Origin of the sequence: Streptomyces sp. NPDC090499 (assembly GCF_044769305.1) — a bacterium.
Lineage (GTDB): Bacteria > Actinomycetota > Actinomycetes > Streptomycetales > Streptomycetaceae > Streptomyces.
The window spans coordinates 502,912-730,351 of record NZ_JBIVXP010000005.1; the positions used below are offsets into that span (position 1 = coordinate 502,912).

Genomic DNA, 227,440 nt, shown 5'->3' on the forward strand with positions numbered 1-227,440 from the left:
TCCGCGTTCACCACGGCCGGCCTCGCCGTCTGGGGCGCCGCCGCGGGCACCCTCGTGTCGGCGATGTCCTCGGCGAACTCGGCGGTGACGCTGTTCCTGATCCTGCGCGCGGCCGCACCACTGTGACGGCCGCCCGTACGACGGCGAAAGGGGCCCCCGGACATGCCGGGGGCCCCTGCTCGTCAGCCGCCGCTCACTTCTGCGGGAAGTCCCCGGCCAGCGCCGAGGCGATCCGCAGATGCGGCTCCGCCTCCTCGTGCCGGGCCTGCCGCTGGAGCGTACGGCCCAGCATCAGCCGGGCGTAGTGCTCCACCGGGTCACGCTCGACGATCTCGCGCAACTCGGCCTCCGCGCGGCGCAGTTGGGCCGAGTGGTAGTAGGCGCGCGCCAGCAGCAGCCGGGGTCCGGTCTGCTCCGGCGCCTCCTCGACCAGCCCGGCGAGCACCCGCGCGGCGCCCGCGTAGTCCCTGGCGTCGAAGAACAGCTGAGCCCGCGCCCAGCGCTCGGCGGCGGTTCCCTGGTCGTAGTAGGTGGTGTCGTACGTCGTGTCCACTCGTGACCTCCTTCGACGCCCATAACCAGCAGGGTTTGTTGAAAATTCCACCAACTCCGCGGAGGGATCGTCGCGTCGCCCGGCGGACAAGTTGAGTTTTCTTGACAAAATTAGTTGTCGGTTGGAGGGTGGGTCTGGCCGCGGAGCGCCGCGGCCAGACCCCAAACCGCGAGGAAACCGCGATGCGTACCCTGATCAGCACTGCCTTCATCTCCCTCGACGGTGTCGTCGAGGCTCCGGGCGGCGAGCCCGGCTACCGGAACTCCGGATGGACCTTCAAGGGCGTCGAGTTCGTCCCCGAGGCGTTCGAGATCAAGGGGCGGGAGCAGGAGGAGTCGACCGCGGTCCTGATGGGCCGGGCCAGTTACGAGGCCTTCAGCCCGGTGTGGCCGGAGATGGCGGAGTTCGCGCACTACAGGACGCTGCCGAAGTACGTCGTCTCCACCACCCTCACGGCGGACGACCTGGTGTCGAACTGGGGGGAGACCACGATCCTGCGCTCGATCGACGAGGTCGCCGCCCTCAAGGAGACCGAGGGCGGCCCGGTCATCGTGCACGGCAGCGCCGCACTCAACCACGCCCTGTCCGACGCGGGCCTGATCGACCGCTACCACCTGCTCGTCCACCCCCTGCTGCTCGGCGCGGGCAAGCGGCTGTTCAGCGCCTCGGACAAGGACACCCAGCAGCTGCGGCTGGTCGAGCACGAGGTCTACAGGAACGGCGTGCAGAAGAACGTCCTCGACGTCGTCCGCTGAGCACGTGCCGCTGTCAGCAGGGCTTGCGCCAGACCCCCAGCTCCAGTTTCTTCTGCATCGACGACAGGCCCAGCCGCCGGGACTCGGCGCAGAAGGCACTGGTCGGTTCCCGGTACTCCACGTGGAACACCGCCTTGCCCGCCCTGACGAACGGGGTGAGGCGCGCGCACTCGTCGTACTGGGCGCACTCCTCGTTGACCGCGAAGTCGAAGTCGGCGAGCAGCTGCGGGATCTGCGGGAGGTCGTTCTTGAGACCCACCGACAGGCCGCGGTCATGGGCGAGGCCGGCGATCATGCGGTTGTAGCGGAGCTGGTCGGCGGCGGTGAGCCGGAAACCGGTGTCGTTGCCGTAGCCCTCCACCAGGTCGGGCTCGACCGCGTCGAAGCCCTTGTCCCGGCACATGTCGAAGCGCCGTTCCATGATCGGCCGAAGGACGGACAACCGGCGGATGTCCAGCCAGCGTTCGCCCGCCCAGCCGTTGCTCCTCCCGAGCACCGAGCGGGGGAAGTCGGCCCGGTCGGGCCGGAAGTCCTCCCACGCGCCGACGTTGACGTAACAGATGACCTTGCGCCCGGCGCGGTGCAGCCCGGCCACGTCCGCCTTCGAGTTCTCGAAGCCGTCGATGTCGTAGACGGGCACGTCCACCGTCGGTTTGACCTCCCCGTCCAGCTGCCACTGCCAGGCCAGGCCCGGCCTGGGCTGCCAGACGGCCGCGGCGGGGCTCGCCGCGGGGGAGTCCGACCGGGCGGGGGAGCCCGGGTGCGCGGTGGAGCAGCCCGCGAGGAGCGCCGCGGTCAGGGCGGCGGGCAGCAGGAGCCGGGGCCGAAGGCGGACGGGCGCCCTCATCGTCCGGCCTCCGCCCCGGTCAGGGCCGGTGTCAACGCGGCCCAGGGATTGGGTGGTTCGCCCGTCACCGGGCCGCACACCGCCGCGCCCCGCTCGTGTGCGGTGCGCACGGCGAGCGGGACCAGGGCCTCGGGCACGCCGTAGACCAGGTGGCACAGCCGCTCGGGCGGCTGCCGGCCGGCCCACGCCGGGCGGGTGAACGCCGACACGTACGTCGACCAGTGGCCCTCGAAGGTGACCGTCAGGTCGGCGAGCCGGAGGTAGCCCGGTGCCGGATGGACGCCCGGGTTGAGCACCACCGTGCCGGCTCCCGACCTCCGTACGGCGCGCACCAGTCTGCGGCAGGCGGGCAGCCCCTGCGGGGTCGCGGTCACCCGGTCGAGGAAGCAGCCGTCGGTCGCGTACCACTCCTCGTGCCGGCGCACGTCCTCGACGACCTGGGCCGGTCCGCGCATGCCGTAGTCGGTGTCGACGTAGCCGAGGAGGAGCGCCCCGGCCGTGCGCAGCGCGTCGGCGGCCGCGGCGAACGCCGGGTCGGGGCGGTCGCCGGGGCCGTTCGCCGGGTTGAGGACCACGCCGTGGGTGTGGTGCGCGGCGGTGATCAGGCGGTGCCAGGCGCCCGGGTCCTCCGCCGGGTGCACGTACAGCGGAATCAGCAGGCTCACCGCGTACCGTCACTCTCCCAGAGGGCGGCCACCGCGTCGTCCAGCGGGTGGGCGGGGCGCCAGCCCAGGGCCAGCCCGGCGGCGGTGATGTCGGAGCACTGCCACGACACCCGCGCCGAGCGGACCGAGCCGGTCCGGCTCTCCTCGACACGGCCGCGGAAGCCGGCCCGGCCGGCCAGGGCGTGCACCAGCCCGCGCGCCGGGACGGCCCGGCCGCCGCCGACGTTGAGGACGGGCGGCAGCGGTCCGGGTGCGGTGGCCGCCAGGACCACCGCACGGGCCACGTCCCGTACGTCCACGAAGTCGCGGTACGCCGACAGGTCGCCGAGCCGCAGGACCGCCTCCGGGTCCGGCCCCGCCTCGCGGAGCAGGGCGGTGATCCGGCCGGGCAGCGAGGCGGCCGGCGCCCCGGGCCCCACCGGGTTGCCCACCCGCAGCACCACCGCGTCCAGGCCGGCCGCGGTCACCGCGGCCGTGCCCGCGAGCTTGGTCGCCCCGTACGGGCCCACCGGGCTGGTGGGCGCCGACTCGGTCACCGGGGCGTCCGGGACGCCGGGGCCGTACTCGGCGGCCGAGCCCAGGTGCACCAGACGGGCCGCCGGGGCCGCGTCCCGCAGCGCGGCGCACAGCACCGCCGGGCCGCGGGCGTTGATCTCGGCGAGGGCGACCGCGTCGCCGCCGGTCGCGCCCGCGCAGTTGACCACGGTGTCGGGTGCGACCGCCGCCAGTGTCTTGGCCAGCTGTTCGGGACGTACGGTGGCGAGGTCGACACGGTGGTCGTTGGCGGCAGCGCGGCCGCCGCCGAGGACCTGCGCGCCGGGCACGGCCCGCAGCGCGGCGGCGACATGGGTGCCCAGGTAGCCGGTGTGGCCCAGGACGAGAATGCGCATGACTCGGTCAGGCTCCCTTGAGCAGCAGCGACTTGCGGGTGGTGAACTCGGCGTTGGCCCGGTCGTAGTCGTCCGGGCGGCCGATGTCCAGCCAGTACCCGTCGAACTCGTAGGCGTGCGGGGGCGTCTGGGCCCTGAGCAGATCCAGGACCAACTCGTCGAAACCGAGCGGGAGTCCGGGCGTGTAGTCGTCGAGCGTGGCTCGGGACAGGCCGTAGACGCCCATGGAGACCCGGTAGTCCAGGCTCGGTTTCTCGGTGAACGCGACCACCTTGCTGTCGTCGGTGGTCAGCACCCCGAAGTCGATGTGCACCTTGCGGGCGTAGGCGGCGATGGTCAGCGGGGCACCGGAGGCTCTGTGCCGGCCGAGGACGTCGGCGTAGTCGAGGTCGGTGAGGATGTCGCCGTTCATCACGAGGAACGACTCGGGCAGCCGGTGGCGCAGGTTGAGCAGCGGGCCCATCGTGCCCAGCGGACTCTCCTCGGTGGCGTAGTCCACGGCCACGCCCCACTGGGAGCCGTCGCCCACGTAGGCGCGGATGATCTCGCCGAGATGCCCGATGGCGAGGGTGACGCTGGTGAAGCCGGCCGAGGACAGCTGGCGCAGCACGATCTCCAGGATCGCGTGCTGGTCACCGATGGGCACGAGCGGCTTGGGCAGCGCGGTCGTGTAGGGCCGCAGCCGGACACCCTTGCCTCCCGCCAGGATCACTGCGTGCATGGGGTTCCTCCTTCGGGTACGTGCGCAGACGTGCCGGACGGGGTCAGATGTTGTAGATGCCGGTCTTGTAGCGGGCGAGGTTGGCCGGGTCGCGGAAGAACGCGGCGGTCTGCACGAGGCCCTCCTCCAGGGAGTGGGCGGGCCGCCAGCCGGTGGCCGCGGTGAGCCGGCTCGCGTCGGCGACGAGCCGCATCACCTCGGAGTTGGCCGGGCGGATCCGGGCCTCGTCCGCGCGGACGTCCACGGCGGTGTCCATGACCTTGCCGATCAGTGCGACCAGGTCGCCGACCGAGATCTCGCCGCCGGTACCGGCGTTGAAGGTGCGGCCCACCACCTGCCCGGCGGGTGCCGAGCCGACCGCCAGGAACGCCTGGGCGGTGTCCTTGACGAACGTGAAGTCCCGGGTGGGACGCAGGTCGCCCAGGGTGATGGTCCGTTCCCCGGCGGCGAGCTGCCCGATGACCGTGGGGATCACCGCGCGCATCGACTGCCGCGGCCCGAAGGTGTTGAACGGCCGCAGCGTCACCACCGGGGTGCCGAAGCTGGCGTGGTAGCTGTCGGCGAGCCGGTCCCCGCCGGCCTTCGAAGCGGCGTACGGGGACTGGGTGTTGATCGGGTGGTCCTCGGTGATCGGCACGGTCTGCGCGGTGCCGTACGTCTCGCTGGTCGAGGTCTGCACCAGCCGGGGCGTGCCGAGCGCGCGGACCGCCTCCAGGACGTTCAGGGTGCCGGTGACGTTGGTGTCCACGTAGCTGTGCGGGGCCCGGTAGGAGTACGGGATCGCGATCAGCGCGGCCAGGTGGTAGGCGGTGTCGGCGCCTTCGAGCAGGCCGCGGACCGAGCCCGGGTCCCGGACGTCGCCGAGGACGATCTCCACCTGGTCCAGGACGTCCGGGGCGAGGGTCTCCAGCCAGCCGTACGAGGAGAAGGAGTTGTACTGGGCCATGGCCCGCACCCGGTGCCCGGCGGCGACCAGCGCCTCGGTGAGGTGCGAGCCGATGAAGCCCTCGGCCCCGGTGACGGCGGCGAGCGGTTGGGAGGTCAACTGCGTGTCCTTCCGGTCGGTTGAGCATGGGGGGTGTGACTATCCGTGCGGGGCGGGGCGGCCGAGCAGCGGAAGGGCGCAGGCCGCGAGAGCCACCGCGGCGGCGCCGCAGCACAGCGGCAGGGCGAGGCCGGCCCCGGGGAGACGCAGCAGGGTGGCCGCACCGGCGACGGCGGCGGCCGTGAGACAGAGCGCGGCCGACGGCCAGGCAGCGCCGAACGCCTGGAGCAGCAGCGCCGTCCACAGGGTGGCCGCGAGCAGCAGCAGGGCGGCCGGGTCGGCGCCCGTGAACAGCGCGGCGGGCAGCAGCGGCAGGAGGTACAGGAGCAGGCAGAGGGCGAGGATCGCCGCGGAACGCAGCAGGAACGCGGCGGGGGTGGCGGTGGCGCGCAGCGCGGCCACCGACAGCCCGCGGTAGCGGTACAGCAGCCACTCCGCCGGTCCCATGCTCACCGTCAGCACGATCACCGCGTACGGTGCGTGCGGTTCCCGGACCCCTTCGAGCAGCACCAGCACTCCGGCGGCCAGTCCGAACAGGCCGTACGGCAGCGACCACCGCATCTTGGGACGGCTCGCCGCGGCGGTGGCCGGGACGGCGAGGGTGCGCCACAGCACCCAGGCGGTGACGCCGAGTGTGGCGGCCAGGGCCAGCGCCGGCAGCCCGGCGCGCAGCAGGCTGCCCGGCTCCCGCCAGGGCAGCACGGCCGCCCCGGCGATCAGCGGGCCGAGCGCGGCCAGCAGCAGCCGCTCCCGGGCCAGGACCAGGAGCACGCCCGCCGCGGCCAGGTAGGCGGACTGGGCCGCCGCGGCCAGGACGACCGGCCCGCCCCCGGCGGACACGGCGGCCGTCCCCGTGGCCAGCGCCGCCCCGGCCGGGGCACCGAGCAGCAGGGTACGGCCGGCCTCGTGCCGGCCGGCCGCCATCCGCAGGTGGGCGCGGTGGCCGAGGGCCTGACCCCACGCCCAGGACACCAGCCCCGCCACGATCAGGGCCGGGGCGTGCCCGGCCGTGTCCCACAGCGGCGCGGTCAGCAGATAGGCCAGTCCGGGCAGCGCGAACAGCACGCCCCGCAGCAGGCAGCGCACGGTGTCCGGGCGCCACGGGTCGGCCGCGGGCGCGGGTTCCGGGAACGTCCTCGGCACCCGTTCGTAGAGCGCGGAGGCGAGCGAGAACAGGTTCGGGTGGCCGTACCGCTCGTTGATCACGGCGGCCGACAGGCCCTCCGACTCCAGCAGGGCGGCCACCTCGTAGGGGTGGACGGCGGGGCCGATGCGGTCGGCGAGTTCGGCGGCGAGCTCGCTGATCGCGTCCTCGTCCGGGCCGCGCCGGGGCAGCCGGATGGTCAGCGTGGTGTCGTCCAGGGCCCAGCGCGGCCGGCGACGGCGCGGTGGCCGAGGCTCGGCCAGGCGCAGGGCGAGCGTCTCCTGTTCGGAGCCGCGGGGTTCGAGGGACATCGGTCCGCTCACAGCGCCACGCTCCCGGTGACCGGCTCCGGGGGCAGCGCGGCCGGGGCCTGTTCGACCGCCGACTCCCGTGTCCGGCCGGGCAGTTCGAGGTAGATGGCGCGGAAGGTGTCGATGGTCTGCCGGAGCGTGAACTGCTCGATCACCCGCAGCCGGGCCGCCTCGCCCATCGCCCGGCGGCGCGCCGGATCGGCCAGCAGGCCGAGGGCGGCCGCGGCCATCGCCGCCGGGTCCCGGGGCGCGACGACCAGACCGGTGTCGCCGACCGCCTCCCGGACCCCGCCGACGTCGGTGGAGACGGTCGCCCGCCCGCAGGACATGGCCTCGATCAGGGTGAACGGGAAGCCCTCGCTGATGCTGGAGAGCATCACGACGTTGCCGGCCGCGTAGGCGTCCTTGATGTCGTCGACGCGGCCCTCGAAGGTGACGGCGTCGCCGTGCCCGAGTTCGGCGGCCAGCGCCTCGCAGCGCTCCCGGTAGGCCTCGCCGCCCCGGGGGGTGCCGCCGAACAACCGCAGCCGTGCCTCCGGGAGTTGGGCACGGACCAGTGCGAACGCCCGGATCAGGGTCTCCAGGTCCTTGATGGGGTCCACCCGGCCCGCCCAGCTCAGCGTGGGCACCTCCGGCTCCGGTCCGGCCGCCGGGAACGCGGCCGGGTCGACGCCGTTGTACACGGTGCGGATCGACTCCGGGTCCGCGCCGCCCTCCTCCTCCCAGAGCCGGTTGTAGCGGTTGCCCGGGGTGATCAGGGCCGCCCTGCGGTAGGACTCGTGGGCCAGCAGCCGGAAGAAGCCGAGCACCACCGCCTTGACCGGCCAGCGATAGGGCGCGGTGCGGTAGCCGAGGTAGCGTTCGCGCAGGTAGACGCCGTGCTCGGTGAGCAGCAGCGGGACCCCGTGCCGTTCCAGCGCGGCCAGGCCGGGCAGCGCGGCGACGCCTCCGCTCACCGCGTGGGCGACGCCGGTGGTCGGCAGCGGAGCGGTCAGCGGACGCAGCGCGTGCTCCAGGAGCGCGGTCGTGGTGAGCGCGTCGTGCAGGGTGGGCCGGGCCTCGCGCACGGCGACGCCGGGCCGGTTCCACAGCGAGGTCAGGACGCTGATCGCCGGGTCGGTGCGCAGAAACGGGCTGAGCGTGCCGTCCGCCGCGGCGCGCGCCATGGCGTAGAGGGCGGCCGGGAAGCCGTGTTCCTCCCGCGGGTCGAGCAGTGCGGCCAGGAACCGGCCGTAGGCGTCGGCGAGTTCCCGGCGGGCCCGGCCCCGGGGCGCGCGGCCCGCGGGCGGGTCGCCCCACATCGGTACCGACCACACGTGCGAGACGTGCGCGGGCAGGTCCCAGACGACGGGCTCGCGTCCGGTGCCGGTGACGGCGACCACGTCGAAGTCGATGTCGGGCATGCCCTGTACCAGCTGGTCGCACCAGACGCTGACACCGCCGTGACTGTGCGGGTAGGTGCCTTCGGTGAGCAGGGTGACGCGCGTAGTGCGCAGGGGCGGCGCGCCATGGGGAACGGGCATCGGTGTGCTCCACGGCCGAGGTGTGGGGTGGTCGTGCCGGTCCCGGCCGCCGGGTGGGCGGCCGGGACCGAGGTGCGGATCTCGCTTCGGTCGCTTGGTGCTGCGGAGCGCCGTTCAGTTGCCGACGGTGGCGGGTACCGGCTCGGTCACGCCCGCGGGGACCCGGGTGCGGGGCGCGGGAGCCGTGGCCGGGGCGGCGGAGCTGTCCGCGGTGACCGCCGGGGTGGCGGTGGTGGCGGTGGAGGTGGGCAGGGTCAGGCCGATCGCGGTGCCGTCCGACGGGGTCCAGCCGGAGACCGCGCCCGCGTACGCCGAGCCGAACGCGGCGGCGCCCACCGTGGTCCCGGTCGGCAGGGTCGCGGTGACCTCCAGGCCGGCCGGTGCCTCGACGGTCACGGCGTCGCCGACGCGGTAGGCGGTGACCTGGCCGGCCTGGAGCGCGGCCTGCCAGTCCGCCCGGCGCTTCAGCTCGGTGCCGATGTCCTTCATCCGCAGGTTCACCACGGGGGTGTTGTCCGCGAACAGGGCCTGGTAGCCGTCGAGCACGCCGTTGAGCACCGGGTAGGCGATGCGGTCCTCGGTCAGGTTCGACTGGTGGATGTAGTGCGGCCTCGGGTCGTTGGAGAGCACGTGCCCGAGGTTGATCCTGGTCTCCAGCGGCACGATCCGGTCGGTGTAGCCGGTGCTGGTGTCCAGCGGCGCCGACAGGCAGGTCGTGGTGGCCGGGTTGTCCTCGCAGACCCCGCTGCCGCCCTGGGCGCGGCTGGTGTACAGCCAGTTGTACTCGTCGACCTCCTCGGAGGCCTTGGCGGTGTTGTAGAAGACGTTCATCGGGTAGCGGGGCACGGTCTCGGCCGCGCCGACCTGACGCTGCTGCGGGTCGCGGGAGTTGTCCGACCCGAGCCAGTCGACACCGTTGGCGGCGAGGGCGGGCGCGAGGTTCGGGTTGTCGTCGGGCTGCTGCGGCAGGATCCGCATCCCGGAGTGCTCGCCGGTGACCAACTCGTCGTTCTCCAGGGGGAGTCCGTTGGTCTCGGCCCAGACACGGTTGTTCGCGATCTCGTCGGAGATGTCGTTCTCGGTGACCCACTGGGTGCTGCCGTCGGCGTTGGTCTCGCAGACCCAGGGCACCACGGCGGTGTTCTGCACGCAGCCGAGGAAGGCGTGCGTGTAGGTGTGGTTGATCCAGCGGAAGTCGTTCTTGTCCGTGATCAGTCTGTCGGCGAGCTGGTCGACGCCGTTGTTGTCCTCGCGCTGGTCGACGCTGCCGGAACCGTTGAAGGCGAGGTCGAGGGTGAAGTTCCTGCTCTGCTCCCAGGCCACCGCGTAGTCGACGTCGGCCGACGTCATCCGGATCGGGTCGGCCGCGGCGCCGGGGTCGGTGCAGTCGACGTCGCCGGGCGTGCAGTTGAGCTCGCTGTTCCAGCGGTCGTCCGCGGCGAACACGTCGTCCACGTGCACGGCGAAGTAGTTGCGGGAGGCCCCGAGGTGCACCCCGCCGGTCATCCACTCGACGATGCCGCGGGCCAGCAGCCGGAACTGCTCCTGGTACTCGTTGTAGACGAAGGTCACCACGAGCTCACGGCGGTTGTCGTGCCGGTACTCGCCGACCAGGGAGCCCTTGGTGGAGGTTCCCGGGATCGTCGCCTCGACGTAGGGGGTGAAGTCCGCTCCGGCCGCCGGCTGCGCGAGGTAGGCGTAACTCTCGCCGACGGAGGGGTCGTTGTCCTCGAAGGGGACCGTGCCGTCGAGGTAGCCGAAGGGGCCCGACTTCCCGGCGGCGGTCACGTCGGCCTGCGTGCCGTCGATGCTGCCGGAGTAGCCGGTGCTGCCGACCGGATACTGCAGACCGGCTTCCGGGCGCGCGTAGGTATAGGCATCGACCTGGGGTATCTGGTAAACCTGTTCGTACGCTGTGAGGGCCGCCATCTCGCTCGAACCGGTCGCGAACGGGTTGTCGTCGGGCAGCACCACGGCCTGGAATTTTGCGCGCGCCCGTCCGTCGACGGTGTCCGCGAGAAAGCCCGCGTCGATGACCTGGCGTCCGGACTGCGTCAGGTCGATCTCGGTGAACGGCGTTCCCTCGTCGGTCAGTTCGGCGGCGATGGCGGCGGTCGACGGGCCGCCGTCGCTGACCAGCAGGACCCGTAAGTCGATTCTGGGTGTGTCGTCCGCGTGGGCCGCGCCGGCCGGCAGGCCGAGCGCGGCGATGAGCGCACCGACCGTGAGCACGGTCGTGCGTATGGTCCGCTTCATGCGGTGAAGTCCCCTCCCCGGACGAGGGTGAGTACGGCTCCGCAGAGCGCGGACGCACCCCTTGCGCCCACGCCGGCTTCCCCCTGAGAGGCCGGTCGTCGACGCATCCGTCGCGTCACATAGTGGTGTCCGTGTGTAGCGTTCGTGGTCGCGTTGCGAAACATGACGGAAAAGAGCAGGCGACCAACAGCCTTTGGAAGCAACCGAGTTGGCCGTTTCTCCGTCCGCGGTGCAGGCCGGGTCCCCGACGGGGGAGTGAGGGCCCGGCCCTGGGTCGTCGGCTGATCGCTGACCTTTTCAGGTCATCCCCGACACTCCGTCAGGCGCACAGGACGCGCGTCTCGGGCGTGTAGACCGGGCCGCCGCTCGTGTTCGTGGAGTCGCTGAACTCGGCGTAGTAGTACGAGTAGAAACCGATGTTGCCGTTGCAGCCGGAGTCGGCGGCCACGCTGAGCGTCAGGGTGACGGTGCGGCTCTGGCCGGGCGGGACGGTGGCGCCGTAGTCGGTGCCGAGGTTGGTGGGCCCGGTGCCGGAGCAGGCGGTGGCGGTGCCGTCGGAGGCGGCCAGGCTGCAGCCGGTGAAGCTGTACTTCAGGTCGGGGCGCTGGGTGGTCAGGTAGGTCGGGTCGATCGTCTGGTACACGAACCAGATGTCGTAGGTCTTGTTGTTGGTGATCGTCATCGACAGGTTCACCGTGCCGCCGGGCGTGGTGGTCGCGGCGCTGGTGGCGAAGGTGAGGTCGGCCGGCGCCGGGTCCGCGCTCGCGCTCGGGGCCAGGCCGAACAGGGCGAGCGCGAGGGCGAGGACGGCGCCGAGGCCGAAGCGTCTCATCAGTGGTGATCGCATGGCGGGGAGGCTAGGCAGCCCCGCGCGCGGCCGTCTGCCCCGGACGGCCGGGCCGACACGCGCCGTGACCGAAAGCGCGCTCTCTGTGAAGATCGTGTGACCGGCGCGTGAAGGCGTAATCCGCCGGCAAAACACCGAAGTGCCCGGCGCTCCGTCCGGACCGCCGCACGGACCCCGCGACGGGGGCCGTCGCGGCGTCCCGCGCCGCGGTTATTGGCGCGTATCGGATGCACCGGACCGCCCTCCCGTCACTCCGCCCCCCGAGACTCTCGGCCAACCACCGATTTCCGGCCCGGCCGGCGGCGCGGTCGCCTCCCGGGGGTGTCCGGCGGCCGGTCCGCCGCATGATCCGGGCCGCTCGGGGGCATCCGGAGACTATGGAAGGCGCGCCTGTGATCGTGCAGCCGCCCGGCCCCGACGGCGGCCGGCGGGTCACCATCCGCGGGGAGTACGTCGGCATCGCGTACCACCTGCTCGACATCGTCGAGTTCCTGCGTCGCGCGGGCCTGCCCGAGGCCAGTACGACGGTCGACGATCCCGAGCTGATCGAGTGGCGCGGCATCGGCCCGCAGGCCTGGACCGCCACCGGCTGACCCGGACCGGGTCGGCGGCCTTGTTCGACTCTACGAACTTTCTGCGTGACGGGTGCACATCAGCGGCCTCGACTGATAGGAAACCTTCCTATCGGTGAAACTCCTCAACCCCCCACTGGAGCCGCTGTGCGGAACCCGAACGACACCACCACGACCAACCCCGTCCTGACCTCCCGCCGCACCCTGCTCGCCCTGCTCGGCGCGTCCGCCGTCGGCGCGGGAGCCGTGCTGCTGCGCCCGGCGCACGCCTCCGCCGCCGCCCCGGCGGCCGCGGGCTGCGTGGGCCTCGACGACCCGGCGAAGAAGGAGATCGCCATGAAGCTGGTGTCGAGCGCGGAGAACTCCTCGCTCGACTGGAAGGCCCAGTACAAGTACATCGAGGACATCGGCGACGGCCGCGGCTACACCGCCGGGATCATCGGCTTCTGCTCCGGCACCGGCGACATGCTCGACCTCGTCCAGCTCTACACCGACCGCAAGCCCGGCAACGTGCTCGCCAAGTACCTCCCCGCCCTGCGCCGGGTCAACGGCACCGACTCGCACAGCGGCCTGGACCCGAACTTCCCGGCGGACTGGCGCAAGGCCGCCCAGGACACCGCCTTCCAGCAGGCCCAGAACGACGAACGCGACCGCGTGTACTTCAACCCGGCCGTGCAGCAGGGCAAGACGGACGGCCTCGGCACGCTGGGGCAGTTCACCTACTACGACGCCATCGTCATGCACGGCGACGGCGACGACCCCACCAGCTTCCGCAACATACGCAAGCGCGCCCTCGGCCACGCCAAGCCGCCGGCGCAGGGCGGCAACGAGACGACGTACCTGAACGCCTTCCTCGACGCCCGGGTGTGGGCCATGAAGCAGGAGGAGGCGCACAGCGACACCACCAGGGTCGACACCGAGCAGCGGGTCTTCCTGAACAAGGGCAACCTGTGCCTGAACACCCCGCTGGACTGGAAGGTGTACGGCGACAGCTACCACATCGGCTGACACCCCCGGGCTGTCGTACCGCACCCCCATGCGGTACGACAGCCCGGAGGCGGTTCCCCCCTCGCAGTGGTCCCTACGGCTTGATGCCCACCCCGGTCCACAGGCTGACCTCCACGTCGGTGGCGTTCGGTTCGCTGTCCGGGCGCCAGCGGTGGGCCATCGAGACGCCGGGGTCGAGCAGTTCGAGCCCGTCGAAGAAGCGCGTCACCTCGGCACACGAACGGAACCGCACGGGGGTCCCGGCGTTGTTGTAGATGTCGGCGACCTTGCCCCAGGAGTCCGGGTCGAGGTCGGGCGTGACGTGGGTCAGGGCGAGGGCGCTGCCCGAGGGGAGCACGGCCAGCAGCCGGGCCACGATCCCGTACGGGTCCTGGTCGTCCGTCACGAAGTGCATCAGGGCGTTGAGGGACAGCGCCACCGGCCGGTCCAGGTCCAGTATCTCGGCCAGTTCGGGGGCGTCGATGAGCGCCTGCGGGTCGTTGACGTCCGCCTCGATGTACGTGGTGCGGCCCTCCGCGCTGCTGCGCATCAGGCGCTCGGCGTACTTGAGGACCAGCGGGTCGTTGTCTGCGTACACGACCCGCGCGTCGGGGACCACGGACTGGGCCACCTGGTGCAGGTTCGGCTCGGTGGGGATGCCGGTGCCGATGTCCAGCCACTGGCGGATGCCGTGCTCCCGCGCCAGGACCCGGGTGGCCCGGTGCATGAACGCGCGGTTCTCCCGGGCGGCGACGAAGACACTCGGGTAGGCGGACGCCACACTCTCGGCCGCCTGCTTGTCCACCTCGAAGTGGTCCTTCCCACCCAGGTAGTAGTCGTACATGCGGGCGGAGTGGGGCCTGCTGGTGTCGATGTCCCGCGCCGCGTGCGTGTTGGTCATCCTGAACCTTTCAAGAGGGGGAGCGTGGGGGAGAGGTCAGCCGGTGGTGAGGTGGTCGGCGAGGCCCCGTTTGACCCCCGCGACGAACGCGGTGATCTCCTCCGGGGTGTAGATCAGCGCGGGGCCGGCCGGATCCGTCGACTGCCGCAGTGCGATCCTGCCGTCGGCGAGCTGCTTCGTCTGCACGCACTGACCGCCGTTGGGACCGCTCCAGGGCGACTCCCAGCCCTGTTCCCCCAGGTCCGTTGCGGGCATGCCGTTGTACACGTCGTGGACACTGCCGTCGAAGGAGGTGCCGTCGAAGGAGGCGCCGAAGGTGGTCATGAGTACTCCTTGCGCATGCGGTTCAGGAGCGCCCTGCTCTGCGCGTCCGAAGTGAGCAGGGACATGCGGTTGTGCGCCTCCAGGTGGGCGACGACGTCGGAGCGCTGGTCCAGGTACATCGCACCGGAGAGGACCTCGGTGTAGACCACGTCCGGCAGTTCGGGCTCCGCGAAGCGGAAGTAGGTGAACGGGGCGCACACGCCCACATGGGCGCCGGCGGTGAACGGGACGACGTCGACGCTGACGTGCGCGAGTTCCGAGGCCTCCAGCAGCCGGTCGATCTGCTCCCGCATCACCTCGGGCCCGCCGACCACCCGGTGCAGCACGGCCTCCTCCATCACCACCCACAGCGTCGGCGCGTCGGAGCGCTCCAGCAGGACCTGACGGCGCAGCCGCAGGTTCACCCGCCGCTCCAGGTCCTCGTCGCTGTCGTTGGGGAAACCGCCGCTGAGCACATGGCGGGCGTACTCCCGGGTCTGCAGCAGCCCCGTGGCGTAGTGCGGCTCGTACGTGCGCAGGGTCGTCGCGCCGGTCTCCAGGCTCACGTAGGCGCTGAACCAGGTGGGCAGCACGTCCCGGTAGGTGTGCCACCAGCCGGGCTCGTTGGCCCGCTCGGCGAAGGCGACGAACTCGTCACGCTCCTGCCGGTCGGCGCCGTAGGTCTCCAGCAGTTTCTCCACGTAGAGGGGCTTGAGGGTGACCTCCGCCTTCTCCAGCCGGCGGATGGTCAGGGGGGTGACCCGAAGCGCCCGTGCCGCATCCTCCAGTGACACGCCCGCTCCCTGCCGCCGCTCCTGGAGCCTGCGGCCCAGGATCATGCGCAGCACGGTGGGCGCACTGGTGCTCCCCGCGCTCGAACGGCCTTCGTTCACGCCCTACCTCCTGAGGGACTGTCACCCGGTCGAGTGTGACAGGCACTTGCTGAAGCGGCCAGACCGATACCGGCATGCTGAAATTATCAGGGAGTCGGTTGCAGCCTGAACTTGCATGCGCGCATGATTACTTGAGTAAATCGCGGCCACGATCACGGACGGCACCACGCACCACGCACCCCGTGCGGCCGTTGCCGAGTCCTGCCCCGCTCTGCCGCTCTGCTCCGCTCGTACTGCCTGCTCTGCCTGCTCTGCCAGCTCAGCCCGCTCTCCGCCGCGCCCGTCTTACGGAAGGCAGCCATCGTGTCCCCCCACGCGACCACCCCCCGCGACCTGTTAGACGTAGACGCTCCCGACCGTGCGCACTGGCTCGAACTGCCCTCGCACCGCTCCAGCGTCAGAGTCGCCCGCCGCTCCGTGAGAGCCCGGCTCACCGGGTGGGGACTCTCGCGCGAGCTGTGCGAGGACGCGGTGCTGCTGGTGTCCGAACTGGCCACCAACGCCGTCATCCACACGCTGAGCGTGCGGATCCTGTGCGGCATGGGGCTCGTCGGTGACGGATGCGTGCGGCTGGAGGTCCACGACCACGACTACTCCGGCCGCGGCCTGCCCCGGCGCGACCCCGGGCCCGACGACGAGGGCGGCAGGGGGCTGCTGCTCGTCGAACAGCTCGCCGACTCCTGGGGTGTCGACCGGTCGAGGCTCACCAGCGGTCACGCGGTGTGGGCGACGCTGACGGTGTGACGGTATGACGGGGGAGGTCAACAGGGCTGTCAAGGCACGGAGTTGCCGATTTCGTGCGGGTGTACGGGCCCGCATATGATCTTGGTCGTGACTGTGCAGAACTCTGACAAAACGCTCTCCCGTAAGCAGCGACTGCAGGAGAAGCAGCGCCGCCAGCTGGCGGTGGTGGACACCGTGGACAAGGCCGAGGTGAAGGTCCGCAAGGCGGAAGCCGAACTGGCCGTGGCCGTCGCCGAGGCCGTCCAGGTCTTCGGTGACGAGCGCGCCGCCTCCGAGGGGCTCGACATGCCCGTGGAGGCCGTACGCCGCTTCGTCGGCATCGCGGCACACGAGACCGCCCTCGCGGCGGCGGACGGTGCCGACGGCTGACCCGGCCCGGGGCCCGTGCCCACGCGCCGCCGGTGAGGACTCCGGCCGGCGCGGCACGGATCCGGTCACGACCACCGCAGGAGGTGGCCCTCTTCCCCGGCCGATGCCGGTGCCCGCGCTGGGCGCTGCCGGCCGGGGGGCCGCCGTTCGGGTGATTCGCGCGCTCCTCTTCCGGGCGCGAAACCAAGGAATGCGGGCCTGACGGCTCCTGCCGGGCACTCGCCCACGCCCATGGGACAAGTGGCAGACAACGCCTCTATCCGGACAAACTGAATCCGCCGGTTCGTGATCAGGAACATCCCGTTCTCCAGGAGATCGCATGGTGGAACAGTCCTCCGAGGTCGTTTCGGAGCCGGATGAACCTGCCGTCGTCCTGACCGGTACCGGCCCCGGAGGGGCGGAGACCGAGCGGAGACTCGCGCAGGCGCTGGCCGACCTCCTCGACACCGAGACCGTCCCGGTCGACGGCCACTTCTTCACCGACCTCGGTGCCAACTCCCTGGTCATGGCCCAGTTCTGCGCACGAATACGCAAGGCCGCCGACCTGCCCTCGCCGTCCATGCGGGACATCTACCGGTACCCCACGGTCCGGAGCCTGGCGGCGGCACTCGGCGAGACCGCCCCCGCCCCCGCCGATCCGGTGCCCGCCCCGCAACCGCCCGAGCCGTCGCAGGCACCGGGCCCGCGCCCCGCCCGGTGGAACCATCTGGTCTGCGGAACCCTCCAGTTGCTGGTCTTCCTGGGCTACTCCCTGGTCTCCGGATACGTCACCGCCACGGGATACGAGTGGATCGCCGCCGGCAAGGGACTTGCCGATGTCTATGCGCGGTCGCTGCTCTTCGGAGGCGGCGCGTTCGTGGCGCTGTGCGCATTCCCCGTCATCGCGAAATGGCTGCTCGTCGGCCGCTGGCGCCCCCGCGAGTTCCCCGTCTGGGGACCGACGTACCTGCGGTTCTGGCTCGTCAAGGTGCTGCTGCACGCGAACCCGATGGTCTTCCTCACCGGGACCCCGCTGTACGTGCTCTACCTGCGGGCCCTGGGCGCCCGCATCGGCAAGGGCGTCACGATCCTCTCCCACTCCGTGCCCGTCTGCACCGACCTGCTGACCGTCGGCGCGGGCACGGTGATCCGCAAGGACTCCTCCTTCCTCGGCTACCGGGCGCACGCCGGACACATCCAGACCGGCCGCATCACCCTCGGCACGAACGCCTTCGTCGGCGAGAAGACCGTCCTGGACATCGACACCTCCGTCGGCCACGGCGCCCAGCTCGGCCACTCCTCCGCCCTGCACCGCGGCCAGAGGGTCCCGGACGGCGAGCGCTGGCACGGTTCCCCCGCGGAACCCACCAGGACCGACTACATCCGGGTCGCCCCGGCGAACTGCGGCACCCTGCGCCGCGCCTGGTTCGGCCTCGGCACGCTGCTTCAGCTGCTCCTCGTGTACGTGCCGCTGGCCGTCGGCGGCGCCTACATGCTGTTCACCGAAGTACCGGTGCTCGGCAAGCGGCTCGACTCGACCACGGCGGCACTCGGCTGGACGGAACTGCTCCCCGACGCACTGCTGCTCTCCGCCGTGCTGTTCTTCGGGTTCCTCGTCCTGGGACTCGTGGCCCTGTGCACCCTGCCGCGCCTGGTGGGCCTCCTGGTCAGACCCGACAAGGTCTACCCGCTCTACGGGTTCCACTACGCGCTGCAGCGGACCACGGCCCGCATGACCAACGTCAAGTTCTTCGCCTGGCTCTTCGGCGACAGCTCCTACATCGTGGGCTACCTCCGCGGCATCGGATACGACCTGTCGCGGGTCGAGCAGACCGGGTCGAACTTCGGCACCGAGGTGCAGCACGAGACACCGCTGCTGGTCACCGTCGGCAGCGGGACGATGGTGGCCGACGGCCTCTCCATCCTGAACGCCGACTTCTCCAGCACGTCCTTCCGGCTGTCCCGGGCGTCGATCGGGGCGCACAACTTCCTGGGCAACAACATCGCCTATCCGGCGGGCGCGAGAACCGGCGAGAACTGCCTGCTCGCGACCAAGGTGATGGTGCCGCTCGACGGCGAGATCCGGGAAGGCGTCGGGCTCCTCGGCTCACCCTGCTTCGAGATCCCCCGCTCGGTCGACCGCGACGCCGGCTTCGACCACCTGCGGACCGGCGAGACGTTCCGCCGCCGGCTGGCCGCGAAGAACCGCTACAACCTCTGCTCCATGGCGCTCATGCTGTTCGTGCGCTGGCTGCACACCTTCGCGCTCACCCTGTTCGGCCTCGCCAGCGTGGACCTGTACGGCGTGGTCGGACACCTGGTCATAGGCGGTTACTTCGCACTCACGCTCGCCTTCTCCGCCGCCTACTTCGTCCTGGTGGAGCGCTGCCTCGCCTCGTTCCGCGCGCTGCGCCCCCGGCTGTGCTCCATCTACGACCCGTACTTCTGGTGGCACGAACGGCTGTGGAAGGTCCCCGACCACTTCCTCAACCTCTTCAACGGAACCCCGTTCAAGAGCCTGGTCTGGCGGCTGCTGGGGGTGCGCATCGGCCGCAGGGTGTTCGACGACGGCTGCTACCTGACCGAGCGGACCCTCGGCACCATCGGCGACGACTGCACCCTCAACTCCGGCAGCAAGATCCAGTGCCACTCGCAGGAGGACGGCACCTTCAAGTCCGACGTCACCACGCTCGGCGCCGGCTGCACGCTGGGCGTCGGCGCCCATGTGCACTACGGCGTGACCATGGGCGACGGCGCGGTGCTCGAGGCCGACTCCTTCCTCATGAAGGGCGAGGAAGTCCCCCCGCACGCCCGGTGGGGCGGCAATCCCGCGGTGGCCATGCCGGACGGCGGCAGCCGGTCCGGTGGCGTCGCCCGGGTCATGACAGCAGCCGACGCCGCCACGGCGACCGTGAGCTGAGGAAGGTCATTCGATGGGAACGCGCGTGGAGACGGACCGGGAGTTCTGGACCCGGACACTGACCGCCGGCGGCGCCACCGCCGTGCCCCGATGGGCCCGGGAACCGGCGCCGGGAACGGCCGGACACCGGACACCGGTGCCGGACGACGTGACGCGGGCGGCGCGTCAGCTGGCCGGTCAGCGCGGCCTGCCGGTCGGCGCGCTGCTGCTGGCCGCCCACCTCAAGGTGCTGGCCGCGCTCTCCGGCGAGCCGGACGTGGTCACGGGCCTCGTCACCGGCGCCGGCGAGCCGCTGCCCTGCCGGGTGTCCGTCCCCCCGGGAAGCTGGTCGGCCCTGCTCACGGCGGCCGCGCACGCCGAGGCGGAGGTGTCGGCACACCGGGACCACCCGGTGGCGGAGCTGCGAGGCGAACTCGGCCTCACCGAGCCCCCGTACGAATCCGCCTGGGGTCCTTTCGGAGTCCAGGCGACCCACGCCGACGGGAGCGTCCTGGACGTGCGCTGGTCCGACCGGGACGGCCGGCTGACGCTGCACGTGCGGTACCGCACCGACGTCCTGGACGCCGAGGCCGCCGCCCGCATCGGCGGCTACCACCTCACCGCGCTGCGGCTGCTGACCGCGGACCCCGACGCCGACCACACCCGGCAGAGCCTGCTCTCCGCCGAGGAACGGCAGGAGCAGCTGGAAGGCCTGGCCGGGCCGCACCGCCCGCTGCCGGACGCCCGCGCCCACGAACTGTTCGAGCAGCGGGTGCGGGCGCATCCGCAGGCCGTGGCGGCCGTGCACGGCACCCGGGAGTGGACGTACGACGAACTCAACCGGCGCGCCAACCGGCTGGCCCGCGCCCTGCTGGCCCGCGGCCTGGGCCGGGAGGACGTGGTCGCCGTCGTCTCCGAGCGCACCCTCGACTGGCTCGCGGCGGTGCTGGCCGTGTTCAAGGCGGGCGGCGTGTACCTGCCGGTCGAACCGCACTTCCCGGCCGGCCGCATCGAGGCGACCCTGTCCCGGGCCGGATGCCGGCTCGCCCTGGCCGAGCCCGGCAGCACCGGCACCCTGGACGCGGCGCTGGCCGCCCTGCCGGCCGTCGAGAAGCTGCCGTTCGACACGGCGTACGCCGAACCGCACGCCGACGACGACCCCGGCATCCGCGTCGAACCCGGCCAACTCGCCTACATCTACTTCACCTCAGGCTCCACCGGCGAGCCCAAGGGCGCGATGTGCGAGCACGCGGGCATGCTCAACCACCTCCACGCCAAGATCGACGACCTGGAGATCGGCGCGGATACCGTGGTCGCGCAGACCGCACCGCAGTGCTTCGACATCTCCCTGTGGCAGCTCGTCGCCCCGCTGCTGGCAGGCGGCCGGACCCTGCTCGTCGAGCAGGACGTCATCACGGACGTGGCCCGGTTCACCGACACCCTGGCGCACGGCCGGGTCGGTGTGGCCCAACTCGTGCCGTCGTACCTGGAGGTCGTGGTCTCCTACCTGGAGAAGCACCCGCGCACCCTGCCCGACCTGCGGTACGTGTCGGTGACCGGTGAGGCGCTGAAGCGCGAACTGGTCCAGCGCTGGCTGGCGGTCCAGCCGGGCATCGGCCTGCTCAACGCCTACGGGCTGACCGAGACGTCCGACGACACCAACCACGAACTGCTCCGGGAGGTACCCGACCGGGTCCTGCTCGGCCGGGCCGTCAACAACGTCCGCGTCCACGTCGTCGACGAGCACCTGGCACTGGTACCGCTGGGCGCCCCGGGACTCATCGCCTTCTCCGGCGTCTGCGTGGGCCGCGGCTACGTCAACGACCCCGAGCGCACCCGGGAGGCGTACCGCACCGACCCCTACCGGCCGGGCGGACGCCTCTACCTGGGCGGCGACTGGGGGCGCTGGCACCCCGGCGGCAAGCTGGAGTTCCTCGGCCGCCGGGACAGCCAGGTCAAGATCCGCGGGTTCCGGATCGAGATCGGCGAGATCGAGAACTGCCTGCTGCGGGTGGCCGGCGTCCGGGACGGCGCGGTGGTCGTCGCCGAGCGGACCGGCGGCGGCAAGCAGCTCATCGCCTTCTACTCGGGTGACCGGCAGGACCCGCAGGCCCTGCGCGAGGCGCTCGGCGCGACACTGCCCGCCTACATGGTGCCCTCGGCCTTCCACCGGCAGGACGGCCTCCCGCTGACCGCCAACGGCAAGATCGACAAGAAGGCCCTGACCAGGCTGGCCGAAGCCGCCCCCGCCGGCGAGGCACACCGGGCGGCCGCGGGGCAGCTCGGCGGGGCCGAGCGGAGAGTGGCCGCCGCCTGGGCCGAACTGCTCGGCGTGCCCGTGGCACAGATCGGCCGCACCGACCACTTCTTCGACTCCGGCGGCACCTCCCTGACCGCGGTGAAACTCAGCCTCGCCCTCGACCGCGCCGTGTCCCTGAAGGACATCACCCGGTACCCGGTCCTCGCCGACCTGGCCGCCCTCCTCGACGGCCCGGCCCGGCAGCGCCCGGAGCTGCTGCTGACCCTGGCGGACACGAGCGGCACCCCCGAGGGCGCCCTGGTCTGCTTCCCGTACGCGGGCGGCAACGCGGTCAACTACCAGCCGATGGCGAGCGCGCTCGCGGGCAGCGGCCTCACGGTCCTCGCCGTGGACCTGCCCGGCCACAACCTGGCCGAACCCCCCGAGCCGTTCGCGCCCGTCGAGGAGGTGGCCGAGCAGGTAGCCGCCGAGATCACGGCACGCGGACTGACCCGGGTCCTGCTCTGGGGCCACTCCTCCGGAACCGCACCGGCCGTCGAGACGGCCAGGAGGCTCCAGCAGCGGGGCGTGCCCGTGGAGCGGCTGTTCCTCGGCGCGCACCTGCTCGGCACCGCCGCCGGACGGCACACCGCCGTCACCCAACTGGCGCACCTGAGCGACGCCGAGCTCGCGGCGCGTCTCGCCGCGGACGGCGGCCACCCCGAACTCGCCGAGCTGAACCCGCGGCACGCCGCCCACATCGCCGCCGCCTACCGGCACGACTGCGTCGCGGCCCACCGCTACTTCGGCACGGCCCTGGAAGCCCCGCCGCCCGCCAAGCTGTCCGTCCCGGTCTCGGTGGTCGTCGCCGCCGACGACCCGCACACCGCCGGCCACGCCCGGCTCCACCGGGACTGGCTGCTCCTGGCCGACCGCGTCGAGCTGCACGAACTCGCCGACGGCGGCCACCACTTCCTGCGCACCCGCCCCGCCGAGGCCGCGCAGGCCGTCCTGACCACCGCCCTCCCCCTCGCCTCCTCCTGATCCGTCACACCCCAGGCGGTCGACCGAAAGGAACCCGAGATGCCGTTCTCCTCCCTGGCATCACCGCTCGCCGTGGAGCTGCGGCCGGACAAGCCGGCCCTGCTGTGCGTCGATCCCCCCGACGACCCACCGAAATGGGCGGCCGAGCACCGCGAGGCACTGCGCGCCCAGGTCACCGAGCACGGGGCACTGGTCGTCCGCGGCCTCGGCCTGCGCGACCCCGCCCAGGCCGGTGCCGTCTTCGGACAGCTGGCCGGGGAGCTCATGACGGAGCGGGAGGCCTTCGCCCCCCGTGAAGCCCACCTGCCCGGTGTGTACGCGTCCACGCCCTGGCCGGCCAACCAGCCCATGTGCATGCACCACGAGCTGAGTTACCAGCTCCGGGTGCCCGGCCTGATGCTGTTCGCCTGCCTCACCGCGCCCGAGCAGGGCGGGGCGACGGCGGTGGCCGACGCCGAGGAGGTGCTGCGGGCGCTGCCCGCCGGGCTCGTCGAACGGTTCGAGCGGGAGGGCTGGATCCTGACCCGCACCTACAACGACGAGATCGGCGCCAGCCTCACGGAGTCGTTCGGCACCGCCGACCGCGCCGGGATCGAGCGCTACTGCCGGGCCAACGCCATCGACTTCACCTGGCAGCCCGACGGCACCCTGCGCACCGAACAGCGCCGCAACGCCGTCGTCCGGCACCCCCGCACCGGCCGCCGCTGCTGGTTCAACCAGATCGCCTTCCTCAACGAGTGGACCCTCGCCCCCGAGGTCCGCGAGTACCTGGTGGACGTCTACGGCGCGGACGGAATGCCGTTCAACACCCGCCACGGCGACGGCAGCCCGGTCGGCGAGGACGTCGTCCGGCTGATCAACAGCACCTACGAGGCGCACACCCGGCGCGAGCCCTGGCACCAGGGTGACCTGCTGCTCGTGGACAACATCCGCACCGCGCACAGCCGGGAGCCGTTCACCGGCGAACGGCAGGTCGTCGTCGGCATGGGTGAACCCGTCCGGCCGGCCGAGGACTGCCCGGCGACGGAGGCGAGCGAGCGATGACCGACACACTGTCGACCACCCGGTCCGCCACCCCCGGGCGGCCCGCCGTACCGACCTTCGCGGTCATCACCGGCGAGCAGGTGCACCAGGCGCTGAGCGGGCGCGAGAAACAGCTCACGGAGCTGGTCGAGACCGTCTACCGACTGCACGACGCAGGCGACTCGGTCAACCCGCCGTCGTACTTCCTGCGCTTCGAGGACCGGCCGACCTCGCGGATCATCGCGCTGCCGGCCTCCCTCGGCGGCTCCGTCCGGGTGGACGGGCTGAAGTGGGTCTCCAGCTTCCCGGAGAACGTGAGCAGCGGGCTGCCGCGGGCGTCCGCGGTGCTCATCCTCAACGACCGGGAGACGGGCTACCCGTTCGCCTGCCTGGAGAGCTCGATCATCAGCGCCACCAGGACCGCGGCCTCCGCCGCCCTGGCCGCCGACTGGCTCAGCCGCAACCGCACCCGCCCCCGCCGGGTCGGCTTCTTCGGCACCGGCCTGATCGCCCGCTACATCCACACCTTCCTGGCCGGCACCGGCTGGGACTTCGACGAGATCGGCGTCCACGACCTGTCCGCCGACAGCGCCGGCGGCTTCCGCGGCTACCTGGAGCAGACCGGCGGCGGCGCGCGGATCACCGTCCACGAGACCGCCGAGGACCTGGTCCGCGGCAGCGACCTCGTGGTCTTCGCCACCATCGCAGGACAGCCCCATGTCACGGACCCGGCCTGGTTCACCCACAACCCGCTGGTCCTGCACGTGTCCCTGCGCGACCTCGCACCCGAGGTACTGCTGGGCGCGGCCAACTTCGTCGACGACGTCGACCACTGCCTCAAGGCCGACACGTCACCCCATCTGGCCGAACAGCTCACCGGCAGCCGTGACTTCCTCAACGGAACCCTCGGCGACGTCATGGCCGGCCGGGCCGCCCCGCCGCCCGACCGCCCGGTGGTCTTCTCACCCTTCGGACTCGGCGTCCTCGACCTCGCCGTCGGCAAGTACGTCTACGACGAGGTGTCCCGGGCCGGGGACCTCGGTCTCATCGATGACTTCTTCCACGAACTGCGCCGCTACGGCTGAGGCCGTCGTCCTCGGCCCGGCACCAGGAGGCCCGCCGTGCCTGTCATCTCCGCTCCCTACGCCTTCAACGAGGGCGACCTCTACGTCGACCTGGAGTCGATCTGCGGACACCCGCTCTACCTGAAGTGCGAGGCCTTCAATTTCGCCGGATCCATCAAACTGAAGGCCGCCAACGAGATGGTGGAGAAGGCCGAGCGGGACGGAATCCTGAAAGCGGACTCCGTTCTCGTCGAGTCCTCCTCCGGCAACCTCGGCGTAGCGCTCAGCATGATCGCCGCGAGCAAGGGCTACCGGTTCCTGTGTGTGACGGACTCCCGTTGCAACCTGTCGACCAGGCTCCTGATGGAGGCCCTCGGCAGCGAGGTGCACATCGTGGCCGACCAGGACACCAATGGCGGGTTCCTGGGCACGCGGATCGAGTACGTCCGCTCGCTGTGCGCGTCGGACGACCGGTACGTGTGGCTCAGCCAGTACACCAACGCGGGCAACTGGATGGCGCACTACCGCACCACCGCTCCGGAGATAGCCCGCCGGTTCCCCGAGCTCGACGTGCTGTTCGTCGGCGCGGGCACCACCGGAACCCTGATGGGCTGCGCCCGCTACTTCCGCGAGTGGCACCGTCCGGTGCGGATCGTCGCGGTGGACGCGGCCGGCTCGGTGGCGTTCGGCGGCGAGCCGGGCCGCCGAATGATCCCGGGCCTCGGCATGAGCATGCGCCCGCCGCTGCTCGACGAGTCCTTCGTCGACGAGGTGATCCAGGTGGAGGAGCCGGACACCATCCGGATGTGCCACCGCATGGCCCGGCACGGCTTCCTCTTCGGAGGCTCCACCGGGACCGTGGTCAGCGGCGCGACCGACTGGCTGACCCGGCACGACGCCCGCGACCTCACCGCGGTCGCCATCGCACCGGACCTCGGCGAGCGCTACCTCGACACCATCTACCAGACCAACTGGCTGCACGACCTCTACGGCGACCAGGTGCTGGCCACAGAGGACGTCGACCTGGTGCCCCGCACCGAGGACGTCGACCTGGTGCCCCGCACCGTGGACGACGGCCAGGTGCTCGACACCAGGGACACCACGCCGGCCAAGTCCCTGCCCCGGGAGCCCAAGTCGGCCTCCCGCGCGCCGGCCCGCCGGCGCAGCAGCACCTGACGGCGGTGCACGCCGCTGCGGCCCCCCGGAGACGCCCACACGGCGGCCCCCGGGGGGCCGCCGCTTCTCCGCAGGCCTGCTCAGTAGCGCACGGGCAGGGCGCGCAACCCGCGGGTGCGCATCGACGGACGCCAGGCCAACTGGGCCACCGGGACGTCGAGTTCGAGGCGGGGGAAGCGTTCGAGGAGCGCACCGAGGGCGATCTCGGTCTCCAGCCGGGCCAGCGGCGCGCCCAGGCAGTAGTGGATGCCGTGGCCGAGGGCCAGGTGCCCGGTGGCGTCGCGGTCGAGGTCGAGCCGGTCGGGCTCGGGGAAGCGGCACGGGTCGCGGTGGGCTGCCGCCAGCGACAGCAGCACCGTCTCGCCCGCCGGGACGGTGACCCCGCCGATGACGACGTCCTCGGTCGGGAAACGGCGGATGGCGAGCGGCGCGGGCCCGTCGTAGCGGGCCAGTTCCTCCACGGCCGGCCCGACCCGGGCCGGATCCGCACGCAGCGCGGCCAGCTGCCCGGGGTTCTCCAGCAGCGCCAGCGTGGCGTTGCCGATCAGATGGACGGTGTTCTCGTACCCGGCGAACAGGATGAGGAAGGCCAGCGACATCAGCTCGTCCTCGCTGAGCCGGTCCTCCTCGTCGCGTACGGCGATCATGGCGGAGAGCAGGTCGTCGGCGGGCTCGGCACGCTTGCGGGCGAGCAGTGCGGTGAAGAAGGCCAGCAGCGCCCCGACGGCCTCCTTCGCCCGCTCGGGCCGGGCCGGATCCGGGACGACGAGCGCGTCGGTCCAGGACCGGAGGTCCGGCCGGTCCCGTTCGGGCACGCCCAGCAGCTCGCAGATCACGGCGATGGGCAGCGGCGCCGCGTAGGCGGCGATCAGATCGGTACGGCCGAGGGGGGCCATCGCGTCGAGCAGCGCCTCGGCGGTCCGCCGGACGGGTTCGCGCAGCAGGGCGACACGGCCGGGCGTGAACGCCCGGGACACCAGGTGCCGGACGCGGGTGTGGTCCGGCGGGTCCATGTTCAGCAGGTTCGCGTCGAGCGCGGGCGGCAGCGCGAGCCCGCGGTAACCACCGGGTTCGGCGTGGGCCTTGTCGAGGGAGAGCCGCGGGTCGGCCAGGGCCGGCCGGACGTCCTCGTACCGCGTCACCAGCCAGGCCGGCAGCCCGTCGGTGCCGGCGACCCGGTGCACGGGCCCGGCCTCCCGCAGCCGGGCGTACCCGGCGTACGGGTCGGCGAGCAGCTCGGCCGGGTCAACGGCAGTGGCAGCGGAGGGTGTTGTACTGGCGTCCATGCCCCAACCCTAGACAGTACGGGCGGCGACAGCGGCCGGTCACCCGGAGACCGGGGTGCCGTCGGCGGCGTCGGCGGCGTCGGTGGAGCGCAGCAGCCGCAGGAACGCCTTGACACCCGCGATGAGTTCCTGGTTGTCGGTGAGCCGGTTCACCGTGGACTCGAACTGCCTGCCGAGCGCCACCGTCCTGCGGTCCGCCGCCTCCGCCCGCTCGTCCGTGCTCAGGGCCAACGCCTCGACGGTACGGCGCAGTTCGGCCAGGGCCCGGTACTGTTCCTCCGCCTTCTCCGCCAGGACCCGCGTCCCGGCCTCGGCGCGGTTCAGCCGGGCGTGCAGCTCGATGACGTCGTCCTGCGGATACGTGACGTCCTTGAGGAGGCTGCCCAGGCGCCTGCGGAGCTGGCCGAAGTAGGCGCCGGCCGGCCGGAAGAAGGTGCTCAGCAGGAAGAACACGGCGAACCAGTACCCCGTGAACCCGCCCGTCGCCCAGGTGACCGCGACGACGACCGCGGCTGTCACGAGGTGCCCCGCCACCGCCGCCCGCAGCATCGCGCGGGCGATCCGCGCGGCCTCGGCGTCCCGGGCCGCCGGGACCGTGATGCCCTTCTCCCTGCTGACCGCGATCTCGGCGAGCACCGCATGCGCCCGGAAGTACAGGTTCCAGGGCAGGGTCAGCAGGAGCAGCAGCCACAGCAGGCTGAGCACCCCCGCCCCCACGGCGAACACCACCGCGGGCGGCGCCCCCGCCACGTACGCGACGATCAGCGCCGCGGCCGCCGCGACGACGGCCGCCACCGCTCCGAGAAACCTGCCCATGGCCCGTGTCCCCCTGTCTCCCGCCCACCGGTACGGCCCATCGTCCCCGCCCCGGCGCGCGGCGGCATGAGTAGCCGTACTCAGGGGAGTGCAGGTGAGGGCCGCGGGACAGGGTGCGCCGAAGGAACGGATCCTGGTGGTGGGTGTCACCGGCGCGGGCAAGTCCACGCCGGCCCGGCCCCTGAGCGGCCGTCTGGGCCTGCCCTACCACGAGATGGACGCCCTGTACTTCAACGGCCCCGGCTGGGCCGTCAACGACGGACTGGCCGCGGACGTCGCACGGCTCACCGCCGGGCCGCGCTGGATCGTCGACTCGCTCGGCAGTCCCGAAGTCCGTGACCTGCTCTGGGACCGGGCCGACATCGTGGTCTGGCTGGACTGCCCCAGGCGCGTCGTCATGCCCCGCGTGCTGCGCCGGTCCGTCCGGCGCACCGTCACACGCGAGGCCCTCTTCGGCGGCAACAGGGAGACCTGGTCGGGGTGGCTGAGCCGGGAGCACCCGGCCTGGTGGGCCTGGTCCCAGCACGGCGCCCGAGGCCGCGAGATCGGGCGCCGGGCCGGCGATCCGCGCTTCGCCCCGCTCCACACCCACCGCTTCGGCCACCCCGACGACACCGCGGCCCGGCCGGCCTCCCTCTGAGCCCGCGGCCGAGGCGTCAGCGCCCGAACTTCGCGAGGGCCGCCGGGGTGACGGGGGTGAAGAAGTTCACGAGGTTGCCGTCGGGGTCGCGGAACAGCAGCGACCGGTTGCCCCAGGGCATCGTGGTGGGCTCGGTGACGAAGTCGTCGACGAAGCCCTTCAGATCCCGGTGGACGCGGTCCACGTCGTCGACGAGGAACTCGGTGATCACGCTGTGGTTCTCCGCCGGGCGTGCGGAGCCCGGGGCGAACAGCGGGACGGTACGGGTGCCGGCGATCGCGAGGGTCGCGCCGGCCGTCCTGAGCTCGGCGAAGTCCTCGGTGGCCCACGTCGCCCGAGCCCCGGTGGCGCGCTCGTAGAACTCGACGAGGCGTGCCACGTCGCCGGTGATGATGCGGATCGAGACGAAGTCCATGGGATCTCCTTGGCTGTGCTGAAGGCGTGCACCGTGCAGGCTAGGAGAAATAGCGGACAGAATCGGTCCGGTATTCGCGCTAGGTTGGGTCCATGTCCCGACCCACCGGCCGCGTGCTGACCCTCCTGGAACTGCTCCAGTCGGGCGGCACCCGGACCGTGGCCGAACTCGCCGACCGGCTCGGCGTAGAAGGGCGCACCGTACGGCGGTACGTGGACCAGCTGATCGATCTGGACGTGCCCGTGGAATCGGTGCGCGGCCGCTACGGCGGCTACCGGCTCGCTCCCGGTTACCGCCTGCCCCCGCTCATGCTCGGCGACGACGAGGCGCTCGCCGTGCTGCTCGGCCTGGTCGCCGGCCGCCGGGCCGGGCTGACGACGGCGGAGCTCACGGCGAGCGAGACGGCGGCGGCGAAGATCCGGCGGGTGCTGCCCAGGCATGTCGCGCGCCGGCTCGACACCCTGCTGGAAGCTCTCGCCTTCACGGACCGGCCCGGCGAGTTCGAGACCCCGGATGCCGGGATCCTGCTCACCGTCGCCGATGCGGTACGCCACCGCCGGCCGGTCTCGATCCGCTACACCGACCGCGACGGACGGCGCAGCGAACGCACTCTGCACGCCTACGGGATCGTCGCCCACGCGGGCCGTTGGTACGTCACCGGCCGGGACGCCTCGGCCGGTGCGGACCGGACCTTCCGGCTCGACCGCATCGCGGACGCGCGGACCCTGCCCGGCTCCTTCGAGGCACCCGAGGGGCCCGCACCGGCGGAGCGCCTGCTGTCCGGGTTCGCCACGGCCGGGTACCGGCACGAGGTGACCCTGCGGATCCACGGGACGGCCGAGCAGATCCGGGCCCGCCTTCCCGCCGCCGTCGCGACCCTGGAGGAACACGAACCCGCGGCGGACCGGGACCCGGCGGCCGAGCGCTGGCTGCGCGTCGAACTGCGGGCGGAGCGGCTCGACTGGCTGCCTCCGGTACTCGCCGCACTGGACCGGCCGTTCGTCGTCGAACGCCCCGACGAACTGCGCGACCTCGTCGCCGCCCTCGCCGACCGCCTCGCGTCCTACGCCCGCCGGGCCTGACGGCGGGCGAACCGGCCGGCGCGGGGGTCAGAATCCGCGCCGGAGTCCGCCGTCCACCTGGAGCATGATCCCGGTGAGGTACGAGGCCGCCGGGGACAGCAGGAACGCGCCTGCGCGTCCGAACTCCTCCGGTGTGCCGTACCGGCGCAGCGGAATCCGGGACTCGTTGGCGGCCCGCGCGCCGTCGGGATCGGCGGACAGCCCGTCCAGCTCCCGCATGCGGTCCGTGCCGATCCGGCCGGGCAGCATCCCGAAGACGCGGATGCCGCGCGGGCCCAGCTCGTCCGCGAGCGACTTGGCGAGCCCGGCGAGGCCGGGCCGCAGCCCGTTGGAGATGACCATCCCGGGGGCGGGCTCGTACGCCGTGATCGACAGGACGAACCCGATCGCACCCCCGGCCGTCAGCTCCGCGGCGGCGGACCGGGCGAGCCGCACCGCGCCCAGGAACACCGACTCGAACGCCGCCTGCCACTGCGCGTCGGTGTGGTCCGCGATGCGGCCCGCGGGCGGCCCGCCGACGCTGACGAGGACGCCGTCGAAGCCGCCGAACCGCTCCCGCGCGGTGGCGATCAGCTGCTGCGGGGCCTGCGGGTCGGCGTTGTCGACGCCGACTCCGGCCGCGTTCGGGCCGAGCTCCGCCGCGGCCTCGGCCGCGCGTCGCCCGTCGCGGCCTGCGACGACCACCCGGGCGCCGTCGGCGACCAGTTCACGGGCGACGGCGAAGCCCAGCCCGCGGGTGGCTCCGGTGAGGACGTACACCTTGCCGGTGAGTCCGAGGTCCATGGGCGCGTCCCTTCAGCGTCCGAGGACGGCGGCGAGGTCGTCGTCCACCGCGGTGCCGAGCTTGGCGTCGTCCTGGTGCGTCCAGGCGCGGGCGACGTGCCCGTCGGGCCGGACCAGGGCGGCGCGTACGTCGTCCCAGCCCTCCGGGACCGGGTCGAGCGTCCCGCCGTGCACGGTGATCCGCTGCTGCGCGCGGTCGGCGAGCACCCCGCTGCCGGTCAGGTCGAGCAGGAGGTACGAGTCCGCCCGCAGCAGGCCGAAGAGGGTGATGTCCGTACCGGTGAAGGCGAGTTGGGGGGCCCGGGTGCCGGTCAGCGGGTGGGCCGCCGGGTCGTCGCCGGGGTAGCCGATGCCGATCGCGCTGATCTTTCCGGCCAGTACGCGGCCGAACTCCGGCACGGTGGCGATCAGTTGCGCGACCAGGGAACGCATGGCGAGCGCCTGCGGCGTGAAGGTGGTCAGCAGCAGGGTCTGCGCGCGGCTGTGCTCCTCCAACTGGGCGCCGACCAGGTGCCGTTCGGTGTGGTATGTGTCGAGCAGCCCGTCCGGGGCCCACCCGTTGAGGGTGGCCGCCAGCTTCCAGCCGAGGTTGTGGGCGTCCTGCATGCCGTAGTTCATGCCGACGCCGCCGGTGGGGAAGTGCTGGTGCGCGGCGTCGCCCGCGAGCAGCACCCGGCCGCGCCGGTACTCGGTGGCCAGCCGGGTGGTGTTGCTGTACCGGGAGAGCCAGGACGGGTCGCGCATGCCGAAGTCGTCGCCGGTGATGGCGACGGTCTTCTGCCGCAGTTCCTCCAGCGTGAGGTCGCCGGGCCATTCCGTGCCGTGCCCGTCGGGGCTGGTGCCGGCGAGCCGCCACCGGTTGCCGGGCAGCGGCGCGACCAGGACGCCGCCGTGCTCGTTGAACCGGTTGAAGGCGAGCGGGGGCGGGTTGTCGAGCGTCACGTCGCCGAGCCAGCCGAGGAAGTCGAACGGCGTGCCCGGGAAGTCGATGCCGGCGGCCTCGCGCACGGTGCTGCGGGTGCCGTCACACCCGACGAGGTACTCGGCGCCGATCTCGTACGGTCCCTCCGGCCCTGTCGCCCGTACGGTCACCGAGTCCGCCTGCTCGGCGAAGCCGGTGACGCGGTGCCCGCGCCGCACGGTGGCGCCCAGCCCGCGGGCGTACTCCTCGAAGAGTTCCTCGGTGCGGGCCTGCGGCAGGAAGAGGGTGTACGGGAACGGGGTGTCCAGCAGCGAGAAGTCGAGCCGGCTGGAGAGATTGGCGAAGTGGCCGGTGGGGATCTGCGGCGTCCCGTCGTGGAACCGCTGGTGGATCCCGCGGGAGGCCAGCAGCTCGATGCTCCGCGGATGCATGGTGAGCGCCTTGGAGCGCTGGTCGATCTCGGTGCGCTCCTCCAGGACCGTGACGGAGACGCCGTTCAGTCGCAGCTCGGCGGCGAGCCAGAGTCCTACGGGCCCGCCGCCGGCGATGACGACCTGCTGCTTTTCCATGCGATCACCTTTCCCTCGGGTCTGTGGCCGGGCCCTGGGCCGGCCCACTCTCTTGGTCGCTGACCAAGAGTCCGTGCGGTCAGTAAACTAGGTCAATGACCAACAGGCAACAAGGCGACCGACTGGATCCCGCCACCGTGATCCGTGCGGCACTGGAACTGCTGGACGAGAAGGGCCTGGAGGCGCTGTCCACCCGAGCGGTCGCCGACCGGCTCGGCGTCCGCATGAACACCGTGCTGTGGCATGTGAAGACCAAGGGCCGGATGCTGGAGCTGATGGCGGACGCCGTACTCGGCGAGATCCGGCTGACCGGCCTGCCGCCCGCCCCGGAGGACCGGGTGCGCGAACTGGTCCGCCGCTACCGGCGCGCCCTGCTGGCCCACCGTGACGGCGCCGCCCTCGTCGTCGGCACCTTCGGCGTCGACCCGCACACCCTGCGCGTCGCCGACAGTGTGGTGGGCGCGCTGCTCGAGTGCGGTCTCGACGACTGCGAGGCCGCCTGGACCGCGTGGGCGATCACCTACTTCACCCTGGGGCTCGCCCAGGAGGAGCAGGCCGCGGGAGGCCGCCCCTTCGACAGGGCGCTGGCGGACGCGATCTCCGAGACGGACCACCCTTCGCTGCACCGGGTGGTCGACTTCCTTGCGCCGGGTTCCTTCGACGAGCGGTTCGAGTTCGGCGTGGCCGCGATCCTCGCCGGACGGTCGTCCCCCCGCCGCTGAGGCGTGTCGGCACGCGGCCGAGTCGCCGGTCCGCGGCGCCGGGCGGACCCGTCCGGCGACTCCCGACACCCCCGGACCGCTCTCCGGGTTTCTGCCTGTGAGGCAACTTAATGTGCCAGAGAGGTTGACTGGAAGGTGCCTGCTGCTGACCCTGTGAGGGAGGGCCGCCGGGTCCTCGCAGACGCGGGGCCTCCGGGCCCGGACCCTCCTTGGAGCGGCAGATGGCAACCTTCGTGCTCGTGCATGGTTCTTGGGGTGGCGGCTGGGTGTGGGACCGGCTGCGCCCCCTGCTGGAGGCCGGCGGCCACCGTGTCCTGACCCCGACCCTGACCGGCCTCGCCGAGCGGCGGCAGTCGTCCGCGCCGGACGTCGGCCTGAGTGTGCACGTGGCGGACGTCGCCGGGCTCCTGGAGTCCGAGCGGGTGACCGACGCCGTGCTGGTCGGGCACAGCTACGGCGGGATGGTGGTCACCGGAGTGGCCGCGCTCGCGGGCGACCGCATCGGGCAGGTGGTGTACGTCGACGCCTTCGCTCCCGTGACCGGCGATTCGGCGTTCACCCTGCTGCCGTGGCTGGCGGGGGCGTTCGCCGAGGCGCCGGGCCCCGCGGAATGGGAGGTCGCCCCGCTCGCCCCGGAGTCGCTCGGTGCCGACGGCGAGGGCGCCGCATGGCTCTCGAGCAGGCTGACGCCGATGCCGCGGCGCACCCACGAGGAGTCGCTCGGGCCGGGCAGCGAGGAGGTGCTGGCCGACAAGGCGGTCACCTACGTCTACTGCGCCGACCAGGCCATCTTCACGGACATGGCCGCCTCGGCGGAGAAACGGGGGTTCCGGGTCGTCGCGCTGTCCGGTACCACCCATGCGGACCTGCTGACGCGACCGCAGGCGCTCGCGAGAGAACTCCTGGACATCGTGTAGAGACGTCCCGGGGCCCGTCGCCCCCGCGGACGCAGGCATGCCTGTCAGGTGATGTGTCTTGCCTGACAGGCATGTTATGTTGCGCAGATGTCGATCGAAGACACCGATCTCTGGGTGGCCCAACGCCTGAAGGACATGCGCAGCGAGCGCGGCATCACCCTGACAACCCTGGCCGAGCAGACCGGTATCTCCTCGGCGCATCTGTCGCGTCTGGAGAAGGGCGTCCGCAAGCCCTCCATCGGGAGCCTGCTGCAGATCGCCCGCGTCTACGGCGTCTCCATCAGCGAGCTGGTGCAGGAACCGGACGAGAACGACTTCCATCTGGTGCGCGCCGACGCGGCGATGACGCGGGACGGCCAGGACGGCCGTTACACCGTACTGAGCGGCCCGCGCGAGACCATGTCCGTCATCCGGGTCGACCTGGCGCCCGGCAAGCACTCCAAGGCCGCCCGGCATGTCGGCGAGGAATGGCTGCATGTGCTGGCCGGGACCGTCACGCTGCACGTCTCCGGGACGTCACTGCGGCTCGGCGCAGGTGATTCGGTGCACTTCGACTCCTCGAAGGAACACCGGCTCGTCAACGAGGAGGACGCCGCCGCCACCGTACTGATCGCCTCGACCGCGGCGACCGTTCCCATGCGCCACCCCATCCCCGCGTCCCGGCGCGGCTCCGCGGCCCCTGACCGCAATCCCTAGGGCAGAACCGCGAACCCGTCGACTTCCACCAGCCATTCCGGCATGCCCAGTGTCTGGACGCCGAGGAAGGTGCTCGCGGAAACGGGCCACGTGCCGCCGAAGCCGCGCTGTCCCGCGGCGAAGACGGGCCCGACCAGCTCGGGCCGGTGCCCGACGACATGGATCGTGTTCTTGATCAGGTCGTCCGGGGTGGCTCCGGCGGCCTCCAGGGCGATCCGGAAGTTGCGGAAGGCCTGTTCGGCCTGTGCCTCGTGGTCACCCGGGCCGACGAGGTTGCCGTCCCCGTCCAGGGCGATCTGACCGGCGATGGCGATGAAGCGGGTGCCTGTACCCGTCACCGCGTGGCTGTAGAGGTCGTGGACCGGGGGTGCGAGAGCGCCCGGGTTGACGCGTTGAACCGACATCTCTTCTCCGGAATCGTCTGCGAGGAGGGAGTGGGGAGGGAGAGGGGGAGGGGGAGGAGTAAAGGGCGGGCTGGGCGCGGGCACTTGGCGGTCCTGGTTCCTAGTCCAGGACGTCGGGCTCCTCGTCGCGTACCAGTCCGGCCAGGAGGTTGAAGTTGTGCCGGGCCATGTTGGCGTTGCTGAACTGCCGGTGCGCCAGCGTCACTTCCTCGTCGCTCATGATCCGGGGCCGTCCCGCCGCGTCGGCCAGGAGCTGCATCTGGCAGGCCCGGTCCATGGTGATGAACCACCAGGCCGCCTCCTCCACCGACCGGCCCACCGTGAGCAGTCCGTGATGGCGCAGGATCGCGGCCCTGCTGTCCCCGAGCCGCTCGGCGATGCGCTCGCCCTCCGCCTTCTCCAGGACGAGCCCCTTGTACTCGTCGAAGAGCACGTGGTCGCCGGCGAAGGCGCAGGACTCCTGGACGATCGGGTCGAGCAGCTTGTCGAGCGAGGCGAACGCCCGGCCGTGGATCGTGTGGGCGTGCGCGACGGCGACCACGCCCGGGCGTGCCTGGTGGATCGAGGAGTGGATCCAGAACGCCGCCTTGTTGGTGCGGCGGTCGCCCTCGATCACGCGCCCTTGTTCGTCGATGAGCAGGAGATCGCTCACCCGGATCTTCGAGAAGTGGACGGCGTAGGGATTGACCCAGAAGCGGTCCGGGAACTCCGGGTCGCGCGCCGTGATGTGCCCCGCGATGCCCTCGTCGAACCCGTGGCGGGCGAAGATCCGGAAGGCGGTCGCGAGGTGCTCCTTGCGGCGCCGGCGTTCGGCCTCCACGGAGCCCATGGCTTCCGGCAGTTGGGGTATGTCGAGCTCGCCGATGCTCGCCGGCTCCGCTGCGCCGGCACTGTCAGTCGACACGGACATGCGTTGGTTCCTCCCTCGGTCGGTGTGGACGGACCTCCTTCAGCGTGGGGTCGACGTGCGGGTTAAGTCAACCTGAGAGGCAAATCAATGTGCCTGTCGGGTAAATTCCGGTGAGTGGGGGCGTCACCCGTCCCGCCGCCACGCCCCCAGCACCATCAGCGTCTTCGTCCCGATCACCGGCCCCGACCGCCGCAGCCGGTCGATGACATCCCGCAGATGCTGGACGCCGGACACCCGGACCCGGACCAGCGCGTCAGGGTCCCCGGCCACCGTGAAGACCTCCAGGACCTCAGGAACGCTGGTGGCCGCCATGGTGATCATCTCGACCTTCACGTCCCCGGCGAACCTGAGCTCCACGAAGGCCTCGAAGCTCGACCCGAGCTTGTTGTGGTCGAGGATGACGGTGTAGCCCGCGATGACCCCGACCCGCTCCAGGCGGTCGATGCGCCGCTTCACGGCGGAGGGGGACAGGCTGACCTGGTCCGCGATCTCCGTGACCGTTCGACGGCCGTCCTGCACCAGCAGGTCGATGATCATGCTGTCCACGCTGTCGACATGCTCGGTACCCGACATCTCCACACCTCACTCGGAAGCAGGTTCCTTGCGCGGAACCCGGGTCGTGCTTGGGAATTTTTGCGCGCACTGCAAGAACTCAGCAGGTTAATTGCACCATGGGTGGCGCACTGCCGACTGTGGTCCTCCACCGGGAGCCGACCGCAGAAGGGGGCACCCCGCCCCTGCCGACGAGGAACACGCACCGTGCGGTCGCGTGCTGCCCGGCCTGGCCGCCTGGACTGATCGATCCCTCCGCACGGCACCGCGCCGACCCGCGCCTGCCCTCCCCCACAGCCACCGGTGCCCGCACGGGTGCCTCCGAGAACGAGAGCCGCGATGCCACGAAAGCCGTCCTCACCGACCACGGACGCCCGACACCCCGACGAACCGATCCGGTTCCTCACGCCCGAGGGGGAGTTGCGGTCCGACGGCCGGCTCGGCCCGCCCTCCGCCCTCGACCTGCCCGCGCTCTACCGGGACATGGCCCTGGTACGCCGCCTGGACTCCGAGGCGATCGCCCTCCAGCGCCAGGGAGAGCTGGGCCTGTGGCCCTCCCTGCGCGGTCAGGAGGCCGCCCAGGTCGGGGCCGCCCACGCGCTGCGCGCCCAGGACATGGTCTTCCCCACCTACCGCGAACACGGCGTGGCCTGGTGCCGGGGCCTGGACCCGGTGTCGCTCCTCGGCCTGTTCCGCGGTACGACGCTGGGCGGCTGGAACCCGTACGAGCGCCGCTTCCACCTCTACACCCTGGTCATCGGCGCGCAGACGCTGCACGCCGTCGGCTACGCCATGGGCCTGGTCCGCGACGACGTGATCGGCTCGGGGGACGACAGTCGCGACACCGCGGTGCTGGTCTTCCTGGGCGACGGCGCGCTGAGCGAGGGCGAGACCAACGAGGCGTTCGTCTGGGCCGCCGCCCAGAACCTGCCCGTGGTCTTCTTCTGCCAGAACAACCAGTGGGCCATCTCCGCCCCGTACAGCGTGCAGAGCCGCGTCCCCGTCGCACGGCGCGCCTCCGGTTTCGGCTTCCCCGGCGTCCGCGTGGACGGCAACGACGTGCTGGCCTGTCACACGGCGACCGGAGACGCCCTCGCCCGGGCCCGGTCCGGCGGCGGGCCCACCCTGATCGAGGCGGTGACCTACCGCGTCAACGCCCACACCACCGCCGACGACGCCGGCCGCTACCGCCCCGCCTCCCTGACCGACGAGTGGATCGCGAAGGACCCCCTGGAACGCCTGCGTCGCCACCTCACCGCGAGCGGCACCGTCGACGAGGGGTACTTCGCCGACATCGACCGGCGGGAACAGGAACTGGCCGACCGCCTGAGGACCGGCTGCCGATCGCTCCCCACGCCGGACCCCGCCGCCTCCTTCGCGCACACCTACGCCACGATGCCCGCCGAACTCGGGCGCCAACTGGCCGAGCACCTGGAGTCCGTCGTCGCCGGCCAGGCGAGCGGAGCCGTCCGATGAGCGGCGTCTCCATGGTCGGGGCCCTCAACAACGGGCTGCGCAGAGCCCTCCAGGACGATCCCAAGGTCCTGTTGATGGGCGAGGACATCGGACGCCTGGGCGGGGTCTTCCGCGTCACCGACGGCCTGCAGAAGGAGTTCGGCAGCCTGCGGGTCGTCGACACCCCGCTCGGCGAGGCCGGCATCGTCGGCGCCGCCATCGGTCTCGCCCTGCGCGGCTACCGGCCGGTGTGCGAGATCCAGTTCGACGGCTTCGTCTACCCCGCCGCCAACCAGATCATCAGCCAGCTCGCGAAGCTCCGGCACCGCTCGGCCGGCGCGATCACCCTGCCGGTGGTGATCCGCATCCCCTACGGCGGCGGCATCGGCTCCATCGAGCACCACTCGGAATCACCCGAGGTCCACTTCGCCCACACGGCGGGGCTGAAGGTGGTCACCTGCTCGAACCCCCAGGACGCCTACGACATGATCCGCCAGGCCGTCGCCGACGACGATCCCGTGATCTTCCTCGAACCGAAGCGGCACTACTGGACCAAGGGGGAGGTCACGGAAGAGCCGCCGGCACCGTTCGAGCGGGCGTGTGTCGTGCGCCCCGGCACCGACGCCTGCCTGATCGCCTACGGTCCGACGGTTCCCGTCGCCCTGGAAGCGGCCGGTATCGCCGCCGAGGAGGGCCGCAGTGTCGAGGTCGTCGACCTGCGCAGCCTGTCGCCGCTGGACATGGACACGGTACGGGAGTCCGTCCGTCGCACCGGCCGTGCTCTCGTGGTCCATGAGGCCTCCCTGTCCCACGGGTTCGGGGCCGAACTCGCCGCGCGGATCCAGCAGGAGGAGTTCCACTTCCTCGAAGCGCCGGTGCTGCGCATCACCGGACACGACACCCCCTACCCGCCGAGCCGCGTCGAGTCGGACTGGCTTCCCGGCGCCGACCGGATCCTCGACGCCCTTGACCGCAGCCTGAGTTACTAGAGGGGGAACCGTGTCACGAGAGCAAGTCTTCCTGCTGCCGGACGTCGGCGAAGGGCTCACCGAGGCCGAGATCCTCCAGTGGGCGGTACAGGCCGGCGACTCCGTGGAGATCAACCAGATCCTCGTCGAGGTCGAGACGGCCAAGGCCGCCGTCGAACTCCCCTCGCCCTACGCGGGTGTTGTCGCGACCCTGCACGCCAGGGAAGGGGAGACCCTGCCGGTCGGCCGCCCGCTCATCACCATCCTCGGCGATGGCGATGGCGATGGCGATGGCGATGGCGATGGCGGTGCGTGTGCGGGGCGCGAGCCGACCGCCGAGCGTGTGGAGGCCTCCGGCAGAGAGGCCCTGCTGGTCGGTTACGGGCCGCAGGAGTCCACCGGCCGCCGCCGACGCCGTCGTTCACCCACCGGATCCGCCGCCCGGCCAGCCGCCCGGCCGGCCGCGGAACCGACGGTGACAGCCGCACCGCCGGCCCCGGCCCTGGCCACCGAGCGGACGGCAGCGAAACCGCCCGTCCGGAAACTCGCCAGGGAACTGGGCGTCGACATCACCACCGTCACGCCGACGGGACCCGGAGCCACCGTCACCCGCGACGACGTCCACCGGGCCGCCGCCGACACAACTCCCCGCCCGCCGACGGAGGTTGCCCCGGTGGCGGTTGCGGAGCCCGCGGCCGAGACCCGGATCCCGATCCGCGGCGTACGCAAGCACACCGCCGCCGCGATGGTCGCCTCGGCGTTCACCGCCCCGCACGTCACCGAGTTCATGACGGTCGACATCACGGCGACCATGCGGCTGCGGGACACGGTGGCCGCCCGGCGCGACTTCCGCGACCTGCGCGTCACGCCGCTGCTCTTCGTGGCCCGGGCACTCCTGCTGGCCCTGCGCAGGACCCCCGAGGCGAACGCCGGCTGGGACGAGGCCGCCCAGGAGATCGTGCTCAAGCACTACGTCCATCTCGGCATCGCCGCCGCGACAGAACGCGGGCTCGTCGTGCCCAACATCAAGCACGCCGACCGGATGTCCCTGCGCGAACTCGCCGAGGCGCTCGCCGAACTCACCGGCACCGCCCGCGCCGGCCGGACGACGCCCCGGGCGATGACCGGCGGGACCGTCACCATCACGAACGTCGGTGTGTTCGGGGTCGACACGGGCACACCGATCCTGAACCCCGGGGAGGCGGCCATCCTCGCCGTGGGTGCCGTCCGGCGCATGCCCTGGGTCGTGACGGACGCGTCCGGGGCGGAGGCGGTCGAGCCACGCTGGGTCACCCGGCTGGCCCTGTCGTTCGACCACCGGCTCCTCGACGGTCAACAGGGTTCGGAGCTGCTGGCCGACATCGCCGCGGTCCTGCACGATCCGGGTCTTGCGATGCTCTGACCCGCCCGGTCAGCGGGACGCCGGGAACCGTTCGATGTTGTCCTCCACCCAGCTGCGCAGGTGGGCCAGCGGACGGCAGGCGTCCTCGCCGAGCGGGGTCAGGCTGTATTCGACGCGCGGAGGGACCTCGGGGTAGATCTCGCGGTGCACCAGGCCGTGGTCCTCCAGGCGGCGCAGCGTCTGGGTGAGGACCTTGGGGCTCACCCCCTGCAGCCGCGCACGCAACGCCCCGAACCGCCGGGGCCCGTCCTCCAGCGCGCCCAGGGCGAGGGCGCTCCACTTGTTGGCGAGCAGATCCAGCATGTCGCGGCAGGGGCAGGCGGCGAGGTAGACGCTCTTCGGGTCGTCGCACAGGTGTGCCGTGGTCGTCATACTGCAATAGTACCCATTGGGAACCATGGGTCCTTGCGGGTAACCACCATCCGTTTCGTACTGTCGCCGACGTGGCCGAACGACACGGACCACCCGCTCGCGGGTGCTGTCGGTGCGGCCACCTTCTGCCGATGCACCTGAGACGGAGCGGCGTCGTCCGCGGCTCCCGGATCACGCACCCATGGAAAGGCCGGACCACCATGACCGACACCTACGACATCCCCGCGACGATGCCCGCGGTCGCCTACCGCAAGTCGCTGCCCGTCGACGACGCCGAGAGCCTGGTCGACGTCACGCTGCCCACCCCGGAGCCGGGCCCCCGTGACGTGCTGGTGCGCGTCGAGGCGATCGCCGTCAACCCGGTGGACTACAAGATCCGGCAGAACGCCGACCCGGGCGGGGAGCCGAAGGTGCTCGGCTGGGACGCCGCCGGGACCGTCGTCGCCGTCGGCGGCGACGTGGAGCTCTTCTCGGTGGGCGACGAGGTGTACTACGCCGGCGCGGTGGACCGGCCGGGCGCCAACTCCCGCTACCACGCGGTCGACGAGCGCATCGTCGCCCGCAAGCCGGCCACCCTCTCCTTCACGGAGGCCGCCGCGCTGCCGCTGACCTCGCTCACCGCGTGGGAGGGGCTGTTCGAACGGCTCGGCCTGCGCACGGGTGCCCTGGAGCAGACCGGTGCCCTGCTGGTCACCGCGGCCGCCGGCGGGGTGGGCTCGATCACCGTGCAACTGGCCCGTGCCCTGACCAGCCTCACCGTCATCGGCACGGCGTCGCGCCCCGAGAGCGTCGACTTCGCGCGCCGCATGGGTGCCCATCACGTCGTCGACCACCACCGGCCGCTGGCCGCACAGCTGGCCGAAGTGGCCCCGGGCGGCATCGACTTCGTCTTCAGCACCACCGGGACCGAGCGCAACCTGACCGCGTACGCCGAGACGCTCACCCCCTTCGGCGGGATCGTCGCCATCGACGACTTCGACTCGCTGCCCCTCGGAGTGCTCAAGCCGAAGAGCATCTCCTTCCACTGGGAGTTCATGTACACGCGGTCGATGTTCCGCACGGCCGACCAGAGCATGCAGCACCACATCCTCACCCAGGTCGCCCGGCTGGTCGACGCCGGCATTCTCACCACCACGGCCACCCGCGACCTCGGCCCGGTCAACGCCGCCAACCTCCGCGCGGCCCATCGCGTCCAGGAGAGCGGCTCCACGATCGGCAAGACGACTCTCACCGGCTTCTGACCGGACGACGTACGACGCCGTGCCGCGCCGCCGGTGAACCACTTCGGCACGCTGTGTCGTGAACCTCCATGTGTACGGCTGCCGTTCAACGTCGCGGCAGCACATCGCCCCATGGCGGGAGCGCTCGGCGAGCGCTCCCGGGGCCCGATGAGCGGATGGACTTGAACAAGCAGACCAGGACAACCCCCAGCCGGCGGGACCTGCTGCGTGGCACCGTGGTGGCGTGCTGCGCGCTGGCCCTCTCCACCACCGGGGTGATGGCGGCGAGCGCCGCGACACCCGCCGCGCGCACCGTGGACCACGTCGCGCTCGGCGACTCGTACGCCTCCGGCCCCGGTATCCCCACCCAGGTCGACGCTGCCTGCGCGCGGTCCGGCCGGAACTATCCGTCCCTGCTCGCGGCGGCGACGCGGCGACGGCTGACCGACGTCAGTTGCGCGGGCGCCACGGCGGCGGCGCTGGCCGGGCCGCAGGGCTCGCAGCAGCCCCAGTTGGACGCGCTGGGCGCGGGCATGGACGTGGTCACCCTGACCATCGGCGGCAACGACATCGGTTTCTCCGGCGACCTGGCCACCTGCGCCGGGCTCATGGCCGAGGACCTGGCGGGCAACCCGTGCCAGACGTTCTTCACCAGCGACGGCACCGACCGGCTGGCTCAGCGCGTCGACGACACCGCCCCCAGGGTCGCCGCGGCGCTGGACGCCGTCCGGCAGCGGGCACCTCGTGCCGAGGTCGTGGTGGTCGGCTGTCCCGACCTGTTCCCGGACGACGGCGTCGGCTGTACCGGCTCCGTGGTGCCGCTGGCCGCCGGTGACTTCGCCTGTCTGCGGGACACCGAGAAGAAGCTGAACGCGATGCTCGCCCGGCAGGCCGCCGCGCACGGCGCGCGCTACGCCGACACCTACACCCCGACCGTGGGACACGACATGTGCCGACCGGCCGGGGAACGCTGGATCGAACCCCTGGCCGCGACGGCTCCGGCCGCGCCCGCCCACCCCGACGCCGAGGGCGAGCAGGCCATGGCCGTGGCGGTGGAGCACGTCCTCCGCTGCGGCGCACACCGCCGCTGACTCCGGGCGGTGAGCAGCACGGTCAGGAAAGGAGACGGACAGCGCCCATGCCGAACTCGAAGTTCACGGCGGACCGGAAAATCCGCCATCTGGTCACCTGGGCCACGGAATGGCAGGGGGAACGGCAGGGGCGGAGCATGTGGGCCTACTCGCTGAGCCTGGGCGGATCCCATGCCCTCATGAACGACCGGCTGAAGAACGAGAAGCTGTTCCGGCTGCTGACACAGGAGGAGAGGAACCTCGTCCGAGCCGCACGTGAGCGGGCGGCACGCGCCTGAGCGCTCAGTCGATGCAGAACTCGTTGCCCTCGATGTCCAGCATCGGGATGCACGCGTCGTTGCCGTCGTACAGCGTCCGCACGTGCACCGCGCCGAGCGGGACCAGCCGCGCGCACTCGGCCTCCAGCGCGGCGAGGCGCTCCTCGCCCACGAGGCCGGTGCCGACCCGCACATCGAGATGCACCCGGTTCTTGACGGCCTTCCCCTCGGGCACGCGCTGGAAGTACAGGCGCGGGCCGACTCCGGAGGGATCCACGCAGGCGAACCACGCATCCCGCTGCTCGGGCGGCTGCGCGTCCTTGAACTCGTCCCAGGTGGCGTACCCCGCCGGTGGCGGCGGTACGACGTACCCGAGCACCTCGCACCAGAAGCGCGCGAGACGCTCGGGTTCCGCGCAGTCGAAGGTGACCTGGAACTGCTTGATCGCTGGCATCGGCGCACCATAGCAGGCGGAGTCCGCGCGCCGGTCAGCCCGTTCGACGGCCCGTCAGCTGGTCGTGGGCCAGGGCGTGGGTGACCGCGGTGGTGCTCTCGTACAGGTCCCGGTACTGGGCGAACCGGCGGTCGTAGACCTCCGCGGTGGCGGGATCGGGCCGGACCACCGATTCCGGCGGGTTCCAGGCCGTGATGTCCGGCCGGCCGATCAGCCCGGCGGCGAGGAAGGCGGCACCGTAGCAGGCGCCGATGGTGGTCCGGGCGACGATCTGTTCCAGACCGGTGACGTCGCTCACGATCCGGGGCCACAGCCCGCCCCGGGTACCGCCGCCGACCGCGACGATCCGCCGGATGCCGGCGCCGGCCGCCAGCATCGTCCCGACGTTGTGCCGGACCCCGTAGGCGGTGGCCTCCAGCGCCGCCCGCATCAGGTCGCCCCGGGTGTGACCCAGCGTCAGCCCCGCGATCACGCCCCGGGCCTCGGGGTCCATGAGGGGGGTGCGCTCCCCGGCGAAGTACGGCAGCATCACCAGGCCGTTCGCTCCCGGGGGCGAGGCGGCCGCCTCGCCGAACAGCACCGAGGGGCCGACGTCGCCGAAGAGGTGCCCCAGCCAGTCGGTGACGGCTCCCGAGGTGGCCATGCCGCCGGCCAGGCAGCGGGTGCCGGGCAGGGCACCGACCGTGGACCACATCGACGGGCTGGTCACCAGCCGGTCGACCGTGTTCACCAGGAACATCGTGGTGCCGTACATCAGCATCAGGTCGCCGACGCCGTGCCCGCCCACGCTGACGGCCTCGCTCCAGGCGTCGATCGTCCCCACGATCACCGGCGTCCCCGCCGGGATGCCCGCGACGGGCGTGGCCACCCGGCCGGCCTCCTCGCCCGGCCAGCGCAGCGGCGGGAGTTCGAGGCCGGGGGCGATGTGCTCGGCCCACTCGGGGATCCAGCGCTGCCCGTGGATGTCGAACAGCGGGGTGCACTGGCTGGCGGAGTGCAGGTCCAGCACGTAGGCGCCGGTCAGCCGGTGCGCCAGCCACGACGCGGGCATGAGCAGGCGGCGGGCGCGTGCCCACACCTCGGGCTCCCGCTCGCGGATCCAGGCGAGTTTCGGCCCGACGGCCTGGGAGGACAGCGCCGAACCGCACCTGCGGAAGACCGTGTCCGCTCCCAACTCCCCGTTCAGCCGGCTGATCTGCTCCTCCGCGCGGGTGTCCACGCCGTACAGCACCGCCGGACGCACCGGCTCTCCCGCGTCGTCGACCAGAAGGGTGCACGGGCCCATGCCGCTGACCCCGACGGCCCGGACGGCGACGTCGTCGCGGTCCAGCAGTTCGGCCGCGAGCGAGACGAACTCGTCCCACCACACCTGTGCGTCCATCTCGACGTGCCCCGGCCGGGGACGGTCGACCACGTGACCGCGTACGGCCTCGCCCAGGATGCGGCCGGCGGTGTCCACCACCACGCCCTTCGTGCTGGAAGTGCCCACGTCCACTCCGAGGACGACGTCGATCATGCGCTGCCTCCCTTGGCGCCGGATGCGCCACCGTAGTCTGCCGCCCGGTCCGGCGGACGGTCGCGGTTCAGGCGGACCGCCGCCTGAGATGTCGTCAGATGCGTACCGCGGACCGGCCTGTGGCAGTCGTTGACATGCCCCTGCCTTGTGGCTAGCTTCACGAGGAGTTCCCGCTCTGCTCCTGGGGCGCCCGCAGCCCAGGGGTCCATCGAAGCGTTCGTGTCCCAGGCACCTCGTCTCTCCTGGATGGACAACGTTGTCATCCGTGGAGACAACGTTGTCGGACCCTCAACTCCCGAGTGGAGGAGCAAACCCCGTGATCACACGACTGTCGAGACCTCCCGGAACCATGGCGATCGGTCTCCTCGCGGCCGCGGCGCTCGCCGCGGCCGGGCTGTGCACGCCGGCGTGGGCCGCCGGGAAGGCCGCGCTCGTCACCTCACCGGCCACTCTCGTCAATCCGTTCATCGGCACCTCGAACCAGGCCGACGACTTCCCGGGCGCCGACGTCCCGTTCGGCATGGTGCAGTGGAGCCCGGACACCCCGTCGCGTCCCGACGGCGGCGGCTACGAGTACAACGACTCGTCGATCACCGGCTTCAGCCTGACCCACATCGCCGGTCCCGGCTGCGGCGCGGCCGGTGACATACCGGTGCTGCCCACGGTGGGAGCCGTGAACACCGGTGCCACGGACGCGTTCTCGCACGCCAACGAGTCGGCGTCCGCGGGGTCGTACAAGGTCGCGCTCAACAACCAGGTGACCACCGAGCTGACCACCACGACCCGCAGCGGCATGGCCCGCTTCACCTTCCCCTCGACCAGTCAGGCCAACCTGGTCTTCAAGTTGACGGGCAGTCAGAACGGGGCCAGTTCCACCCAGTTCACCAAGGTGTCGAACACGGAGGTCAGCGGACAGGTCACCAGCGGGCACTTCTGCGGCGCGGGGAACACGTACACCGTGTACTTCGACATGGTCTTCGACCAGCCGTTCGCCTCGCAGGGCAGCTCGCTCGCCAAGGCGTCGGCCACCACTCCTGCGGCCACCGCCAGGGCGTCGAAGAACGCCGCGGAGAAGCCCAACCGGCCGGTCCTGCACGGCAGGAACCCCGGCACCGCGGTCCCGAAGTCCGCGAAGACCACACCGGGCAGTGCCGCCCCTGCCGCCGCGGCCTCGAACGGCTACGTCACCTTCAACACCACGAGCAACCCGGTCGTCCAGGCCAAGGTCGGCATCTCCTACGTGTCGGTCGCGAACGCCGTCGCCAACCGGGCCGCGGAGAACACCGGCTGGGACTTCGACGCGACCCGTACCGCCGCGCAGAACGCGTGGAACAGCACGCTCGGCAAGGTGCAGATCGCCGGCGGCACGGCCGCGCAGCAGCAGACCTTCTACACCGCGCTCTACCACTCACTGCTGCACCCGAACGTGATCAGCGACAGCAACGGCCAGTACTACGGCTTCGACGGGAAGACGCACACCGTGGACGCCGGTCACGGCGCGGTGTACGCGAACTACTCCGGGTGGGACATCTACCGCTCGCAGGCCCAGCTCGAAGCCCTGGTGGCTCCCCAGGTCGCCTCGGACACCGCGCAGTCCATGGTCGACGACTACGCGCAGACCGGGATCTTCCCCAAGTGGTCGGAGAACAACGGCGAGTCCTACGTCATGGTCGGTGACCCGGCGGACGCCATCCTCGCCGACTACTACGCCTTCGGCGCCCGGAACTTCGACACCACGACCGCTCTGGCGGACATGGTGAAGCAGGCGAGCACGACCAACAACGACCGGCCCGGACTCGGTTACCTGAACTCGCCGGGATACATGCCGCACGACGGCAGCTACGGCTGCTGCAACTTCTACGGCCCGGTGGCCACCACCCTGGAGTACGACACGGCCGACTTCGCGATCTCCGCGCTGGCCGGAGCGCTCGGCGACACCGCGAACCAGAAGACGTACGCCAACCGCGCGCAGGACTGGCGCAACGTGCTCAACCCCGCCTCCGGCTTCGTGGAACCCCGCAACGCGAGCGGCGCGTGGACCGGCGGCTTCGACCCCACCAGCGGCACCGACATGGTCGAGGCCGACTCGTGGATCTACACCGGGATGGTGCCCTTCAACATCGGCGGCCTGGCCCGCGCCAAGGGCGGCAACACCGCGATGAACCACTACCTGGACACCGTGCTGCGCAGCTACACCGGCGCCAACGGCTACGCCTGGGTCGGCAACGAGCCGAGCATCGAACTCCCCTGGGAGTACGACTACACCGGGCAGCCCTACACGACGCAGGGCACGGTGCGGGCCGTCCAGGACCAGATCTGGTCGAACACCCCGGGCGGCCTCGCCGACGGCAACGACGACCTCGGCGCGATGAGCGCCTGGTACGTGTGGTCGGCGCTCGGCATGTTCCCTGAGACCCCCGGCACCTCCGACCTCGCCCTCGGCTCACCGCTGTTCACCCAGGCCGTGGTCACCCTGCCCTCGGGCAGGTCGCTGACGATCAACGGCAACGGCGCCGCCGACAACGCCCCCTACGTCCAGTCCGCGGCGTGGAACGGCACGGCGTGGAACAACGCCTACGCCCCCACCACGGCGATCACGGCCGGCGGCACGCTGGACTTCACGCTGGGCACCAGCGCCAACACCTCCTGGGCGACGGCGGCCTCCGCGGCGCCGCCCTCGTACGCGGGGGACACCACCGCGCCCGCCTCGCCGCGGATCGGTCCGCTCACCTCGTCGGTGGCCTCCAACCTGTGCGCGGACGTCGCGTCCTCCGGCACGTCCGACGGCACCCACGTCCAGATCTGGGGCTGCGACAGCACGTACGCCCAGGACTGGATCGTCGCGGGCGACGGAACGGTCCGGGCCCTCGGCAAGTGCCTGGACGCCGACCACAGCGGGACCACCAACGGCACGCTGATCCAGCTGTGGACCTGCAACGGCACCGGCGCCCAGCAGTGGACCGCCGGCAGCAACGGGTCGCTGGTCAACCCCGAGTCGAAGCTGTGCCTGGACGACCCCAACTCCGCGACGACGAACGGCGCCCAGCTCCAGCTGTACACCTGCAACGGCACCGCCGCCCAGAACTGGAAACTGCCGGGCTGAGCAGCACGGAGCCGGCCGGGCAGTCGAACGCCCGGCCGGCTCCATGCACCGCGGAGGTGATCAGCAGTACAGGTTGGCGCCGGGGGCGACACCGAGGATCGAGGTGAAGCGCTGGTAGGCGTCGACCCGGCTCTGGACCTGGGCCGGGTTGCGGCCGTCGCATTCCAGGGAGCCGTTGATGGAGCGGATGGTCTGCCCGAAGCCGGCACCGTTGACCATGGCGTTGTGCGGGGTCATCGTGCCGGGGCCGCTCTGGGTGTTCCAGTACCACAGGCCGGTCTTCCAGGCCACGGCCGAGTCGTTCTGCACCAGCCAGGGGTTGTCGAGCAGGTCGATGCCGAGCGCGTCCCCGGCCGCCTTGTAGTTGAAGTTCCAGCTGAGCTGGATGGGGCCACGGCCGTAGTAGGCGGCCTGTCCTGCCGGGCAGCCGTAGGGCTGGCTCCAGTCGCAGTACGTCGGGTAGTTGGCGGTGTTCTGCTCGACGACGTACACCAGTCCGCCGGTCTCGTGGCTGACGTTGGCGAGGAAGGCGGCCGCCTCCTGCTTCTTGGTGGTGTCACTGCCGGTGGTGGCGAAGCCGGGGTAGGCACTGAGCGCGGCGGTCAGGCCCTGGTAGGTGTAGAAGCCGTTCCGGTTCGGGAACATCTGGTTGAACTGCGCCTCGCTGACCACGAACCCGGACGGGTTGCCGCCTCCGCCGTCGGCGGCCGGGGCGTTCCACTTCTGGTTCGCGCCGCCGGTGCAGGTCCAGATCTGGAGCCGGGTGCCGTTGGCGCTGTTGTTGCCCGTCACGTCGAGGCACTTGTTCGCCGTCGGGTTGACGATGTCGTGGGCGGCGGTGACGACCCACTGCTGGTTCGCTCCGCCGGAACAGTCCCAGAGCTGGACGGCGGCCCCGTCGGCGGTGCCGCGGTCGACCACGTCCAGGCACTTGCCGAGGGCGCGCAGGGTGCCGTCGCCGCCGTTCGACCAGCTCTGGGCGCCGGTGCCGTTGCAGTCGTAGAGCTGTACCGGGGTGCCGTTGGCGCTGCTCGCGCCGGCCACGTCGACGCACTTGCCGGCCAGTCCGGTGATCTGGCCGGTCGCCGCCTGGGCCGGGGCGACGGTGAAGAGGGCGGACAGGACGGCGGCGAGGACGACGGCAAGCGTCAGCCGGCCGAGGGCGTTGCGCCCGCGGAGGCGGGAGATGACGGGAGTTGGGCGCATGGAGAGCTGCTCCTGACGTGGAATGAGGGGGGTGGGAGCGGGTGACCGGTCTGCCGGGGCAGACGTCTCAGCCGAGGACCTGCTGGGTCACGACGATGTGTCCGGCGTCCGGGTCGAGGACACCGCCGAGCCGGCTGAACGCGCCGTCGGTCAGGTCGAGGCACTTGGGTTCCTGCGGGGTCTGGGCGAACGTGCCGCGGTCGTTGATCCGGACCGTCAGGGAGCGTCCGTTGGCGACGTTGGTGACCTGGACGCGGGTGCCGAAGGGCAGTTGGGGCTGGCGGGTGAGGGAGGTGGCGGCCGTGTCGGCGTTGTTGTCGAACACCTCGCCGCTCGCGGTCAGGGCGCCGGGCGGCTGGGGGCCGTAGTGCGTGGCCCAGCACTGTTCGCCGGTCTGCTGCTGCGCGGGGGCGGTCCACTTCTGGTTGTCGGCCCCGGTGCAGGTCCAGATCTGGATCCGGGCACCGTTCGCGGAGGAGCGGTCGGTGACGTCGAGGCACTTGTTCGCCGCCGGGTTGACGATGTCGTGGGCGGCGGTGACGGTCCATTGCTGGTTGGCGCCGCCGGTGCAGGACCACAGCTGGACATTGGCGCCGTCGGCGGTGGAGTTGCCGGTGACGTCGAGGCATTTGCCGAGGGCGCGCAGGGTGTTGTCGGCGCCGGTGGTCCACTGCTGGGCGCCGGTGCCGTTGCAGTCGTAGAGCTGTACCGGGGTGCCGTCGGCCGTGCCGGCGCCGGCGACGTCGAGGCACTTGCCGGCCAGGCCGGTGATCTGGCCGGTCGCCGCGGCAGCCGGCGTTGCGGTCAACGGGCCGAGCGACAGGGCCAGCAGGGCTATGACGGGAGTGCCGCGTAACGCGGCGGTGCGGAGGGAAGTGCGAGCAGCCATGGCGGGAAAGTAAAAGGTCTATACCAAGACCGTCAAGATGTGAACATGACAGATGTGTTGGTGTGCTGCGACCCGAAGGCCGAAAACAGGCCACTTTGAACCGTTGGTTCACCTGATGGCGACTCAGGGTTCATCACCGACCTACAAGTTCATGGGCATGACCTCAAGACCTCGCTTGCGCAAGCGCACCCGGATCGGCATAGCGATCCTTGTCACCGTCGCCGTGGCGGGCACGGGCACCGTCGTGGCCCAGGCCCAGGGCTGGCTGTCGGCCCCGACGCACGACTTCGACGCCGCCGCCGACTCGTTCTCCGGCCACGGCAAGGTGACGGGCGACGTTCTGCGCAACGACTACGGTGCGACCGCGGTCGTGCGGCACACCGCCCCGTCCCACGGCACGGCTACGGTCGACGCGGACGGCACGTTCACGTACACGCCGGACTCCGGCTTCAAGGGCACGGACACCTTCACGTACACGGCGACCGATGCCGTGCAGCTGTTCAAGGACACGCAGCGCAACGGCGACCCGCTGCCCTCGCTCGCGACCGTCGCAGGACCCGGCGGAACCACCACCCGGATCTCCGGCGAGGGCTACGGCTCCGCGCTCGCCCCGGTGCCGGGCAAGTCGGGCCGCTTCTACGGCCTCACCGACCGCGGCCCCAACGCCGACGCCCCGGACGGCAACAAGTCCGAGATGCTCACCGACTTCACCCCGCAGATCGGTGAGTTCAAGCTCGACAAGGGCAGGGCCGAGCTGGTCGAGAAGATCACCCTCAAGGGTCCGAAGAGCCTCGGAGGCATGCCGTACAGCGGCCGTCCGCCGCACGACACGAGCGAGGTCATCGACGACGTCGCCGCGACGAACGCCAACGGCGGCACGCCCACGCCCGTCCAACGGGACCCCTACGGCTACGACTCCGAGGGCCTGGTGGCGCTGCCCGACGGCACGTTCTGGGTCTCGGACGAGTACGGTCCGTACCTCACGCACTTCGACGCGAACGGCTACGAACTGGGCCGGCTGACCCCGTACAAGGACAGCCAGGACAACCAGTACCACAAGATCCTCGGCTACCTGCCGGCCGAGCTGGCCAACCGCCTGAAGAACAAGGGCATGGAGGGCCTGACGGTCACGCCGGACGGCTCGACCCTGGTGGGCGTCATGCAGGCCGCGCTGCAGCAGCCGGATCTCGGCAGCACCAAGGCGTCCAACCTCGCGCCCACCCGCATCGTCACCGTGGACCTGCGCACGTTCAAGACCAAGCAGTACCTGTACCTGCTGGACGACCCGGCCACCACGGGTGACGCCAACAGCGAGATCACGGCGCTGTCCGACACGAAGTTCGTCATCGACGAACGCGACGGCAACTTCGAGCCGTTCGCGCAGAAGTCCCTCTACGAGGTCGACATCAACGGCGCCACCGACGTCAGCGGGCTGACCATCGGCGGCAAGTCGCCCGAGGCGTTCGTCGGCAAGGTCGGCACCAACGCCGCGCTCACCGCGCTCACCGGTGCCGGCGTCCAGGTCGCGCAGAAGCAGCCGTACGTCAACGTCGGGACGCTGGTGAGCCAGCTCGACCCCACCGGGAAGTTCTTCGGGCACGACAAGGTCGAGGGCGTCGCCACCATGGACGCCGGCAAGACGCTGTACCTGTCCAACGACGACGACTTCGGCATCGACACCATCGCCGTCGACCCCGACGGGAAGTGGACCGTCCACCAGAAGGTGCTGCCGGCCACGGGCCAGACCGACAACGGCGAGATCCTGAAGGTCGACACCACCAAGTTGCCGGCCGTGCTCAAGACCGTCACGGTCACCGTCCGCGTGAACTGACTCGCCCGGCGCGCCGACCCGGGCCCGTCCATCCGGCGGACGGGCCCGCTCGTCCGCCGACGGCACCCGCACCGGGCTGCCGCCCGCTAGTTCTTCTGCAGGGCGCGGCTGACCCCGGCGATGACGGCGGTCGTCAGTATCCAGCCGAAGGCGATGAGCAGGTAGGCCAGCCACTGGAGGCCTTCGTCCGGCCAGTACCAGGCGGCGCGCTGGCCCAGGCCGCCGATGGGGATCAGCAGGTCGAGGGTGTAGACCAGCGGCTGGAACGGGGCGCCCTGGCCTTGCTGGACCGGCTTGGGGGAGTGGCCGCCGAAGGACAGGGTGCCCAGCAGGGTCAGCGCGAGCAGCCAGACACCGGCCAGCCAGGGGCGGTAGCCGTAGCCGACGGTCACGTCGAGCAGGTGCCCCCACGCCCGTGCGGCCAACGGCAGGGTCCGACGCCGGTGGCGCTGCCGGGCGAGGAGCACCCGGCGGGCCTCGTCGTCGTGCCCGGCCTTCCGGTACCAGCTCGCCAACTGCTCGTAGGGCTGCGGGTTGTAGCCGGGGCTGCGCCGTATCCACGCCACCCGGCGGGCCACTGAGTTCCGCTGCCCCACCGCTCCCGGACGCCCGCCCGCCTCGTCGCCCCTGATGGCGCCGTACCCGAAGCCGTCCAGCTCCACCACGTCCGGCCAGCTGCGCTCGCTGTCGCGCAGGTACGACACCTGCGCACCCCGCAGGTCCACGGCGCCCGACGGCGGCTGGGCGAGGACGAAGTCGAAGTCGACGGCCTGCATCAACGAGGCCGACAGGGACGGCCCGTTGCCGTCGGGCGGCCCGTTCAGCACGGCCCCCGCGAAGCTCAGACCGGCCGAGATCCGGGCACCCCGCAGCTCCACGGTGCCGTTCGCGACGAACCCGCCGGACAGGACGACCGTCGAGGTCACGCAGTTCTCCAGATTGAGCGCCAGGCCACGCGGGCTCGGCTCCTCCAGCCGCGCGCCGTTCATGTAAAGCCCGCCGGGCAACTGCGCACCCGGCAGCCGTACTTCACCCCGTGCGACGAACCCCGGCCGGCAGAAGAGGCCCCCTTCCATCACCAGGCCGCCGCCGGCCAGGGCCCACCCGCCGGGCGCGTTCAGCTCCGCCTTGTTGAGGATCACCCCACCGGACACCCGGGCGTTGGTGAGGGACAGGGCGGTGACGCGGTGGTGGAAGTGCGCGGGGGCGCCGCTCTCGACGATCGAGCGCCCCAGGTCGAGGTTCCCCTCGATACGGGCCGCCCCGGCCTCGATGCCGGGCACCCGGCAGCCCTTGAACGCGAGCGTCTGGGTCGCCGCCCCGAGCAGGTTCACCGCCTCCTCGAACCAGCACTCCTCCAGCCAGAGGGCGTACGCGAGCTGCGCACCGGCCAGATCGAGCGGTCCGGTGACGCGGGCTCCGGCCAGCCGCAGACACGGCACGGCACCGGGCTGCCCGCTGCGCGCGCCCAGCATCAGCGCCGCGATCACGGAGGCCCGGATCGTCCGCTCCGGCCCCCACCGGCCACCCTCGACGACGCGATCGTCCCCGGCCGCATCCGCGCGCAGACTCACGGCCCGCCCCTCGGGAAACGCGTTCCACAACTCGCGTTCCGGCGAGGTCAATTCGTCGTATGAGAACACTCGTGCAGAGTAGTGATCCTCCCGCGTTCCCGCCCCGCCCTCCGGGCGGGGGCGTTCTCACGGTACGCGGGCGACGCCGACGTAGAAGCCGCTCAGCTCCTGGGCGGGAGCCGGTGCAACCTGGTACCAGTGGGTCGCTGTGACCAGACCGGGAGCCACCAGTTCCAGGCCTTCGAAGAACGGCTCGATCTCCTCCCGGGTGCGCATGCGCAGGGGGATCTCGCCCTTGCGGTAGGTCGTGGTCACCGACTTGGCGAGGTGCGGGTGCTCGTCGGTGGTGCCGTGGGAGAACATGAAGTAGCTGCCCGAGGGCAGCGCGTCGAGCAGCGTCCGCGTAAGCCCGTAGGGGTTCTCGTCGTCGGTGATGAAGTGCATCAGCGCGATCATCGAGAGCGCGACGGGCCGGGTGAAGTCCAGGAACGTACGGGCGTGGTCGAGGATGACGTCCGGCTCGCGTACGTCGGCCTCGATGTAGTCGGTGCTCCCCTCGGGACTGCTGGTGAGCAGAGCCTCCGCGTGCCGCAGCACGATGGGGTCGTTGTCGGCGTAGGCGACCCGTGCCGACGGCACGGTGCCCTGCACGATCTGGTGCAGGTTCGGCTCGGTCGGGATCCCCGTACCGATGTCGAGGAACTGATCGATGCCGTTGCCGGCCAGCCAGGCCGCCGCGCGGTGCATGAACGCCCTGTTGCGCATGGCGTTGAGACGCGCTTCCGGCGGCAGCTTCGACGCCACCTCCTCATCGACCGGATAGTTGTCCTTGCCGCCCAGCAGCCAGTCGTAGACGCGTGCCGGGTGGGGCCTGCTCGTGTCGATACGGCCTTCGCGGGAAGGTAACGCGGTCATGCATGACTCCAGCGCGCACTAGATCACTGACCGGCTCACCGAGGTCGCTGCGTGCCGCGGGTGAGGCGGTAGGGCGTTGTGATTGTGCCATTGGCCCAGCCTTCGCGCAGAGTTGCGGTTCGGCGCACCGGTCACAGCGCCGAGCCGCCGGACGCGTCGATGCACTGCCCCGTCACCCAGCGGGAGTCCGTGGAGGCGAGGAAGGCCACGATGTCCGCGATGTCGGCGGGTTCCCCCATCCTGCCGAACGCGGAGAGCGCGGCATGCTGGGCCTCGGCCTCGGGCGTTGCCCAGCGCCTTCGGTTCATGTCCGTCCTGACGAAGCCCGGTGCCACACAGTTCACCGTGATCTGCCTGTCCCCCAGCTCCTTGGCGAGCGTGTGGGTGAGGGCCTCCAGGGCCGCCTTGGCCATGGAGTAGGCGAGGGCGGACGGGAGGGCGACACGGGTGGCCGCCGAACTGATGTTGACGATACGGCCGCCCTCGCGCAGCAGCGGAAGTCCCTCCTGTACGAGAAAGAGCGGGGCCCTGGCGTGCACGGCCATGAGCCGGTCGAAGTCCTGCGGGGTCACCTCACGGACACCGCCCCCGATGTTGAAGCCCGCATTGTTGACCAGGACGTCCAGCGCGGTCGGCTCGCCCAGTGCGCGCAGCCCGGCGTCGAACCGCTCGTACACGGCTCGGACACCGTCCGGCGCGTCGAGCGGACCGCGCACGGGGAACGCGCGCCCGCCGGCATCGTTGATCAGCGCGACGGTCTCACGGGCCGAGGACTCGTCGCTGCCGTAGTGCACGGCGACGAGCGCGCCGTCCGCCGCGAGACGGCGGGCGATGGCCCGCCCGATCCCGCGCCCGGCACCGGTGACCAGAGCCGTTCGGCCGTTCAGCGTACCCATCGGGCCCCCACGTCATGAGCGCATCACCTGTGCCGGGTGATGATCATAACTTGTCGCAGAAGTTGCAAAACCGGCATGCATGTCGCAATCCAGCGGGTCCGACGATCGAGAACTCGGCGATCCGGGCGGCGCAGCCCGGCCCCATGATTCCTGAACGCATGTGAGTCCTTGGCCCTGTTCCCCGGCAGTCCTGTTCCCCGGCTGTCCTGTTCCCGACGGTCCTCTGTCCCGACGGGGCGGCTCAGTCCTGGCCGCCGAAGACGATCTGGTCCCAGTCGATGACGGATCCGGTCACCACCCCGCTGCGGTCGGAGAGCAGGAAGACGACGAAGTCGGCGATCTCGTCGACCTGCCCGAGCCTGCCCATCGGCTGGGTGGCGGCGGCCTTCTCCCGCCAGTCGTCGCCCGCGCCGTGGAAGGCACGCTGGACCGCGTCCTCGCCCTCGGTGTCGGTCCAGCCGATGTTGAGGCCGTTGATCCGGATGCGGTCCCAGCGGTGGGCGTGGGCCGCGTTGCGGGTGAGCCCGGCGAGGCCGGCCTTGGCCGCGGAGTAGGGCGCGAGGAAGGGCGGGCCGCCGTGGGCGCAGTTGGAGATGATGTTGACGACGGTGCCGGGCGCCTCACGGGCGACCATGTCGGCGACGGCCGCCTGCATGGCGAAGAACGGCGCCTTCAGGTTGACGGCGATGTGCTGGTCGAACAGTTCCGGCGTGGTGTCCAGGAGCGAGCCGCGCGAGGTCAGCCCGGCGGCGTTGACCAGACAGTCGATCCGGCCGTGCGCGTCCAGGGTGCGTACGACGCTGCCGCGTGCCTGCGCCGGGTCCGCGAGGTCCGCGCGTACGAAGCGGGCGCCGGTCTCGGCGGCGAGCTTCTCGCCCGCCTCGGCCCGGCGACCGGTGAGGACGACGCTCGCGCCCTCCCGTACCGCCGCCCGCACGATGCCCGCGCCGACGCCCTGGCTACCGCCGTTGACGAGGACGACCTTGTCCTCGAGGAGTCCCATGAATCCGGTGTTCCCTTCAGCTCCGGCGGCGCTTGGCGGCCGCCTGCAGTTCCTTGTGCAGCAGTTCGGGTGACCAGCCTTCCGTCACGGCCTCCCAGAGTGTGTCCGCCTGCGAGGGCGGGGCGAGACCGTCGACCGGCGGGTCGAGGTCGAGGTCGGTGGGGAAGGGGTAGCCCTCGGCGGTGGCGGCGACCACGCGGCGCAGCCAGTCCTCCGAGACGCCCTCGGCCCTGCGGCGCAGCAGCACCGGGAAGAGGGCGCGTGCCATCGCTGCTCGGTCCACCGTCTCCATGGCACGCCCGAAGGCGGAGGAGATCTGCAGCAGGTTCGCCATGCGGCGGATGCCGGTCGAGCGGTTGTGCCCGGCGGCGTGGAAGAGCGCGGGGTTGAAGAAGGCGGCGTCGCCCTTCTCCAGGGGGAGTTGGACATGGTGGGCGTCGAAGTACTCGACGAACCGGGGGAGTCGCCAGGCGAGGTAGCCGGGCTCGTACTTCTGGGAGTGCGGGAGGTAGAGCGTGGGGCCGGACTCGACGGGCATGTCGCAGTGGGCGACGGCGCCCTGGAGGGTGAGGACGGGGGACAGGCGGTGCACGTGTGCCGGGTAGGCGGCGGCCCGCTCCTGGGAGAGGAAGCCGAGGTGGTAGTCGCGGTGCACGTTCTGTGCGGCGCCCCCCGGGTTGACGACGTTGACCTGTGAGGTGACCTGGTAGGCGGGGCCCAGCCAGGCCTCGGCGATCAGCGCGATCATGTCGTTGGCGTAGTAGTCGGCGAACACCTCGGGTGCCCGTACGGCCACCTTGTCCAGGGCGTTCCAGACGCGGTCGTTCGCGCCCGGCTTCGCGAAGTGGTCGCCGCGGGCGGCACCGCTCGCGCGCTCCTCCCCGATCAGCGCGGTGAAGGCCCCGGTGGCCCGGTCGACGACGTCCGCATCGGCGAACGCCCCCTTGAGGACCACGATGCCGGGGCCGTCGAGCAGCGCCCGGACCAGTTCGCCCTGCACCTCGCGCCGGCCTTCCGGGGTGGCCGTGAGGTCGCGGAGCCGGTCGCTGTCGTAGAGCGGGACGTTCTGCTCCACGCGCTCGGCCGAGGGGGTGTCGGCGGGGTCCGTGCGCTGGTCCACGAGGGAGCGGAACGCGTCGAGGTCGCAGTCGGCCTCGGTCAGCCATGTCCGCGTTCCCGCGGTTGAGGTGGACATCCGTGGTCCTTTCGCAGTCCGTGCGTTTCTGCCAGTCTTGAGAACCCGAAGCCATCATTCAATGCTTGCCAATACATCAAAAGTGCATCAGAAGGTCTTGGAATCCGTCATGAGGCACCCCTACTCGATCAGGGAAATCGCCCGCCAGGCAGGCCTGAGCACGGCCACGGTGGACCGCGTGCTCAACGAGCGCGGCAACGTGCGGGAGAGCACCGTCAGGGAGGTGCGGGAAGCCATCAAGGACCTGGACCGCCAGCAGGCGCAGGTCCGCATCGGCGGCCGCACCTTCATGATCGACATCGTGATGCAGGCGCCGGAGCGGTTCTCCACCGCGGTGCGCGAGGCACTGGAGGCAGAGCTGCCCTCGCTGCATCCCGCCGTCGTGCGGTCGCGCTTCCACTTCCGTGAGACCGGCCCGGCCGCCGAGCTGATCGCAACCCTGGACAAGATCGCCAAGCGGGGTTCGCAGGGCGTGATCCTCAAGGCACCCGACGTACCGGAAGTCGCCGCCGCCGTCGGACGGCTGGTCGCGGCAGGCATCCCCGTCGTCACCCTGGTGACGGACCTCCCGCACAGCGCCCGCCTCGCCTACGTCGGCATCGACAACCGCGCGGCCGGCACCACGGCCGCCTATCTTCTCGAACAGTGGCTGGGAGATCGTCCCGGCCATGTGCTCACGACCATCAGCCGGGGTTCCTTCCGGGGCGAGGAGGAGCGCGAGATGGGCTTCCGCAGCGCGATGCGCCGCACCGATCCGCAGCGCACCCTGGTGGAGGTCACGGACAGCGACGGCCTGGACACCACCCAGTACGACCTCGTCCTCGACGCGCTCGGACGCGACGAGGACATCGTGGCCGTGTACTCCGTGGGCGGCGGGAACCGTGCCACCCTGGACGCCTTCGAGGCCCTCGGACGCGCCTGCGCGGTGTTCATCGCCCACGACCTGGACCGCGACAACACCCGGCTGCTGCGCGAGCGCCGCCTGTCCGCGGTGCTCCACCACGACCTGCGCCAGGACATGCGCCGCGCCTGCCAGACGATCATGCGCGCCCACAAGGCACTCCCGTACGACGGCCCCGCCCTGCCGTCGGCGATCCAGGTGGTCACACCGTTCAACATGCCACCCGGAGCCCCGTCCACGGCGACCGCGGACTGAACACCGGGGGACCGCCGCCGACTTGCTGCCGTCCGCCTTCCGGGCGGGCCGGCCGCCGTGCCGCAGGAGTGTCACACCCAGCCGTTACGTTGTTGTTCGCCGCGGCAGCAGCCGATGGCGTGCCGGTCTGTCAGGAGTCTGGGATGACTCGTACCACCCCGCCACGTCCCGTCGACGTGGAAATGTTGTTCCCCGAGGTCGCCGCCTACCGCAAGGACACGGTCCGGCTGCATCCGCGAGCGGGGGATCCCGGGCCCCGGGAAAGCTCGCTGGGCGGTCCTCTCCTGTGGCCGCGGTCCCTGGACTGGCCGCACTGCGACGAGGACCACGGTGGGTCCGGTCCCGGAGCGGGGGCGATGCCCCTGGTGCCCGTGCTCCAGCTGTTCGCCACCGACGTTCCCGAACTGCCCTTCCCGGCCGGCACGGACGTCCTGCAGGTTCTGTGGTGCCCCTTCGAGCACGGCTACATACCCCAGCCGAAGCTGTACTGGCGCGACAGTTCCACGTGCGAGGGGGAACTCACCGAGTACCCCAGGCCGGAGGGCGCCGAGGAGGACTACCTGCCCGACCCGTGCGTCCTGCATCCGGAACGGGTCGTCGACTATCCGAGTTGGGATCTGCCGGACGAGATCGCCGAAGCACTCGAGGAGCGGTTCGCCCGGGTGGAGAAGGAGACCGGCTGGTCGTACTGGCAGCACCTGTCGGTGGCCGACGGCGTCAAGGTCGGCGGATACCCGACGTGGACGCAGGAGCCCTTCTGGCCCGACTGCGCGGCGTGCGGGCAGGCCATGGACCACCTGCTCACGGTCAACAGCGCGGAGTTCGACGGGGAGTCATGGCGAGCCTGGCTGCCCGTGGAGGACACACCCGAGACCGGCACCATCTGGGATCTCCCCTACGACGACCGCCGATTGATCCAGAGCCCCCCGGGCCTGACGTTCGGCGACATGGGCGGCATCTACCTCTTCACCTGCCAACACTGCCCCGACCGGCCCTACTCCCACTGGTTCGACTGCTCGTAAGGCGCCAGGCGGTGCGCTGCAGGCGAAGGCCTGACGACGACCGGCGCCCTCGTGCACGGTCGGCCGTGGCACGGCACGTCGAGGTGTACGGCGCTGTCGTCGTTCACGTTCGCAGGGCGTCGTCGAGGGTGGCGGTCTGCTGGTGTGGGAGCAGTCCGGCGACGGCTCGCACGACGCCACGCTGCTGCACGAGGCCGTCAGGCCATGAAAACGCCGCGATTGCAGCGAAGCGTCCCTACGACGACGGCGACGATGACCGTGGTCGTGACGGCCGTTCCCGCGACCGAGCCGGTGGCGGCGAAAAGGCCACCGAAACCGGCCACGCCCAGAGCTGCTCCCACCGCGAGGCTGGTCTCCTGGAGAGCCGCAGCGCGTGCAACGTCCTTGGGCGGGACGCTCCCCAGCAGATACGCGTCTCCGGATGCCATGGAGACGCCCACGCCCAGACCGATCAAGAGACTGGCCGGCCACAAGCCGACAAAAGCGGCTGTCGCGAGACCGAGCGCGCAGGTGGCCAAGCTGACCTGCAGCATGTGAACCGGGGTGAACCGGGACTGCAGTTTGTGGAAGGCGAACCCACCGAGCGACACCCACAGTGCCAGAACCGAGACCGGCAGGATGGACAGCAGCGAATCGGCCTCCGCGCTGAAGAGGAAAACCGACCCCGTGTAGCACGCGGAACCGACGACCAGTGCGAGTGAACAGGCGCCCAGCCGGGAGAAACCGAGCATCCGTACATCGATGAGCGGATCCCGAGAGCGGAGTTGCCGCAGGCAGAAGACCGCCAGGACGGCGCAACCGCCGACGGCCGCCAGGACCCGGCCGAATGCCGCACCATGACTCTGCAGACCGGCCACGAGGAGCCCGAAGCCAAGAAAAGCCAGGACCGAAGAAGAGACGTCGGCCTTGGTCGACGAGGCCCGCCCCAGACTGATGTCGCGCAACAGCAGAGTCGCGAGCGCTCCGCATGCCAGGGCGATTACGGCCGGCAGCCAGAACAGCAGGGTGTACGCGCCCATGTCGACGAACGCTCGGCCGATCAACGGTCCTGCACCGGCTCCGATGCTGTACGTGGTGATCCACAGGGAGTAGCCCAGTGTGCGCTCCGCAGTTTCGGGCAGCCCGCCGATGACCGAGGCAACGCTGGAAACGATCAACGCGTAGCCAAAACCCTGTACGAACCGAGTCGCTGTCCATGTCGCCGGTGAACCCAGCAGGGCAGGACTGGCTGCCGCGACCGCAAACACGAGAAGCCCGGTCGCCAACGTCACGCCAGGACCCGTCCGTGCGCCCAGACGCGATCCGAGAACAACACTCGAGGCAAGGGCAATCGTGTATCCGTCGATGAACCACAGGCGCCACGAACCGGTCAGTACGGGCAGGTCGTACGCGATGGAGTTGAACAGCGTGGAGTCCACACCGCCGAGGAACATGGGGACCAAGAGCAGAGGGAAAAGCATCTTCTTCGACACGGCGGTGGACCGCGCCGGAACAAGGGCAGTTCCGGCCATGGCATACCTCGTCTCAGTTGGCTTTCTGTGGCGATTGCAGGAGGAGCAGGATCACTGCGATGAGCCCCGGTCGGGCACTCGACGCGGGCAGGAAGGGCACCATGAACTCTCCGAGTCGGTGCGGAACCGCCTGAGTTGGTTCTACCAGTCTGCGTTTCTGGCGGCAACCGGCCAAGCCGGTTCCGGGCGCGTTCCCCGGGTCCCGTCCGGGAATCGCGCCGGGGTCGGCTCGATCGACGGCGGCCCCACGAGCGCGCGAAGCCCCTGGTAAGCGCGGGTGACCTTGGTCGTGCCCCGCCGCCGGGAGCCTTGTCGTTCCGTGGAGCCGGCCGACCCGCACGCGGCGCAGTGGCAAGAGATCGGATGGCGTCGCCGCGCGTCACGCACGGACCGGTAACGCTGGTGCTGACGGTCCGGATCTGCCACCTCGGCAACGGACCGAACCTGGTAGGGCTCGGGCCGGCCGTGCACAGGTATCCGGAGTCGGTGCGCGGGAACTCGATGCCGGTGGCGATTGCCTCGCGCCGGGGTGCGTTGCCGCCCTTGGCGCCCAACGACGGCCCTGGAGGCGGGACATGAGACCTGTGAGCCGACGTGGAGCCGCTGATGGTGGTTCCAGTGTTTGCCCCGCACATGGTAACCGGCTAGGGTGGTTCCATGTCCGTCGAGCATTACCCTGAGTTCCGCCTCGGCAGGGTTCTGGCAACCAGCTTCACCGCGACTCTGACGGAGCGTTGCGGTGAACCGGTGGAGCGTATTCCTGTCCCGCACCGGCTCGTGGACTGGTTGGCGGTCAACAGGCTCCTGGTCGACTCCTGCAGCGATGCTCAGCTCGGCCACGCCAGAGAGCTGCGTGAGTCGATCCACGCGGCCGCCACCGCCGTTGCCAGCCGGACTCTTCCTCCCCCCGCGGCTGTCCGGGTCATCAACGACTGCAGTACCGGCGGCCTGGCTTCAGTGATCTTGTCGCCCGAGGGCGGCCAGAAGTGGCGGCTGGGTTCCGCCTCCGTCGAAGACGCGCTCAGTGTGATCGCCGCCGATGCGATCGGCATCATCTCCGGAGAACGCGAAGGAAAGATGGCCCTGTGCGCATCGCCGACGTGCCGCGCCGCGTTCTTCGACACGAGCCGAGGCGCCACGCGCAGATGGTGCGAGATGAACACCTGCGGAAATCGCGAGAAGAAGGCGCGTTTCCTCGCCAACAAGCGCCAGAACTCAAGCCCCGCCGACTGAACACCACACCTCGTGCGCCGACCCGGCAGGCAGCGATACCGGCATGGCCGCCACCAGGGCTCGCGCAGCCTTGGCCACCCCGGTGTCCGGATCGTCCAGCAGGGACTGGAACACCCCGGTGCCTGCCAGGACGGCAGCCCTGCTCGCGGCCTCCCAGGCGATCTTCTCCTGGTAACCGTCCGCGTACTTGCCCGGTGCGATCCGGGCCGTGGACTCCCACTCCCTGGCCGCGTGGATCCTGGAGACGAGGTCCAGGATCTCCGCCCGGCCGTGGACCGTGCTGTCGCCGGCCAGCTCCACGAGGAACGGAACCACGTGCGCGGTCGCCTCCGACACCACGAACCCGAGGGAACACACACGGTCGCCGAGTTCGTCGATGGCCGCACTCGCCGTCGCCTCGTCGCCCCAGGCCACCCTGGACAGGAGTGGCGGGATGTCCCGAGCCGGGCCCAGCGAGTCCGTGAGAACACCCCAGGGGACCTGGGGGACCCTCTTGAGAACGCGCCCCATGCCTACCCTGCGTGCATGTCGGGATACGAAGCCGGGACATCACAGCCTGGCACATGTCACAGCCGGGCAGAAGCTGCCTGTTCCGGCGGTGGTTGAACGGCCGGTGCACCACCGCCGGACTCCGGCTCCCGCGTACGAGGTCTCCCGTGGTCGGCCCGGCCGAGCTGCCGTCATGGACCGTCAGCGTGATGCCGGCGAGGTGCTTGGTGCCCTTGCCGACGATCGTCGCCGTGGCGGTCCGGACGGAGGTGCGGCCCGTTGCCGGGTCGGTGGCGAGGACCCTGTCACCGGCCTTCACCTTCTCGATCGGCTCGCCGATTCCCGGGCCTCGTCCCGTACCTCCCGTGCGACCCTCTTCACCGCCCGCTTCAACTGCGACCCCTTGGGACGCGCCTTCGCCGCCGCGCGGATCGCCGCCTGGACGGCGATACGGGCCGCGATGCCGACGAGGATCGGGAAGAACTCGCCGGAAGGGTCGGAGAAAGCCGGTGCCGAGTATGTCAGGCCGTGAAGCGCCTGCTCAGCGCACTCGGCCCCGCGGCTTGAGAGGGACCGGCGGCAGCTCGGGGGCGGGAAGAGGCGCCCCGTCGTACCCCTTCACCTCTCCGAATCCCGTCCCGGTCATCCACTCCTCGCGAGCCTGCTTGATGTCGTCCTGGGTGCGTCCGACGAAGTTCCACCACATATCGAACCCCATCGCTGTTCCTGCTGGTCAGGCGGGATCGAGACCCCTGCTGGTCAGCAAAAGGTCAGCATCGGTCGTGGGGAGTCGGTTCGACGTGGCACAGAGTTCGTTGCCCAGGGGCATGGGGTCGTTCTTCAAGGAGTGCGGGCATCCGCAATCGCGATGGGCGAAGTGCCCCCACCCCTACGCGATCCGGTACCGGTCGGCCGCCGGCAAACAGGTGGAAGAGTCCGGGTTCGCGAACAAGGACTTGGCCATCGAGCGTTTGACGGAGGTCTACAAAGAGAAGAAGACGGCGAAGCAGGGGCAGCCGAGGGCGGAGCGCATCCGCAGGTACGGGGCGATGCGCTTCGCGGACTACGCCGAGGAGTGGAAGGCCGGCCAGCGGCATTTGGCCGTCCAGTCGGTCAAGCACCTCGACTCGCTGCTGGAGCATCACCTCTACCCCGCGCTCGGCAGCCGGCGTATGAACTCCTTCGACCACAAGGTCGTCGACGGATTCATCCGCACCATGGAGCGCAACGGTGCCGGGCTGGCCACCCAGTCCAACGCCTTCGACAAACTGCGCGCCATCCTCCTCGATGCCCAACGTCTCGGCATCTTCCCCGAAAACCCCGTGGCGGGGGTGAAGGCGCCGCAGTACGATCCCGCGCGGGCTGTCATCCCCTCCTCGGAACAGCTGCGCGGGATACGTACCGCCGGCGACGACGCGTTCATGCTGATCGTCGACTTGATGAGCGGATGCGGCCTGCGCAACGGCGAAGCGGCCGCGGTGAACCTCGACAACATCGTGGCCGACGACGTGTACCGGGTCAGCGAGCAGGTCATCATGGCCACCCGCCAGTACGGGCCGCTCAAACACCGGAAGCCAGGGGAGTACCGCGACGTTCCCCTACCCGTCCGGGTCAGGGAGACGATTGAGTGGTACGCCGAGAAGCACGGAACGGTCGACGGCTACCTGCTGCGCCAGGCAACCGATCCCAGCAGGCCGTACCAGCACTACGCGATGGACAATCAGTGGCGGCGGATCAGGGCTGCGGGCACGGTGGACGTTCCGGAGGGGATGGTGCTCTACGGGAACCGTCACTTCTTCGCATCGAACTGTCTCAGCAACGGCATTCCGATCACGGACGTTGCCGAGTGGATGGGCCACAGGAGCATCGACGTCACCTTCAAGATCTACCGGCACCTCATGCCGGGCTCGATCAGCTCCGCCGCACAGTTCCTCAACGCGGGGCTTGCTGCTTGAGCTTCGTGATAGGGAGGAAGACGCCACTGCGGAAGCGCTGCGGCGCATCGGCTCGTTGGGTGATTACCTGTGCGTCTGGGGCCAGATCGAGAACCTGCGCTGTAAGGACCTGCAGATGCCGATTGTGGGGTCTCGGCCCACGTGCAGTTGTTGTCGGTCTCTCGTGAGTTGGTGGGGCGGAGGGTGCTTGCGGATGGCCTCTGACACAGGTGCATCGTGCTTCGTGTACCTGGGCTGGGGTCGCAGAACGTGGGGGAGCCCGGGCAACCGTTGGTTCGCGTTGGCCGCGGTCAGGTTGCCAAGACGAGATTCTGGTTGAGGACCTGGGCGGCGGAGCTGATCGAGCCCGGCATGAGATGCCGGTAGATCTTGAAGGTCACGTCGATGCTCCTATGTCCCATCCACTCGGCGACGTCGGTGATGGGGATTCCCTGGGCCAAACAGTTGGAGGCGAAGAAGTGCCGAAAGCTGTAAAGCACCATCCCTGGGGGGATGTCCACCCGTTCCCGCACCTTAATACGCCTCCATTGGTTGCTGAGGCTGTAATGGGGGAACGGCCGTGAGGGATCGTTAGGGTGGCGCAGTAGATAGCCGTCTGTCGTCCCGTACTTCTCGGCGTACCATTCGACCGTCTTCCGGATCACGGAAGGCAGCGGAACGTCGCGGTACTCGCTGGGCTTGCGGTGCTTTAGGGGCGCATACTGGCCAGTGGTCTGGTTCACTTGCTCGCTGACCCGGTAGACATCATCGGCCACGATATTGCGAAGATTCACTGCGGCGGCCTCGGCGTTGCGTAGTCCGCAGCCGCTCATCAAGTCGGTGATCAGCCGGAATTGGTCATTGCCGGCGGCGCGTATCGTTTGTAGTTGCCTGGGAGACGGGATCACTGCGCGTTTTGGGTCGTAGAGCGGGGCCTTCACGCCGGCCAGGGGGCTCTCGTCGAACAATCCAATTCTGTGGGCGTCTAGCAGAATTGCCTTGAGTTTGTCGAACGCGTTGGACTGAGTTGCCAGACCAGCACCGTTTCGCTCCATGGCTTGGATGAAGTTCTCGACGACCTTGTGGTCAAACGTGCTCATCCGCCGACTGCCCAGCAGAGGGAAGAGGTGCTGCTGCAGCAATGATTCAAGATGGCGCACCGAGGCTGGTCCTAGGTCCCTCTGGCCTGATTTCCACTCGATGGCGTATTCTTTGAAGCGCATGGTCCCGTACCTTTGGATGCGTTCCGATTTGGACTGTGACCTGTTTGCAGAACGCTTCTCTTTGTATATCTCTGCTAGTCGCCCCAGCGCCTTTTCCTGGGTTGCAAATCCCGATTCCTGTACCTGTTTTCCTGTAGTCGAACGGTAGCGGACCTTGTAGAGGTGGGGGCATTTCGACCATCGGGATTGCGGATGCTCGCACTCCTTGAAGAATGAGCCCATCCCGCGAACCGGTGAAGAAGGCAAAAGTGTAAAATCCGTTCAATGTGACCTGCCTGAATGGCAGTTCTGGCAACCTGAATTCCTGTTTGTCTTCGGTGTGGCACTAGTGGGGGCGTTGTTGTCGAATCCAAGCCTCGACCTCCGAAACCCTGAATCGAATCTTTGCGTTGGTGCCTGCAGCGAACCTGTAAGGCGTTAGCCCGGAGCGGGTGGCATTTCGGTATATCCAGGAAGTCGATACATTTAGATATTCGGCGGTTTCTTGGATGGTCATAAATTCTCCAGACATTTTCCTCCAGGTGTCGGGCGTAATTATTTTTGTTGCGGCTTTTCTGGACCGTCGGTGGCGTCTCGTTGCACCCACCATGGTGCGCATGTTCGCCGGTTTGGCCAACCGGCGATCCTGGGCTATGTTGCGGGCCCTCTTCTCTCGAAGGCCGCTCGTTGCGTGACCGGACTGCGAAGGCGCCGAGTGTGCCTCGCCGGCTTGCACACGCCGCTGGTCAGGGCTTCCGCCTCTTCAAGAGGCGAGGCGGGTGGCCTGGAGCTCTGCGCTGCCATGGCGCATGCACTGCCGCAAGTGCGGCCAACCAGCAGGTTCTTCGTCTGCTGGTGGTACACGCTCACCGTCGCCTCTCACCTGCGGCAAAGGGTGGCATCGTCTGCTGCTCAGCTGAGTTGGTCCGCACCTGGTCCGGATCTTGGTCCGTGAGCTGTGGTGTTGGCGTGCGAGGCCTGCGGTACGACATGGCACATGTCGTAGAAGCCGTCCACGGGCGTCCATTGGTCCAGAGGGAGTACGGAAGTCCAGGTCAGCGCTTTGTGACGTGAGAGCGTCCATGGGGTTGGTGACACGCCTGTGATCGTTGTGATGCGTGAGGACCCCCGTCTCATGCGCACGGCAGCGTTCGGTGGGGGTCTCCGCGTGGACTACCGGAGCCTGACCGCGGGCTATCCCATCGTCGGTGTCGCCTCGCGGGCGTCCCTTCCCTTGCTCGGACAGGCCGGGCCGGGACGGGAACTCCGGTTCCGCTGGGTCGACCGAGAGACTTCACTGCGCCGCCTCGCCCGTCGTGAGAGCGAGGTGCACGCGCTGGCGAACGCGGTGGCCGGGGCCTTCGACGCCCTCGGATTCCCGGCGGCCTTGCCAGCCGCAAATTGAGAATATATTATCATATGCGATCAGCGTCTCATATCATGCATGGAGGAGGCACGGTGACCACGTCCGGCAGGACCGCGCTCATCACGGGAGCCGGCAGCGGCATGGGGCGCGAGATCGCGCGACTGCTCGCCGGGGACGGTGCCGCCGTCGCCCTGTTCGGCCGCAGGCAGGACGCCCTCGACGAGGTCGCCGCCGTGATCCGCGCCGAGGGCGGGACCGCACTCCCCCTCGCCGTCGACATCACGCGCGCCGACGACGTGACGAGCGCCCTCGACCGGGTGCGCGCCGAACTCGGCCCGGTGGACGTGCTCGTCAACAATGCGGGCAGCTCCTCGTCGGTGCTCAACCCGCAGTGGCTGCCGCACGAGGAGTGGCGCGAGGTCCTGGAGGTCAACCTCACCGCGGTCTTCCGGCTCACCCAGGCGGCCCTGCCCGACATGCTCGACCGGGGCACCGGCACCGTCGTCACCGTCTCCTCGCTGGCCGCCGTCAACCCCAACCTGCTCGGCGGCGCCGCCTACGGCGCGGCCAAGGCCGGCGTCCGCAACTTCATGACCTTCCTGCACAACACGTTCCGCAACCAGGGTCTGCGGGCGATCACCGTGCTGCCCGGCGAGGCGGACACTCCCATCCTCGACAACCGCGCCCGCCCCCCGGCGCCCGAGGAGCGTGCCGCAATGGTTCAGCCCGAGGACGTGGCCGAAGCTGTCCGACTGGCCGTCGCCCTGCCCCAGCGCGTCGTCCTCCAGGAGATCGTCGTCGCCCCCACCCGGCAGCGCGACGTGGCCGCCGATCTCGAGATCAGCCGCTGGGCGGGGGCGCCCGCCAGCGCCGCACCGCAGGCCTGACCACCCGCTACCAGGAGAAGCACATGCCGCCCACCGTCACCACGCAGCCGCCGCTGTACGACACCGCCGACGCCGTCGCCCGGATCGCGGCCGCCTCCCGCCGGACCCAGCAGCCGCAGTCGAGGGCCGACCTCGTCTCGCTCGCGATGGGCGAACCCGACTTCGACACACCCCAGCGAGTGACCGAGGCCGCCCAGGCCTCACTGAGCGCCGGACGCACGCACTACTCGCCGCTGCTGGGCGAACCCCTCCTGCGCGAGGCGCTCGCCGCGAAGTTGGCCGGAATCGCCCAGGCACCGGTGTCCGCCGCCGACATCCTGATCACCCAGGGCGGCACCGCCGGACTTGCCGCGTCGATCCTCGCATCGTCAACCCCGGCGACAAGGTGGTCATCCCCGACCCCACCTATTCCCTCTACGGCGACCTGGTCGCCATGGCCGGCGGCACCGTGGTCCCCGTACCGCTCGCCCCCGACCTGCACTGGGACCTCGACCGGCTCGCCGACGCCCTCGCCGACGCCAAGCTCTTCGTCTTCTGCAACCCCGTCAACCCGACCGGCATCGTGCACAGCCGCGAGGAACTCGAAGTCCTCGCCGACCTGTTGGACGGCACGCCCACCATCGTCATCTCCGACGAGGCATACGCCGACCTCGACTACACCGGCCGCCCGTTCACCTCGGCGATCTCCGTCGAGGGCCTGCGCGAGCGCACGCTCTACTGCCAGACCTTCTCCAAGAGCTATGCCATGACCGGATGGCGCATCGGCTACCTGTGGGGGCCGTCGCCGCTCATCCAGGCGTCCGCGCGCGTGCACAACACCTTCAACGGTTCGGTGAACACGGTCGTCCAGGACGCCGCGCTGGTCGCGGTGGAGAGCTGCGCCGAGGACGTCGCGCGCATGCGCGCCGCGTACGAACAGCGCCGCGAGATCATGCGCGCCGAACTCACCGCGATCCCCGGCCTCACCCTCAGCGCACCGGAAGGCGCCTTCTACCAGTTCCCGCGCTACGACCTCGACCTGCCGTCCGTGGAGGTCGTAGCGGCACTGCGGACGACGTACGGGGTCGCCGTGCGGCCCGGCAGCGAGTTCGGGGCCCAGGGCGAGCATCATCTGCGGCTGTCGTACGCTGCCGGACCGGAGGCCATCGTCGAGGGGGTCCGCCGGCTGGCCGACGGTCTCGCGGCCCTGCGATGAAGACCGATCCGCGCACACCGAGGAGCCGCCCCATGCGCAGTGACACCGAACGCAACCGCAGGCACCTCATCAAGGCCGCGGCACTGCTGTTCGAGAACTCTCCCACTCCGGTCAGCATCGCCGAGATCGCCAAACACGCCGAGGTGTCCACCGCTACGGCCTACCGCCACTTCTCCTCCGTCGAGGAGATCCTCCACGCCTTCCGCGCCCAAGTCGGCTCCGAACTGAAGGACTTCAGCGCGCAGCAGACCACCAGCGGCCTGGTGAAGCTGGAAGCGGTGTCGCGCAAGTGGGTGTCCCTCGTCGTGGAGCACGGTGGCGCCATGGCGCAGATGCGCTCGCACCGCGGCTATCTCGAGCGACTGCGGGAAGCCACCGGCTACCTCGTCCCGCAGGCCGAGGCACTCGCCGAGCCCCTCCGTCAGACGACCGAGGAACTCGGCCTGGGAGACCTAGGTGACGAGGCGCTCTACCTGTGGAACGCGCTGTTCGACCCGCGCGACATCCTCGACCTCATCAAGAGCGGACGCACCGAGGACGAGGCTGCCACCCGTCTGGTGGCCGCCCTGCGCGGAGCCTTGATCGGCTGGGCCGCGGCAGACCGGTCCAAGTCCGACTGAGCGTCGGCCCGCCCGACGGGCACCCGCCCATGGCCGGTGCCTCCCCTACACCGGAGCGGAAGACAGCCCCATTGATGTCAGCGCCCAGATCGAGGCGGTGTACGACGACCTCCGCCTCTGGGACCCCGGCGAAACGGGGTTCCTCCAGGCGGCACGTGAGGTCCTGCAACCGATAGGCCCCTTACTGCGCGCCCGCCCGGAGTACGCGCAGGCCCGGATCGTCGAGCGGCGCTGCGAATCCGAACGGCAGCTGATCTTCCGGATCCCCTGGGTGGACGGGCAGGGCATAGTCCGCGTCAACCGCGGCTTCCGGGTGGAGTTCAACAGTGCCCTCGGACCTTATACACGGAGTTGTGCGGTCAGCTCAGATAGCAGGTGCCTGCTCCGGCAAGTCGAGCGTTGCCAGGGCGACCTGGATCAGGTCTTCGCCGAACTGTGGGTTCTTGTGCAGGTGCGGAGTCCTCACACAGTCGTCGATGATCCTTTTGACCACGTTGACCCGAACGGCGGCTTGTGGAGGGCGCAGGTCGGGTCGCGCGACCAAGAGCCAGCGCTGCCATTCGGCGGTGTTGTCGGCGTGGATGCGGTCGAGTCGCTCTCGGGCGTCCTCGGGCAGATACAGCCGTTCTGTCAGTGTGACGGCGAGTAGATCGGTGGCGGTGAAAGCAAGCCGAACGTAGCCCTCGATGAGTGCTGCTATGACCTGTTCGGGTTCGGGCGCGGTGGAGAGAGCCCGGGTGGTCTCTAGCGCCTGCCACTCGTAGAACCTGGTGACCGCGGCGACCAGAACGTCGGCTTTGGTGTCGAAGTACCGGTACAGCGCCGGACCGGCCACTCCCGCGTCGCCTCCGATGTCGTCGATGCTCACGCCGACGTAACCGCTGTGCCGGAAGGCCTTCGCCGCGCCCGCGATGAGCTGCTCGCGGCGCGCGCTTGGTGACCGGTGGATCGCATGCTTCTCGTGGCCGGGTGAAGCGTTCGGCGTGGGGGCCGCGATGACGCGTTTGCTGGCGTCGGCCAGCTCCCGCACCATGCGAGGGCGCGGGAGGGCGACATCGTAGTAGGCGGTGCTCGTGAGGATGCTGAACACCGCCCAGCTTCGCAGCTCGGCGGCGGTGCGGCTCAGGTCGGGCCGTTGCGGGCTCACGAGCAGCTGTTCGATCTGCTCCTCGATCCAGCGGGTGCGGTCGCGGACGAGCTGGTAGGCGACGGGGTCGAGATGCCGTGACTCGCGTTGCCAGAGCAGGGAGATCCGGCGACTCCTCAAGGCCACCTCGGTGAGGGTCGTCAGAGTGTCGTCAAGGTCCCGTGAGCCGTCTGACCGCGCCGCGAGTTTGGTGAAGGCTTCGACGAACCGATTCTGGTCCTCAACCACCACGTGCGAAAGCAGTGCCTGCTTGTTGTCGTAGTGGCGGTAAAGGGCGCGGGCGGTGATGCCGCTGGCCTCGGCGATGTCGCCCATGCGAACGGAATGGAACCCCCGCTCGCTGAACAGCTCGCCGGCATGTTCGGCGATCTGGATCCGCCGGTCCCGTGGCCGTCGGTTCTTCGGGGTGTCCGGCTGTGCGACCGCGCCCACGCGTTGCCTTCCTCCTGTCCGCAGTGACGATCGTGAAAACCTGAACACCGGATTCTACCGCCCTGCGTCCGCCCGCCTGCTGGAGTATTAGGCCGTGCCGATGTCAATGCCAAATCGACTGAGGATCTCGGCGGTATCGCCCCCAACGTTCTCAGCGGGCGCGCGGAGCTTCAGGGGTGTCCCACTGAACCGGGGGGCAGGAGCTGGCTGAACGCCGTCCCCCGCCGCAACGAAGGTGCCCCGCGCCGCGAGGTGGGGGTGCCGACGGACATCCTCGGCGCTGGCCAGGACGGTTACGCAGGCATCGGTGCGGTCGAAGATTGCCATCCACTCTTCGCGGGTCTTCTCGGCGATTCGTTGAGCGAACCGCATCCGAGTCGCAGGCCACTGCGCGCGGTCGTTCTGGTTCTCTGGCGCGAGTTCGGTGTCGAGCTGCAGCCTGGACAGGAGGCGCTGGTAGAACTGGGGCTCGATCGCACCCACGGCGAGCCATCCGCCGTCCGCGGTCCGATAAACCCGGTAATACGGTGCGCCGCCGTCGAACAGATTCTCTCCACGGGCACCAGTCCATGTGCCACTGTTCTTCATTGAGTGATGCATCGCAGTGAGCGTGGCCGCGCCGTCGACGATCGCGGCATCGACCACCTGACCGGCACCGGTCGCTTTTGCGTGGTGGAGGGCGGCGAGCACACCGGCGACCAGCAGCATGCCGCCGCCCCCGAAGTCTCCGAGCATGTTCAGCGGCGGCACTGGTGCGTCGTCGCCACCAACGATAGGTTCCAGTGCCCCGGCCGCCGCGATGTAGTTGATGTCGTGCCCTGCGATGTGCGCAAGCGGGCCGGTCTGGCCCCATCCGGTCATTCGCCCGTAGATCAGTGCGGGATTGTCAGTCATGAGGTCGTCCGGACCGAGCCCGAGTCGTTCCATGACGCCGGGGCGGAAACCCTCGATAAGGATGTCGGCGTGCATCGACAGGGACGCGAGAGCGCGCTGACCGTCGGATGCCTTGAGATCGAGGACAACTGACTTGCGGCCGCGAAGGAGGATCGAATGAAGAGGCGCGAGGGGGCCGATGCCACCGGGCCGGTCGACCCGGATTACTTCTGCCCCCATGTCGGCGAGAAGCATCCCAGCAAACGGACCGGGCCCGATGCCCCCCACCTCGATCACGAGTACGCCGCTCAGAGGGCCGGTCACAGCGACTCCCGAACCCGATGCGCGGCCGGGAGGCGCTGCCCTGCGGAGGCGGGCACCGGCGCCCCCGCCAAACGGGCTGGCGCTTGTCGTCGCACGCGCGCCCCTTCGAGACCGTCAGCGCCGCCGAGTACCTCGTCGGATGACTCCGCGTTGAGCTCCCACGGGCCCTCGTCGCCCAAGTCTACGTCCCCGCCGGACGTGCCGTCCCGGGCTGTTCCGACAGTGCACTTGGTGTGGTCGACGGACTGCGGAGCCTTGGCGGGGACTATCTCGTACAGTTCGATGGCCCCGTCGAGCACTCGCTCATCGCCGATGGCCCGGTTGATGAACCTCGATTCCTGATGAGTGATGACGTTGATCGGATTGCCGACGAGCGCGATCTCTATCGCGCACCGGATCGGAACCTCGCAGACCAGCCCGAGGTCCGCTCTGCCGTCCATCGCGAAACCTCTGAACGCGGAGATGACCGGCTTGCCGATCCGGTATTGGACGAGGCCTGCAAGACGCCACTCAGGATGCTCGACGGCGTCGGCTTGATTCCCCTGCGCGAGTTCCTCGATGCCCGTGCCCGCACAGAAGACAAGGCCGGTGCCGATGCCCGCGACAGGACGCACCGGGTCGTCGGTCGCGGCAGCCCCGATCCCGACTCCGAGCGCGGTCGGCAGGGGACGCGTGACCGCGTCGGGCGACTGCGGACGATTGATCGGGAGGGTGGCGACGTTTCCCCGGACCGCGTGGAGAGCGGCCTCCTCAACCGGATCGCCGGGCGCGACGCCGCTGAAACTGGTGTCGGTCATGAGGGCTCAGAGCCTCTCGATGATCGTGGCGTTGGCCAGGCCGCCGCCCTCGCACATGGTCTGGAGGCCGTAGCGGCCGCCGGTCTCCTCAAGGTGGTTCACGAGCGTCGTCATCAGGCGCGTACCCGATCCGCCGAGAGGGTGTCCGAGCGCGATGGCGCCACCGCGCGGGTTCAGCTTCGCTGGGTCGGCGTGGAACTCGGCCGCCCACGCCATCGGAACCGGTGCGAAGGCTTCGTTGACCTCATAGGCGTCGATGTCGTCGATCGACAGGCCGGTCCGCTCCAGGATCTTGTGGGTTGCCGGGATCGGGCCGGTGAGCATGATCTCCGGGTCGGACCCGACGACCGCGACCGCGTGGATCCTGGCACGCGGGTTCAGGCCCAGTTGCGTCGCCTTCTCCTCGCTCATCAGCAGCGCCGCCGCGGCTCCGTCGGTGAGCGGGGAGGAGTTGCCTGGCGTGATCACCCAGTTGATCTCGGGGTAGTACGCGCCGAGCTGTTCGTCCCGGAAGGCGGGGGGAAGCGTGGCGAGGACTCCCGCGGTCGTCGACGGCCGCACGGTCTCGTCGACCGTGTGCGGCGAGCCATCGGGCAGCATCACCGGGATGATCTCGGCACCGAAGTCCGTGGCGGCGGCGCGGGCGTGGGAGCGGGCCGCGTACACATCCACGTCGTCACGGCCGAACTTCCAGCGGGCGGCGATCAGCTCGGCGCCGATGCCCTGGTGAGGGAGGCTCGGGAAACGCTCGGACAGCGGGCCGTGCGGATGGCTTTGCCGGGCGGCGCTGCCCAGGGGGACGCGGCTCATCGACTCGACACCGCACGCGATGGCTATGTCGTAGGCGCCGGCGATGATGCCCTGCGCCGCGAAGTGCACCGCTTGCTGGCTGGAACCGCACTGCCGGTCGATGCTGGTTCCGGGCACGCTCACCGGGAACCCGGCGGCGAGCAGCGCGGTCCGGGCGATGTTGGACGACTGGTCACCGACCTGTCCGACACATCCGGCGATGACGTCGTCGATCTGGCCGGGGTCGACCCCGGTCCGCCCGACCAGGGCCGAGAGCACATTGGCCAGCAGGGTCGCCGGGTGCACGCCGTTCAGCGCGCCTCCCGGCCTGCCACGTCCGGAGGCGGTCCGGACGATGTCGACGATGACTGCGCGACGGGCGGGGAGGCTCATGCGGGTGTGCCTTTCGCGATGGGGTGGTCGAGAACGTTCAGCCGGCCCGCGGCATCGCGGTCGAGGGAGTGGCTGATGACCATCCGCTGGATTTGGTTCGTGCCCTCGAAGATCTGCATGACCTTGGCTTCGCGCATGTAGCGCTCGACGGGGAAGTCCTTGGTGTAGCCCGCGCCACCGAGGACCTGGACCGCGTCTGTCGTGACCTTCATCGCGTTGTCGGTCGCGACCATCTTGGCGATGGAGGCCTCCCGGCCGAACGGGAGTCCGCGGTCCTTGAGGCGCGCGGCGTGGAGCGTCATGGCGCGTGCTGTCTGGACGGCGGCTTCCATATCGGCCAGCAGGAAGGCGAGGCCCTGATGGTCGATGATGCGCTGGCCAAAGGTCTCCCGCTGCTGGGCGTACACGAGCGCGTGGTCGAGGGCTCCCTGCGCCAGGCCAGTGGCGACGGCGGCGATGCCGAGTCGACCGGAATCGAGCCCGGCGAGCGCGATCCTCAGGCCGCTGCCCTCGTCGCCGAGGCGGAGCGCGGCGGGGATACGTACCTCACGCAGCAACATCGTCGCGGTGGTCGAGCCTGTCAGCCCCATCTTCTGCTCCGGGACATCCGCCTCCAGGCCCGGTGTATCGGCCGGGACGAGGAAGCACGTGATGCCGTTGCGGTCGTCCGACGTCCGGGCCATCACCGTGTAGAAATCGGCCTCGCCGCCGTGCGTCGTCCACGCCTTCGTACCGTTCAGCACGTAATGGTCGTCGTCTCGGCGCGCCGTGGATCGCATCGCGGCCGGGTCCGAGCCGGCGTGTGGTTCCGAGAGACAGTAGGCGCCGAGCAGGTCGCCGCCGAGCATGTCGGGGAGGAACCGCGCCCGCTGTTCGTCCGTGCCGAAGGCGGCGAGCGCGAAGCACGACAGGGCGTGGACGCTGACGCCCACGCCGACCGAGCTCCAGACCGACGCGATCTCTTCCAGGACCTGCAGGTAGACCTCGTACGGCTGGCCACCGCCGCCGTCGTCCTCGGAATAGGGGAGTCCGAGGAGCCCGAGCCGGCCCAATTCCCGAAACACGTCACGGGGAAACGTGGCAGAGGCCTCGGCGGTTTTCACTCGAGGCCGCAGCCGCTGGTCGGCGAACCGGCGGACGACGCCGACGAGTTCCTTGGCTTCGTCGCTGGGCAGGAGGCGGGTGGCGGGCAAGGCTATCTCCTGGAGGGGGGTTGCAGGGAACATGCGGGATGGGGTGCGAGAATCCGGGTGACTGCCACAGACAGCGGGTCGCGGTCGCTGACGCCAGCGAGGGCGCCGGGGGTGCGTCGCGGTCGCGTACCGGGGCGTCTCCCCGAGGGATCGGACCGTATGGGTCAGTCGAACTCGGGGTGTCGGCGCTCGCGGAATGCCTCCGTACCTTCCAGGAAGTCCGCCGAGGTCAGGAGACGGAGTTGTCCTGCGCGTTCTCGGGAGAAGGCCGAGTCGAGGCCGGCCAGGGTAGCGGCGTTGATGGCGCTCTTTGTCCGCGCGATGGCCTCGACCGGGCCACGGACGACTTGGGCGACCACTCTGCTCGCTTCCTCGTCGAAGTTCGGGCCAGGCACGAAGTGGGTGACAAGACCGGCTTGCGCGGCCTCGGCAGCGCTGAGCGGCGCGGCCAGCAGGGCCATGCGCATGGCCTTGGCGCGTCCGATCGATGCGGCCACGATCTCGGTGGCGCCACCGTCCGGCATGAGTCCGATCTTGGTGAACACCAGGTTGAAATAGGCGTCCTCGCCGCAGACCGTGAGATCCGCTGCGAGCGCTATGGAGACCGCGACGCCCACCACGGGCCCTCGAAGGAGCGCCACGACCGGCTTCGGTGACGCGAGGATGGCGCGGACGACGTCGTTGGCGGCGTCGATGGTCGCCTCGGCTTCTGATGGACTGCCGGCAAGGGTCTCGGCCAGGCCCAGGTCGAGACCGGCACAGAACGCCGTACCGTCGTGGTCGAGGACGATGAGTCTGACCGATGCGTCGTCCTGGGCCGCCCGGACAGACCTCGAGAACGCGACCATCTCCTCCCGGGTCAGGGCGTTGTACTGCTCGGGGCGATCGAGGGTCAGGGTGAGGACCCCGTCACTGACGCTTTTCCGCATGAGGTTCCTCTGATGTCGTCTCGGTCAGGAGCGAAGACGGGCCGGCGCGGCCGGACCACACGGGGGTCGCGAGGGCGTTGTCGTACTCGCGGCGGAGCTGCGCGACGAGGTCGGCCGCCGACTGCCTGCGGCCGATCGCGCCGATGCCCTGGCCCGAACCCCAGATGTCGCGCCATGCCTTGGCTTTGCCTGTCGGCGGGTCCCCGTCGGAGCCGAAGGACATGGCCGTGGGATCGGAGACGGTGAGGTCGTCGGGGTCCATGCCCGCGGCCTGGATGCTGCCTCGCAGGTAGTTGCCGTGTACGCCGGTGAACAGGTTGCTGTACACGATGTCGGCGGCCGTGCTGTCCACGACCATCTGCTTGTAGGCGTCGACGACATCGGCTTCGTGGGTCGAGAGGAAGGCACTGCCGATGTAGGCGAGGTCGGCGCCCGCGATTTGCGCGGCGAGGATCGACCGGCCGTGGGCGATCGCGCCCGAGAGCAGCAGCGGGCCGTCGAACCAGGACCGGATCTCTCGCAGGAGGGCAAACGGTGATGTCGTACCGGCATGCCCGCCGGCGCCCGCCGCGACGGCGATGAGGCCGTCCGCGCCCTTCTCGATGGCCTTGTGGGCGTGGCGGTCATTGATGACGTCGTGCAGGACGATGCCACCGTAGGAATGGATGGCGTCGTTGACGTCCGGCTGGGCGCCGAGGGAGGTGATGACGATCGGGACGCGGTGGTCGACGCACGTCTGAACGTCCCTGTCGAGCCGATTGTTGGACCTGTGGACGATCTGGTTGACGGCGAACGGCCCTACCGGAGCTTCGGCGGTGGCTGTGGCCAGCTCCTCGGTGATGCGCGCGAGCCAGTCCGACAGCTGGCCGGCGGGCCGGGCATTGAGGGCCGGGAACGAGCCGATGATGCCGGCCCGGCACTGTGCCAGGACGAGGTCGGGCCCCGATGCGATGAACATCGGGGACGCGACGACGGGCAAGGTCAGCGGCCCGCGCAGGACCTCGGGCAGGTCGCGGGTCATCGGGGGGCCATCCGGACGGCGCCGTCGAGACGGATGGTCTCGCCGTTGAGCATCGGGTTGGCGACGACGGCGGCCACGAGGTCGGCGTACTCCCCGGGTTTGCCCAGCCGATTCGGGTGGGGAACCTGCTTGCCGAGAGAGTCGCGGGCCTGCTGTGGGAGGGAGGCGAGCAGGGGGGTCTCGAACAGGCCTGGGGCGACGGTGACGACGCGGATGCTCAGCGAGGCAAGGTCACGGGCGATCGGCAGGGTCATTCCGACGACGCCGCCCTTCGACGCGGAGTAGGCCGCTTGCCCGATCTGGCCGTCGAACGCCGCGACGGAGGCGGTGTTGACGATGACGCCCCGCTCCTCGCCGTGCACCTGGTTGCCGGCCATGGCGGCGGCCGCGAGACGGATTACGTTGAAGCTGCCGACGAGGTTGACCGACACGGCCTTGGCGAAGATGTCGAGGGGGTGGGCGCCGTCGCGGCCGACGGTCCTGACGGCAGGTGCGATGCCGGCGCAGTTGACGGCCACGGCCAGGTCGCCGCGCTGGTTGGCGAGCGCGACGGCAGCCGTGACGGCCGCCTCGTCGGTGACGTCGCCGCCGATGAACTCGACCTGGTCGCCGAGAGCGGTGAGGGCGTCGGTGTCGGCGTGGGGCAGGTCCAACGCGATGACGCGTGCGCCCTCGTCGGCGAGGCGGGCGACGGTGGCCAGGCCGAGGCCGGACGCGCCGCCCGTGACGAGGGCGGACTTGTGGTTGATATGCACGGCGGTCCTATCGGGCTTGGCTCGGGAACATGGGGGTACTGGGCAGCACACTCTTGGGGCGGGCAGGCCGCTGGCGTCGGGGTGTGCATCGTGCGGCCCTGTCGATGCGGCGGCTCCGTTTCGTCACCGACTCGCGAGACGTCCTGCGCTCAGCCCGTGGTGGGCGGTCGGGTTTGGCCGGAGCGCGTCACGAGCCACGCGCGGGCCGAGGCCACTTCGACGCGGTCGCCGTCCCCGACCAGTTCCGCTTCCAGGCGCCGGTACGAACTCAGAAGCGCCCTGACCGCCCCGCGGTCACCGCCGGCGATCGTGACCGCGAGTCGACGGGCGGCGGGAAGTAGGTCTTCGTGCGGAACCACCTCGGTCACGAGACCGGCACGCGACGCGTCCGACGCCGACAGGAACTCACCGGTCAGACTCATTCGCCTTGCCAGGCCGGGACCGACCAGCAGCGGCAGCAGTACCGACAGCCTCCATGCCGGCAGCATCCCAACCCTCGCGTGGGTGTCCGCGAACCGCGCTCGCTCTGAGGCGACGATGATGTCGCAGTTGACGGCGAGCTCCAGCCCCCCGGTCACGGCCGGTCCGTTCACCGCGGCGATGAGTGGTGTACGAAGAGGAGCACCCCACGGAGCCTGAGACACCGGACCGTCGCCGATCCCGCCGAACAGCCCGCCGGAGGATGTGACGTGATTCAGGTCAAGGCCTGCGCAGAAGGCGGGATCGGCACCGGTGAGCACGATCGCGTCCACGTCCTCGGCCGCGTCCAGTTCGCGAAGGGCGTCGGTCAGCTCCCGCAACATGGCCGGGTTGATGGCGTTGCGGGCCTGCGGCCGGTTCAGCGTGACCACGGCGGTGCCGTCGTCGTGGCGTTCGGCGAGGACTGACGGGTACACGGGATCTCCTTTCAGGGGGCCTTGCGGGCGGCATCGAGTTGTCCGGCTCCGACCCAGGGTCGGTGGTGGCGAGACGCGTGGGGAACGGTCGCGGCGTGGCGGACGAGGGCTGCGCCGCGACCGTCGGGGTGGGGCGGCCAGCGGCGCCGCTCGGCGGCGTCGTGAAGCGACCTTCCCGGTCGACCACCGGTGCGCGCTGTCTCAGCGGGTCCGGCAGATCGTCCTCGCGGACGCTCCGGAGGCGGTCAGCTCGGCCACCTGGTCCGCGCGGCCCTCGCGGACGACCCGCTGGTTGATGTAACTCTTGTCGGTGATCTCCCCGGCATCCAGTGCCGGCGGGACCACCTGGACGAGGAGGCGTTCGACCCGGTGTGAGGAGCCGCCGCCCTCCGCCGCGAGCCGCGCCAGCGCGTTGGCCAAGTCCTGGCGAAGGCTGTCCTCGGGCATGCCGGTTTCATCCACGCGGTGGGCGTGGTCGGGGTGCAGCCACACCAGCGCGGACACGAAGTCGGTGTCGTGTCCGCAGATCACCGCGTCCTGGAGAATTCCGGAGCACGCGGACAAGAGCTTCGGCCGCAGGGTTCCGACGGTGACGAACGTCCCGGTGGAGAGCTTGAAGTTCTCGGCGATCCTGCCGCCGTAGAGCAGGCCCTTGTTCGGATCGCTCGGGTCCACCGGTGAGCAGAGGTCACCGCTCCTGAGGAAGCCCTCCTCATCGAAGCATTCGGCCACTAGGTCCGGTCGGTTGTAGTAACCCTTCGTCACGTTGGGGCCGCGGACGAGCAACTCGTACTTGGACCCGGAAGGGACCAGCTTGAGTTCCATGCCGGGCACGGGCACGCCGATGCAGTCGCTGCGTGTGATCGGGAAGTGGGCGGACGTGGCGACCGGCGCCGTCTCGGTCATTCCCCAGGCGGTCGTCAGGCCGGCCGACGAACCGTACTGGGCCGCGAGCGCCTCGTACCGCTCCCAGAGCTGCTGGGGAAGCGCCGCGGATCCGAAGAACGCGATGCGCAGCTGGGCGAAGAACAGCCGTGCGGCGTCGGGATGGCGCTCCAGGTACGGCAGCAGCACTGCGTAACCCGCCGGCACGTTGAAGTGGAGGGTCGGTTGGACCGTGGCAAGGTTCTCGATCGTCCGACCGATCAGCTCCGCGGTGGGGCGTCCGTCGTCGATCCACATGCTGCCGCCGTTGACGAGCACGTTGTTGATGTTGAGGTTGCCGCCGAACGTGTGACACCAGGGCAGCCAGTCGAGCAGTACCGGGGGCTCGTCGGCGAGGAATGGCCAGGTCTGGCGAAGCTGCTGCTGGTTGGCCGCGAGCATCTCGTGCGTGTTGACGACGCCCTTGGGGCGACCGGTCGACCCGGAAGTGAAAATGATCTTCGCGACGGTCTGTCCGTCGACCGCCGCGGCAGCCGTGTCGACGGCTGCCGTGGCATCGCGTTCGAGCGCCTCGACCGGGGTCGTGACGCCAGAGGTGTCGGGCGTCGCGGTCACCAGCACCCGCTGCTCTCCTATGGCCCGCAGCGCGTCGAGGTAGGTGTTGTCCTCCGCGAAGACCGCGGCGGGGTCACACACCTCCAGGATGTGACGAAGCTTGGAGTAGTCGGTGCTCTGCAGGGAATACGCGGGGCTCACCGGCACGATGGGGCTGCCCACCGTGTATGCGGCGAGTGCCATCAGAAGATACGAGACGCTGTTGTGGGAGAGGAACAGCACAGGGCGCCCCGCGACGTCCCTGTCGATGAGCCCCTGGGCGATCCGATCGACCCGCGCGCGGGCCTGCCCCCAGCTGCACGTCGACCAGTCATCGCTGACACGCTCGGCCACGAGGACACGGTCGGGATGCCGGACACTCCCCTCGCGGAAGGAGTGCAGAACGCTTGAGGGGAAGGAGCCGAGCGGAGTCTTCGAGGAGAGCAGCACGGTCCCGTCGGGACGTTGGTCTGCGGTGATGGCGGGCGGAGAGAAGATCTGAAGGGCCACGGCGAGTCCTGTGGGTGGATGCGAGGCATGCGGTCGGCGGAGGCCGACGCCTGGAATTGACGCAGTGAGGGCGAGAGCCCTGCTGTCGGTGGAGCTTCTCCGGTGTCGTGAGGCGCGGCCACCGGCCGATTGACGCGCATCTGTGCCATGCGGTTTACCTCGGCCGGTAGCCGCGGACTGCGTGGGAGGTCATCCCCCCGAGCAGGTTCGGCAGGCTACCGAGTTGCCGAGATCATGGTTGCGACGAAGGTCACGGGGCCGTCCGTGCGGTTGCTCCAGGCGTGCTTGGTTCCGCGCTGGATCAGGGTGTCACCCGCCTTCAGGAGGGTCTCCTTGCCCTCCAGCACCGCCCAGATCTCTCCGCTGACCATGGTGATGAAGTCGATGGTGTCGGTCTCGTGCAGACCGTCGATCTCGTCCTCGCTGTCCAGGGAGTCGCTGCCGATGGCGGCCATGGCCTCCTTGTAGCCCTCGCTCCCCTGCCACTCGCTGTCCGGGGGGAAGGTCACCATACGGATCGTGAGGGCACCGGGCTCCGGCTGGAGGACGACCTCGTCGGTCAGGGCGTTCTCCACCGTGACGGCGGACGGCACCGAATCGAGCTTGAAGACGTCGACGCAGGTGAAGGTGGGGGTGACGGCTCGGGTCCGGCTGTTTTCGTCGGACGCGATGGTCGAGCGACCACCGGCGTCAAGTCCGGTGACGATTCGTCGAGCCTGGTAGTCAGCGACGCTGCTGCTCATGGCTGGTCCTTCCGTAGGTACGTATCCGGGGATTCAGTGTGTGGAGCTCTCAGGCCCGCGGACGGGGCCGTGTCGTGATCTGGATCTTTGACGTCCGTGGGTCGACATGCCAGGACGTTCCGTGCGTCCTGCCGGGACCTGACTTCAGTGACGCAAGTCCGTGTGCTGCTTGGGCGGCTCGCAGCAGGGCGTCCATGGCGACCTGCGACCGCTGAGGCGGCCGCGCTCGTGACGAGGATGTTAATGAGTATGGACATCATGCGTCAATGGGGATGGCTAGAGCTTTATAATGTCCGTATTACTCATAAATGTGCATCATGCTGAGCCTAGACCGTTCGGCTTGCATAGTTATTGCTGAAGGACATATGGCTGGCGAGTCCTTCTCCGTAGATCTGCACCCTTCGATGATCACGGTCCAGAAGGGGAAGGGCTCCGCAGGTTCGCCGCGTGGGTATCCCAGTGCCGGCTGCTATCCGGAGTGCGACGGTCGCAGGGGCGAGCTCGACTCAGGCGAGCTGACCTCCAGTGAGCTGTGCAGCGTCACTTTGTCTGACTCGCGTGTGGGCGAGGTGTTAAACGCCCGCTCATCGCTCCGTGTCCAGTTGACGGCCGCCGTGGTCACAGTAGGCACCAAGATCTCGACGGCTCCGAGGCCGACGCACCGCCCGGTGTCCTCCGGACCGAGCCCCGCACCACCAGCATTGGGCACCCCGGCTTCGGTCGAACAGAAGGTCATCCGCCTACCCTGCGACACCGAATCGGCCCTGTCCGGCCGGCCGCTGGACGTGGCATCGCCGCCTCCACCGCCCGCTGCACCTGCGCTGTCACCGCCTACCCCATCCACCGATCGGGCCACCAGCGAACCGGTCCGCCGCTACGAGCGCGCCAGCCCGGCGAACTGGTCCACATCGACGTCAAGAAGCTCGGCCGCACCCTGATGGCGGCCACAAGGTGCTGGGCCGTGCGACCGGAAGCCCGGGTAACGACGGCTGCAAAGGCGCCGGATACGCCTACCTGCACACCGACCTGGACGACCACTCCGGCCTGGCCTACACCGAATACCCGCCAGGCGAGACCCCCGAGCTGAGCAGGCTTCCTTGCCTGTGCCACCGCCTGGTTCGCCGAACGCGGCATCACCATCGAACGGGTCCCGACCGACCATGCCTGGGCCTACACCACGAACATCTGGCGCCAGACCCGCACGCCTCCACGAGTTCGCCTCCGGGTACTTCAGCAGGAAGTCCGAGGCGCTGGCCCATAGCGCTCCGTAGACGTATTTGTGGGGGTCGAAAGAGGTCAGGACGAGCACGTCGGCCAGGTCCTCGGCGACGACCTGTGGCGTCGCCAATACCCATCAGCACCACGTCAGGGCTCGGATCACCGTCGGCTGGTAGGTGAACTCGTTGTCCGGTACGGCCATTTCGTGCTTCGTGGGCCATCCGTGTCCACGTCGCCGAGGATCAGTCCGCCGTCCAGGCCGCCCTCGTCCTCATCCTACGCAGCGCCCCCGACATCGAGGTTGTCGACGAGACGGCGGACGGTGAGCCGGCGGTGGCCCTGGCCCGCGAACTGCGGCCCGACCTGGTCGAGTTGCTCGGCGGCGCGTTCGAGGCCGCCCGGAGGAGTCGGCACCCGAGCCAGCCGCGCGGGCTCGTCATGGTCTCCGAAGGGGCTGGTCACGATGACGGCGAGGGAACCGTTCTGCTGAGCGAGCTGTAACCCGGCCGGGGATGCGTGCTTGAGGGTGTTGGTGACGGACTCCTGGACGATGCGGTAGGCGGCGAGCTCGACGGGGTGGGGACGGCGTCGTGCGTGGCGTCGAGGGTCACATCGAGGCCGGTGGCGCGGGCGCCCTCGACCAGGGCGCCGAGTCCGCCGAAGGTGGGGGCCGGCGACCGGCTCGGTGTTGCCGCTCGAATCCGGCGGGATGCCGATGAGCTGGCGCATCTCCGCGAGCCCTGTTCCCGCGGATGACGGACAGGGCGTCCGGGGAGGATTTCGGGGCTGTCGACGGAGAGGGCGGCCGTGGAGTGGATGGCGATCGCGGAGAGGTGGTTGGTGACCATGTCGTGCAACTCGCCTGCCATGCGGGCGCGTTCGGAGGTGATGGCCTGGGTGCGGTCCATCTCGGCCAGCATCGCGGTTTGTTCGGCGCGCAACTGGGCCCGCCTCTGCGGCGTCGCGGTGGTTGCGGACGATCAGACCGGTGGCGGGGGGCGCGAAGGCGGCGAGGCCCGTAGTCACGCCGATCAGCAACGCTTGGGGCTCGCGCCACAGCGCGAACGGCACCACGGCCCTGGCCACAGAGAGCAGTCCGGTGACCGGGGGATGCGGCGAGCCTGCGTGGGCGGGCCGTACACGACGGCCGCGTACATGAGGTCGGTGACCAGGTTGCCCTGGGTGACGGTGTCCAGAACGATGGCGGCCGTGCCGGTGAGCAGGGTCGCGCGCAGGGCCCTCCGGCGCAACAGCTCGCAGCCGGCCATGACGAGAAGCGGCAGCAGCATCGCCCAGCGTCCGGGCAGGAGCACGTACTCCTCGGTGGCCGGACGCGTGGCCAGGCCGACGGCCCACAGCAGCAGTCCGCAGAGCAGGCTGCCGAGCGCGACGCGGATGTCGAACCCAAGTGGGTGGGGGAGTCGAGCGGCCATGAAACCATCCAATACGGCCGTCCCGCCCTGCGCCTGATCCTCGCGAAGGGGCTTTGAGGCGCTCGCCGGGCTGATCGACGAGGTGGCGTTCGCGGCGGTTCGCCCATGCCGACAAGGGCGGGGCTGGGGACCCCTTTCCTGGAGCCTGCCCCACCCGCGCGGTTGTCATGGCACTCAGGCCACCTTGATCGGCAGCGACGTCAGGGCTCGGATCACCGTCGGCTGGTAGGTGAACTCGTTGTCCGGTACGGCCACCGAGTAGTCCGGGTGCCGTCGCAGCAGTGTGGTGATGGCGATGTCCGTCTCTGCCCTGGCGAGCGGGGCGCCCAGGCAGAAGTGGATGCCCTGGCCGAAGTCGACGTGCGGCCGGGCTCGCGGGTGATGTCGAGCTCGTCAGGGTTCTCGAACTGGGCGGGGTCGTAGTTGGCAGAGCCGAGCAGCATGGTGACCGTGCTGCCCTCTGGGATCAGGGTCCCGCCGATCTCGACGTCCTCGGTGGCGATGCGGAAGGTGGACCGCTGCACCGAACCCTTGTACCGCAGGAACTCCTCGACCGCTGATTCGATCAGAGAGGGGTCGTCCAGGAGGAGGCGGCGCTGGTCCTGGTGGCGCCAGAGGCCGAGTGCCATCGCCCCCATGAGACCCACGGTCGTCTCGTGGCCCGCGACCAGCAGGAGGAACGCCATGCCGACGAGTTCCTCGTCGCTCAGGCCGTCGTCCGCGTCCCGCGAGATGATCATCGCTGAGAGGATGTCGGGAGCGGTCCGCGGGTTGGTCTCGCCGGCCAGGGCGGCGCGCTTGGCGGCGATGTGCTCGCCGAGGAACTCCTGCAGCTTGCGGCCGCCCTCCCGGGTCGCTTCCGGATCCGTCTGGTTCGGCGTAGTGGCCGCCACCGACCAGGTGCGGAACTCGTTCCGGCGCTCGGAGGGCACACCGAGCAGCTCGCAGATGACGGTGATGCTCAGCGGGTAGGCACTCCAAGCCGGTGACGTGCAGTGGGCGATCGACCAGCAGCCGTACCTGCAGGGCTACCAGGCCATCGACTCGCTATGGCTGTACAACACCAACCGCAACATCCTCGGCGGCGGACGTTCGGTGCTCACTGGTCCCGCGTTCATCGACAAGTCCAACCTCGACAAGGTCGCCGAGCACGCCGAGAAGGGCACCCGCTAGCAGTGGCTCCGCATGGGCCGGGGCCGACGGCGACCCCGGCGCTGAGGCGGGTGCAGCCCATTTCGTGCTTCGTGGGCCCCACGCTGAGCGATCATATGGGCGAGTCCGCGGTGCTCATATGCCGACGACGTGGAATCACTTCTGAGCGGCCAGGTATTCGTTGATCTTCTCCCGCATGAAGACGGAAGACTCCTTTGCCTTCTCCTCCCAGGCGAAGACGCAGGCAGTGAGGGTGCCGTCGAAGCCGTGGGCGCGCAGCTCGCGGAAGAGCTCGTCGAAGTCGACCTCGCCCTCGCCCATGTTCAGGTGCTGGTGGACCCGTGCCGGGGTGCCGGGCGGGTTGAGGATGTACCTCAGGCCGGACGAGGCGGTGTGGTCGTAGGCGTCCGCGAGGTGGACGTGAGTGAGGAGATCGCCCGCGTGCTTGATGATGCCGGGGGCGTCGTTGCCGATGTGGAAGGTGTGCGGGGCGCAGTAGAGGAAGGTGACGTTGGGGTGGTTGATGCCCCGGATCAAATTGATCGCGTCGTAGCCGTTCTCGATGAAGTCGTCCGGGTGGGGTTCCAGGGCGAGCTTGATGCCCTCGCGCTCGAAGACCGGGAGCAGCTCGTCCAGCGACTTCCAGAACTGGGCCTCGCTGCGGTCTGCATCCTCGGGGCGGCCGTTGAACTCGGAGATCATGCTGTCGACGCCGAGGTCCGCGCAGATCTGGATGGACCGCTTCCAGTAGCGTACGGCGGCCTGGCGGGCGTCCTCGTCCGGGCCGGACCAGCGGAACAGCGGCAGCAGCGAGGAAATGCCGACACCCGCCGAGTCCAGGGCCTTGCGGAACTTCCGTACGGTGGCGTCGTCGACGCGCGGGTGCCGGAAGAAGGGGATGAAGTCCTCACGTGGGGAGAGTTCGATCCACTCGTAGCCCAACTCGGCCACCACGGCCGGGAGTTCCAGCAGCGGCACGTTGCGGATCATGTACGGGTCGAGGGCGATCTTCACGGTGGTGCTCCTTGGCGTCATCGGCTCTGGCAGTGCGAGGACCGCCGGAGCCGCTTCCCATTCCCCCGGTGGGTGTATGGGCTGTCGGGTGCGCTGCGCGGCGAAGCCGGCGATGGTGTCGGTGGTTCATTTGTGGGGTGAGACCGGTCAGGTCACCACGGGCTCGGCGCCGCCGATGCCGTAGCTGCCGCTGTGGTCTTGGCGCTCCCTTCTGCGTTGAGGTGCCGAGCGCGTTGCTCAACAGGACGTGGTGTACCGCTGGAGGCGCTGGTGCCGCCGTCGACAGGGATCACGGCCCCCGTGATGTATCCGGCGTCGGGGCTGGCCAGGAAAAGCAGGGCACGCGCGATGTCCTCGGGCTGGGCGACCCGGTCAAGGGCGAGGCGATCCAGAAGCCGGCTGGAGAACACAGGGTCATCGAGCCGCTCCTGAGTGAGCCGTGACACGGTGAAGGCCGGTGCGATGGCATTCACCCGTACACCGTCGGCACCGAGGTCGAGGGCGAGGCTCTGCACCAACGCGTTGACCGCCGCCTTGGTGGCGTTGTAGGCGAACTGGCCCCAATCGCCGCGCAGGCCGGCGATGGAGGAGATCGCCACGAAGTTGCCGTGGGTGGCACGCAGCAGCGGAACAGCCAGGCGTGCGAGATAGATGACGGCATCGAGGTTCACCGATCGCAGGCGCTCCCAGGCGGCGTCGTCGAATGCGTCGATGCGGCTGGGCTCGCTGGTGCCGGCGTTGGCGACGACGACATCGAGGCGGCCGAAGCGCTGGACGACCGCAGCCACCGCGCCCGCCAGAGCGTGGGGGTCCGTCACATCGGCGACGAGCACCTGCAGGCGCTCCGCGTCGAAGCCTGCCACGGCCTCCTGCAGTGGCTCCGGATGGCGGCCGAGGACCGCCACGCTCGCTCCCTGCTCGAGGAACGCACGCGCGGTCGCCCGGCCGATGCCGGTGCCGGCTCCCGTGATGAGGACGACTCGGCCCTGGTAGGGGTAGCTGGCCCAGGCGATCATGATCGCAATGACTCCTGCAGCGCGGCGTCGGCGGCCTTGAGGACTTCGGCGGCTACGGCGACGCCCTCGACGGGTCCGAGTTCGGTGTCCTCGTGCTCGATGTTGACCAGCATGTCCGGGTCGACCTCGTGGAGGGCGCGCAGGAACTCGGTCCAGTAGGCGACGTCGTGGCCCTTGCCGAGGGCGACGAAGTCCCAGGCGGAATTCTTGGGCCATTCGTTGGCCCATTCGTCGCCGCCGAGGTTGGTGCGCGGCTCGTCGGGGGAGAGGCGTCGGAAGCTGTTGTCGAGGACGCCGTTGAGGGCGGCGTGCTCTGGGTTGATGCGTACGTCCTTGGCGGCGGCGTGGAACACGAGGTCGCCGAGGTGGCGGATGACCGCGACCGGGTCCATCTGCTGCCAGAACAGGTGGGAGGCGTCCAGTTCGACGCCCACGTGCGTGGCGCCGGTCAGCTCGATGAGCTTGTGTACGTCGGCGGAGTTGAACACGAGGTTCTGCGGGTGCAGTTCCAGGGCGACCTTGACATCGTGGTCACGGGCGAGCCGGTCCGTCTCGCGCCAGAATTCCGCGGCGATCTTCCACTGGTGGTCCAGTACGTCCAGGGCCGCGGAGTTCCAGGCGTTGACGATCCAGTTCGGGCGGGTCGCGCCCGGCTCGCCGCCGGGCAGGCCGGACATGGTCACCAGGCGGTGCTGTCCGAGCCGCTCGGCCAGGCGGATGGAGCGGCGGACGTCTTCGGCATGCTTCTCGCCGATGGCGGGGGTGGGGTGCAGCGGGTTGCCGTTGGCGTTGAGGCCGGCGATGGAGACGCCGGTGCCCTCGAAGATTCCGAGGAAGTCGTCCCGGGCGGTGTCGCTGACGAGGATGTCGTCGAAGGTCGGCACGTGTACGGCGGGCAGGAAGCCGCCCGTGTTGATCTCGATGCCGGTCAGGCCCAGATCGGCGATGACTTTGATCGCTTCGGGCAGCGACCGGTCGTGCAGGATCGCGTTGTAGAGGCCCAGCTTCATCTTGTGTTTCCTCGGTCCTTCTTGATGGTGGGGGTAAGTGGTGCCGGTGAGCGCGGGGTGGGAGACGCGATCGGGCAGGAGCTCAGGGACGGGGTGGGGCGGTCAGCCCTTTCACTGGACGGTGACGGCCTTGCCGCCGGCGTTGGCGGAGGCGACGATCCCGTCGATGACGCGCAGGTTGTGCAGCCCGTCGGCGAGGGTGGGGCAGTGCGGCAGTCGGTCCACGCCTGCGATCTGCTCCAGGAAGGACCGGGCCTGCCAGACGAAGAACTCGTGTTGGCCGTGACCGACGCTTGGGAAGTCCATGGGCAGGCCACCGGCGATGTAGGGGTGGTCGGGGCCGATCACCACTCGCCGGTATCCGTCCACCGGGTCGGCGGCTGACGAGTCAGCGATGGTGAACTCCGCCGGACGGGAGAGTTCGAAGGTCGCAGCGCCGCCCTTCGTGAACACCTCGAAGCCCAGGGAGTTGGCCAGCCCGCGGGCGATGCGGGAGACGGAGAAGGTGCCGACGGCGCCGGAGGCGAACGTTGCGGTGAAGGTGGCGATGTCGTCGTTCTCGACCGGCGCGCGCTCCTGGCCGACCGCCACGTCGGCCGAGTGCCCCACTGCGGTGCCCAGCGGGACTGGCCGCTGGCCCACCTGGGTGGACAGGACCGCGCCCTGCACGCTCTGCACCGGCCCGCAGAAGTACTCGCCGAGATCGATGAGGTGGCTGCCGATGTCCGACAGCGCACCCGAGCCTGGTCCGCCCTTGTAGCGCCAGCTGATGGGTGCGTCGGGGTTGTGCCCATAGTCGCACCAGTAGTGCCCGTTGAAGTGCTGGACGGGCCCCAGCGAGCCTTCCCGTACCTGCTGCCGGATCGCGTTGATCGCGGGGGAGCGGCGGAAGGTGAATCCGGTCGCAGCCACCAGACCGGTACCCTCGGCGGCCTTGACCATGGCCTCAGCGTCGGCCACGGTCGGTGCGAGCGGCTTCTCGCACAGCACGTGCTTGCCGGCCGCCAGCAGCGCTTCGACGATCTCGCGGTGCAGGTGGTTGGCGACCACGACGCTGACCGCGTCGATGTCGTCGGCCTCGGCGATCGCCCGCCAGTCGGTCTCGGCCCGCTCGTAGCCGTAGCGGCGAGCGGCGTCGAGGGCGAAGGGTTCGTGGGCGTCGGCGACAGCGACCAGGCGTACCTCGGGCAGTCCGGCGCCGTAGAGAGTCGCGGCCTGCCGGTAGCCGTTGAGGTGGGCTCGGCCCGCCATGCCGGCTCCGATGACCGCCACCCCGATCGGCCTCGTGATCATGGTGTTCCTCTCCGGCGCGTCGCTGCGCCGTGCCTGGGGGACGTGTGGCCGAACGTCATGGGTCAGGTTCCGTCCCGAGATCGCCGGCTGAGTAAATTAAAGCGCTTTAAGTGCTGGTACTATCTGTGGCGTCACGGACAGATGTCAAGGGTGTTGCCGAAAATCTCCGGGAGGTCGTGTGGACGAGCTCGGTTCCGTTGCCCCCGCGGGCGGCAACGGCGCGATTGCGCGGCCTCGGCTGGAGGACGTCGCCGCGCGCGTCGGCCTGTCCACGGCGTCGGTGTCGCTGGTGCTGCGCAACGTGCCCGGTCCCAGCGAGCGCACCCGGCAGCGAGTGCTGAAGGCGGCCGCCGAACTCGGCTATCGCCCCGACCGTACGGCCAGTGCCCTGGCCAGCAGGCGCAGTCGGCTGCTCGGTGTGATGATCGATGTCCACAGCGCCTTTCAGGCCGAGTTGGTCGAGCATTTGCACACGGCCGCCGAGGAGGTCGGCTACGACCTCGTCCTGAGCACCCAGACCCGCACCCGCGACGAGAACACGGCCGTTGAGACGCTGCTCGCCTTCCGTTGCGAGGCGCTGATTCTCATCGGCCCGGTGGCCCCCGTCTCCGTCCTTGCCGAGCTCGACCGCAGGGCGCCCGTGATCTCGCTGGGCCGCCGGATCACCGGGGCCGATCTTGACGTCGTGCGCAGCGCCGACGAAGCCGGTGTCGGCCAGATCGTCGACCATCTGGTGGGTCTTGGTCACCGTGTGATCGCCTACGTCGACGGCGGCAAGGGTGTCATCGCCACCGACCGCCGCCGGGGATACCGGGGCGCCATGCGCCGTCATGGGCTCGACGCGCAGATCAGGATCCTCCACGGGGACCTCACCGAGGAAGCCGGCGAGAAGGCCGGCAGGCATCTCCTTGATGAGGGCAATCTGCCGACCGCAGTCGTGACGTTCAACGACCGGAGCGCCATCGGCCTGCTCACGGCCCTCCGGGGGGCCGGGGTCGACATCCCTGGAGCCGTCTCCGTCGTCGGTTACGACGACGACACCCTCTCCCGTCTGTCCTGCTTCAACCTGACCACGGTCAGCCAGAACGCCGAGGAGCAGGCCCGGCAGGCCGTCACCGCCGTCGTCGAACGCCTCGATCAGGGGCGCACCGTGCCCCGTGAGATCGTCCTCGCTCCCTCCCTCGTCGTTCGTGGGACCACAGCACAGCCTCGCTGATCAGCTTCGAACGTCTCTACCGGGTGGCCGTGGTGTGTCTCGCCGACTGCGGGACACAGCCGTGCAGGCGTGAGATATGTGGCCGATGCAGCTTTCGTGGTAGATAACGGAATGGCGTGCATTTTGTGAGTAGGCCCTTGACACCTATCGGAAACACAAGCATGCTCTGGCCACCCGCTTAAAGCGATTTAAAACATCGCGGAACCGATATCAGCCACACAATCCGGCGTTGCCGCGATCGGTGCCGGGACACCCCCGCGACGAGCCGTCCTACCGACCGCCGACGCCGCTACGCCAGTCCAAGCGAATACCGGTGCTGCGACCGTGCCGGCCTTCCCCGCGCAGCCGCGTGAACGTGTGGATGGCCACCCGATTCGCGCATACGCACCGCCGCACCACTCCACCCCGAGACATGCCTGGCCCCGCTCACGCCCCGCCCGGCATCACACGAAGGAGCCCCCAGCACATGGAACGCACCCAGTCCAGGCGGCCGTCCGGTCGTCTCTCCCGAAGAGTTCTGACCGTGGTGAGCCTGGCCGCCATCGCGGCCACCGCGCTGACCGGCTGCGCCAGCGGCAAGGCCAAGGGCGACACCGCGGACGCGACGGCGACGGCTGGGGGTGGATCGACGTCCGGGGCGAAGAGCAACGGCAAGGTCAACCTCGTCGTCATCGGCGGCAAGTCCGACGACCCGTTCTTCTCCGCGGTCAAGCGAGGCGTCGAGGACGCGACGAAGCTGGTGAAGGCGGGCGGCGGCTCGGTCACTTACCTCGGCCCGGCGAACTACGACAACCTCGGCCCGGACGTCGCCAAGCTGACGCTGACCGCCATTTCGCAGGAACCCTCGGCGATCCTCGTGCCTGACTGGGTGCCGGAGAACCAGGACTCCGCGATCAAGCAGGCCATCGCCAAGGGCATCAAGGTGTTCATCTACAACTCGGGTGGCATTGACGCGGCCAAGCGGGTCGGCGCCGTGAAGTACATCGGCTCGGACGACTACGAGGCCGGAAAGGCCGGCGGCGTCAAGTTCGCCGAAGAGGGCGCCAAGAACATCCTGTGCGTCAACACCGTGCCCGGCTCCGCCAACCAGGAGGCCCGCTGCAAGGGCATCAAGGACGGCGCCACGAGCAACGGCTCCTCGTCCAAGCAGCTTCCCCTTCCCTCGTCCAACTTCGGCAACCCGTCCGCCGTCACCCAGGCGATCAAGGGCGCGTTGCTGAAGGACTCCTCGATCGACGCACTGGTGACAATCGGTGTCGGGGACGCCGACAGCGCCGCTGCCGCGATCCAGCAGGCCAAGGTCGGCGACAAGGTCAAGCTCGGCACCTTCGACCTCTCGCAGAGCCAGCTCGACCGGATCAAGGGCGGCAGCCAGCTGTTCGCCATCGACCAACAGCCCTACCTGCAGGGCTTCTACGTCGTCTCGATCGCGAACCAGTACCTCTCCTACGGCGTTCTCCCGCCGCAGAACCCGATCCTGACCGGCCCGTTGCTGGTCACCAAGGACAACGTCGACGCGGCGATCGCAGGCGCCAAGGCCGGCGTGCGCTGATTCGCCCTCTGTGCCGGGACCGCCGTAAGGGCCCGGCACCCCTCCCGAAGCCCGCCTCGCACCACACCCGGATTCACGAAGGTGACTGCATTCCGATGACAACCTCACTTCCCGACACGACGGCCGAGAAAGAGACCGCCGTCGCCCCACCGCAGCAGTCCGAGAGCCCGCTCGGGCAACTGCGGCACCGCCCCGAGGCCGGCGCCCTCATCGGAACGCTCAGCGTCTTCGTCTTCTTCGCGATCTTCGGCGGTGAGAAGTTCCTCGCCACCGGAGGTTCGGCGAGCTGGCTGAACATCGCCGCCGAGCTCGGCATCGTCGCCATCCCCGTGGGACTGCTGATGATCGCCGGTGAACTCGACGTCTCCGTCGGCTCGGTCCTGGCCGGCAGCTCCATGACGCTGGCCATCGTTTCCGGCCACTGGGGCGCCCCCATGATCGTCGGCATCCTGTGCGCGCTCGGTCTGGGACTGCTCACTGGCCTGCTCAACGGGTTCATCGTGACGCGGACCAATGTCCCCTCGCTGGTCGTCACCCTGGCCACCATGTCCGGTATGGCCGGCCTCACCCTGGGGCTGTCGCGTGTCACGACCGGCACCACCAGCGTCCCCATCAGCCCCGACTCCGTGTCGAAGACGCTGTTCGGCAAGCTGATCGCCGGCCAGTTCGAGGTCGCGATCTTTTGGTGGCTCGGCATCGCGGTCGTGGTCACGGTGCTGCTGCAGATGATGAAGTACGGCAACTGGATCTTCGCGATCGGCGGCGACAAGGAAAGCGCCCGCGCGACCGGCATCCCCGTCAACCGGGTGAAGATCGCCCTGTACATGGGCAGCGGCTTCGGCGCCGCCCTGGTCGGCGTGATCCAGACCATCCTCTACAACGGCGCCCAGGTCGCCAACGGCCAGTCCTTCGTCTTCAACTCCATCATCGCCGTGGTCATCGGCGGAGTCCTGCTCACCGGCGGCTACGGCTCCGTCTTCGGCGTGGTGCTGGGGACGTTGACCTTCGCCATCGTCAACCAGGGCATCTACTACACCGGCTGGAACTCCGACTGGGCCAGCCTGATCCTCGGCATCCTTATCCTCACGGCCGTCCTGATGAACAACACGTTCCGCCGCCTGGCCCTCTCCTACAAGCCCCGATCCGCGAAGAAGGCCTGACCATGACCACACCCCTTCTCCGCCTCACCGACGTCAGCAAGTCGTTCCTCGGCACCAACGCGCTGCAGGACATCTCCCTAGAGGTGGACGCAGGCAAGGTCTTGTGCCTGCTGGGCGACAACGGGGCCGGCAAGTCCACCCTCATCAAGATCATGTCCGGTTTCCACAAGCCCACCACCGGCACCATCGAGATCAACGGCCAACCGGTCAGCTTCGAAAGCCCCCGCGACGCCAGCGACCAGGGCATCGCCACCGTGCACCAGTTCGGCGGCACCTTCCCGCTGATGGGTGTCGGCCGCTGCTTCTTCGTCGGCGCCGAACCCACCAAGGGCTTCGGCCCCTTCAAACTGTTCGACAAGAAGCTCGCGGGCGAGATCGCCGTACGCGAGATGCAGTCCCTGGGCATCACCCGGGTCACCGACGGCAACCGCCTCGTCGGCAGCCTCTCGGGCGGTGAGCGCCAGGCCCTGGCCATCGCACGCGCCGTCTACTTCGGCGCCAACGTCCTCATCCTGGACGAACCGACCGCTGCGCTCGGCGTCAAGGAGGCCGCCCACGTCCTGCGCATCATCATGCAGGCCCGCGCCAAGGGCGTCGCTGTCATCCTCGTCACCCACAATGTGCGGCACGCCATGATGGTCGGCGACCACTTCGCTGTCCTGATCCGTGGTCAGAAGGCCGACGACTTCCGCAAGGGTGAGCGCACGCGGGAAGAGATCACCGACCTGATGGCCGGCGGCGAGGCCATGGCCGACCTGGAAGCCGAGCTCACGAAGCTGCAGGCCGACGCCTGATCGACGCCGTGACCTCACGCCGGTGAGCCGCCCAGAGCCACGCGCCCTGGGCGGCTCAGTCGTGCAGAGAGTCGTAACGAGGGGACAGGGGCACCGGGTTCCAGTCGATGAAGACGGCAGTCCAGGGCACGCGGACGCGGACTGGGGCACGTCGGCTGTGGAAGCCGCGGAGATGGGGACCGGACAGGCAACCGGAGAAAGAGGTGGCTGCGCGGAGGTGATCGGCGCACGCGGCAGGCTGCGTGCTGCGATGGCAGCGGGCATCGAGTGGATCGCGCAGTTGCGGGCCGCGGTCATGGGGGCGGCTCTGGGAGGCCTGGGACGCTACGACGCACTCCGGGTGCGGCAGCGGCTGCGGGAGATTCCTTCTCGCCGCAGCACACGTCGATCACCATGGTCGACCGCGAAGTCGCCGGATGCGTCGCGGTCCGGCCCTTCGGAGACAGACAGTGGCTGGAGCACACGGCCGTACGGGTATGACTGTGGGAATGAAGCCCCTGCGGTGCTGCCTGTCGGCTCTACGAGTGTGACGGATTCGTCGTGGGAGCCCAGGGCCCGGTCGACGTCTTCATGGTGCGCCTTCCGGGGACGATGGCGGGTACTGCTGCGCCGGGGCGGCAAGAACGAACGCCGCTCGGCCGCCCACCTCCAGAGGTGGGCGGCCGAGCGGCGTTCGTTCGGTCAGATGACCTTCACGCGGTGCCGCCGTAGAAGACGGGCCGGGGCTTCATGTCCGTGGTGACGATCCGGCCCGACTTCCGTGCTTCGACCGTGGCGTTGGAGATTACGGTCGCGGCGTAACCGTCCCAGGCGGAGGGCCCGTTGGGTTCGTTGTCGGCCGCGATATCCGCGATCCACTCACGGAACTCGGTGTCGAAGGCATCAACGAAGCGGCCCACCCAATCCGTGAGGACCTCCGTGCTGTGCTGCCCCGCGGTGCGGACACCGACCGCGGCGGGGTCGGGCAGTCGCACGAGGCCCTCCTCGCCGACGGCCTCGCACTGGATGTCGTAGCCGTACTGGCAGTTGACGAAGACCTCGAGGTCGATGCGGACGCCCTTGGCGGTCTCGAAGAGCATGATCTGCGGGTCTTTCAGGTGGGCGTACCGCTTGCTCGTGGAGCGTGGCAGGACGACCTGGGCGGAAACGATCTCGTCGTCGAGGAGCCAGCGCAGTACGTCGATCTCGTGGACCGCCGAGTCAAGCGCGGCCATGTCGGTGTGGTACGACTCGGGCACGGACGGGTTGCGGTGGGCGCAGTGCACCACCAGCGGCTCCCCGATGCGGCCGGAGTCGATGACCTGCTTCATCTGCCGATAGCCGGCGTCGTAGCGGCGCATGAAGCCGACCTGGACCAGCCGCCGACCGTGGGCGCGCTCGGCGTCGACGATACGCAGACAGTCCTCCTCGGTCGTGGCGAGGGGCTTTTCGCAGAACACCGGTTTCCCGGCCGCGATGGCGTTCAGCACGTGTTCGGCGTGGGTGGGCCCCCAGGAGGTGACGAGCACCGCGTCCACGTCGTCCGCCGCGATCAGCGCGGCCCCGTCCGCGAACACCCGGGCGCCGACCCGAGCCGCGGCCTCCTCGGCACGAGCGGCGTCGATGTCGTTCACGGCGGTGATTTCGGCACCGGTCACGCTCTCGGTCAGCCGACGGATGTGTTCCTGACCGATCCAGCCGGCCCCGATCACTCCTACACGCACAGTCATGGGGATTCCTTTCAGAGCCCCGACCCCCGACGGGACCGGGGCGGGAGTGTTCAGGAGAAGCGGGCCTTGAGTTCGTGTTCGAGGTTCTCGAGCGTGCGTCCACGCGTCTCGGGCACGTACCGCTGCACGAAGGCCATGGCGAGCAGGCCCAGGGCGACGAAGACGAAGAAGGTGTTGGACACGCCGACCGCGTCGACCAGGACCGGGAAGACCAGCCCGATGAGGAAGTTGGTGATCCACAGGGCGAAGGCCGCGATGCCCAGGCCGAAGCCGCGCATCTTCAGCGGGAAGATCTCGGACAGCATCAGCCAGGTCACGGGGGAGATCGCGCCCTGCTGGAAGGCCAGGAAGGTGACCGTCATGGCCAGGACCGCGAAGGCGCGGCCGTCACCGGCGGGCAGGACGAGGGAGAACACGCCGATCAGCAACTGGGCGGCGATGGTACCGAGCTGGCCGATCATCAGCATCGGGCGGCGGTTGACACGGCCCAGCAGCCAGATGCCGACGAAGGTGGCCAGCACGGAGATCACGCCGTTGGCGATGTTCGCGGTCAGGGCGCTATCGGCGGCGAAGCCGGCGTCGGTGAGGATCTGGGTGCCGTAGTACATGATCGTGTTCACGCCGGTGATCTGCATGACGATCGCGATGCCGATGCCGACCAGGACCAACTTGCGCACCCACGGCACCTTCAGGTCGTTCCAGCCGCCGAGCTTGGCCTTCTCGTCCTCGACGGCCATCGCGGTGACCTCGCTGAGCTCGGCCTCGGCCCGCCGCTCGGAGCGGACCTGCTTGAGGACGGCCAGCGCGTCGCCGTACCGGGCCTTGGAGGCGAGCCAGCGCGGGCTCTCCGGCATGACCAGCATGCCGAACCACAGCGCGACTGCGGGCAGGGTCGCGATGACCAGCATCCAGCGCCAGATGCCGCCCGACTCGCCGCCGACATCGGCGATGATCGCGTTGAAGGTGAACGCGGCCAGCTGGCCGCTGACGATCATCAGCTCGTTCCGGGTCACCAGGCGGCCGCGACGGTCGGCGGGCGATATCTCCGCCAGGTACACCGGGACGGTCACCGAGGCACCGCCGACCGCGAGGCCGAGCACGAAGCGGGCGGCGACCATCAGTTCGGTGTTCGGGGCCAGGGTGCAGCCGAGGGCTCCGACGAAGAAGATCACGGCTATGAGCAGGATGTTACGGCGCCTGCCGCGCGCGTCCGACAGACGGCCGCCGAGCAGCGAGCCGAAGGCCGCACCGAGCAGCAGTGAGCTGGTCACCAGGCCTTCGGTGAACGGGGTCAGGCCCAAGTCGTCCGACATGTACGGCAGGGCGCCGTTGATGACGCCGGTGTCGTAGCCGAAGAGGAGGCCGCCGAAGGTGGCGATGACGGTGATGATCCGCAGCCGCCGCCGGACGGCCGGTGGAGCATCGTCGATGAGGGGGGATGGCGTCGGGGCCTGGGTCACGTCGTCGTCCTTGACGTCCATGGCCTTCTCCTGTCGCGTGTAGTTCGGGGGTGTGGGGCCCGGCGAGGTCACAGCAGACCGGGTGGCCGTGCGTGGGGGTGACGATCGGGAGCCGGGCTTGTGTGTGCCGACCGTCCGCCGTCAGCTGGAGGTGGGGAAGTTGAAGCCGGCGGTGGTGTCGTGGGCCTGCTGGGGCCAGCGGGTGGTGACGACCTTGGGGCGGGTGTAGAAGCGGACGCCTTCGGGACCGTGGATGGGGTTGTCGCCGATGAGGGAGTCCTTCCAGCCGCCGAAGGAGTAGTACGACATGGGGACGGGCACTGGGACGTTGATGCCGATCATGCCGACCTTGATGTTGCGCTGGAAGCGGCGGGCGGCCTCGCCGGAGGCGGTGAACAGGGCGGTGCCGTTGCCGTACGGGTTGGCGTTGATCAGGTCGATGGCCTGGTCGAGGGAGTCGGTCCGCACGATCGCGAGGACCGGGCCGAACAGCTCCTCCTTGTAGGCGTCCATGGCGGTGGTGACGTGGTCGAGGAGGGAGGGGCCGGTGAAGAAGCCGTTCTCATGGCCTTCGATCTTCAGCCCGCGGCCGTCGACGACAACTGTGGCGCCCTGCGTGGCGGCGATCCCGACGGCGTTCTCGACGCGCTCCTGGGCGGCCTTGGTGACCAGGGGGCCCATTTCGGTACCGGGTGCGTTGCCGGGACCGACCTTCACCTCGTTGGCCTTGCGCTGGAGGATCTGGACCAGCTGGTCGGCCGCGTTGCCCACAGCGACGGCCACCGACACGGCCATGCAGCGCTCACCGGCGGAGCCGTAGGCGCCTGCGGTGATGTGGTTGGCGGCGAACTCCAGGTCGGCGTCCGGGAGGACGACCGCGTGGTTCTTGGCGCCGCCGAGGGCCTGGACGCGCTTGCCGTGCGAAGTGGCCTGTTCGTGTACGTACTTGGCGATCGGGGTGGAGCCGACGAAGGAGACGGCCTCGATGCCGGGGTGGGTGAGGAGCGCGTCGACCGCGTCCTTGCCGCCGTGCACGACGTTGAAGACACCGTCGGGCAGACCGGCCTTCTTGTACAGCTCGGCGACGAAGTTGGCGGCGGACGGGTCGCGCTCGCTGGGCTTGAGGATGAAGGTGTTGCCGGTGGCGATGGCGACGGGGTGCATCCACAACGGCACCATGGCAGGGAAGTTGAACGGGGTGATGCCGGCGACCACGCCGAGCGGCTGACGGAAGTTGTGGACGTCCACGCCACGGGAGACCTGGTCGGAGAAGGACCCCTTCAGCACGTCACCGAGGCCGCAGACGTACTCGACGACCTCACGGCCGCGGGTGATCTCGCCGCGGGCGTCGTCGACGGTCTTGCCGTGCTCGGCGGAGATGATCCGGCCGAGTTCCTCCTCGTGTTCCACCAGGAGCTGGCGGAAGTTGAACATGACCTGGGTGCGCTGGCTGAGGGAGGACTCCGACCAGGTCTCGAAGGCGGTGGACGCGGCCTGCACGGCGGCGTCCACCTCGGCGTCGCCGCCCAGGAGGAGCTGGGCCTGCTCGGCGCCGGTAGCCGGGTTGAACACGGGCTGGGTGTCGGCGGCGGAGCCCTGGTTGGGGGAGCCGTTGATCCAGTGCTCGATGGTCTTCACGGTGCGGGTTCCTTTACGGGGACGGGGCTTACAGGTAGTGGCGCTGGGTCTGCTTGTGGGCGGCGTACGTCTCGTACGCCGCCTGGGTGGTCTCCAGGGCGGAGGTCTGGCTGACGGGGACGTCCCACCAGCCGTGGCCGGGTGGGTTCGGTCCGTACAGGTCGGTCTCGACGTGTACGACGGTGGTGCGGCTCGCCCTCTTGGCCTTCTCCATTGCGGCACGGAACCCGTCGACGGAGGTGGCGTGCAGGACGTCAGCGCCCAGACTGGATGCGTTGGCGGCCAGGTCGACGGGCAGGATGTCGCCGTCGAGCTGTCCTGAATCTCCGTTGCGGTAGCGGTACTTGGTGCCGAAGCGCTGCGAGCCGAGCGACTCGGAGAGGGCGCCGATGGAGGCGAAGCCGTGGTTCTGGACGAGGACGATGATGACCTTCAGACCCTCGGAGACCATGGTGACGATCTCCTGAGCCATCATCAGATACGAGCCGTCGCCGACCAGGACGACGACCTCCCGCGACGGGTCGGCCATCTTGGCGCCGACGCCGGCGGCCACCTCATAGCCCATGCACGAGTACGCGTACTCCACGTGATAGGCCTTCGGATCCCGCGCCCGCCACAGCTGCTGCAGGTCGCCGGGCATCGAGCCGGCAGCGTTGATGACCACGGCGCGGTCATCGAGGACGTCGTTGAGCGTGCCGAGGATCTCGGTCTGAGCCGGCAGCGGGCCGTGGCCGACGGTGAAGCAGCGGTTTTCGATCTCCCGTGTGCGGGCGATGAGTTGACGCGTGTGCTGGCGGTACGCCGGGTCCACCTCCCATTCGGTCAGCGCACCCGCGAGGGCCTGGATGCCGAGCCGTGCGTCGGCCACCAGCGGTTCGGCGGAGTGCTTGACGGCGTCCAGGCGGGCGACGTTGAGGTTGACGAAGGTGACGTCGGGGTTGCCGAAGACGGTGTGGCTGGCGGTGGTGAAGTCGGAGTAGCGGGTGCCGATGCCCAGCACGACATCGGCGTCCTGAGCCAGTTCGTTGGCGGCATACGAGCCGGTGGAGCCGATCCCGCCGACGGCGTAGGGGTGGTCCCAGGGAACGGCGCCCTTGCCGGCGTGGGTGTCGGCGACCGGGATGCCGGTGGCCTCGGCGAACGCGCGCAGCGCGGTTTCGGCACCGGAGTAGACGGTGCCGCCGCCGGCGACGATCAGCGGCTTGCGTGCCCCGCGCAGCAGGCGGGCGGCCCTCTCGATCGCGGCCGGCTCCGGCACCGGGCGGCCCACATGCCAGACCCGGCGCCGGAAGAAGGAGACGGGCCAGTCGTCGGCCTCGGCCTGCACGTCCTGCGGCAGCGCGAGGGTGACGGCGCCGGTTTCGACCGGGTCGGTGAGCACCCGCATGGCGGCCAGTGCGGCCGGGATGAGCTGCTCGGGACGGGAGACGCGGTCGAAGTACTTCGATACCGCGCGGAAGGCGTCGTTGACCGTGACGTCCCCGCCCCGGCTGTCCTCCAGCTGCTGCAGGACCGGGTCCGCGGCGCGGGTGGCGAACATGTCGGACGGCAGTAGCAGCACCGGCAGCCGGTTGGTGGTGGCCAGCGCCGCACCCGTGATCATGTTCGTTGAACCCGGGCCGGTGGAGGCGGTGCAGGCGAAGGTGGCGAGCCGGTCGCGCATCTTGGCGTAGGCGACGGAGGCGTGGACCATGCCCTGTTCGTTGCGGGCGAGGTAGTAGGGCAGGTCGGCCTCGCCGGTGGTGGCGGCCTGGAGGAGGGCCTGGCCGACGCCGGCGACGTTGCCGTGGCCGAAGATGCCCCACACGCCGGGGATCAGACGCTGTTCCTGCCCATCGCGCTCGCTGTACTGGTTCGCCAGAAAACGCACCAGCGCCTGAGCGGTGGTCAGTCGGACGGTGTTCATCGCGGGGTGAGTCCTTCGAAGGGAAGCCGGTCGTCGACGTCCTGGGTGTCCCAGGTGGAGCGGACCCACCCGTGGGCGGGGTCGTCGCAGATCAGCCAGGCGCGGTCCTGCCCGGGGCCGGCCATGACGTTGAGGTAGTACAGGTCGTAGCCGGGCGCGGCGATGGACGGCCCATGCCAGCCGTGCGGGATGAGGACCGTGTCGCCGGAGCGGATCTCGGCGAGTACGTCGATCGGCCGGTCCTCGGTGCCGTACACACGCTGGTAGGCGAAGCCGTTCTCGTCGCCGGAGACCTCGAAGTAGTAGATCTCCTCCAGCTCTGACTCGACCGGCTCGCCACTCTCGTCCGTGCGGGCCTGGTCGTGCTTGTGCGGCGGGTACGACGACCAGTTGCCGCCGGGCGTGAGCACCTCGCACACCAGCAGCTGCTCGGCCTCGAACGTGCCCGGCAGGCAGTAGTTGTTGACTTGCCGGGAGCAGGCGCCCGCCCCGCGCAGTTCGACAGGGACGTCCTCCTTGCGCCCGTACCGAGCCGGTTGACCTCCCTGCTCGGTACGGGCGGAGGGCAGCGCGAACCTCCCACCGGATGCGCTGCTGATCAGGGCCTCCGACTGCCTGGGGAGGTAGGCGAAGTCGGTGGCCGAGGCGAACACGCCTGTCCGACCGGCGAGATCGAAGGCCTTGCCGTCCGTGGTGACGGTGCAGGAACCCGTCAACGGCAGGACCAGGAACTCGGACTCCCCGGTGGACAGGGCGTGTGCCTCGCCCGGCCTCAGGGTCAGGATCCTGAGGCCGGAGTATCCCCAGTCCGCCGATTCCGGCGTGACCAGGAGGTCATACGGTCCGTCGGCCGAAGTGCCGGCCGGGAGGTGGTACTTGCTGGTGTCGCTCACAGCAGGCTCACCGCCTTGTCCACCGCCCCGGCGACATCGCCGTTCGAGGGATAGAGCAGGGAGCGGCCGACGACCAGGCCCTGCGCGGTCGGCTGCTTGAGGGCCTTGCCCCATGAGGCGAAGGCGGCGTCTGCGTCCTTGACCTCGCCGCCGAGGAGCAGCGCGGGCAGGGTGGAGGAGGCGAGGACGCGCTCCATGTCGTCGACGACCGGGAGCTTCAGCCAGGTGTAGGCGGTACGTCGGCCCAGACCCGAGGCAATGGTGATCGACTTGATGACGGCGTCCGTCGAAAGGTCGTTGCGGATCTTTCCGTCCTGCCACGCGGAGAGGAACGGCTCGACCATCGCGATGAGTTGACGGTCATTCAGCTCGTCGACCGCGCGGGCGGTGTTCTCCAGTACAGACGGCGTCGCCGCGTCGTCGAGCGCGATACGGGTGAGCATCTTGCCACCGTCGAAGCCCATCGCGGCGATCGTGGCGGCGTCGTAGCCGGTGAACCGGTCGTCGATCTCGAAGGCGGAGCCCGCGAGACCGGCCCGGTTCATCGAGCCGAAGACACTCTTGCCGTCCAGCACCCCGAGCAGCAGCAGGTCCTCCAGGATGTCGGCGGTGGCCAGCACGCCGGTCACGCCCGGCCGCTCCAACGCGGTGCACAGGCGCTCCAAGAGCTGGAAGCGGTCGGCCATGGCGCTGGGGTCGCCGCCGACGCCGTTGGCGCCGCGTGCGGGGTGGTCCGCTGCGATGATCATCGCCTTGCCGTGCTCGCCGAGCAGCGAGGTGGCCTTGATTCGGCGGGCGGCGGCGGCCGCGATGGCGCCGGGATCGCCCACCCGGGCGGACACGATCCGGCTCACGTTCTCGGACAGCACAGGGTCACGCCTTTCGTTCAGTGGAGGCTTCGGTGGAGGCGAAAGACGCCTCGCGGAGCTTGGTCTTGACCTCGTCCTCGGTCGGCATGGCCTCGGCGCAGGCCAGCCGGCCGGCGACGATGGCGCCGGCGGCGTTGGCGAAGGTCACCGTGCGGCGGGTGTCCCAGCCGGACAGCAGCCCGTGGCAGAGCGCACCGCCGAAGGCGTCACCGGCGCCGAGCCCGTTGACCACGTCCACCGGCACCGGAGGAACTTCGGCGGTCGACCCGTCACGGTCCATCGCCAGTACGCCCTTCGGCCCCTGCTTCACGACGGCCAGTTCCACGCCGGCGTCGAGCAGCGCCTTCGCGGCGGCGTACGGCTCACGCTCACCCGTGGCGACCTCGCACTCGTCGAGATTGCCGACGGCGACCGTCGTATGGCGCAGGGCCTCGGCGTAGTACGTCCGGGCCTTGGCCGGGTCGGCCCAGAACATCGGCCGCCAGTCCAGGTCGAACACGGTCGTGCCTGCCTTCGCCCGGTGCGCCAGCGCCGCGAGCGTCGCAGAACGGCTGGGCTCTTCGCTCAGCCCGGTACCCGTGATCCAGAAGACCGTTGCCTCGCGCACCGCCGCCAGGTCCAGCTCATCCGGTTGGACGTCCAGGTCGGGTGCCTTCGGCAGCCGGTAGAAGTAGAGCGGGAAGTCGTCCGGTGGGAAGATCTCGCAGAACGTCACCGGCGTCGGTGCGATGTCCGACGTGCCGACGAAGCGGCTGTCGACGCCGTAGCTCTCCAGGGCCGTACGGACGAAGTCGCCGAACGGGTCGCGGCCGGTCTTGGTGATCACAGCGGCGGAGCGGCCGTAGCGGGCGGCGGCCACGGCGACGTTCGTCGGGCTCCCGCCCAGGTACTTGCCGAACGAGGTGACCTCCGCCAGTCCCACACCCGTCTGGAGCGGATACACGTCCACTCCGACACGCCCCATGGTCAGCACTTCGAACGACATCAGACTGGTTTCCCTTCGCTCCGGAGACCCCGGATGGAGGTGATGGTGCAGACAGCGACAGATTTAGAGCGCTTTAAAAGCTGCTCTAGGGCGAGTACGATGCCGTCAGTCAAATGTCATGTCAATAGGTTGTTGCTGAGAGGTTTCCGGAACGGTGCTTCACGGCCTGACGGACGGGGACGGTTGTCGAGGCGGTACGCAGGGGTTGCTCGATCTGGCGTGAGCCCGACTCGGCTCGTGAGCCCGAGTGGGCTCAGGGGTATCCGCCCCGCCTCCACACGGGCGGAAGGGGGTGTGGGGATGCCCAGGTCCAAGGTGAGGCGGTCGCCGTAGGGGGCTCCGGCGCGCGGATGCTGTGCGACGGGTAGTGGTTTCGTGCCTCCGTCGATTGTGCGGCCCCGCCCCGGATGCCCCTTGGGGTGCGACCAGCCTCGGCGAGACGCCCGCCTTCCTGTGGTCGTCGGGCGGTCGCCGGCGACCAGGGGAGGTGTTCAGGCGTTCCGCGCGGTAGCCCGGGTTTCGTCTTGGACGGCACCACCGAATGCAGGGTGCTCCGATGCTCCCTCCGCGCAGTTCAGCATCGGGGCCGCGGGGGGAAGCGGGCTGGCTCCGACGGGGGACAGGGAGTCAAGGACGAGCACCACGTAGCGCCGCCAGCCCTCGGTGTCGGGGTCCATGTTCCACAGCACGCCGATGAGCATTCCCATGATCCGCTGGGTGTCGTCGGGGACGAGGTCGTCGCGGACCGTGCCCATCTGTTGTCCGCGCCGGACGAGCGACGTCAGGGCGTCGTTGAACGGGGCGACGACTTCGGCGGTGAGCGCGCCGGAATTGCTCGCGGCTGCCAGGGTGTTGCGCTCGCGGGCCATCAGTGCCAGTGCCGCGTTGAGGAGGATGGCCAGCCCCTGGCGTGGATCGTCTTCGTTCACGGCCCGTTCGATGGCGGGGGAGAGCTGCTCGGTCGTGCTCTGATCGAGCGCGGCTCGGACGAGCGTCTCCTTGTTGGGGAAGCGACGATAGAGAGTGGCGATCCCCACACCGGCGCGGCGGGCGATCTCCTCGAGCATCGCGTCGGGACCGCTCTCGGCATACACCTCGCGTGCCGCCCGCAGGATCCTCTCGGAGTTTCGGGCGGCGTCGGCGCGCAGCGGCCGCGCGGCATCGGTGGACATGATGTGAACACTATCAGCCGATAGTTGACTATCGCCAGCTGCTAAGGTTGGCTCATGGCGGCAAATGATAGTCACATATCGCTTGCCTTCGTCGGGACGGCGCGTGAGAGAGCGAGGAATGTAATGGACGATGCGGTGCGGGACTTCCGCGGGAAGACGGTGGTGGTCACCGGCGCCAGTGCGGGGATCGGTGCGGCAGCGGCCCGCCGCTTCGGTGAGCTGGGCGCCACTGTGGCCGTGGTGGGCCGGTCGCAGGAGAAGACAGCAGCCGTCGCTGCGCAGGTCGGCGGCCGGATGCACCTGGCGGACTTCGCGTCGCTGGACAGCGTGCGCGGCCTCGCCGCGGATCTGCAGTCCGCGTATGAGCGGATCGACATCCTGGCCAACAATGCGGGCGCGATGTTCGCCGACCGCCAGCTCAGCGCCGATGGTCACGAGATGAACTTCCAGGTCAACCACCTGTCCCCGTTCCTGCTGACGAACCTGCTCCTGGATCGACTGGCCGCATCCTCGGACGCGCGGGTGATCAACACGGGAAGTCTGCAGTACCGCAAGGGGCGCCTCGACCTTGACGATCTTGACGCCGCCAAGGTTCGGTACAACAAGCTGAAGGCCTACGGGACCGCCAAGCTCGGCACACTCCTGTTCACCCAGGAACTCGCCCGGCGCACGCAGGGCACCAGTGTCACCACGTCGGTCTTCCACCCAGGAGGCGTCGCCACCGAGGTCGCCCGCGAAAGCGCGTGGCAGCGATTCGTCATGGAGTCCCGGCTGGGCAAGGCCATGCTGCTGAGCCCCGAACAGGGCGCCGAGCCCCTGTTCCATCTGGCCTCCGTCGCCGATCCCGAGTCGGTGAACGGTGCCTACTTCCACCGTCTCACCCGCGAGGAACCCAAGAATCCGCAGGGCCGTGAGCTGCAGCTGGCCCGGAAGTTGTGGGAACGGTCGGCGGAACTGACGGGCCTGCCGGCGCACTCTCAGTCGTAGCGGAGCCCTCGTCTCTCGCAGGCTCTGCTCCATCTCTGATTGATCAGCTGTGCAGAGCCAGTGATGACCTTCGCCACGTACAAGGTCACCTTCAAACGCACAGACGCGGCCTTCGGGGCATGGACGTACGGCCGTCTCACCCTGACGGACGGCGGCCGTCATACGGTGCGCAGCGCTGTCGCCCTCCGTGCCACGCGGTTCACCGCGCCCGCGGAGGCTGCCGTGACCGGTGCCGACGGCTCGACCGTCCTGAACACCAGGGTCTCCTAGGCCGGCACGCTCACCGCACGGGTAGACGGCCTGTACGCGGGCGTGACGAAGACCGGCATGCTGACTGGCACCAACGAGGACTTCGACCCGACCGGCGCGCCGGCTGAACTTCCCGCGGCGACCGTCAGAACCGAGTTCGCTGTTTCCGAGGGCATCGAGTTCGCCCGAGTGGCGATCCTGCACGGCGAGCGCCTCGACGGCGGCGATGTGGACCTGTTCGTCGTCGACAAGGACACCGGCAAGGTGGTGTTCCGTTCGCTGGCGGGCAACAACGAGCGCGCCGACCTTCAGCCGGGCACCTATGCGGTCTACGTCAACCAGTACGCGGCGCCCGAAGGCGCCGCGAGCCAGCCCTACAACCTGTACCTGGCTCATCGGCGGGGATGCCCGGCCGGATCGCACGGCGGTGGCCGACCCCGCCAGCCGGCAGGTGACCGGCGGCGAAGTCGTACAGATCACCGTGGACTGGCAGGGCTTCACGCCCGCGGAGTGCACTGTCTACCTCGGTCTGGTGCGGTACGGGGACGGCACGACGACGGTGGGGCGGACCGTTCTGACGGTCGCCGCCGCACCGTAGGGCGCGGAGGAGGTGATCCTGGGCCCTCTATCGAAACGCTTGAGTTTCGGTAGTGGGGCGTCTAATGTGTGTACGAAACTGTTTCGTTTCGTTATTCAGCAGCTCTGATCGTGATTGGAGTCGTCTCATGGCTCACGCATCCACAGCGCCGGACACGGCGTCGCTCAGGTGGTCCGCCGCCTTCTTCGCGGCCGGTGCGCTGATCACGTTGCTTCTCTATCGGCGCGGCGTCCCGGCGGTTGACGCCGACGCCGCCCCCGCCGTCCACATGTGAGCGGCATGTGGTGACCCGCGCCCGCCCGTGGGGACAGGGTCAGGACGCGGAGACGGGCCCGGTGTCTCCTGTCACCGGGCCCGTCGATCTGCCCCGGCCGTCCGCTGGTGCGTTGGTGAGGTGCCGCATCGCCTCGTAGCCCTTTCGTCGACCAGGTAACGGGCCAAGCAGGCCCAGCAGTTGGAGGTGCGGGTGCTGGAACGGGTCGGGATGCGGCTTACCTCGAGGAGTCAGGCGGCACCTGCCTCACCCGGATGGAATGAGTTTTCGATCTCCCCCTCTTCACCAAAAGCAGGCGATGGAAATGGCGGGGCAGCTTCCGTCCGCAACGCTGGCCTCGGTCAGAGCGGTAAGCGAACGTCGAGGCAAGGTCTGCGCGACGACTTCTCGCCTGAAGATCGAAGGGCGGTTCGATGCGGTCGACGGCTGTGTCACACGCGGTCGGCCGTCTCGCGGCAAGGTCGCCAAAGCGCGCGTCGCCCACGGCCATGCAGTGACTCACACAGCCTTGATATGAAATCGAGTACTGCGGTACTGTAAATAGTACTCACAGGTGCTGCCCACGAGCCGACGACTCGCTTCGGGTGTTCACCAGAGCGGCCGGCCGCAACCAACATCGCATTCGCCGTCGATTTTGGAATCAACCTCGGCTTTCAGTCCGCTGAACCGGCCCAGCGCACCGCGGTCAACTGTCAGACAAGAAACCGAAGCAGCACCGAACAACGGTCACCCGCATAGAGAAAGCGAGCTACCCGATGGCTGGCATGGAAATTGAATTCGACCTTCCCGCGAAGATGCGCGACGGCACGGTGCTCTACGCCGACGTGTATCGACCGACCACCGATGGTCCGTGGCCCGTCCTGCTCCATCGCACGCCATACGGTCGTCGTTCGGCGGTCATGACCATTCTCGACCCGTTCGAGGCCGTGTCCCGCGGCTACATGGTGGTGCACCAGGACACCCGGGGCAGCTCCCAGTCGGAGGGTGAGTGGCTCCCGTTCGGCTATGAGGTGGACGACGGCTACGACACGGTCCGCTGGGCTGCCGCATTGCCCGGCAGCAGTGGTGTCGTCGGCATGTTCGGCGGTAGCTATACCGGCAACACCCAGTGGGCCGCAGCGGTCGCGGCGCCACCGGAACTCCGCGCGATCATCCCGCAGGTCACCTGGTCCGACCCAAGCGACGGCCTCTACTTCCGCGGCGGGGTGATCGAGCTGGGACTCTACGGCGCGTGGTCCCTGCAGACCGGGGCCGCCCAGCTCGCAAGGCGGGTGGCCGAGGATCCGGCCGGGGTCATGGCGGCGCTCCCCGCCCTGATCGCGGACTATGACGGCCTCGCGCCCCGCAGCTACTGGGAACTGCCCGCGGGCGCACTGCCCGCCATCGCCCGCGGTGGATTCCCGGATATCGGCGTGGAACGCGCACTGGCCGACCCGTCCTCTGCGGAAGGGGCCACGATCCATGGGAAGCATGATCGGGTGGAGGTGCCGGCATTCAACGTCGCCGGCTGGTACGACATTTTCCTGCAGGGCACGCTGGACAACCATGTCGCCATGGCAGGGCACGGGAAACCGAGCAGGCTGGTCGTCGGACCGTGGACCCATGTGCCTCCCGCCGGGCCGGACGGCGTCATGGCCGGCGAGGTGAACTTCGGCCTTGCCTCGATGCGGCAGATGCTGGGTCTGTCGACGAGTCTCGACCAGCTCCAGCTGAGGTGGTACGACCACTGGCTCAAGGAGATCGACAACGGCGTCAACGACGAGGCGCCGGTGAAGATCTTCGTCATGGGCGTCAATGAATGGCGTGACGAGAACGAATGGCCGCTTGCCCGCGCCGTTGACACTCCCTGGCACCTGCGTGCGGACGGCGGGCTCACCCAGACCCCGCCGACCACCGACGAAGCCCCCGACAGCTATGTCTACGACCCCGCCGACCCGGTCATCACCCGCGGTGGCACCCTCGTCATGACGGGCGAGTTCCCGGCAGGTGCGTTCGATCAGCGTGTGGTCGAGGAGCGTGCGGACGTGCTGGTCTACACCACCGAGCCGCTGTCAGAGGACATCGAGGTCACGGGCCGAATCCGGATGCGGCTCCATGCCGCGACCGACGCTCCCTCGACCGACTGGGTCGTGCGACTGTGCGATGTCGACACCGACAACGTCTCCCGCAACATCTCCGATGGCGTACTCCGCATCCACGGCACCCCTGGAGAGCCTGCCGAGCACGAAATCGACCTCTGGTCGACCAGTAACGTGTTCCTCGCCGGCCACCGCATTCGAATCCAGATCACCTCAAGTAACTTCCCCCGCTGGGACCGCAACCTCAACACGGGCGAACCGTCCCAGACCGCCACCGCGATGCGGACCGCTCAGCAGACCATCTTCCATGACAGCGCCCGGCCGTCCCGGATCGTCCTTCCGGTGATTCCTCGTATCTCGTGACACCGACAGGGGTTGCCTGCGACGCGGGCAACCCCTGTCGCGAGACGAAGACGTCATCCCGCGCCTCGTCTACTCGAAGTCTTTGGGCTCCAGTTCGACCGGTAGCGCGGCCAGTGCCCGGATCACCGTCGGCTGGTAGGTCAGTTCGTCGTCAGGGGCGGTCACCGTGAAGTTTCCCCGTGATCTTGGACACTCGATGGTTATGCCGTGAGGGCGTGTTGGTGTCGTTGTCTGGTCTCGGCTGGGGTGAGGTAGCCGAAGATCTTATGTTTGCGCAGGCGGCGGCGGTTGTAGAAGGTCTCGATGAAGTTGAAGACCTCGGCGCGGGCAGTGGCCCGGTCGGGCAAGGTGCGAGTGCCGATCTCCTCCTTGAGCAGGGCCCAGAAGCTCTCCGCGGCGGCATTGACGCTCCTATAGTTGTCAACTCCCCGCGGAGACCGTCTTCGGGGCAGGCCGGATGAGGTGGTAGACCTCGCGGATCACGTAGCGTTTGAGGCATCGGATGATCTCGCGTTTCGTCTTGCCCTCTGCGGTTCGGCGAGCGACGTAGTCGATCGTGGGCTGGTGGAATTGCATGCGGACGATGACGGTGCGGTAGATCGCGGCGTTGAGCTGGCGATGGCCGCCGTGGTTGATGCGGTGCCTGCCGCTGGTCATTCCGGAGCCGGTGGGCACGGGTGCGATGCCCGCGAGTTTGGCGAGTGCGGCTTCGGACTTGATGCGCTCGGGGTTGTCGCCGACCACGACGAGGATTTCCGCGGCTGTGTCCACGCCGATGCCGAACGGCTCGAGTAACTGCGGGGCGACTCGGTGCACCAGGTCATCGATCATCTTCGTCAGCTCTTTGGCCTCGGCGTCGAGGTACTGCCACCGCTTGGCCAGCGTGCGCAGGGCGTGACGGAGTGCGTCCTCAGGGCCCTCCAGCTGTCGAGGACGCAGGCCCGCCAGGTGCCGGGCCAGAGCGATCTGCGTTTTGCCGGCGGTCTCGTGGCGCAGGCCATCGGGGGCGTGGACAAGCATCGCCTTCATGGTGACCATCGCGGCCGCGCGCTGTTCGACGGCCTGGTCGTGGGCGATCTTTAGCCGGCGGATCATCTCGGCCTCGCCGTCCGCCGTCTTGGGAGTGGCGGTGGCGAAGCCGGCGAGAACTGCGCGGGCGGCGTTCTCGGCGTCCAGGGTGTCGGACTTTCCGTTCATCCGCCGCAGCCGTCGGTCCGGTCGGCCGGCCTCAACCACCTTGTGACCAGCCCTGCGCAGGAACGAGGCCAGGGTGGCGCCGTAGGATCCGGTGCCCTCGACCCCGAATGCCAGCACGTTGCCGAACGCGGTCGCCCAGTGCAGGAGTTGCTGGAATCCGCCGGTGTCGGTGGGGATCGTCAATGTCGCCAGTATTCCGCCGATGGTGTCCATGACTGCCGCGACGTGCACGTGCTTGTGTGTGTCGACGCCGATCACGACGTGCCCGGACATGTGCTGCTCGTTGGTGTTCACCGCGTTCCTTCCGGCCGGTAGCGTGAGGTGCACGCTGTCGCCGGTCGGACGGACAGGACTGTCACGGGGACGCTTTTGACGAGGTGGCTCCAGGCTCTTATCAGGTCACGTCCGGTCGGCGGCAGCGCTTGCTGCGTGCCCGGCCGGACGGTCGACAGATCAACGCCAGGACACCCTCAGGGTCGGTCGTAGCAAGAGTCAGACCGTCACGGCCGGGGCTACCGAATCCTTGCGGGATCCGGTGCCAAGAGACTGACAGTCGAAGCAAGATCCGGTGCGTCCGTAACTCTGCCGGAGTCCCAACTCCCTTACTCGGGAGCGGAATTGGGTCGCGGTTTATTCGCTGCCGCGATCGCTGTGGATCACGCAGCCTGACTCCAGGTGGCTGCGGCCGTGGGCCATGTCCAGGGCGTCGAGGACGAGTTCGGCGCGGTGGTGGTCGGCCATGGCATAGCCGACGACCTCGCGGGTGGCCAGGTCCAGCCAGCAGGCGAGGTAGAGCCAGCCCTCTGCGGTGGGCAGGCAGGTGATGTCGCCGACCAGCTTGGTGCCGGGGCGCTCGGCATGGAAGTCGCGGCCGATCAGGTCCGGGGCCGGCTTCGCCTTCTTGTCCGGCCGGGTCAGCGAGCGGTGTTTGCGCCGGGTGACGCCGCGGATGTCGCGCTTGCGCATCAGGCGGGCGACGCGTTTGCGGTTCACCCGCCGCCCGCGGCGGCGCAGTTCGGCGTGGATGCGTGGTACGCCGTAGGTGCGACGGGAGGCGAGGTGCAGCACGGTGATCTCGTGGGCGAGTGCGTCGTCGGCGGCCTGCCGGGCACGGCGGGCGGCCTCGCACTCGCGCTAGGCGTAGTAGGAGGAGCGGGCCACGTGCAGTACCCGGCACAACAGCGTGATCGGGTAGTTCGCCTTCTCCGCGTGGATGAACCGGCACAACTCGCTCACCGGTCGTTCTCCTTGACGAAGAAGGCGGTCGCTTTTTTCAGGACCTCGATCGTCTGCTGCTGTTCGCGGTTCTCCTTGCGTAGCCGCCGCAGTTCCTCACGCTCGGCGCTGGTCAGCTCGCCGCCCTGGCCACCGCCTCGGTCGGCCTTGGCCTGGCGGTACCAGCCGCGCAGGGATTCTGAGCTGATGCCCAGTTCCCGGGCCACCGCGGTGACCGTCTTGCCCGAGGAGTCGATGAGCGCGATGGCGTCCCGCTTGAACTCCTCTGTGTACCGCTTCGTGTACTTGCTTCCCACCTGGTGCTACTTCCTCTGGAACCTCAGGTTCCAGTCTCCAGGTGTCCACGATCAAGGGGAAGCTTCAGGTGTCGGTCAGCTCGATGTCCTGGACGGTGGAGATGGTGGTGGCGACATGGACCACCACCTCGGGGCGCTCTTCGTCGCGGGTTTCCGTGAAAGGTGTTCGGTATCCGTTCCAGGCGGTGTCCCGTTTGACGCAGTAGTGCGCATCGGTGTCATACGGGGAGTCGAACCGCAGCGAGGCGGGCGGCAGCGCGTGGCCATCCCGCCAGCGCAGCAATTCGTTCGCGTCCCAGAAGTAGTGGTGGACCCAGACCTGGCGCAGGATCTCCATTTGCGGAAGCAGCCGCAGGCGGGGTGGGGCACAGGCCGTCCAGGCGGCGGTGAGGATCTTCTGTCCGTCCCGGCCGAACTCCTCGGCCCGGGCGGTCACGGCCGTCTTCCCGCCCGGCAGCTTCCCGATCTCCACCCGGCGTCCGTACCGCTTGGCCCACTCGGGCTCGATCAGCGGTGCCAGCCAGGTGGGAGCGGCCTCCGCCAGCTCTTCCAGCGCCGCCCGAAGTGTCTCCCCGACCAGCTCCAGGCGGCTGAGGCGGCGCACCGCGGCCAGCACATGTGTGGCGTCCGTACGCTGCCGGCCCCCGGCCTTGAGCAGACCGGCCTCCACCAGACGCTCCAGCATCACCTGCAGCAGTCGGTCAGCGGCGCCGTCCTGTTCAGCCAGCCGGGCCCTAAACTCGCACAACACGGAGTGATCGAACCCCGGATCCTCCAGCTCAAGCCCCAGAGCGTACTTCCAGTCGATCCTGGTGCGGACAGCGTCCGCCGCCGCCCGGTCGGACAGGTTCTCCGCGAACTGCAGCACCGACACCAGCGCCAGCTGCCCGGGCGATATCCTCGGCCTGCCATCGTCGGGATACAGCCCGACGAACTCCTCGTCCCCGAACAGGACATCGAGCCGGTCCCGGATGAGCATCGCCGGAGTGCCCTTCGGACACGCCGCCCGCGCTGTCCTCACCGTCCTCACCGGAATCCGCTGAAAATTCCTCGGCCGTAACGACACCGCACCCACACCCCAGAACCCGAGGTCACCCCGCACATGCTCAGCGAAGCACCCCACGGCCCTCCCGTCAGCACCCCGCGCAAGATCACCAACAGAGTCACGGCATTGCCCCTAGCTCTTCTCGTTGTCCGGTCGTGGAGGGGATTGCTGAATTCGAGCGCTGGCATGCGGAGTTGGAGTCCGTCTTCGCACGGGTGGCGGGCCGGTTGGGGCGGGCGGACCTGCGGTGGCGGATGCGGGACTATGTCCGCGGCCCGCTGGTGCCCGTGTTGCCGCAAGAACGGCTGGCAAAGGCGTGTCAGGGACGGTGGCCAAGACCGTCCCTGACACGTCATCAGCCCGTCACGCTCCGAGGCGGTGTCTGACCAGGCCAGATAGCGAATCGCTGCCGGAGTACTAGTTGTCGCTGAAGGTGGGTGTGGTGGCCGGCTTGATCACCACCTGATTCGGGTGGGCGGTCAGGAGCGGGTCGGTGACCGAGGCGGGGGCGTCGGTCTCCACGACCACCCGGTCGTTCATTCCGTCGTAGCTGACCATCACTCCGTAGCTGGTGGTGTGGTCGCCCGCGCCCGCGATCCGCTGTACGGCGTCGGTCTGGATGTCCTGGATCTGGGCGACCGTGAACTGGGGGCTCTTGGCCGTTGTGGGAGTGGGCCAAGACGCCGGGATCTGTCCGTCGTCGGTCCAGCCGGGAGGCTTCGGCAGGTCGTCGAGACTGCCCGTGTAGTCGTTCGGGAAGATGATGACGGGACCGATGTGGGGATCGTCAAACGCGGTGAGCGCGCAGTTGTAGTCCGCCAGGGCCTGCACCTGCTTCCACTGGCGTTCCGTCGTGACATCGCCCGTGCCGCCCGCCGGTGTGGCGCTCGTGGCCAGCGACTTGGCGAGGGTGGTCTCGTGCGGCGCGCACTTGCCGGGCGTCGCGGCGCCGCTCTCGATTACCAACTGGTCGGGGTACTGGGCCACCAGCGGGCCGGTGACCGATGCCGGGGCGTCGGTCACCGCCACCATCCGGTCGCGCATGCCGTCGTAGGTGACCTTGAGACGGTAGTTGGTGCTGCCGTCCGCTGGCTGTACGGCAGTCATGACCGCGTCCTCAATGGTGGCGATCTCGCCGACCGTGAACTGCGGGCTCTTGGCGATCGTGGGAGTGGGCCAGGAGGTGGGGGTCTGGCCGTACTGGTCGGTCCAGTCCGGCGGCTTCGGGAGGTTGTCGAGGGCGCCGGTGTAGTCGGACGGGAAGACGATGACGGGGCCGACGGTGGGGTCCTGGAAGACCGCGATCGCCTGGTTGTAGCTGGCCAGGGCCCGCACCTGCTCCCACTCCTCCTCGTTCTCGTTCGCCACAGTGCGCACCTCGTCGGGAGGCAGCGCCCGGTCGTAGACACGGAAGTCCCTGATCCGGCCCTTGAAGTAGAGGTCGTTGGCGTAGAGGGAGCGGCCTATGTAGTCGGCCGTCGTCGTACCAGCGCCTATCGCGCCCGGCGTGATCGTCACACTGGTGTTGCGTACCTTCTCCACACCGTTCTCGTACAGGATGCCGGTCGTGCCGGTCTGCGTGTACGTCACGTGCTTCCACATTCCGCGCGCCAACTGGTAGGGGGCACCGGAGGGTTGGATGTTCTGCTCGGCGGTGTAGTCGGTCATCGAGAGCGAAGTCCGGAAGTTGTTCCCCGTGCCGAACAGGTAGCCGTTCCCGTTGGAGCCACTGGTGTTGCCGAACCCGTAGAGGAAGTACGGCTTGCCCATGGTCGGGTCGATCCACGTGTCGAAGTCGACCGTGATCGAGTTCAGGCCGGCCATGATGTTGTTCGGCACCTTGACGTAGGTGTTGGAGCCGTTGAAGGCCAGTCCCTCCGCACCTTTCCAGTCCGCCGTGCCGTTGACCGTGCCGTCATGGTTGTTGCCGGAGGAGTCGTGCGCGACGTTGCCGGAGGTCTCGTTCAGTTCGTAGCGCAGGAGCAGGCCGTCGGTACCGGCGGCCTGCGCGGGAGCGGCGGTCGTCAGGGCCGTACCGGCGACCGTCGCCACCGCCAGGGCGGCGACGAGAGCGCCGGCCGGGTGTCTTCTTCGCATGGTCTTTCGTTCCTTTCAAGCTCTGCGTGGCTGTCCGCGGGACGGTTACTTGCGGCCTTTGGAGGTGCTCAGGACGTACTGCGCGTACTGGACCGCGCTGTAGAGGACGATGGTCACGGCGGCGCCCCACGCGTCGCGGCGGTAGGCGGTGAGCGGATGGGGGTCGCGGTAGCTGCTGTCAAAGCCGAGGAGCCAGTTGAAGCGGCCGCTCAGCGTGGCCCAGTTGTTCTCCTGCGAGACGAATCCCGGATCGATGTGGTAGACGTCGTTATTGCCCATGACCATGGCGATGTTGTCCCTCAGGGGCCGCTGCCGGGCGGCTTCCGAGAGGAACTGGGTCATCCTCAGCACTCCACGCGCCATGTTCTGGTCGTTGTTGGAGTCGAAGAGGTACCAGGCGGCGGAGCTGATGGAGTCGCGGCTGATCGCCATGTACGAGCGGTTCTGGTCGGCGTGGGTCTGCAGGCTGATGTAGTTCTCGTCGAACGAGGTACGTCGGATGTCGTGGGCGTTGCGCATGCTGCCGTGGTCCATGCGCTCGCGCTCCGCCTGCGGGACGGCACGGTTGCCCATGTAGTGGTAGCTGTTGTTGCGGTCCCACCAGCCGATGAGGTACAGGTCCGCCCGCCGCAGCTGAAGGCGCACGAAGTTCGGGCTGCCCCACATCTGGATGTCCACCTGCATGTACGCGAGGTGGCGGTCGCGCTCCCGCGGCCAGTTCGGATTGTTCGGGTCCAGACTGGGGTCGGTGTGGTTCACCTGGTAGGAGGTCCCGGCACCCGGGACCACGGTGCTCTCGCCGTCGTTGATCCGCGCACGGACGGCGTTGATGAAGTTGACGTAACCGGTGCCGTCGTCGCTCCCGACCCGGAACATGGGGTTGCCGTCGTTGGCGAGGGCGGGCTGCCCTCCGAGGGGGCCGACCAGGGTGGCGATCAGTGCCAGGATGACGGCGGCCAGGATGGAGACCGTCGTCCGGGGACGCCACGGCCCGGCCAGATTGTTTCTTCGCATGCTCTTCCTTCCACAGCGGTGTGAACACATCGCTTGCTGACGGACGGAGCATCTCCGCGCGGCCCGCGCCCCCGCGATACGCACTTGTACCGATGGGCGGGGTCCGGGCATGGGTAGTCAGGCCCGGCCACTGGGTACCGGGGCCCTCACGAATTGGGTAGGTACGGGCGTGCCACCGCGAGCTGGGTACGGGGGGATCTACCGCGCGCCAGGTGTCTGTGTCCTCGACCACCACAACGCGATCTGCGCGCACGAGCCGAAGCCCTGCGCGCCGACGGCGGACTCACCAAACCCGCCGACCACTGACGAAGCCCGACAGCTACGTCTACGACCCCGCTGACCGGTCATCACCCGCGGTGGCGCCCTCGTCATGAAGGGCGACTTCCCGGTCGGCGCGTTCGACCAGCGTGTGGCCGAGGAGCGCGCGGACGTGCTGGTCTACACCAGCGAGCTGACCGAGGGCATCGAGGTCACCGGCCGAATCCGGATGCGGCTCCAGCGATCAATGCCGGTCGAAAAAGGGGGCAGGGACCTTGTCTGTGGGTGGCGGCATCTTCCGTCGGTGGCGGTTCTCCCAGTACTCGGTCAGGAATGGGTCATCGAGGGATGCCGATCCCATCACCAGGGTGTGCCGGACAATCCCGGTCCAGCGGAACTTGACGAGGTTGGCGCCGCTCGCGCGGCCACCGAATACCCATCGGTCCTGTCTTGTCTGACCTTGTTGAACTGGCCGAAGTACCGTTTGACGATCCAGTCCTTCGACTTCAGCGGGTAAGCATGCTTGGCCCACTTGTAGGTGAGCACCCACATGAGTTATCCAGATCGTTGAAGGTTTTGGATGACACCACCGTCCGGTAGTAGGCAGCCCAACCGCGAGTAATCGGTGTGAGCTTCCTCAAAAGTCCTCCGGCGTTGGCTCCATACAGCGTCGTGTCGCACCCCGCCACTTGGTGCCGCTGTCGACGAGGTGGCGCTCCGCGTCGATCATCTCGGGTGGCAGTAGCCCTCCGGCCGCCCACCCCGGCCCGCCAGCCATCCTGGCATCGGCACCCGATCCCGCACGAGGGCCCACTCGCCATCGCTCATGTCCGAGCCGTACCGAGGCCGGCGCTCCGGCCGGTCGGCCGCGTTCCCGAACCTGTGAGCGAGACAATCGCATCCGAGAGTGGACGGACTGGACCCGGCCACCGCGACAACGTGACACTTCGACGACAGGGCCTCCTGTGACTCGTTGGACTCGACACCCGCGAGCTGTCAAGAGATCCTTCCTCCTGCCTCAGTACCGGTCAACTCACCCGATCCGGCACCCCGCTTGAGGCGAACCGACCGCATGAACGGATAGAGGAAGCCAGTTACCTCGCTCGTTTGGCAGGCCTCACCCGCAATCGGCGTCCGCCTCCAGAATCGGGAACACCAGTAGTCGACGGATCACGTGAAAGCGCGCGCCGCCCACTGGGTCGTCGCACCGTTCTCGAGCACCAGTAATAGTGGCTCACATAGGATTGATAAGAAATCGGGTACTAGGGTACTGTCAATCGTACCCGTTATGCGCCGTGAGATGACGGATCGTTTTGGGTGTCCACCATCCCAGTCCCTTCACTTCGCCCACTGGCCCGTGGTAGAGCGCACCAGCGCCGCTCTGGCAACTTCGGCGTATCGCGTGGCCACGCCGAGCGGAGGGTGCTTCGACGTGGCGCCTACAAGATAGGTATTTGAACATGATTGTCGTGTCCGGTGTAATGTCCCACGCGGGTAACCTGCCTGCGGCCCTGGCTCCTTTCGTGGGCCGGGAGCGGGAGGTCGCCGAGCTTCGTGATGCGCTGGGCAAGGCTCGGCTGGTGACGCTGACTGGGGTGGGCGGCGTGGGCAAGACTCGGCTCGCCCTGGAGGTAGCGGCGACGTCCGATGGCCCCTTCACCGATGGTGTGTGGGTGGTCGATCTGGCCGCCGTTGGGCTGCCGTCGGGGGTCGCTGACGCGGTGGCGGCTGCGCTGGGGGTGCCTGATCTGGGCACTCGGCCGGTCCTGGAGCAGCTCGCGGGATATCTGGTAGGGCGGCGCGCGCTAATCGTACTGGACAACTGTGAGCATCTGATCGGTGCCTGCGCCGAGCTGGCGAGAACGCTCTTGTCAGCCGCTTCGAGGCTGCACATGCTGGCGACCAGCCGGGAGACCCTGGACATCATCGGTGAGCGGGTCTTCCTCGTGCCGCCGCTGGCTCCGGACGAGGCGGTCGAACTGTTGCAGGCCAGGGCGGCCGCCGTACGGCCTGATTTCCGAGTCACTGATGCGAACCGCGCGCAGGCCCTGCGGCTCTGCGCCGACCTGGACGGGCTGCCGCTGGCGATCGAGCTGGCAGCGACGCGGCTGCGTGCCCTCACCGTCGAGCAGGCCGCGGACCGGCTGGCGGACAGGTTCACTCTGCTCACCGCCGGCTGCCGGACCGCTCCACCGCGCCAGCGCACGCTGCGCGCGCTCGTCGACTGGAGCTGGGAGCTGTGCACTCCCGCCGAGCGGCTGATGTGGAACCGTCTGTCGGTCTTCACGGGGACGTTCAGCTTGGACGCGGCCGAGGACGTCTGCGCGGGCGAGGGTATCGCGGTGCGCGAGGTACTAGACCTCTTGGACCGGCTCATCGCCCAGTCGGTGGTGCTGACCTGCGAGGCCGAGGGCCTGCCGCGCTACCGGCTGCTGGAGACCATTCGGCAGTACGGGCGGGAACGGCTAGCCGAGTCCGGTGAGGAGGAGAGGCTGCTGCGGCGGCACCGCGACTTCTTTATCGCCCTCGCTGAGCGCGTCGACAAGCACTGGTTCGGTGTCGGCCAGGTGGAGAGCCTGGCTCGGCTGCGTGCCGAGCACGGCAACCTGTTGGCGGCCCTGAGCTGCGACCCCGACCCCCAGGCCAGACTCACACTGGTTACCGTGTTGCGTATTCACTGGACAGTCGGTGGCTTCCTCGGTGAGGGGCGTCGTCAGTTCGAGCAGGCCCTCGCGGTGGCGCCCGAGCCCACACCGGCCCGAGCCCGGGCCCTGGTGGGTGCCGCCTGGTCGGCGCTGTCGCAGGGCGATGTTGCAACGGCCGATCGGTGGCTGGATGAGGCAGTCGCGCTCAGCGAGCAGGTGGGCGACCCGACCGCACTGGCCAACGCGTCGGGCTTCCGCGGTGTGTTGGCGCACTATCGAGGGCAGGTGGGGGAGGCCCTTCGCCGGTACGAGGAGGCGGAGGCCGCCCTGACCGCGCTGGGCGACGAGCGCGGGGCGGGTGGTTGGCTGCTCGCGCTGGCCTGCACTCAGGCCTATGTCGGGGACCCGCGCGCGGCAGAGTCGGGCAGACAACTGCTCGACGCCTCCGAGGCGAACGGGGAGCGGTGGGGTCGCGCGCAGGTGCTGCTCGCGCTGGGCTTCAACGCCTGGCAACGCGGTGACCGGAAGAAGACCAGCGAATTCGTGCGAGCCGCGCTGGAGAACATGAGCGGTTTCAACGACTGCGCGGCCATCGCGAAAATGCTGGAGGTGCTAGCCCTCGCCACAGCCGCCGCGGGCGAGCACCAACAGGCCGCCCGGCTGCTGGGCGCGGCGGACACCCTGTGGAGGGACGCCGGCACCAACATCACCGCGTCCGAACCCCGGCTGGCCGTGCAGCACGCGCGCTGTGAGGAGGAGATCGTCGCCGCCCTGGGCCGGACCTCGTACGCGCAGGCACGCGCGGAAGGCGGCCCGCACGGCAGCCCCGGACAGGCTATCGTCTTCGCCCTGAACACTCCCACCGGCACCCGTGCCGACACCGTTGGGGCGGTCGCGCCCGCCGCCACCCCGTGCCGGCTGACTCGCCGGGAGCGCGACGTAGCCGAGCTCGTGGCCAGCGGCCTGAGTAACCGACAAATCGGGTCGGCGCTCGACCGCTCCCCTCGCACGGTCGACCGTCACGTCGCGAACATCTTGGCCAAACTGGGTTTCGGCTCTCGCACCCAGATCGCATCTTGGTGGACAGCGAACCTGGCGCCCGCCCCGTAGGACAACCCCGTAACATCACCTGGCCCCCGCGCGGTGTTGGTATCCCGCCGGGGAGACGCGCTGGTGAACCGCTGCCGGTTCGTTGAGGATCATCAGCGTCGCAAGGCGTGAAGCGGCTGTGCACCATCGTCGGGATTGTCCGCTCCAGCTTCTCCTACTGGCGCAAGACGGCCTCGGCGCGGGCCGCCCGCCAGGCCGCCGACGACCGCCTCGCGGCACGGGTACGCGGGGTCCACACCGAGTCGGACGGCAGTTACGGCGCCCCAGGATCACCGCCGGGCTCGGCGAGGACCGCGAGCCTGTCAACCAGATGCACAGCGCCCGCGTCATCCGCCAGGTCGGGCTCGGCGGCCAGCGCCTGCGCCGCAGGGCACCGCACCACGATCGCCGACCCAGCCGTGGTGAAGGCGGCCGACCTGATCGGACGTGACTTCACCGTCGAGATGGTGAACACCAAGTACGTTGGGGACATGACCTACTTGCCGGTGAGCGGGGCGAAGCCCCTCTACTGGGGATGGTCATCGACTTGTGCTCACGTCGGCTGGCCGGATGGGCGATCGCCGACGACACGCGCGCCGAACTCGTCGTCGACGCTCTGGGGGCCGCCGAGCGTACCCGTGGCAGTCTGGCTGGCGCGGTCATGTACACGGATCAGGGCGCCCAGAGCGGATTCAACCAGTCGTCGCAACACCGGCTTCCTGGCCCGCAGCAAAGCTATCTCTGCACACTCATGACATGACAGATACCGCCCCGCGAATGGAGCAAGATCGAACGACGGCGGGCCCCCGCCCTGCCGGAACCACCGGATTCCGGCTGCCGAGGACACACCGACCACAGCAGCGGCCTCCTCGCTCAGGAGCCTCTTGGCGATCTCACGCCAGAACTCGCGCTCGATCTCACGCCGTGCCGTGACGAAGGCATCATCCCTCCGTCTACTCGAAGTCTTTGGGCTCCAGTTCGACCGGTAGCGCGGCCAGTGCCCGGATCACCGTCGGCTGGTAGGTCAGTTCGTCGTCAGGGGCGGTCACCGAGTACGTCGGGAACCGCTTGAGGAGTGTGCTGATGGCGATCGCCGCCTCGGCCCGCGCCAGTGGCGCTCCCAGGCAAAAGTGGATGCCCTGGCCGAAGGCGACATGGCGGTCGGGATCGCGGGTGATGTTGAGCTCGTCCGGGTTGTCGAAGTGGTCGGGGTCGTGGTTGGCCGAGCCGATGAGCATCGTCACCATGCTGCCCTTCGGGATGCGGGTGTCGGCGATCTCCACATCTTCCGTGGCGACACGGAACGTGGAGCGCTGCACGGCGCCCTCGAAGCGCAGGAACTCCTCGACGGCCGAGTCGATCAGGCCCGGGTCGTCGAGGAGGAGACGTCGCTGGTCCTGATGGCGCCACAGCCCGAGGGCCATGCTTCCGATGAGGCCGACGGTCGTCTCGTGTCCCGCGATGAGCAGCAGGAACGCCATGCCCACGAGTTCGGAGTCGCTCAGGCCGTCGTCCGCGTCACGCGAAATGATCATGGCTGAGAGGACGTCGGGCGCCGTACGTGGGTCGGTGTGGCCGGCCAGATCGGCGCGCTTGGTGGCGATGTGGTCCGTGAGGAATTCGTTGAGCCTGCGGCCGGCCTCCTGGATGGCGGACGGGTCGTCGCCGGCTGGGGTCGTCGCGGCCACCGACCAGGTCCGGAAGTCGGCACGGTGCTCGGCCGGCACCCCCAGCAGTTCGCAGATGACGGTGATGCTCAGCGCGAAGGCGAAGTCACCGATGAGGTCCGGGGCTTCGCTGCGCGCGAGGTCGTCCAGCAGGCCGTCGACGATCTCCTGGATGCGGGGTCGCAGGGAGGCGACGCGCCGCGGTGTGAACGCCCTCGACACGAGACGGCGCAGCCGGGTGTGGTCCGGCGGGTCGGTGTTCAGCAGATGCCGGGACGAGGCCCCGGAGAGGACGAAGCCGGACTGCTGGGCGGTCGCCCCGCCTGCCGGGAAGAGCTCCGCCATGTGCCGTGAGTCCTTGGCGAACCGCGGATCCTGCAGTGCGGCGACCACGTCCTCGTAGCGGGTCACCGCGTACTGCGAATGTCCGGTAGGCGTGGGGTACTTGACGACGGGCCCGCGCTCACGGAGCTTCGCGTGTGTGGCCCAGGGGCAGGCACTCGCCTCCAAGTTCGCGGCTGAGACGTCGATGTCCCGGATCTCGGGGGCTTCCTTGGCTGACATGGCGTTCTCCGTAGGGGTTGGTCTGACGACGGGCGAGTCAGAGGGAGACGGCCCAGCGGGTGATGTGGTCGCACATCTCGTCCCGCAGGTCGGGGCGGGTACGGAAGTAGTGGTCGGCGCCCTTGAGCGTGATCAGTTCGCGCCTTTCGTGGCCGATAGCTCTGTACATCGCCTGGGCGTGGCTCGGGAAGACCGCGTTGTCGGCGGTCCCGTAGATGATTTGGACGGGCACCGACACGTGTGCCAGTTCGGCCACCGCGTCCGAGCGGCTGTCGTCGATGCTCCACTGGCTCAGCCAGGAGCGCAGACTGCTGTAGTGGCCCAGCCGCGCGGGCAGGAAGTTCGTCTTCCAGGGGTCGCCGAGGATGGTGTTCGGCACCCGGTCGCTCGGATCGAGGGAGAGATCGAGGAAGCGTGGGTCGGCGGCGGTTCCGTGTACCACGAACGGGAGGTCGTCCGGACCGTCGGGTTCCGTGGCGAGGACTGCCAATTGCTGGCGAACCCAGGCGGTGATGCGCCGGTTGCGCGCCTCCTGCGCGGCCCGGTACCGGGTGACGAAATCCTCGCTGTACGGCGGTCCGTTCTCGGCACGGAACATGTCCAGCTCGGGGCAGCGGCTCAACGCGTTCGACTCGTCCCGGATCGACGGATCGAGGCTGTCGGTGTAGACGCGGGCACGCCCGGGGTGGGCCATCGCCAGGCACAGGCCGTCGGCCGGGGGGAGGTCGGCCTTGGTGAGGTCCGGGGGATCACCGGCCGGCGTGCTGGTGATCGTGGGGTTCTCGGCCTGGCTCTGGTAGAGCGCGGCGAGAGACCCGCCGCCCGAGTTGCCGATCAGGAGCACCTTGGCGTAACCAAGTTCGCGCTTGAGGTAGCCGATGACGGCCGCGATGTCCAGCAGACAGTTCTCCGTGATCAGAGTGCTGTCGTTGCCGGCGTAGCGCGTGGCCATGCCGATCGCCGCGACGCCCCTCGCGGCGAGGAGTTCGAGCGCGTAGTGGCCCATGAAGTTGGACGTCGGGTGGACGATCACCACCGCGGTGTCCTGACGCGCGCTCGTGTCGCGCCAGCGGGTGGCCCAGAGTGTGGCGCTCATCCGGGCCACGCCCGAGGCGATGTCGATGCGCCCGCCGGTGAAGTCCTGCGGGATCGCGAGCAGGTCTCGCTCAAGCGTGTTCACGGTCACCTCCCTGGCCCCGGTCCCAGCTGGCGAAGTAGTCCTGGTCCTCGGCTTCGACGGCCGCGGAACTCAGCCTGAGCGGTGCGAACGTGTCGATCATGACGGCGAGTTCGTCGAGCATCGCTCCCGGTGTTCGCCTGCCGTCCGGCTGCTTCTGCGGTCCGTGCGTCCACCCGAGGGGGTGCAGGGAGACCGAGCCCGGGCCGATGCCGGAGCCCGACCGAGCGGTGTAGTCCCCACCGGCGTAGAACATGACCTCGTCGGAGTCGATGTTCATGTGGTTGGCGGGCCCGCCGACGGCCGCCGGATCATAGTCCGACAGACGTGGCACGAACGAGCAGAGCACGAACCCGGGCCCTTCGAAGGTCTGGTGCACCGGCGGGGGCTGGTGAATGCGCCCGACGACGGGTTCGAAGTCGTGGATGGAGAAGGCGTACGGGTAGACGCACCCGTTCCAGCCGACCACGTCGAACGGGTGGTGACGGTACGTCAGGCGAGTGAGTCGGCCTGCTCGCCTGATGACGACATCGGCCTCGCCTTCGCGGGGTTCGTCGAGGCTCTGCGGACCACGCAGGTCGCGCTCGCGGTACGGCGCCATTTCCAGGAACTGGCCCGCCTTGGACAGGTAGCGGGCGGGAGGCTTGATGTGGCCCCTGCTCTCGATGGTCAGTGCGCTGACGCCGTCCGCGCCCGGAATCCACTGGTGGATCACACCGGCGGGGATCACTACGTAGTCCCCGGCCCTGACTTCCAGCGGGCCGAACATCGACAGCAGGGTCGCCGAGCCGGAGTAGAGGTAGAGGCACTCGTCGCCGTCTGCGTCGCGGAACAATCCGCTGGGCTCGGTCGCCGAGGCGAAACCCAGGGTGACGTCGTCGTTGACCAGCAGGGGAGTGCGGCCGAGGACCAGGTCGTCGCCGGTCGGCACTTTGCTGGTGAAGAAGTGGCGCGGTAGGAGAGGCCAGTTGTCGACCAGCGTGACCGGTTCCCGGTCGATGCCCTCGGCCTTCACGATCGCGGTCGGCGGATGCACGTGGTAGACGTGCGAGAGATCGGAGCTGAAGCCCTCCTCGCCGACCAACTCCTCGGAGTAATAGCCCGACTCACCGTTCGGGAACAGGGTGCGCCGCTTGGCGGGCAAGGCGCCAAGACTTCGAAAATACGGCACTGGGGGAGACCTTCCGAGTTCAGGGGGTAGTGCGCGAGCGCTGGGTGAGGTCCAGCGCGCTCGTCGGGCACATCTCGACCGCTTCCTCCACCTCGTCGACGTCCTCCGGTGTGGGCGTCTCACTGAGCACCCGCACGCGGCGGTCGGACGGGTCGAGTCCGAAATAGCGCGGTGACACGGCCACGCAGGTGGCCGTTCCACAGCATCGGTTCCTGTCGGCGACGATCTGCATGTGTCCTCCTCAGCTGCTGGTGGGGGTGGTCACGGGGGACACCTCCACGGCGGTGCGCAGGCCGATACCGGCACGCAGGTCGTCGAAGGCGTGGCCGAGCTCGTCCAGGGAACGGCGTCCGGTGACCATGGAGTCGAGGTCCAGCTTTCCGCCGCGCCACAGCTCGACGAGGATTGAGATGTCCCGCTCGGGGACGCAGTTGCCGAGGTAGCAGCCGGCCAACCGCTTCTGCGACAGAATGACATCCATGGCGTCGAGGGCGAGTTGCTCACCGGGCGGGGTCACGCCGATCACCACGACCGTGCCGCCCGGCCGCACGAGTCGGACGGCCTGTTGGGTGGTCACCGGCTTGGTGACCGTGTCCACCGTGACGTCGGGAAGGAGTTCGCCGACGGTCTGACGCACGAGGTCGGCCGTGGCGTCCTCCGGTGCGAACACCGCGGTGGCACCCACCTTCAACGCCAGCTCGCGGCGCTCCGTGAGCGGATCGACCCCGACGATATGGGAGGCGCCCGCGATCCGGGCCGCCTGTATGGCGGCGATGCCCACGGCGCCGAGTCCGATCACGGCGACGGAGTCGCCGGGCTGGACCTGCGCGATGTTGACGACGGCGCCGTACCCGGTCAGCACCGAGCAGCCGAGGACGCTCGCCAGATCCAGGGGCAGTTCCGCCGGAACCCGCACCGCCGCCTTGCGCGGCACCACCGTGTACTCGGAGAAACCGCCGACTCGCAGTGCACGCCAAACTTGCTCGCCCCCGTGCACGATGCGGGTGCCGCCGTCCGCCGCGACGCCGCCGCGACCGAAGCTGTTCGGGCACGACATGGGGACTCCGCGCATGCAGTACGCGCACTCCCCGCAGGGACCGACCATGCTGAGCACGACCCGGTCGCCGACCGCGAGATCGTCGACGCTCGCACCGACGGCCTCGACGATGCCCGCGGCCTCATGACCGAGGATCGCCGGGACCTTCGCAGGCGTGACCCCGTCGAGTGCGTGGAGATCGGAGTGACAGGCGCTGCACCAGCGCACCCTGACGAGGACCTCTCCGTCCCGCGGCTGCTCGACCTCGGCGTCGTCGACCTGGGTCAGCACACCGGGAGCAGTCATGATCGAAGCACGCATCAGCTCGGTCCCCCGTTCCGTGCGACCTTGAGCACCTGGAGTTCGGACACGTCGTCGAGGCCGCGCAGCCCCAGTTCGCGTCCGAAGCCGCTGCCCTTGACACCCCCGAACGGGATCTCGGGATCCGGCGGACCGGCATGGGAGTTGACGTAGACCTGGCCCACGCGCAGCCGGGACGCGATGCCGAGTGCCTTCTCCTCGTCGGCGGACCACACCGAGGCGTCGAGTCCGTACTCGTCCGCGTTGAGGCCGTCGACGAGTGCGTCGAGGTCGTCGTAGGCGACGATCGGCAGCGCCGGCCCGAACTGCTCCTCGGTGACCAGCGGGGCCGAGGCGTCGAGCCCCGTGACGATGACCGGACGTACGAAGTAGCCGGGGAGACCCTCGTACTTGACGGCCCCGAGTTCGTGGATCGTGGCGCCCCGCTCGGCGGCGTCGGTGACGAGGTCCTGGACGAAGCGCTGCTGTGCCGGGTTGTTGACGGGGCCGACCGTGACCGCCTCGTCCTGGCCGCAGCCGACGACCATGTACGAGTCGGAGACCGTGACCATGCGCTCGACCACCTCGTCCACGAGACGGGTGGGGACGAACACCCGCTTGATGGCCTGGCACACCTGTCCGGCGTTGTGGAAGCTGCCACGCACCAGAACGGGGATCGCGGCGTCGAGGTCGGCGTCATCGAGCAGGATCGCCGGGTCGTTGCCGCCCAGCTCCAGGGTGAGGCGCTTGAGCGTCTCGGCGGAGTTCGCCATCACCGAGCGGCCTGTGGCGGTGGAACCCGTGAACGAGATCTTGTCGACGAGCGGGTGCGTAGTCAGCATCTGTCCGACGAGGCCCTCACCCGTCACCGTGTTCACGACTCCGGCGGGCAGTACGGAGGCGATCAGTTCGGCGTACCGCAGCGTGGTGAGCGGGGTGGTGGGCGCCGGTTTGACCACCACGGTGTTGCCGGCCCGCAGCGTTGCCCACAGCTTCATGCCGAGGATCGTGATCGGGAAGTTCCAGGGGGTGATGAGGCCGACGACCCCGATGGGGCGGCGCCGGGCCACGATCCGCTCCCGCGGGGTGTCACGCAGCACCGACTCCTGGAGTTCGACATCGGCGTACCACTGGAGGATGCGGGCGCTGCCCAGCAGTTCCTGGCGGGCCTGGGCCAGCGGCTTGCCCTGTTCCTTGCTGAGCAGCACGGCGAGTTCGTCGTGGTGGTCGACGAGGACCTTTAGGCACTCCCGCAGCGCTGCCTGGCGTGCCTCGTCCGATGCGGCCCAGACGGGCAGTGCGGCATGCGCGGCACGGCACGCGGCGTCCACGGCCTCAGGTCTACAGGCGTTCACCGTGTCGACGACTTCTAGCGTCGCTGGGTTGAGGACGTCGACGCCGAGGCCCGTGCCACTGGGCCGTCCGTTGACCGTGTTCTTCACTGTGCCGCCCCGATCCGTGCGATGTCGACCCCTACGGGCCCGAGGTGCAGGGCACCGCGCGGGTTACCCAGCGGTTCGGTGCGGCCCGGCAGGATCTCGGTGAAGAAACGGGCGTTGTCGTCGAGTGCATGCCGGGTCGCCTCGTCGAGGACCGAGTCCCTGCCGATCGCGTCGACCGGGCAGACCTGCAGGCAGTTGCCGCAGTCGATGCACGCGGCGGGATTGATGTACGCGCGTCGGCCGCCCTCGTAGATGCAGTCGACGGGGCATTCCTCGACGCAGGACTGGTCCATGACGTCGAGACAGGCGTCGGTGATGAAGTAGGTCATGTCATGCCACCTCTGGGGGAGCCTGGTCGGAGGAGTGCGCCGGCATGAGGGACTGGGCCGGATCCAGGCGCACGGCCAGGTTGTTGACCGCGGTCGCCGCCTCGCCGAAGCCGACGGACAGAAGACGGACCTTGCCGTCGAAGTCGGCGAGGTCCCCGGCCGCGTAGACGCCGTCGCGGCTGGTCGCCATCCGCTGGTCGACGGCGACGTACCGGTCCCGCATCTCCAGGCGCCAGTCGAGCAGCGGGCCGAGGTCGGCGATGAACCCCAGGGCCGAGACCACGTGATCCGCGTCCAGGACCTTCGTCCCGCCGTCGTGGTCGACCTCTACCGCCCGGAGCGCCTCATCACCCTGGACCCCGATGAGCCGTGCCCTGGTGAGGATCTCGACCCGGGACTCGTGTAGCAGCTTCACCGAGTGTCCGTGGGCGCGGAACTGGTCGCGGCGGTGGACGAGCGTCACCTTCCGTGCGACGGACTCCAGCATCAGGGCCCAGTCGACGGCGCTGTCCCCGCCTCCGAGCACCACGACGTCCTGGTCCGCCAGGGACTCGGGGTCGGTGACGAAGTACGACACTCCTCTGCCGAGGTACTCGGCGCCCGCGGGCGGTGTCCTCGGGGTGAAGGTGCCGATGCCACTGGTCAGCAGTACGGCCCTGGCGCGGATGCGTACGCCCTCGCTCGTGGTGACGACGAACGCGCCGGGTTCCCCGTCCAGCGCGGTTGCCTGCTGCCCGAGGAGCACCGGATGGTCGAACCGGCCCGCCTGCTCGTCCAGGCTCTTGATCAGATCGCGGCCGCGGATCTGGGGAAAGCCTGCGATGTCGTACAGGTACTTCTCGGGATACATGGCCGATATCTGGCCGCCTACCTCGCTCAGCGAGTCCAAAATGACGGCTGACAGGCCTCTGAAGCCCGCGTAGTAACTGGCGTACAGCCCGACCGGACCCGCGCCGACGATGAGGACGTCCCAGTGCGCGGACTCAACGGCCGTCCGGTCGAAACCGTTCACCTGATCACGCCCCCGCCTTCGTGGCGCTCTCCACGACAGTCGTGGAACGGCCGCCGACGCCCGCGATGAGCTCCTTGGCGGCCTCGTCGAGTTCGTCGAGCGTCCAGCGGTGCTCGCCGTCGATGGTGACCGCCTTGCGCCACGCGTGGTACAGGTCGACGCGTCCGCCGGCCACGCCGAAGACGTTCCCGGACGGCATGGGGCAGCCCTCGGCCGCCAGCCAGATCACGAACGGCGCCACGTTGGCCGGCGACTTCGCGTCCCACTCGCCTTCGGGCGCCTGAAGGCCCACAGTCTTGGCCGCGTGCGGCGTGGAGAGGGTGAGCCGGGTGCGGGCCCCCGGCGCGATCGCGTAGCTGCGGACGCCGTAGCGCTCGTTCAGCTCGCGGTCGACGAGCTGCGCGAAGGTGGCGATGCCGGCCTTGGCGGTGCCGTAGTTGGCCTGGCCGACGGAGCCGTGCAGTCCGCTGACGCTGCTGGTGGCGATGACGACCCGGTCGGCGTTCCTGCCCGCCTTGGACTGCCCCCTCCAGTACTCGGCCGCGTGGCGCGTCGGGCAGAAGTGGCCCCGGAGGTTGACCGCGATGACGGCGTCCCACTCCTCGACGCTCATGTTGAACAGCATCCGGTCGCGCATGATGCCCGCGTTGTTGACGAGGACGTGCAGGTCACCGAACTCGTCGAGGGCCCGGTCGATCAGCGCCTTGGAGCCGTCCCAGCTGGAGACGTCGTTGCCGTCCGCGACCGCGACACCACCGGCGCTGCGGATCTCCTCGACCACCTCGTCCGCGGGGCTCTGGCCGATGGTGGCCCCGTCGAGGCTGGCACCAAGGTCGTTCACCACGACCTTGGCGCCCTGTGCGGCCGCCAGCAGTGCGTACTCCTTGCCGATGCCGCGTCCGGCCCCCGTGACGATGACGACGCGTCCGTCGAGCCGCTTGGTCATCGAGCACCCCCGGCGAGCTCGGCCGCGAAGACCCGGCTGTGCGGGGCGACCCGCGGCACGCCGATGGGCAGGCGGCGCACGCTGTTGATCATCGAGGACTCCATCAGCCACTCCTTGGCTCGGTCCGGATCGGCTGCGACTGCTCGCATCTCGTCCTGCTTCCTGAGTCGTGCGGCCTCGTCGGACTCGCCGAGGTCGACGGTGTTGCGGTGGGTGATGCGCTGGATCTCGGTCACAGCGGCGGTCCGTCGGCGGGTGGACCAGCTCTCCAGAGCGCGGTGTGCGTTGTCGCGGGCGGCCGTGAACGTGGCAGCCAGGTCCACGGCGTCATGGATGCCGCTGTTGAGGCCCATGCCCCCGGTGGGGCTGTTGACGTGGGCCGCGTCGCCGGCGAGCAGGACCCGGCCCTTCTTGAGCCCGTCGGCCACCCGCTGGTGCACGTGGTAGACCTGCGTCGTCAGGACCGACACCGTGACGCCGAGCAGTTCCTTGACGCGAACCGCGTAGTACTCCTCGGTCGCCGCCGTCTCGTCGTCGACGTCTCCGGGCAGGCTGAACATGACCCGCCAGACGTCCGGGATCCGCAGGACCATGCCGGCACCGACGGGCGCGTAGACGTAGTTCACGCGGTCCAGGTCGGGAACGATCTCGTCGAGGGCTGTGTCCGTGCTCACCAGGAGACGGCGCGTCGGGTACGAGTAGCCCTCGAAGCCGATGCCCGCCAGTTCACGGACCGTGCTCGCCGATCCGTCACCGGCGATGAGCCAGCGTGATGTGAGCCGGTCGGAACCGTTGATCTCCAGCTCGACATGATCGTCCGTCTGGACCAGACCGGTCAGGCGCCGCCCGTAGGCGACCTCGGCTGACGGATACTCGGCCAGCTTCCCGGCGACGATCGCCGCGTACTTGTACTGCTCCAGCTGGAGGCGGAAAGGCCAGGCGGTCTCGTCGGCGAGCACGCCCAGGTCGAAGCGTGCCACGGGGCCGGACCTGTAGTCGCGCATCTGGTAGTAGGGCGCTCGGAGGCCCTGCGCGAGCATGGGCTCGACGATGCCCAGGGCGTCGGCGACATCCAGGGTCGGCGGGTGGAAGGTGGACGCCCGCCAGAAGGTCCCCGGCCCGGTCTGCTGCTCCAGCACGACAACGGAGACGCCGCTGCGGGACAGGGCGAGGGCGGCGGTGAGCCCCACCGGACCCGCGCCGACGATGGCGACCTCAACGTCGATTTCGGTCACTGGAATCCCTCTCGTGATGACGAAAAGTCACCGTAGGACGGGGGATTGCCGGGCCGTTCGGATCCGTGTCACTGTTCCGCTGTGAGGGAAACACAGGCGAAACGGAACCCTTACGCACTGGACTCCGCCACCAATGCGCTGAGGATCATCAAGCTGTTGCAGGCGCGCCACAGCATCACGGTGACCGAGGTCAGCCGTGAGCTGGGCGTAGGGAAATCGACGGCGCATCGCCTGCTGATGACGCTGGTCGCGGAGGACTTCGTCGTACGGGATCCCGTGCACCGGCGTTACCACCCGGGCCGGGCGCTGGTGCGGGCCGGGCTGTCCGTACTCGGTGACTTCGATGTCCGGCGACGTGCCAGTCAGCCGATGGCGAAGCTGGCCGAGCGTACAGGGGAGACCGTCAAGCTCCTGATCCTCGAAGGACCGTACGCGCGGGTCCTGGAAGTGGTGGAGGCTCCGCAGTCGCTCCGTGTCGGAGGATCGATCGGCGAGCTGCTACCGGCCAACGCCACCGCGGGCGGGAAAATGCTCCTTTCCCAGGAGACGGAGGAGGCTCTGAGAGAGCGGTTCCGCGGTCGGCTCCCCAAGCTGACCGACCGCACGATCAGCGACTGGGACGAACTCGTAGTCGAGCTTCAGGCGATCCGTCAGAGAGGTTGGGCGGCCAACTACGAGGAGAGCGCCGTCGGCGTGCACGGGCTGGCCGTGCCCGTCGCGGGGCGTGCCGTCCCGACGCTCGCCGCTTTGACGATCGCGGCGCCGACGAGCCGTATCCCGCGAGGCCAACACGCGGAGATCCTGCGCCAGTTGCTCGACACCGTCGCCTCCATCGCCGCGGCACGTGGCACGTCACGCGGGAAACCGTCCGGGGCCTGACACCGTTCCCGACCGCTGTCCCGGACAGCGGAACATTCCGTCCGGGCTGCCGGGAGTGCGCGGACGCGAACATAACGTTCATGCATCGCCGTGACGCTGCGTCAAAGGAGATGCATGAACGAGCACAGTCCTCTGAGCGCCCTTGACGAGTACCCGATCCATCAGTTCCCGCAGCCGGTTCGGATTGTGGCGACATCTGATCCCCGCGCGTACGAGCGGTACTGGTTCACGGCTCAGGACGAGGCCCAGCAGTTCCTGTTGGTCATGGGCTTCGGCTACTACCCGAATTTGGGCACCGCGGATGCCTACGCGATCTTCGTCCACGACGGCCGGCACACCACGGTGCGAGCCCACCGTCTGCTGGGCGACGACCGCACGGTGATGCGGACGGGCCCGTTGCAGGCCGAGATCATCGAGCCCTTCCGGCAGTGGCGCCTGAGGCTCGACGACAACGACGAGGACCTGACTGTCGACGTCCGCTGGCACGACACGAAGCGGGCCGTGTTCCACCGCATGGCCGTCAACGAGATGAACACCAACAGCCACGGCCGACTGTCCCCGGAGATGGTCGGCTATGAGTCCTTCGGCCGCATCGAGGGAACGGTGAGGCGCGGCGAGCGGACCTTCACCCTCTCGCCCGCGACCACCACCGGAAGCCGCGACCACCACTGGGGAGTTCGGGACGGCGTCGGCGGCCACGTCGTGGGACCGCCGCGTACCCGTACCCACGTAGGGCAGTGGGTGGAGTTCGCCGACTGGTCCGTCTGGGACCGCCGGATCCTGTTCAACCTCGGTGACGATCGGCCGGGCGCCCAGCTTCTCGAACCCTTCGACTACCGCATGAAGTTCGACCCCGAGACGAAGCATCTCCTCGGCGGCGTCATCAGGAACCGGATGCCTGACGGAAGCGTGTGCGAGATCCAGTACGAACCGATCGGCGATCTGGTCGCCTATCTGCGGTGCGCCATGTACTTCGGCGTCGGCGGAGGCACGCCGGAGGAGAACTACTTCCAGGGTTCCTACGTGGGCGACGACGTCACAGGCGGTGAGACCTACGACCTGGGCGACCCCAAAACCCGGGAGCGGATCGGGGGTTTCGAGGACAGGCTGGTCACCGCCACCTGTGACGGCGAGCGGACCGTGGGCATCCTGGAGTGCCGCAACCCGCTCCTGTACGACATGTGTCGCGAGGGAATCCCCGGCTATGGGTTCCTCGACTGAGGCGGCCGAGCGGACTCCCGTGGGCGTGCGGGAGTTCGTGCTGCGTGACGCCGGCTTTCACCGCAGGCTGGCACTCGCGCTCGGCGCCGAGTCCGTGAGCGTGGGGTCGGCGAGCCGGGTGGTCGGCGGAGCGTCCCGGGAGATGTGGGCGTTCGACGCGGTGGTCAGAGGCCCGGGCGGACATCGCGCCTCGGTGCCCCTGATCATGCGGCTGGACGCCCTCGCGGCACTCCTCGACAGCGACAGCGACGCCGAGGTGGCGGTGTACTCCTATGTGCGGGAGCGCACGGCGGTGCCCGTCCCCGAGGTCGTGCTCGAAGTGGTTCAGGATCCGGGCCTCGGAATGTCGTACTTCGTCATGAGCCGTATCGAAGGCCGGGCACGGCTCCTGGACCTGCAGCGCGCGGAGTACGCGGGTGTCCGTCGCCGGATCGTCTCCGATGCCCTGGGGATGGCAGGGAGTCTCGCGCGCCACGAACCCGACGTGGACGCGCTGCGCGGACGCGTCCGGATGCCCGATGCCGAGCCCCCTGCCCTCACCGAGCTCCGCCACTGGGCGGCCATCATCGCTGGCTCCGGGCTGTCCCGCCCGGTGACGGACATGGTCGTACGCCACCTGGAACGCAACCCTCCGCCTCCTCCCCGCCGTCTCGCGCTCGTCCACGGGGACTACAGGATCGGCAACATCCTGTTCACCGGCGACGGCCTTACAGGGGTCGTCGACTGGGAGATGGCGCACGTCGGGGACCCGTTGGAGGATCTCGCCTGGGCGCTGGCTCCCGCGTGGAGACCGCGCTCGGCCCCTGATCTGGTGGGCGGTGTACTGACCGAGTCCGAGGCTACGGCGGCATGGGCGGCCTCGGCGGAACGGAAACCGGACCCGGCCGCGCTGGCCTGGTGGAGGTTGTTCAGCCACGTCAAGGCCAATGCGATCTGGATGTCGGGGGTCGGACAGTTCGTCTCCGGTGCCACGGACGACCTGGTGTTCGGACTGTTCGGCTGGAAGAACCTGGGACGCGAAGAGCGGTGGATGCTCGAGCAATTGGGGTGGGTGACGTCATGACGCCGTCCGTGGAGTTGGCTCTGGCCGCCGTCTGCCGGATCCTCGAACGGCATGAGGACATGACGGGTGACGAAGCCATGAGGCGTGATCTGGCACGGTGCCGTGCCGTATTGACCGTGGTCGGCGAGCAATTCGACCGGTCAGTGACCGACCGGCTCACGATGCTCGCCCGCTACGAGGCCCTCGTGGGCCCGGCGGCGCCCGGCGGACCGGAGGGAGTGCCGGCTCTGGCCGAGCTGTCCTCACGCTGGTCATGGGAGCACTTCCGGCTCTCGTATCTGGAGCAGTGCCTCGGCCTGCAGCGTCGGGCGGCTGTGGCAGTCCTGGAGCAGGCAGGTCCCCAATCCGGCAAGGCAGTCGGCGAATTGCGGGCGTTGCTCTACGAGGACGTGTCCCGACAGGTGTTGATGGATCCGACCTGGTGAGACGGACCCGTGTGCCCGCGCCGGCGGGGGGCACGGCGCTCACAGAGCCGGCGCCGCGTGGATCTCCTGGCGCCGAGGCTGGACCTGTGCGGTGCCCTGGGGCGCTGCGAAGTCCTCCGGCCTGGGCCATCTGACGGTGTGTGCCGGCTCCCTGGGCCCGGGCCGCCGATCCAGGCACGGTCCCAGTGGGCGTGCACGAAGTGCACGGCGAGAGGGCACCAACGGCACAGACACTGCCTGCCGTCTCCGTCCAAGCTGATGTCCCAGGCGCACCGTGCTGACGAGGAGACCCTTATGGCCATTGATTTCACCCTGACTACCGAGCAACTGCACCTCAGGCAGGACGCACGGAACTTCGCGCACAAGGCGCTTGCCGAGGTCGGCCCCGGCACCCGGCACCTGAGCAACCCGGAGGAACGCTGGAAGGCGACCCGGCCGGTCTACGAGCAGGTGGTCGCCGAGGGCTGGCTGCGACGGATCCTTCCGGCACCGGTCGGCGGCGAGTGCCAGGGGATGCTCGACTTCGCCCTGGTCGCCGAGGAGTTCATCGCGGTCGAATCCAGCGTCGCGCTCACGCTGTTCGCGGTGACACTCGGGCTCACGCCGCTCATGGCCGCAGGAAGCCCTGAGCAGATGCGGGAGCACTTCGGCCGGTTCCTCGACCCCTCCGGGGTGCCGCTCGCCGCCTTCGCCTTCAGCGAGCCGGGAGGCAGCGCGAACTACGACGCCCCGGCCCCCGCCGAGGGCGTCCGCACCACGGCCGTGCTCGACGGCGATGAATGGGTCATCAACGGTTCGAAGAGATGGGTCTCCAGCGCCGGCGGCTGGGAGGGCACCGGTCCGGACCTGCTGGCGGTCGTCTGCCGGACGAGCGCGGACGCGCCGCCCAGCGAGGCATTGTCCGTCATTCTCGTGCCCGGCCCCGTGCAGGGGCTCACGCTCGATACCAGCCTCGACCTGCTCGGTCACCGGGCCCATCAGACCCCGATGATCACGCTGCGGGACGTGCGCGTACCCAAGGGCAACATCCTTGGAGGCCCGGGAGCAGGCCGTCAGATCGTGGCCGAAGGCTTCGTCCCGACTGCCGCACTGGTAGGGGTCTTCGCCCTGGCCAAGATGCGGGCGGCGTTCGAGTTCACCCTGGACTTCGCCAAGCGGGAACGCCGAGCGGGCGCGGTGCCGATCATCGAGCACCAGGCCGTCGGCTACGCGCTCGCGGACGCCAAGTCGGCCATGGAAGCGGTGCGGTACCTCTGCTGGAAGGCCTGTCACGCACTGGACACCCAGAATCCGGCGGCGGCGGAACTGGCCCTGCACGCCAAGATCTTCGGTTCGGAGACGGCTGTACGGGTCATCACGGACCTGATGCGCGTTGTCGGCATCGAGAGCTACCATCACGGCAATCCGCTCGCCGAGATCCTCCAGGACGCCCTGGTCTACCCGCTGTTCGACGGCGGCAACCTCGGTGTCCGACGCCGGCAGCTGCACACGATGCTCAGCGATGCGTCGTACGACCCGTCGGCGACCTACCTCGGCACAGCGCCGTAGGCCCGGACCTCCCGCGGCGAGACACCGTACTCGCGCCGGAAGGCGCGGCTGAAGGCGGCCGGGTCGGTGTACCCGTAGCGGGCCGCCGTCTCGGTGATCGTGGCGGTCTCGCGAGGGTCCGCGAGGACCCTCGCGCAGTGGCCCAGCCGCATCGACCGCACCGTGCTCGCGAAGGACCGGCCCTCCTCCTGGAACAACCGGTGGAGCAGGCGCGGCGAAATGGCGAACCTGCGGCACACCATGCCGACGGAGAGGGCCGGATCGCCGAGGTTGGCCGCCACGAACCGCAGGATCGCCGTGCGGGTACCCGCGTACAGATCTTCATCGTCGAGGGAGGTCCCGACGGCGAGTGCGGCGGCGACAACCGACAGGTAGGACTGCTCGAGATCTACGAGCGCCCGCGTCGGGGTGGAGCCGTCCACCTGCCACAACGATGTCATCATGGCCGTCACCACACCGCCCACGCCCGAGGTTCCGTCGATGGCCCGGCCGAGTCCCGCTGCCCGGTGCGCGGTGGACAGCCGTGTGTCCAGCTGCCGGTGCGGAAGCCGGAACGACAGCATGCGCCATTCGGTGTCGAAGCTGAGGTAGTAGGGCTCTGTCGTGTCGAGCACCGTGAACTCGCCTGGGGCGACGACCGATTCCTCGCGGCCGTGACGCACCGCGCACCGCCCGGCGAGCTGGAGGTTCACGAAGAAGAACTCGCCTTGGGAGCGCCTGACCTCGCGTGGGCCGTGCGCGGTCAGCTGCGGTTGGGAACGGATGCGTGCCCGATTGATGTCCCCCAGCGCGTGGGCCTCCACGCGTGCCGCGAATCCCGGCTCATGGTTCGTCCGGGTCGGCGCGAGTGGCACGAACGCCTCGCAGATGACCTCACGCCAGAAACCGAACTGTTCCCGAGCGGGCCGCTCGGTGATGTCCCACACCTGCATACCGGCCAGGATGCGGGCCGGCTGTCACCGGGAATCGCGTGCCGGGTAAACCTTCGTTTCCAAACGCTCACCCTTGCGCCGCGCTCGGCCGGGGCTGGTTCGGCGACTACGAGTTCAACCCGAGCGCAGGCCACGGTTTCGGGGGCACCGACGTCGGGGGCTGCGGCTTCGCCGGGAGGGCGAGGCTCTACTGGAAGGGCGACGTGATTCCGGCAATGCGAAACTTCCGGAAATCGCCGACTCTCCTGCCGTGGCTCAGCTGGGAGCTGCCTTCGTCTGCCCGGGCGGGGTGCTGCGGCTTCAGCGCTTTCAGTAGCTCATCCGCCGCCCGACGAGCGCGGCGTGTCCCTTCCCCTTCTGGCGGTCGAGTGGCTGCGGAGGCGTCACGTCGAGCCGGCCGGTTCAGTTCTGTGGGCCGTCGCCACCGGCTTCGTCGTACGGTTGGAACAGCTGTAGTGCGTGAGCCAGCATGCCGTGCATGTCGACCGCGGACTTGTCGAACAGCCACTGGAGTTGCAAACCGTCCTGAATGGCGAGCAGGAGACGGGTCGCCATCCTGGGGTCGATGTCCGCCCGGACGGAGCCCGCGCGCCGCGCCGCCTCGAACAGAGGCGCCACGTGAGACTCGAAAAGCTCGTAACGGTTTTGGTAGTACTGATGCGCAGGGTGTTCGGGATCCGTCGCCTCCGCGGTGGTGATCGTGAACGAGGCCAGGAGGCCGGGGGCCTCGGCGTTCGCACGGGAGACCTGCAGGGCGATCGCTATCCACTCGGCAAGGCTCTTCACGTCGTCGAACAGATGAGACGTGGCCGCGTCCCGCTCCTCGAGGACCGCCTGGAGCAGCTCGTCCTTGGTGGGGAAGTAGTAGAGCAGATTCTGGTGCGAGATCCCTGCCGCCTCTGCGATGTCGCGCAGAGTTACCGCCCGGTAGCCCCGAGAGCCGAACAGGGCAGAAGCTGCCTGGACGATCTGCGCTCGGCGAGCACGACCCTTGGCTGATTTCGGCTGGCGTGTCGCGACGTGTCCGTCTTCCATGCCCGTCACCCTAAGGGTGGGCTCCCGGTGACGACTCGCAGGTGAAGGCCGATTTAGAGGTGGTGGCCGTCGATCACCGGCCTGCCACGTGAAAGTCCTCCGGTGACTCGTCCACTTCAGTGCTCGGGAGCCCTCCATGACGAAATTCTCGACACGATCGCTGCGCGAAGTATTTGCCAAGTGGCAAAAAAAGTGTACGGTCCCGACCGCGCAGTGTGTTGACCTGTGCGATTGAAGTCACCCCGAGGAGTCAACGATGACGACCGATACTCCCGGCCCGGTGCGGACCGACGCCCAGCCCGCTGCCCGAGGCCCCTCCCGAATCCCGCGTGGCTATGCGCCCACCCTGGCTCTCGCGAACTGGGGGATCTACTTCGCGGTCGTCCCACCGGCCCTGATCGGGCTCGCGCTCAAGGTCCGTGAGATCGCAGGACCGGGCGGACAGGCCGAGGCGCTGGCGCTGGTCACGAGCGTGGGCGCGATCGTCGGACTCATCGGCACTCCGCTCATCGGTCGTCTCAGTGACCGGACTGTCTCCCGCTTCGGGCGGCGGCGACCGTGGCTCGTCGGCAGTTCGATCCTTTGCGCGCTCGCGCTGATGCTCGTCGGTTCGGCCGGCAGCATCGGCGTCGTACTCGTCGGCTGGTGTCTCGCGCAGGTCGCGGGCAACGCGGCCATCACGGCCCTGAACGCGACCGTCGCGGACCAGGTTCCGGCCGAGAGGCGGGGATTCGTATCGAGTCTCATCGCCATCGGCGCACCCGGCGCGTCCCTGGCCGGCACCGGCGCGGTCAGTCTGCTGTCGGACGGAATGGCACGTTTCGCGGTGCCCGGCATCGTCTGCGCGGTTCTGTGTTGTCTGTTCGCCTTCGTGCTGCCGGACCAACGCCTCGAACGCTCCGAACGCCCGCCCTTCGGCTTCTTGTCCTTTGCGGGCTCCTACGCCTTCAACCCGCGCAGGCATCGCGACTTCGCCTGGGTGTGCCTGAACCGCTTCCTCATGTTCTTCGGCTACTTCGGCATCCGCGGGTACACCGTCTACTTCCTCATCGAGCGCTTTAACCTGAGTGACTCGAAGGTAGCGGGGACCTTCTTCGTCGCGAACCTCTTCTCGGTCGTCGGCATGGCGGTCGCGGGTCCGCTCTGCGGCTATCTCAGCGACCGGTTCGAATCCCGCCGACCGTTCGTCGTCATCGCCGGTCTGACGATGGTCGTGGGGTTCGTCGCTCTGGCGAGCGCGCCGAGCATGGCGGTGGTCTACGTAGCGGAGCTGGTCATAGGCCTCGGCTTCGGCAGCTACGCCTCCGTGGACATCGCACTCGGTCTCGCCACGTTGCCGAACCAGAAGGACGCCGGCAAGGACCTCGCCGTGCTGGCCGTGCTGGGCTCGCTGCCCCAGTCGATCGCGCCCGCTATCGCACCCGCGATCCTCGCCCTCGGCGCTGCGCTGCCCATGGGGGGTTACGCCACCTGGTTCCTCTTCGGCGCCCTCGTCTCACTGTCCGGCGCGTTCCTGGTCTTCCGCGTCAAGGGAGTTCGATGACCACCACCCCTGCCCTCTACCGGGACGAGCGGCTGCCTGTCGAGGAACGCGTCGAGGACCTGCTGGCTCGCATGACGATCCAGGAGAAGGCCGGACTGCTGTTCCACACCTCGATCCTGCCGGGGGACCTGGATGCTCCGAACGCGAACTTCGGCAGCGCGACAGCCGGACACCTGATCGGTACAGCACATGTCTCGCACTTCAACGCGGTCGGCCCGATCGAGAACGCGCGCGAGTTCGCCGAGTTCCACAACCGCCTCCAGGAGTGCGCCCTGCGCACCCGCCTCGGTATCCCTGTCACGCTCTCGACGGACCCGCGCAGCCACTTCACGGACAACCCCGGTACGGCTGCCAGGGCCGGGGCCTTCTCCCAGTGGCCCGAGCCCCTCGGGCTCGCCGCGATCGGATCGGCCGACGTCGTCGAGCAGTTCGCCGATGCGGTACGTCAGGAATACCTCGCCGTCGGCATCCGGGTCGCCCTGCATCCGCAGATCGATCTCGCGACCGAACCCCGGTGGTCCCGTATCGCGGGGACGTTCGGTGAGGACGCCGAACTCACCAGCCGACTGGTCGCCGCGTACATCCGCGGGTTCCAGGGGACGAGCATGGGCGCGGCCTCCGTCTCGACCATGGCCAAACACTTCCCAGGAGGCGGGCCGCAGCAGGACGGCGAGGATCCACACTTCGACTACGGGCGGGAACAGACGTACGTGGGTGGTCAGTTCGACTATCACCTCGGACCCTTCCGGGCCGCGATCGCGGCGGGTGTACGGCAGTTGATGCCCTCCTACGGCATGCCGGTCGGTACCGGTCTCGAACCGGTGGCCTTCGGCTTCAACAAGCGCGTGATCACCGAACTGCTCCGGGAGGAACTCGGGTTCGACGGCATCGTCTGCACCGACTGGGGACTCGTGACCGACGTTACGGTGCGCGGCCAGTTCATGCCCGCACGCGCCTGGGGGGTCGAGCACCTGGACATCCTGAGCCGGGTCGAGGCGATCATCCTTGCCGGCTGCGACCAGCTCGGCGGCGAGGCGTGTCCGGAGCTCGTCGTGCAACTGGTGGACAGTGGGCGCGTCAAGGAGGAACGCCTCGACACCTCCGCCCGGCGACTGCTCCGTGAGAAGTTCGTACTGGGCCTCTTCGATCAGCCGTTCGTCGACCCTGACGCCGCGGCGGCAAGGGTGGGTCGCGCCGACTTCGTCGCCGCCGGCCGCCGGGCGCAACGCCGAGCAGTCATCCTGCTCACGGACCACGCCGACGTGCTACCCATCAGACCTCCCGTGCGCGTATACGCGGAAGGGATCGACCGGACGGCCCTCACCGCCCGTGCGACGGTAGTCGACGATCTCGCCAAGGCGGACCTGGCCCTGCTCCGCGTCACGGCACCCCACGAGTCCCGCCCGGGCGGATTCGAGGCGATGCTCCATGCCGGCTCGCTCGCGTTCTCCGAGGCCGAGCATGGCCGTGTTCTCGGTATCTGCGCTACGGTTCCCACCGTCGTCGGCATCCACCTCGAACGGCCTGCCGTACTGCCCGAGATAGCGGATGCGGCCGCGGCACTGCTCGCTGACTTCGGCGCCGACGACGAGGCTTTCCTCGACGTGGTGTTCGGGGTCTCGCGGCCCGAGGGCCGACTCCCCTTCGACCTCCCTCGGTCGATGAACGCAGTCGAGACCAGCCCGTCCGACGCGCCCTTCGCCACAGCCGATCCCGTTTTCCGCTTCGGGCACGGGCTCCGGTATCCCCCCGAGAGGTAACGGCTTTCGCCGGTTCGAGGATTTCTACGCAGAGATGAGGTAGTCCCCATGCCAGAAGCAGTCGGCAAGCCGGTTCCGCGCAGCATCGCGGTGTTCGGGGCGAGCGGGCACATCGGTGCGCCGCTGGCCCGACACGTGCTCTACCGGAATCCCGATGTGAGGCTGCGCCTGATCACCAGTTCCGAATCGAAGCGAGACGGGTTGCGGGCTCGGTTCCCCGACGACGAGTGCGTGGTGGCCGACCTCCTCGACCCGTCCGGTCTCGACGCCGCACTCCAGGGCATTGAGGGCATCTTCGTGGTGACGCCTTCGCCGTTCGACGAGACCTTGGCGATGTCGAACTTCGTGAAGGCGGTGCGGGCGGCGGACAGCGCGGTCCACATCGTGCGGATCCTGGGGTACGAGCCCGAATCCCTGCCGCGCCGGGTTCCTGAGCACGTGCGGCGGTTCGGGGGGACGGCTCAGCAGCACTACGTGGCCAAGACGCTGCTCGACGCGAGCGATCTGCCGGTCACGTACCTCAACGTGGGGGCGACCTACCTGGACAACCTGCTGGCTCTCGCGCCGGCGGTGAGGAGCCGCCGTACGGTGGTCTGGCCGGACCGGGTCATTCCGTTCATCGACCCCCGGGATCTGGGGGAGGTCGCCGCCAATCTCCTCCTGTCGCCCGACCCTCGTCATCTGCACCAGTTCCACACGGTCAACAACGGACAGGACCTGCTGACGACGGAAGAGGTCGCGGACATCCTGAGCGACGTGCTGAAGGTGCGGTTGACCTGCGAGACCAGCCGCGAGGCCTTCGTCGCCGAGCACGGAGCCCGGATCGCGGCGCGCCGAGGCGCAGAGAACGCCGCGGACAGGATCCTCGACTTCATCGAGTACGAGCAGGGCAACTCGGCGTTTCTCGCGCTGAACGACTTCGCCGAGCGCATGCTCGGCCGGAAGCCGACGTCCGTGCGCGCCTGGCTCATGGAGCACCGCGCGCATTTCGTCGGCGCCGAAGACGGCAGCGCCTGACGCGCCGAACCCCTGCCGCCGAAACTCCTCCGGCGCGTGGGGTTCAGTCGCTGAGCAGCGGGCGTCATGAACGTGACCGCTGGATGACGGCGGTGTTTCCCGCGTATCGGAACAACTCGGCGAGTTCCGGCCAACGGCTGTGCCAGACCCTACTTTTAGCGCGCACACCGAGCCGCCGACCACCGCTTACGACCACGGTGTTCAGGCTGAAGTCCCCCAGCACGGACCGCCACCAGGGGCGTGTGTTCCCTGGGCTCGCAGGCGTGGCACAACCGCAGCCGCGCACATCAAGGAGGTGTCCTGTGAAAGAGACGCCAACCGATCGAGAGGACAAGGCTCGACTCCGCCATGTGGCGCTGTCGAGCTTTCTCGGTACCACGGTCGAGCACTACGACTTCCTGCTCTACAGCACCGCCGCCGCACTCGTGTTCAACGAGGTCTTCTTCACCAATCTCACCCCGCTCATCGGCACCATCGTCTCCCTCGCCACGCTGGCCGCCGGATATCTCGCCCGGGTGGTCGGCGCGATCCTCTTCGGCCATTACGGCGATCGGCTGGGCCGCAAGAACGTCATGCTCACCACCATGATCGTGATGGGCGTGAGCAGTGGTCTGATCGGCTGCCTGCCCACCTACGACACGGTGGGGGCGGTGGCCGCACTGCCCCTTGTGTTCCTGCGTCTCGTCCAGGGCCTGGCTGTCGGCGGTGAGTTCGGCGGTGCCGTGCTCATGACCGCCGAGCACGCACGTACAGGTCGCCGTGGGCTGATGAGCAGTGCTGCGTCCATGGGCCAGCCGAGCGGCTCGGTTCTCGCATCAGGATCCATGGCTCTGGTGACCCTCCTGCCTGAGGACCGACTGCTCTCCTGGGGCTGGCGCATTCCGTTTCTGGCCAGCTTCCTGCTGTTGGCTGTCGGACTCTACTTCCGCCTACGCGTCACGGAGAGCCCGGTCTTCCTCGAACAGCGGGCGAAGCCGAGGAACAGCACGCCACCGATCCTCTCGCTGCTCCGTCGCTACCCGGGCCGGGTGGGCCGAGCCGTCGGTTTCCAGATCGGCGCGTTCTGTGGGCAGGGGGTGTTCGGGGTCTTCGTAGTCTCTTATGCCCCCACCATCGGCTACGAGCGCTCGACCGCCCTGCTCGCCCTGCTTCTGGGCGCCCTGGGTTCTGCGCTCATGACGCCCGTCTACGCGGCGTGGTCGGATCGAGTGGGACGCAAGCCGTTCGCCATCGCCGGCAGTCTCGGGACGGCCGTGTCCGCCTATCCCGGTTTCCTGCTGATCAACCACGGCTCGCCCCCGGTGTTCGTGCTGACCGTAGCGTGCTTCCTGACGTTCGTGATGACCTGCATGGGCGCCGTCGCTCCCGCCATGCTCAGCGAACTGTTCCCGACAGAGGTCCGCTACACGGCCGTGTCCACGAGCTACCAGCTCGCCGCGACCGTCGGCGCCGGCTTCGGGCCGCTCATCGCCGCCTCCCTGCTCGCCGCCCGGGGCGGCGACACGAACACCGGTCTCGTCTCTCTGTTCCTCGTGATCGTCGGTGTCTTCGGCGCCGTGTGCGCGTGGACGGTCCAGGAGACGCACCGGTACGAGCTGACCGATGACGACTCTGTCGAGAACAGGGTTCCGGCCGTCACCTCCGTGTCCGTGCAGGCGAGCGAGCCCAGCGCGTGAGGACCTGACTCTCCGTATCGGCTCCGAGCCCGAGACCCAGCCTCACCGCGCATCCGGCGCGGTGAGGCTGTCGTTCATGCGAGCAACTGCCACCGGGCCCGGGAGAGCGTGTCGTGGACCTCGCTGGCCGCGGCGGTCACAGCTTCATCGGTGGGTTCCTCCGCCGGCTCGAGAGCGGCCCGGACGGTGGCGGCGAGCAGATCCGCCTGGCGGTCGAGTGAGACGTTGTGCGCGGTCCGGGTGGCCAGCCCTCCGGTCACGAAGCCGGAAAGGATCGTGTCGATCAGGAACACCTGGTCCCCCGCCGGGATGTGAGACACCGTCAGGCCGTGGTCTCGAAGCACACGGACCAGATCGACCACGGTGGTGTGGAGGCCGAGCCGGTTGGTGACCGGCACACCGCCTGGGGCGACCGCGAGTGCGCCCAGCAGCTCGCTGTCGGAGGTGTAGACCGCCTTGGTGATGGGGCGCTGGACTCGGGAGAGGAAGATCCGGCGCACCAGCTGGTGGGGGCGTACGGCGGCGGGATCGTGGGAGAGCCCGTTGACGACCTCGGCCAGGTGCTCTGCGGAATCGATCCGCAGCAGGGCGATGAACAGCTCTTCCTTGGTCTTCCAGTGTAGGTACACCGTGCCCTTGCCGACGTGTGCGTGGCGCGCGATGTCGTCCACCGTGACCCGCTTGTAGCCCCACCGCAGGAGCAGCTCGCGGGCCGCCGACAGAATGCGCTCGGCCCGGTCGTCCTCCGTGCCGAACCGGTCGGAGCCGTGGCTGGATTGAGCACTCATGCGCGCCAGGATCTCACACGAGTACCCTGTGACCAAATTTCGAAATTGGTCACAGGGTACGTATGATGGTTGCTCCAAGCACTCATCACATCGCCATGGAGAACCACGATGAAGATGAAGAACCGCACGAAGCTGCAGATCGGGACCGCTGTCGCCACAGCCGCCGTCCTCGGCGCCACTGGGGTGGCCTCTGCGGCGGCCGCCGCACCCGGCATCCCGACCGCGGTGGACGTGGCCACCGACCTCGCGGCCCACACTCCGGGCACCGAGGAAAGCTGGAACGACTCGATCTACATCACCAGCGAGGTACGCTCCGGCGGCCACGACTACGGCGTCCTGGTGCATGTGATGGACTTCCCGAACACGGACACCCGCAAGTTCAAGTTCTCCGTCACGGACGAGAAGACCGGCTGGTACAAGAACTACGTCACCGGCATCGACAAGGGCGCGTTCAACTGGAGCAAGTCCGAACTGGACATCAAGGCTCCCGGACTGACATGGACCGGGGACGCGAACAACATGTCGATCAACGTCGACGCGCCCTTCGGCTCCTTCGACGTGCGGCTCAAGGCGAAGGGCCCGGTTCTGAACTACGCCGGTACCGGCACGTTCGACATCATGGGCGCTCAGCAGTTCGAGTTCGGTCTGCCGTCCCTGCAGACGAGCGGCACCCTGAAAGTCAAGGGTGAGACGCACCGGGCCTCCGGCGAGACCTGGCTCGACCGGCAGTGGGGACCCGCTCCGCAGGACGCGGCCAACCTTCGCTGGACCTGGATGAACCTGAACCTGCCGAATGGCGACAAGGTCGCCATCTGGAACCCGGTCAACGTCAGGACCGAGGAGCAGGACTCCTGGGCCACGGTGCTGCACCCCAACGGCTCGTACGACCTCGCCGCGGTCAAGCCCCTCGCCGACGGAGCGAGCGGCTCCTGGTCCAGTTCCGTCTCCGGCAACACCTACCCCACGCGCTGGCGCGTCGAGATCCCCTCGCTGAACACCGACGTGAGCGTGCGCCTCACCGGCACCCCGGGCCAGGAGCTCAACATGCCCGCGGGCGCCGGTGGATGGGCCGGCGGTGGCTCGACGCTCGAAGCCACGGCGAGCTTCAGCGGCACGTACGAAGGCAAGAAGGTGAACGGCAAGAACTACGTCGAGATGGCCGGCAACTGGAAGTAGCGGGACCGGCCGGTGGGGACCCGCCTCAACTGGCTTCCGTGGCAGCCCCGTTGAGGATCGGAGCAGCGGAGCCGACGGTCGGACGGGCGGCAGGCGTGCCGCGCAACCGGATGCTGGACCGGTCGAGCTGTGCCGCCGACGACAGCCCCATCAGGGTCAGACCTCGGCGGAGTTCGTCCCGCAGGATCCGGAGCACGTCTGCGGCACCATGGGTGCCGCCGCCGGCCAGCCCGTAGGCGAGGGGCCGGCCCACCAAGCAGGCACGGGCCCCCAGTGCCAACGCGACGATGACGTCCAGGCCGGTGCGGATCCCCCCGTCGACCAGCACCTCGGCCCGCGAGCCGACCTGGTCCACGACAGCGGGGAGAGCCTCGATCGCCGCTGGCGCGCCGTCCAGTTGCCGGCCGCCGTGGTTCGACACCACGATCCCGTCGGCCCCGAGTTCGACACAACGCTCGGCGTCCTCCGGTTCCAGGACTCCCTTGACGAGGAGCGGCCCGGACCATTGGGCGCGGAGCCAGTCGAGGTCGTCCCAGTCGAGGCGTCCGCCGAGGCGCGCGGACTGGGCGGCCACCGAGCGCACCGCGCCGCGGGTACCGGGAGGCTGCAGGTTGCGCAGCGTGGTGCGTCGGTGCCGCGCGTAGCCGTAGCACCACCGGGGCCTGGTAAGAGCATGGCTGACGCGTGCCGGGGACAGCGTCGGGGGCATTGCCATGCCGCGGCGTTGCTCGCCGAGCCGGTTGCCCAGCACCGGCACGTCCACGGTGACCACCAGCGCGCCGTAACCCGCGTCCTCGGCCCGGCGCACCAGCGTGCCGGTAAGCTCCCGGTCGCCCCACGGATAGAGCTGGAACCAGTGCGACTGCCGTGTCTGCTCCGCCACTTCCTCGATGGAGTAGGTGGATGCGCTGGAGAGCACGAGCCGGGTGCCACGGCGCTCGGCGGCCCGCGCGACACCGAGGTCGCCGTGCCAGTGCGCGGCCCCGAGGAGCCCCATCGGGGCTCCCAGCACGGGAAGGGCCAGCTCTGTCCCGGCCACCGTGGTCGTGAGATCGGGATCGACCACCCCGCTCAGCACCCGCTGGCGCAGGGCCCAGGCGTCCAGCGCGGTGCGGTTGTCGCGCAGTGTGCGCTCGCCGTCCGCACCGTTCTCCAGGTAGGCCCAGACCATGTCGGGCAGCCTTCTGCGGGCGCGCTCCCGCCAGTCGGCCACCGTCAGCGGCGCGGCGGGGGACCGGGCGGCGAGCCGGAAGCCCGCGACGTTCATCGCCGGTCTCCCGCGCTCGCGGCCGACTGCTTGATCGGGACTTCCAGCAGCCGGGGCCCGGCCTGTGCGGAGGTACGGGCCAGGGCCGCCGCGATCTCACCGGCCTCCATGAGACGCTCGGCGGGCATGCCGTACGCCTGCGCGATAGCGACCGCGTCCAGGTCCGGGAGGTCCATACCCGGGGTGCCGACGGAGCCAAGGTGGGAGGCGAAGATCTGGAGCGCCTCGTAGCCGCCGTTGCGCAGCACGACGAAGGTGATCGGAAGGTTGAGCTGTACGGCCGTCCACAGCCCGGCCACCCCGTACTGGACGGCGCCGTCGCCCAGCACGGCGACCACCGGACGATTCGGGTCGGCGAGTGCCACCCCGACCGCGGCGGGCAGACCGAAGCCGAGTCCGCCCGCCGCCGCCAGGAACAGGCTCCGCGGCCGGTCGAGCCTCACGTGTGACCAGAACTCCGGCATGTTCGAGGTGGACTCGTTCACCATCCGCACGCCGTTGGGAAGTTCACGGGCCATCAGGGCGAACAGCCGCTCTGCGCCCATCGGGTCCGCGCCGGAGACGAGGGCCTCCTCGTGTGCCTGAGTCGCTGTCGCGTTATGCGGGGCGTGACCTGGGGGCAATGCTTCCAACAGGCGGGAGACGGTCTCGCCGACCTCGCCGAGCACGGCGTCGCCGAACGGGGCCCGGGCGGCGTTCTGGGGGTCGCCGGTCACCGCGACCACTTCGGTGCCTTCCGGCAGCCAGGGACCCGGCTGGTTGGCGTGGTACCGGAAGACCGGGGCGCCCAGGACCAGCACCAGGTCATGGCCGGCCAGCCTCCCGGCGACGCCGGCGATTCCCGTCGGCAGCGCTCCGGCCCACAGCGGATGCCGGGTGGGGAAGGGGCAGCGAGAGGGGCTGGGCGCCACCCACACCGGGCTGCCCAGACGTTCGGCCAGCTCCACCACCAGCGGGTAGGCACGCTCGTCGTCGGCCTCGGGGCCGACCACGAGCGCCGGGCGCCGGGCCTGCCGCAGCCGTGCAGCCAGCTCGGTGACCGCTTCGTCCGTCGGCGCACCCGACCGATGCACACGCCTCGTCGCCAGCGGCGCGACGTCGTCCGGGTCGATCTCCTGGCCCCAGTCGTCCAGGGGCACGGAGACGAACACCGGGCCGGTTGGCGGGAGGGTCGCCAGGTGGAAGGCCTCCGACAAAGCCCGGGGTACGTCCTGCGGACGAGCGGGCTCGAAGGACCACTTGACGTGCGGTTCGGGAACCCGGGTGAGGGCGGGTTCGGCGAGCATCGCCCCCAGCCCGATCAGCGAGCGGGCCTGCTGCCCGGCGGTCACCACGAGGGGGGTGTGCGAGGCGCTGGCGTTGGCGAGGTTGCCCATCGCGTGGCCGAGGCCCGCCGCCGCGTGCAGGTTGACCAGCGCGGGACGGCCGGTGGCCTGGGCGTAACCGTCCGCCATCGCCAGGACCGCCCCCTCGTGCAGCCCCAGGACGTAGCGAAAGTCGTCCGGGAACCGGTCGAGGAACGGCAGTTCGTTCGAGCCGGGGTTACCGAAGACCGTGGTGAGGCCCCAGTGCCGGAGCAAGTCGTGGGTGGCCTCGCGAACCGTCGTCATGACGACTCCTTCCTACGCGATCGACGGGAGGCGGGTCACTGACCGAGACGGGCGCGGAGTTCTGCCGCGGCGCCGGCGAGAAGCGCGCCGACGCCCGCCTCCGTCTCCGGCGCCAGCAGCGGGGAGCCGACCAGACCCTCGCTGGTGGCGACCGGCCCGGTCTGGGTGGCGACGACGCGCCGGTGTGTGAACTCGTCGAAACCGGCCTTGCCGCTGTAGGCCCCATAACCGGAACCACCCACTCCGCCGAAGGGTGCGGCGGCGTTGATGTGCAGGAAGGCGTCGTTGCGGGTCACCCCTCCTGAAGTTGTCGCGTCCAGGAAGTGGCGGAATTCCTTGCCGTCCTCGCCGTACCAATAGGCCGCCAGCGGCGCCGGGCGGGCGTTGATGTGTGCGATCGGTTCCTCGGCGGTGTCGTAGAAGTACACCGGGAGGACGGGCCCGAAGATCTCCTCGTCGGCGATTCTCGCCTCGTCGGGCACGTCGAGAAGGAGGGCCGGCGGGATGAGGCGTTTGGCACGGGAGGGCTGCTCGTCGACAGCGGTGATCTTCCGGGCGCCCTTGGCCACCGCGTCGTCGATCAGACCGACGACCCGGTCGAAGTTGCGGTCGTTCACGAGTGACACGGCGGCAGGATTGTCGGTGTAGGTCGGGAAGAGCCGGGCCAGGGCGTCCCGGAGCTTGCCGGTGAACTCCTCGCCGTGCTCCCGCGGAACGAAGACGTAGTCCGGGCAGAGACAGACCTGACCGCCGTTGACCATGCGAGTGGCGGCCACGCGGTGGGCCGCGAGGTCCATGTCGGCGTCGGGGGCGACGACCACCGGGTTCTTCCCGCCGAGTTCGAGGGTGACCGGTACGAGGTTTCGTCCGGCGGCCTCCGCCACCTTCCGGCCCACGGCCGGGGAACCGGTGAACAGGATCCGGTCCAGCGGCAGATCGGAGAACTCCTGCGCGGTCTGTACGTCGCCGCACACCACGACGACCTCGTCCTCGGCGAGCTGCGCGGCGACGGCTCGGGCCAGGACCCGGCCGGTGCGCTCGTGGACGTCGGTGAACTTGATGATGACGCGGTTGCCCGCGGCCAGCGCGTCCAGGGCCGGTGTGACGGCCAGATGGACGGGGAAGTTCCAGGCGGTGACGACCCCGACCACGCCCAGTGGGTGCTGCTGGACGAACGCCGGGAAGGGTCCTTCGACGGTGACCGGGGCCATCCACTCCTCCACATGGGTCCGGAGGGTCTCGGCCTCGCCCAGTATGGGCACGATGTCGAAGGCCTTGCTGACGGTGGCCGGGCGCTGTCCGTAGTCGTCCGCCAGGGCGGCGGCGAGATCGTCGGCGGCATCGAGGACGGCGAGGACCAGCCGGTCGATGCGATTGCGCCGGACCTCGGCGCTCGGCAGCCCCTCCGCGCGGAAGGCCTTCCGCTGCACGGCGACTATGCGGTCCAACTCGGCGCGGCTTACATGCTCGGGCACGGGCGCTCACTCCTTTGTGAGGTGCTCACGGGTCGGGTGGGGTGGGGCCGGCCAGGAGCCGGACCGGGCGGAGGCGGGGAGGAAGAGGAGGCGATCAGGGAAGCCGGTTGGCGAAGACCAGGCTGGCGGCGGCGGTGAACATGCCGCCGACGCCCTGGACGAGGCTGGTCTCGACCCCGTCGACCTGTGCGAAGGCCTCGCCGCGCAGTTGGCGGATGCTCTCCTGCATCGCGAACATGCCGTACATGCCGGTGTGCGTGTAGCGCAGCCCGCCGCCGTTGGTGTTCAGCGGCAGGGACCCGCCCGGGCGGGTGTTGCCCTCGGCGATGAAGGCACCCGCCTCGCCGCGACCCACGAAGCCGAGGTCCTCCAGCGCGTAGAGCGGCAGGTGGGCGAAGGCGTCGTACACCATCAGATGGTCGATGTCCCCGGTGCCGAGGCCAGACTGCGCGAAGGCGAGCCGCGAGGCGATCTTGAAGGCCTTGGACGAGGTACCGTCCTGTAGGTGCTGGACCAGCGGGGCGTCACTGGCCTCGCCGGTGCCGAGGATGTAGACGGGCGGCTTGGGGCTGCCGATGGCCTCGGCCTTCTTGCGTGAGGTCACCACCAGGGCACCGCCGCCGTCCGTCACGACACAGCACTCGAGCTTGTGGAACGGGTGGGCGATGACGGGGGAGGCCAGTACGTCCTCGACCGTGACCTCGCCCTTGCGGAAGGCCCGAGGATTGTCGGCCGACCACGCGCTCTGGGCCGCGACGACCGCCGCCAGCTGCTCCTCCGTCGTTCCCGTCTCGTGGAGATAGCGCATCACGGGCAGCGTGAACATGTTGGGCGGCCCGGACAGCCCGTAGAGGTTCTGGAACTGCGCCTGCACCGAACTCGGGCTCCTGGCCATGAAGCCGCCGGCCTTGCCGACCCGCGAGCGCCCCGATTCCCCGTGCGTGACGAGCACGGTCTCGCACAGTCCGGCAGCGATCGCCGCGGCGGCGTGCCGGACATGGATGAGGAACGAGCAGCCACCGACACTCGTGCCGTCGTACCAGGTCGGGGTGATGCCCAGGTAGTGGGCCACCTCGATCGGTGAGTCCCCCACGCTCGTGATGCCGTCCACGTCGGCCATGGTCAGGCCGGCGTCGGCCAGCGCTCGGTGGGCGGCGTCGGCGCGCAGGTCGAGTTCGGACAGGTCGGGGACGACACCGAGCTGATCGGTCTCGGACGCTCCGACGATGACGATGTCGCCCGGCTTCACGCGCTCACCTCCGGTCGGAACTGCACGATCGTCAACTCGCCGCGCGGCTCGAAGACAGCCTCCAACGGCATGTCGATCCGCAGGGCTCCGGGAGTCGGCTCGATGTCGACGAGGTTCGCCAACACGCGGGGCCCTTCGGCGAGTTCGACGATCGCGATGACGTACGGCGTCTCATCCTGGTAGCCGGGGCCGGGAAGGTTATTGATCACGTACGAGTAGAGGCGGCCGCGCCCCGAGGCCCTGACCCACTCGACCTCGCCGCCGACGACATAGGGGGAGTACCGGCGCGGATAGGTGAAGGTCTTCCCCGTGGTGACGCACCGCTGGATCAGCAGCTCATGACGGGCGGTGGCCTCCCAGTACTCCTGGGTGACCGGAGTGGCGATCGGAACCGGTTTGGTCCGGGGCGGAGCTGGCATTCTGGGGCTCGTTTCGTCGTTCGGGTCACTGGGACGGAGACTCAGCGGTAGGGGTTGAGGACACGCGGCGTCATGGGGCCGCCGGCGTGTACGGCCTTGCCGGCAAGGAGGTCTGCCACCTCGTCGGAGGACAGCCCGAGTTCGGCGAGGATCTCCAGGCTGTGCTCGCCTCCGCCCGGCGGCCGCATCCGCTGGTCGTACGGGGTGCGGCTGAACTCCGCATAGCGCTGCGGGCGGTAGTAGCGGATGTCCTCTGCGGGGCGGTGGAGTTCGAAGCGTCCCGGATGGTCCCCGGAGAGCACGACATCGCGGGCGAGCCGTGCAGCGGCGGCGGGAATTCCCGCCGCGTACAGGCGGGCCAGGAGGTCCTCGGTGGTCCGGGACGCGAAGGCCTCCTCCAGAGCGCAGTCCGCGGAGGCGGCGAGCACGGTGCGCAGATCGTCGGCCGTTGTCCCGGCGAGGGCCTGTACCCGCACCCAGCCGTCGGCCACGCGGTAGTAGCTGTCGAGTTCGCCGGGACCGGCGAAATCACGGCCGCCGGTGAGAGCGGACACTTCGGTCGCTCCCTCCACGAGCTGGCCGCACTGCATGAACATGCCCGCAGCGGCGAGGGACGTGGTGATCGGCTGGCCATCACCGGTACGGCACCGGTGGAACAGGCCGAGACAGGCCGCGAACGCGATCAGGCCCGCACCGCACACGTCGTTCACCGGCACCGTGTACAACACCGGCGTGTGGTCGCCACCCTGCGCGACGCTCATGCCGCTCCAGGCCTGCAGCACCGGGTCGAACCCGGGCTCCATGGCCAGCGGTCCCTCCTGCCCGAAACCGGTCAGGGAGACGGTCACGATGTCGGGGTTGACCTTCACCACGTCGTCGTACCCGACACGCAGCGCGGCCGGGACTCCGGGGCGCAGGTTGTCCACGATGACATCGGCGTCGGCGGCCAGCCGCAGGTACACTTCGTGAGCGGCCGGGTCCTTGAGGTTCAGGGCGACGCTGCGCATGCCGTCGCTGTAGTAGAAGCCGCGCGTGCGCCACGGATCGCCCTCGGGAGGCTCGATCTTGATGACATCGGCACCGAGGTGACCCACCAGGAACGCCCCGTACGGTCCTGCGACGAAGGAACCCAGCAGCAGTACGCGTACTCCGGCCAGCGGTCCCTCCCCGCCGGAGCCTCCGGTGCGGCCCTTCCACCCCCCGGTGGTGCCGGGCGAGGACGCGTCTCGGGGCAGCCAGTCGAGGTCGCCGAGTGAGTTGCCCCCTTCCGGCGCCCCGCCCCTGATGACCGGCGGAGTGCGCTGAGGGGTCACCGGCTGCCCCACGATGGTGAGTTGACCGTACGTGGCGTCCTTCACCTCCTGGCGAATGCCGATCGCCCGGCTCTGCGGATGGCCGAACGCCTCGTGCGGCTCGTTGAGGACCGCACACGGGACACCCGCGTCGCGCAGCGTGGTCAGCCACTCCTCGCGGGTACGGGTGGCCAGCCGGTCCTTGATGCGGGCGCGGACCCACTCCCGGTTCTCGTTGGCGTACACGGACGTCAGGTCCCCGGCGATCCGCGGGTCGTCGATGATCCACTGCTCGCCGATGGCACGAAGGATCATCGCCTGGAACTTCGGCGTGAGCCCCGCTATGAGGAACCACTTGCCGTCGGACGCCTGGTAATGGGTGTACGTGGGATTGGCGCCCCCCGGCCCCACACCCGAGTCCGGGACGGGCAGACCGGGATCGAGCGTGTAGTTGCCGGTGAAGGCCTCCGCCACCGCGTGCATGCCGTCCACCGTGACGATCTGGCCGCGCGCGGACCGCAGCCGCTCGGTGAGTGCCGCCGCGGCCGCAGTCGCGCCCATGAGCGCCTGGATGTACAGCAGGTGCGGATAGACGATGTCCACGGGCCCGCCGTCGTACGAGGACTGGCGGCGCGAGTACCCGCTGGCGGCGGCGAGGAGCGCCTGGGATTCGTGGCCGCCCGCCCACGGCGTCCGCCCCTGCCACACCGGAAGTCGCAGGATCACCGGCGAGTTCTCGGTCTCCAGCAGGGCGTCGGGGTCGATGCCCCAGTCCGTGAGTACCGCGGTCTCGCGCACCAGGACCAGATCGGCCCGGGCGACGAGGTCGCGGACCCGCGCCCGATCGGCCGGCTCATCAAGCGCGGCGGTGGCGGCACGCTTGCCGCGGTTCCAGGGCACGAAGGAGGCGGTACGACGCTCCGGGTCGCCGTCGGGCGGCTCGATCTTGAGGACGTCGGCCCCGAAGTCGGCGAAGAACGTCCCGGCCAGCGGGCCGGCGATCCCGGTCGTGAAGTCCAGGACCCGGACACCCTCGAACGCGTTCAGCGCGATCAACCCCTCTCCCTCGCGTGGTTGCCGCGTGCCGGGCCCGATGCGCCGGGCTCCGGTGCTGCGCTGTGTCAGGGACGTTAAGTTCGCAGCCGGAGGGCGCGGCGAGGGGCGCTCGAATGTTCCTCTCAGCGGGACATCCATCGCCCGAGGGCGTTACTCGTCAGGCCGTCGGCATCATGCTCGGCATGAGTCTCAACCTTGATCTGCTCGGCCGGCCGACCGAACCGGTCCTACGCGAATGGACCGAGCGGGACACGCTGCTCTACGCGCTCGCTGTCGGAGCGGGCGCGGACGAGCCCGCAGAGGAGCTCGCGTTCACCACCGAGAACTCCCATGGCATCGAGCAACAGGTCGTCCCGACGTTCGGGTGCGTGGTCGCGGCCGCGCGCAGCCCCCGGGCGCTGGGCGACTTCGACGTGGCCAGACTCGTGCACGCCGAGCAGTCCGTACTCTTCCACGCCCCGATTCCGCCGGCGGGCGGCGTCCGGGCGATTTCGACCCTGACGGGCGCCTACGACAAGGGGAAGGCCGCGCTCCTGGTCCAGGAGAGCACGGCGATCGACGTCAGGACCGGACAGCCGTTGGTGACCAGTACTGGTGGCTTTTTCGTCCGGGGCGAAGGCGGATTCGGTGGCGAGCGGGGTCCCGAGGCCGCTCCCTGGGAACTCCCCGCGCGCAAGCCCGACCACGAGGTCGTGTACCGGACCCGCCGGGACCAGCCGCTGCTTTACCGCCTCACGGGTGACCGCAATCCCCTGCACTCGGACCCCACCGTCGCCGAACGGGCCGGCTTCCCGCGCCCGATCCTGCACGGCATGTGCACCTATGGATTCACCTGCCGCGCACTTCTGCACACCGTCGGGGCCGGCCGGCCGAGTCGGCTCCGGTCCATGTCGGCCCGCTTCTCGCGTCCGGTGATGCCCGGTGACGTGCTCACCGCGCGGGTGTGGGACGAGGACGGCCGCGCCCTGTTCCAGACGGTCAACGGCAAGGGAGATGTCGTCCTCGACCGTGGCACCGCCGAGTACCGCGCGGTGTAGGCCGTGGACGACGTCTCGGATCACGAGGTCGACCTGCTCAGTCGAGGAGGTCGGGATGGTCATGGATGATGTCGTCCCACATCGGCTGGAAGCTGAGCCAGCCGATGAACGGGCGTCCCACCTGGGCCGCGGTGAGCTCGGCGTTGGCGCGGTCGATCTCGATCGGTGTGCCCGCCGCCTCGGCGACGAGCTGCGCCTGGCAGGACCGGTCGAGGCCGATGAACCACCAGGCGGCCGCGTCCACCGAGTCACCCACGGTGATCAGGCCGTGGTTGCGGTGGATGAGCGCCTTGTGCGGACCCAGCGCGCGGGCGAGGCGGTCGGCGTACTCGGAGTCGACGACCAGCCCTCCGAACTCCTCGAAGACGGCGTGCTGGCCGTAGTAGGCGCACGCGTCCTGGGTGAGCGGCGCGAGCGGCTTGCCGAGACTGGCGAACGCCAGACCGTACTTCGTGTGCGCGTGGGCCGCCGCCATCACGTCGGGGCGGGCCCGGTGGATCGCGGCATGGATGCAGAACGCGGCGGGATTCACCGGCCGGTCGCCGTCGATGACCTGACCGGACGAGTCGATGCGCAGCAGGTCCGACACGCGCACGCGGTTGAAGCTGACCCCGAGCGGATTCACCCAGAACGTGCTGGGGTCGATCGGATCCCGCACGGTGATGTGGCCGGCCGCCCCGTCGTTGTATCCCTCGCGGCCGAAGATGCGCAGGGCGCCGGCCAGCCGTTCCTTGCGGTGCTGTCGCTCCGCCTCCGGGGAGTGGAAGGTCGGCGGCCGCAACCGGCCCAAGGGGTCATGGACCAGGCGGACCGGGTCGGTCTCCGTCCTCACGTCCTCTCGCACTGCGTTGCTGATCGTCATGCGGCGGCTCCTCTCGACAGCGGTGTCGGGATGTCGGAGCCATGGTGCGACGCAGCAGGGAGGTCACTGACACGATGCATGAGAACGTCCGAACTCGGCCTGTGATGCAGGAATCGAGCAGCCCGGACCAGACGGATCTGGAATTGGTCAACGCCCTGCAGATCCATCCGCGGGCCACATGGCAGTTACTGGGGTCGGTCCTCGGTCTGGATCCGGCGACCGTGGGCAGGAGGTGGGCCCGTCTGGTCGAGGGCGGGTGGTCATGGATCTGTACCTCACCGACACCCGGTTTGGCGGACTCGCTCTGCTCGGCCGTGGTCGAGGTCGACTGCCGACCTGGACGCGCTCGCGAGGTCGCTGATGAACTCGCACGCGACCCGCGGGCCTTCACGATCGACCATGTCGCCGGCAGCGGCGATCTGATCGTCGGTGTCGACACCGAGGATCTCGCGGCCATGTCGGAATTCGTGGACGGACGGCTCGGCCGGATGCCGGGAGTCTCCGGCATCCGATGTCACTTCGTCACCGGTCTCCTCGCCGAAGCCGGCGGGTGGCGTCTCGACCTGCTCGACCCCGCACAACAGAACAGGTTGCGGCGGGCCACAACGGTGGTCGGGACACGCGGCAGGACGCTGACCCCCACCGACCGTGCGATCGTCGCCGCACTGCATACGGACGGACGCGTCGGCAACGCCTCGCTCGCCCGTCAGCTGTCGATGAGCCCCGCCACCGTGCGGCGACGTGTCGAGGCACTGACGGCGTCAGGGTGTCTTGTCCTGCGCTGCGAACTCGCCCGCGCGACGGCCGGCTGGCCGGTCACGGCGGTCTACTGGTGCAGCGCCCCGGCGCACGCTCTGGCGCGGATCGGCGACCGGCTTCGACGACGACCCGAGACGCGGACCTGCGTCGCGCTGGCAGGTCCGCGCAACGTCCTGCTCGTGAGCTGTCTCCACTCCGTCGTCGATGTCCGACGGTTGGAATGCGAGTTGAACGAAACCGTGCCCGAACTCCTCGTGCACGACCGAAGCATCGCCTACCGCACGATCAAGCTGTACGGCCACATTCTCGACGATCACGGCCGGCGGGTCGCCACCGTTCCCGTGAGCGCTGGGTGAGGCCCGCCGTCAGCCGGTGGAGGACCCGGTGGCGGACGTGCCGACGATGTCGTCCGCGTGGAGGGCGATCCAGCGGGTGAGCGGCAGCATGTGGTCGACCAGATCACGACCCAGCGGCGTGAGGGAGTACTCCACGCGGGGCGGCACCTCGGGGTAGGAGGTGCGGGTGACGAGTCCGTCGACCTCGAAGATGCGCAGGTTCTGGTTGAGCATCTTGTCGCTGATCCCGTCGACGACTTTCCGCAGTTCGCCCCAGCGCATGGTGGACCGGGCCAGCGCGAGCAGGATCAGTACGCCCCAGCGGCTCGTGACGTGATCGAGGACCGTCCGAGTCGCGCAGTCCCGCCGAAAGGTGGCAGGCCCCTCACCCGCGGTCTCAACAGAAGTCGTCATCCTCAAAAAATAACTCATGGGTGGGTACCGGCGACGGGGATTGTTCGTCACACGGAAGGGACGGCCGCCATACCCTTTGGGAATGCCTGTGATGTCAAGAAAAAGGCTCAATCTACAAAACTAACCTAGAAGTGGGTACTGGCGAATGGGAATGTACCTCTGAAACGGTTCGTTAGGACTGGTGTTGCACGAGGCCGGCCGACATGCGCTTCGGTTCCGCCGCGGACAACCTGAAGACCCACGGCTCCGCTCCGTACCCCGGAAAGAAAGTCAGACCATGAAGCTCACCAAGAACACCCACTCGTCCGTCCGTCTGGAGAAGGACGGACGTGTCCTGGTCCTCGACCCCGGCCTGTTCGGGGCGCCGGACGAGGCGGCGGGCGCCGACGCGTTCCTCGTCACTCACGAGCACCCGGACCACTTCAACGAGGAGCGGATCCGGGCCGCGCTGGAGGCCAACCCGGCCGCCGAGCTGTGGAGTCACAGCACGGTGACCGACCAGCTGGCGGCGGCCTTCCCCGGCAGGGTGCACACGGTCGGCCAGGGCGACGCGTTCACCGCGGCCGGTTTCGATGTGAACGTCTACGGTGAGTTCCACGCCGCCATCCACCCGGACCTGCCCAAGAGCCAGAACGTCGGCTTCCTGATCGACGACTCGCTCTTCCACCCCGGTGACGCGCTCACCCTGCCGGACCGCGCCGTGCAGACGCTGCTGTTCCCGATCGCCGCCCCCTGGAGCAAGTCCGAGGAGGTCGTCGACTACATCCGCGAGCTCAACCCCGCCCGCACCATCGACGTCCACAACGGAATCCTGAACCCGATCGGCGAGAACCTCTACGGCAAGGTCATCGGCGCGCTGACCAAGCCCGAGAGCGCGCACCTCGGCGTCGGCGACTCGACCGACGCCTGACGCCGCAGGCGCGAGCTTGTCGGCTGGAACGGATCCGGTCGCGTGATCGTGATGACCGCGCGTGGGGTCGAATCGGCCGTCTCCGCCGTGTTCATCGCTGGCCTCGCCCGGGTTGCGCTCGTCCGGTTCGCCGTCCGTTGGGCCTTTGTGCGGGCGTAGGCAGCGGACTCGCGGTTTCCCCGGCTTTGTCGACCCGGTGCGCGGAGGATCGCGCCGATGGCTGCCACTCATGCCGACCGTCGGTGACACCCCCTGGGTGCCGCCGACGGAGATCGGGCGGCGCGACGGCGAAGCACGGTACGGCTACGGCGTCAGGACCTCGCTGTTCTACGTGGTGGGCGCTTCGGCGTCGGCGATCCTGCCGCGCACCATGAGCGCCATCACCGTCATGAAGTGCTGCGTCCGCCACTGGCCGAGGATGAACGGATTCGGCCCACCGGGCCGGCTGTGAAGCTGTTCCACGCGTTCGAGCGTGTAGTCGGCGGGGTGGTTGAACAGTTCGGCGTCCACCCCGGCCTGTCGCATCCGGACCCGGAAGGACTCGATGGACGCCAGGTAGGTGCGCAGGTCCCCGGGTGCGGCGGGTGGCCTGATGCCGCCCCACAGCATGGCCATGTGGCGCTCACGGGCCGCCCGTACGGGCAGGATCGCCGAGACGGTGCCCGCCGTATGGCCTGGTGTGTGATAGAAGTGGAGCGTCGTGCCGCCGAGCGTGATCCGTTGCCCATCCGTGATCTCCAGGTCTCGGGCGGGGGCGTTCGCCGGACGGGTGCGATCGAGGAGATCCCAGTCGGCTGCCGACATCAGAACACGTGCTCCGTAGCGGTCGGCGAAGTACTGCGCGGCCCCGAAATGATCGAAGTGGCCGTGTGTGACGACGACGTACTTGACCATCTCGGGACGGGCGCCCACGCACCGCAGTCCGGGGACGAGAACGTTCTCAGCATCCTCCGGGGCGGTGAGCGCGTCGATCAGCACGACCCCTTCACGGGTCAGCACAGCCATGGCGGAGACCGGGCCCATGCTCAGCAGGGCGAGGTTGTCGAAGAGCTTCACGGGTTCCGGCGCCGGCGGACTCGTGCCCGGAGGGGTGGCGGGGTCCATCCCCGTGGCGAGGGCGAGCAGAACCGGGTCGCTCCCCGCCAGTCTGCGGGCACGGTCGTAGTACGCTCGCCCGCCAGCTCCGATGGCCGACGCCGGGGATGCGAGATCGACCGAACTGAGGCCGGCGGCGAGTGCAAAGGCTGTGGCTCGGGTGAAGCGACGCCTGGAAAGGCGGTCGGCCGCGTCGTCGTGGGGAGGCGAAACCGGCATGGCGACCTCGTGGGGGCTGAGGCGGGCTGGGTGGCGTCAGGCTACGAAGGCCTGCGGTTCGGGACGGTAGCTTGCACGAATTGGTGCATCGGTCCATGGCCACTGCAGGAATGCGCCCGCTTCGCGGGCCGATGGCCGTGCGTCCTTGGGGCCTTTCGGCTCGCGACCGAGGTTTCGATAGTTGACTATCGCTCGATGGTGCGGTTGACTCCGAGGTATTCGATAGCTGGGTATCGTTTCTGGTCTCTGTCGTGGCCGACGGCGCCAGCGCGTCCCGGGGCCCGCGAGCGAGGGTCCCCTCGGTATGGGGCCTGCTCAAAGGAACTGAGAGGATCATGAGGGAACCGCAGGGCAGGAGGATGGTCATCGCCGGTGGTGCCACTGGCGTCGGCGCTGCCTCCGCGGAGCGGTTCGCTGAGGAGGGCGCCCCGGTCGTGCGAGCGGTTCTCCCGCACTCCCTCAGGCAGGGTGGCGAGGTCATCGGCAACACCTCGTCCGTCGCGTGGGTCGGTGAGCCCGAGCGCCCCGCATACGCAGCTTCCAAGGCCGGTATCGAAGCGCTGACCCGAAACACCTCCTCCCGTTGGGGGTTTGGCGCCTGGCATCGTCCTGGGACCAAGGCGACGGCCGGCCAAGTGTCGACGGCGCATCTACAGGTCACGCGCAGCCCGTGGCGAGGCGAGTCCGCCGACCCCGGCACCACATTTCCCTTACTTCACCCACCCCGTGGAGACGTAGCCCTATGACGAAAACGCTCGGACTCATCGGTGCCGGCATGATCGGCGGCTCACTGGCCCGCCTGGCTGTCGGCGCCGGCCTGGACGTCGTGCTGAGCAACTCCCGCGGCCCGGAATCCCTCGCCGGCCTCGTCGCCGAACTCGGTACACGGGCCCGCGCGGCGACGCCGGCCGAAGCCGCCGAGGCAGGCGACCTGGTGGTGGCCACCATTCCGCTGGGCGCCTACCGTAAGCTGCCCGCCGCCGCCCTGGCCGGCAAGACCGTGCTCGACACGATGAACTACTACCCGGACCGCGATGGCAGCATCGCCGAGCTGGACGCGAAGGTGGCGACCTCCAGCGAACTCGTCCAGCGGCATCTGGCCGACGCGCGTGTGGTGAAGGCGTTCAACAACATCGACTTCCACCGTCTGGTCACCCTCGCCCGGGTCTCCGGAGCCGAGGACCGCAGCGCGTTGCCCATCGCGGGCGACAGCGTGGACGCCAAGGGTCAGGCGGCCAACCTGCTGGACGCCCTCGGTTACGACGCGGTGGATATCGGCACCCTCGCTGATAGCTGGCGCACTGAGCCCGAGACACCCGTCTACGTCAAGCCGTACTTCCCGGGGGAGCCTTCCGAGGGACTCAGCCCTGAAGAGGCGTACCGCTTGTTTGTAGAGACTCCGGGAGTCATGGTGCCCGTCGACCGGGTGAGGGGACTGACCGGCAGTGCCGTCCGAGGTCCCGCGGGCGGGCAATTCCCGGGTGCGGCCGATTCGGCCGACGGCTGAACCGTCGACCCGAAGACCGGCCGGCACGGCCGCGCCGAAGCAGCCGTACCGGCGCGGGGCCGGGGGCGCCCCGAGGTACCGACCACCCCAGCGGACCGATGTCGAGCAATCACGTGTTGACCAGGAGCAATCCATGACCAAGCCCGCAGTCCTTATCGTCGGAGCCGGCGCGACAGGACTCCCCGTCGGTTATCACCTCAGCCTGGGCGACGCCGACGTCACCTTCCTGGTCCGCCCCGGACGCAAGGCCGCTTTCGAAGCCCCGCAGCGGCTCTACTGCTACGACGACGTCTCACTGAAGACTTTCGATGGCTACGACATCGTCGAGGATGTCTCCGAACTGGCGGGGCGGCGTTTCGAGTTCGTCCTTGTCACACTCGACGGTCACGCCAGCCTCAGCGAGGCCGGTACGGACATGCTGCGTGCTCTCGGCGACGCCATCCGTCCGTCCGACGCGACCGTCATCATGTGTGCCTTCGGCATGGGCGTGCGCGAACACTACCTGGAGACGATGGGCATTCCCGAAAGCCGCTTGCTGCACGGCTTCCTCGGCATGCTCAGCCATCAGGCCGGCGCCGGCCTTCCGGTGCATCCGCCGACGGATCCGGCGAAGGTCGCACAGGCAGCCATCTGCTACAGGCATCCCAAGAGCCGTAAAGGCTTCCGTGTCGAGACCGGCAACCCGGCGGCCGCGAAGCGGTTCGCCGCGCTCTACGAGCGCTCCGGTGTCTCCAAGTGCGCCCGGTTCAGCAAAGACATGTCCAGCATCTTCTCCACCATCGCCTTTCCGGTCTACGTGGCGTTCGAACTGGAGGGATGGGCCGACATCGCCACCGTCACGCGGAACAAGCGACTCTGGCGCCTCGCCTGCCAGGCCCAGAAGGAAATCCTCACGCAGCCGCAACACGGCTGGCGGGGCAAGGCGTTGTCCCTGGTCATTGGCCCCCGCGTGAACAAGATGGTGCACGTCAAGTCCGAACGGGACATGCTGCCGATGGACTCCCCGGCCTTCGAACGCTTCCACCACGGTGGCAAGGTTCGTGCGCAGGGCGTGGAATCCATGTACAGGAGCCTCGACGAGGGCCGACGACAGGGCCGGCCGATGAACGCACTCCGGGCCTTGCTGGAGCTCCTGGAGGCACACGAGCAGGCCGCTCGGACCGTAGTGGGCTGACGAAGCCTGTGTGAGGTACGAAGCGGCCTTCGGTGGTCGGCAGAATCGCCGCCGGACCGCGAATGCGCGCAGAGAGGCCCGTGTAAAGGGCGATGTTGACGGGCTTACTCGACCTCTTCGACTTCGAATGCCGAGAGGTCGGACAGCGCCACGGCTAGGTGCTCGATGAAGGTCCCTGCGCCCCCGCCGGCGTGCACGTGCTGGTCGTGTGTCAGTGACATGCGCAGGATCGAGGTCACGGTGGCCTCGATCCTGCCGGCCCCTCCTGGCCAGGGGGCCTCGGAGAACCGCAGGGAAGACGGCGCAGGTCAGAGCGACTGCGCTGCGGCACGCGATTCACTCACGCAGGCTTATGCCTCCGCAGATGGACCATGTCTGGCCGTTGATCCATTCCGCGTCGTCGGAGAAGAGGAAGGTGACGGCGTTGGCGAGGTCGGAGGGCACTCCGAGGCGCGGGCTCCGCTGCATCTGCAGAGCCATCGCCTGCATCTGCTCATCGATGATCCCCATCCGCAGCTGTGTCTCGCCCATGACCGCACCGGGGGCGACCGCGTTGCAGCGGATGCCCTCCTTGCCCCAACGGGAGGCGATGTGGCGGGTCAGTGCGTTGATACCGGCCTTGGACGAGGCGTACGCGGGGCGCTCCGGCTCACCACCCCACGCCGCCTGGGACGAGGTGTTGACGATGACTCCGCCCCGCTGCCCGAGCAGGTGCGGGAGAACGGTGCGGCAGGTGAGCGCATAGCCGAGGAGGTTCACGTCGTAGGTGCGGCGCCACACAGCCGGGTCCATTCCCAGCAGGTCGGCGTCCCTGCCAATGGTGTCCGGCGACAGGTCGGCGCCGACGTTGTAGAGACCGTCGACTCCTCCGAACTTGGTGACGGTCCGGTCGACAAGTTCTCGGATCGAGTCCTCGTCGCTGAGGTCGAATTTCCAGGCGAACGCCGTCCCGCCGGCTCCACTGACGCGCTTGGCGGTGGCCTCCGCGCCCGCCAGGTTGATGTCGCCGACGACGACCGAGGCGCCTTCTTCGGCGAGTCGCTCGGCCGTGGCGGCGCCGATTCCGGTGGCCCCGCCGGCAATGATGATCCTTTTGCCCCGCAGTCCCCTCATGTTCTCCCTACCTCCCGCTCCTCGTCAGTGCTGCCGGTCGATCGCCGCCACGGAGGCACTACGGCCGGTGCGGCACAGGGATGCCGGTCAGCTCGGCCGACCGTTCCCACAACTGCCGGGCCAACTGCGGGTCATGTGCCTGCTCGTTCTTCGGTTCCTCGCGGGTGAGGCGGTGGAAGTAGGCGCCGTTGACCGACTGAGGGTCGGCTACGGCGGCCAGGTGCAGGAGAGGTTCCGCGCCCTGCTCGGGGCTGAGCAGAATGCGCCTGCCCAGCCAGGACTCCATGACCAGCCGTTGGAATCGGTTGTCACTGTTGACTTCGGTGGCGACCCCTCCGGGGTGAAAGGCCGAGGTGGTGACGCTGGTGCCCGCCATGCGTCGCGCGAGCTCCTGAGTGAACAAGACCGTGGCGAGTTTGGATGCGCCGTACGCCTTGAGCGAGTTGTAGGGGACCTCGCTGCCGTCGACGTCATCCAGGTCCAGGCGGCCCTTGCGGTACTGCAGGCTCCCCGTGTTGATCACCCGGGCGTCCGGGGACGTGACCAGCCGGTCCAGGAGCAGGTTCGTGAGAAGGAACGGTGACAGGTGGTTGACCTGGAAGTTCATCTCGTGGCCGTCGGCACTGGTCCGGCGGTCGGCGAACATCGCGCCCGCGTTGTTGGCGAGGATGTCGATCCGCTCGTAGGCGGCCAGCAGGTCGGCGGCGAGGCCGCGCACGCTGTCCAGTGAACCGAAGTCCACCAGGTGCGCCCTGCCGCCGACCTGGGCCGCGACGGCAGCCGTCTTGTCCTTGGACCGTCCCACGACCGCGACCGTGGCCCCCAGCGCGGCGAACCGGCGCGCCGCCGCGGCCCCGATCCCGGCACTGGCCCCGGTGATCACCACCGTTCTGCCCTGGAAGTCCTGCACCGTACTGTGCGTCATCTTCTTCACCTTCTTGCCTCGTCGCTCTCTTGCTGTGGTGTCTTCGCCCGGCAGGGGCGACCGCTGCGGGAAGTGGTCGGTTCCTCAGTCACGCAGACTCATTCCGCCACAGACCGACCAGACCTGCCCACTGACCCAGGCCGCGTCGCCGGAGAGCAGGAAGGCGACCGTGGCGGCGAGATCCGCAGGTTCGCCGGGCCGCGGGCTCCGAGTGACCTGCAGGTACGCGGGCGGCACGTAGTCGCCCTGCGGTTTGTCGCCCAGGACCAGGCCGGGCGCCACCGCGTTGCACCGGATGCCCTCCTTGCCCCAGCGGGAGGCGATGTGCCGGGTGAGGGCGTTGATCCCTGCCTTGGAGGCGGCGTACGCGGGGCGTTCCGGTTCGCCGATCCACGCGGCGTTCGACGAGGTGTTGACGATGGCGCCGCCGCCCTGGTCCAGGAGATACGGAAGGACCGACCGACAGGTCAGCGCGTAGCCGAGCAGGTTCACCTCGTGCGTGCGCCGCCACACCGCCGGGTCCATGGCGAGCAGGTCCGTGTCCCGGCCGAGGGTGGGCTCGGAGAGGTCGGCACCGACGTTGTAGAGCCCGTCGACGCCACCGAACTCGGTGACGGTCGCCGCAACCAGCTCCTGGATCGAGTTCTCGTTGCCGAGGTCGAACTCGGCGGCGATGGCGTTCCCGCCTGCCTCCGTGATGCGCTTGACGGTGCTCTCGGCACCCGCGACGTTGATGTCGCCGACCATGACCGAGGCGCCTTCCTCGGCGAGCCGCTCGGCCGTCGCGGCGCCGATCCCGGTCGCGCCTCCGGCGATGATGATCCTCTTACCCCGCAGTCCCCTCATGTGCCTCTCCTTGGTGTTGAGCGCGTCGTTGTGCAGCGGGCCGGCGCGGAAGACGTCACCACGTGACCGGCAGTGCGCGCACGCCGTAGGTGCTCATGTCGTAGCGGAACTCGACCTGCTCGAAGGGCACGGTCAGCCGCAGCCCCGGCAGCCTGCGCAGGAGCGTGGGCAGCGCGATCTCGAGTTCCGCCCGGGCCAGGGACTGGCCGAGGCACTGGTGGACGCCGTAGCCGAAGGAGAGGTGGCCGCGGGCGCTGCGGTCGATGTCGAAGGTGTCGGGCCGGTCGACGAAGGCCGCGTCCCGGTTGCCGGCGGGAAGGTTCATCACCATTCCCTCGCCGGCCCGGATGAGTTGGTCTCCGATGGTGAGGTCCTCGACCGCGACGCGGACGACGACATCGAGGGGGATGGTCAGGTAGCGCAGCAGTTCCTCGACCGCGCCTGCGACCAGGGCGGGGTCTTCGGTGTCGCGGACGCGCGTGAGCTGCTCGGGGTTCTCCAGCAGGGTCAGCGTGCTGAGGCCGATCATGTTGGCCGTGGTCTCGTGCCCGGCGAACAGCAGGGTCATCGAGTTCATCGCCAGTTCTTCGCGGCTGAGCTCACCGGTCTCGACACGCTCTCGTACCAGTCGGCTCAGCAGCGCGTCGTCCGGCTCCCGCTCCTTGCGTTCCACCAGGCCGAGCATGTACGTGTACAGAGCGTTGATGGCCGCGCTCTTCTCATCGCCTGAGGCGGCCTGGCTCAGCAGGGTCGTGCTCTGGCCCTGGAAGTACTCGTGGTCCTCGTACGGCACGCCGAGCAGCAGGCAGATGACCATCGAGGGGACCGGCAGCGCGAACGCGGTCACGAGGTCCGCCGACTGTCCTTCCTCCACCATCTTGTCGAGGAATTCGTCGACAAGCTCCTGGATCTGCGGCCGCATCTGCCCGACCCGCTTGACGGTGAACTCCCCGGTGAGCATGCGGCGAAGCCGGGCGTGCTCCGGGTCGTCCATGCGTGTGAAGGAGGGCGGGGTCTCCTGAGCGGCCGGAGCCTGAACGGACGGGAAGCCCGGTTGGGTGTTGTCCGCGCTCATGCGCGGGTCGGTGAGGGCCGCTCGGATGTCGGCGAACCGGCTCGCCACCCACACGGGCTCGCCGTAGAACATCGCCCGTCGCGGACCGTTCTCGCGGCGCCAGTCGGCGTACTGCGCGGGCGGGTCGAACGGGCAGCGGGCGTCACGCGCGAGGGGGAAGGCGGGAAGCGATTCGCCGTCGTGGGCGGGGCACGTCGTGTCGGTCGTGGTGCTCATGGAACGACTCCAGTGGGGGGAGAGCGTGGAAGGGGGATTATGGGAGGGCCGTGCCGGCGAACGCGGCGTCCGCCGCCTTCGACACGGCGTGGTGCCATGTGGTTCCGGCCGCGATGAGCGACCGCCAGCCGCGCAGGGCCTTCGGCGGGACACCGACGGCCAGGACTCCGCTCAGCCGGTCGTCGGTGCGATAGGCGACGAGCAGGCCCCGCGAGTCTTCGTGCACGACCACCGCTTCGTCGTGTCCGTGCAGATGTCCGTACGCCTGGATCTTCATCTCGTACTGGTCGGACCAGAAGTAGGGCACCGGGGCGAACGGGCGGCGAAGGCCCGGTTCCGGGGCGAGCAGGTTCCGGGCCACGGCCACGGCCTGTTCGGCGGCGTGGGTACGGTGCTCCACGCGCATCGCCGTACCGAACAGCGGGTTGTACCAGCGGGCCACGTCCCCGACCGCGTACACGCCGGGTGCGGCGGCGCTGAACTCGTCGCAGACCAGCCCGTTGTCCACGGTGAGCCCGCTGCCGTCCAGCCAATCGGTGTTGGGCAGGGAGCCGATGGCGATCAGCACGTCGTCGGCGGGGATCACCCGGCCGTCGGACGGTATGACCCCGGTGACCTCACGCCCGGAGCTGAGGACCCCGGCCGCTGTGACTCCGGTGCGCAAGGCGACGCCATGGTCACGGTGGATCCGGGCGAGGAATCGTCCTGCCTGCTCACCCACGGCCTGTGCGAGCGGTACCGGGCCCGCTTCCAGCACCGTCACCTCCGCACCGAGCCCCCGCGCGACGGCTGCCACCTCGGCACCGACGAATCCGGCGCCGACGATGACCAGCCTCCGCCCCGCGCGCAGCCGTGCCTTCAACGCCAGAGCGTCGTCAAGGGTGCGCAGCGTGTGGACTCCGGCAACCCCCTCGCAGTCCGGCAGAACGCGCGGGCGCACGCCGGTCGCCACGACCAGGCCGTCGTACCGCACGAGCGTGCCGTCGGCCAACGTCACCGTTCGCGCCGCCATATCAAGGCCGGTTGCCCTCATCCCCAGGCGCAGGTCCAGCCCCAGGGAGTCGAGCTCGCTCCTCCCGCGCAGCTGGATCCTGTCGGGCTGCCATTCCCCGGAGAGGATCTGCTTGGACAGTGGCGGGCGGTCGTACGGCAGATACGGCTCGTCGCCGACGAGCGTGACCGTGCCCTCGTACCCGAACCGGCGCAGCGCCTCCGCGGTGGCCAGACCCCCCGCGGACGCCCCGACGATCACAATCCGTTTCACCGCTCCACCAGGCGGATGGCGACGGCCGGGCAGACCATGGCGGACTCGCGGACGGCGTCCTGCAGGTCCGGGCCCGGGGTATCGGTCAGCAGCACCACCATGCCGTCATCGTCACGCTGGTCGAAGACCTCGGGTGCGACCAGTACGCACTGCCCCGAGGCGACGCACTTAGCGTCCTCGATTTCGACTTTCATCGGGATCTCCTCAGCCGCACACGGCGCCGCCGGAAGGGCCACGCCGATAGTTGACTATCACCTTCCTGATGCAGCGAACCCCATCCCATGCCGATAGTCAACTATCGGCGCTACTCTTCCTCCATGACCACCGATGTCCCACGACGGAACCAGGCTGTCGCCGCGCGCAACCGCGAAAGGATCCTGCGAGCCGCGCGGGAGGTGTACGCCGAGAGTGGCCCCGACGCGATGCTGGAGGACATTGCCCGCCGCGCCGCCGTGGGTATCGCGACGCTCTACCGCCACTTCCCGAACAAGGAAGCACTCGTCCGTGCCGCGCTCCAGCAGAGTGTGAGCGAGCGGCTCTCGCCGGCCATCGAGCGGGCCATGGACGACGACGACCCACTACAGGGCTTGGTCACCCTGTTGGAAGCCGCGCTGGCCATGACGGCCCGCGAGCGCAACACGCTGGCCGCCGCGCAGAACTCTGGTGCCCTCACCACGGAGATCAGCGCCCCGTTCCTCGACTCGCTGATGCTGCTCGTCCAGCGCGGACAGCAGGCCGGCGCCATCCGGGCCGACCTCGTCCCCGACGACGTCCAGAGGATCATGGGAATGCTCACCAGCGTCCTGTGGAACATGGATCCCGAGACAGAGGGCTGGCGCCGCTACATCGCGCTTGTCCTCGACGCCCTGTCGCCCGTCAACGCCAGCCCCCTGCCCCCGGTGACCCCGCTGCTGAAGTGCGGCGACGGAACACCTGACCATCCGACGTTCGGCGGTTTCGTCCGCCAACGGGGCGAGGCCGCGGCCAGGTGATCCTCGGCGTCGATTCCCCGCCCCCATGGAGTGCGTACCAGAGCTGAGTGACGCCGGTATCAGCTACCGCAGCCGCTGGGAGCTACCACCCTGGCCAGGTCTTGTTTGCGGACTGTTGTCCCGTTAACTTGCAGGCGAACTGCTGCAAGAGACCTGGTGTGGAGCGACGCATCGGTGTCGATGACGAGAACAGGCATCAGGTGACAGCGCAGAGCAAGGCGCACCGGGAAGCGCAGTACGGTCTGCTGACGAGCATCGCGAGCGAGGTCGGCGTATCGCTCAGCACCGTCTCCAAGGTGGTGCACCGGCGACATGACGTCGGTGCGACGACGCGTGCCCGGGTCGAGGAGCTGTTGGAGCGGCACGGGTACGTCCGACCCGGGGAGCCGGATCCCGCGGTGCCGCGCCAGATCATCGCGGTGTTCCGGGACCTGTCCGGGCCGTACACCCTGGAGGTCGTGCGCGGGATCGTGGACGCGGCGGACGAGATCGGCATCGACGTGGTGACCGGAACGACCGCGCATCGCTCGATCTCCCAGTGGCTGGAGGAGTGCGTCGCTCTGGGCGCGGCCGGGCTGATCATCGTGATCTCGATGCTGGCCGAGGAGGACCAGCGCCGCATCATCGAGCAGCGGCTGCCGGTGGTGCTGGTCGATCCGCTCAGCGCACCCACCCACGACATTCCGAGCATCGGCGTGACGAACTGGAGCGGCGCCAGGGAAGCCGTGCAGCATCTGATCGGGCTCGGGCACACCCGGATCGGCATGGTCGCGGGCCGTTCGCACTCGCTGGCCGGGGCGGCCCGGCTGCACGGCTACCGCGCCGCGATCGAGGAGGCCGGGATTGCCTACGACCCGGCGATCGTGCGCTCGACCGACTTCGACTTCGAAGAGGCGCTGCTCGCCAGCCTGCGGATCCTGGCTTCTGACGATCCGCCCACGGCCGTATTCGCGGCCAGTGACGCGCAGGCGCTCGGCGTCCTGGAGGCCGCTCGCCAGCACGGGCTCAGCGTGCCCGAGGACCTGGCGGTCATGTCCTTCGACGACACCCACGTGGCGGCGATGGCCTGTCCACCGCTGAGCGCGGTGCGCCAGCCCTTCGAGGAGCTTGGCCATGAGGCCACCAGAGTCCTTGTCCAGTTGTCGGAGGGAAGGCCGCCCGCCTCCTCGCGGATCGAACTGGCGACGCAGCTCGTTCTGCGCACCTCGACATCGGCGCCTCGCGAGGTCGCCGCGGAGTGAGACCGCGGTCCGTGCTCCGTCAATCGAGCCAGACAGTCACTGTGACGGGAGTGTGCGGCCGCAGGCGCACGAGGTGACGCTGGTCAGCGGCGCGTCGGCTCTGGACGACGACCTCCCGCTCGTGCCGCGCGGAGAGAACGAGCTGCGCGACGCGTCTCTCCACGTCCCACGTCAGCTCGTCGACGCTCACCCCGGCACGTGTGCCGATGCCGCGAAGACTGCCGGTCCTCCACTCCGGAGGCAGCGCGGGCAGCACTTCCACGACTCCCGGACGGGAGTCTACGAGCATCTCCACGACCACTGCGGGCAGACAGTGCGCCGCGTCCGCGTTGTAGATCTCCAGACCGGGGTTGTGCGAGGTCATCAGCGACCGGAAGACCATGTCGCTGCCGAGGATCTTGAGGACGTTCGCCTTGGCCGTTTCGCCGTCCTTGAGGCGGGCGGCGACCAGCGCGCGGTGCAGGCTGCCGTGGGCGGACATGTTCTCGTCGCCGCGGAGCAGCAGCGCCTCGTGTGCGGCGGCGGCCAGGACGGGAGTGTCGTCGGGGGTGATCTCGTGCAGCGGCCACACCGGGTAGAGGTGGCTGATGTGCCGGTGGTCGTCGGCGGTCTCCAGCCCCGGCCACGCCCATTCAGCCAGCGCTCCCCGGTCGTCGACCCGGTACGGCGGCAGCCGTTCGGCCAGGGCGCGCCAGCGGTCGGCCGCGTCCTGCTCCATGCCGAGGTGGGCGCAGACGTCGGCCGCGGTGATGAGCGCGTGCCGGGCGGCCGCCAGATCCATGGTGGCGTTCACGCCCGCGACGCCCCGCACGTCTCGCGGGCCGACCTCGGGGGAGTAGGAGGGAACCAGGAGGACGCGCCCCTCGGCGTCCTCGCGGGTGAGGAAGTCCTCGAAGAAGAGGGCGGCTTCGACGAGCCAGGGGGCGAGGGTACGGGCGAGGAAGTCGTCGTCCCCGGTCGCCTGCCAGTACTCGTACAGCGGGAACAGCAGCCAGTCCGCGCCCGCCAGCCACATGGTCCAGGGCCAGTCGTCGTCGAGGTGGAAGAGCAGGCCGTGTTCTCCGTCGGTGCGGCTGGGCGCGAGGATGCCTCGGGTGCCGTAGATCGTGCGGGCGTTGGTGCGCCAGTCGTCGATCTGCGCGCCGATCAACTCGGCGTGCGGGATGATGAGTTCGGGCATTCCGGTGAGGACCGCCGAAGCCATCTGCAGGTTGATGTTGGCGTCCGTGGTGAAGTCGCCGGACCAGGCGGCTCCCCATTCGCCCAGCCACAGGCCGGTGAGGCGGGGCGGGAGGACACCGCTGGAGCTGAGGAGCAGGTAGCGGCCGGAGCGGAACAGCGCCTCGACCAGTGCGGCATCCAGTTCCTTGGCGTCGGCGCGGGCGATCAACTCGCCGACGGGCAGCTGACGTGCGCTGTCGGAGGCGCCCAGATCGATGGTCGCGCGCCCGTAGAGCTCGCCGTGGACCGCCGCGTGCCGGGCGAGCAGGCCGTCGTAGTCGGTGGGCGGCTCGGCCGGGAACAGACGGACGTCGACGTCCGGAAGACGTTCCCACCGGTCCAGCCGGGTCAGCAGGAGAACCTTCGCTGCTCCCCGGACGCGGACCACGTCCCCCTCCGCCGTGACCCGCCCGGCGGTGGCCACCACCCGGGTCTCACCGCCGAATCCGACAGCTCCCGGTCCGGGTGGATACAGGGCCACGATGGCGAGCCGCGTCTCCCCGTCCCCGACGGCCTGCGCGAACGTCGTGAAGGCGACATCGGCCGGCCGGCCGGGTACCTCGCCGGAGAGCCGGACGGCCAGGTCGATCTCCGGACCGGTGATCTCGACGACCGCGACGGCGTCGGTGCGTGACACGAACGCCCGCCGTGTCCATTCACCCGCTCCGTCCGACCAGCTGACCCGCACCTCGCCGGTGGTGAAGTCCGTCACCCGGCGATAGTCCTCGACGGGGCTTTCCCCGGTCGGCGCGTCCAGGTGCAGCACATGTCCGGGGTGGAACGCCTGCGTCCAGGCCATCGTGCGACCGTCGGAGAACTCGCGCTGCGCCCGCTCTCGATCCCCGGCGAGGATCAGGTCGCGGACATGCCCGAGTCGGTCGGCGACAGCGGGCGGACGCATCCCGAGGGACTCGTTGGGGAGCACGTAACGGTGATGGTTGTGCACGATCCGCTCCCGGTGCGGATGACCGAACACCATGATCCCGTACTCGCCGTTGCCGGAGAGGAACGCGTCCTCCCAGCGGTCGGCGGGTCGTGTGTCGTAGACGCTGTGCACGGGCATCCCCGGCCTCCCGAAAGGTGACATGCCCGAGCGGCTCGAACAGGCTGCGGGGAGCCTACAAGAGTTGTCGCGGCTGGCTACGAAAGACTTTCGTGAGATCGGAGCCCTCGTATTTCCGCGGGTCTGAGGGCTATGAGAGGGATTCGTACGGGACCGTGGGAGCGCGCCGGCGTGTACGTTCACTCAGCGCACGCCGAGAGGGAGGTCCACGCCGCAGTGACGGGTCCAGCCAGGTCGCGCCGGAACGCCCAGTACGGGCTTCTCACCGCCATAGCCGACGAGGTGGGTGTCTCCCTCGCGACCGTGTCGAAGGTCGTGCACCGACGACACGATGTGTCCGAGGCGACGAGGGCGCGGATCGAGGCGCTGCTCGCCGAGCGGGGCTACGTTCGCGACTGGGAGAGCGGGGCGCGCCGGCCGCGGCAGATCCTGGCCGTCTTCCGGGACCTGGCCGGCCCGTACACGCTGGAAGTCGTCCGCGGCATCGTGGAGTCGGCGGCCGAAGTGGGTGTGCACACCGTCGTCGGGACGACAAGTCGGCGCTCGATCGCCCGGTGGCTGGAGGAGTCCGTGGCCCTGGGCACGGCGGGAGTCGTCATCGTCATCTCCGCCCTCGCCGAGCAGGACCAGCGTCGCATCGTGGACCAGGGGCTGCCGGTGGTGCTGGTCGATCCCCTGAACGCGCCGTCCGAGGACATCCCCAGCGTCGGGGTGACGAACTGGCACGGTGCGACGACCGCCGTGCAGCACCTCATCGACCTCGGACACCGCCGGATCGGCATGCTGGCCGGCCGGTCGAGTTCCCTGGCCGGTTCCGCGCGTCTGCACGGCTACCGCGCCGCTCTGGCGGAGGCCGGGATCCCGTACGACTCCGCGCTCGTGAGGTCGACGGACTTCGACTACGGCGAAGCCCTGCGCGCCGCCCGGCATGTCCTGGACCGGAGTGACAGACCGACGGCTCTGTTCGCCGCGAGCGACGTCCAGGCCCTCGGCGCGCTGGAGGCCGCCCGGCAACTCGGCGTAGCCGTGCCGGCCGGGCTGTCGGTCATGTCGTTCGACGACACTCTGGTGGCCGCCATGGCCTCACCGCCACTGAGCGCGATACGGCAGCCGTTCCGGGAGCTCGGCCAGGAGGCCACACGCGTCCTGCTGCATCTGGCTGACGGCAGGCCCCCGGCGACGTCACGCCGGGAACTGGCGACGGAACTGGTCGTGCGGACGTCTACGGCCCCGCCCTTGGCGAACCTGGTCAGGCCGGTCTGACCCGATTCCGCAAGCCCCCGGGTTGCGAAAGTCTTTCGCAACCGACATGCGGATGGTTATTGCCGCCACGGATTTCCGCCGCTTAGCGTGACCGACGCCAGCTCAGCCGCAGGAGCAACGGGACGCAACCCTTACGCAAAGCACCTGACGGTCATGGCCCTCGAACACATCCCTCAGCGCAAGCAGGCCTGGGACGGCCTGCCGGGTGAAGTGCATTCGGAGCACACCCGCCTGAGGGATCCAGCCGACTCGAAAGGTGTTCAACGATGAACAGAGTGTCCCGACGGTGGTTTCTCACCGCGACGGCGGCCACCACGCTGAGCGTCACCGTGGCGGGCTGCGGCTCGTCCGGCAGCTCCGCGTCCTCGCCCACGGGCAAGGCGGACTTCTGGACCCTGCAGGACCCGACCAACTCTGTGCAGCAGTCGGCGGTGGACACCTTCAACTCCACCGGCAAGGGCAAGGTCAGCATGACCGTGATCGCCACGGACGGCTACAAGGACAAGCTGCGCACGGCGATGGGCTCCTCGAAGATGCCCGGACTGTTCTTCAACTGGGGCGGCGGTAGCCTCGACGACTACGTCAAGGCGGGCAAGCTGGTGACGCTCGACTCGGCGCTGGAGTCGCACTTCCTGCCGTCGGCGCTGGCGGCCGGGAAGAACGGCGGCAAGCTGGTTGGCATCCCGTGTCGTGGCACCCAGCCCGTGTTCCTCTTCTACAACAAGAAGGTCTTCGCCGACGCCGGCGTCGAGCCGCCGAAGACCTACAGCGACCTGACGGACTTGGTCAAGACCTTCAAGGGCAAGGGCATCACGCCGTTCGCGCTGGCGGGCAACGCCAGCTCCTCCTGGACCGAGCTGATGTGGGTGGAGTACCTGGTCGACCGCCTCGCCGGCCCCGAGCTGTTCCAGAAGATCGAGGGCGGCGAGTGGACGCAGTGGAAGGACCCCGCGGTCCTCAGGACCGCCCAGATGATCAAGGAGCTGGTCGACAGCGGCGCCTTCGGCAAGAACTTCGGCTCGGTCAACTACGGATCCGGCGGCACCTCCACCCTGCTCGCCAAGGGCAAGGCGGCGATGGTCCTGATGGGCTCCTGGGAGTACGCTACCCAGCAGGCCGACGCCCCCGACTTCGCCAAGAACGACCTGGGCTATGTCCCGTTCCCGAGTGTCGAAGGGGGCAAGGGAGACGCCGCCAACGTGGTCGGCAACCCGACCAACTACATCTCGGTGACGACCAGCGCCCCCAAGGACACGGCCGCCGCGTTCCTCCAGACCGCGTACAGCGACAGCTACGTCCAGGGGCTGGTCGGCAAGGGCGAGGTCCCGGTCACCTCTAACGCCGCGAAGTTCCTTGAGAAGGCCCCGGACCCCGCGTACGCAAAGTTCCAGTACGAGCTGGTGCAGAAGGCCCCCACCTTCACCCAGTCCTGGGACCAGGCCCTCGGCCTGACCCTGGGTACTCCGCTGCTCACCGAGATCCAGAAGCTGTTCAACGGGCAGAGCTCGCCGGAACAGTTCGTCAGCGCGGTGCTGGCGCTGAAGAAGTAGGAAGGCTCGCCACGTGGTCTCCGCAACGACTTCACGGCCGGTGAGCAAGGATCGGGTCCGTGACCGTGCCGCTCCGCCCACCCTGGAGCGGCCCGGCGTGGCCTGGGCACTTCCCGGGCTGCTGTTCTTCCTGGTCTTCGCCGTAGCGCCGATGATCGGGGTGCTGTATCTCTCCTTCACCCACTGGGACGGCCTGAACGCCCCGCAGTTCACCGGCATGGACAACTGGTCGCGCTTCTTCGCCGACGACCAGGTCTGGCAGTCCACCCTCGTCACGGGGGCCCTGCTGATCGGCAACATCGTGGTGCAGGCGCCGATCAGCATCCTGCTGGGAGTGTGGGCGGCAGGGCAGCAGCGTAACCGCGCCGTCCTGTCCGCGATCTTCTTCCTCCCGCTGCTGCTGTCCACGGCGGCCACGGCGGTCATGTGGCGCCAGCTCCTGGACCCCAACTTCGGCCTGCCGTCGAAGGTCCACTGGCTCTTCGGTGCGAACCCGCTCGGCACGCAGCAGGGGGCGATCGCCTGTCTGGTGCTGGTCACCAGCTGGCAGTTCATCCCGTTCCACAGCCTGCTCTACCAGGGCGCGGCCCGTGCCGTGCCGCACACGCTCTACCAGGCGGCCGCGATCGACGGCGCGGGCAGGGTGCGGCAGTTCTTCCACATCACGCTGCCGCAGCTGCGCAACACGATCATCACCTCGACCACCTTCATGGTCGTCGGCGGGCTCACCGCGTTCGACATCGTCCTGCTGCTGACCAACGGCGGCCCGGGCACGGACACATCGATCCTGCCCTTCTCGATGTACCAGACCGCCTTCCGTACCTACGACTACGGATATGCCAGCGCCATCGCGGCGTTCCTGCTCCTGCTGGCCACCGGCGCCTCGGTCCTGCTCACCAAGCTGAGCGGCTACGACAAGATGACGAGCACCCTGGAGGGGCTGTGAGGACGCGCCCCAACTACGCCGCCGGTCTGGCGGCGTTCATCTGGCTCCTGATCATCGGAGTCCCGCTGTACGCGCTGGTGAACACCGCGTTGCAGCCGCAGTCGAAGTACACCGACAAGGGTCCCCTGTCGATCCCGTCCACGCTGACGCTGGACAACGTCCGCACTGTGCTGGACAGCGGCTTCCTGCAGTACATCTGGAACACGATCGTCGTCGCGGCGGCCACGGTCGCCATCGTGCTGGCCCTCGCGATCCCGATCAGCTACGCGGTCGTCCGCGGGCGGGGCTGGATCAGCACGGGAGTCTTCCGGCTGTTCCTCCTGGGCCTGGCGATCCCGTCCCAGGCGGTGATCATCCCGCTCTTCCTGATCGTCAACGACCTGGGCTTCTACGACACCCTCTGGGGCATCATCCTGCCCACGGCGGCGTTCGCGTTGCCGGTGAGCGTGCTGGTCCTCAGCGGCGGGATGCGGGACATCTCCACCGAGCTGTACGAGGCCATGGCGCTGGACGGTGCCAGCCCGGCAAGGACGCTCGTGAAGCTGGTCGTCCCGATGTCCAGTTCCGCCATCGCGACCACGGCCGTCTTCACCGCGCTCCAGGCGTGGAACGGCTTCCTGTTCCCGCTGATCATGACCCAGTCGGACGACAACAAGCTGGTGACGCTCGGCCTGTACAACTTCGTCTCAGAGTACGGCGCCAACGTCCCGGCCCTGCTGGCGGCGGTGCTGATGTCCGCCGTCCCCATCCTCGTCGTCTACCTCTTCGCCCGACGAGCCCTCGTCGCCGGCCTGATGGGCGCCGGCGGCAAGTAGCGGCCCCGCCGCCCCGAACCCTCCCTTCTCCACAGGTCGGTTCGGCATGCCCGCGCACAGCGCCTTCGACCTCCCCCACCACGCCGTTCGCGGCACCCGCAAGAGAAATGGATGACCCCGTGACGATCAGCGAGGAGCGCCCGACGACCGGGCTGTGGAACGACCCCTCTCTGCCCGCCTCCGTCCGCGCTCAGGCCCTGCTCGACGTCATGACCGTGGAAGAGAAGATCGGGCAGCTCGGCAGCACCTGGCCGGACCACGACGAGTCCGGCGACGTGGCCCCCATGCAGGACAGCTTCCGCGGCGCCGACAGCTTCGAGAGGGCCGTCGTCGACGGTCTCGGGCAGCTGACCCGGGTGTTCGGCACGGCACCCGTCGACCCGGAGGCCGGCCGCGCACGGCTCGCCGCGCTCCAGGCCCGGGTCGTGGCGGCGAACCGCTTCGGAATCCCCGCCGTCGCCCACGAGGAGTGCCTGACCGGCTTCTTCACCTGGCAGGCTACGCTCTACCCGACCCCGCTCGCCTGGGGAGCCACCTGGAACCCCGAGCTCGTCCGCCGGATGGCCATGGCGATCGGCGCGGACATGGCGGCCGTCGGCGTCCATCAGGGCCTCGCCCCTGTGCTGGACGTCGTACGCGACTACCGCTGGGGCCGGGTCGAGGAGACCATCGGCGAAGACCCGTACCTCGTCTCGGAGTTGGGGCTGGCCTATGTGCGCGGTCTTCAGTCGTCCGGTGTCGTCGCCACGCTGAAGCACTTCGCCGGCTACTCGGTCTCCCGCGCAGCACGCAATCACGCGCCCGCCGCCCTGGGCCCGCGCGAACTCGCCGATGTGATCCTGCCGCCGTTCGAGAAGGCGGTGGTCGTCGGCGGCGTCCGCTCGGTGATGAACGCCTACAACGACATCGACGGCGTGCCCTGCGGCGCCGACGAGACCCTCCTCACCCAACTGCTGCGTGACACATGGGGCTTCGAGGGCACGGTGGTCTCCGACTACTGGGCTGTGGCGTTCCTAGACTCCATGCACCACGTGGCGGCGGACATCGCTGGCGCAGCACACGCCGCACTCCACGCGGGGATCGACGTCGAACTGCCCCACACCCACGGATACGGGGATCCGCTGCGGGCCCGGCTGGCGGATGGCGGCACCTCCGTCGACCTGCTGGACCGCGCGGTGCTGCGCGTGCTGACGCAGAAGGCCGAACTGGGTCTGCTCGATCCTGACTGGCACCCCGGCCAGTACACGGCTCCCGTGGACTTCGACTCTCCCGGCAACCGTGAAGTCGCCCGCAGCCTGGCCGAGGAATCCGTCGTGCTGCTCGACAACCCCTCGGACGTCCTGCCGGTCGCTGCCCCGCGCACCATCGCGGTGATCGGCCCCGTCGCCGACGACGCCCGCTGCCTGTTCGGCTGCTACTCGTTTCCCAACCATGTCCTGCCCCACCACCCCGACACCCCGCTGGGGGTCGACGCCCCCACGGTGCTCGACGCCATCCGGCAGGAGTTCCCCGACGCCGTCGTCCGCCACCAGGCGGGCTGCGCGGTGACGGGGGACGACCGCAGCGCCATCGCAGCGGCGGTGACAGCGGCATCCGCGGCCGACCTGACGATCCTCGTCGTCGGTGACCGCTCCGGGATGTTCGGGGAGGGCACGTCGGGGGAGGGGTGCGACGTCAGCGTGCTGACCCTTCCGGGAGTGCAGGACGACCTCGTGGACGCCGTCCTCGAAGCGGGGGGCCGGACCGTCCTCGTCGTCCTGTCGGGACGTCCGTATGCGATCGGCCGGCACGCCCGGAAGGCGGGCGCGACCGTGCAGGTCTTCTTTCCCGGCGAGGAGGGCGCGGCGGCTGTCGCCGGCGTCCTGTCCGGGCGGGTCAACCCCTCGGGGCACCTGCCCGTGCAGATCCCCGGTGACACGGCAGGCCAGCCGGGCACCTACCTCGCGCCCCCGCTCGCCCTGAAAAGCGACGGGGTGAGCAACATCGACCCCACGCCAGCGTTCCCGTTCGGGCACGGCCTCTCCTACACGACCTTCACGATCGAGGACGCGCACGCCGACGAGGAGACTTTCGCCGTCGACGGGGCGGTAACCGTACGGGCAACGGTCTCCAACACCGGTGACCGGGCGGGCACTTCGGTGCCTCAGCTCTACCTCACCGATCCGGTCGCCTCGGTCACCCGCCCCGTCCGCCAGCTGATCGGATTCACCCGCCTCGACCTCGCCCCGGGCGAGACCCGGGTCGTGGAGTTCGAGGTCCACACCGACATGACCAGCTTCACCGGCAGGGACCAGACCCGACGCGTCGAACCCGGCTCGATCACGCTCACCGTCGCGCAGTCGGCGGGCGACCCGGGCTCCGCCGTACAGGTACGGCTGGAGGGGACCCCGCGCACGGTCGACCACACCAGGACGATGACCACCGCCGTCACGGTGCGCCAGCGCTGAACGCGTCCTTGTACTCCAACCAACCGCCTATAGCCCGGAGTTGTGCTATGCCTGCTGCCCGCATCACCGCCCTGGACGTCCTCGACGTACGCTTCCCGACCTCGGAGCACCTGGACGGGTCGGACGCGATGAACCCCGAGCCCGACTACTCGGCCGCCTACGTCGTCCTGCGCACCGACGCCGGCGACGGCCTGGAGGGTCACGCCCTGGCCTTCACCACCGGGCGCGGCAACGACGTCCAGGCCGCTGCCATCGCGGCCCTCGCCCCCCACGTGGTCGGCCTGGCCGTCGACGAGGTCTGCGCCGACCTCGGCGGGTTCTCCCGCTCCCTCGTCCACGATCCTCAACTGCGCTGGCTGGGACCCGAGAAGGGCGCCATCCACATGGCGACCGGTGCCGTCGTCAACGCCGCCTGGGACCTGGCGGCCAAGCGGGCGGGCAAGCCGGTGTGGCAGTTCCTCGGCGAGATGTCGCCGGAGGACCTGGTCGCGCAGGTTGACTTCCGCTGGCTGAGCGACGCCCTCACCCCGGAGGAGGCACTGGAGCTCCTGCGCCGCGCCGAACCAGGCCGCCAGGAGCGCATCGCCCGCCTTCTGGAGCGCGGCTACCCCGCCTACACGACCACCCCCGGCTGGCTCGGTTACTCCGACGAGAAGCTGGCCCGCCTCGCCCGCGAGGCCGTCGCCGACGGCTTCACCCAGATCAAGCTGAAGGTCGGCGCGGACCTGGAGGACGACGTACGCCGCATGCGCACCGCCCGCGAGACGGTCGGCGACTCCATCCGCATCGCCGTGGACGCCAACCAGCGCTGGGACGTGCAGCCCGCGATCGACTGGATGCGCGCGCTGGCCCCCTACGACCCGTACTGGATCGAGGAGCCCACCTCCCCGGACGACATCCTGGGCCACGCGGCCGTCCGCAAGGCGCTCAGCCCCATCAAGGTCGCCACGGGGGAGCACATCGCCAACCGGGTCGTCTTCAAGCAGCTTCTCCAGGCCGGCGCGGTGGACATCGTGCAGATCGACTCCGCGCGGGTCGGCGGCGTCAACGAGAACCTCGCGATCCTGCTGCTCGCGGCCAAGTTCGGCGTTCCGGTGTGCCCGCACGCGGGTGGCGTGGGCCTGTGCGAGATGGTGCAGCACCTGTCGATGTTCGACTACGTCGCGGTTTCGGGCACGGTCGACGACCGCGTCATCGAGTACGTCGACCACCTGCACGAGCACTTCGTCGACCCGGTCCGCATTGCCGACGGCCACTACCTCGCGCCCACGGTGCCCGGCCTGAGCGCGCAGATGCACCCCGAGTCCCTGAAGGAGTACCTCTACCCCGACGGCCCGGTCTGGTCCTCCCGTGTCTGAGACCGAGTGGCTGGTGGACGCCCACCACCACGTGTGGGACCTGGCGCGGCGCCCCCAGCCCTGGCTCGACGAACCCGGCCATGAGCTCATCCGCCGTACCTTCGGGCCGAGTGATCTGCGCGCCTCCGCGACCAGAGCAATCGCCGGACGACGGCTGGGAACCACGGTCGTCGTGCAGTGCGTGCCGTCCCTGCCCGAGACACGCGACCTCCTCGCCCTCGCCGACGTCGACCCGCTGATCGGCGGAGTCGTCGGCTGGGCGGACCTGACCTCGCCCGCGATCGGGGACGTCCTCGACGAGCTGCGGGCGGGGCCCGGCGGCCGGCACCTGAAGTCCGTACGCCATCTCGTCCAAGGTGAAAGGGACCCCGAGTGGCTGCAACAGGCCTCCGTGGAGCGGGGGCTGCGGACCGTGGGGGACTGCGGACTGGCGTACGACGTGCTGATCCGTCCCCACCAGTTGCCGCAGGCGATCCGGCTGGCCGAGCAGCTTCCGGACCTGCCCCTCGTCCTGGACCACGCGGGCAAGCCGCCGGTCGTCGGCGGCGACCTGGCCTCATGGGAACGGAACCTCCGGGCGCTGGCCCGCCATCCGCAGGTGACGTGCAAGGTGTCGGGCCTGGTCACCGAGGCCGACCACGTGACGTGGACCACGGTCGACATCCGCCCGGTCTGGGACACCCTGCTCTCCGCCTTCGGCCTCGAGCGGCTGATGTTCGGCTCGGACTGGCCGGTCTGCGTACTCGCGGGCGGCTGGAACCGCTGGGCCTCGACCGTCGAGGAACTCCTGGAGGGCTGTTCCGCGCACGAGACCGCGGCAGTTCTCGCCGACACCGCGACCGCCTTCTACGCGCTCGCCCCCACCTCCTGTGAGACCTGAGGGAATCATGATGACGACACTCGCAGTCCGTTACACCGCCGCCCGAACCCTGGACACCGCCCCCGCGGAGAACCCGCCCCCCGGCCCCGGCCAGGTGGAACTGGCCCCCGCCTACGTCGGCATCTGCGGCACCGACCTGCACATCTTCCACGGCGACATGGACGCCCGAGTCAGCACGCCCGCGGTCCTCGGGCACGAGGTGTCCGGCCGGATCGTCAGGGTGGGGCAGGACGTGGAGGGCTGGCGGCCTGGTGAGGCGGTGACCGTGATGCCGCTGCGCTGGGACGGTACCTGTCCCGCCTGCCTCAGAGGTCATCAACACGTCTGCCAGAACCTGGACTTCATCGGCATCGACTCGCCGGGCGCGATGCAGCAGCGTTGGACCGTTCCCGCCGCCACACTGGTCCGCCTGCCCGATTCTCTGGCCCTGGACCACGCCGCACTCGTCGAACCCACGGCGGTCGCCGTGCACGACGTCGGCCGGGCCGGGGTACGGGATGGCGAGCGGGTGGTCGTGGTCGGAGGCGGGCCGGTCGGTGTCCTCATCGCCCTGGTCGCACGGGCTGCCGGCGCCGAGGTCCGCGTCGTGGAGCCGAGCGCTGGTCGGCGGCTGCTCGCCGAGAGGCTGGGGCTCACCGCCTGGAACTCCAACGGGACCAACGTACCCGACCTGGTGCGGGAGTGGACCGGCGACGCGGGCGCGGACGTCGCCTTCGAGGTGTCCGGTGCCGCCGCCGGGATGGACACTGCGGTCGAAGTCCTCGGCGTGCGGGGCAGATTGTGCCTGGTCGCCATCCATCCCCGCTTCCGCGAGGTGAACCTGCACCGCTTCTTCTGGCGGGAACTCACCCTCGTGGGAGCCCGGTTGTACGACCGCTCCGATTTCGAGAAGGCGGTGGGCCTGGTGGCGGACGGCACGATCCCCGCCGAGCAGCTGATCAGCAAGGTCGTCCCGCTGGATGAGGCGCCCTCGGCGTTCGAGGCGCTGGAGGCGGGCGGGGACGTGATGAAGATCCTGGTGGACTGCGGCAACGACGGGCAGGGGGAAGCGGCATGAAGGCGTTCGACCTGACCGGCCGGCTCGCCGTCGTCACCGGCGCCCGGCGCGGCATCGGCCGGGCCATGGCCCGCGCGCTCGCCGAGGCCGGCGCAGACGTCATCGGTGTCAGTGCCTCGCTGGAGGAGTCCGGCAGCGCGGTGGAGAAGGACGTGCGGGCCGCGGGCCGCGCCTTCGAGGCGATCCGGACCGACTTCGCCGATCCGGAGGCGGTACGAACACTCGGCGCCGAACTCGCCGGGCGCGAACGACCCGTGGACATCCTGGTGAACAACGCGGGCACCATCCGCCGTGCTCCGGCGGCGGAACACGCCGACGCCGACTGGGAGGCGGTCCTCCAGATCAACCTCAACGCACAGTTCGCGCTGACACGTGCCGTCGGCGCGGCGATGGTGTCCCGTGGCTACGGCAAGGTCATCTTCACCGCGTCGCTTCTCAGCTTCCAGGGCGGCATCAACGTGCCCGGCTACACCGCCGCGAAGCACGGCATCGCCGGGCTTACCAAGGCGCTGGCCAACGAGTGGGCTCCGCATGGCGTGAACGTCAACGCCATCGCGCCGGGTTACATCGCAACCGACAACACCCAGGCCCTGCGAGACGACTCGGCCCGCAGCCGGGCGATCCTGGACCGTATCCCGGCCGGACGCTGGGGCGACGCCGACGACCTGGCAGGCGCCACCGTGTTCCTGGCCTCGAACGCGGCCGCCTACGTCCACGGCGCGATCCTGCCCGTCGACGGCGGATGGCTGGGCCGATGAACACCGCCGATCTTGCCTCCGTGCTGGCCGGCGCCCGCATCGTGCCAGTGCTGACCGTGCCCACCGCTGTCTCGGCCACCCCACTGGCCGACGCGCTCATGGGAGGCGGTGCGCGCTGCGCCGAGGTCACGTTCCGCACACCGGAGGCGGAGGGGGTGCTCAAGGCGATGGCGGCGCATGGCGGGCTGACCGTCGGCGCCGGCACCGTGCTCACCCCGCAACAGGCGGAGCGGGCCGTCGAGGCCGGCGCCCGCTTCGTCGTGTCACCCGGAGTGGATGAGGAAGTGATCGCCAGATGTCGGGAGTTGGCGATACCCGTGGTACCGGGCATCGCCACCGCCGCCGAGCTGATGCGGGCGCTGCGGGCGGGCCTGGACACGGTCAAGCTGTTCCCGGCCGAACCCCTTGGTGGTACCCGCATGCTCGACGCGCTCGCGGCGCCCTTCCCGCGGGTCCGCTTCGTGCCGACCGGCGGCATTGGCCCCACGCACCTTCCCGGTTACCTCTCCCGCCCGGCGGTCCTCGCCGTCGGTGGCAGCTGGATGGCGACGGCCGGCCACCTGGAGCGCGGTGACTACGACGGGATCCGGCGGCTGACCGCCGAGGCGGTGGAGAGGAGCACGGGATGATCGACGTGGTGGCCCTCGGGGAGGTGATGCTCCGCTTCGACCCGGGGGAGGGGCGAATCCGCACCGCCCGCACCTTCCAGGTCTGGGAGGGCGGGGGCGAGTACAACGTCGTACGCGGCCTGCGCCGCTGCTTCGGCCGGCGCACCGCTGTCGTGACGGCCCTGGCCGACAACGCGGTGGGCCGCCTCGTCGAGGACCTGATGATGCAGGGCGGTGTCGACACCTCCCTGATCTGCTGGGTGCCGGGAGACGGGATCGGCCGCACCGCGCGCAACGGTCTGAACTTCGTCGAACGCGGCTTCGGCATCAGAGGCGCGCTGGGCGTCAGCGACCGGGCGAACACGGCTGTCTCCCAGCTGAGGAAGGGTGACATCGACTGGGACGCGGTGTTCGCCGCAGGCCCGCGCTGGTTCCACACGGGCGGCATCTTCGCGGGCCTGTCGGAGACGACGGTGGACGTGGCGGACGAGGCGATGGCGGCGGCCCGCCGCCACGGTGTCACGGTCTCCTACGATCCCAACTACCGCCCCAGCCTGTGGGACGGCCGGGGCGGCGCCGACCGGGCACGCGAGGTGGACCTGCGCCTGGCCCGGCACGCCGATGTCGTGGCGGGCGCCCTCGGCCTGGCCGGCCGGCGCCCCGGACAGCGGCACTTCAGCGCCGACGAGTTGCCGGATGCCCTCGCGGAGGTGGCGGATCGGCTGCCCGGCGTACGGGTGCTGGCGACGACCCTGCGCGAGGTACCGTCGGCAGGAGTGAACGACTGGTCGTCGGCGGCCTGGGCGCCCGAGACGGGGTTCGTCTCCGGTCCTCAGATGCCGGGCCTGCACGTCCTGGACCGCATCGGCTCCGGCGACGGCTTCGCCGCCGGCCTGATTCACGGCTTGCTGGGGGGTACCGAGGGACAGCCTGGGCGGCTCACGGCCGCCTGCCTGGAGCGTGCCCTCGCCTACGGCACCGTCCACGGCGCCCTCACCATGACCACGCCCGGCGACGTCTCCATGGCCACGCTGGCTGAGGTAGAGGCACTGATCGCGGGCGGCTCGGCCGCCGTCAGACGCTGACCGACCGCCGGACCGCGCGCACTCAGAGAGGCAGACCTTGCGACACCGAAAGATCACCGGCACGCCGGTCCAACTCACCGAACTCGGCTTCGGAGCCTCCGTCATCGGCAACCTTTACCGGGTCACACCGGCCCACGACGCGACGGCCGCGGTCGAGACGGCCTGGGAGGCAGGCATCCGGTACTTCGACACCGCACCCCACTACGGCCTCGGTCTCTCGGAGCACCGCCTGGGAGCCGCGCTGAAAGACCGCCCACGCGACCAGTACGTCGTCTCCTCCAAGGTCGGCCGGCTGCTCGTACTCAATGAGCGGCCGCGAGGCGTGGACACGGAAGGCTTCGTTGTACGGGACGACCTGCGCAGAGAGTGGGACTTCAGCCGCGACGGCGTGCTCCGCTCCATCGAGAGCACCTTGGAACGCACCGGCCTGGACCGCCTCGACATCGTCTACCTGCACGACCCCGACGACCACTGGCGTCAGGCCGCCGAGGAAGCCATGCCCGCGCTCGCCGACCTGCGCGACCAGGGGGTCGTCGGGGCCATCGGTGCCGGCATGAACCAGTCGGCCATGCCCGCCCGGTTCCTGCGTGAGACCGCGGCCGACGTGGTGATGCTCGCGGGGCGCTACACCCTGCTCGACCAGTCGGCACTCGATGACGTGCTCCCCGCTGCGCTTGAGCTCGGCAAGACCGTCGTGGCGGCCGGTGTTTTCAACTCCGGTCTGCTCGCAGGCGACCGACCCGAGCAGGGCATGAAGTACGACTACGCAGAAGCACCGCCGACCCTGGTGGCTCGCGCTCGCGCCATCGCGGACCTCTGCGAGGAGCACGGCACGACCCTGCCCGCTGCGGCGGTCGCCTTCCCGTTCACCCACCCCGGCGTCGTCAACGTCACCCTTGGGATGCGCAACGCCGAACAGGTCACACGGAACATGGAACTCCACCGTCGGCACGTCCCCGAAGCCCTCTGGAACGACCTGCGCGACAGGGCTCTGATCAGGCACGATGTGCCGCGCGGGCAGGGCGCTCGTGGTGCGTCGCCTCCCTGACCGAAGCCAAGGCCGGTCAGGGAGGCGACGCCCTCATCGTGGGTCAGAACATGGTGTTGTCGTTGGCCGAGGTGGCCGGCACGTCCTGGACGGTGTCCCAGTGCTCGACGATCTTTCCGTTCTGGACGCGGAAGAGGTTGAGGACGGCCTGGCCTCGTTCGCCGGGGGCGGGGATGTAGTGGCTGTGGACCGCGACGAGGTCGCCTTCGGCGATGATCCGCTTCGGTTCCACCTTCAGTTGCGGGTGGTTCTGGAAGTATGCGGTCAGCGCTGCCTGCGCGCCCTGGCGGCCGTCGGTGACGGTGGGGCTGTGCTGGCGGAAGTTCGGTGCCAGGAACCTGGTGACAGCAGAGGCGTCCTTCTCGACGAGGAGACGGTCGAAGGCCTTGGTGACCAGCTTCTTGTTGTAGGCCGTGAGCCACCGCGGGCGGGGCTTGCCGGTCGTCGGCTTGCTGAGCGTGGAGAACATGTCGTTGCCGCTGGCTGTGGTGGCCGGCACGGGCTGCGTCACGTCCCAGTGTTCGGCGATCTTCCCGTCCTGGATGCGCAGGATGTCGAAGAGAGCTCGTCCGCGATCGCCTGCGAGCTGGGCGGAGTTGGAGTGCACGAGGACGAGGTCGCCCTGGGCGATGATGTGCTTGATGTCGATCCGGGCGTCGGGGAATTGGCGCATGTTGATGGCCGCCTGCCTCAGTGCGGCGGAACCGTCGGGGGCGATCGGGTTGTGCTGGATGTAGTCCGTCCGGACGTACCGGTCGACGACGCCGGGGTCCCCTTCCTCGAAAACGCCCTTGAGGACCTGCTCGACGATGGACTTGTTGTAGGCCTCGTTGTCGGACCTGGTGTCCTGGCGGTGCGAGGCGGCGGTCGTCGGTGCGGCCATGGCTGGGGCGGCCGCGGCGGTGGCGACGGCGGTCGCCAGGAGCGTGGCGGTGAGGGCCCGGCGCGCGGGCGTGGTACGGGACATGCTGCGCTGATCTCCGATCGTTGACGAACGGCTGGTGTTGCCTTACGCCAGTCTCAACGGGACCGGTCAGGGCAGCATTCCAGAATGTATGTACGCACTTTTTAGTTAGTTTTGAATGCCTCTGCCAACCCTGCTGGGCGACCTCCCAGGTCTGAGGCGGCGGTGCCGCTGGACCAGATCACCGTTGCGCCCGGCCATGCGGGCCGAACGAGGGGTCCCGCTCCGGGGTCGATGGAGGTTCAGTGTGACCAGTCCTCGAGCACGGCCCACCTGGAACAGCCTGCGCTCTGGGCCACCGCGCTCTCCGACCAGATCAGCAGGCGCCCGGCGGTGCTCGCCGGCGCGGGTGTCACGCTGCACCGGTGGCGTGCTTGCAAGAGACCGACCCGGTATCCCTCGCGCGAGTGGCTGATGCCCTTGGTGACGGCTTCGGACCGCACGTGATCTTCCCTGCTCGTACTCCGAGCTGTGGCACGGCCCTGGAGTACGGGGCGCAAATGGTGGGCCGTGCCTCCGGCGAATAACGAGACTCCTCGCCCCTGTCTTGTGCCGGCTGCGTCCCGGGAGCAGCGGGGCGAAGAGCAGGCCCATCACTGGAGAAGTGTGTCCGTTGAGGGCAAGCTGGTGGTAGCCGTGGAATAGCCGCGCGGACCGGGGCGCGACACGGCGAGAGGTGCCGCGATGGACAGGGAACCTGCCGTATCCGCTGCTTCCGACAGGGAAGGGCCAGCCGGCACGGGGGAGACCGCGTCGGCTGCGCTGGATGGGCATGGTGTGGTGAGTGCCTGGAGCCCGGAAGCGCAGAAGCTCCTGGGCTATGACCAGGCGGAGGCAGTCGGCAGGGCAGTTGAGCGGCTGCTGGGAGAGCCTCTGCCTGAGGCCGTCCGAGGCTGCTGTGTGGGGGGCCGGGCATGGGAGGGCCAGGTCGCGGTGCGGCATCGCGATGGCCACCGCCTGGACGTGCGGATCAGGGCCCGCCCGCTTGTGGACGCGGTCGGGAGCGTGCACTGGTACCTCGAGGCAACGCCGCCTGCGCCGCCCGAGTCGACCGGAGTCGGTAGCGGGACTGCGGACGCCCCCCTGATCGAGCAATGGGCGTTGGAGCAGCTTCCGCTGCCAGTGGCGCTCTTCGACGACCACGCCCAGTGCATTGCGGTCAACGCGGCCATGACTCTCGTGATGGGGCAGACGAAGGGAGACCTGCTAGGGACGGAAGTCGGTGTCCCTGGATCGTCCTGTCGCATGACGGGGCTGGAGAACATCGGCGACGCCGTAGAGCAGGTGTGGCGAAGCGGTGACGTGGTACAGCGAGAAGCGCATCTTTCCGGACCGGGCGAGGCGCAGGCCTACGCCGGGCTGGTCACGCTCTCTCCGGTCCGAGATCACACCGGTCACGTGCGTGCGGTGTCGCTCGCGGCGGCAGGCGCGACCGAGCAGTTCCATGCGCGCAGGCGCCTGAGGGTGCTGAACGAGGCCGGTATTCGGATCGGCACCACACTCGATCTCGCGCGCACCGCGGATGAGCTGGCGCAGGTGGGCACGGACCATTTCGCCGACTTCGTCCTCGTCGATCTACTCGACAGCGTCCTCAGCGGAGGAATCGAGAACGCCGCGTACGAGGAACACTCGACCTTCCGTCGGGCTGCGCAACGTTCTGTCCTCCCGGGCTGCCCCGAGGCAGTGATTCCGACCGGTGCCGTACACGCATATCACAGGGATTCGCCGCCAGGGCGCGCGCTGGCCGCAGGACGAGCCACCCACCAGCTTGTCGATGAAGCCGTCCTGCGGTCCTGGGCTGCCGGCTCTCCGGAGCGCGCTCGTAGCATCCGGGTCCATCACATCCACTCCGTAATGTCCGTGCCACTGTGTGCTCGTGGTGTCACGTTGGGGCTGGCGGCCTTCTGCCGCCATCGGACCCCTGAACCCTTCGACGAGGAGGATCTGCGGTTGGCCGACGAGCTCGCTGCCCGAGCGGCGGTGTATATCGACAACGCTCGCCGCTACAGCCGCGAACATGAGATCGCGCTCACCCTGCAAAGGAGCCTCCTGCCCGACAGTGTGCCGCGTCAGGCTGGCGTGGAGGTTGCCTCCCGCTACCTGCCTGCCGATCCTGGTGCAGGCATCGGGGGCGACTGGTTCGATGTCATCCCCCTGTCCGGAGCCCGAGTCGCGCTGGTGGTGGGCGACGTGGCCGGCCGTGGAATTCAGGCGTCCGCGACCATGGGTCGGCTGTGCACGGCGGTCCGCACCTTGGCAGATGTCGACCTGGCCCCCGATGAACTGCTCACCCAACTTGACGACCTCGTGTTGAGACTCGACCGCCAGGCCGCGGCGGATGGGACGGACGTCACAGGGGACCGCATGGTGAACGAGGTGGGGGCAACCTGTCTGTACGCCGTATACGACCCCGTCTCGCGGCACTGTTCCATGGCGAGAGCCGGTCACCCCGAACCGGTCCTCGCGACCCAGGATGGGACAGTGGACTTCCTGGATCTTCCCGCCGGGCCTCCACTGGGTGTGGGCGGCCTTCCCTTCGAAGTCGCAGAGTTCGAACTGCCGGAGGGCAGCGTCCTTGCTTTCTATACCGACGGTCTTGTCGAAAGCGCACAAACAGACTTGGACCACGGCCGAGCCGCCCTTCGTGACCTGCTCGTCCATCCGGAGCGTGCCTTGGAGGAAATCGGAGACAGTGTGGTGCGCGCTCTGTCGCCAGACACTCGCACCGACGATGCGGCCCTGCTGCTGGCGCGGGTCAAGTCGCTGCGCGCGGACCAGGTCGCGACCTGGGACGTGGCCGCCGAGCCCGTGGCCGTCGCTCGCGTCCGTAAGGTGGCCTGTGACCGGCTGCTGGCGTGGGGCCTGGAAGACACCGTCGTCGTCGTCGAACTCGTCGTGAGCGAACTGGTCACCAACGCCATCCGCTATGGACACGCGCCTGTCCAACTGCGCCTGATCCGCGACACCACTCTGATCTGCGAGGTGAGCGACAGCAGTAGCAGTTCCCCCCACCTGCGGCGTGCCCGGGTCTCCGACGAAGGCGGACGTGGCCTGCTGATCGTCGCCCAGCTCACCCAGCGTTGGGGCTCACGCCATACCCGAACGGGAAAAGTTATCTGGGCGGAAGTACCCCTGGGTGGTGAGGAGAGCGGTTCGTGGTGAAGCCACGTGGATACCGCGGCTCTGGGGCGGCGTGCCGTCAGTCGACATGTGCCTGCTCGGAGAAGAGAGCCCGGTGCAACATCGCGCGGACACGGTCGGTCATCAGCTCGCGCTGAGAGGCCTCGTCGTCCGCCATCACGCCTGCCGCCATGGGGAACGCCAGCATCACGTCCTGGATACCGACTCCTGGACGGACGATTCCAGCTTGGCGACCACGCTCGAGATGGGGCTCGAAAGCGGCCATGGTGCGGTTCGACAGGCCGGTCAGCCAGGCGAGATTTGCGCCTGAAAGGACGCGGGCGAGGCTGCGGTTGTCACGTTGCATGGCCAGGACGAAGTCGAAGAGCTGCACGATGCCGTCCGCACGATCGCCGAGATCGGCGGAGCGCTGCTCGATCGCTCCGACGTTGTCCTCGAAAACCGTGACGGCGAGTTCCTCGCGCGTCGCGAAATTGCGGTAGAGCGTGGTCCGGCTGACGTCGGCGGCACTGGCGATCTCCTCCAGGGCCACGTCGGGACCGCGCTCGGCGAACGCCCGGCGCGCTGCGGTGAGAAGCCGTTCCCGGTTGCGGGCGGCGTCGCTCCGCCTGCTGCGCTGGGCATCCTGTGTCATGCCCTCAGACTAGTAGCCATTATCCGTACACCAATGTACGTTTCCTTGGGTCGGGGGCAAGGATCAGCAAGAGGAGAGCATTGATGGAAGGTCTCAAGGGCAAGGTCGTCGTCTTCGCGGGCGCAGGTGGCCTTGCCACTGCGACAGCCAGGTTTCTCGGCGCGGGCGGTGCGACGGTGGTGGTGAGCGACGTGGTGGAGGCTTCCGCCGAGGCCACGCTGCAAGCGGCTGTCGAAGCTGGGGGAGACGGCGTCGCCATGGCTGTGGATATTTCGGAAGAGGGTCAGGTCAAGCGCCAGATCGACCGGGCGGTGAAGGAGTACGGGCGGATCGACGGTCTCTTCAACGTGGCCGCCAACATCCATCCGGACGAGGTCGCCAAGGACACGAACGTCGTGGACATCGATCTGGCGGCCTGGCAGCGCACGATCGACGTCAATCTGACGGGCTACCTGCTCACCCTCAAGCACAGCCTGCCCCACATGATCGCCGGGGGCGGCGGCTCCGTGGTGAACACCCTGTCCGGGGCCGTCTACGCCGGCATGGCGGACAAGGTCGCCTACTCGGTCACCAAGGCCGGAGTCGGCGCGCTGACGCGACACATCGCCCGCAAGTACGGCAAGGACGGCGTGCGCGCGAACAGTGTCGCGCCGGGGCTGGTGATGACGGAGGCGACGAAACTGAACCTGCCCGAGGACTTCCGCGACATGATCCTCACGACGACACCCGCGCCTCGCCACGGCAGGCCCGAGGACATCGGTGCCACGGTGGCGTTCCTGCTGTCCGACCTGGGGGAGTGGATCACCGGACAGGTGCTGTGTGTCGACGGCGGAACCACGATGCGTGTCTAGGCCGAACGTCCGAGAACACACTGGACGACGATGATCGCGCGGGAGGCTCTCGCCCCCGGATGCCGCCCTGTGCCGGCGTGAAGGGGGAGATCCGGAGGCCTCCCAGGATCCTCAGCCAATATACCTGGCTGCCCCTTGTGGGTTTGTTGACGGCGCCGAGGAGGCCGTAGGCGGGAGCGCGGCCGTTCCCTCTCACGACCGCCCCGACGCCGTCAAGGCTGGTCACGGGCGTCCGGCAGGGCCCGTGACGGAGTCACTCGCCCTGTGCGGGGATCTCAACCTGCCGTGCCTCGCGCCGCAGGTCCTCGGCGTCCTCGGCCAACAGCCAGCCCGCGCCGACCAGTTCGTCCAGACGGCGGTCGAAGCGCTCGACGTAGTCGGCTTTGTCCCGGTACAGGCTTCCCAGCTTCGGCGCGTCGAACGGTTCCTCGCTGCCGACCGTCAGATAGCTCGGGGCGCCGTCCGAATACGGCGGATTGGCCAGATACGTGGAGTGCGGGACGTCCAACTGCACGCTGCGCACTCCGCCTCGGCTGTTGCCGTGCTCGTCCGTGGCGAAGTAACCGTCCGTTCCCACCACGATCCGCTCCGCCCGGGGCGGCACGGTGCCGTGTGCCACCCACTCCACCAGGTGATGCAGGCCCACACTGAACAGCTCGAAGTGGGGCAGCCGGCTCATCCGCGAGCCGAACACGACGTCGGGCTCGGCGGCGAAGGTCGCCTTCCACAGCGACGGGTCGTCGTAGGGAGCCGTCCGGGTGCCCATGTGGGCGACGGCGGCGAGTTCGTAGAGGCGGTACTGGTCGCCTGGCTTGTCGCTGTCTTCGCGCCGGTACTTGCGTCCCCCGTAGCCGGGACGGAAGGAGTAGTCGGGCAGGGAGACGTCACCGTCGCTCATCACCTGAACCACGGGGACGCCGACGTCGCGGAAGGCCTCGAAGGGGAAGCCAGAGGGGAAGAAGCCGTCGTAGACGGGTGAGCCGTCGTCGAGGCGCTGCACGTGGTGGACGTCGCGGATGTAGTACGTGGTCACACTGCCGGTCTGCGAGTGACCGGCGAGGATGATCCGACCCACGGATCCTTCCGCGAACGGGCTCCCGGGCGACCGCAGGGCCGCCCCCACCTGGGCGAGGATCGCGCCGGCCGCCCCGTTGCGGCGCTCCAGCTCCGACCAGAAGACCCGCGAGAGTTCGGGATTGCCGAGGTTGGGATTCGGATCGAAGTCCGCAGTGTCGGGTCCTTCGATACGCAGGTCCTCGTAGCGCTGCGGGTTGGCCGGCTTCACATGCATGTCGAGCGTCGTCTTCTGAGCGGTGATCTCCACCCAGGCGTGGCCCGACCGCATGATGTAGGGGGCGGTGTAGATCCAGATCGGTGCGATGCCGTGAACGTGCAGCGGCTCGGCGATCACGGTGCCGCTGAAGCGGGCGGCGTCCCGGGGCCGTCGTACACACAGCGTCGTCGCGTAGGGGCGGCCGTCCTCCTCGCCGACGGCGATCCACTCCTCCTCGATGTAGTCGTACGCGTCGAGCGGCGGGACGTGCGTGCCGTAGGGGGCGAACGTCGGCGAACCGTCCGTCGGCGGTCGTCGCAGGACAGCGGGGGTCACGACGTGCATGGCGCTCCTTGTAGGGCGTGCGGGATGCGTCGGTCAGCGGGGGATGACGGGAAGGACCAGGCGGGACGGGTGGAGCGCGTCGTGGAAGACGTGCTGGGTGGCCGTCACCGTCTTGGCGTCGGAAGCGTGGGTGATGCGCTCGCCGGTGTTCGGGTTGGGTTCGTAGGTGGGGTATTCGCTGGAGGAGACGTCGAGGCGGATGCGGTGCCCGGCTTGGAACACGGTGCTCGTCGACCACAGACTGATCTCGTAGCGGTAAGCCGCTCCCAGCGTCCGGGGCTGCGTCACCCCGTGTCCGGTACGGACGATGCCCTGGCATACGGGGACGGCGGTGCCGTCGGGGAAGACATCGACGAGCTTCGCGGTGAAGTCGGTGTCCGCCACGGAGGAGGACGCCCACAGTTCCAGCGTCACCGGGCCGGTGACCTCCAGTTCGTCCGCCAGCGGTGGCGTGGTGTAGACGAGCACGTCGGGGCGGTGCGCCACGGCGTCGAGGTCGACGGCGTCGCCGTATGTCGCGCCGAGTCTGACGGGGCCGGGGACGGGATCGTTCGGGTCGTAGACGAACACGTCCGCTTGTTCCTCGCCCGGCGGCTGGGGCGACAGGCTGCGAAGGCTGTCCGCGCCGCGGAGGTAGTACGAGGTCCACTCGGTCCGGGCCAGGGGCCACTCGTTCTCCTCGCGCCAGACGTTGTCGCCCATCACATACAGCCGGACCCGTGGCTCGTCGGCGTAGTCCGGCAGTTCACCCTTGAGGTGGTGTGAGAAGAACCGCATGACCGGTGCGTCGGGTCCGAAGTCGACCAACGCCCCGGTACTCGGGTCGGCGTCGGGACGGACCTGCGTGCTGTTGTGGTTCCACGGACCGATGACCAGACGCTGCCCCTCGCGGGTCCGCCGGGTTGCTCCCTGGTTGGTCAGCGTCGTGTAGGCATCGATCCCGCCCTTCGAGAAGAAGTCGTACCAGCCGGCCAGATGGAAGACCGGGAGGTCGATGTCCTGGACGTGGTCCGCGGCGCTGATCCGTCGCCAGTAGGGGGCCCGGGCGTCGTCCTGGTCGCACCAGTCCCTGAACCACGGTGCCAGTTCCCGCAGTTCCTCGACGTCTCGCAGGGGGCGGCGGTCGAGCAGGGCGCGGGTGCCCTCGACCTCCAGGCGGGCCATCTCGCCGAACTTCGAGAGGTCTCCGAGGCCGCCCGTGCTCATGAGCTTCTCGGAGGCGGCGAACTGGGGCACCGGGGCTGGCATACCCCGGCGCTCTGCCTCCTGCGTGGACATCAGGGCGCTCCAGCTCACCGCGAGGCCGAGCTGGAGGACTCCGGGCGCGAAGTACCAGGTGCTCTCGTCCCAGTTCCAGGTACAGGTGAACGGGGCGATGGCGACAAGATGGGGTGGCCGGGCGATGGCGGCGGTCCACTGCGTGTAACCGCTGTAGGACATGCCGTACATGCCGACCCTGCCGTTCGACCACGGCTGTACGGCCGCCCATTCGACGGTGTCGTAGCTGTCGTCCACATCGGGATGGAACGGGTAGAAGTCGCCCTCGGAGCCGTATCGGCCGCGGCAGCTCTGCACAAGCACGGCGTAGCCTTGCCGGGCGAGCATCTTCCCGAACATCGCCATGATTCCGTCGTGCGGGGTGTACGGATAGCGCTGTACGAGCACGGGGTACGGACCAGGGCCGCTGGGCCGGAAGATGTCCGTGCGCAGGCGGATGCCGTCGCGCATCGGCACCATCACGTCGTTGTCGACGACGAGTTCGTCGGTGAGCTGGTCGAGCTGCTGAGCGGGGTCTGACATGTCGTGGTGCCCCTCAGGTGGTCGGGTGCGAGTCAGCGCAGTGCGCTGCCGATGCTGATGCCGCCGTCGACGTCGAGGACCACGCCCGTGACGTAGCCGGCCGCCTCGGAGCACAGGTAGGCGGCGGCCTCGGCGATGTCCGTCGGGTCGCCGATGTGCTTCATGGGGACGCGGGCGGCGAGCTTCGCGCGGGCGGCGTCGTTCATCGAGGCCAGCATCGGCGTGTCGATGAGGCCGGGCGCGATCGCGTTCGACGTCACTCCGTGCGGGGCGCCTTCGAGGGCGATGGTGCGGGCCATGCCCACCACACCGGCCTTGGCGGCCGCGTAGTTGACCTGCCCGAAGTTGCCCCGCCAGGACATGGAGGAGAAGGACAGGACCCGCCCGTACTCCTGCTGTTTCATGTGCGGGAACACGGCGCGGGTGCAGTGGAACATGCCCCGAAGGCTGACGTCGACCACGGCGTCCCACTCGTCGTCGGTCATCCGCTCCAGGCGGTTGTCCCGGATGACACCGGCGTTGTTCACCAGGACGTCCACCCGGCCGAAGGCCGTGAGCGTTTCGGCGACCCATGCGTCGACCTGCCGGGCGTCCGCCACGTCCACCACCGAAGGGCGTACGTCACCGCCGCCGGTGGCCTGGGCAGCCGTCTCCTTCACCGCGGCCTCGTTGACGTCGCACAACGCCAGCCGGGCGCCTTCCGCGGCGAACCGCAGGGCCATGGCACGCCCCAGTCCCTGCCCGGCTCCGGTGATCAGGACGACTCGGTCCACGTAACGTCGCACGGGGGTCACCTCACGGCTCGCTGGTCGAAGAAGCTGGTCAACTGGGCGGCGATGTCCCGCTCGCGCCAGTGCTCGGCGAACACGTCGAGTTCGCGCAGCAGGGCCTCCGGGGTGCCTGGGTCCGCGAGGAGCTGCTTCATCCGGTCGTGGCCGGGCGGCAGTCCCGTGAAGGAACCCGCGACGGTCGACACCGTCTGCTCGAACTCCTCTGCCTCGGCGATGAGTTGCACGAATCCGCTGGTCAGGAACTGTTCGGCGGGCAGCAGTTCACCGGTGAGCATCAGACGGCGGGCGAGCGGCTCGCCGACCTTGCGGGCGAGCCGGACGCTCGAACCGGCGCCGGGCAGCAGGCCGTTGCGGATGTGGCCGTCGCCGATGACCGTGCCTGTCCGGGCCACGACCGCGTCACACGCCAGCGCCAACTCCAGCCCGCCGGCCACCACATGACCGTGCACGGCTGCGACGACGGGCTTCGGTGCCGTCTCCAGACGGGTGAAGCACTCCGAGATCAGACCGAGGAAGGCCAGCGGGTCGCCGCCGGAGCCGGCCAGTTCCAGCAGATGGCGCAGATCCGCCCCGGCGCAGAAGCTCGGCCCGTTGCCGGCGATCACGACCGCCTCGGTGCCCGGATCGAGCATCGCGGCGGCCACGGCCTCGTCGAGCGCCCGGATCAGATCCGGGTTGATGGAGTTCCGGCTCTCGGGCCGGTTGAGCCGGACCCAGCGCACGGTGTCGCGCTGTTCGGTCAGTACTGCCGTGGTCACGGGCGGGCCTCCGGGCCGTTCTGGCGCTGTTGACGCAGGAGGAAGCGCTGGATCTTGCCGCTGGGCGTCTTGGGCAGCGCGTCGACGAAGTGCACCTGACGGGGGTAGGCGTGCGCGGCGTAGCGCTTCTTGACCAGTTGCTGGAGTTCGGCCGCCAGGGCGTCGGAGGCCTCGGTGCCGTCCTGGAGGACGATGTAGGCCTCCAGGACCTCGCCGCGGACCTCGTCGGGTGCGGCGACCACCGCGCACTCGACCACCGAGGGGTGCGTGACGAGCACGGACTCGACCTCGAACGGGCCGATGCGGTAACCGGCCATGATGATCACGTCGTCGTCCCGGGACGAGAAGTGGAAGTATCCATCGTCGTCGACCCGGCCGACGTCACCCGTGTAGTACCAGCGGCCGTCAGCGCTGAACTTCTCCACGCTCTTGCCGGGCTCGCCTTCGTAGCCGCGGAACCAGGCCAACGGGCTCTCGGCAATGTCGGCGGCGATACGGCCGACGGTGCCGACGGGCGCGATCTCGTCACGGTCCTCGTACAGCACGTGCAGGTTCCACCCCGGCATCGGATGGCCCATGGAGCCGGTGTGCACCGGCCGGCGCAGCGCCGGGTGCTGGTGGTTGTTGATCAGCATCCCGGCCTCGGTCTGCCCGTAGTGGTCGTGGACCTGGATGCCGAAGGCCTCCTCGGCCCATGCGTTGACCTCGGGGGTCAGCGGTTCGCCCGCGCTGGACGCGTGGCGCAGGGCCAGGCCCTCCGGTACCGGGACGCCGGAGGCGCGCAGCGACCGGTACACGGTGGGTGCCGCGGTGAAGTTGGTGACCCGGAGCTCGTCCATGACCCGCCAGGTGAGCTCAGCCGAGAACCCGGAGTGCAGCAGCACGCTCGGCACTCCCATGCTCAGCGAGGCGATCACGCCGAAGTAGAGCCCGTACGCCCAGCCGGGGTCGGCGGCGTTCCAGAAGACGTCGTCCTGGGTGACCCCGCAGCCGTACTCGGCGTAGACACGGAAGCCAGCGATCGCCGAGGTGGGGACGACGACGCCCTTGGGCCGGCCGGTCGTGCCGGACGTGAAGATGTGCACCAGCGGGGCGGCGCCACCGAGGGCTGCCGCGGGGTACCCGGGCTCGTGGGCGGCCATGAGGTCGGCGAAACGGAGATCGCCCTCCTGCCCCGCGCCTCCGCTGACGACGATCTGCCACTTGGCGTCGGCCGGGATGTCCTCACCCGGTTCGAGCTTCGAGCGTTGCGCCTCGTCGCAGACGACGACCTTGGCGTCGCTGGCCAGCAGGCGCAGCGCAATCGCCGGGGGTGCGAAGGCGGTGAACAGCGGCACGGTGACCGCGCCGAGACGCCAGGTGGCCAGGAGGGCGACGAGATAGTCCACGCTCTTGCCCATCAGCGTCGCGACGCGGTCGCCGGGGCCCACACCAAGCCCGGCCAGGGCGGCGGCGAACCGCTCGGATTCCGTCTTCAGACGGCCGTAGGTGACCACGGTAGACGACAGGTCCGGCTCCACGACCGTGTAGGCAACGGCCTCGGACGGGTGCCCGTCACAGAGCAGGTGGGCGACGCCGGCCCGCTGATCGCTGTAGAGGGTGACCAGCTCCTGGACCCGGTCGGGCGGGGCGGTGGAGGAGTCGGGGTCGGAGAGGGGCATCGCTCGCCTCATCTCGGAAGGACGAAGGCGCCAGAGGCAGCCTTCGATTTGAGTACTGTTTCACGTACGTTAGTACTCAGTGACGTATCCATCAAGAGTTCGGGTGATCACCCACCGGCAAAGGTGTGGAGTCAGCTGGGCGTCTTGCGGAGGGCCGCGAGGACGAGGTCGGCCAGCTCGATGAAGGCGTCGCCGGAGGAGAGACCCGTTGAGGTGAGGAGTTCCCGGCTCTGGATGCCGTCGATCAGAAGGCCGACGGACTGGCTGACGAACTCGGCATGCAGCGAGCGGAAGTCGCCCGACTCCACGCCGGCGTGGATCATCTCCCGCACGCGGCGCGTGGCGGCGAGCGAGTTGACGGTGTAGATCTCCCGGGTCGCGTCGTCGTCGAGCATGTCGTCGTAGCAGGCCGCCGACATGCGCCGCATCTGCGTGCCCACGGCGGCGAGGTAGGTGGCGATTTGCTGTGCCGGGTCGGAGACCTCGGCGACCTCTTTCTCGACCTGCTCGGTGGCGTCCCGGAAGAAGCTCTTGAGCGCCGTCGCGACCAGGTGGTGCCGGTTGGAGGAGAGCGCGTAGAGCGTGGACTTCGAGCACTGGAGACGGGCGGCGATCGTGTCGACCGTCAGTCGGGCGAACCCTTCCTCGAGGACGATCGTCCGCAACTGCCCGAGAAGCTCCTCACGACGGTCGTCGTCGAGCCGCTTGCGTCCGGCGCCCGGCGTGCGCCGAGTCCCGGTCCGCGGACCGCGCTGCACGGATTCGCCACTTCCTTCCGGTACTGAGTCGGGTCTTATCGTACTGCGAGTCTGCAGGTGCACAGGGCGTGTGGATGATCAGCCTGATCGGCACGTTCTGAGGGGGATGCGCCTCCGCACTCAGTTGATGACGTCCAGGGCGGGCGTGACCACGTCGAACGCTTCGTCGACCAGTTCGGCCAGGTCGCGGGCACCACCGTCGGCGGACCAGCGGGTCAAAGCGGTGTAGAACGCGGTTAGGGCCACCCCGGAGGCCAGGGCCGGGCGCAGGTCGACGGGGTTCTGGCTGCTGCCGTGGCTCAGCACGGCGGCCATGTCGGTCTGCCACTGCGCCTGCCGTTCGAGGAACCGGGCGCGCAGGCCTGGCGAGTCCAGGACGAGTCGGGTCAGCCGCAGTGTCTTCTCCGGGTGTTCGGTCATCTTTTGCACAAAAGCGGCGATCGTTTGGCGCAATGCCATCGCCGTACCCTCGGCTGTCAGTCGCGCGCTCAACTCGGCGCACAGTGCGTTGCCGGCCTCCGTGAAGGCCTGGACGATCACGTCCTCCTTGGAGTCGAAGTAGCGGAAGAAGGTCCGCCGGGAGACGCCGACCTCGGCCGCGATCTGCTCGGCCGTGGTCGCTTCCAGACCTTGCTGAGCCAGCAGCCGCATCGCGGACTCGGTCAGTTGGTCGCGGACGAGTTGGCGCTTGAGCTGTCCGAGGCTGGGTCGATCGGTCATCACGCCATGATAGTCGGTGGGCGCTCTTGTCTCATCGAGACTTTATTGACTCACCGTGCCATCTTCGTCATCATCACCTTATGAGCTGGAACGCAAGCCTCATCCCCGATCTGAGCGGCCGGACCTTTGTGGTCACCGGCGCCAACAGCGGTCTCGGATTGGCTACCACGCGAGAGCTGGCCCGGCATGGGGCGCATGTCGTCATGGCGGTACGCAACGAGACCAAGGGGCTGGCCGTGGCCGCCCGACTCCGCGCAGGGCAACCCGATGCGAACCTTCAGGTGCGTCGCATCGATCTCGCCGATCTGGAGTCGGTACGCGAATTCGCCGGCAAGCTGCATACGGACGGCGTACCAGTCGACGTGCTGGTGAACAACGCGGGCGTGATGATGGCACCCCGTTCCCTCAGTCCCCAGGGGCAGGAGAGCCAGTTCGCCACCAATCACCTGGGTCACTTCGCGCTGACCGGACTGTTGCTGGATCTGCTGCGCGCGGGCCGGGATCCGCGCGTGGTGACGGTCGCTTCCTCGCTGCATCGCGGTGGCCGGATACATTTCGAAGATCTCACCGGGGCCCGGAAGTATTCGCCGCTGGGCTTCTACAAGCAGGCCAAGTTCGCGAACGTTCTGTTCGGGCTGGAGCTCGACCGCCGACTGCGGGTGCTCAACAGCCCGATACGGAGTCTGCTCGCTCACCCCGGATATGCCGCGACCAACTTGCAGACCAGCGGACCCACCGGTTTGACGCCCATCATCATGCGGGTGGCCAACCGCGTCTTCGCGCAGTCCGCGGAGGCCGGCGCGTTGTCGCAACTGTACGGGGCGACGGCGCCGGAGGCCCTGAGCGGAAAGATCTACGGGCCGGACGGCCACAACGAGCTCAAGGGTCACCCGACTCAGGTCCCGCCCGATCCCGCGGCCGAGGATGCCGCCACCGCCCGGCGCCTGTGGCAGCTCTCCGAGGAGTTGACCGGGGTCCGGTACGACCTGCCGACACCTCACTGACCTCACGTGATCGACACTGGAACACGCTGGAAGCCGCCGGCTTGCTGCGCCTGCCCTTCGAACGCGCCCCGCCCACGGGGCCCGCGGCCCTTGCCCCGCAGTCGCTCCTTCAACTCCGTGTCGCGTCGAGCCCGATCGTCACCCCGATACTGACTCTCCCGAAAAGGGTTGTCTCGAACGGGTGTCGACGACTGAGTTGTTGAGCCGATGGGTGCTGGAGCGCAGACTCCGAATTCTCGGTAGCCTGCGCCGCGGGCTTCCGGGCTCGCCTTCGGACGTGCATGGCTGTACGCAGGAGGCGGTAGCGGAGCTTCTTGGGCTCGGCGGTGGCCAACTCGCCTTCCAGTAGCAGAGTTCTGGTCCACATGAGCGGGTCGATCGCGGTCAGGGTCTCGTTCGGTGTCCCTGCAGGATCCAGTTGAACACCAATACTTGACGTGGCCGTCGGTTCGTGGCCTGCGCGTCGACCTGTAGTCGCTCGCCGTGTCCGCCGGCCGGGCCGTACGAAGCCCGCAACCGGGGCCGGAGCCGATCTTGTGCCTCCATTTGAGGGGGACCCGACTCCTGTCCCGGGCCGGCGCGGCCGACTACGGGATGTGGTCTTGGACCTGGAGAGGTTCCTGTGCAGGCATCCGGTGAGAGCGCGCAACTGGCGGTCGCCAGGCCCCGTCAATACTCGATGCCGGGCAGCTTACGAAAGACTTTCGGAAACACACCGGTGACATAACGGCGCCGCGTCCTAATACTTTCACCACCCGGCACACGCATCAGCGATCAGCCCGCCGCATCCATCAGTAACCATCGTCAACCTCCACCCCTGTCGAACTCGGAGCTACGGCCGAATCTGAGCAAGGAGTGTTACAGGCAATGTGGTGAAACGCGTCGCCGGGCCGTGGGCGGCGGTCGGCAAAGGCACTCTGTCGAGGCCCACCGCGTAGGGATGAATCACAGCTGAGACCCTGCCAAGCCGCCGATTCCACATGCCGGATATCGTCTCGGCGCTTCATGCGAGGCAAGCAGTGAGCTGGATGCGAGAAAGATTTCCTTTTCGGCCACGAGCTGCCCGATCCGAGCTCCAACGAACCCTGACCAAAACTCAGAGGACCCGTAATGATCCAGGAATTGACACGGAAGGCTCTCGCAATGGCGACAGCCTTCGGCGTCGGCGTAACACTTGTCATCGCCTCAGCGGGAAGCTCGTCGGCATATCAACCAAGCCCCTCGACCCTGTACACGGCGCAGAATCCTTCGTGCAGCAAGGTGCCCTGCGTTCTCTACCCGAAGTCTGCCCAGCTCCCGAGCGGCCGGATCGTGGCATCGTTCGAGAACAGCCAGGGCGCCCCGGTGGGCCAGTCACTGCCGGTCTACAAGAGTGACGATGACGGAACAACCTGGCAGAAGCTCACCGACCTCAAGGCTCCCGCCTACCTCTCCAACGATCCCCAGTACGCGAAGTACACGAGCAACTGGACGAACCCCTACCTCTACGTGCTCCCGCAGGACGTGGGAAACCTCCAGGCCGGCACTCTGCTTCTCGCCAGCGTCGTCTCAGGGGACGACTACTACTACGAAGAGCACAAGGCCGCTGACCCCAACTGGACGCCGGACGGCGACGGCGACCGCAAGGACGTGGCCATCGCGCTGTACGCCAGCACCGACGACGGCGCGACGTGGAGCTTCGAGAACATCGTCGCCGCAGGCGGATGGCAGGGCAGCCGTGTGTCGAACGCCAACACCTTCGCCCAGTCGGATCCGGTCTGGGAGCCGTACCTGATGGCGCGGAACGGCACGCTCGTCGCCTATTACTCCGACGAGCACGACTACACCGGTTTCGACGCCACCACCGGAGGGCCGACCCGCGACCCGGACGACGACACTGCCACGGACGCACGCACCCAGATCCTGGTGCACAGAACCTGGAACGGAAACAGTACGTCCTCCTGGAGCCAGCCGGTCGTCGATGTTCCGGGGACGACCGTGAACAACAACGGAAAGACGGAGATCGGCGCCGGACGCCCCGGCATGACGACGATCGCCCCGACCAGCGACGGCAAATGGCTGCTCACCTACGAGTACTGGGGTGGCGGAGCGAACGTTCGCTACCGGATCGCGGACGACCCGCTGAAGTTCTACCCGACCAGCGTTGCGGACTCCCCCATCACCAGCCTGCCCGTGCCCTCAGGGGGTCACGCGCCGGCCACGGGCGGCAGCCCGGTGCTCGTCCAGTTGCCGGACGGGCGGATCGTCTACAACGCCGCCGGCAGTGGCAGCGTCTGGGTGAACGAGTCCGGTCTGAGCACCGGCACGTGGAAGGAGTACCAGACACCGATCGCCGCCGGATACAGCCGCAACCTCCAGTATGTCGACGGCACGGGACGCGTCGTCATACTCCAGGCCGACTTCGGCGGAGGGGGAGCGGGCCCGGTGCGCTATGCCGAGGTCGACCTCGGTCGGTCCGTGGGCGTGTACAACACCCTGGTCAACCGCGCCACCGGTCAGGCCCTCAGCCCGGATGCCGGCAAGACACAGGACGCCAACCTCACCGGCGACGTCCCTGACCTCGCCCTGCGCAACCGGGACGCGGGGGACGCCTCACAGCGATGGCATCTGACGGCCAAAGGCTCCAATGTGACCCTCCTCAACAAGGCGGGCGGTCGGTCGGTCGCCGTCTGGACCGGCAACGCGACCGCCGGGCAGCGTCTCGCTCAGTGGGTCGACGACGGAGCAACTGACAAGCAGTGGACCCTGGTCCCCTCGACCGACGGGTACTACAAGATCCGCTCGGTCCGTAACACGAGCCTGTTCATGACGGGCGCGACCCAGAGCGGCCCCGTCGATCTGGAGGCCTCGATCGACGCGTCAGGGAACCCGGCCGCGGACGACTCCCAGGAATGGCAGCTCGTCCAGGACCCCCTGCCGACCGATGCGTCCTTCACGCTGAAGGGCAGCAACTCCGGCCGCTGCCTGGACGTGCCGAACAGCCAGACTGGCGTGCAGGTGCAGATCTGGGACTGCTCCGGCAACGCCAATCAGACGATCACGCAGACCACCGCGGGCGAACTCCGCGTCGCCGGAAACTGCCTCGCGGCGGACGGTGACGGCACCACCCCGGGGACGAAACTCATCCTCTGGTCCTGCAATGGCAAGACCAGCCAGAAGTGGTGGTTCCGCCTTGACGGTTCCGTCATCAACCGCTCCAACGGCCTCGCGATCGACGTCGCCAACTGGGCGACGGCCAACGGATCGAAGGTCCAACTGTGGACGGCCCTTGGCAACGCCACCCAGAAGTGGAGCCGGAACTAGCGGACACCGCCAGCGGGGTGCGGCCGGAGAACGCGGCCGCACCCCGCGGTTCTTTCGTGTCGTGCCGCCTCACGCATCCAATTGATGGGGGCGAGTTGCCGGACCGGACACCCCCGGCGACAACATCGATCAACAGTCCGGAGTCCAGTCGCAGGCCTGGCGGGCGAGTGATTGCCCCGGGTGCTCCGTAGCGCCCGGAGCTCACACGACGAGGGCCGTGGCTGGACGATCCAGCCACCGCCCAGCGGCAAAGAGAACACGCGTGGCCTACGAGTCCCCCGTCATGGTCGAGGGCGAGGCGGGCCCGTGAAAACGTGTGTTCCGCACCGCTGCCACAAGTCAGCCTGTCCAGTTTGACGACGTCAACGGGCGTCTTCCCCGTCAGCCTCGGGCGATCAGCGAAACGCGGCTTGGCCGGTGAGCGCCTGGCCGACGACCAAGGTGTGCATCTCACCGGTGCCTTCGTAAGTCAGGACGGATTCCAGGTTGTTGGCGTGGCGCAGCGGTGAGTACTCCAGCGAGATGCCGTTGGCCCCCAGGATGCTGCGGCACTCGCGTGCGATGGTGATCGCTTCCCGGACGTTGTTGAGCTTGCCGACGCTGATCTGCTCCGGCCGGATACGCCCTTGATCCTTCAGACGGCCCAGGTGCAGGGCGATCAGCGCCGCACCGCCGAGGGAGACGCTCATGTCGGCGAGCTTCTTCTGCGTCAGCTGGAAGGCGCTGATCGGCTTGCCGAACTGAACCCGGGTATCGGCGTACGCGAGGGCTGCCTGGAGGGAGTCCCGGGCGGCGCCGACGGCGCCGAACAGGATGCCGAAGCGGGCTTCGTTCAGGCAGGAGAGCGGTCCGCGCAGGCCCTGGGCGTGCGGGAGCCGAGCGGATTCCGGCAGGCGTACGTCATCGAAGTGCAGCTCCGAAGTGATGGAGGCGCGCAGCGACATCTTGTGCTTGATGTCCTGCGTGGTGAACCCGGGCGTGCCCCGCGGCACAAGGAAGCCGCGGACACCGTCCTCGGTCTGCGCCCAGACGGTGGCCACATCGGCGATGCCGCCGTTGGTGATCCACATCTTGGAACCGTTCAGGATCCAGTCGTCGCCGTCGCGAGCAGCCTTGGTGTGCATCCCGGCGGGGTTGCTGCCGAAGTCGGGCTCTGTCAGGCCGAAGCAGCCGATCGCCTCACCGGCGGCGAGCCGGGGCAACCACTCCTGCTTCTGCTCCTCCGAACCCCACTTCCAGATGGAGAACATCGACAGCGAGCCCTGCACGGAGACGAAACTGCGGAAGCCGGAGTCCGCAGCCTCCAGCTCCAGACACGCCAGGCCGTACGAAACCGCGTTGGTGCCCGCACAGCCGTAGCCGTCCAGGTGCATGCCCAGCACGCCCAACTTGCCTAGTTCGGGGGCGAGTTCGCGGGCGAAGTGGGCGTTCTCGAACCACTCGCCGATGTGCGGGCGCACCCGGTCGGAGAGGAACTTGGCGACGGTGGCCTGGATCTCGCGCTCCTCGTCGGTGAGGGTGGCTGAGAGATCGAGGAGGTTGAGGGGGTCCTTCATCGGCTGAGCGCCGCTCATCGTGGGCTCCTGGTGGTTGCGATGGCCGTTCGATCGGGGGCCTGCGCCAGGGACGGTCATGTGACCGGTCCGTTCGGGGCGGAGGTGTGATCGGGCAAGTGGTGGAGAATCTCCGCGGTGTCCTGGCCCAGGCGCGGCGGCGGCAGGCGGTACCGCACGGGCGTCCCGCTCAGCGTGATAGGGGTCGCGACCTGGCGGGACGGCGTGCCCTCAACTCCTGCTGCGGGCATATCGACAATGCCGGGCAGCCCGAGTTTGCGGGCGTAGTCGAATGCCTCGTCGAGGGTGTTGACCGGTCCGGCGGGTACTCCGGCTGCCAGCAGGGCAGCTGACCAGTGGTCCGCACCGGCGACGGTCAGCCGTTGGGTCAGGATGCCCCGCAGTTCGGCGCGGTGGGCGACCCGGTCGGCGTTGGTGCGGAAGCGGTCGTCGTGAGCGAGAGAGGGATCGCCGACGACGCCGGCCAGAGCCGCGAACTGGCGGTCGTTGCCCACCGCGAGCGCGATCGGGCGGTCGGCGGTCGGAAAGGTCTCGTACGGTGCGATGCTCGGGTGTGCGTTGCCCATGCGGCCCGGAACCACGCCGGCGACCGCGAAGGCCGACGCTTGGTTGACCATGGCCGACAGCAGCGAGCCGAGCAGGTTCACCTCCACTCGCTGGCCCTCACCTGTCGCATCGCGGTGCCGGAGGGCCGCGAGGATGCCGAGCGAGGCGTGCAGCCCGGTGATCACATCGACCAGGGCCACTCCCGTCTTCACCGGTTCACCGGTTGCGTCTCCGGTGACGCTCATCAGACCGCCGACGGCCTGTACGAGGAGGTCGTAGCCGGGGATCGTCGTGCCCGCACCGCTGCCGAATCCGCTGATGGAGCAGTAGACCAACCCCGGGTGACGAGCCCGGAGTTCGCGGTGGCCGAGCCCCAGTCGTTCCATCGTGCCGGGGCGGAAGTTCTCCACCAGGACGTCGGACTCGGCGACCAGGGCGCGGGCCTGTTCGAGGCCGGCCTCGGTCGTGAGGTCCAGGACGACGGACTTCTTGTTCCGGTTGACGCTCAGGAAGTACGTCGACGTGCCGTCCTGGTCTGTCGGAGGGTGCCAGGCACGGGTGTCGTCCCCGACGCCCGGCCGCTCGACCTTCACCACCTCGGCGCCGAGGTCGGCCAGGAGCATGGTGGCGTAGGGCCCCGCGAGAACCCTGGAGAAGTCGGCGATGCGTACCCCCTCCAGAGCACCGCGGACCGCCGCATCGAGAACGCCGGCCCGTTCGTCCGGCGCGTTGCGCTCCATGCCTACGCGTCCTCCTCTCTGATCGTTCCGCGTTCCGAACGTCGTTCGGTCCGAGCCGTCTCGTGGCTGGGTTCCATTTGGCGCGCGCCCAGTCGGCTTCTGCCACGGTCGCTGAGGTGAGAAGACCGAGTTCCACGGCTGCGCGCCGGGAAGTGGTCAGGCCGCGAGGGACTCGAGCAGCGTGGCTACTGGCCGAGGGTCGGAGATGATGCCGTCGTGTCCCCCGGGGAGTCCGACGAAATTCCAGTCGGCTCGACTCCTGGCGTAGGCGGCGCTCGGCTCCACCCCCGGGAAGACGGGCTCGGTGAACTGTGCGTAGGTGCAGGGCAGACCGTTGCCGATGTCGTTCTTCAGCGCCAGTGGTGACGCCTCGACGCTGAGCGGCTGCGGGGTCAGGCGCCGGTTCACCCAGGCGATGTGCTCCGGATCGGAGAGCCCGAAGTTCTCGGCGGGGGGAGGCGGGATGCTGAGCCCGCCGCTGAACTGCTCCGCGGACGCGATCCGTGCCGCGCGGGCCTGCGGGGCCATTGCGTCCAGCCGGCTCAGTCCGCCGAAGGGCAGGCCGCCGTCGAGGAAGACCAACTGCGCTATCCGCTCAGGTACCCGGTCGGCCACACCCGTGATGGTGCGGCCTCCGAAGCTGTGACCCACGAGGATGACGTCGCGCAGATCCTCGCTCTCCATGAGGTTGACGACGTCGAGCACGAAGGTGTTCATGTCGATGTCGCGGCTGAGCAAGTGTTTTCGGTCCGCCAGCCCGGTCTGTGAAGGAGCGTATGTCCGGTGTCCGTTCGCCTCCAGGAGGCGCCGTACTTCGGACCAGCACCAGCCGCCGTGAAAGGCGCCGTGCACCAGGAGGAATGTCGTAGGCCCAGCCGGTGGTGCCGTACCCATGGAAGCCTCCATCTTCCTACTCGGCGTCCAGGTCGTTCCACGCGGGCATGGGCGCTGCCTCGTCGAAGCGGATCGTGACGCGCCGTACACGGGTGGATCCTTCGATCGCGCCTTCGGCGTAGGCGCTGCCCTGTCCGCTCGCTTTGATCCCGCCGAACCACAGGGCGGGGTGGTGCAGGCGCATGGTGTTGCCCCAGACGGTGCCGGCTTGGACACGGTCGGCCATGCGGTGCATGCGTCCGAGATCACGCGTCCAGATGTTCGCACTCAGGCCGTACTCGACGTCGTTGGCCAGGGCCACGGCTTCGTCCTCGTCCTCGAAGACGATCACCGACAGGACCGGGCCGAATATCTCCTCTCGGGCGACCCTCATCGACTGCCCGACCTCGGTGAGCACGGTGGGTTCGACGAACAGCCCCTCCGCATGGGCGTCCTTGGGCCTGCCTCCGCCGGACAGTACCCGCGCGCCTTCGTCGCGGGCGATCTGGAGGTAGTCATTGACGCGCGCGAACTGCTGCCGCGAGGCGAGGGGGCCCATGTGGGTCTTCGCGTCCATCGGGTCGCCGACCCGGATCCGCGCGGCTCGTCGGGCCAGTTGCTCGATGAAGCCGGGGGCGATGGAGCGTTGGACCAGCAGGCGGGTGCCCGCGACACAGACCTGGCCGGCGTTGTTGAAGACGCCCCAGACGGCGCCGCGTCCCGCCGCGTCGAGGTCCGCGTCCTCGAAGACGATGTTGGGTGACTTCCCGCCCAGTTCGAGAACCGTCTTCTTGAACGTCTCGGCGGCCGCGTGAGCGATACGACGTCCCGTGGGCACGCTGCCGGTGAAGGTGACGCCTCCGACACCCGGGTGTTCGGCGAGTGCCGCTCCGGTCGCGCCGCCGCCGGTGACCACGTTCACGAGTCCTTCGGGCGCTCCCGCCTCGGACACCAGCGCGGCGAGCCGGAGCGCGGAGAGAGGGGACATCTCACTGGGCTTGACGACGGCGGCGTTCCCGCAGGCGATCGCCGGTGCGACACGGCTGCAGAAGCTGCTCACCGGACCGTTCCAGGGCATGATCACGCCGATGACACCGAGCGGTTCACGGGTCGTGTAGGAGAGATGGCCGGGGGTCGCCGGTACCTGATGGCCCGTCATGCGGTCGACCTGGCCTGCCCAGTAGCGGATCAGGCGGGCGCTCGCGGCACCATCCCCGAGTGCTTCCCGGAGCACCCGGCCCATGTTCCTGGTGTCGGTCTCGCCGAGTTCCTCCCGGTGCCGTTCGACCGCGTCGGCGAAGCGCAGGAGCACTCTGACCCGGCGGCCCGCGTCCCAGCTCGCCCACTCCCGCTGCGCCGCGGCGGCCGCCTGTACGGCTCGGTCGACGTCCACCGCGTCGCAGTCCGCCACCTGGGCGAGTACGTCCCCGTTGGCCGGGTTGACCGCCTCAAAGGTGGCCGGCGAGTGGGGTTCTTGCTGGGCGCCTCCGATGAAGGGGGTTTCCCGTACCGGTGTCTTCGCGTGCGTGGTCATGTCTGCCTTTCCTGCCTGCTCTTGTCGTTTCGTGCGCGGACTGCCTGGCACGTCCGGTTCGGTGGTGGCGGCTTGAGGACCATCCCTGCGGGCAGTCGGTCCGGGTGGGTCGAGCGCAAGGTCCAAGTCGCGCCGGGTGAGGCACCGCACGCGGGTCTACAGGCCGAAGGCCTTGGCGAACGCCTCCAGTTCGCGGGGGATGTCCGGTCCGGCCGGCGTGTAGCAGAATCGGCTCGCCCCTGCCTCCTGCAAGGCGTCGAGACCGGCGCGGACCTCGGCGGCTGTGCCGCTCAGCGTGCCGTCCCGGACGACGTTGCCGTTCAGGAACTCCCGGTCGAGGTCGGTGAGAGAGATCAGGTGGCCTCGATGGGTCGCGACCGGGCGCTCCGCTTCGGGAAGGTCGTTGATCCGCGCGGTGTATCCTTTCTCCTCCACGGAGCCGGCGAGAGGGCCGTACGGTCCCATGTGCAGCGCCAGGGCCGCGGTCGGTCCCACTCGTTCGATGACCGCCGGGTCGTCGAACGTCTCGCCGGGTTCGAGAACCGTTCCGTAGTAACTCAGGCCGCAGGTGCCCTCGAAGGGGATCTTCTCGTTGCCGTGGGTGGGGTTGGTGATGACCCCGTCGGCCACCCTGGACGCGACACCGAAGGCCTTCGGGCCGTGCGCCGCCACCCAGATGGGGATGTCGGCGGGGAGGGAGATGCCGGATTCCTCGGTGTGGAGCAGCGACATCGCGCGGCCGTCCAGTTCGATCCGCCCACCGGCGAGCAGGGTCCTCAGGTTCGTGACGAACGCCTCCACGCTCGCCCAGGTGACACCGCGGCCACCCAGCAGCGCGGTACTGCTGAATCCGGAGCCCACCGCGACCGTCACCCGGCCCGGCGCGAGCTGCGTGAGCGTGGCTGCACTGCTCGCCACGTCGGCCACGTGGCGGAAGCGGGGCACGACCACCGCGACGCCCAGTCCGATGCGGGTGGTGCGTTCGCTCGCCATGGCGAGCATCATCCACGGGTCGGCGTAGATGGCCGGCGAGTAGTGGCACCACGCGCTGACGTAGCCCAGCTCTTCGGCGATGCGTATGTGTTCAGGGGTGGCGATGCTGGTGGAGAAGGTGCATCCGAGTTCCATGGCCATGGCTATGCGCTCCGGTTCGCCGAGTGGTCCACGCTCCGCGCGCCGATGAGGACGGCCAGCAGCGTCGCGGGCCTGTCGCTCTTGTTGCGCCAGGCGTGCCGCGTACCGTGCTGGACGACCACGTCTCCGGCCGACAGGCGTACCTCCTCCTCGTCGAGAGCGAGCCAGAGTTCGCCGTCGAGTACGACGTCGTAGTCGACGGTGGGCGTGGTGTGCATGCCGGGGTTCTCCGGCTCGAACAGCTCGGCTATGCCCGGGCTGTTGCGCGCGGCCTCGGCACCGGCTGCCTCGGGCTGGTAGCCGGGGTCGGCGTACACCGCGTCGGGCGGGAAGGTGAGGATGATGAAGCTGGTGCCGCCCGGCTCCGGCAACAGGGTTGGTGTGGCGACCGTCGGGTCCGCGCTCGGGGCGTTCAGTTCCGGGACGGGCGGCGTGTACCAGACCAGGGTCTGCTCGAAGCCCGGCGTCTCGACAGCGACCGTCGCGCGGGGCGGTTCACCGTCCAGGACAACGCGGCTGGTTCCGTCGGAATTCGCTACAAGGACCCGGCGTACTTTCATGACCTACCTCCATTGGTGGGCCGTGGGCGAAGTGAGGAGAAGAGGATTTCACCGGTTCGGTATCGTCGGTTCGGCCCGGGAAAGCCGTCCCTCAGGTAACTCGTTGGATGGTGTATACCGAACGACTTGCTTGTCAACGGTATTTCGATTCTTTTTCGATCCATGATCGAACAGCTAGTGGCCGACGCGGCGCTGGCCTATCCAGTCGATCAGATCAATGCTGGATAGCTTCCGCCATCCAAATGGATGTTCTGGCCCGATATATAACCCGACAACGGGCTGCAGAGAAAGGCGCAGGTGGCACCGAACTCGCGCGGGTCGCCCAGTCGCCCAGCGGCGATGGAACGAACCTGGCGTGCGCGCGCTTCGTCGTAACTGATTCCGTCGCGTGCGGTGGCCACTTCGGCCATATAGCGCTGGCGTTCCGTGTCGAATCGCTCCGGCAAAAGGTTGTTGACGGTGACGTTGAACCGTGCCACGTCCAGGGACAGCCCTTTTGCAGCCGCGGTGAGGGCGGCGCGCGCCGCGGAGGAAACAGCCATCGTAGGGCGGGGAGTCGTGACCATCGCGGAGGTGATGTTGACGATCCTGCCGAAGCGGCGGTCACACATGCCGCCGACGACCAGATTGATCAGGTCGACGTGGGCCAGCAGGTTCGCGTCGAGCCCGCGTTGCCAGTCCATGCGCGACGACTTCCGGAAAGGCCCTGGGGGTGGACCACCGTTGTTCGTGACGAGGATGTCGGGCGCCGGGCATGCCGCAAGCAGCCGGTCGCGGGTGTCCGCGGAGCCGATGTCTCCTGGCACCGCGACCACTTCGGCCGTCCGGTCACCGACGGATCGCAACTCGGCGGCGGCACGATCGAGGGTCTCCGGGTCACGCCCGTTGATCACCACGTTCACGCCTTCGGCGTTGAGGGCTTTCGCGCAGGCGAAACCCAGGCCGCCGGACGACGCACCGACTATCGCCCAGCGCCCGTCCAGTTCAAGATCCACGCTCGCTCCTCAGCCGGGCGGCTGGGCGGCAGCCCACGATTCCAGGCATGACAGCCGGGTCCTTTCGATGTGTGCGTTCAGCAATTGCACGGCCTTGTCGGCGTCCCGTGCCACGACGGCCTCGGCGATCGCCGCGTGCTCGCCAGCGACGTCCCGCTGCCTGCCCCTGTGCAGTTTGGCCATCTGCCGGATGATCTCGGACTGGTCGTACAACTGCGTACGGAAGGTCAGGAGCCGGGGGGAGCCACATGCCGACGCACAGGCTTCGTGGAAGGCGCGGTGCGCACTCGTCCAGGCCTCGTTGGCTTCGGGATCCTCGTCGAGAGCGGCATTGGGGGAGGCGGACAGCTGGTGATGGGCGGCGACCACGCCTGCCTCCCACTCGATCCCGCCCTGTTCGATCGCCTTGCGCACAGCGATCGATTCGATTTCCTTGCGCACGAAGGCGACGTCGTTGATTTCAGCGTCGGTGAAGTCCGGCACGGAGAACCCCTTATTGGGCTCCAGGACGACCAACCCCTGCTCCGCGAGGCGGGTGAGTGCCTCGCGTACCACCGTGCCGCTCACTCCCAGTTCGGCAGCCAATTTGCTCAGCTTGAATCGGTGACCGGCAGGGAAGGAACCTCGGAGAAGATTTCGCCTGATCTCCAGGTAAAGCGCGTGGTGGCGAGTTTCTCCGGCATCGGTGCGGGCCACTAGTGATCTCCTGGAACTGTCGCGGATTCTCGTGGGGTGACGTAGAGACCCTCCAACTCCACCCCTGGCTGACCGCCGAGAATCGGCGTGCATTCCGTGGGAAACTCCTGGACGATCTCAACGCCCATGCTATCGACGGCATCGAGGAAGCGCGGCAGCTCGTCCATGGCGCCGGTGGGCAGGTCGTGAAGGACGAAGACGTGCCAGTCACTCTCGGGAAGGCGCCGCAGGGCGCGCTCCACCCAGCCCTCCGGCATCTTCGAGTCCCGGACGAACAGACTCCACAGAACCATGGTGTAACCGCCTGACGTCAGTACGTCGGCGGCCGCCCTGCTCAGCAGATGAGGGCCCACCGAACCATGACCCGTCGGCCGGAAGTACCGCGCTGGATGGCTGAGACCCCCGAGCGCGTCCTGCGCGTGGGTGATCTCCTCCACTTCCCGGCGCGGATCACCGAGAAGCCCGAGAGGCTCACCATGGGTCATGGTGTGGTTGCCCAGCCAATGACCCTCCGCGCCGGCCCGCTCCGCCAGCGCACGGCCGGGACCGGGAGCCAGTTTCTCGCCGATCACGAAGAACGTCGCCTTCAGCCCCCGCGCCCCGAGTGTGTCAAGTACGTGTTCCGTGACGCCGGGAGTCGGACCGTTGTCGAACGTCAAGGTCAGCTTAGGCATCGGCTGCCGCCTGGCGTGCCGGGTAGTGGCTGACGGAATGCCGCTCGGGACGCCAGTCGTTGTTCGTCCGGTGGTCGCCGGCCAGCCAGCGAGCCAGCTCGCTGCGCGCGTCCGACATCCTCTTCTCCCGGATCTCCCCGACGTTGGGCGGGTCGACGGCGATCTCCAGCTCAAGCCCGTCCGGTGATGTCACATACAGCGACTTCACGTAGCCGTGGTCCTGGATGAAGTGCGGGTAGCCCGCCGTCAGCAGACGCTCGTGAACGGCCTCCTGTGCAGCCGCGTCCGCGCGCAGAGCCACGTGGTTGTAGCGATTCGTGGGGCCCAGCAGGAACTCCTGGTCGTGCGGTACGGCCATCTGGAAGAAGGCCAGCGCGCCACCGTCGTCGAGCTCGTAGAACGTGTGACAGAACGTCATGCCCGGGGTGGTGACGGACTCTTCGCACCACGTGGCGGTCAGAGGAAGACCGATCAGATCCTCGATGAAGTGACGGTTCACTTCCTGATCCGCGACCGGTGTCGCCGAGTGATGCAGTCGACCAAGACCGGTGGCGCCGGTCCGGCGGGCGGGTGCAGGTGATCCATTCATCTGTCGCGGCTCCTGACTGTGAAGGTGTCGTACTGCCGCTCGCGCGATCTGTTCGGAGCCCCTCCGAGTGCAGGTCAGCGCGCCGGGTCGGTCGTGCACCTCTCTGTGTCCCCTTTGAAGGCTGCTCCAACGATTATCGGTTGTCAAGAAAAGATTCGATTCTGTGTCGATGATTCGATCGGTGCCCGTTACAGTGAGGCTTCGACGGGAGTCGCGGCGCTCAATGGCCGCGCGACACCATAGATGGGCGGCGACAGTGGAACTGCGCTGGCTGAGGTCCTGTGTGACCTTCACCGAGGAACCTGGCGTGGGGCGGGCCGTGGACCGGCACGGCCGATGCTCTCGCCCGCACCTGGTTCACTCATCCGGGTGGCTCTCTCCCTCACAGAGGCGCGGCTCACGCTGGTTCGGACCGCGCACGCCGAGGCCCTCGGCCGCCGGAACGGGCGTGGTGAGCCGGGCCGACTCCTTCCCGGACCGGGGCACTGGCCGCTGGCCGGATCGACCTGGGATCCCTGCGCTCGAGCCTCACCTATCCGCTCGTACTTCGGGCGATCCACCTCCTGCGCGCCGCCGCGGGGAAGGCTGCCGCGTGAAGATTCCCGAGCCGGCCCCGCCCGTCCGGGTTTGGGTGGCGGGGCGCTTTTCCGAGGGCATCGGGGCATGACCGACCCGGACGTCCAGGTTCCGCAGAAGTCGCGCCGGGCGCGGCACGGCCCGCTTGTGCGCGCTCGCGCGTCGACTGCGGTCGGCGACGGGCACGCAGAGCGGAGACCGGCATCGCACTGGGGTCGAGAGTGGGCACCACCTCACGGCGGACTGCGGAGAGCCCGTCACGTCGTACTGCGTCCTTCATGCCGCTTCGTCAGAAACTGGGAGAGCAACACATGGAATTCTCACTGGCAACCCTGCACGTCGAGGGGACACCCACGCCCGTCCTCTGCCTCGACGGTCGATACTGGGCTCTCGCCGACGTCGCTCCGGAAGTCCTGCGACCTGAGCCCTCGCGCGGCCTGATGAACGTGCTCGACCACTGGGAGCGGACGGAACCGCTCCTGGTCGACGTCGCCGACCGGCTTGCTGCTGGGACCGCAGCGCCGCGGCCGCTGCCGAGCCCCGCCGCGCTGGAAGACATCCTCACTCCGCTTCAGTACCCCCGCAAGGTGGTGCTGACGGGCGCCAATTACTACGAGCACATGCGGGGCGACGCCGGTCACTCCGACTGGGAGAAGGAGACCAAGGTCCCTCTGTTCTTCCTCAAGCCTCCCACCACCACTCTCGTGGGACCTGGCAGGACGGTGCGGTATCCGGAGCAAACCGAGAAATTGGACTACGAGATCGAACTGGCGGTTATCATCGGCAAGAGGGCCCGCCACCTGACGCCGGAGAACGCCATGGACTGCGTGGCGGCGTACACCGTGGCGATCGACCTCTCGGCGCGTGACTGGCAGCGCCATCCCCAGCACGTCGTGAAGTTCGACCTCTTCGGAGGCAAGGCCTTCGACGACAGCTGCCCGCTCGGTCCCGCCATCACACCGGCACGCTTCGTCGAAGAGGACAACCTCCGACTCCAGTTCTGGCTGAACGGAGAACTGAAGCAGGATGCAAGTACCCGGGACATGATCTGGTCCCTCCCTGAGCAACTCGTGAGGATCACCGAGCACCTGACTCTGGAACCCGGCGACGTCATCTGCACCGGCACGCCCGCTGGAGTCGGTCTCGCCACTGGCCAATGGATGAAGGCCGGAGACCTCCTGGAAGCCGAGATCACCGGGCTTGGTCGACTGACGGTCGAGATCGTCAAGGACCATGACTGAGTACCCACCGCCCAGTCCGCGGTGTCAGCCGGTCACCTCCGAGGTTGACGAGACGGAAGTCCGGTTCCCGGTCGGCGTGGTCGACTGCCGCACCGGAGACAGGCCAGGAGCTGTCCTGGCACGCTGAGTTGTCAGGACGCGCGCTTCACGGGATCGACTGGTCGCCCTACGCCATGCGGCGGCTGTCGCGGGCGATCTCACGCGGGCTGGCCTCGAACTGGGCGCCTTTGCACACAGTCACCTTCCCGGAGTCGGCCAGCAGGCGACACCGTGGGTGTGGCGCACAGGATGTAGCGAGGAAGCCGGCGATGGTCCGCTGGCACCCCGGAAATAGGGGCGGCGGCTCCTAGCCCGTCGCCCAGCTCGCCCCGCGGGGTATCGGCGCCGACGGTCTTGCCGCCCTGGCGCGATCGTGATGTCGGCCATCATCCATCTGGCCAGCCGGGCAGGGCAGCGTCGGAGCCGGGCTGCGATCGCAGCCCGCATCAGTGTGCGGCAGGACTCTCGACGGCGGACCGGATCGGCCCGCCGTCACTGCCCCACTTACAACTCGCGCGACGACGGCCTGAAATGGCTGCCCCTGTCGATGCACGAGTGCACGGAGGTCATGCTGAAGCCGGCCGACGAGGTCTGTCCGAAGGCCGACTTCTGGAAGCGCATTTTCGGCATCCCGATGGCCCGGTCTTGCTGTCCGGGGAGGTCGTTCACACCCCCGCTGCTCGCGCCTTTTCGTACACCTCGGCTGCCACGTCCTTGAGTTCCCGGGCGTCGCGCGGTGTGGCCTGCAGGTCGACGAGAATCTCGTGCAGGCCGAGCTTGGCGTAAGCCGCGAGATCCTCTACGATCTGGGCGACGTCGCCCTGGAAGGGCTGACGATCCGCACTGTCGTACGCGTTCGCTGTGTAGTTCGCGCTCACGCGCAGCACTGTCTGGATCGGCTCCGTGCGCCCGCGCTCCGCGGCGAGGTCCTGCAACTGCCGCCACTGTGCCCTGGTCTGCTCGACGCCCGTGGCCACCGGCAGCCAGCCGTCGGCGTTGTCGACGAGGCGGCGCTGTGCCTTTTTGGTGTTCGCGGCGAGCAGGATCGGGATCGGCCGTGCGGGCTTGGGACCCACCGCGGCGGACGCGATCTTCGTGATCCGCCCGTCGTAGGACACCGGGTCGGCGCCCCACACCGCACGGAACACCTCGATGACCTCGTCCAGCACCTGGCCGCGCTCTTCGAAGGGGCGGACTGCGGAGGCCGCATACTCGTCGAGGGACCACCCTGTGCCAAGGCCCGCGACGACCCGGCCGCCGCTTGCCGCGTCCAGCGTGGCGAGGGACTTGGCCAGCTGGAACGGCACGTGCAGGGGGGCCACCAGCACACTCGAGCCGAGACCGACCCGCTCCGTCGCGGCGGCGGCCAGGGTGAGAGTGACCAGAGGGTCGGCCACGTTGCGGTATGTGTCGGGCCAGGCCAGGCCCTCGATGCCGAACAGGCCCTGCGTGGCGGGCTCGGGGAACAGAGCCCGTTCGAAGACCCACAGGCTGTCATAGCCGATCTGTTCGGCGGCGCGCGCCACATCCGGTACGTCCTTGCCGATGTCGTACTGCCGCGTCTGAGGAAGACCGAGCCCGAGCCGAGTCGCCATGCCCTGTACTCCTTTGCAGGGAGGTTTTGTAGTTGAACGAACAACGATTGCTGGCAGTTTCGGGGGTGGCGGTGGAATCGGGCCATAAGTTTCCGTCCAGTGCACCGGCCATCCGTCCTGACGTAGTCACGGGGGCGCCGGCGAGGGCTGGTCAGTAAGCGTACGCCACTGTACGGTTTCTTGGGTGCGAGCGGCGCACCAGCAACAAGGTCGGGCTGCCCGGGCTCTGGCTGGCGATGCCCGCGGGGCCGTCGGAGCGTTGGGCCGGCACCTCGAACCATCAAGCGCCCGACGTTGTCCTTCGCTCTCCCAGGTTCAGATCCCGGACCGTCTGCCCTGAAGGAACTAGCAAGGAGTGGACACGCTTCTATGTCTTCCCCCCACGTCTCGACCGACCCCGTGTCTTCCGGCCCAGTCGATCTCGATCTCGATGCCCTGCGCGCGAAGTACCGCGCCGAGCGGGACCGTCGGATCCGTCCCGAAGGAAATGCTCAATACCACGGAGTGGGCGACGAGTTCGGGTACTACGCCGACGATCCCTACGCCGAGCCCGGGCTCACCCGCGACCCACTGAACGACCGGGTCGAGGCCCTGGTCGTGGGGGGCGGTTTCGGCGGTCTCCTCGCCGCCGCCCGACTGCGCCAGACGGGCGTGGAGTCGATCCGGGTGATCGAGAAGGGCGGGGACTTCGGCGGCACCTGGTACTGGAACCGCTACCCGGGCATCCACTGCGACATCGAGTCGTACGTCTACATGCCGTTACTGGAAGAAGTCGGCTACATCCCGAAGTGGCGCTACGCGCCGGGCGAGGAGATACGGCAGCACGCCCGCGCCATCGCTCGTCACTTCGAGCTCTATGAGGACGCCTGCTTCCAGACGCAGGCGACCGAACTGCGCTGGGACGAGAACGAGTCGGAGTGGCTCGTCAGCACGGACCGCGGAGACCGGATTCGGGCGCGTTATGTGGTGGCCGCGACGGGCACGCTCAGCCAGGCCAAACTGCCCGGCATTCCAGGGATCCAGACCTTCCGGGGCCATACCTTCCACACCAGCCGATGGGACTACGCGTACACCGGGGGCGATGCGAACGGCGGCATGACGGGGCTCGCGGACAAACGTGTGGCGGTCATCGGCACCGGCGCGACCGCCATCCAGATCGTCCCGCATCTCGCGGCCGACGCGCAGCATCTGTATGTGTTCCAGCGCACGCCGTCCTCCGTGGATGCCCGGGACAACCGACCCACCGACCCGGAGTGGGCGGCGCGCCTGGCACCCGGGTGGCAGCGCGACCGTATGGAGAACTTCCTCAAGGTCGTCACCGGCGTTCGGGTGGACGAGGACCTGGTGAACGACGGCTGGACCAGCAGCGCTCGGCTCCTGGAGAAGATGATCCCGACCAACGCCTACGCGGACGTGCCGGCCGAGGAACGCGAACGCGCCTACGAGTACGCCGACTTCCAGAAGATGAACGAGTTGCGCCACCGCGTGGACGCCCTCGTGGCGGATCCCGCGACAGCAGAGAAACTCAAGCCCTGGTACCGCTACATGTGCAAGCGGCCGACCTTCAGCGACACCTACCTCCAGACCTTCAACCGGGCCAACGTCACCTTGGTCGACACGGCCGACACCCACGGGGTGGAGCGGATCTCCGAGACCGCCGTCGTCGTCGGCGGGGCGGAATACGAGGTTGACTGCATCATCTTCGCGACCGGCTTCGAGGCCGGTGTCTCGGGGATCCTCGCCGGTCGACTTCCGGTGTACGGCCGGGATGGCGCTCAGCTACTGGAGAGCTGGCAGGAGGCCGGCCCGAAGACACTCCACGGGTTCTACAGCCACGGTTTCCCCAATCTCTTCCAACTCGCCCCACTCCAGAGCGCCAGTGCCCCCAACTTCGTCCACGTGCTCGACGAACAGGCCACCCATGTCGCCGAGGTCGTTGCCCAGGCCCGCAAGCGACGGACCCGATACGTCGAGCCGACTCCCGAGGCCGTGGAGGATTGGCTGGCCACCCTGCGGACGAACGAGCCCGACCTGCACTCGTTCCAGGCCGAGTGCACCCCCGGCTACTACAACAACGAGGGCATGCCCCGGAAGACGACCATGATGTACGGGGACGGGCCGGTCGCCTTCCATGCCCTGCTCAGGCGCTGGCGTTCGGACGGTGGCATCGACGATGTGCTCACCATGGCGGAGTGAGGTGGCGCGCGAGATGACGGGAGAAGCACCCGCCGCGTACCCGAGCCGGTTCGACGGGACGGGCAACCACCGCCCCACCAGCGCCCGTTGGCGAGCCACGCGGCTGACACCGTCCAACCGGCTCTGGGGCTCGAACGGCATAGCGTTCGGCCCCGATCGTCGGCTCTACGTCGCCGAGTTCCTGGCCGGACGGATCAGCGCCGTCGATCCGGCCACCGGCGAGGTGGACGTGATCGTGCCGATGGGCAGCCCGGTCCAGTCACCAGATGACCTCGCCTTCGGCGCGGACGGATCGATGTACATCGCCGACCTCGTTCCCGGCCGGGTATGGCGCCGCGGGCCCGACGGCTCCTACACGCTGGTCTCCGACGAGGTGCGGGCGCCCAACGGCATCACGTGCATCGGGGACCGGCTCTTCGTCAACGAGATGAAACCGGGCGGCCGCCTGCTCGAACTGTTCCCGGACGGAGGCGCGCCCGTGGTGCTCACCGAGGACCTGGCCCTGGGCAACGCCATGCAGCGCGGCCCCGACGGCCATCTGTACTACCCGCACATGATGACGGGACAGGTCTGGCGGATCTCTCCGGACGGCGGCGAGGCGGAGGTGGTCGCGGAGGCGGTGCACGAGCCGGTCGCCGTCCGCTTCGACCAAGGCGGTGTCCTGCACGTCCTGTCGCGAGGTGCCGAGGGCATCGTGACCCGGATCGACCTGCACGGCAGCGGATCCCGAGGTGTCGTCACCAGCGGAGTGGTAGGCCTCGACAACGCGGCGTTCGACGAGGACAACCGCATGTTCGTCTCCAGCTACGCCAGCGGCGGCATCACGGAACTGCACCCCGACGGCCGCACCCGCGAGGTCGTCCCGCGCGGCCTCGACGGCCCCTACGGTGTAACCGTGGACCTCGGCGGCGCGGTGTACGTGGCCGACCACTACCGCCTTGCCACACCGGCAGTCGCGGACGAGGGGGTTCCGGTTGCTCTCTCCCACGCAGGCGAGGAGTCAGGTGTCACCTCACTCAGGCTGATGCCGCCTTTCGCGCACGGCGTGGTGGCCGTCGGCAGTGTGGTGCATACCACCTCGCAGTACGGCGAAGTGCATACCTACGTCCCCAAGACGCGAACAACTCGTATACGGGCCTCCGGACTTGACGAGCCGCAGGGCATCACCGTGGGCCCGGACAACTCGATCGTGGTCGCCGAGGCCGGGGCAGGCCGGATTGTGGCCGTTGACGAGGACGACACCGTCACGGTCCTCGCAGAGGGCCTCGACCGCCCCATGGACGTGGCTTTCGACTCGGAGGGCCGGCTGTACGCCAGCGATGACCGGCGTGGAGCGGTGCTGCGTATCGAGGGTGGCCAGACGGTCACCGTCGTGGGCGGTCTCGGAGGGCCACAAGGACTCACGGTCCGGCGGGACGAGCTGTTCGTCGTGGAGACCACCCACCGGCGGCTTCGGGTGATCGACCTCACCACGGGGGAGACCCGGGTCGAAGCCGAGGATCTGCCCGTCGGGTCGCCCCCAGGTGTCGTCCCACGCGCCGAACCCGCCGCGCTGTTCACCCACGGCATGCCCGGCATGCCACGCCCCTTCGCCGGTCTCGCGACGGCCCCGGACGGCTCCCTCCTGCTCGCCGCCAACGGCGAAGGCACAGTGCTGCGCCTCGGACTGGCAGGTGACGGCGAGGGCAATGAGAGGGAGGAGAGGGGCGCTCAGCGACGGAATCCCGGTTGAGAACTGCTGTGGCCGGCTGGGGTCTCCCGGCCGGCCACAGCTGACTTGTCGATCAGCTGCGGGAGGTTGCTGAGGGACTGTCGGACTCCCTGATGCCAGTGGCTTCGACAGTTTTGGCGGCTTCCTCAGCTAGCCGCTCCATGCCACTGGTGGTCTGGAGCGGCTTCTCCTTGATGAACAGGACGGCGACGAAGGCGAGCAGTGCGAAGGGTGTGGCGACGAGGAAGAGGTCAGCGGTGGCGACCCCATAGGCGTCTTCGACAATCTCCCTCATCGGCGCCGGCAGGGTGCTCATATCGGGCAGACCGTGGCCTGTGGACTGGCCGGCGCCGGCCACGGTGCCCGCTTCCTGGGTGCTCTTGGCGATCTCGTCCGTGACACGGTTGGCGAGGATCGCGCCGAGCACACTGGTACCGACGGTGCCTCCCATGCTGCGGAAGAAGGACAGCACGGAGGTCGCGGCCCCCAACTCGCTGACGGGAACGTCGTTCTGTGCGGCCAGAACCAGATTCTGCATCAGAAGGCCGACACCGATGCCGAGGACGGCCATGTAGACGCTGAGCAGTCCGAAGCCGGTGTCGGAACTGATGGTGGAGAGCAGGGCGAGCCCGGCGGTCATGGTGACCGCGCCCACCACGAGGTACACCTTCCACCGCCCAGTCGCGCTGATGACCTGCCCGGCGATCGCGGAGGAGAGCAGCAGCCCAAGGATCATGGGCAGGCCCATCAGGCCGGCGGCCGTGGGGGACTTGCCCTGAGCCACCTGGAAGTACTGGGAGAGGAAGACCGTCCCCCCGAACAAGGCCACACCGACCAGCAGCCCGGCGGTCGTCGTGAGCGTCACGGTGCGGTTGCGGAAGACGTCCAGCGGGATGATCGGCTCGGCGGCGCGCGATTCGACAAAAACGGCCGCGGTGAGGAGGAGTACGCCTGTGACGGTCAGCGCGGCGGTCTGCCAGGAAGCCCAGTCGAACTGGTTTCCGGCCAGCGAGACCCAGATGAGCAGCGCACAGACGCCCGTGACGATCAGGAAGGCACCCAAGAAGTCGATCCTCACCTCACGGTGGGGAACGGCGGGCAGTTTCAGGGTGCGTTGCAGCAGCGCGATGGCCAGCAGGGCGAATGGGACCCCGATGAAGAAGCACCAGCGCCAGCCGAGCCAGGAGGTGTCCACGAGGACACCTCCGATCAGCGGACCGGCGACGGTGCCGACGGCGAAGACGGCTCCGAAGATGCCCGAGTACCTGCCCAATCTCCTGGGCGGGACGATGGCCGCCATCACGACCTGCGCCAGAGCGGTGAGCCCGCCCGCACCGATGCCCTGGGCCACCCGGCTGAAGATCAGCAACCCGACGTCGTGGGAGAACCCGGCCAGCAGCGACCCGATCACGAACATGCCCAGCGAGAGCTGGAGCAGCAGCTTCTGGTCGTAGAGGTCAGACAGCTTGCCCCACAAGGGCACGGTCGCCGTCATGGCCAGCAGTTCGGCCGTGACGACCCAGGTGTAGGAGGACTGGCCGGCGCCCAGGTCCATGATGATCCTGGGCAACGCGGTCCCCACCACGGTGCCGGCCAGGATGGAGACGAACATGCCGACCATCAACCCGGACATGGCGTGGAGTATCTGTCGGTCGGACATGAAGGACGATGACTCCTGGACAGGCGTCGATGATGCGGTCACTGCGGCCCTTTCGGGTGAAGTCGGCAGCCCGGGTGCGGTGCCCACGGCCGCATTGGCTCAGGAACGGTGATCGTCTCCATGTGCCGGTTTGCGGTCGTTCAGGGACGTCCAGCGTGCGCGCAGGGCGTGGGCGGCTGCCTTAGGCAGCCGTTCGCGGGTGAAGACGCCCTTCTTGTTGCCGCCGACCCGGTGGATGCCGTTCGCCGTCTGGAAGTCGGCGAAGTTCCAGACGTGTTCACCGATGAAGGCGTCGATGCGGTCGAAGGCGCGGTGGTTGGCCTCCAGGTAGGCGACCTGGTACTCCTCGGTCCACGGTGTGTCCCATACGGAGTGCAGGCCGGGCTGGGTGTCCGCACCGTACTCGCTCATCATGATCGGCTTGCCGAACTTCTCGGCCCAGCCGCGCAGATCGCCCTCCAGGTAGGCCTCGGCGGTGGCGAGGTCGCCCGTGGCGATGTACCAGCCGTAGTAGCGGTTGATGCACAGGACGTCGAACAGGTCGGCGATGCGGTCGTTCTCGTGGGTCGCGAACATCACGGCCGCATACGTGACCGGCCGGGTGGGGTCGAGTTTGCGGGTGAGCGCCACCAGCGGCTCGAAGTACTCGCGTGCGCCCTCTTCGTTGGAGGCGGGCTCGTTGGCGATGCACCACATCACGACGCTGGGGTGGTTCTTGTCGCGGCTGACCAACTCCCGGATGGCCTGGGCGTGTGCTGCCCGGGTGTCGTCGTTGAACGTGTCGTCGGAGAAGGTGGGCCTGGGCGGGGTGCCGAGGAGCCCGCTCTCGACGGCCAGATTGAGGCCGACGGCCGCGGTCTCGTCGATGACGACGATGCCGTGCCGGTCGGCGAACTCCATGACCTCCTCGGCGTACGGGTAGTGGGCGGTGCGGAAGGAGTTGGCGCCGATCCACTCCATGAGCTGGAAGTCGTGGACGAGGTAGGCGTCGTCGTGGCCCTTGCCGCGTACAGGACTGTCCTCGTGCTTGCCGAAGCCGGTGAAATAGAACGGTTCGCCGTTGATCAGGAACTGGGTCCCGCGGACCTCGACCGTCCGTACTCCGAACGGCTCGGTGTACGTGTCCACGACCTCGCCGTCGTCGCCGCGTGCCTCTACGACGAGGTCGTAGAGGCACGCGGCCCCCGGACGCCACAGCTTCACGTCTGTGATCCGCAGCGTGCCGTTCGCGCCCTCCCCGGCGGCGACCTCCATGCCGTCGGCGTCGAGCGCGCGCACCCGGACCGCGGCGGGGGAGTTCGTCTCGACCGAGTACTCGACCGTCCCGACCGTCTCGTCAGCACCGTCGATACCGGTGACGATGGTGATGTCGTCGATATGGACGGCCGGCTTGCAGTACAACCACACCGAACGTGCGAGGCCCGCGTAGTTGTAGAAGTCGTGCAGATACGTCTGCTTGCGCCGGCCGTCCTGCGTGACGGTGATCGAGCCGGGCGGGATCGTACGGTTGGTGAGCTCGTTGTTCACACCGACGGTGAGCCGGAACTCCTCCCCGGGGCGCACGTGTTCCGTGACGTCCGCTTCGAACGGTGTATATCCGCCCACGTGTTCAGCGACCAGCACGTCACCGACGTACACCTTTGCCCCGTGGGTGGCGGCGTCGAAGCGCAGCACGACGCGTTCACCCGCCCAGCCCCGCGGCACGCGAACCTGACGCTGGTACCAGACCCAGCCGACGTGGTCGCGGATCGCGCTGTCCGTGAACAGGTCGTTGTAGCTGGCCGGTACCGGTGCCTCCAACCTCGTGTCGAGCGGGCCGGTCCACGGTTCGCCATCGGTGGTCGTGGCGACGGCGAACCGCCAGAGTCCGTCGAGATTCACCAGCTCGCGGGTCGGGGTGGAACGGGGCTTGAGCATGGAAAGTACTCCTGCGCGGTGTTGTGGTGAGACCGGCTGCGGTGCGGCCGGCAGATGGACGCTCGGTCGGCGTCAGTCGGTCTCGCTCAGGGTCAGGCGCCACTCCCACGCGTACTCGCTGCCGGTGAGCCGGTGACGCGGGTGGGTGTCGGGACCCAGCACCGCCGTACCGAGTCCGCGATGGGCGATGTCGAGGTGGACGACGGTCCTCCCGCTCGGCGTGAGTTCCCACCAGTGCTCGGCCGCGTCCAGTTCGTTCACCGTGAACCGGCTGACGTTCATGTGCAGCGGCTTGGGGTGGGAGGTCCGGACGGTGCCGGCGGGACCTGTGAGCGTCAGCTCGGTGACCTCGCCGCGGGTGCCGTTCTCCTGGGGGAGGAGGTAGGGCACGGACAGGTCGTCGATGGCGCTGTTCCAGGAGCCGAGCAGGGCGGAAGCCCGCCGGTCGGGGTAGTTCTCCCACGGCCCGAGACCGATCCAGCCCGCCTGGTCGAAGCCGTCGACGAGCTCGAACTCCATACCGACGCGCAGTCCGTCGCGGGTACCCTCCGGGAGGGTGACGTGCTCGAAT

At 69.2% G+C, this 227,440-nt stretch carries 202 protein-coding genes and 8 pseudogenes (2 of these 210 running past the window's edge); 85 read left to right on the plus strand and 125 right to left on the minus strand.

What is annotated here, in order from left to right; translation table 11 throughout:
- Window positions 1–126, plus strand: the 3' portion of a protein-coding gene (locus ACIQVL_RS21510; RefSeq protein ID WP_403476091.1) for a M56 family metallopeptidase. 795 nt of this gene lie to the left of the window's left edge; the window shows 126 of its 921 coding nt (coding positions 796–921); the start codon falls outside the window, past its left edge; its stop codon occupies window positions 124–126.
- A 67-nt stretch (window positions 127–193) separates the two neighbouring features.
- Here the strand turns inward: ACIQVL_RS21510 and ACIQVL_RS21515 are convergent, their stop codons facing one another.
- On the minus strand, window positions 194–553 hold the full coding sequence (locus ACIQVL_RS21515; RefSeq protein WP_403476092.1) for a tetratricopeptide repeat protein: 360 nt from the start codon (window positions 551–553) through the stop codon (window positions 194–196).
- A 182-nt stretch (window positions 554–735) separates the two neighbouring features.
- Between ACIQVL_RS21515 and ACIQVL_RS21520 the strand changes: the two genes are divergently transcribed.
- Window positions 736–1,308, plus strand: coding sequence for a dihydrofolate reductase family protein (locus ACIQVL_RS21520; RefSeq protein ID WP_403443370.1), 573 nt, complete (start codon window positions 736–738; stop codon window positions 1,306–1,308).
- 13 nt (window positions 1,309–1,321) lie between these two features.
- On the opposite strand, the gene ACIQVL_RS21525 is transcribed toward ACIQVL_RS21520, so the two are convergent.
- From ACIQVL_RS21525 to ACIQVL_RS21565, 9 genes are all read right to left on the minus strand, one after another.
- Window positions 1,322–2,155 (minus strand): endo alpha-1,4 polygalactosaminidase, encoded by an 834-nt coding sequence (locus ACIQVL_RS21525; protein WP_403443368.1) that lies wholly within the window; start codon window positions 2,153–2,155, stop codon window positions 1,322–1,324.
- Window positions 2,152–2,820, minus strand: coding sequence for a spherulation-specific family 4 protein (locus ACIQVL_RS21530; protein WP_403476093.1), 669 nt, complete (start codon window positions 2,818–2,820; stop codon window positions 2,152–2,154). Before ACIQVL_RS21530 ends, ACIQVL_RS21525 begins: the two co-directional genes overlap by 4 nt.
- A complete protein-coding gene (locus ACIQVL_RS21535) occupies window positions 2,817–3,710 on the minus strand; it encodes an NAD-dependent epimerase/dehydratase family protein (protein WP_403476094.1) in 894 nt (297 codons plus the stop codon). Before ACIQVL_RS21535 ends, ACIQVL_RS21530 begins: the two co-directional genes overlap by 4 nt.
- A 7-nt stretch (window positions 3,711–3,717) precedes the next feature.
- On the minus strand, window positions 3,718–4,431 hold the full coding sequence (locus tag ACIQVL_RS21540; RefSeq protein ID WP_403443361.1) for an NDP-sugar synthase: 714 nt from the start codon (window positions 4,429–4,431) through the stop codon (window positions 3,718–3,720).
- A 43-nt stretch (window positions 4,432–4,474) separates the two neighbouring features.
- The gene (locus ACIQVL_RS21545; RefSeq protein ID WP_403443358.1) at window positions 4,475–5,476 is read right to left on the minus strand and encodes a GDP-mannose 4,6-dehydratase; all 1,002 of its coding nucleotides are present in this window, start codon (window positions 5,474–5,476) and stop codon (window positions 4,475–4,477) included.
- Window positions 5,477–5,515: 39 nt separating this feature from the next.
- Window positions 5,516–6,943: a hypothetical protein gene (locus tag ACIQVL_RS21550; RefSeq protein WP_403476095.1), complete on the minus strand. Its 1,428-nt coding sequence runs from the start codon at window positions 6,941–6,943 to the stop codon at window positions 5,516–5,518.
- A complete protein-coding gene (gene pelF, locus ACIQVL_RS21555; RefSeq protein ID WP_403443352.1) occupies window positions 6,940–8,454 on the minus strand; it encodes a GT4 family glycosyltransferase PelF in 1,515 nt (504 codons plus the stop codon). The genes ACIQVL_RS21550 and pelF overlap by 4 nt, the downstream gene beginning before the upstream one ends.
- 114 nt (window positions 8,455–8,568) lie before the next feature.
- Entirely contained in the window at window positions 8,569–10,710 is a 2,142-nt protein-coding gene (locus tag ACIQVL_RS21560; RefSeq protein ID WP_403443349.1) for a hypothetical protein, read from the minus strand.
- Window positions 10,711–11,029: 319 nt separating this feature from the next.
- Window positions 11,030–11,557: a hypothetical protein gene (locus ACIQVL_RS21565; RefSeq protein ID WP_403443346.1), complete on the minus strand. Its 528-nt coding sequence runs from the start codon at window positions 11,555–11,557 to the stop codon at window positions 11,030–11,032.
- Window positions 11,558–11,949: 392 nt separating this feature from the next.
- Here ACIQVL_RS21565 and ACIQVL_RS21570 point away from each other — a divergent pair, with 392 nt between their 5' ends.
- Entirely contained in the window at window positions 11,950–12,150 is a 201-nt protein-coding gene (locus tag ACIQVL_RS21570; RefSeq protein WP_382729210.1) for a hypothetical protein, read from the plus strand.
- A 126-nt stretch (window positions 12,151–12,276) separates the two neighbouring features.
- On the plus strand, window positions 12,277–13,137 hold the full coding sequence (locus tag ACIQVL_RS21575; protein ID WP_403443343.1) for a chitosanase: 861 nt from the start codon (window positions 12,277–12,279) through the stop codon (window positions 13,135–13,137).
- 73 nt (window positions 13,138–13,210) lie between these two features.
- On the opposite strand, the gene ACIQVL_RS21580 is transcribed toward ACIQVL_RS21575, so the two are convergent.
- The 3 genes from ACIQVL_RS21580 to ACIQVL_RS21590 are packed head-to-tail and all read right to left on the minus strand — an operon-like array spanning window position 13,211 to window position 15,213.
- Entirely contained in the window at window positions 13,211–14,017 is an 807-nt protein-coding gene (locus tag ACIQVL_RS21580) for an SAM-dependent methyltransferase (protein WP_403443340.1), read from the minus strand.
- A gap of 36 nt (window positions 14,018–14,053) precedes the next feature.
- Window positions 14,054–14,341, minus strand: a complete 288-nt coding sequence (locus tag ACIQVL_RS21585; RefSeq protein ID WP_403443338.1) for a DUF397 domain-containing protein — start codon at window positions 14,339–14,341, stop codon at window positions 14,054–14,056.
- Complete coding sequence (locus ACIQVL_RS21590; protein WP_403476096.1) at window positions 14,338–15,213, minus strand: helix-turn-helix domain-containing protein; 876 nt, start codon at window positions 15,211–15,213, stop codon at window positions 14,338–14,340. Before ACIQVL_RS21590 ends, ACIQVL_RS21585 begins: the two co-directional genes overlap by 4 nt.
- A 303-nt stretch (window positions 15,214–15,516) precedes the next feature.
- On the opposite strand from ACIQVL_RS21590, the gene ACIQVL_RS21595 reads away from it, so the two are divergent.
- The 7 genes from ACIQVL_RS21595 to sbnA all read left to right on the plus strand — a co-directional run bounded on the left by ACIQVL_RS21595 (window position 15,517) and on the right by sbnA (window position 25,750).
- Window positions 15,517–15,957 carry an ATP-binding protein gene (locus ACIQVL_RS21595; protein WP_403443332.1) on the plus strand — a complete coding sequence of 147 codons (441 nt, stop codon included), beginning with the start codon at window positions 15,517–15,519 and terminating at the stop codon, window positions 15,955–15,957.
- An 87-nt stretch (window positions 15,958–16,044) separates the two neighbouring features.
- A complete protein-coding gene (locus ACIQVL_RS21600; RefSeq protein ID WP_403443329.1) occupies window positions 16,045–16,326 on the plus strand; it encodes a hypothetical protein in 282 nt (93 codons plus the stop codon).
- 319 nt (window positions 16,327–16,645) lie between these two features.
- Complete coding sequence (locus ACIQVL_RS21605) at window positions 16,646–19,225, plus strand: Pls/PosA family non-ribosomal peptide synthetase (RefSeq protein WP_403476097.1); 2,580 nt, start codon at window positions 16,646–16,648, stop codon at window positions 19,223–19,225.
- Between the two features lie 13 nt (window positions 19,226–19,238).
- Window positions 19,239–22,487 (plus strand): amino acid adenylation domain-containing protein, encoded by a 3,249-nt coding sequence (locus ACIQVL_RS21610; RefSeq protein WP_403476098.1) that lies wholly within the window; start codon window positions 19,239–19,241, stop codon window positions 22,485–22,487.
- Between the two features lie 39 nt (window positions 22,488–22,526).
- Window positions 22,527–23,531, plus strand: a complete 1,005-nt coding sequence (locus tag ACIQVL_RS21615) for a TauD/TfdA family dioxygenase (RefSeq protein WP_403443320.1) — start codon at window positions 22,527–22,529, stop codon at window positions 23,529–23,531.
- Window positions 23,528–24,595: a 2,3-diaminopropionate biosynthesis protein SbnB gene (gene sbnB / locus ACIQVL_RS21620; protein ID WP_403443318.1), complete on the plus strand. Its 1,068-nt coding sequence runs from the start codon at window positions 23,528–23,530 to the stop codon at window positions 24,593–24,595. The genes ACIQVL_RS21615 and sbnB overlap by 4 nt, the downstream gene beginning before the upstream one ends.
- A gap of 36 nt (window positions 24,596–24,631) precedes the next feature.
- Window positions 24,632–25,750 carry a 2,3-diaminopropionate biosynthesis protein SbnA gene (gene sbnA / locus ACIQVL_RS21625; protein ID WP_403443315.1) on the plus strand — a complete coding sequence of 373 codons (1,119 nt, stop codon included), beginning with the start codon at window positions 24,632–24,634 and terminating at the stop codon, window positions 25,748–25,750.
- Between the two features lie 80 nt (window positions 25,751–25,830).
- Here sbnA and ACIQVL_RS21630 read toward each other — a convergent pair whose 3' ends face one another.
- Window positions 25,831–27,036: a cytochrome P450 gene (locus tag ACIQVL_RS21630; protein WP_403443312.1), complete on the minus strand. Its 1,206-nt coding sequence runs from the start codon at window positions 27,034–27,036 to the stop codon at window positions 25,831–25,833.
- Window positions 27,037–27,075: 39 nt separating this feature from the next.
- Window positions 27,076–27,852, minus strand: a complete 777-nt coding sequence (locus tag ACIQVL_RS21635; RefSeq protein WP_403476099.1) for a hypothetical protein — start codon at window positions 27,850–27,852, stop codon at window positions 27,076–27,078.
- Window positions 27,853–27,946: 94 nt separating this feature from the next.
- On the opposite strand from ACIQVL_RS21635, the gene ACIQVL_RS21640 reads away from it, so the two are divergent.
- Entirely contained in the window at window positions 27,947–28,492 is a 546-nt protein-coding gene (locus ACIQVL_RS21640) for an adenylate kinase (protein WP_403476100.1), read from the plus strand.
- A gap of 16 nt (window positions 28,493–28,508) precedes the next feature.
- On the opposite strand, the gene ACIQVL_RS21645 is transcribed toward ACIQVL_RS21640, so the two are convergent.
- Window positions 28,509–28,907 (minus strand): VOC family protein, encoded by a 399-nt coding sequence (locus ACIQVL_RS21645; RefSeq protein WP_403443303.1) that lies wholly within the window; start codon window positions 28,905–28,907, stop codon window positions 28,509–28,511.
- Window positions 28,908–28,999: 92 nt separating this feature from the next.
- Between ACIQVL_RS21645 and ACIQVL_RS21650 the strand changes: the two genes are divergently transcribed.
- A complete protein-coding gene (locus tag ACIQVL_RS21650) occupies window positions 29,000–29,989 on the plus strand; it encodes a helix-turn-helix transcriptional regulator (protein WP_403476101.1) in 990 nt (329 codons plus the stop codon).
- A gap of 27 nt (window positions 29,990–30,016) precedes the next feature.
- Here the strand turns inward: ACIQVL_RS21650 and ACIQVL_RS21655 are convergent, their stop codons facing one another.
- Complete coding sequence (locus ACIQVL_RS21655; RefSeq protein ID WP_403443297.1) at window positions 30,017–30,772, minus strand: SDR family oxidoreductase; 756 nt, start codon at window positions 30,770–30,772, stop codon at window positions 30,017–30,019.
- A gap of 12 nt (window positions 30,773–30,784) precedes the next feature.
- Window positions 30,785–32,263, minus strand: coding sequence for an FAD-dependent monooxygenase (locus ACIQVL_RS21660; protein ID WP_403443294.1), 1,479 nt, complete (start codon window positions 32,261–32,263; stop codon window positions 30,785–30,787).
- Window positions 32,264–32,358: 95 nt separating this feature from the next.
- Between ACIQVL_RS21660 and ACIQVL_RS21665 the strand changes: the two genes are divergently transcribed.
- From ACIQVL_RS21665 to ACIQVL_RS21675, 3 genes are all read left to right on the plus strand, one after another.
- Window positions 32,359–32,985, plus strand: a complete 627-nt coding sequence (locus tag ACIQVL_RS21665) for a TetR/AcrR family transcriptional regulator C-terminal domain-containing protein (protein WP_403476102.1) — start codon at window positions 32,359–32,361, stop codon at window positions 32,983–32,985.
- Between the two features lie 221 nt (window positions 32,986–33,206).
- Window positions 33,207–33,902, plus strand: a complete 696-nt coding sequence (locus ACIQVL_RS21670) for an alpha/beta fold hydrolase (RefSeq protein WP_403443288.1) — start codon at window positions 33,207–33,209, stop codon at window positions 33,900–33,902.
- Window positions 33,903–33,989: 87 nt separating this feature from the next.
- A complete protein-coding gene (locus ACIQVL_RS21675; protein ID WP_403443285.1) occupies window positions 33,990–34,598 on the plus strand; it encodes a helix-turn-helix domain-containing protein in 609 nt (202 codons plus the stop codon).
- Here the strand turns inward: ACIQVL_RS21675 and ACIQVL_RS21680 are convergent.
- The 3 genes from ACIQVL_RS21680 to ACIQVL_RS21690 all read right to left on the minus strand — a co-directional run bounded on the left by ACIQVL_RS21680 (window position 34,595) and on the right by ACIQVL_RS21690 (window position 36,485).
- A complete protein-coding gene (locus ACIQVL_RS21680) occupies window positions 34,595–35,002 on the minus strand; it encodes a RidA family protein (RefSeq protein WP_403443282.1) in 408 nt (135 codons plus the stop codon). The genes ACIQVL_RS21675 and ACIQVL_RS21680 overlap by 4 nt on opposite strands.
- A gap of 100 nt (window positions 35,003–35,102) precedes the next feature.
- Window positions 35,103–35,912 carry a class II aldolase/adducin family protein gene (locus tag ACIQVL_RS21685; protein WP_403476103.1) on the minus strand — a complete coding sequence of 270 codons (810 nt, stop codon included), beginning with the start codon at window positions 35,910–35,912 and terminating at the stop codon, window positions 35,103–35,105.
- A gap of 123 nt (window positions 35,913–36,035) precedes the next feature.
- The gene (locus ACIQVL_RS21690; RefSeq protein WP_403443278.1) at window positions 36,036–36,485 is read right to left on the minus strand and encodes an Lrp/AsnC family transcriptional regulator; all 450 of its coding nucleotides are present in this window, start codon (window positions 36,483–36,485) and stop codon (window positions 36,036–36,038) included.
- Window positions 36,486–36,803: 318 nt separating this feature from the next.
- On the opposite strand from ACIQVL_RS21690, the gene ACIQVL_RS21695 reads away from it, so the two are divergent.
- The 3 genes from ACIQVL_RS21695 to ACIQVL_RS21705 are packed head-to-tail and all read left to right on the plus strand — an operon-like array spanning window position 36,804 to window position 40,289.
- The gene (locus ACIQVL_RS21695) at window positions 36,804–37,940 is read left to right on the plus strand and encodes a thiamine pyrophosphate-dependent dehydrogenase E1 component subunit alpha (RefSeq protein ID WP_403443276.1); all 1,137 of its coding nucleotides are present in this window, start codon (window positions 36,804–36,806) and stop codon (window positions 37,938–37,940) included.
- The gene (locus ACIQVL_RS21700) at window positions 37,937–38,908 is read left to right on the plus strand and encodes an alpha-ketoacid dehydrogenase subunit beta (RefSeq protein ID WP_403443274.1); all 972 of its coding nucleotides are present in this window, start codon (window positions 37,937–37,939) and stop codon (window positions 38,906–38,908) included. Before ACIQVL_RS21695 ends, ACIQVL_RS21700 begins: the two co-directional genes overlap by 4 nt.
- 10 nt (window positions 38,909–38,918) lie before the next feature.
- Window positions 38,919–40,289: a dihydrolipoamide acetyltransferase family protein gene (locus ACIQVL_RS21705; protein ID WP_403476104.1), complete on the plus strand. Its 1,371-nt coding sequence runs from the start codon at window positions 38,919–38,921 to the stop codon at window positions 40,287–40,289.
- 9 nt (window positions 40,290–40,298) lie between these two features.
- On the opposite strand, the gene ACIQVL_RS21710 is transcribed toward ACIQVL_RS21705, so the two are convergent.
- Window positions 40,299–40,661: a winged helix-turn-helix transcriptional regulator gene (locus tag ACIQVL_RS21710; RefSeq protein ID WP_403443270.1), complete on the minus strand. Its 363-nt coding sequence runs from the start codon at window positions 40,659–40,661 to the stop codon at window positions 40,299–40,301.
- A gap of 230 nt (window positions 40,662–40,891) precedes the next feature.
- Between ACIQVL_RS21710 and ACIQVL_RS21715 the strand changes: the two genes are divergently transcribed.
- From ACIQVL_RS21715 to ACIQVL_RS21725, 3 genes are all read left to right on the plus strand, one after another.
- Complete coding sequence (locus tag ACIQVL_RS21715; protein WP_403443484.1) at window positions 40,892–41,902, plus strand: zinc-binding alcohol dehydrogenase family protein; 1,011 nt, start codon at window positions 40,892–40,894, stop codon at window positions 41,900–41,902.
- Between the two features lie 155 nt (window positions 41,903–42,057).
- Window positions 42,058–42,972 carry an SGNH/GDSL hydrolase family protein gene (locus tag ACIQVL_RS21720; protein WP_403476105.1) on the plus strand — a complete coding sequence of 305 codons (915 nt, stop codon included), beginning with the start codon at window positions 42,058–42,060 and terminating at the stop codon, window positions 42,970–42,972.
- A 47-nt stretch (window positions 42,973–43,019) separates the two neighbouring features.
- Window positions 43,020–43,250: a hypothetical protein gene (locus ACIQVL_RS21725; protein ID WP_403476106.1), complete on the plus strand. Its 231-nt coding sequence runs from the start codon at window positions 43,020–43,022 to the stop codon at window positions 43,248–43,250.
- A 4-nt stretch (window positions 43,251–43,254) separates the two neighbouring features.
- Here the strand turns inward: ACIQVL_RS21725 and ACIQVL_RS21730 are convergent, their stop codons facing one another.
- Both ACIQVL_RS21730 and ACIQVL_RS21735 read right to left on the minus strand, forming a co-directional pair.
- Window positions 43,255–43,683 (minus strand): VOC family protein, encoded by a 429-nt coding sequence (locus ACIQVL_RS21730; RefSeq protein WP_403443265.1) that lies wholly within the window; start codon window positions 43,681–43,683, stop codon window positions 43,255–43,257.
- A gap of 34 nt (window positions 43,684–43,717) precedes the next feature.
- Entirely contained in the window at window positions 43,718–45,199 is a 1,482-nt protein-coding gene (locus ACIQVL_RS21735; RefSeq protein ID WP_403443263.1) for an FGGY-family carbohydrate kinase, read from the minus strand.
- A 349-nt stretch (window positions 45,200–45,548) separates the two neighbouring features.
- Between ACIQVL_RS21735 and ACIQVL_RS21740 the strand changes: the two genes are divergently transcribed.
- Window positions 45,549–48,302: a lectin gene (locus tag ACIQVL_RS21740; protein WP_403443261.1), complete on the plus strand. Its 2,754-nt coding sequence runs from the start codon at window positions 45,549–45,551 to the stop codon at window positions 48,300–48,302.
- Window positions 48,303–48,362: 60 nt separating this feature from the next.
- Here ACIQVL_RS21740 and ACIQVL_RS21745 read toward each other — a convergent pair whose 3' ends face one another.
- Together ACIQVL_RS21745 and ACIQVL_RS21750 are read right to left on the minus strand one after the other, a co-directional pair.
- Window positions 48,363–49,508 (minus strand): glycoside hydrolase family 19 protein, encoded by a 1,146-nt coding sequence (locus ACIQVL_RS21745; protein WP_403476107.1) that lies wholly within the window; start codon window positions 49,506–49,508, stop codon window positions 48,363–48,365.
- 67 nt (window positions 49,509–49,575) lie between these two features.
- Entirely contained in the window at window positions 49,576–50,397 is an 822-nt protein-coding gene (locus ACIQVL_RS21750; RefSeq protein ID WP_403476108.1) for a lectin, read from the minus strand.
- Window positions 50,398–50,554: 157 nt separating this feature from the next.
- On the opposite strand from ACIQVL_RS21750, the gene ACIQVL_RS21755 reads away from it, so the two are divergent.
- Window positions 50,555–52,228, plus strand: coding sequence for an esterase-like activity of phytase family protein (locus ACIQVL_RS21755; RefSeq protein ID WP_403476109.1), 1,674 nt, complete (start codon window positions 50,555–50,557; stop codon window positions 52,226–52,228).
- An 86-nt stretch (window positions 52,229–52,314) separates the two neighbouring features.
- Here ACIQVL_RS21755 and ACIQVL_RS21760 read toward each other — a convergent pair whose 3' ends face one another.
- The 5 genes from ACIQVL_RS21760 to ACIQVL_RS21780 all read right to left on the minus strand — a co-directional run bounded on the left by ACIQVL_RS21760 (window position 52,315) and on the right by ACIQVL_RS21780 (window position 57,811).
- Window positions 52,315–53,871, minus strand: a complete 1,557-nt coding sequence (locus ACIQVL_RS21760; RefSeq protein WP_403443250.1) for an oxidoreductase — start codon at window positions 53,869–53,871, stop codon at window positions 52,315–52,317.
- Between the two features lie 57 nt (window positions 53,872–53,928).
- Window positions 53,929–54,717, minus strand: a complete 789-nt coding sequence (locus ACIQVL_RS21765; RefSeq protein WP_403443247.1) for an SAM-dependent methyltransferase — start codon at window positions 54,715–54,717, stop codon at window positions 53,929–53,931.
- Between the two features lie 131 nt (window positions 54,718–54,848).
- Complete coding sequence (locus ACIQVL_RS21770; protein WP_403443245.1) at window positions 54,849–55,613, minus strand: SDR family oxidoreductase; 765 nt, start codon at window positions 55,611–55,613, stop codon at window positions 54,849–54,851.
- A 241-nt stretch (window positions 55,614–55,854) separates the two neighbouring features.
- Window positions 55,855–56,616, minus strand: a complete 762-nt coding sequence (locus ACIQVL_RS21775; RefSeq protein WP_403443244.1) for an SDR family oxidoreductase — start codon at window positions 56,614–56,616, stop codon at window positions 55,855–55,857.
- A gap of 16 nt (window positions 56,617–56,632) precedes the next feature.
- On the minus strand, window positions 56,633–57,811 hold the full coding sequence (locus ACIQVL_RS21780) for a phytanoyl-CoA dioxygenase family protein (protein WP_403476110.1): 1,179 nt from the start codon (window positions 57,809–57,811) through the stop codon (window positions 56,633–56,635).
- Window positions 57,812–57,920: 109 nt separating this feature from the next.
- Here ACIQVL_RS21780 and ACIQVL_RS21785 point away from each other — a divergent pair, with 109 nt between their 5' ends.
- Window positions 57,921–58,967, plus strand: a complete 1,047-nt coding sequence (locus ACIQVL_RS21785; protein ID WP_403476111.1) for a LacI family DNA-binding transcriptional regulator — start codon at window positions 57,921–57,923, stop codon at window positions 58,965–58,967.
- Between the two features lie 143 nt (window positions 58,968–59,110).
- A complete protein-coding gene (locus ACIQVL_RS21790; RefSeq protein WP_403443237.1) occupies window positions 59,111–59,989 on the plus strand; it encodes a DUF1963 domain-containing protein in 879 nt (292 codons plus the stop codon).
- A gap of 197 nt (window positions 59,990–60,186) precedes the next feature.
- Here ACIQVL_RS21790 and ACIQVL_RS21795 read toward each other — a convergent pair whose 3' ends face one another.
- The gene (locus ACIQVL_RS21795; protein ID WP_403476112.1) at window positions 60,187–61,500 is read right to left on the minus strand and encodes an MFS transporter; all 1,314 of its coding nucleotides are present in this window, start codon (window positions 61,498–61,500) and stop codon (window positions 60,187–60,189) included.
- 657 nt (window positions 61,501–62,157) lie between these two features.
- On the opposite strand from ACIQVL_RS21795, the gene ACIQVL_RS21800 reads away from it, so the two are divergent.
- On the plus strand, window positions 62,158–62,733 hold the full coding sequence (locus tag ACIQVL_RS21800) for a CGNR zinc finger domain-containing protein (protein ID WP_403476113.1): 576 nt from the start codon (window positions 62,158–62,160) through the stop codon (window positions 62,731–62,733).
- Here the strand turns inward: ACIQVL_RS21800 and ACIQVL_RS21805 are convergent.
- Window positions 62,716–63,243, minus strand: coding sequence for a hypothetical protein (locus ACIQVL_RS21805; RefSeq protein ID WP_403445568.1), 528 nt, complete (start codon window positions 63,241–63,243; stop codon window positions 62,716–62,718). The genes ACIQVL_RS21800 and ACIQVL_RS21805 overlap by 18 nt on opposite strands.
- A 172-nt stretch (window positions 63,244–63,415) precedes the next feature.
- Here ACIQVL_RS21805 and ACIQVL_RS21810 point away from each other — a divergent pair, with 172 nt between their 5' ends.
- Window positions 63,416–63,754, plus strand: coding sequence for a hypothetical protein (locus ACIQVL_RS21810; protein WP_403445571.1), 339 nt, complete (start codon window positions 63,416–63,418; stop codon window positions 63,752–63,754).
- A 9-nt stretch (window positions 63,755–63,763) separates the two neighbouring features.
- On the opposite strand, the pseudogene ACIQVL_RS21815 reads toward ACIQVL_RS21810, so the two are convergent.
- Window positions 63,764–63,928, minus strand: a pseudogene (locus ACIQVL_RS21815) (pirin family protein); the annotation flags it as partial.
- Window positions 63,929–64,049: 121 nt separating this feature from the next.
- Between ACIQVL_RS21815 and ACIQVL_RS21820 the strand changes: the two are divergent.
- Window positions 64,050–65,177 carry a tyrosine-type recombinase/integrase gene (locus ACIQVL_RS21820; protein WP_403476114.1) on the plus strand — a complete coding sequence of 376 codons (1,128 nt, stop codon included), beginning with the start codon at window positions 64,050–64,052 and terminating at the stop codon, window positions 65,175–65,177.
- A 290-nt stretch (window positions 65,178–65,467) separates the two neighbouring features.
- Here the strand turns inward: ACIQVL_RS21820 and ACIQVL_RS21825 are convergent, their stop codons facing one another.
- On the minus strand, window positions 65,468–66,379 hold the full coding sequence (locus ACIQVL_RS21825; RefSeq protein ID WP_403476115.1) for a tyrosine-type recombinase/integrase: 912 nt from the start codon (window positions 66,377–66,379) through the stop codon (window positions 65,468–65,470).
- Between the two features lie 325 nt (window positions 66,380–66,704).
- Window positions 66,705–66,977 (minus strand): helix-turn-helix domain-containing protein, encoded by a 273-nt coding sequence (locus tag ACIQVL_RS21830; protein WP_403476116.1) that lies wholly within the window; start codon window positions 66,975–66,977, stop codon window positions 66,705–66,707.
- A 516-nt stretch (window positions 66,978–67,493) separates the two neighbouring features.
- Between ACIQVL_RS21830 and ACIQVL_RS21835 the strand changes: the two genes are divergently transcribed.
- On the plus strand, window positions 67,494–67,763 hold the full coding sequence (locus tag ACIQVL_RS21835) for a hypothetical protein (protein ID WP_403476117.1): 270 nt from the start codon (window positions 67,494–67,496) through the stop codon (window positions 67,761–67,763).
- A 35-nt stretch (window positions 67,764–67,798) separates the two neighbouring features.
- Window positions 67,799–68,611 carry an SDR family oxidoreductase gene (locus ACIQVL_RS21840; RefSeq protein WP_403476118.1) on the plus strand — a complete coding sequence of 271 codons (813 nt, stop codon included), beginning with the start codon at window positions 67,799–67,801 and terminating at the stop codon, window positions 68,609–68,611.
- A 7-nt stretch (window positions 68,612–68,618) separates the two neighbouring features.
- On the opposite strand, the gene ACIQVL_RS21845 is transcribed toward ACIQVL_RS21840, so the two are convergent.
- Window positions 68,619–68,831: a hypothetical protein gene (locus ACIQVL_RS21845; protein WP_403476228.1), complete on the minus strand. Its 213-nt coding sequence runs from the start codon at window positions 68,829–68,831 to the stop codon at window positions 68,619–68,621.
- Here ACIQVL_RS21845 and ACIQVL_RS21850 point away from each other — a divergent pair.
- Window positions 68,758–69,806, plus strand: a pseudogene (locus tag ACIQVL_RS21850) (pyridoxal phosphate-dependent aminotransferase). The gene ACIQVL_RS21845 and the pseudogene ACIQVL_RS21850 overlap by 74 nt on opposite strands.
- A 32-nt stretch (window positions 69,807–69,838) precedes the next feature.
- The gene (locus tag ACIQVL_RS21855; RefSeq protein WP_403476119.1) at window positions 69,839–70,426 is read left to right on the plus strand and encodes a TetR/AcrR family transcriptional regulator; all 588 of its coding nucleotides are present in this window, start codon (window positions 69,839–69,841) and stop codon (window positions 70,424–70,426) included.
- Window positions 70,427–70,790: 364 nt separating this feature from the next.
- Here the strand turns inward: ACIQVL_RS21855 and ACIQVL_RS21860 are convergent, their stop codons facing one another.
- The 11 genes from ACIQVL_RS21860 to ACIQVL_RS21910 all read right to left on the minus strand — a co-directional run bounded on the left by ACIQVL_RS21860 (window position 70,791) and on the right by ACIQVL_RS21910 (window position 82,707).
- Window positions 70,791–72,005, minus strand: coding sequence for a TetR/AcrR family transcriptional regulator (locus tag ACIQVL_RS21860; RefSeq protein ID WP_403437000.1), 1,215 nt, complete (start codon window positions 72,003–72,005; stop codon window positions 70,791–70,793).
- A gap of 87 nt (window positions 72,006–72,092) precedes the next feature.
- Window positions 72,093–73,202 (minus strand): CaiB/BaiF CoA transferase family protein, encoded by a 1,110-nt coding sequence (locus ACIQVL_RS21865; protein WP_403476120.1) that lies wholly within the window; start codon window positions 73,200–73,202, stop codon window positions 72,093–72,095.
- Window positions 73,199–73,999 carry an enoyl-CoA hydratase-related protein gene (locus ACIQVL_RS21870; protein WP_403476121.1) on the minus strand — a complete coding sequence of 267 codons (801 nt, stop codon included), beginning with the start codon at window positions 73,997–73,999 and terminating at the stop codon, window positions 73,199–73,201. Before ACIQVL_RS21870 ends, ACIQVL_RS21865 begins: the two co-directional genes overlap by 4 nt.
- A gap of 6 nt (window positions 74,000–74,005) precedes the next feature.
- On the minus strand, window positions 74,006–75,181 hold the full coding sequence (locus ACIQVL_RS21875; protein ID WP_403476122.1) for a thiolase family protein: 1,176 nt from the start codon (window positions 75,179–75,181) through the stop codon (window positions 74,006–74,008).
- On the minus strand, window positions 75,178–76,374 hold the full coding sequence (locus ACIQVL_RS21880) for an acyl-CoA dehydrogenase family protein (protein ID WP_403476123.1): 1,197 nt from the start codon (window positions 76,372–76,374) through the stop codon (window positions 75,178–75,180). Before ACIQVL_RS21880 ends, ACIQVL_RS21875 begins: the two co-directional genes overlap by 4 nt.
- 164 nt (window positions 76,375–76,538) lie before the next feature.
- Window positions 76,539–77,303, minus strand: coding sequence for an enoyl-CoA hydratase-related protein (locus tag ACIQVL_RS21885; RefSeq protein WP_403436993.1), 765 nt, complete (start codon window positions 77,301–77,303; stop codon window positions 76,539–76,541).
- Window positions 77,284–78,324 carry an NAD(P)H-dependent flavin oxidoreductase gene (locus tag ACIQVL_RS21890; protein WP_403476124.1) on the minus strand — a complete coding sequence of 347 codons (1,041 nt, stop codon included), beginning with the start codon at window positions 78,322–78,324 and terminating at the stop codon, window positions 77,284–77,286. Before ACIQVL_RS21890 ends, ACIQVL_RS21885 begins: the two co-directional genes overlap by 20 nt.
- The gene (locus tag ACIQVL_RS21895; protein WP_403476125.1) at window positions 78,321–79,079 is read right to left on the minus strand and encodes an SDR family NAD(P)-dependent oxidoreductase; all 759 of its coding nucleotides are present in this window, start codon (window positions 79,077–79,079) and stop codon (window positions 78,321–78,323) included. The genes ACIQVL_RS21890 and ACIQVL_RS21895 overlap by 4 nt, the downstream gene beginning before the upstream one ends.
- Before the next feature lie 149 nt (window positions 79,080–79,228).
- Window positions 79,229–79,975: an enoyl-CoA hydratase gene (locus tag ACIQVL_RS21900; RefSeq protein ID WP_403436990.1), complete on the minus strand. Its 747-nt coding sequence runs from the start codon at window positions 79,973–79,975 to the stop codon at window positions 79,229–79,231.
- 201 nt (window positions 79,976–80,176) lie between these two features.
- Window positions 80,177–81,964: an AMP-binding protein gene (locus tag ACIQVL_RS21905; RefSeq protein ID WP_403476126.1), complete on the minus strand. Its 1,788-nt coding sequence runs from the start codon at window positions 81,962–81,964 to the stop codon at window positions 80,177–80,179.
- A 215-nt stretch (window positions 81,965–82,179) separates the two neighbouring features.
- Window positions 82,180–82,707: a cupin domain-containing protein gene (locus ACIQVL_RS21910; protein ID WP_403476127.1), complete on the minus strand. Its 528-nt coding sequence runs from the start codon at window positions 82,705–82,707 to the stop codon at window positions 82,180–82,182.
- Window positions 82,708–83,394: 687 nt separating this feature from the next.
- Here ACIQVL_RS21910 and ACIQVL_RS21915 point away from each other — a divergent pair.
- Window positions 83,395–83,905, plus strand: a pseudogene (locus ACIQVL_RS21915) (IS481 family transposase); the annotation flags it as partial.
- 239 nt (window positions 83,906–84,144) lie between these two features.
- Window positions 84,145–84,294, plus strand: a pseudogene (locus ACIQVL_RS21920) (DNA-binding response regulator); the annotation flags it as partial.
- Here ACIQVL_RS21920 and ACIQVL_RS21925 read toward each other — a convergent pair.
- From ACIQVL_RS21925 to ACIQVL_RS21935, 3 genes and pseudogenes are all read right to left on the minus strand, one after another.
- A pseudogene (locus ACIQVL_RS21925) lies at window positions 84,274–85,358 on the minus strand (sensor histidine kinase); the annotation flags it as partial. The pseudogenes ACIQVL_RS21920 and ACIQVL_RS21925 sit on opposite strands and share 21 nt — an antisense overlap.
- A gap of 174 nt (window positions 85,359–85,532) precedes the next feature.
- Window positions 85,533–85,700, minus strand: coding sequence for a hypothetical protein (locus ACIQVL_RS21930; protein ID WP_403476223.1), 168 nt, complete (start codon window positions 85,698–85,700; stop codon window positions 85,533–85,535).
- Window positions 85,701–85,744: 44 nt separating this feature from the next.
- Window positions 85,745–86,290: pseudogene (locus ACIQVL_RS21935) on the minus strand (cytochrome P450); the annotation flags it as partial.
- A 40-nt stretch (window positions 86,291–86,330) separates the two neighbouring features.
- On the opposite strand from ACIQVL_RS21935, the pseudogene ACIQVL_RS21940 reads away from it, so the two are divergent.
- Window positions 86,331–86,531 (plus strand): annotated as a pseudogene (locus tag ACIQVL_RS21940) (sugar ABC transporter substrate-binding protein); the annotation flags it as partial.
- A gap of 135 nt (window positions 86,532–86,666) precedes the next feature.
- Here the strand turns inward: ACIQVL_RS21940 and ACIQVL_RS21945 are convergent.
- From ACIQVL_RS21945 to ACIQVL_RS21960, 4 genes are all read right to left on the minus strand, one after another.
- Entirely contained in the window at window positions 86,667–87,524 is an 858-nt protein-coding gene (locus ACIQVL_RS21945; RefSeq protein WP_403436987.1) for a sugar phosphate isomerase/epimerase family protein, read from the minus strand.
- 152 nt (window positions 87,525–87,676) lie between these two features.
- The gene (locus ACIQVL_RS21950; protein ID WP_403476128.1) at window positions 87,677–88,540 is read right to left on the minus strand and encodes an SDR family NAD(P)-dependent oxidoreductase; all 864 of its coding nucleotides are present in this window, start codon (window positions 88,538–88,540) and stop codon (window positions 87,677–87,679) included.
- The gene (locus ACIQVL_RS21955) at window positions 88,537–89,550 is read right to left on the minus strand and encodes a sugar phosphate isomerase/epimerase family protein (protein WP_403436985.1); all 1,014 of its coding nucleotides are present in this window, start codon (window positions 89,548–89,550) and stop codon (window positions 88,537–88,539) included. Before ACIQVL_RS21955 ends, ACIQVL_RS21950 begins: the two co-directional genes overlap by 4 nt.
- A gap of 111 nt (window positions 89,551–89,661) precedes the next feature.
- Window positions 89,662–90,843: a Gfo/Idh/MocA family protein gene (locus tag ACIQVL_RS21960; protein WP_403436983.1), complete on the minus strand. Its 1,182-nt coding sequence runs from the start codon at window positions 90,841–90,843 to the stop codon at window positions 89,662–89,664.
- A 178-nt stretch (window positions 90,844–91,021) separates the two neighbouring features.
- Here ACIQVL_RS21960 and ACIQVL_RS21965 point away from each other — a divergent pair, with 178 nt between their 5' ends.
- The 4 genes from ACIQVL_RS21965 (at window position 91,022) to ACIQVL_RS21980 (ending at window position 95,565) form a co-directional block, all read left to right on the plus strand.
- Window positions 91,022–92,059 carry a LacI family DNA-binding transcriptional regulator gene (locus ACIQVL_RS21965; protein WP_403436982.1) on the plus strand — a complete coding sequence of 346 codons (1,038 nt, stop codon included), beginning with the start codon at window positions 91,022–91,024 and terminating at the stop codon, window positions 92,057–92,059.
- Window positions 92,060–92,525: 466 nt separating this feature from the next.
- Window positions 92,526–93,611 carry a sugar ABC transporter substrate-binding protein gene (locus ACIQVL_RS21970; protein WP_403436980.1) on the plus strand — a complete coding sequence of 362 codons (1,086 nt, stop codon included), beginning with the start codon at window positions 92,526–92,528 and terminating at the stop codon, window positions 93,609–93,611.
- Between the two features lie 95 nt (window positions 93,612–93,706).
- Window positions 93,707–94,771, plus strand: coding sequence for an ABC transporter permease (locus tag ACIQVL_RS21975; protein WP_403436978.1), 1,065 nt, complete (start codon window positions 93,707–93,709; stop codon window positions 94,769–94,771).
- 2 nt (window positions 94,772–94,773) lie between these two features.
- Window positions 94,774–95,565: an ATP-binding cassette domain-containing protein gene (locus ACIQVL_RS21980; RefSeq protein WP_403436976.1), complete on the plus strand. Its 792-nt coding sequence runs from the start codon at window positions 94,774–94,776 to the stop codon at window positions 95,563–95,565.
- Window positions 95,566–96,257: 692 nt separating this feature from the next.
- Here the strand turns inward: ACIQVL_RS21980 and ACIQVL_RS21985 are convergent.
- From ACIQVL_RS21985 to ACIQVL_RS22020, 8 genes are all read right to left on the minus strand, one after another.
- Window positions 96,258–97,274, minus strand: a complete 1,017-nt coding sequence (locus ACIQVL_RS21985; RefSeq protein WP_403476129.1) for a Gfo/Idh/MocA family protein — start codon at window positions 97,272–97,274, stop codon at window positions 96,258–96,260.
- A 50-nt stretch (window positions 97,275–97,324) separates the two neighbouring features.
- Window positions 97,325–98,755: a sugar porter family MFS transporter gene (locus tag ACIQVL_RS21990; protein WP_403476130.1), complete on the minus strand. Its 1,431-nt coding sequence runs from the start codon at window positions 98,753–98,755 to the stop codon at window positions 97,325–97,327.
- Between the two features lie 120 nt (window positions 98,756–98,875).
- On the minus strand, window positions 98,876–100,372 hold the full coding sequence (locus tag ACIQVL_RS21995; protein ID WP_403476131.1) for a CoA-acylating methylmalonate-semialdehyde dehydrogenase: 1,497 nt from the start codon (window positions 100,370–100,372) through the stop codon (window positions 98,876–98,878).
- 28 nt (window positions 100,373–100,400) lie between these two features.
- Window positions 100,401–102,278 (minus strand): 3D-(3,5/4)-trihydroxycyclohexane-1,2-dione acylhydrolase (decyclizing), encoded by a 1,878-nt coding sequence (iolD, locus tag ACIQVL_RS22000; RefSeq protein ID WP_403436971.1) that lies wholly within the window; start codon window positions 102,276–102,278, stop codon window positions 100,401–100,403.
- Window positions 102,275–103,171, minus strand: a complete 897-nt coding sequence (gene iolB, locus ACIQVL_RS22005; protein ID WP_403476132.1) for a 5-deoxy-glucuronate isomerase — start codon at window positions 103,169–103,171, stop codon at window positions 102,275–102,277. The genes iolD and iolB overlap by 4 nt, the downstream gene beginning before the upstream one ends.
- Window positions 103,168–104,040 (minus strand): aldolase, encoded by an 873-nt coding sequence (locus ACIQVL_RS22010; protein ID WP_403436968.1) that lies wholly within the window; start codon window positions 104,038–104,040, stop codon window positions 103,168–103,170. Before ACIQVL_RS22010 ends, iolB begins: the two co-directional genes overlap by 4 nt.
- A 4-nt stretch (window positions 104,041–104,044) precedes the next feature.
- Entirely contained in the window at window positions 104,045–105,025 is a 981-nt protein-coding gene (gene iolC, locus ACIQVL_RS22015) for a 5-dehydro-2-deoxygluconokinase (RefSeq protein WP_403436967.1), read from the minus strand.
- Between the two features lie 491 nt (window positions 105,026–105,516).
- Window positions 105,517–106,197: a TetR/AcrR family transcriptional regulator gene (locus ACIQVL_RS22020; protein ID WP_403436965.1), complete on the minus strand. Its 681-nt coding sequence runs from the start codon at window positions 106,195–106,197 to the stop codon at window positions 105,517–105,519.
- Window positions 106,198–106,320: 123 nt separating this feature from the next.
- Between ACIQVL_RS22020 and ACIQVL_RS22025 the strand changes: the two genes are divergently transcribed.
- The 5 genes from ACIQVL_RS22025 to ACIQVL_RS22045 all read left to right on the plus strand — a co-directional run bounded on the left by ACIQVL_RS22025 (window position 106,321) and on the right by ACIQVL_RS22045 (window position 110,746).
- Window positions 106,321–107,184, plus strand: a complete 864-nt coding sequence (locus ACIQVL_RS22025) for an SDR family NAD(P)-dependent oxidoreductase (protein ID WP_403476133.1) — start codon at window positions 106,321–106,323, stop codon at window positions 107,182–107,184.
- 63 nt (window positions 107,185–107,247) lie between these two features.
- Entirely contained in the window at window positions 107,248–107,454 is a 207-nt protein-coding gene (locus ACIQVL_RS22030; protein ID WP_403436962.1) for a hypothetical protein, read from the plus strand.
- Between the two features lie 57 nt (window positions 107,455–107,511).
- The gene (locus ACIQVL_RS22035) at window positions 107,512–108,084 is read left to right on the plus strand and encodes a hypothetical protein (protein WP_403476134.1); all 573 of its coding nucleotides are present in this window, start codon (window positions 107,512–107,514) and stop codon (window positions 108,082–108,084) included.
- 74 nt (window positions 108,085–108,158) lie between these two features.
- Window positions 108,159–108,305, plus strand: a complete 147-nt coding sequence (locus ACIQVL_RS22040; RefSeq protein WP_403476135.1) for a hypothetical protein — start codon at window positions 108,159–108,161, stop codon at window positions 108,303–108,305.
- Window positions 108,306–109,069: 764 nt separating this feature from the next.
- The gene (locus tag ACIQVL_RS22045) at window positions 109,070–110,746 is read left to right on the plus strand and encodes a CocE/NonD family hydrolase (protein ID WP_403476136.1); all 1,677 of its coding nucleotides are present in this window, start codon (window positions 109,070–109,072) and stop codon (window positions 110,744–110,746) included.
- 200 nt (window positions 110,747–110,946) lie between these two features.
- Here ACIQVL_RS22045 and ACIQVL_RS22050 read toward each other — a convergent pair whose 3' ends face one another.
- From ACIQVL_RS22050 to ACIQVL_RS22080, 7 genes and pseudogenes are all read right to left on the minus strand, one after another.
- Window positions 110,947–111,198 (minus strand): IS3 family transposase, encoded by a 252-nt coding sequence (locus ACIQVL_RS22050; RefSeq protein WP_403476224.1) that lies wholly within the window; start codon window positions 111,196–111,198, stop codon window positions 110,947–110,949.
- A complete protein-coding gene (locus ACIQVL_RS22055) occupies window positions 111,167–112,237 on the minus strand; it encodes an IS110 family transposase (RefSeq protein ID WP_403476137.1) in 1,071 nt (356 codons plus the stop codon). Before ACIQVL_RS22055 ends, ACIQVL_RS22050 begins: the two co-directional genes overlap by 32 nt.
- A 336-nt stretch (window positions 112,238–112,573) precedes the next feature.
- A pseudogene (locus tag ACIQVL_RS22060) lies at window positions 112,574–113,050 on the minus strand (IS3 family transposase); the annotation flags it as partial.
- A 125-nt stretch (window positions 113,051–113,175) separates the two neighbouring features.
- Window positions 113,176–113,475, minus strand: coding sequence for a transposase (locus tag ACIQVL_RS22065; RefSeq protein WP_403476138.1), 300 nt, complete (start codon window positions 113,473–113,475; stop codon window positions 113,176–113,178).
- A gap of 64 nt (window positions 113,476–113,539) precedes the next feature.
- Complete coding sequence (locus tag ACIQVL_RS22070; protein WP_403476139.1) at window positions 113,540–114,454, minus strand: transposase; 915 nt, start codon at window positions 114,452–114,454, stop codon at window positions 113,540–113,542.
- A gap of 483 nt (window positions 114,455–114,937) precedes the next feature.
- Entirely contained in the window at window positions 114,938–116,617 is a 1,680-nt protein-coding gene (locus ACIQVL_RS22075; protein ID WP_403436953.1) for a LamG domain-containing protein, read from the minus strand.
- A gap of 45 nt (window positions 116,618–116,662) precedes the next feature.
- On the minus strand, window positions 116,663–117,631 hold the full coding sequence (locus tag ACIQVL_RS22080) for a ribosome-inactivating family protein (RefSeq protein ID WP_403436951.1): 969 nt from the start codon (window positions 117,629–117,631) through the stop codon (window positions 116,663–116,665).
- Between the two features lie 370 nt (window positions 117,632–118,001).
- Between ACIQVL_RS22080 and ACIQVL_RS22085 the strand changes: the two genes are divergently transcribed.
- A complete protein-coding gene (locus ACIQVL_RS22085; protein ID WP_403436950.1) occupies window positions 118,002–118,406 on the plus strand; it encodes a hypothetical protein in 405 nt (134 codons plus the stop codon).
- On the opposite strand, the gene ACIQVL_RS22090 is transcribed toward ACIQVL_RS22085, so the two are convergent.
- Window positions 118,396–118,710 (minus strand): group II intron maturase-specific domain-containing protein, encoded by a 315-nt coding sequence (locus ACIQVL_RS22090; RefSeq protein ID WP_403436949.1) that lies wholly within the window; start codon window positions 118,708–118,710, stop codon window positions 118,396–118,398. The two genes, ACIQVL_RS22085 and ACIQVL_RS22090, sit on opposite strands and share 11 nt — an antisense overlap.
- 639 nt (window positions 118,711–119,349) lie before the next feature.
- On the opposite strand from ACIQVL_RS22090, the gene ACIQVL_RS22095 reads away from it, so the two are divergent.
- On the plus strand, window positions 119,350–121,644 hold the full coding sequence (locus ACIQVL_RS22095; RefSeq protein ID WP_403437080.1) for an ATP-binding protein: 2,295 nt from the start codon (window positions 119,350–119,352) through the stop codon (window positions 121,642–121,644).
- Between the two features lie 253 nt (window positions 121,645–121,897).
- Here ACIQVL_RS22095 and ACIQVL_RS22100 read toward each other — a convergent pair whose 3' ends face one another.
- Entirely contained in the window at window positions 121,898–122,080 is a 183-nt protein-coding gene (locus ACIQVL_RS22100; RefSeq protein ID WP_403436948.1) for a hypothetical protein, read from the minus strand.
- 78 nt (window positions 122,081–122,158) lie between these two features.
- Here ACIQVL_RS22100 and ACIQVL_RS22105 point away from each other — a divergent pair, with 78 nt between their 5' ends.
- The gene (locus ACIQVL_RS22105) at window positions 122,159–122,383 is read left to right on the plus strand and encodes a hypothetical protein (RefSeq protein WP_403436947.1); all 225 of its coding nucleotides are present in this window, start codon (window positions 122,159–122,161) and stop codon (window positions 122,381–122,383) included.
- A gap of 193 nt (window positions 122,384–122,576) precedes the next feature.
- Here the strand turns inward: ACIQVL_RS22105 and ACIQVL_RS22110 are convergent, their stop codons facing one another.
- Genes ACIQVL_RS22110 through ACIQVL_RS22155 form a run of 10 tightly spaced genes read right to left on the minus strand, consistent with a single transcriptional unit; the run spans window position 122,577 to window position 132,502 of the window.
- Window positions 122,577–123,854, minus strand: a complete 1,278-nt coding sequence (locus ACIQVL_RS22110; RefSeq protein WP_403436946.1) for a cytochrome P450 — start codon at window positions 123,852–123,854, stop codon at window positions 122,577–122,579.
- Window positions 123,855–123,891: 37 nt separating this feature from the next.
- Complete coding sequence (locus ACIQVL_RS22115; protein WP_403476140.1) at window positions 123,892–125,034, minus strand: hypothetical protein; 1,143 nt, start codon at window positions 125,032–125,034, stop codon at window positions 123,892–123,894.
- Window positions 125,021–126,202: a homogentisate 1,2-dioxygenase gene (locus ACIQVL_RS22120; protein ID WP_403436943.1), complete on the minus strand. Its 1,182-nt coding sequence runs from the start codon at window positions 126,200–126,202 to the stop codon at window positions 125,021–125,023. Before ACIQVL_RS22120 ends, ACIQVL_RS22115 begins: the two co-directional genes overlap by 14 nt.
- Before the next feature lie 19 nt (window positions 126,203–126,221).
- Entirely contained in the window at window positions 126,222–126,434 is a 213-nt protein-coding gene (locus ACIQVL_RS22125) for a ferredoxin (protein ID WP_403436942.1), read from the minus strand.
- A 9-nt stretch (window positions 126,435–126,443) separates the two neighbouring features.
- On the minus strand, window positions 126,444–127,544 hold the full coding sequence (locus ACIQVL_RS22130) for an alcohol dehydrogenase catalytic domain-containing protein (RefSeq protein ID WP_403436941.1): 1,101 nt from the start codon (window positions 127,542–127,544) through the stop codon (window positions 126,444–126,446).
- Between the two features lie 14 nt (window positions 127,545–127,558).
- The gene (locus ACIQVL_RS22135) at window positions 127,559–128,980 is read right to left on the minus strand and encodes an aldehyde dehydrogenase family protein (protein ID WP_403436939.1); all 1,422 of its coding nucleotides are present in this window, start codon (window positions 128,978–128,980) and stop codon (window positions 127,559–127,561) included.
- Complete coding sequence (locus ACIQVL_RS22140; protein ID WP_403436937.1) at window positions 128,977–129,309, minus strand: indolepyruvate ferredoxin oxidoreductase subunit alpha; 333 nt, start codon at window positions 129,307–129,309, stop codon at window positions 128,977–128,979. Before ACIQVL_RS22140 ends, ACIQVL_RS22135 begins: the two co-directional genes overlap by 4 nt.
- 1 nt (window position 129,310) lies before the next feature.
- Window positions 129,311–130,321, minus strand: a complete 1,011-nt coding sequence (locus ACIQVL_RS22145; protein WP_403436936.1) for an NAD(P)/FAD-dependent oxidoreductase — start codon at window positions 130,319–130,321, stop codon at window positions 129,311–129,313.
- A 4-nt stretch (window positions 130,322–130,325) separates the two neighbouring features.
- Window positions 130,326–131,267 (minus strand): SDR family NAD(P)-dependent oxidoreductase, encoded by a 942-nt coding sequence (locus ACIQVL_RS22150; protein ID WP_403476141.1) that lies wholly within the window; start codon window positions 131,265–131,267, stop codon window positions 130,326–130,328.
- Window positions 131,264–132,502, minus strand: coding sequence for an FAD-dependent oxidoreductase (locus ACIQVL_RS22155; RefSeq protein WP_403436934.1), 1,239 nt, complete (start codon window positions 132,500–132,502; stop codon window positions 131,264–131,266). Before ACIQVL_RS22155 ends, ACIQVL_RS22150 begins: the two co-directional genes overlap by 4 nt.
- A gap of 81 nt (window positions 132,503–132,583) precedes the next feature.
- Between ACIQVL_RS22155 and ACIQVL_RS22160 the strand changes: the two genes are divergently transcribed.
- The 5 genes from ACIQVL_RS22160 (at window position 132,584) to ACIQVL_RS22180 (ending at window position 137,638) form a co-directional block, all read left to right on the plus strand.
- Entirely contained in the window at window positions 132,584–133,381 is a 798-nt protein-coding gene (locus tag ACIQVL_RS22160) for an IclR family transcriptional regulator (RefSeq protein WP_403436933.1), read from the plus strand.
- 114 nt (window positions 133,382–133,495) lie between these two features.
- A complete protein-coding gene (locus ACIQVL_RS22165) occupies window positions 133,496–134,602 on the plus strand; it encodes a hypothetical protein (protein ID WP_403476142.1) in 1,107 nt (368 codons plus the stop codon).
- Entirely contained in the window at window positions 134,586–135,665 is a 1,080-nt protein-coding gene (locus tag ACIQVL_RS22170; RefSeq protein WP_403436931.1) for a phosphotransferase family protein, read from the plus strand. Before ACIQVL_RS22165 ends, ACIQVL_RS22170 begins: the two co-directional genes overlap by 17 nt.
- Window positions 135,662–136,090, plus strand: a complete 429-nt coding sequence (locus ACIQVL_RS22175; protein ID WP_403436930.1) for a hypothetical protein — start codon at window positions 135,662–135,664, stop codon at window positions 136,088–136,090. Before ACIQVL_RS22170 ends, ACIQVL_RS22175 begins: the two co-directional genes overlap by 4 nt.
- Before the next feature lie 294 nt (window positions 136,091–136,384).
- Window positions 136,385–137,638: an acyl-CoA dehydrogenase family protein gene (locus ACIQVL_RS22180; RefSeq protein ID WP_403476143.1), complete on the plus strand. Its 1,254-nt coding sequence runs from the start codon at window positions 136,385–136,387 to the stop codon at window positions 137,636–137,638.
- On the opposite strand, the gene ACIQVL_RS22185 is transcribed toward ACIQVL_RS22180, so the two are convergent.
- Window positions 137,617–138,570 carry a helix-turn-helix domain-containing protein gene (locus ACIQVL_RS22185; RefSeq protein WP_403476144.1) on the minus strand — a complete coding sequence of 318 codons (954 nt, stop codon included), beginning with the start codon at window positions 138,568–138,570 and terminating at the stop codon, window positions 137,617–137,619. The genes ACIQVL_RS22180 and ACIQVL_RS22185 overlap by 22 nt on opposite strands.
- Before the next feature lie 402 nt (window positions 138,571–138,972).
- A complete protein-coding gene (locus tag ACIQVL_RS22190) occupies window positions 138,973–139,605 on the minus strand; it encodes a TetR/AcrR family transcriptional regulator (protein WP_403436926.1) in 633 nt (210 codons plus the stop codon).
- A 256-nt stretch (window positions 139,606–139,861) separates the two neighbouring features.
- On the opposite strand from ACIQVL_RS22190, the gene ACIQVL_RS22195 reads away from it, so the two are divergent.
- From ACIQVL_RS22195 to ACIQVL_RS22210, 4 genes are all read left to right on the plus strand, one after another.
- Entirely contained in the window at window positions 139,862–141,148 is a 1,287-nt protein-coding gene (locus ACIQVL_RS22195; RefSeq protein WP_403476145.1) for an MFS transporter, read from the plus strand.
- Window positions 141,145–142,908, plus strand: coding sequence for a glycoside hydrolase family 3 protein (locus tag ACIQVL_RS22200; RefSeq protein WP_403476146.1), 1,764 nt, complete (start codon window positions 141,145–141,147; stop codon window positions 142,906–142,908). Before ACIQVL_RS22195 ends, ACIQVL_RS22200 begins: the two co-directional genes overlap by 4 nt.
- Before the next feature lie 48 nt (window positions 142,909–142,956).
- A complete protein-coding gene (locus tag ACIQVL_RS22205) occupies window positions 142,957–143,925 on the plus strand; it encodes an NAD(P)H-binding protein (RefSeq protein ID WP_403476147.1) in 969 nt (322 codons plus the stop codon).
- Window positions 143,926–144,188: 263 nt separating this feature from the next.
- Entirely contained in the window at window positions 144,189–145,601 is a 1,413-nt protein-coding gene (locus tag ACIQVL_RS22210; RefSeq protein ID WP_403476148.1) for an MFS transporter, read from the plus strand.
- Window positions 145,602–145,675: 74 nt separating this feature from the next.
- Here the strand turns inward: ACIQVL_RS22210 and ACIQVL_RS22215 are convergent, their stop codons facing one another.
- A complete protein-coding gene (locus ACIQVL_RS22215) occupies window positions 145,676–146,389 on the minus strand; it encodes a TetR/AcrR family transcriptional regulator (RefSeq protein ID WP_403476149.1) in 714 nt (237 codons plus the stop codon).
- A 108-nt stretch (window positions 146,390–146,497) separates the two neighbouring features.
- Between ACIQVL_RS22215 and ACIQVL_RS22220 the strand changes: the two genes are divergently transcribed.
- Complete coding sequence (locus ACIQVL_RS22220) at window positions 146,498–147,565, plus strand: lipocalin family protein (protein WP_403436916.1); 1,068 nt, start codon at window positions 146,498–146,500, stop codon at window positions 147,563–147,565.
- A 25-nt stretch (window positions 147,566–147,590) separates the two neighbouring features.
- Here ACIQVL_RS22220 and ACIQVL_RS22225 read toward each other — a convergent pair whose 3' ends face one another.
- The 6 genes from ACIQVL_RS22225 to ACIQVL_RS22250 all read right to left on the minus strand — a co-directional run bounded on the left by ACIQVL_RS22225 (window position 147,591) and on the right by ACIQVL_RS22250 (window position 155,933).
- Complete coding sequence (locus ACIQVL_RS22225) at window positions 147,591–148,832, minus strand: alpha-hydroxy acid oxidase (protein ID WP_403476150.1); 1,242 nt, start codon at window positions 148,830–148,832, stop codon at window positions 147,591–147,593.
- Window positions 148,829–150,442: a benzoylformate decarboxylase gene (gene mdlC, locus ACIQVL_RS22230; RefSeq protein ID WP_403436913.1), complete on the minus strand. Its 1,614-nt coding sequence runs from the start codon at window positions 150,440–150,442 to the stop codon at window positions 148,829–148,831. Before mdlC ends, ACIQVL_RS22225 begins: the two co-directional genes overlap by 4 nt.
- Before the next feature lie 35 nt (window positions 150,443–150,477).
- Window positions 150,478–151,917, minus strand: a complete 1,440-nt coding sequence (locus tag ACIQVL_RS22235) for an aldehyde dehydrogenase family protein (protein WP_403476151.1) — start codon at window positions 151,915–151,917, stop codon at window positions 150,478–150,480.
- Window positions 151,918–152,011: 94 nt separating this feature from the next.
- Window positions 152,012–153,166: a thiolase C-terminal domain-containing protein gene (locus ACIQVL_RS22240; RefSeq protein ID WP_403436910.1), complete on the minus strand. Its 1,155-nt coding sequence runs from the start codon at window positions 153,164–153,166 to the stop codon at window positions 152,012–152,014.
- The gene (locus ACIQVL_RS22245; protein WP_403436909.1) at window positions 153,163–153,585 is read right to left on the minus strand and encodes a Zn-ribbon domain-containing OB-fold protein; all 423 of its coding nucleotides are present in this window, start codon (window positions 153,583–153,585) and stop codon (window positions 153,163–153,165) included. The genes ACIQVL_RS22240 and ACIQVL_RS22245 overlap by 4 nt, the downstream gene beginning before the upstream one ends.
- Window positions 153,586–153,626: 41 nt before the next feature.
- The gene (locus tag ACIQVL_RS22250; protein ID WP_403476152.1) at window positions 153,627–155,933 is read right to left on the minus strand and encodes a CoA transferase; all 2,307 of its coding nucleotides are present in this window, start codon (window positions 155,931–155,933) and stop codon (window positions 153,627–153,629) included.
- A gap of 182 nt (window positions 155,934–156,115) precedes the next feature.
- On the opposite strand from ACIQVL_RS22250, the gene ACIQVL_RS22255 reads away from it, so the two are divergent.
- Window positions 156,116–156,970, plus strand: coding sequence for a MaoC/PaaZ C-terminal domain-containing protein (locus tag ACIQVL_RS22255; protein WP_403476153.1), 855 nt, complete (start codon window positions 156,116–156,118; stop codon window positions 156,968–156,970).
- A gap of 37 nt (window positions 156,971–157,007) precedes the next feature.
- On the opposite strand, the gene ACIQVL_RS22260 is transcribed toward ACIQVL_RS22255, so the two are convergent.
- Window positions 157,008–157,832 (minus strand): class II aldolase/adducin family protein, encoded by an 825-nt coding sequence (locus tag ACIQVL_RS22260; RefSeq protein WP_403476154.1) that lies wholly within the window; start codon window positions 157,830–157,832, stop codon window positions 157,008–157,010.
- Between the two features lie 74 nt (window positions 157,833–157,906).
- Here ACIQVL_RS22260 and ACIQVL_RS22265 point away from each other — a divergent pair, with 74 nt between their 5' ends.
- Window positions 157,907–158,947: an Lrp/AsnC family transcriptional regulator gene (locus tag ACIQVL_RS22265; protein ID WP_403476155.1), complete on the plus strand. Its 1,041-nt coding sequence runs from the start codon at window positions 157,907–157,909 to the stop codon at window positions 158,945–158,947.
- A gap of 9 nt (window positions 158,948–158,956) precedes the next feature.
- Here the strand turns inward: ACIQVL_RS22265 and ACIQVL_RS22270 are convergent, their stop codons facing one another.
- Window positions 158,957–159,340 (minus strand): winged helix-turn-helix transcriptional regulator, encoded by a 384-nt coding sequence (locus ACIQVL_RS22270; protein ID WP_403476156.1) that lies wholly within the window; start codon window positions 159,338–159,340, stop codon window positions 158,957–158,959.
- Window positions 159,341–159,617: 277 nt separating this feature from the next.
- Between ACIQVL_RS22270 and ACIQVL_RS22275 the strand changes: the two genes are divergently transcribed.
- The gene (locus ACIQVL_RS22275; RefSeq protein WP_403436901.1) at window positions 159,618–160,250 is read left to right on the plus strand and encodes an MBL fold metallo-hydrolase; all 633 of its coding nucleotides are present in this window, start codon (window positions 159,618–159,620) and stop codon (window positions 160,248–160,250) included.
- A gap of 327 nt (window positions 160,251–160,577) precedes the next feature.
- Here ACIQVL_RS22275 and ACIQVL_RS22280 read toward each other — a convergent pair whose 3' ends face one another.
- On the minus strand, window positions 160,578–161,306 hold the full coding sequence (locus ACIQVL_RS22280; protein ID WP_403476157.1) for an MBL fold metallo-hydrolase: 729 nt from the start codon (window positions 161,304–161,306) through the stop codon (window positions 160,578–160,580).
- Between the two features lie 617 nt (window positions 161,307–161,923).
- On the opposite strand from ACIQVL_RS22280, the gene ACIQVL_RS22285 reads away from it, so the two are divergent.
- From ACIQVL_RS22285 to ACIQVL_RS22295, 3 genes are all read left to right on the plus strand, one after another.
- Window positions 161,924–162,310, plus strand: coding sequence for an SDR family NAD(P)-dependent oxidoreductase (locus ACIQVL_RS22285; protein WP_403476225.1), 387 nt, complete (start codon window positions 161,924–161,926; stop codon window positions 162,308–162,310).
- Window positions 162,307–163,071 (plus strand): NADPH-dependent F420 reductase, encoded by a 765-nt coding sequence (locus ACIQVL_RS22290; protein WP_403476158.1) that lies wholly within the window; start codon window positions 162,307–162,309, stop codon window positions 163,069–163,071. Before ACIQVL_RS22285 ends, ACIQVL_RS22290 begins: the two co-directional genes overlap by 4 nt.
- Before the next feature lie 133 nt (window positions 163,072–163,204).
- Entirely contained in the window at window positions 163,205–164,245 is a 1,041-nt protein-coding gene (locus ACIQVL_RS22295; protein ID WP_403476159.1) for a ketopantoate reductase family protein, read from the plus strand.
- Window positions 164,246–164,349: 104 nt separating this feature from the next.
- Here the strand turns inward: ACIQVL_RS22295 and ACIQVL_RS22300 are convergent, their stop codons facing one another.
- The 7 genes from ACIQVL_RS22300 to ACIQVL_RS22330 all read right to left on the minus strand — a co-directional run bounded on the left by ACIQVL_RS22300 (window position 164,350) and on the right by ACIQVL_RS22330 (window position 169,878).
- Window positions 164,350–164,484 (minus strand): hypothetical protein, encoded by a 135-nt coding sequence (locus ACIQVL_RS22300; protein ID WP_403436895.1) that lies wholly within the window; start codon window positions 164,482–164,484, stop codon window positions 164,350–164,352.
- Between the two features lie 97 nt (window positions 164,485–164,581).
- On the minus strand, window positions 164,582–165,358 hold the full coding sequence (locus ACIQVL_RS22305; protein ID WP_403476160.1) for an SDR family NAD(P)-dependent oxidoreductase: 777 nt from the start codon (window positions 165,356–165,358) through the stop codon (window positions 164,582–164,584).
- A gap of 58 nt (window positions 165,359–165,416) precedes the next feature.
- On the minus strand, window positions 165,417–166,283 hold the full coding sequence (locus tag ACIQVL_RS22310) for an SDR family NAD(P)-dependent oxidoreductase (protein ID WP_403476161.1): 867 nt from the start codon (window positions 166,281–166,283) through the stop codon (window positions 165,417–165,419).
- 84 nt (window positions 166,284–166,367) lie between these two features.
- The gene (locus ACIQVL_RS22315; protein ID WP_403476162.1) at window positions 166,368–167,129 is read right to left on the minus strand and encodes an SDR family NAD(P)-dependent oxidoreductase; all 762 of its coding nucleotides are present in this window, start codon (window positions 167,127–167,129) and stop codon (window positions 166,368–166,370) included.
- A gap of 55 nt (window positions 167,130–167,184) precedes the next feature.
- Window positions 167,185–168,420 carry a cytochrome P450 gene (locus ACIQVL_RS22320; protein WP_403476163.1) on the minus strand — a complete coding sequence of 412 codons (1,236 nt, stop codon included), beginning with the start codon at window positions 168,418–168,420 and terminating at the stop codon, window positions 167,185–167,187.
- A gap of 37 nt (window positions 168,421–168,457) precedes the next feature.
- Entirely contained in the window at window positions 168,458–169,684 is a 1,227-nt protein-coding gene (locus ACIQVL_RS22325) for an NAD(P)/FAD-dependent oxidoreductase (RefSeq protein WP_403476164.1), read from the minus strand.
- Entirely contained in the window at window positions 169,681–169,878 is a 198-nt protein-coding gene (locus tag ACIQVL_RS22330; protein ID WP_403476165.1) for a ferredoxin, read from the minus strand. The genes ACIQVL_RS22325 and ACIQVL_RS22330 overlap by 4 nt, the downstream gene beginning before the upstream one ends.
- Window positions 169,879–170,001: 123 nt before the next feature.
- On the opposite strand from ACIQVL_RS22330, the gene ACIQVL_RS22335 reads away from it, so the two are divergent.
- A complete protein-coding gene (locus tag ACIQVL_RS22335; RefSeq protein WP_403476166.1) occupies window positions 170,002–170,676 on the plus strand; it encodes a TetR/AcrR family transcriptional regulator in 675 nt (224 codons plus the stop codon).
- A gap of 200 nt (window positions 170,677–170,876) precedes the next feature.
- Window positions 170,877–171,917, plus strand: coding sequence for a LacI family DNA-binding transcriptional regulator (locus tag ACIQVL_RS22340; RefSeq protein ID WP_403476167.1), 1,041 nt, complete (start codon window positions 170,877–170,879; stop codon window positions 171,915–171,917).
- 19 nt (window positions 171,918–171,936) lie between these two features.
- Here the strand turns inward: ACIQVL_RS22340 and ACIQVL_RS22345 are convergent, their stop codons facing one another.
- Window positions 171,937–174,201, minus strand: coding sequence for a glycosyl hydrolase family 95 catalytic domain-containing protein (locus ACIQVL_RS22345; protein ID WP_403476168.1), 2,265 nt, complete (start codon window positions 174,199–174,201; stop codon window positions 171,937–171,939).
- A 216-nt stretch (window positions 174,202–174,417) separates the two neighbouring features.
- On the opposite strand from ACIQVL_RS22345, the gene ACIQVL_RS22350 reads away from it, so the two are divergent.
- The 12 genes from ACIQVL_RS22350 to ACIQVL_RS22405 all read left to right on the plus strand — a co-directional run bounded on the left by ACIQVL_RS22350 (window position 174,418) and on the right by ACIQVL_RS22405 (window position 188,016).
- On the plus strand, window positions 174,418–175,464 hold the full coding sequence (locus ACIQVL_RS22350; protein ID WP_403476169.1) for a LacI family DNA-binding transcriptional regulator: 1,047 nt from the start codon (window positions 174,418–174,420) through the stop codon (window positions 175,462–175,464).
- 266 nt (window positions 175,465–175,730) lie between these two features.
- On the plus strand, window positions 175,731–177,014 hold the full coding sequence (locus ACIQVL_RS22355; RefSeq protein WP_403476170.1) for an ABC transporter substrate-binding protein: 1,284 nt from the start codon (window positions 175,731–175,733) through the stop codon (window positions 177,012–177,014).
- Between the two features lie 40 nt (window positions 177,015–177,054).
- Window positions 177,055–177,960 (plus strand): carbohydrate ABC transporter permease, encoded by a 906-nt coding sequence (locus tag ACIQVL_RS22360; RefSeq protein ID WP_403436877.1) that lies wholly within the window; start codon window positions 177,055–177,057, stop codon window positions 177,958–177,960.
- Window positions 177,957–178,775 carry a carbohydrate ABC transporter permease gene (locus tag ACIQVL_RS22365; protein ID WP_403436875.1) on the plus strand — a complete coding sequence of 273 codons (819 nt, stop codon included), beginning with the start codon at window positions 177,957–177,959 and terminating at the stop codon, window positions 178,773–178,775. Before ACIQVL_RS22360 ends, ACIQVL_RS22365 begins: the two co-directional genes overlap by 4 nt.
- Window positions 178,776–178,882: 107 nt before the next feature.
- Entirely contained in the window at window positions 178,883–181,222 is a 2,340-nt protein-coding gene (locus ACIQVL_RS22370; RefSeq protein ID WP_403476171.1) for a beta-glucosidase, read from the plus strand.
- A 47-nt stretch (window positions 181,223–181,269) separates the two neighbouring features.
- Window positions 181,270–182,580, plus strand: coding sequence for an L-fuconate dehydratase (locus ACIQVL_RS22375; protein ID WP_403436872.1), 1,311 nt, complete (start codon window positions 181,270–181,272; stop codon window positions 182,578–182,580).
- Entirely contained in the window at window positions 182,573–183,460 is an 888-nt protein-coding gene (locus tag ACIQVL_RS22380; RefSeq protein WP_403476172.1) for an amidohydrolase family protein, read from the plus strand. Before ACIQVL_RS22375 ends, ACIQVL_RS22380 begins: the two co-directional genes overlap by 8 nt.
- A 10-nt stretch (window positions 183,461–183,470) precedes the next feature.
- Window positions 183,471–184,517 carry a zinc-binding dehydrogenase gene (locus ACIQVL_RS22385; protein ID WP_403436869.1) on the plus strand — a complete coding sequence of 349 codons (1,047 nt, stop codon included), beginning with the start codon at window positions 183,471–183,473 and terminating at the stop codon, window positions 184,515–184,517.
- A complete protein-coding gene (locus tag ACIQVL_RS22390; RefSeq protein ID WP_403436868.1) occupies window positions 184,514–185,275 on the plus strand; it encodes an SDR family oxidoreductase in 762 nt (253 codons plus the stop codon). The genes ACIQVL_RS22385 and ACIQVL_RS22390 overlap by 4 nt, the downstream gene beginning before the upstream one ends.
- Complete coding sequence (gene eda / locus ACIQVL_RS22395) at window positions 185,272–185,904, plus strand: bifunctional 4-hydroxy-2-oxoglutarate aldolase/2-dehydro-3-deoxy-phosphogluconate aldolase (protein ID WP_403436866.1); 633 nt, start codon at window positions 185,272–185,274, stop codon at window positions 185,902–185,904. Before ACIQVL_RS22390 ends, eda begins: the two co-directional genes overlap by 4 nt.
- The gene (locus ACIQVL_RS22400; protein WP_403436865.1) at window positions 185,901–186,968 is read left to right on the plus strand and encodes a PfkB family carbohydrate kinase; all 1,068 of its coding nucleotides are present in this window, start codon (window positions 185,901–185,903) and stop codon (window positions 186,966–186,968) included. Before eda ends, ACIQVL_RS22400 begins: the two co-directional genes overlap by 4 nt.
- A gap of 37 nt (window positions 186,969–187,005) precedes the next feature.
- Window positions 187,006–188,016 carry an aldo/keto reductase gene (locus ACIQVL_RS22405; RefSeq protein WP_403476173.1) on the plus strand — a complete coding sequence of 337 codons (1,011 nt, stop codon included), beginning with the start codon at window positions 187,006–187,008 and terminating at the stop codon, window positions 188,014–188,016.
- Between the two features lie 43 nt (window positions 188,017–188,059).
- On the opposite strand, the gene ACIQVL_RS22410 is transcribed toward ACIQVL_RS22405, so the two are convergent.
- Window positions 188,060–188,983, minus strand: coding sequence for a nuclear transport factor 2 family protein (locus tag ACIQVL_RS22410; RefSeq protein WP_403476174.1), 924 nt, complete (start codon window positions 188,981–188,983; stop codon window positions 188,060–188,062).
- A 681-nt stretch (window positions 188,984–189,664) separates the two neighbouring features.
- On the opposite strand from ACIQVL_RS22410, the gene ACIQVL_RS22415 reads away from it, so the two are divergent.
- The gene (locus ACIQVL_RS22415) at window positions 189,665–192,142 is read left to right on the plus strand and encodes a SpoIIE family protein phosphatase (protein ID WP_403436861.1); all 2,478 of its coding nucleotides are present in this window, start codon (window positions 189,665–189,667) and stop codon (window positions 192,140–192,142) included.
- A 37-nt stretch (window positions 192,143–192,179) separates the two neighbouring features.
- Here the strand turns inward: ACIQVL_RS22415 and ACIQVL_RS22420 are convergent, their stop codons facing one another.
- Window positions 192,180–192,755 (minus strand): TetR/AcrR family transcriptional regulator, encoded by a 576-nt coding sequence (locus tag ACIQVL_RS22420; protein ID WP_403436859.1) that lies wholly within the window; start codon window positions 192,753–192,755, stop codon window positions 192,180–192,182.
- An 83-nt stretch (window positions 192,756–192,838) separates the two neighbouring features.
- On the opposite strand from ACIQVL_RS22420, the gene ACIQVL_RS22425 reads away from it, so the two are divergent.
- Window positions 192,839–193,606 (plus strand): SDR family NAD(P)-dependent oxidoreductase, encoded by a 768-nt coding sequence (locus ACIQVL_RS22425; RefSeq protein ID WP_403436857.1) that lies wholly within the window; start codon window positions 192,839–192,841, stop codon window positions 193,604–193,606.
- A gap of 253 nt (window positions 193,607–193,859) precedes the next feature.
- Here the strand turns inward: ACIQVL_RS22425 and ACIQVL_RS22430 are convergent, their stop codons facing one another.
- From ACIQVL_RS22430 to ACIQVL_RS22460, 7 genes are all read right to left on the minus strand, one after another.
- Window positions 193,860–195,224, minus strand: coding sequence for an alpha/beta hydrolase domain-containing protein (locus ACIQVL_RS22430; RefSeq protein ID WP_403476175.1), 1,365 nt, complete (start codon window positions 195,222–195,224; stop codon window positions 193,860–193,862).
- Between the two features lie 33 nt (window positions 195,225–195,257).
- On the minus strand, window positions 195,258–197,024 hold the full coding sequence (locus tag ACIQVL_RS22435) for a CocE/NonD family hydrolase (RefSeq protein ID WP_403476176.1): 1,767 nt from the start codon (window positions 197,022–197,024) through the stop codon (window positions 195,258–195,260).
- 32 nt (window positions 197,025–197,056) lie between these two features.
- Window positions 197,057–197,809, minus strand: coding sequence for an SDR family oxidoreductase (locus tag ACIQVL_RS22440; RefSeq protein ID WP_403436854.1), 753 nt, complete (start codon window positions 197,807–197,809; stop codon window positions 197,057–197,059).
- Window positions 197,810–197,814: 5 nt separating this feature from the next.
- Window positions 197,815–198,573, minus strand: coding sequence for an enoyl-CoA hydratase/isomerase family protein (locus ACIQVL_RS22445; protein ID WP_403436853.1), 759 nt, complete (start codon window positions 198,571–198,573; stop codon window positions 197,815–197,817).
- Entirely contained in the window at window positions 198,570–200,234 is a 1,665-nt protein-coding gene (locus tag ACIQVL_RS22450) for an AMP-binding protein (protein ID WP_403436852.1), read from the minus strand. Before ACIQVL_RS22450 ends, ACIQVL_RS22445 begins: the two co-directional genes overlap by 4 nt.
- A 131-nt stretch (window positions 200,235–200,365) precedes the next feature.
- Window positions 200,366–200,992: a TetR/AcrR family transcriptional regulator gene (locus ACIQVL_RS22455; protein WP_403436851.1), complete on the minus strand. Its 627-nt coding sequence runs from the start codon at window positions 200,990–200,992 to the stop codon at window positions 200,366–200,368.
- A 120-nt stretch (window positions 200,993–201,112) separates the two neighbouring features.
- A complete protein-coding gene (locus ACIQVL_RS22460) occupies window positions 201,113–201,712 on the minus strand; it encodes a TetR family transcriptional regulator (RefSeq protein ID WP_403436850.1) in 600 nt (199 codons plus the stop codon).
- Window positions 201,713–201,792: 80 nt separating this feature from the next.
- Between ACIQVL_RS22460 and ACIQVL_RS22465 the strand changes: the two genes are divergently transcribed.
- Both ACIQVL_RS22465 and ACIQVL_RS22470 read left to right on the plus strand, forming a co-directional pair.
- A complete protein-coding gene (locus tag ACIQVL_RS22465) occupies window positions 201,793–202,716 on the plus strand; it encodes an oxidoreductase (protein ID WP_403436849.1) in 924 nt (307 codons plus the stop codon).
- A 1,143-nt stretch (window positions 202,717–203,859) separates the two neighbouring features.
- The gene (locus tag ACIQVL_RS22470) at window positions 203,860–206,019 is read left to right on the plus strand and encodes an RICIN domain-containing protein (RefSeq protein WP_403476177.1); all 2,160 of its coding nucleotides are present in this window, start codon (window positions 203,860–203,862) and stop codon (window positions 206,017–206,019) included.
- A 395-nt stretch (window positions 206,020–206,414) separates the two neighbouring features.
- Here ACIQVL_RS22470 and ACIQVL_RS22475 read toward each other — a convergent pair whose 3' ends face one another.
- From ACIQVL_RS22475 to ACIQVL_RS22520, 10 genes are all read right to left on the minus strand, one after another.
- Window positions 206,415–207,593: an acyl-CoA dehydrogenase family protein gene (locus ACIQVL_RS22475; RefSeq protein WP_403436847.1), complete on the minus strand. Its 1,179-nt coding sequence runs from the start codon at window positions 207,591–207,593 to the stop codon at window positions 206,415–206,417.
- Between the two features lie 56 nt (window positions 207,594–207,649).
- Window positions 207,650–208,879 (minus strand): CaiB/BaiF CoA transferase family protein, encoded by a 1,230-nt coding sequence (locus ACIQVL_RS22480; RefSeq protein WP_403436846.1) that lies wholly within the window; start codon window positions 208,877–208,879, stop codon window positions 207,650–207,652.
- A 156-nt stretch (window positions 208,880–209,035) separates the two neighbouring features.
- A complete protein-coding gene (locus tag ACIQVL_RS22485) occupies window positions 209,036–209,785 on the minus strand; it encodes an alpha/beta fold hydrolase (protein ID WP_403476178.1) in 750 nt (249 codons plus the stop codon).
- Window positions 209,786–209,789: 4 nt separating this feature from the next.
- Window positions 209,790–211,286: an aldehyde dehydrogenase family protein gene (locus tag ACIQVL_RS22490; RefSeq protein WP_403436844.1), complete on the minus strand. Its 1,497-nt coding sequence runs from the start codon at window positions 211,284–211,286 to the stop codon at window positions 209,790–209,792.
- Between the two features lie 156 nt (window positions 211,287–211,442).
- On the minus strand, window positions 211,443–212,420 hold the full coding sequence (locus ACIQVL_RS22495; protein ID WP_403476179.1) for an LLM class flavin-dependent oxidoreductase: 978 nt from the start codon (window positions 212,418–212,420) through the stop codon (window positions 211,443–211,445).
- Window positions 212,421–212,422: 2 nt separating this feature from the next.
- Complete coding sequence (locus tag ACIQVL_RS22500; protein ID WP_403436840.1) at window positions 212,423–212,980, minus strand: cupin domain-containing protein; 558 nt, start codon at window positions 212,978–212,980, stop codon at window positions 212,423–212,425.
- A 209-nt stretch (window positions 212,981–213,189) separates the two neighbouring features.
- Window positions 213,190–213,975, minus strand: coding sequence for an SDR family oxidoreductase (locus ACIQVL_RS22505; protein WP_403436839.1), 786 nt, complete (start codon window positions 213,973–213,975; stop codon window positions 213,190–213,192).
- A 9-nt stretch (window positions 213,976–213,984) separates the two neighbouring features.
- Window positions 213,985–214,671 (minus strand): GntR family transcriptional regulator, encoded by a 687-nt coding sequence (locus ACIQVL_RS22510; protein ID WP_403436837.1) that lies wholly within the window; start codon window positions 214,669–214,671, stop codon window positions 213,985–213,987.
- Entirely contained in the window at window positions 214,671–215,345 is a 675-nt protein-coding gene (locus tag ACIQVL_RS22515) for a polysaccharide deacetylase family protein (protein WP_403476180.1), read from the minus strand. The genes ACIQVL_RS22510 and ACIQVL_RS22515 overlap by 1 nt, the downstream gene beginning before the upstream one ends.
- The gene (locus ACIQVL_RS22520) at window positions 215,338–215,763 is read right to left on the minus strand and encodes a VOC family protein (RefSeq protein ID WP_403436834.1); all 426 of its coding nucleotides are present in this window, start codon (window positions 215,761–215,763) and stop codon (window positions 215,338–215,340) included. Before ACIQVL_RS22520 ends, ACIQVL_RS22515 begins: the two co-directional genes overlap by 8 nt.
- Before the next feature lie 1,058 nt (window positions 215,764–216,821).
- On the opposite strand from ACIQVL_RS22520, the gene ACIQVL_RS22525 reads away from it, so the two are divergent.
- A complete protein-coding gene (locus ACIQVL_RS22525) occupies window positions 216,822–217,751 on the plus strand; it encodes a fumarylacetoacetate hydrolase family protein (protein ID WP_403436833.1) in 930 nt (309 codons plus the stop codon).
- A 704-nt stretch (window positions 217,752–218,455) separates the two neighbouring features.
- Here ACIQVL_RS22525 and ACIQVL_RS22530 read toward each other — a convergent pair.
- Window positions 218,456–219,385 (minus strand): LLM class F420-dependent oxidoreductase, encoded by a 930-nt coding sequence (locus ACIQVL_RS22530; RefSeq protein ID WP_403436831.1) that lies wholly within the window; start codon window positions 219,383–219,385, stop codon window positions 218,456–218,458.
- Between the two features lie 369 nt (window positions 219,386–219,754).
- On the opposite strand from ACIQVL_RS22530, the gene ACIQVL_RS22535 reads away from it, so the two are divergent.
- Together ACIQVL_RS22535 and ACIQVL_RS22540 are read left to right on the plus strand one after the other, a co-directional pair.
- On the plus strand, window positions 219,755–221,581 hold the full coding sequence (locus ACIQVL_RS22535; protein ID WP_403476181.1) for a flavin-containing monooxygenase: 1,827 nt from the start codon (window positions 219,755–219,757) through the stop codon (window positions 221,579–221,581).
- 13 nt (window positions 221,582–221,594) lie between these two features.
- Window positions 221,595–223,313, plus strand: a complete 1,719-nt coding sequence (locus ACIQVL_RS22540; RefSeq protein ID WP_403436829.1) for a hypothetical protein — start codon at window positions 221,595–221,597, stop codon at window positions 223,311–223,313.
- 52 nt (window positions 223,314–223,365) lie between these two features.
- Here ACIQVL_RS22540 and ACIQVL_RS22545 read toward each other — a convergent pair whose 3' ends face one another.
- The 3 genes from ACIQVL_RS22545 to ACIQVL_RS22555 form a co-directional block, all read right to left on the minus strand.
- A complete protein-coding gene (locus ACIQVL_RS22545) occupies window positions 223,366–224,952 on the minus strand; it encodes an MDR family MFS transporter (RefSeq protein WP_403436827.1) in 1,587 nt (528 codons plus the stop codon).
- A 99-nt stretch (window positions 224,953–225,051) separates the two neighbouring features.
- The gene (uidA, locus tag ACIQVL_RS22550) at window positions 225,052–226,869 is read right to left on the minus strand and encodes a beta-glucuronidase (protein WP_403476182.1); all 1,818 of its coding nucleotides are present in this window, start codon (window positions 226,867–226,869) and stop codon (window positions 225,052–225,054) included.
- Between the two features lie 72 nt (window positions 226,870–226,941).
- Window positions 226,942–227,440 carry the end of a glycoside hydrolase family 2 TIM barrel-domain containing protein gene (locus ACIQVL_RS22555; protein WP_403476183.1) on the minus strand. 2,540 nt of this gene lie beyond the right edge of the window, so the window shows 499 of its 3,039 coding nt (coding positions 2,541–3,039); its start codon lies off the right edge, out of view — the gene reads right to left on this strand; its stop codon occupies window positions 226,942–226,944.

Excerpts from the sequence above, each read along its gene's own strand:
- ACIQVL_RS21520 (WP_403443370.1), top strand. The coding sequence starts at position 736 with ATGCGTACCCTGATCAGCACTGCCTTCATCTCCCTCGACGGTGTCGTC.
- ACIQVL_RS21525 (WP_403443368.1), bottom strand. The coding sequence starts at position 2,155 with ATGAGGGCGCCCGTCCGCCTTCGGCCCCGGCTCCTGCTGCCCGCCGCC.
- ACIQVL_RS21535 (WP_403476094.1), bottom strand. The coding sequence starts at position 3,710 with ATGCGCATTCTCGTCCTGGGCCACACCGGCTACCTGGGCACCCATGTC.
- ACIQVL_RS21540 (WP_403443361.1), bottom strand. The coding sequence starts at position 4,431 with ATGCACGCAGTGATCCTGGCGGGAGGCAAGGGTGTCCGGCTGCGGCCC.
- pelF (WP_403443352.1), bottom strand. The coding sequence starts at position 8,454 with ATGCCCGTTCCCCATGGCGCGCCGCCCCTGCGCACTACGCGCGTCACC.
- ACIQVL_RS21560 (WP_403443349.1), bottom strand. The coding sequence starts at position 10,710 with ATGAAGCGGACCATACGCACGACCGTGCTCACGGTCGGTGCGCTCATC.
- ACIQVL_RS21565 (WP_403443346.1), bottom strand. The coding sequence starts at position 11,557 with ATGCGATCACCACTGATGAGACGCTTCGGCCTCGGCGCCGTCCTCGCC.
- ACIQVL_RS21580 (WP_403443340.1), bottom strand. The coding sequence starts at position 14,017 with ATGACCAACACGCACGCGGCGCGGGACATCGACACCAGCAGGCCCCAC.
- ACIQVL_RS21585 (WP_403443338.1), bottom strand. The coding sequence starts at position 14,341 with ATGACCACCTTCGGCGCCTCCTTCGACGGCACCTCCTTCGACGGCAGT.
- ACIQVL_RS21605 (WP_403476097.1), top strand. The coding sequence starts at position 16,646 with ATGGTGGAACAGTCCTCCGAGGTCGTTTCGGAGCCGGATGAACCTGCC.
- ACIQVL_RS21610 (WP_403476098.1), top strand. The coding sequence starts at position 19,239 with ATGGGAACGCGCGTGGAGACGGACCGGGAGTTCTGGACCCGGACACTG.
- ACIQVL_RS21615 (WP_403443320.1), top strand. The coding sequence starts at position 22,527 with ATGCCGTTCTCCTCCCTGGCATCACCGCTCGCCGTGGAGCTGCGGCCG.
- sbnB (WP_403443318.1), top strand. The coding sequence starts at position 23,528 with ATGACCGACACACTGTCGACCACCCGGTCCGCCACCCCCGGGCGGCCC.
- ACIQVL_RS21630 (WP_403443312.1), bottom strand. The coding sequence starts at position 27,036 with ATGGACGCCAGTACAACACCCTCCGCTGCCACTGCCGTTGACCCGGCC.
- ACIQVL_RS21635 (WP_403476099.1), bottom strand. The coding sequence starts at position 27,852 with ATGGGCAGGTTTCTCGGAGCGGTGGCGGCCGTCGTCGCGGCGGCCGCG.
- ACIQVL_RS21645 (WP_403443303.1), bottom strand. The coding sequence starts at position 28,907 with ATGGACTTCGTCTCGATCCGCATCATCACCGGCGACGTGGCACGCCTC.
- ACIQVL_RS21650 (WP_403476101.1), top strand. The coding sequence starts at position 29,000 with ATGTCCCGACCCACCGGCCGCGTGCTGACCCTCCTGGAACTGCTCCAG.
- ACIQVL_RS21655 (WP_403443297.1), bottom strand. The coding sequence starts at position 30,772 with ATGGACCTCGGACTCACCGGCAAGGTGTACGTCCTCACCGGAGCCACC.
- ACIQVL_RS21660 (WP_403443294.1), bottom strand. The coding sequence starts at position 32,263 with ATGGAAAAGCAGCAGGTCGTCATCGCCGGCGGCGGGCCCGTAGGACTC.
- ACIQVL_RS21665 (WP_403476102.1), top strand. The coding sequence starts at position 32,359 with ATGACCAACAGGCAACAAGGCGACCGACTGGATCCCGCCACCGTGATC.
- ACIQVL_RS21670 (WP_403443288.1), top strand. The coding sequence starts at position 33,207 with ATGGCAACCTTCGTGCTCGTGCATGGTTCTTGGGGTGGCGGCTGGGTG.
- ACIQVL_RS21675 (WP_403443285.1), top strand. The coding sequence starts at position 33,990 with ATGTCGATCGAAGACACCGATCTCTGGGTGGCCCAACGCCTGAAGGAC.
- ACIQVL_RS21680 (WP_403443282.1), bottom strand. The coding sequence starts at position 35,002 with ATGTCGGTTCAACGCGTCAACCCGGGCGCTCTCGCACCCCCGGTCCAC.
- ACIQVL_RS21685 (WP_403476103.1), bottom strand. The coding sequence starts at position 35,912 with ATGTCCGTGTCGACTGACAGTGCCGGCGCAGCGGAGCCGGCGAGCATC.
- ACIQVL_RS21690 (WP_403443278.1), bottom strand. The coding sequence starts at position 36,485 with ATGTCGGGTACCGAGCATGTCGACAGCGTGGACAGCATGATCATCGAC.
- ACIQVL_RS21695 (WP_403443276.1), top strand. The coding sequence starts at position 36,804 with ATGCCACGAAAGCCGTCCTCACCGACCACGGACGCCCGACACCCCGAC.
- ACIQVL_RS21700 (WP_403443274.1), top strand. The coding sequence starts at position 37,937 with ATGAGCGGCGTCTCCATGGTCGGGGCCCTCAACAACGGGCTGCGCAGA.
- ACIQVL_RS21710 (WP_403443270.1), bottom strand. The coding sequence starts at position 40,661 with ATGACGACCACGGCACACCTGTGCGACGACCCGAAGAGCGTCTACCTC.
- ACIQVL_RS21715 (WP_403443484.1), top strand. The coding sequence starts at position 40,892 with ATGCCCGCGGTCGCCTACCGCAAGTCGCTGCCCGTCGACGACGCCGAG.
- ACIQVL_RS21720 (WP_403476105.1), top strand. The coding sequence starts at position 42,058 with ATGGACTTGAACAAGCAGACCAGGACAACCCCCAGCCGGCGGGACCTG.
- ACIQVL_RS21725 (WP_403476106.1), top strand. The coding sequence starts at position 43,020 with ATGCCGAACTCGAAGTTCACGGCGGACCGGAAAATCCGCCATCTGGTC.
- ACIQVL_RS21730 (WP_403443265.1), bottom strand. The coding sequence starts at position 43,683 with ATGCCAGCGATCAAGCAGTTCCAGGTCACCTTCGACTGCGCGGAACCC.
- ACIQVL_RS21735 (WP_403443263.1), bottom strand. The coding sequence starts at position 45,199 with ATGATCGACGTCGTCCTCGGAGTGGACGTGGGCACTTCCAGCACGAAG.
- ACIQVL_RS21740 (WP_403443261.1), top strand. The coding sequence starts at position 45,549 with ATGGCGATCGGTCTCCTCGCGGCCGCGGCGCTCGCCGCGGCCGGGCTG.
- ACIQVL_RS21745 (WP_403476107.1), bottom strand. The coding sequence starts at position 49,508 with ATGCGCCCAACTCCCGTCATCTCCCGCCTCCGCGGGCGCAACGCCCTC.
- ACIQVL_RS21750 (WP_403476108.1), bottom strand. The coding sequence starts at position 50,397 with ATGGCTGCTCGCACTTCCCTCCGCACCGCCGCGTTACGCGGCACTCCC.
- ACIQVL_RS21755 (WP_403476109.1), top strand. The coding sequence starts at position 50,555 with ATGACCTCAAGACCTCGCTTGCGCAAGCGCACCCGGATCGGCATAGCG.
- ACIQVL_RS21765 (WP_403443247.1), bottom strand. The coding sequence starts at position 54,717 with ATGACCGCGTTACCTTCCCGCGAAGGCCGTATCGACACGAGCAGGCCC.
- ACIQVL_RS21770 (WP_403443245.1), bottom strand. The coding sequence starts at position 55,613 with ATGGGTACGCTGAACGGCCGAACGGCTCTGGTCACCGGTGCCGGGCGC.
- ACIQVL_RS21775 (WP_403443244.1), bottom strand. The coding sequence starts at position 56,616 with ATGGGACTCCTCGAGGACAAGGTCGTCCTCGTCAACGGCGGTAGCCAG.
- ACIQVL_RS21780 (WP_403476110.1), bottom strand. The coding sequence starts at position 57,811 with ATGTCCACCTCAACCGCGGGAACGCGGACATGGCTGACCGAGGCCGAC.
- ACIQVL_RS21785 (WP_403476111.1), top strand. The coding sequence starts at position 57,921 with ATGAGGCACCCCTACTCGATCAGGGAAATCGCCCGCCAGGCAGGCCTG.
- ACIQVL_RS21790 (WP_403443237.1), top strand. The coding sequence starts at position 59,111 with ATGACTCGTACCACCCCGCCACGTCCCGTCGACGTGGAAATGTTGTTC.
- ACIQVL_RS21795 (WP_403476112.1), bottom strand. The coding sequence starts at position 61,500 with ATGGCCGGAACTGCCCTTGTTCCGGCGCGGTCCACCGCCGTGTCGAAG.
- ACIQVL_RS21800 (WP_403476113.1), top strand. The coding sequence starts at position 62,158 with ATGTCCGTCGAGCATTACCCTGAGTTCCGCCTCGGCAGGGTTCTGGCA.
- ACIQVL_RS21805 (WP_403445568.1), bottom strand. The coding sequence starts at position 63,243 with ATGGGGCGCGTTCTCAAGAGGGTCCCCCAGGTCCCCTGGGGTGTTCTC.
- ACIQVL_RS21810 (WP_403445571.1), top strand. The coding sequence starts at position 63,416 with ATGGACCGTCAGCGTGATGCCGGCGAGGTGCTTGGTGCCCTTGCCGAC.
- ACIQVL_RS21820 (WP_403476114.1), top strand. The coding sequence starts at position 64,050 with ATGGGGTCGTTCTTCAAGGAGTGCGGGCATCCGCAATCGCGATGGGCG.
- ACIQVL_RS21825 (WP_403476115.1), bottom strand. The coding sequence starts at position 66,379 with ATGCGCTTCAAAGAATACGCCATCGAGTGGAAATCAGGCCAGAGGGAC.
- ACIQVL_RS21830 (WP_403476116.1), bottom strand. The coding sequence starts at position 66,977 with ATGCGCACCATGGTGGGTGCAACGAGACGCCACCGACGGTCCAGAAAA.
- ACIQVL_RS21835 (WP_403476117.1), top strand. The coding sequence starts at position 67,494 with ATGCGCACGGCAGCGTTCGGTGGGGGTCTCCGCGTGGACTACCGGAGC.
- ACIQVL_RS21840 (WP_403476118.1), top strand. The coding sequence starts at position 67,799 with ATGCATGGAGGAGGCACGGTGACCACGTCCGGCAGGACCGCGCTCATC.
- ACIQVL_RS21855 (WP_403476119.1), top strand. The coding sequence starts at position 69,839 with ATGCGCAGTGACACCGAACGCAACCGCAGGCACCTCATCAAGGCCGCG.
- ACIQVL_RS21870 (WP_403476121.1), bottom strand. The coding sequence starts at position 73,999 with ATGACCGACACCAGTTTCAGCGGCGTCGCGCCCGGCGATCCGGTTGAG.
- ACIQVL_RS21875 (WP_403476122.1), bottom strand. The coding sequence starts at position 75,181 with ATGAGCCTCCCCGCCCGTCGCGCAGTCATCGTCGACATCGTCCGGACC.
- ACIQVL_RS21885 (WP_403436993.1), bottom strand. The coding sequence starts at position 77,303 with ATGCGGAAAAGCGTCAGTGACGGGGTCCTCACCCTGACCCTCGATCGC.
- ACIQVL_RS21890 (WP_403476124.1), bottom strand. The coding sequence starts at position 78,324 with ATGACCCGCGACCTGCCCGAGGTCCTGCGCGGGCCGCTGACCTTGCCC.
- ACIQVL_RS21910 (WP_403476127.1), bottom strand. The coding sequence starts at position 82,707 with ATGAGCAGCAGCGTCGCTGACTACCAGGCTCGACGAATCGTCACCGGA.
- ACIQVL_RS21950 (WP_403476128.1), bottom strand. The coding sequence starts at position 88,540 with ATGATCGCCTGGGCCAGCTACCCCTACCAGGGCCGAGTCGTCCTCATC.
- ACIQVL_RS21955 (WP_403436985.1), bottom strand. The coding sequence starts at position 89,550 with ATGAAGCTGGGCCTCTACAACGCGATCCTGCACGACCGGTCGCTGCCC.
- ACIQVL_RS21960 (WP_403436983.1), bottom strand. The coding sequence starts at position 90,843 with ATGATCACGAGGCCGATCGGGGTGGCGGTCATCGGAGCCGGCATGGCG.
- ACIQVL_RS21970 (WP_403436980.1), top strand. The coding sequence starts at position 92,526 with ATGGAACGCACCCAGTCCAGGCGGCCGTCCGGTCGTCTCTCCCGAAGA.
- ACIQVL_RS21975 (WP_403436978.1), top strand. The coding sequence starts at position 93,707 with ATGACAACCTCACTTCCCGACACGACGGCCGAGAAAGAGACCGCCGTC.
- ACIQVL_RS21980 (WP_403436976.1), top strand. The coding sequence starts at position 94,774 with ATGACCACACCCCTTCTCCGCCTCACCGACGTCAGCAAGTCGTTCCTC.
- ACIQVL_RS21985 (WP_403476129.1), bottom strand. The coding sequence starts at position 97,274 with ATGACTGTGCGTGTAGGAGTGATCGGGGCCGGCTGGATCGGTCAGGAA.
- ACIQVL_RS21990 (WP_403476130.1), bottom strand. The coding sequence starts at position 98,755 with ATGGACGTCAAGGACGACGACGTGACCCAGGCCCCGACGCCATCCCCC.
- iolD (WP_403436971.1), bottom strand. The coding sequence starts at position 102,278 with ATGAACACCGTCCGACTGACCACCGCTCAGGCGCTGGTGCGTTTTCTG.
- iolC (WP_403436967.1), bottom strand. The coding sequence starts at position 105,025 with ATGTCGTTCGAAGTGCTGACCATGGGGCGTGTCGGAGTGGACGTGTAT.
- ACIQVL_RS22020 (WP_403436965.1), bottom strand. The coding sequence starts at position 106,197 with ATGTCCACCGATGCCGCGCGGCCGCTGCGCGCCGACGCCGCCCGAAAC.
- ACIQVL_RS22025 (WP_403476133.1), top strand. The coding sequence starts at position 106,321 with ATGGACGATGCGGTGCGGGACTTCCGCGGGAAGACGGTGGTGGTCACC.
- ACIQVL_RS22030 (WP_403436962.1), top strand. The coding sequence starts at position 107,248 with ATGACCTTCGCCACGTACAAGGTCACCTTCAAACGCACAGACGCGGCC.
- ACIQVL_RS22035 (WP_403476134.1), top strand. The coding sequence starts at position 107,512 with ATGCTGACTGGCACCAACGAGGACTTCGACCCGACCGGCGCGCCGGCT.
- ACIQVL_RS22040 (WP_403476135.1), top strand. The coding sequence starts at position 108,159 with ATGGCTCACGCATCCACAGCGCCGGACACGGCGTCGCTCAGGTGGTCC.
- ACIQVL_RS22045 (WP_403476136.1), top strand. The coding sequence starts at position 109,070 with ATGGAAATTGAATTCGACCTTCCCGCGAAGATGCGCGACGGCACGGTG.
- ACIQVL_RS22070 (WP_403476139.1), bottom strand. The coding sequence starts at position 114,454 with ATGCTCATCCGGGACCGGCTCGATGTCCTGTTCGGGGACGAGGAGTTC.
- ACIQVL_RS22075 (WP_403436953.1), bottom strand. The coding sequence starts at position 116,617 with ATGCGAAGAAGACACCCGGCCGGCGCTCTCGTCGCCGCCCTGGCGGTG.
- ACIQVL_RS22080 (WP_403436951.1), bottom strand. The coding sequence starts at position 117,631 with ATGCGAAGAAACAATCTGGCCGGGCCGTGGCGTCCCCGGACGACGGTC.
- ACIQVL_RS22085 (WP_403436950.1), top strand. The coding sequence starts at position 118,002 with ATGAAGGGCGACTTCCCGGTCGGCGCGTTCGACCAGCGTGTGGCCGAG.
- ACIQVL_RS22090 (WP_403436949.1), bottom strand. The coding sequence starts at position 118,710 with ATGGCGAGTGGGCCCTCGTGCGGGATCGGGTGCCGATGCCAGGATGGC.
- ACIQVL_RS22095 (WP_403437080.1), top strand. The coding sequence starts at position 119,350 with ATGATTGTCGTGTCCGGTGTAATGTCCCACGCGGGTAACCTGCCTGCG.
- ACIQVL_RS22105 (WP_403436947.1), top strand. The coding sequence starts at position 122,159 with ATGGTCATCGACTTGTGCTCACGTCGGCTGGCCGGATGGGCGATCGCC.
- ACIQVL_RS22110 (WP_403436946.1), bottom strand. The coding sequence starts at position 123,854 with ATGTCAGCCAAGGAAGCCCCCGAGATCCGGGACATCGACGTCTCAGCC.
- ACIQVL_RS22125 (WP_403436942.1), bottom strand. The coding sequence starts at position 126,434 with ATGCAGATCGTCGCCGACAGGAACCGATGCTGTGGAACGGCCACCTGC.
- ACIQVL_RS22130 (WP_403436941.1), bottom strand. The coding sequence starts at position 127,544 with ATGACTGCTCCCGGTGTGCTGACCCAGGTCGACGACGCCGAGGTCGAG.
- ACIQVL_RS22140 (WP_403436937.1), bottom strand. The coding sequence starts at position 129,309 with ATGACCTACTTCATCACCGACGCCTGTCTCGACGTCATGGACCAGTCC.
- ACIQVL_RS22150 (WP_403476141.1), bottom strand. The coding sequence starts at position 131,267 with ATGACCAAGCGGCTCGACGGACGCGTCGTCATCGTCACGGGGGCCGGA.
- ACIQVL_RS22165 (WP_403476142.1), top strand. The coding sequence starts at position 133,496 with ATGAACGAGCACAGTCCTCTGAGCGCCCTTGACGAGTACCCGATCCAT.
- ACIQVL_RS22170 (WP_403436931.1), top strand. The coding sequence starts at position 134,586 with ATGGGTTCCTCGACTGAGGCGGCCGAGCGGACTCCCGTGGGCGTGCGG.
- ACIQVL_RS22175 (WP_403436930.1), top strand. The coding sequence starts at position 135,662 with ATGACGCCGTCCGTGGAGTTGGCTCTGGCCGCCGTCTGCCGGATCCTC.
- ACIQVL_RS22180 (WP_403476143.1), top strand. The coding sequence starts at position 136,385 with ATGGCCATTGATTTCACCCTGACTACCGAGCAACTGCACCTCAGGCAG.
- ACIQVL_RS22185 (WP_403476144.1), bottom strand. The coding sequence starts at position 138,570 with ATGCAGGTGTGGGACATCACCGAGCGGCCCGCTCGGGAACAGTTCGGT.
- ACIQVL_RS22190 (WP_403436926.1), bottom strand. The coding sequence starts at position 139,605 with ATGGAAGACGGACACGTCGCGACACGCCAGCCGAAATCAGCCAAGGGT.
- ACIQVL_RS22195 (WP_403476145.1), top strand. The coding sequence starts at position 139,862 with ATGACGACCGATACTCCCGGCCCGGTGCGGACCGACGCCCAGCCCGCT.
- ACIQVL_RS22200 (WP_403476146.1), top strand. The coding sequence starts at position 141,145 with ATGACCACCACCCCTGCCCTCTACCGGGACGAGCGGCTGCCTGTCGAG.
- ACIQVL_RS22205 (WP_403476147.1), top strand. The coding sequence starts at position 142,957 with ATGCCAGAAGCAGTCGGCAAGCCGGTTCCGCGCAGCATCGCGGTGTTC.
- ACIQVL_RS22215 (WP_403476149.1), bottom strand. The coding sequence starts at position 146,389 with ATGAGTGCTCAATCCAGCCACGGCTCCGACCGGTTCGGCACGGAGGAC.
- ACIQVL_RS22220 (WP_403436916.1), top strand. The coding sequence starts at position 146,498 with ATGAAGATGAAGAACCGCACGAAGCTGCAGATCGGGACCGCTGTCGCC.
- ACIQVL_RS22225 (WP_403476150.1), bottom strand. The coding sequence starts at position 148,832 with ATGAACGTCGCGGGCTTCCGGCTCGCCGCCCGGTCCCCCGCCGCGCCG.
- mdlC (WP_403436913.1), bottom strand. The coding sequence starts at position 150,442 with ATGACGACGGTTCGCGAGGCCACCCACGACTTGCTCCGGCACTGGGGC.
- ACIQVL_RS22245 (WP_403436909.1), bottom strand. The coding sequence starts at position 153,585 with ATGCCAGCTCCGCCCCGGACCAAACCGGTTCCGATCGCCACTCCGGTC.
- ACIQVL_RS22255 (WP_403476153.1), top strand. The coding sequence starts at position 156,116 with ATGAGTCTCAACCTTGATCTGCTCGGCCGGCCGACCGAACCGGTCCTA.
- ACIQVL_RS22260 (WP_403476154.1), bottom strand. The coding sequence starts at position 157,832 with ATGACGATCAGCAACGCAGTGCGAGAGGACGTGAGGACGGAGACCGAC.
- ACIQVL_RS22265 (WP_403476155.1), top strand. The coding sequence starts at position 157,907 with ATGCATGAGAACGTCCGAACTCGGCCTGTGATGCAGGAATCGAGCAGC.
- ACIQVL_RS22270 (WP_403476156.1), bottom strand. The coding sequence starts at position 159,340 with ATGACGACTTCTGTTGAGACCGCGGGTGAGGGGCCTGCCACCTTTCGG.
- ACIQVL_RS22275 (WP_403436901.1), top strand. The coding sequence starts at position 159,618 with ATGAAGCTCACCAAGAACACCCACTCGTCCGTCCGTCTGGAGAAGGAC.
- ACIQVL_RS22285 (WP_403476225.1), top strand. The coding sequence starts at position 161,924 with ATGGTCATCGCCGGTGGTGCCACTGGCGTCGGCGCTGCCTCCGCGGAG.
- ACIQVL_RS22290 (WP_403476158.1), top strand. The coding sequence starts at position 162,307 with ATGACGAAAACGCTCGGACTCATCGGTGCCGGCATGATCGGCGGCTCA.
- ACIQVL_RS22295 (WP_403476159.1), top strand. The coding sequence starts at position 163,205 with ATGACCAAGCCCGCAGTCCTTATCGTCGGAGCCGGCGCGACAGGACTC.
- ACIQVL_RS22305 (WP_403476160.1), bottom strand. The coding sequence starts at position 165,358 with ATGAGGGGACTGCGGGGCAAAAGGATCATCATTGCCGGCGGGGCCACC.
- ACIQVL_RS22310 (WP_403476161.1), bottom strand. The coding sequence starts at position 166,283 with ATGACGCACAGTACGGTGCAGGACTTCCAGGGCAGAACGGTGGTGATC.
- ACIQVL_RS22315 (WP_403476162.1), bottom strand. The coding sequence starts at position 167,129 with ATGAGGGGACTGCGGGGTAAGAGGATCATCATCGCCGGAGGCGCGACC.
- ACIQVL_RS22320 (WP_403476163.1), bottom strand. The coding sequence starts at position 168,420 with ATGAGCACCACGACCGACACGACGTGCCCCGCCCACGACGGCGAATCG.
- ACIQVL_RS22330 (WP_403476165.1), bottom strand. The coding sequence starts at position 169,878 with ATGAAAGTCGAAATCGAGGACGCTAAGTGCGTCGCCTCGGGGCAGTGC.
- ACIQVL_RS22335 (WP_403476166.1), top strand. The coding sequence starts at position 170,002 with ATGACCACCGATGTCCCACGACGGAACCAGGCTGTCGCCGCGCGCAAC.
- ACIQVL_RS22345 (WP_403476168.1), bottom strand. The coding sequence starts at position 174,201 with ATGCCCGTGCACAGCGTCTACGACACACGACCCGCCGACCGCTGGGAG.
- ACIQVL_RS22355 (WP_403476170.1), top strand. The coding sequence starts at position 175,731 with ATGAACAGAGTGTCCCGACGGTGGTTTCTCACCGCGACGGCGGCCACC.
- ACIQVL_RS22370 (WP_403476171.1), top strand. The coding sequence starts at position 178,883 with ATGGATGACCCCGTGACGATCAGCGAGGAGCGCCCGACGACCGGGCTG.
- ACIQVL_RS22375 (WP_403436872.1), top strand. The coding sequence starts at position 181,270 with ATGCCTGCTGCCCGCATCACCGCCCTGGACGTCCTCGACGTACGCTTC.
- ACIQVL_RS22385 (WP_403436869.1), top strand. The coding sequence starts at position 183,471 with ATGACGACACTCGCAGTCCGTTACACCGCCGCCCGAACCCTGGACACC.
- ACIQVL_RS22390 (WP_403436868.1), top strand. The coding sequence starts at position 184,514 with ATGAAGGCGTTCGACCTGACCGGCCGGCTCGCCGTCGTCACCGGCGCC.
- eda (WP_403436866.1), top strand. The coding sequence starts at position 185,272 with ATGAACACCGCCGATCTTGCCTCCGTGCTGGCCGGCGCCCGCATCGTG.
- ACIQVL_RS22400 (WP_403436865.1), top strand. The coding sequence starts at position 185,901 with ATGATCGACGTGGTGGCCCTCGGGGAGGTGATGCTCCGCTTCGACCCG.
- ACIQVL_RS22410 (WP_403476174.1), bottom strand. The coding sequence starts at position 188,983 with ATGTCCCGTACCACGCCCGCGCGCCGGGCCCTCACCGCCACGCTCCTG.
- ACIQVL_RS22415 (WP_403436861.1), top strand. The coding sequence starts at position 189,665 with ATGGACAGGGAACCTGCCGTATCCGCTGCTTCCGACAGGGAAGGGCCA.
- ACIQVL_RS22420 (WP_403436859.1), bottom strand. The coding sequence starts at position 192,755 with ATGACACAGGATGCCCAGCGCAGCAGGCGGAGCGACGCCGCCCGCAAC.
- ACIQVL_RS22425 (WP_403436857.1), top strand. The coding sequence starts at position 192,839 with ATGGAAGGTCTCAAGGGCAAGGTCGTCGTCTTCGCGGGCGCAGGTGGC.
- ACIQVL_RS22430 (WP_403476175.1), bottom strand. The coding sequence starts at position 195,224 with ATGCACGTCGTGACCCCCGCTGTCCTGCGACGACCGCCGACGGACGGT.
- ACIQVL_RS22435 (WP_403476176.1), bottom strand. The coding sequence starts at position 197,024 with ATGTCAGACCCCGCTCAGCAGCTCGACCAGCTCACCGACGAACTCGTC.
- ACIQVL_RS22450 (WP_403436852.1), bottom strand. The coding sequence starts at position 200,234 with ATGCCCCTCTCCGACCCCGACTCCTCCACCGCCCCGCCCGACCGGGTC.
- ACIQVL_RS22460 (WP_403436850.1), bottom strand. The coding sequence starts at position 201,712 with ATGACCGATCGACCCAGCCTCGGACAGCTCAAGCGCCAACTCGTCCGC.
- ACIQVL_RS22465 (WP_403436849.1), top strand. The coding sequence starts at position 201,793 with ATGAGCTGGAACGCAAGCCTCATCCCCGATCTGAGCGGCCGGACCTTT.
- ACIQVL_RS22470 (WP_403476177.1), top strand. The coding sequence starts at position 203,860 with ATGGCGACAGCCTTCGGCGTCGGCGTAACACTTGTCATCGCCTCAGCG.
- ACIQVL_RS22475 (WP_403436847.1), bottom strand. The coding sequence starts at position 207,593 with ATGAGCGGCGCTCAGCCGATGAAGGACCCCCTCAACCTCCTCGATCTC.
- ACIQVL_RS22480 (WP_403436846.1), bottom strand. The coding sequence starts at position 208,879 with ATGGAGCGCAACGCGCCGGACGAACGGGCCGGCGTTCTCGATGCGGCG.
- ACIQVL_RS22485 (WP_403476178.1), bottom strand. The coding sequence starts at position 209,785 with ATGGAGGCTTCCATGGGTACGGCACCACCGGCTGGGCCTACGACATTC.
- ACIQVL_RS22490 (WP_403436844.1), bottom strand. The coding sequence starts at position 211,286 with ATGACCACGCACGCGAAGACACCGGTACGGGAAACCCCCTTCATCGGA.
- ACIQVL_RS22495 (WP_403476179.1), bottom strand. The coding sequence starts at position 212,420 with ATGGCCATGGAACTCGGATGCACCTTCTCCACCAGCATCGCCACCCCT.
- ACIQVL_RS22500 (WP_403436840.1), bottom strand. The coding sequence starts at position 212,980 with ATGAAAGTACGCCGGGTCCTTGTAGCGAATTCCGACGGAACCAGCCGC.
- ACIQVL_RS22515 (WP_403476180.1), bottom strand. The coding sequence starts at position 215,345 with ATGCCTAAGCTGACCTTGACGTTCGACAACGGTCCGACTCCCGGCGTC.
- ACIQVL_RS22520 (WP_403436834.1), bottom strand. The coding sequence starts at position 215,763 with ATGACGTTCTGTCACACGTTCTACGAGCTCGACGACGGTGGCGCGCTG.
- ACIQVL_RS22525 (WP_403436833.1), top strand. The coding sequence starts at position 216,822 with ATGGAATTCTCACTGGCAACCCTGCACGTCGAGGGGACACCCACGCCC.
- ACIQVL_RS22530 (WP_403436831.1), bottom strand. The coding sequence starts at position 219,385 with ATGGCGACTCGGCTCGGGCTCGGTCTTCCTCAGACGCGGCAGTACGAC.
- ACIQVL_RS22535 (WP_403476181.1), top strand. The coding sequence starts at position 219,755 with ATGTCTTCCCCCCACGTCTCGACCGACCCCGTGTCTTCCGGCCCAGTC.
- ACIQVL_RS22540 (WP_403436829.1), top strand. The coding sequence starts at position 221,595 with ATGACGGGAGAAGCACCCGCCGCGTACCCGAGCCGGTTCGACGGGACG.
- ACIQVL_RS22545 (WP_403436827.1), bottom strand. The coding sequence starts at position 224,952 with ATGTCCGACCGACAGATACTCCACGCCATGTCCGGGTTGATGGTCGGC.
- uidA (WP_403476182.1), bottom strand. The coding sequence starts at position 226,869 with ATGCTCAAGCCCCGTTCCACCCCGACCCGCGAGCTGGTGAATCTCGAC.